This is a genomic window from Ensifer sp. LC163 (assembly GCF_001695855.1).
GTDB lineage: Bacteria > Pseudomonadota > Alphaproteobacteria > Rhizobiales > Rhizobiaceae > Ensifer.
Map to the genome: position 1 here is coordinate 1 of NZ_MBSS01000005.1, position 169863 is coordinate 169863.

Here is a 169863-nt window from a genome sequence, read left to right on the forward strand (position 1 = left end):
GCGTGAGCCGGCGCGTCCTTCTTCACCTCCGCCAAAACACGGCCGTCAAAAACAACCCAATCCGCAAAACAAAACCCGCCGAAAAATCGACGGGTTTGTCAGCGGTCTGAAGCCCGCCGGTGATACCGGCGGGCTTTTTGCTGCATATCGCAGAAGAAATTATTCTTCTTCAGCCGCGGCAGGAATCATGCCGAGCGCCTGCAGATAGGTGTCGAGGATCGCTTCCTGTTCCATGCGCTCGTCGGCATCCTGCTTGCGAATGGAGATGACCTTCCGCAGGATCTTGGCGTCGAAGCCGGTGGACTTGGCTTCACCGTAGACGTCCTTGATGTCGTCGGCGATGGTCTTCTTTTCTTCTTCCAGGCGCTCGATCCGTTCGATGAAAGCGCGGAGCTGGTCGCGTGCGACGCCGTGTGCATCTGACATGGTCTTCTCCTTTTGCGGGGAATGAAATTCTCGGGTGCCGTGACGTGCCGCGAACGGCGGCCAAGGTCAAGGGCCATTGCGCAACAACGCTGGCATTTCCGTGGCGGTTGCTCGCTGCCAATGCATGTCGCGCAAAAGTGTTCAGCGGTTTTGCGATGACGACATGCACAAAAACAAGAGCTTAAAGCGCAGTAAGCGAATCCTGGAGTTTGCGGCGCGCTTTAAGCCCTATTCCTTGGGGCGGTTGGTTTCGAAGGCGGCTTTCTGCTCGCTCGAGGCTTCCCTCTGGTGCAGCGTCCGCCACTCCTCATAGGGCATGCCGTAGACGATCTCGCGGGATTGCTCCTTGTCGAGCGCCACACCGGCCTCGTTGGCCGCTTCGAGGTACCAGTTGGACAGACAGTTGCGGCAGAAGCCGGCGAGATTCATCAGGTCGATGTTCTGCACGTCGCTGCGCTCGCGCAAGTGCTCGACGAGACGCCGGAAGGCGGCGGCCTCGAAGGCGGTCTGCTGGTCCGGGGTAAGCTCGGTCATGATCTTGTCTCCCTCGTCCTGCTGCATAATTCCTTAAATCGGATCCGATCTACGGAATTATGCAGCGAGTTTAAAGCGTTACAGCGTCCTTTGCGTGTCATATTTGACGCGCGGCGCTGTCAATGTCGTAGGCGCCGGTGCGTGACGGGTGCCGCTCGTAGCGATGCAGCTCGGGGCGGGCGTTGAGACCGGCAAGGATCGGAGCCAGGCGATCGGCCCATGCGGCAACGCCGGCCTCATCGGAGATCAGATCCTGTCGAACCTCGATCAGGGCATGGGGAATGCCTGGTGCCATGCAGTGCCGGAACATCGTATCCCCGCGCAGGGCGCCATCATAGGGTTCGTTGTTGCCGACGACGATATCGCCCGATGCCTCGAGTTTTTCGATGAGCGGCAGGACCGCGCGCGGGTCGTTGTCCCAGAGCACGGCGGCGTCCCATGGACGGGCGACGCCCTTCCATGCGGGCGTAAAGGAATGGATCGAGATGACCAGCGGGGCGCCGCCTGAGGCCACGGCACTGCGCTCCAGCGTCGCGGCGACCGCACGGTGATAGGGGCGATGGAAACGGTTCAGCCGGTTGTCCCATTCCTGCTCCGTGATCGGGTGGTTTCCCGGAATGATCGCGCCGTCCGAGATCTTCATGATCAGCGTCGGATCGTCCTCGCCGCGATTGGGGTCGATCAGGAGCCGCGAGAAGCAACCGAGAACCGCCGGGGCGTCGAGCGCGGCCGAGAGCCGGCGGACCAGATGTTCGACGCCGATATCGTAGGCGATATGTCGCTGAAACGCGGCCTCCGGCAGTCCGAGCCTGCCATACTCTTCCGGCAGGCGGTTCATGGCGTGGTCGGCGAGAAGCACGAGCCCGGTTGTTGGGTTGGCTTCGATGATCTCATAGGGCGAATGGTGCTGCATGCCGTTCCAGTCTGCTTTCGCGCGGTGTGGTTTTGATTGCATGCGTCGGCGACATTCACAAGAAAAACGCAACTGTTTTGCGCAATCGACACCCAATTGGCCCGATGTAATCGATTAGAGTTACGTTGACTTTCCGGGCTGGCCGTCGCAAGAAAGGCCACGCAAATCAAAACGGAGTTCCATCGGAAACCGTGTCCAGATATCCATTTTCCAAAGCGAAGCCGGGGCTGTCGACATTGGGGGGGATCCTCCTGTTTTTCCTGGCAATTTCAGGCTCATTTCTTTTCGCCGGCGAGGCCCGTGCCGATTTTCGCGTCTGCAATGGCACGCAAAATCTGGTCGGCGTAGCGATCGGTTACCGCGCCAAGGCAGGCTGGGTAACCGAGGGGTGGTGGCAGGTTCCCGCGACCACCTGCGCGACCCTGATCGAGGGCGAACTCCAATCGCGATACTATTATCTCTACGCTGAAGACGCGGCCCGTGGCGGCCGCTGGACCGGCGACGTCAACATGTGCGTCGCCGAAAACGAATTCAAGATCTCGGGCGTGCAGGACTGCTTTGCCCGCGGCTTCCAGCGGATGGGATTCAAGGAATATGACACAGGGCGGCAAGGGAGCTGGATGGTTCAGCTCTCCGACACGCCCGGCACGCAGGAAAGCCAGAATTGATGAAGCGGAACAGAAAAGTCAAAATCCTCGCCACGCTCGGACCGGCGTCCTCCGACGAGCAGATGATCCAGAAGCTGCACGAGGCCGGGGCTGATCTGTTCCGTATCAACATGAGCCACGCAAGCCATGAGGTGATGCGCACGCTGGTGCAGCGCATCCGCGCGGTCGAGGCGCGCTGTGGCCGCCCGATCGGCATTCTCGGCGACCTGCAGGGCCCGAAGCTGCGCGTTGGCAAGTTTGCCGAGGGGAAGGTCGAGCTGAAGGTCGGCCAGACCTTTACCCTCGACAACAAGGACGAGCCCGGCGACAGCACCCGCGTTTTCCTGCCGCACCCGGAGATCCTCGAAGCGGTCAAGCCGGGCCATCGCCTGCTGATCGACGACGGCAAGCTGCACCTGCGCGCCGAAAAGACCGACGGCGAGAGCATCGTCACGACGGTTGTCGCCGGCACGAAGATTTCCGACCGCAAGGGCGTCAGCCTGCCCGACACGCTGCTGGCCGTCGGCGTTCTGACCGACAAGGACCGCTCCGACCTCGACGCGGTTCTGGCGACCGGAGAGTTCGACTGGGTGGCGCTTTCCTTCGTCCAGCGCCCCGAGGATTTGGCCGAGGTCCGCAAGATCGCCCGTGGCCGCGTCGGCCTGATGTCCAAGATCGAAAAGCCGCAGGCGCTGGACCGCATCGACGAGATCATCGAGCTCTCCGACGCGCTGATGGTGGCGCGCGGCGACCTTGGCGTCGAGATGCCGCTCGAATCCGTCCCGGGCCTGCAGAAGCAGTTGACGCGGGCTTGTCGCCGCGCCGGCAAGCCGGTGGTCGTCGCCACGCAGATGCTGGAATCGATGATCTCGGCGCCGGTGCCGACGCGCGCTGAAGTCTCCGACGTGGCGACTGCAGTCTTTGAAGGCGCCGACGCGATCATGCTGTCGGCAGAATCGGCCTCCGGCGAGTATCCGGTGGAAGCCGTCGCCACCATGGCGTCGATTGCCAGCAACGTCGAACGCGACCCGCACTATTCCAGCATCATCTACGCTCAGCGCACGCCTCCTGAGGCAACCGGTGCCGACGCGATTTCGCTGGCGGCCCACCAGATCGCCGAGACGCTCCGGCTGTCTGCGATCGTCTGCTACACCTCGTCGGGCACGACCGGCCTTCGTGCCGCCCGCGAGCGTCCGCAGGTTCCGATCATCGCGCTTTCGCCGATCGTGCAGACCGCCCGCCGTCTTTCTGTCGTCTGGGGTCTGCATTGCGTCGTCACCGAGGATGCGACCGATCTGGACGACATGGTCAACCGCGCCTGCCGCATCGTTGCTCACGAGGGTTTCGGCAAGCCCGGCGAACGCGTGATCATCTCGGCCGGTGTGCCGCTCGGCACGCCCGGCGCCACCAACATGCTGCGCATCGCCTATATCGGCTCGGACGGCATGAGCGGTATCTGACGCTCGTCGGTCGTTTCAGAATGCGATGAGGCCCCGGGAGCGTTGAATCTGCTCCTGGGGCCTCTGTCTGCCTATTGGGCAAGGCCGATTTGCTTCATGAAGCCCTGGTTGTCCCAGAACAGGTATTCCTCATCCATCACACCTTCTTTGGTCCAGTGACCCAGTGTTGCCATCTGGATCTTGAACGCCTTGCCCGTCGGCTCGATCGTCTTGCCGCCGCCGATGGGCATCGGCCTGGTGAAGGTGCCTTCCATCACGCCGATGACGCCGGTCCATTCGCCTGATCCGAAGCGGACGGGATGTTGCTCGATCCGGGTGTCCGGGGCAAAGACGAACGTCGGTTTTAGCTCCTCAATGTGAGCGTCGATGCCCTTGGTGGTGTGGCCGTCGGGATAGTGCACGAGAATATCCTTTGCGTGGCTTTCGTGCAGCCTGTCCCATTTCTGGTTGGTGTAGACGTCGAAGTCGAGGGTGTCGAACGTCGCGAGATTTTTGGCGATGGTCTTTTCGCCGGCCTGATATTTTGCCAACTCTTCCATCAGAGCTGGCATCGCCTTTTCCGCCCCGGCATCCTGGGCGAATGCCGCGCCGGCCACGCCGCCAAGCATCAATGCCGTCGCGGCCACCGCCGAAAACACTCTTTTCATGGCTGGTTCCTTTCCGTTGGCAAAGCCAATGTTCCGTCTTCACGGTGCGGCCCTCGATATCGACTTGACCGATGTGCTTGTCGATCTCGCCCATTCCGGTGTCGACGTCGCGTTGCGCATTGCCCGCGCCCCGGGCGCCAACCTTATCGCACGCAAGATCGCACCGGTGCGGATGATCGCCTGTGCGTCACCAGACTACCTCGCGCGCCGCGGCACACCGCGGCAACCGTCCGATCTCGGCAGCCATGAGACGCTTAGCTATTCCTATCTCTCGCTCGGGGATAGCTGGATGTTTTACGATGTCGAGGGGCGCGAGACGCAGGTTCGGATTCACCCTGTCGTGCATGCCACCAACGGTGACCTGCTTCGCGCGCTGGCACTTGCTGGTGGCGGGGTCATCGTGCAGCCGGACTTCATCGTCGAAGACGATATAGCCATGGGCCGGTTGGTCCCCCTCCTGGAAGGCTGGCATCTGAGTGCGTTCAACCTCTATGCCGTCTACCTGAGCCGACGGCATCTTTCGCCCAAGGTTCGCGTGTTCATCGATTATCTCGTCGAAACGCTCGGCAAACCATGAAACCGCACAGGTCTCGATCGTTAGGACAAAGCTTCGTTCCAATCAGAGTGCCTTGCCGTCGTTGAGCCTTTCTTCCGCAAATCTCACGGCGGCGCCCAGATCCCTGGGTTTGCCCGCGAGCTTCTCGACCGCGGCAACCACGACATCGGTGACGACGTAATCGGGCTTGTGGCCGAGGTTGCCGATCCACAGCAGTTCCGATCCGGCAATGTCGCGTGCCAGACCACGCGAATGGATATCGGCGAGCACGATGTCGTCGCTGTCGCCGCTGACGATGATCGTCGGCGCGGTGATCTCCTGATACCGCGGCGCGACCTCGCTGACATAGGCATGCAGATTGGCGACATCGACGGCGTTGTTGCGGAAGGCGAGGGGCCGCAGCACGAGGTGCGGCGCCGTCTTGTCGATGTAGTCGACGGGCCTTGGGTTTGGGTAGAAGACCGAACGCGTGCCGCTGTCGATCCGCCTGAGGCCGATCGGCGCGGCGAGCGTATGGGCGAACAGCCAGCCGACATAGGGCAGGGCCGTCAGCCGGTAATACCAGTCGATGCCGCCTGGCCAGGGATGGGTCGCCGGCGCCAGCAGGATGAGACCGGTCGTCTTCTCCGGATGGCGAAGGGCGAAGCTTGCGGCGATCGCCCCGCCGAAGGAGTGGCCGACGATGATCGCCCGGGTGATGCCTCTCTTCTCCATCAGCTTTGCGATCGCGTCCGCCTGGCCGTCGGGGCGGTCGTTCGCCCGCCCGCCGCGTTCAGAGTAGCCGTGGCCCGGCCGATCGACGAACAGCATCTCCGCGCGGCCCTCGAAGGCAGGAGCAAAGGCATGCAGCTGATCGAGCAGGTTACCACTGGCGCCATGGATGAAGACGAGCGGCGCCAGGTCGGCCCTTGCCTTAGCCGGGAGGTGGACGCTGTTCATGCGGAAGCCGCCGACGTCGATCAGTTCGCCCGCGTTCGGGAACCGCGCACTGATGTCGCGTGCACTGCGCAGGCTGTAAACGATGCCCGCGAGCGTGAGGGTAACGATGAACAGGGCGGCTAGAAACATTGTCTTGGCGGCTCCTCTTGTTCGGCAGTGTCCGCAGACATCTACTGCATAATTCCCTAAATCGGATCCGATTTAAGGATAAAATTATGCAGCAAGTTTAAAGCGCTACGACGTCCTTTGCGTGTCCAAATAGACGCGCGGCGCTGTAAAGCCGAGCCATCGTGGCCAGATTTCGTCGACTGCGCGCTCACGAGCCCGAATAAACTCCGGCAGTGCCGTGTCGCGGGCGCCGTTGCCGTAGCGGCGATCGTGCCGATCGGTGATGAGGATGGGAGGGGCGCCGAACTGGTCGGCGGTAATGTCGACAATGAGGTCCCCGCACTCGACCCAGGCGTGGCTTTGCCAGCCGGTGTCGCTGAGGAAGCCGAAATCGCCCAGCGCCGCCCCCGACGGTGACAGACGGGGCGTGCCGCTTGCCCACGAAGCCTCGAAACCGTCAGCCGTCAGGGCACGCGACAGAAACAGGCTTGTCCGTCCGCATGTCCATTGGCCGCATGTCCATTGGGAGGGCGTGGTCGGCGCATCGCCTTTCCAGGCGCTATGCCATTCCAGCCAGATCGGCTCCATGAACTGGCGCGCGGCTACGGCAAGGTCGCGAACGGCGGCCAGTTCCGTAGAAGGCGTCATCGCGGGGTCCGTGCTTGCTTCGGCATCTGTCCCGACTACGTCTTGCTGCCTGCAAGCTTTTCGGTCAGTTCGCCCAGTTGCTCCTGCGCCCTGCGATCGGCGGGATAGATCTCCAGGAACTGCTCCCAGGCCCGTAGCGCCAGCTCATCCTTGCCGGCGGAGCCGAGGATCGCGGCCATGCCGGCGAGCGCGCCGAAGTGGCGCGGCTCGAGTGACAGGACATGATTGATGTCCGACATCGACTTGCGATAGTTGCCCATCGTGTAGTGCAGGGTCGCGCGGCGGTTCCAGCCTTCGACGTAGCTGGGTGCAAGCGTGATGACCTGGTCGAGGATATCGAGGGCGGCCGCCTGCTTGTTGTCGGTGATCGACTTGTCGGCCCACTGCATCAGCAGGTTGACCGTCGCGCTGCCGGAATCCTGCCATTCCAGGCGGATCTGGTTGGCGAGTTCGCGCGCCTTGTCGGCGTCCCGTTCCTTCTTCAGGTCGGAGAACAGGGCGTCCAGGCGTTGCTTGGGGGTGGTGAGGCTGGCGGCCTCGGTTTCCGGCGCTGGTTCTGCGGCGAAACTCAGGGTGCCGGCTCCAACAGAGGCGGCGAGAAGGGCGAAACACGCCAGAATCAAGGGCACAAAAACTCGCATGGCGAGCATGTTAGCTCGCCACGGAATAAGATCAAAATCAATTTTGGGACATCGCCGAAGCGAGGTGCCAAACAGAAACCAGTCGGAGCCTCAGCCCTGACGTGCCTTGAAGCGCGGGTTCTGCTTATTGATGATGTAAATACGGCCCTTGCGACGAACCAGACGGTTTTCGCGGTGGCGGGTCTTCAGCGACTTGAGCGAATTCTTGATCTTCATTTTCCTGATCCGCAGGTTTCGGGGAAACAAAATTCGCCCGGTATTTCTAACAATCAAAAGCGCGCCATGCAGCGCGCTCCGTAAGGTGGGATGGCAAATACCGTGTCACCCCAGTTGTGTCAACCGCAAGACACCGGATTTTGGCGCCTTGCCCCGCATTTCTGTGGCTTTCAGGCTCACGTCAAGCGGGTGATGTGACCCATCTTGCGGCCCGGTCGCGCTTCCGTCTTGCCGTAGAGATGGACGAAGACATTGTCTTTGGCAAGCCAGCCCGGCACCTCGGCGATATCGTCGCCGATCAGGTTCTGCATCACGCAGTCGGAGTGACGAACGGGATTGCCGAGCGGCAGGCCGGCCACTGCGCGAATGTGCTGGTCGAACTGCGAGACGATGCAGGCCGCTTCCGTCCAGTGGCCGGAATTGTGCACACGCGGCGCCATTTCGTTGGCAACCAGGCTGCCGTCGGCCAGCACGAAGAACTCCACGCCGATGACGCCGACATAACCGAGCGCGTCGAGGATCGCCTTGGCTGCAACGCGCGCCGTCTCAGCCGTCGCAGGCCCGATGGCGGCGGGCACGGTGGAGGTATGAAGAATGCCGTTGCGGTGGACATTCTCCGCCGGATCGTAGCAGGCGACCGTGCCATCGGCTGCGCGGGCAGCGATGATCGAGATTTCCCGTTCGAACGGCACGAAACTTTCGAGGATCAACGGCACGGAACCGAGCGCCGCGAACGCGCCTTGCGGGCTGTCCTGCCCAGAGCGGAACACCCGCTGGCCCTTACCGTCATAGCCGAGGCGGCGGGTCTTCAGCACGCCGGAACCGTCGAAGTCGGCAAGGGCTGCTTCAAGATCAGCCTGGCTGTCGACGGCATGGAAGCGGGCGGTAACGATGCCGCTGTCATTGAGAAAGCGCTTTTCGACCAGGCGATCCTGGGCGGCTTCAAGCGCCTTCGGCGGCGGAAATACCGGCCGGGCCTGCGCAAGCCTCTCGGCGGCTGCGACCGGCACATTCTCGAATTCGTAGGTGACGATATCGCAAGCGGCCGCCAGCGCGTCGAGCGCTTTCTCATCGTCATAAGCGGCAACGATCTGTTCGTTTGCCACTTGTGCCGCCGGACAGTCGGGTTGCGGCTCGAGGACGATGGTGCGGAAATTCAGCCGTGCAGCGGACATGGCCAGCATGCGGCCGAGCTGGCCGCCGCCAATGATGCCAATGGTTGTCATGCGTCGTCCACCGGGTACTCGGCGACGGCGACGGTCTGCTGCTCGCGCCAGTCGTCGAGGCGGTCGGCAAGGTCGTTGTCGCTGAGCGCCAGCACGGCTGCGGCCAGCAGCGCGGCGTTGACCGCCCCGGCGCGCCCGATCGCCAGCGTTCCGACGGGAATGCCGGCCGGCATCTGGACGATCGACAGCAGGCTGTCCTGGCCGGAAAGCGCCTTCGACTGCACCGGCACACCGAAGACCGGCAACGGCGTCATCGAGGCACACATGCCCGGCAGGTGGGCAGCGCCGCCGGCACCGGCGATGATGACCTTGAAACCTTCGTCGCGCGCGCCCTTGGCAAAGCTGACCAGCCGGTCAGGCGTGCGGTGCGCAGAAACGATGCGGGCCTCATAGGCAATGTCGAGCGCGTCGAGCGTATCGGCGGCGTTCTTCATCGTCTCCCAGTCGGACTGGCTTCCCATGATGATGGCGACGGGTGGGGTCGTGGTGTCGAGCACGTCTTTAAAGTTCCGCTTCAGGCAATGATGTCGGGAATGATCTGGTCTTCGATCTTGGTGATCTTGTCCTTGATGACCAGCTTCTTCTTCTTCATGCGCTGAACTCTCAGCGCATCGCAGCCGGTCTCGATCATGGCGTTGATAGCAGCATCATAGTCTTCATGTTCCTGCCTCAGCCGCGCGGCGGTTAATCTGAGTTCGGCTTGGTCCTGGTCCGGCATGCAAAGCGATCCCCATCAGCCCGGTTGCGAAGTCCTCCTCGAACCGGAATTTCATGCGCCGCTCTATCACATCTTGGGCGGTAACGGGAAGTTATCCGTCGTCATCATTTCGCCTTCGACAAATGAAAAATGGCGTGGCACAGTAGTAAGGTTACAACCATGGAACATCCGGCATTTACCTGCCGGATGCAAGCAAAAGGAAGGGACTGCCAATGACCATTGAGGCTCATCTTGCAACGCTTGAGAAAAAACATGGCGCACTGGAGCAGGAGCTCCATGCAGCAATGAACCAGCCGTCCACCGAGGACGAAATGATCAGCGACATCAAGCGAAGGAAGCTGCGCATCAAGGACGAAATCGAAAGGCTTCGCTCCTCAACTCACTGATTATGAACGGTATTTCCCAGTAACAACGGGAGGTGTCCTCTCCGCGGAGACGACGCAACAAGGTTCACAACCAATCCCCCCAACGGAATATACGGATCGCTCGACCGGGTTTGAGACCCGGTCGATTTGTGTCAGCAGGCGGTTACGCTTCCGTCAGCCCCTCACGCCCAGAACTGATCCAACCAAAGGTTGAGCCCGTCGAAGCCAGGGCGGTTGATGGCGTATATGCGCCGGGTGCCATTGGCCGAAACCGAGACCAGATTGCAGTCCAGCAGAGCCTTCAGATGCTGCGATACCGCCGGTCGGCTGATCGGCAATCCTTCAGCCAGTTCGTTGACCGTCTTCGGCGCGCGCCGCAGTTCCTCCAGCAGGTAACGCCGGTTGGGATCCGCGATGGCATCGAAAGGGTCCGCAATGGTCATGTCCGGACGTTAAGCGAATTCTCCGCAGGCGGCAAGAAATTTGTGCGCTGCGGCATTTCCGTATTGCTTCGCAATATGATGGCTTGCTTGGATGCGTTCAGGCGCCGGCCAGCAGGCTGTTCAGGCCATCCCACAGCAGTTTCAGTCCGGCGATGAAAGCCATCGTATACATGAAGGGATAGAAGATCTGCGGTTTCATGCGGCGAACGATGAAGGCGCCGCAGATGGTGGCAATGATCGCCAGCGGAAACAGCGTCGCCGAGATCTTGAGGTTGCTCATGTCGAGCTGGCCGAGCGCGAAGTAGGGGATGAGCTTGACGGCGTTGAGGATGGCGAAGAAGCGTACGATCGTGCCGGTGTATTCGCGCGGGTCGAGTTGAAGCGGCAGGGCGTAAATCTGGAAGGGCGGGCCGCCCGCATGGGCGACAAAGCTGCCATAGCCGGCAAACGAGCCCCAGAGCGTCGCGGGGCCGGCCCGTTGCTTCTTGGGCGTGATCGTTATTCCGTTGCGCATGCGCCAGACATTGTAGACATAGCGTAAGACGAACAGCACGGTGATGAGGCCGATGATCAGGCGCAGATAGTCGCGCGAGACATAGGCTGACGTCGCCCAGCCGATGAGAATGCCGGCGATGGCGCCAGGCAGCAGCATGACCAGGGTCTTGCGATCGCCGTGTTTGCGCCACATCCAGAGCGAGACGAGGTCCATCGCGATCAGGATCGGCAGCAACAGCGCCGCAGCCTGGACCGGCGAGACGGCCATCGACAGGATCGGCACGCCCATCAGTGAAAGCGCCTCGCCCATGCCGCCCTTGCTGAGGCCAACAAGAAGAACCGCCGGGATGGCGACGAGATAGAAGTCCAGGTCGGGAAGCATCGGTGGCGGTTGATCCTTTTGACGTCTCCGTCTATCGGTTTTCCCAAACGAAATCGAGCGCTGGTTTCCGCCGACATGCGGGCACAGCCGGAAATGGATGTCATGAGCAAGACAATAGAACGCTGCCGCCTGGTGCTGATCGCGCCCGATATCGCTGATCTGGCGGATCGCGCCAAGGTGCTTGCCGACGCCTTGAAGGGCGGCGACGTCGCTTCGGTGATCGTGCCGCAATACGGCCTCGACGACGCCGAGTTCCAGAAACACGCCGAGCGCCTCGTGCCGATCATCCAGGAGGCCGGCGCTGCCGCGCTGATCGAGGGCGATTCCCGTGTCGCGGGACGCGCCAAGGCCGACGGCCTGCACATTTCCGGCAATGCCGAAGTGCTCGGCGAGGCGGTCGAGAAGCACACGCCGAAGCTCATCGTCGGCGGCGGCAATGCCGCCGACCGCCACCACGCGCTTGAAATCGGCGAAGTGCGCCCGGACTACGTGTTCTTCGGCAAGACCGATGGCGACATCAAGCCGGATGCGCATCCGAAGAACCTGGCGCTGGCCGAATGGTGGGCCTCGATGATCGAGATCCCCTGCATCGTCATGGGCGGCACGGATCCGCAATCTGCGCTGGCGGCCGCCGAGACCGGCGCCGAGTTCGTGGCGCTGCGACTGGCCGTCTTCGGCGAGCCCGAGCAGGCGCCGTCGGTCGTTGCGACCGTCAACGCGCTTCTTGACGAAAAAGCGCCACGGTTTGAAGATTAAGACGTGTCGATGTTAAACCGACTGTCGTCAAAGCTCAGCTGGGGCGTTGCCCTTCTTGCCGTCGCCGCTGCCGTGGCGATGCCGGCGCGTGCGCAGCAACAGCCAGTTCCCGGGCAGGAACAACCGGTTCCCGCGCAGGAGGAGCCAGCCTCTGCGCAGGAGCAAGGCGTCAATGCCGATGACGGCGGCGCTGCGAAGCGCGGCCGCATCACCCCCTTCAATGGTGCAGCCATGCCGGAAGAGGGCAAGCCTGGAGGCAAACCGGCCGATCCGGCGGACAAGAAGAAAGCCGGCGACGGCACGGTGCCCTCACAGGGCGTCAATGTCTTCGACCGCATGGGCGCCGAACTGCCGGCTTTGCCGGCGGAAAAGCCGTTCGCCGGCAAGGTGGACGACGCCTACGGCGCCTTCCAGCGCGGCTACTATCTGACGGCGATGGATCTGGCGCTCCCGCGGGCGCAGCTCGGTGATCCTGCCGCCCAGACGCTAGTCGCCGAAATCCTGCAGCAGGGCCTCGGCGTCGTGCGCAATGCCAAGCAGGCGGCGTTCTGGTATGGGCAGGCGGCCGAAAACGGCGACCCGGCGGCGATGTTCAAATATGCGCTGATCCTGATGGAGGGGCGATACGTCAAGCGCGACCGCAAGAAGTCCGAGGAGCTGATGAAGAAGGCCGCCGATCTCGGCAATGCGTCGGCCCAGTTCAACTACGGACAGACGCTGGTAGCCGACAGTCCAGGACCGAAGGGTCTGAAGGCAGCGATGCCCTACTACGAAAAATCGGCCGCGCAGGGGATCGCCGACGCGCAATATGCACTGTCGCAGATCTATCTCAACGTCGACGGCATCGACGAGGCCAAGCGGGCGCGGGCCAGGGAGTGGCTACTTCGCGCGGCCCATGCCGGCTACGACACGGCGCAGCTCGACATCGCCATCTGGATGATCGAAGGCATTGCCGGCGATCGCAACCTGGAGGACGGTTTCGGCTGGATGAGGCGGGCGGCGGAAGGCGGCAATGTCGTGGCTCAGAACCGGCTGTCGCATCTCTATGTCAACGCCATCGGCACTCGCCCCAATCCGGTCGAAGCGGCAAAGTGGTATGTTTTGTCGCGCCGCGCCGGGCTCAAGGACGATGCGCTGGAAGACTTCTATCTCGGTCTCAACGAACAGCAGCAGAAGGCGGCATTGAGCGCGGCCAACAAGTTCCGCTCGACCTGACCGGCCTTCCAGGCGCCCGAATCTCGCCGACTTGGCGGGTCTGGGCGCTATTTCTCTTGAACTTCCGGGGCTTTTGTGGTCTTGAAGCCCCGGTTTTTGCCCTTGGCGCCATGGTCTTCCGGCGCGCCTCGGGCGGAGTGATCTTCACTCGGTTTTTTGACGACGGAACTCGATGACAAGCCTTGCCCATTCGGCAGGCGCTACCCCATGTTCCGTCACACAGGTTCAATGTCCGATCGAGAAGGCTCGATCGGCCTTCGCTTCACAAGGATCGCCAGATGGCCCGTTCAGCTCTCCTCAATGTCATGGTTCAAGCCGCCTTCAAGGCCGGCAAGTCGCTGGCACGCGATTTCGGTGAAGTACAGAACCTGCAGGTCTCGCTCAAGGGACCGGGCGACTACGTGTCCCAGGCCGACCGCAAGGCCGAAAAGCTGATCCGCGAAGAACTGCTGAAAGCCCGCCCGACCTACGGCTTCCTCGGCGAGGAGGGCGAGGAGATCATCGGTACCGATGGGGCGCATCGCTGGATCGTCGATCCGCTCGACGGCACCACCAACTTTCTGCACGGCATTCCGCATTTCGCTGTCTCGATCGCGCTTGAGCGCCAGGGCGAGATCGTCGGCGCTGTCGTGTTCAACCCGGCGACGGACGAACTCTATACGGCCGAGCGTGGCGGCGGCGCCTTCCTCAACGACCGTCGCCTGCGCGTCGCTTCGCGCAAGGCCCTGTCGGATGCGGTGATCGCCACCGGCACGCCACATCTCGGTCGTGGCAACCACGGCAAATACCTGATCGAACTGCGCCACGTAATGGGCGAAGTCGCCGGCATCCGCCGCATGGGCTCGGCATCGCTCGATCTCGCCTATGTTGCCGCCGGCCGTTTCGACGGTTACTGGGAGCGCGACCTGGCAGCCTGGGACATTGCGGCCGGCGTGCTGCTGATCCGCGAAGCCGGTGGCTGGTCGACGGATATCGATGGCGGCGCCAAGCCGGTCGATGAGGGCTCGATCATCTGCGGCAACGAATACATCACCAAGGCGCTGCGTGACGTCGTTCACCGCCCGATCCCGTCGAAGTAAACGGCGGCCATCCGGCTTTTGCTGCAAGCCTCCGGTGCGCCATGCGTCGGGGGCTTTTGTTTTTCCTTCAATTCGGCGCAAAGTTTCACTACAGCGCGGCGCATCTTGTGTTACGCGCCAAGGACGCCGTAGCGCCTCAAACCTGCTGCATAACTTTCTCCTTAAATCGATTCCGATTTGAGAAATTATGCAGTAGGCTCCGACACGTCGCGGCACCGTTCCGCCAAATGCAACCGGGAGAATGGTATACCCATGACGAAACTGCATCTGTCCGGGTGGGACGGTCGGGAAGGCGTGGAAGCAGACTACAATCCGCATAAGCTTTCGAGCCCCATGCACTTTTTCTGGACCATGGCGATCTTCCTGATCATCGTCGGTTTCGTCGGCGCAATCCTTTTCCGCCAGGCGCACAATGCCTTCCTCGCCAATCCTGGCTTGAACGGCCTGATCCTCGGGGTGCTGCTGATCGGCATCCTGCTGGCATTCAATCATGTGCTCGGGCTTCGCCCCGAGGTGCGCTGGTTCAATTCCTTCCGCGCCGCCGGCAGTGCCGACAAGGTCGGGCGGGACCCGGTCCTGCTTGCGCCGATGCGCGCGCTGATCGGCGGTCGCCAGACGGCGATCTCGACGACCGCGCTGAGGTCGATCCTGGATTCGATCGCAACACGTCTGGATGAATCGCGCGACACCACGCGTTACCTGACCGGCCTTCTCGTCTTCCTCGGCCTGCTCGGCACCTTCTGGGGCCTGCTCGGCACGATCGGCTCCATCAACACCGTCATCCAGTCACTGGATGCCGGTTCCGGCAGCACCGAAGACGTGCTTGGCGCCCTGAAAACCGGTCTGTCGGCGCCGCTGGCCGGCATGGGCACGGCGTTTTCCACATCGCTCTTCGGCCTTTCCGGCTCGCTGATCCTCGGTTTTCTCGATCTGCAAGCGGGCCGGGCGCAGAACCGCTTCTACACCGAGCTTGAAAACTGGCTGTCGTCAGTGACCGACGTCGGTTCGGAACTGTCCATTGCCGGCGACCTGTCGGCCGGCGCGCCGGTCGAGGAGCTGAAGCGCCTGACGGACCAGCTTGTGCGCCTCAACCATGAAGGCGGTTCCAGCCATCGCACGACGGCGGCGATGGCGAGCCTTGCAGAGGGCATTCAAGGACTGGTCAAGAACATGCGCGGCGAGCAGCAGATGCTGCGTGACTGGATCGAGGCGCAGCAGGAAGAGGCGAAGGCCATGCGCAAGACGCTGGACAAGCTGACGACGCGCATCGGCCACACCGAGCGCATTTCGGTGAACGGCGAGAAATCCGGATCGCAGGCCAAGCTTAGCCATGCCGACGATTCCGGAGGGGATTGATCCATGGCGCTCGCCCGTAAAGGCCGTACACAGCGCACGATCGACTATTGGCCCGGTTTCGTCGATGCGCTGTCGACCCTGCTCTTGTCGATCATGTTCCTGCTCAGCGTCTTCGTGCTGGCGCAATTTCTGCTCAGCCGCGAAATCAGCGGCAAGGATGAAGTGCTGAACCGGCTGAACAGCCAGATCAACGAGCTGACGCAACTGCTGGCGCTTGAAAAGAGCGGCAAGCAGGATCTCGAGGATTCGCTCGCCAATCTGCAGGCTTCCCTGTCCCAGTCTGAAGGCGAGCGGTCTCGTCTGCAGGCCTTGCTCGATCAGGGCGCCGGCAGCACGGATGCCGCCAACCAGAAGCTGGGGCGTATCGGTGCGGAGCTCGACGCCGAACGGCAGACGAGCGCACGCGCCATCAGCCAGATCGAACTTCTGAACCAGCAGATCGCGGCGCTGCGCAGCCAGATCGCAGCAATCGAAGAGGCGTTGCAGGCGTCGGAAGCCAAGGACCTGTCTTCGCAGACCAAGATCGCCGATCTCGGCCGCCGGCTGAATGTCGCGCTGGCGCAACGGGTGCAGGAACTGAACCGCTATCGTTCGGACTTCTTCGGGCGGCTGCGCGAAATCCTGTCCGATCGCGAAAACATCCGCATCGTCGGCGACCGCTTCGTCTTCCAGTCGGAGGTGCTCTTCCCCTCCGGCGGCAACGAACTCAATCCCGAGGGTCAGGTAGAAATGGCCAAACTCGCCTCGGCTCTTCTCGATCTCGCCAAGGAGATTCCGGCGGAGATCAACTGGGTGCTGCGCGTCGACGGGCACACGGACAATGTCCCGCTTTCCGGTACCGGCCGTTTTGCCGACAACTGGGAACTTTCCTCGGCCCGTGCCACATCGGTCGTCAAGTTTCTGATCTCGAAGGGCGTGCCGGCCGACAGGCTGGTCGCGGCCGGCTTCGGCGAATATCAGCCGATCGCCGAGGGCGAGAGCGTCGAGGCGCGGGGGCAGAACCGCCGCATCGAGCTGAAGCTGACGGAAAAATAGGCGCGCGGCCCAAGGTAGGCCAGCAGTCCACCGCCCTTGAATTGACCTTGACGTACGCGTAACACTTGCGCCCTGGGACGCAGCCGAAAGCTTGCGCCCCCGGGGATGCAGGGGAGGGCGCCTTTGATGGATTGTGATGTACTGGTCGTCGGTGCAGGGCTTGCCGGCCTTGTGGCAGCGTCGGAAGCGGCAGCGCTCGGTCGAAAGGTGATCGTTCTCGATCAGGAAGGGGAGCAGAACCTTGGCGGCCAGGCCTTCTGGTCGCTTGGCGGCCTCTTTTTCGTCGACAGTCCCGAGCAGCGGCGCATGGGCGTCAAGGACAGCCGCCAGCTCGCGCGCCAGGACTGGATGGGCTCGTCGCAATTCGATCGTCCCGAAGATCATTGGCCACGGCTGTGGGCCGATGCCTATCTCGATTTCGCCGCCGGCGAGAAGCGCAGCTGGCTGCATTCGCTCGGCATGCGCTGGTTTCCCGTCGTCGGCTGGGCCGAGCGCGGCGGCGGTCTTGCGCATGGGCACGGCAATTCGGTGCCGCGCTTCCACGTCACCTGGGGCACGGGTCCTGCGGTTTTGGAGCCGTTCGTGCGGCTGACGCGGGAGGCAGAAAGCCGCGGCCTCGTTCGCTTTCGTTTCCGCCACCGCGTCGACGAACTGGTGACGACGGATGGCGCTGTTACCGGCGCGCGCGGTTCGGTGCTCAAGGCCGATCCGGTTGGCCGGGGTGAGCGCAGCTCGCGCGATGTCGTCGGCGATTTCGAGATATCGGCAGGCGCGGTGATTGTGACGTCGGGCGGCATCGGCGGCAACCATGAGCTGGTGCGGCGCAACTGGCCGCGCAAGCGGCTGGGCCAGCCGCCGGCGACGATGGTCTGCGGCGTGCCGGACCATGTCGATGGCCGCATGCTGGAGATTGCCGGGCGTGCCCGCGGCTCGGTCATCAATTCCGATCGCATGTGGCACTATACCGAGGGCTTGAAGAACTTCGAACCGATCTGGCCTGACCACGGCATCCGCATCCTGCCCGGTCCGTCGTCCTTCTGGTGTGATGCCGACGGCAATCGCTTTTCAGCACCCGCGATGCCCGGCTTCGATACGCTCGGCACCTTGCGGGCCATTCGCGACAGCGGCCATGACTACAGCTGGTTCATCCTGACGCGGGCGATCATCAAGAAGGAGTTCGCCCTGTCCGGTTCCGAACAGAACCCGGACCTGACCGGCAAGAGCATCTCGCTTCTGCTCAAGCGGTTGGGCAAGAATCCGCCCGGGCCGGTGCAGGCCTTCATGGACAGGGGCGAGGACTTCATCGTTCGCGATCGGCTCGACGATCTCGTACCGGCAATGAACGCCCTCACCGGCGAGAACCGGCTGTCGGTCGATCACCTGCGCGAGCAGATCGAGGCTCGCGACCGCGAGATCACCAATCCCTTCTCGAAGGACGCGCAGGTCACGGCGATCCGCGGGGCGCGGTCCTATCGCGGCGACCGGCTGCTGCGTACCGCCAAGCCGCACCGCCTGCTCGATCCCAAGGCCGGGCCGCTGATTGCCGTCCGGCTGCACATCCTGACGCGCAAGACGCTTGGCGGTCTTCAGACCAATCTGTCGGGCCAGGTGCTGGAACAGTCGGGTGAGCCGGTGCCGGGTCTCTACGCCGCAGGCGAAGTCGCAGGTTTCGGCGGCGGCGGCATGCATGGCTACAACGCGCTCGAAGGCACGTTCCTCGGCGGCTGCATCTATTCCGGCCGGGTGGCCGGACGGGGTGCGGCCGGGGCGTGATTGCGTCTTATGACGTGTCCTTAGCTGCCCCTCACCCTAGCCCTCTCCCCGCAGGCGGGGAGAAGGTGGCGGCAGCCGGATGAGGGGCGGCTCCGCATATCCTTAGATCAATCCATCTGGATGTTGGCGTCGCGAACGACCGGCGTCCATTTTTCCAGCTCTGCCTTCACGTGCGCGGCGAGTTCCTGCGGCGTCGATCCAACGATCTTTGCGCTGAATTCCTTCATACGCTCGACCACGGCCGGGTCCGCAAGGGCCTTGTTGGCGGCTTCGTTCAGGCGCGCAACAACCGGCTCGGGCGTGTTGGCCGGCGCAAACAGCGCGTTCCAGGTATAGGTTTCATAGCCTGGTATGCCGGACTCGGCGACCGTCGGGACATCGGGGAAGGATGGCGCGCGTTCGGCCGTCGTGACCGCAAGCGCCCGCAAGGTGCCGGCCTTGATGTGGCTGGAGGAGGAGGGCAGGTTGTCGAACATGATCGGCACCTGGTTGCCGATGACATCGTTCAGCGCCGGGCCAGCGCCCTTGTAGGGGATATGCTGCATGCTGACGCCGGCCATCTTCTTGAAGAGTTCGCCAGACAGATGCAGGGGCGTACCGTTGCCGGAAGAGGCGTAGGCGTACTCGTCGGGCTTGGCCTTGAGCAGTGCCAGCAATTCCTCGACGGTCTTGGCCGGCAGTTCCGGATTGACCACCAGCACATTCGGCACGACGACCAGCAGCGAGATCGGAGCGAAGTCCTTTTCGGGGTCATAGGGTCTGGTCTTGAGGATCAGCGGGTTGAGCGCATGCGTGGCGACGGTGCCCATGAGGATCGTATAGCCGTCCGGATCGGCGCGGGCGACATTGTCGGCACCGAGGTTGCCGCCGGCGCCGGCGACGTTCTGGACGATGACCTGCTGGCCGAGATCCTCCGACATCTTCTGCGCCACGATCCGGGCTACGACGTCGGTCGAGCCGCCGGCGGCGAAGGGTACGACGAGCGTTACCGGGCGATCGGGAAAGTCCTGGGCGGCTGCCTGGATACCTGAGCCGAGAACGGTAAGTGCGGTGAAGCCGAGCGCAAGCGCCGCTCGTCGGGTCAACTTCGAAAACGTCATTAAGGTTCCTCCCTGAACAGTCCACGCCTGTCGTGGCGGCCGAAAAGACCGGCACCTATAGAATAGGGTCCGGCTTCCCAGCTGCAATGGCGTGCCGGACATGCCGGCATGAGACTATCGTAGTGGTCGCCTTATTTCTTTGTGTTCAGGAACAGCTCCTCGGCGCCGTGGTTGAACTGCAACCGGGCCAGCTTGGCGTACAGCCCGTCCTGCCGGATCAGCGAGGCGTGGGTTCCCTCTTCGACGATGCGGCCATGCTCCATCACGAGGATGCGATCGGCCTTCAGGACGGTTGCAAGCCGGTGGGCGATGACAACAGTCGTGCGTTCATGCAGCAGGCCTTCAAGCGCCTTCTGCACCAGCGTTTCGCTCTCGGCGTCGAGTGCCGAGGTTGCCTCGTCAAGCAGAAGGATCGGCGCGTTGCGCAGGATGGCGCGGGCAATGGCGATACGCTGGCGCTGACCGCCCGACAACGTGATGCCCCGCTCGCCGACAAGCGTGTCGTAGCCCTTTTCCATTCGGCCGATGAATTCGTCGGCCTGGGCGGCGATGGCAGCAGTGCGCACCGCCTCGCGGCTTGCGCCCGGCAGGCCGAAGGCAATGTTGTCGTGAACGGAGGAGGCGAAGATGGTGACATCCTGCGGCACGATTGCCAGGCGGTCGCGCAGGTCCTTCGGGTCGACGGTGCGGATATCGACGCCGTCGACAGTAACGGCGCCCTTTGCCGGATCGTAGAACCGGAGCAGCATCGAAAAGACCGTGCTCTTGCCCGCACCGGACGGGCCGACGATGGCGACGGTTTCGCCGGGCTTGATCGTGAAGCTGAGGCCATTCAGGCTCTTGTAGTCGGGACGGGCGGGATAGGCGAAATAGACTTCGTCGAAGCTGATGGCGCCGAGCGCCGGCGACGGCATGGCGACGGGGTTTTGGGGCGCCTTGATTTCGGGAACTTCGGTCAGGAGTTCATTCAGCCGCTCTGCAGCACCGGCTGCCTGCGAAAGTTCGCCCCAGACCTCCGACAGCGAACCGAGACTGCCGGCGGCGAACACCGAATAGAGCAGGAACTGGCTGAGGGTGCCGGCCGAGAGATTGCCTGCCAACACGTCACGCGCGCCGAACCAGAGCACGGCAACGACGCTGCCGAACACCATGGTGATGGCAAAGGCAGTCAGCACGGAGCGTGCCTTGATGGCCGCGCGCGCGGCGCCAAAAGCATCCTCGACGGCGGTACCGAAGCGGGTGTTGGCGATGTCCTCGCTGTTGAAGGCCTGCACTGTGCGCGAGGCGGCAATCGCCTCGCCGGCATAGGCCGATGCCGTCGCCAGCGTGTCCTGTGCCTCGCGTGACCGGCGGCGAACGGAGCGGCCGAAGCCCACCAGCGGAAACACGATGACCGGGATTGCGGCCAGCACCAGGCTCGAAAGCTTCGGGCTGGTATAGACCATCATGCCGATGGCGCCGAGACACAGGATCAGGTTGCGAAGCGCGACGGACGCCGTCGCGCCGACGGCGGACTTGATCTGCGTGGTGTCGGCCGTCAGCCGCGAGACGATCTCGCCCGACTGGTTGACGTCGAAGAAGGACGCGGAAAGCCGGGTGACGTGCTGGAAGACGTTGCGGCGGAGATCGGCGACGATGCGCTCGCCAAGGGTGATGACGAAGAAATAACGCGCGGCACTGGCCAGAGCGAGGATGATGGCGAGCATCATCAGCATCGCGAAGTAGGTATTGATGAAGCCGCTATCGGAATTGGAGAAGCCGTTGTCAACCATGCGCCTGACGGCGAGCGGCAGCGTCAGGGTCGTCACCGCAGCGATAACCAGCGAAATCCCGGCGCCGATGACCAGATGGCGGTAGCGCGAGAGGTAGGGCAGCAGCGTGGCGAGAGGGCGAATGGACTTGCGCGCTGGCGACTGGTTTTCTCGTTCGGACACATGACCCCCGTTCGCCAACCACGGAGGGGGCAGGTTTGCCCATGAGTCTTCCGCGCGGCACTTGTTATCCCGCAGACCTTGATGTATAGGCACGGCATCGAATTGGGAAGCCGTGGCCCATCAGCCGGTCCGCGGCTTCATTTACGTGTTCGGTCTCGAAGTCGCAATGCCTTGCGACAATTGGACCCTGGAACTCTAGGAAGATCGTTATGAAGGCAGACATCCATCCCGACTATCACCTGATCAAGGTGGTCATGACTGACGGCACCGAATACGAAACCCGCTCGACCTGGGGTTCGGAAGGCGCCACCATGAACCTGGAAATCGACCCGAAGTCGCATCCGGCCTGGACGGGCGGCAACCAGCAGCTCATGGACCGCGGCGGCCGCGTCTCCAAGTTCAAGAAGCGTTTCGAAGGCCTCGGCCTCTAATCGCACGCCCTCTTGGCGCGTTTTCGAAGCCCGGCCCTGCCGGGCTTTTTGTTGTCCGGATTTCCGTTTCCGGCCTGGGAATGGGCCAACGATGGCCGCTCGCATGCAAGCCTGCTTGAGCGGCGCGCATGAAAAAACCCGGCTCAATGGCCGGGTTCGTGTCGGTGGTAGCAAGCTGCCGAATATCTTGCCTGAATCAGTTGGTGCCGAAGGCGGTCTGCAAGAGCTTGATCTGCGCCTTGACGCCGTTCTGGTTGTCGGGAACGAAGGTCGAGGCTTCCTGCGGGCGGTAGATCTCGCGGTCGAGCAGGGCGACGCGGTTCTGCAGGCGCAATGAGCGCTCGATAAGGTCGCGGAAGGCCTCCGGCAGTTCGCTCCAGCCGGGCGCGCTGCGGTCGACGTTGAAGCTGTCGAGGCGGACCTTGCTCTTTTCCGAAAGCACCTGGTCGCGGCTCATCTCGCCGTTGTTGACGGCGCGCTGAAGCAGGAGCCAGGATGCCATCTGCATCAGGCGGGTGGTCAGACGCATGGATTCTGCTGCATAGAGGACCGATGCCATGCGCGGCAGGACCTTGGATGCCAGGCGACCCGGGCCGTCGAGATAGCTCGCGGTTTCTTCGACCAGACCCATGCCTTCCGAATACAGCGCCTTGAACTGCGCCGACGCCGCCGCGTGTCCCGCGAAACTGACGGTATTCAATCCTCTTTCGGACATGACCTGTTTTCCCTGGTTCAAACGCATCACGACAGTCGGGTAACGGGCGGCTTTGGGAATAATTTCCTTGCCGGCCTCTATGCCTGAAGAATGATGCCATAGCGCATTTCGCGCAAGAGCATTCTTAAGAAAGGGTTAATCTCCACAATTCTTTACGGCAACATATGCCAAAACAAAAAAAGAGCCGCGGAAAGCGGCTCTCAAGGTAAAACAGGGAGAAAAATCAGACCCATTCGCCAGTCGGAGAAATTGTCTGAGTCCGGAAAGCTCCGGATGATCAAACAATCGCAGAGAATGCTTAATATGCCATTAAGAAGGCGCCGTTTCGGGTCGATCGTTCCTTGCGCGACCGTCAGCGAAACAGGTTCTCCGCAGCGGATCGGCTCGCGGATTTGCGTTCCCGCTCCGCATCGAGCCGGGCGATTTCCTCTTTCAAGAGCGCAATGCGCTGTGTGAGTTCGTCGACCGACAGCAACGACAGGTCGCTGCCGATCTCATGCGCCAGCTTCTTCTTGGGTTGGTCTTCGTCAAACGCGCCCATTCGACTTATCCTCCTGTTCAGGGTCGGTATCGCCGTCGTTGGCATCATGTGCCTCATCGAACGGTGCGGCGCGCGGCGAGAGCTGCAGGCTCTCTGGCGTCGTCGCCGTTCCGGCATTGATCGGCGAGAAGGCATCGCGCTCGGCGATGGGAACCGGTGCGCGCATGCGGCTGCGGATGATCGCATAGGCGGTGATGAGGATATGGGCGCAGGCGGTGATCATGAACAGGCCATAGGGGCCGGTCGCGGTCATGACCGGACCGCCGATCGTCGGGCCGATGATGGTGCCGATGCCGTAGAGCAGCAGCAACCCGCCGGAAACCTTGACGAAATCCTCGGCCGTCGCGAAGTCGTTGGCATGCGAAACGGCGATCGGATAGAGCGCGTTGGCGGCGGCGCCATAGATCGCAATCAGCGTCAGCACGATCCAGACCTGGCTCGGTTCGACCAGGAAGATCAAGAGCCCGGCAAGCGCGCCGACGCCGGCAAGGGCGGCAAGCACATAACGCCGGTCGATGCGATCGGACAGGCGTCCGGCCGGCAGCTGCATCACCGCGCCGGCAAAGATCGCCACGCTCATCATCGCGGCGACGGTGCTGTCGGAGAGGCCGGCCTGGCGGCCGAAGACGGCGCCGAGCGTGCCGAAGGCGCCATTGGCGATGCCGACGAGCAGGATCCCTAGAAACGAGACGGGCGAATTGCTGTAAAGCCCGCGCAGGTCGAGTTGGACCTGTTTCAGCGGCTGCGGCGAGGCCGCCTTCGACAAGAGGGTCGGCAGCATCGCGACGCAGTAGAGAATGCCGCAGATCATGAAGAAGATGCTGGTGGACGTGTCGCCGAACGGGATCATCATCTGGCCGCCGACGACGCCGAAAAGCGTGATGGCGATATAGAGGGAAAAGATGACGCCGCGGCTCTCATTGGTGGCGCGTTCGTTGAGCCAGCTTTCGATGATCATCGAGGTGCCGGCCGTGGAAAAGCCCGTCAGCGCACGCAAGATCAGCCACCAGGTCGGGTCGATCAGGATGCCGGTCATCAGCGCGACGATGGCGATCAGCGACGTGAAGACGCTGAAGGCGCGCACGTGGCCGATGCGCTTGACGACGTTCGGTGCGAGGAAGCAGCCAAGCACGAAGCCGGCCGCCCAGGACGTGCCGATCAGGCCAAGGATGGTGGTGGGGTAGCCCTCGGCCGTACCTCTGACCGGTAGAAGCAAGCCCTGCAGGCCGTTGCCCAGAAAGAGAAACAGCGTGCCCAGCAGGAGAGAGGCAACGGGGAGCAGGTTCTTTCTCATTATCCATCCGAAAATCGTTCTGCCGTCAGCAAGTTAGGGCGGTGCGCCCTGAATTGCCAGCCGGATTCTGTCCCGCCGGTCATTGCAAATCGGCGGCGGAAACAATAGCCCTCTAATGCATCATCCCAAGAATCGGAATCGAATTTCGGGATCAAAAGCAGTTGCGCGCCGAGGCGGCGTGCGCTGCTACATGCGACGACAAGGTGACGGCGGCGTGACAGTTCCGCCGGGTTGCGGGAACTTCCGCGGGGATAGGCTGGATATGTCGAAGGCGCTGGCGCTCATTCTGCTTCTGGCGATGGCCATCCAGCTGATCTGGCCGATCGGCCTGCCGGGTCTGAGGCAGCGTCGCGATTTCTGGAAGATCGCCGTGTTCGCGATCGTCATGATGATGGTCACGGTCCTTGTTCGACCCTGACGGGTCCAATTCATCGCAGTGCGATGCCACGGTTGTGCCTTTGGAAACTGTGCCGGTCGATCTACTCTGCTATCCCGTTACTCGATCAATAGTAGTAGCTGGAAAAGTGCGCAGGACAGATCATGAAGAACGCGCTAGATTGTCCGCTTCATCAAGGAGATGAATTCGGGGGTTACTTGGAACGCCGCCTTGCTGCCATCCTTGCTGCCGATGTCGTGGGCTACAGCCGCCTCATAGGTGCTGACGAGACCGGTACGCTGGCCGCCATGAAGCGGCACAAGAACGAGTTGGTCGATCCCAAGGTCAGTCGACACAAGGGCCGGATCGTCAAGCTGACCGGCGACGGCATTCTGGTCGAGTTCGCCAGTGTGGTGAACGCGGTCGCCTGCGCCGTCGACATTCAGCGCGGCATGCTCATCCGCAACGAAGACGTGCCGCAGCTGAAGCGCATCGAGCTGCGCATCGGCGTGCATCTGGGTGACGTGATCGTCGAGGACGGCGATATCTTCGGCGATGGCGTCAATGTCGCCGCCCGGCTAGAAGGCCTGGCCGAGCCCTCCGGCATCGCGGTCTCCGCTTCGGTTCGTGATCATGTCGGCTCAAGGCTGGATGTCGGCTTCGTCGACAAGGGGCAGCACGCGCTGAAGAACATCGCGGCGGGCGTGCATGTCTATTCGGTGGCCGTGGGGGCGCCCACAAAGACTGCCAAGGTGTTGAACGGGACCCATACGGTGACGGTGGACGACGGCTACGGCCTGTCCGTTGCGGTGCTGCCCTTCACCAATATGAGCCACGACCCGGAACAGGAGTATTTCTCCGACGGCATCACCGAAGACATCATCACCGATCTGTCGAAGATCTCGCAGCTCCACGTCGTCGCCCGCAACACGGTGTTCACCTACAAGGGGCGGTCGGTCAGGGTCAAAACGGCGGCGCAGGAGCTCGGCGTTCGTTTCATCCTCGAAGGCAGCGTGCGCAAGGCCGGCACGCGCGTCCGCATCACCGGGCAGCTGATCGACGCGCTGACCGGCACGCATCTGTGGGCGGATCGCTACGACCGCGATCTCACCGACATCTTCGCCATTCAGGACGAAATCACCCACGCCATCGTCGATCAGTTGCGCATCAAGCTGTTGCCGGAGGAGAAGAAGGCGATCGAACGGGATCCGACCACGAGCGTCGAAGCCTACACCTACTATCTGCGCGGTCGGCAGTTCTCGCATGCCTGGACCCGCTCCTATCTGCTGCTCGCCCGACGCATGTTCCTGAAGGCCGTCGAACTCGATGCGAACTTTGCCCGTGCCTATGCCGGCATCGCCGATTGCGAGTCGGCGCTGCGTGACTGGCACGAGCACGAGTTCCCACTCGAGAGCATTCTGTGCACGAGCGAGCGGGCGCTGGCGCTCGACCCGAACCTGGCGGAGGCGCACGCTTCCCGAGGGTTGGTCCTGCATCAGGACGGGCAAAGCGAAGAAGCCGCCGCCGAGTTCGAGCGCGCGCTGGCGCTCGAACCCCAGCTCTACGAGGCAAACTTTCACTACGGGCGCTTTCTCTTCATGCGCGGCGAGTTCGAAACGGCGATCCAGTTCTTCAAGCGGGCGGCGGAAATCCGTCCCGACGATTACCTCTCGCCGATCCACCTGATGAGCGCCTACAAGTCGCTCGGCCAGGAAACCGAGCGCGGACACTGGGCGAAGATCGGCATCTCCCGGGCGGAGCGGGCGCTGGAGCTGCACCCGGAAAATTCCGGTCCGGCCCACCGCGGTGCCCTGGCGCTTGCCCACATGGGCGAGGCGGACCGCGCGCGCGAATGGGCGGCGTGCGCCATCGCCATCGATCCGGACGATGTCGTCGCGCGCTACAATACGGCCTGCGTCTATTCGATCCTCGGCGATGTCGACACGGCGCTCGACATGCTCGAGAGCCTGTTGCCCCAGAGTTCCTGCTACCAGCTGCTGTGGTTCAAGCAGGATTCCGATCTGGATGCCGTTCGCCACCATGTGCGCTTCCAGGCCATGGTGGCGGCGATCGCCCAATGCGAGGCAACGCAGCATTGATCATCCGAGGTCAATGGGCGCGGTAGGATGCGGCTGGCTGCCGCGGCTTGCCGCGCGTGAACCACCAGATGCCGGCACCCGTGGTGCACAGGAGGCCCGTTGACAACAGGACGACGGCGACGAATGCTTTTTCGAAGGCCGATCTGGCGAGTGTCACCAGGCTTTCGGCCGCATCGGGCGACAGCGTTGCCGCCAGGATCAGCGCCTCGTCCAGGCTGTCGCGTGCGACCGGCGATATGCCCGCCCCTTCCGGCAGCATGACGAAGGCGGTGTAGACCGCCGACATGACGCTGCCGAGCACCGCGATGCCGATCGCGCCGCCCAACTCGAACGAAACCTCCTCGACGGAAGCGGCCATGCCGGCGCGTTCCGGCGGGGCGTTGGACATGATGGCGCTGGAGGCTGCTGTCATCGAAGCGCCAATGCCGAGGCCGAGCACGACCAGGCTGACGATCTGACCGAGCACGCCGGCTTCGTGCACGGCAAGAAACGCGCCGAGGCCGGCAGCCGCAGTGATAAGGCCGGTGCGCAGCACCATCTCGGCGCCGAGACGCGGCAGCACCATGCCCGTGAGCGGCCCGGCGACAAAGGCGGCAAGCGGGATCGGCAGGATGAAAATGCCGGCCTCAAGCGGTGAATAGCCGGCGACAAGCTGCAGCCGCTGGCTGAGCACGAGCTCGACGCCGACGAGCGCTGCCGATGCCACCAGGGCTGCGGCGACGCCTGAGGAAAAGGCGGCGTTGCGGAACAGGCCGAAGTCGATCATCGGATATGGGCTGCGCCTCTGCCGGCGCACGAAGAGAACGAGCGCTACGGCGCCGATCACGGCGGCGATGAGGCCGGCTTCAGCCGACGGTTCGCGCTTGCTCATCTCCTTGATGGCATAGGCAAGCCCGACCAGGCCGATCATGATCTGGAAGGAGCCGAGCGGATCCCACGGGTGCTCCTTGTTGCCCTTGCTGTCGGGCAGCACGACCACGCCGAGCAGCAATGCCACGGCAACGATCGGCACGTTGATGAGAAAGACCGAGCCCCACCAGAAGTATTCGAGCAGGAAACCGCCAAGCACCGGGCCGATCGCCGCACCGCCGGAGGCGATGGCGGCCCAGACGCCGATCGCCAGCGCCCGCTCGCGCTCGTCGGTGAAGGTCAGCCGGATGATCGAGAGCGTCGCCGGCATCATCAAGGCGGCGCCGACCGCGAGAAGCACGCGGCCGGCAATCAGGATCGACGGGTTCGGCGCATAGGCAGCCAGTAGCGAGGCGAGGCCGAACACCGCGAGACCGGCAATGAACGGCCGCTTGTGGCCGAGCCTGTCGCCAAGCGTGCCGAGCCCAGGAAGCAGGCCGGCAACGACCAGCGCATAGGCATTGACGATCCAGAGCTTTTCCGACGCGGAGGAGCCGAGATCGTGGGTCAGCCGGGGAAGGGCCGTGTAAAGCACGGTCATATCGACGACGATCAGGAGCAGCGCGCTCGACACGATGGCAAGAATGAGCCAGCGGTTATGCGGGGACATGGTACACCTCTGTGGCCGACCCGCTGCCTGCGGGACCTATGGCCTTGTTAACGTCAGAGCGGTTATATAAATACATACGTATGGAATTGAAAGAGGGAATCGGAAATGGGACGACGCCGGACGATCGATCGCGACAAGGTGCTGGATGCGGCGGAGGCGACTGTGAGCGCCGTCGGTGCCGCCGGCCTGACGATCGACGCGGTGGCCAAGGCGGCGGGCATCACCAAGGGTGGCGTGCAATACTGCTTCGGCAACAAGGATGGCCTGATCGACGCGATGATGGAGCGCTGGTTCAACCAGTTCGACAGCGCGGTGGCGACGAAAGTGGGCGATGCTTCGGACGCGTCGACGGCGATGCGCGCGCACGCGGAAGTGACGGAGCACATGAATACGGCGGAGAATGCTCGAACGTCGGGGATGATGGCAGCACTGCTGCAGCGTGAAGAGCATATGGAGAAGAATCGGATTTGGTACCGTGGACGGCTCGACAGTCTCGATCTGTCGACCGAGGAGGGGCGCCGCGCGCGTCTCGCCTTTCTGGCAACCGAAGGCGCATTCCTCTTGCGCAGTTTTGGCTTCATCGAAATGGACGACGCGGAATGGCGCGATATCTTCGGCGATATCGTTGCCCTGGTGCCGAAGGAAAGCGCCTGACTGCCACGGGGCAACAGATATGACGATGGCGTCTGGGCCTTTGCCAAACAGGGATCGCCGGGGCAGCGCGTCTATCGCTGCCCACCTTTCAGCGACACTCACCTGCGCCGCCTGATCTTTCGTGATCAGTTGCGCCGAAGCCGCGAGATGGCGGGCGCTTACGCAACGTTGAAGCGACGCCTTGCGGCGGCATTTGCCTTCGATGGCGACGGCTACACCGAAGCCAAGACGCAATTCATCGATGAGGTCGTTAAGCGCGCCGGCCGGGAGTGACCGAGGCGCTCTCATGAATGCCTGTCCTGTCAGGTTTAAAGCGCGATGGAACCGCGCATCGCAGTCACACAGGCGCCGGCAACACTGGTTCGGCGCACGGTGCCGCCTTGCTTGCTGACGCTGACCTCAATGATGCTTCGGCGACCCATCTCGACGCCTTGCTCGATCGTCAGATCGACGTCGATAGTCTCCTCGGGGACAAGCGAGACGAGATAGGCGCCAAGGGCGGCCGAGGCGCTTCCGGTCGCCGGGTCTTCGATGACATTGTCGAGCGGTGCAAACATACGGGCGCGCAGCTGCCATGGCCGTTCGGCCGAACGGGCGTAGAGAAACAGGCTGAAGCTGTCCTCATCCGGCTTGTAGCGCCCATTGGCCGCCTCGAAGGCGGTGACGTTGGGACGTGCCGCCGACAGCGCGGCGACATCCTTCAGCTCCGCAACGGCGAAGGGCAGCCCGACGGAAACGCGCACCGGCGCGTGGCTGCGTGTGCAGACGGCATCGGGCGGGAGCATGGCGCAGGCGGCGATCGTCTCGACATCGATGCTCGGTCCGATGCTCAAGGCGCGCGGCACGGCGATACGCGCACCCGTCACAGCGCCGCCCGTCCGCGACAAGACGACTTCGACCAGGCCGGCCAGTTCTTCAAACCGTAGGTGATCGCCGGTGGCCCGGCCGAAAAGCTCTGCCTGCTGGCCGATGACGAAGGCAGTGCCAACATTCGGATGTCCGGCGAAGGGGATCTCGATCGTCGGGGTGAAGATGCGCACGCGGGCCGTATTGGCAGGATCTTCCGGCGGCAACACGAAGGTGACTTCGGAATAGCCGAACTCGGTAGCGATCGCCTGCATCTGCGCATCGCTTAAACCCCGAGCATCAGGAATGACGGCGAGCTGGTTGCCGGCGAAACGATCCTCGGTGAAAACGTCGACGGTCACATAGTCGACGGAACGCAGGGGGGCAAAAGAAGTCATAAACGCTCGCTTCCGCTGGGTGCGGCGGCGATCCGCGCCGCCTGATGGCCTGGAGCGAAAGGTTTAAGGCAGGCATCGGGGTGGGCAAAGTCGCCAACTTGTCTTGGTGACAAGTTCGGCATCTTCCGGTTCGCGGCGGGCGACAGATTTTGCTTGCCGCAAGGAAAAGGGGCCGACAATCGGCCCCTCATCCTGTCCTCTACTGGGCGCAAAGCCAACTTAGGCGGCTTTCTCCAGGTCCTTCTTCCAGCTGCCCTTGGCAGCCAGGCTGCACATTTCGGCGCGGTGCGAGAAGGCCCGCTGGCCGGCGGCGACGTTCTCGGCCTTGCCGTTCCAGGCGGAAAGTGCTTCCTGCTGCAGGGCGCGGCCATAGGAGAAGGTAAGCTTCCAGGGCAGATCGTGGGCCGCATTCATGGCCGAGAGATGGGCCGTTGCCTCCTCCGTCGTCTGGCCGCCGGACAGGAAGGCGATGCCGGGAACGGCTGATGGCACGGTGTGTCGCAGCACCTTGATCGTGCGCTCGGCCACTTCGGCAACGGACGCCTTGCGCGCCTTCTTGCCGTCGATCACCATGCTCGGCTTCAGGATCATGCCTTCGAGCTTCACGCGCATCTCGGCGAGGGCCTCGAAAGTGATACGCAACGTCCATTCGGTGACGTCCTGCGACCGATCGATCGAGTGATCGCCGGGTGCGCCGTCCATCAGCACCTCCGGCTCGACAATCGGAACGATGCCGGCTTCCTGGCAGAGGGCGGCATAGCGCGCGAGCGCATGGGCGTTCGCCTTGACGGCGCCCGGGCTCGGCAATGTGTCCGAAATGGCAATCACCCCGCGCCATTTGGCAAAGCGTGCACCTGCTTCGTAATATTTCGTCAGCCGCTGGGCGAGCCCGTCGAGACCTTCGGTGATCGTTTCCGCTGGAAAATTGGTCATCGGCTTGGCGCCGGCATCGACCTTGATGCCGGGGATCGAGCCGACGGCGCGGATGACGTCCACCAGCGGCGTGCCGTCGGCAGCCTTCTGGAACAGGGTCTCCTCGTAAAGAATGACGCCGGAAATGTACTTGCGCATCGCCTCGTCGGTCCGAAGCAGCATCTCGCGATAGTCGCGCCGCGATGTCTCCGTCGATTCCAGGCCGATGCCGTCGAAGCGCTTCTTGATCGTCGCCGTGGACTCGTCGGCGGCAAGCAGTCCCCGGCCGTTTGCGACCATGGCAACCGCGATGTCTTCCAGTCTTTCGCTCATGTTTTTCTCCCTAGATCACGATGATTTGGGCCGGGCCGGCCCACATCATAAACGTGATCGTTCCCAATAAGTAGAGCGGGATGCGGGCGGAAAACCGCACACACTTTTCCTCATCCCGCTCAGTGCCGATCAACAGGGACCAGGCGACCACTGAAACAGTTTCGGGACCGACGGTACGCAAGCGACCGCCACGCCCCCAAACGAGGCGCGAGTAACAGGAGAAATTGTCCGGGAAAAAGGCAGGAAAAGCGGCTGAAACGATTTAAATTATTTTAATCGTTTGAATTGTCTTGGTTTTTTCTGTGTCTCAGGCGCGCGGGTTACCCGCGCGCCTGAGTGTTGGCTTAGTTCTGCTGCTTGAGGATGTCGACGCCCGGCAGTGGCTTGCCTTCCATCCATTCGAGGAACGCGCCGCCGGCGGTCGAAACATAGCTGAAATCGTCGGTGACTTCGGCGTGGTTGAGGGCGGCAACCGTATCGCCGCCGCCGGCGACCGACACGAGCGAACCCTGGCGCGTGCGCGCAGCCGCATGCTTGGCAACGGCGACCGTCGCCTTGTCGAAGGGCGCGATTTCGAAGGCGCCGAGCGGACCGTTCCAGACCAGCGTCTCCGCCTTGGAGATCCAGTCGTTGACCGCAGCAATCGACTTCGGGCCGACGTCGAGCATCATCGCGTCGGCCGGGATGGCGTCGACGTCGACCACTTCATTGTCGGCACCGGCCTTGAACTCGCGGGCGACGACGCCGTCTTCCGGCAAAACGATGGCGCAACCGGCTTCAGCTGCAGCGGCGATGATCGCCTTGGCGGTATCGGCAAGGTCGTGTTCGCAAAGCGACTTGCCGACATTGATGCCCTTTGCGGCGATGAAGGTGTTGGCCATGCCGCCGCCGATGACGAGTGCGTCGACCTTCTTCACGAGGTTCTGCAGCAGGTCGATCTTGGTGGAGACCTTGGCGCCGCCGACGATGGCAACGACCGGGCGCTTCGGCTGGCCGAGACCCTTTTCAAGCGCTTCGAGCTCGGCCTGCATGGTGCGGCCGGCATAGGCGGGCAGGTGGTGGGCGAGGCCCTCGGTCGACGCGTGGGCGCGGTGGGCGGCGGAAAAGGCATCGTTGACATAGATGTCACCGTTGGCGGCAAGTGCCTTGACGAAGTCGGGCTCGTTCTTCTCTTCACCCTTGTCGAAACGGGTGTTTTCGAGCAGCAACACGTCGCCGTCGTTCATTTCGGCAATGGCGTTGGCGGCCTTGTCGCCGATGCAGTCGGCGGCAAAGTGAACGCGCTGGTCGAGGATGTCTTCCACCGCCGGCGCGATCGTCTTCAGCGACATGTCGGCGACCGGCTCACCCTTCGGGCGGCCGAAATGCGCCAGCAGAATGACCTTGGCGCCCTTTTCCGACAGCTCGCGGATGGTCGGCGCGACCCGTTCGATGCGGGTTGCGTCGGTGACCACGCCGTCCTTGACCGGCACGTTGAGGTCGACACGCACAAGCACGCGCTTGCCGGCAATGTCGGTCAGGTCGTCGAGGGTCTTGAAAGTCATCAGATAGTCTCCGGTGATAGTCTCAGGAAAAGGGTGGGGTAGTCGATGACGAGGCCGTCCGCGTCCACGGGCAGGTCGGCGGCAAAGCTCCGGTCCTCGGCCTCGTAGCGATAGAGCCTGCCATCATCGACGCAGGTATAGTGCTGGCCGTCGACCACTGGTTCGAAGGTGTCGAACGGCACATAGAGCATTTTCAACCGCGCCTTGCCTGCCTTGCGATCAAGGCCGAGGCGGCGGATCGGCAGGGTGTTGGTGAAGGGCGTGCCGGCAAGGTCGATGTCGATACAGCCGTCGAATTCGGGCAGCGCCCTGCCTGCGGCCGTCGCCCAATGGCCCGGAGCATCTGAGCGCAGATGAAGGCTCCGGCCTTCGGTTGTATCGATCATCAGCTTTCGAACCAGCCATCCGGCATCGCAATCGATCCGGTAGCGCACACCGTAGGGCGTGCCGCCGCGGTTGCCGATCAGAACGCTTACGGCGCGGATGACCGCGCCGTCGGCAGTGTTCGTCGATGTCAGCGTCAGATGTTCGAGCCCTTCCCCCTCCAGCGGACGCCAGCGGACCGTCGTTTGGGAAAGGGCGCGAAACATCCGAGTTAGATGAGCTTGCTGAGCGCAACCGCAGTGTCGGACATGCGGTTGGAGAAGCCCCACTCGTTGTCGTACCAGGTCAGGATCGACACGAACTTGCCTTCCATCACCTTGGTCTGGTCCATGTGGAAGACCGAGGAATGCGGGTCGTGGTTGAAGTCGATCGAGACGTTCGGAGCGAGCGTGTAGCCGAGGATGCCCTTGAGCGGTCCGTCCGCGGCTGCCTTGATCGCAGCGTTGATCTCTTCCTTGGTGGTGTCGCGCTTGGCGACGAACTTGAGGTCGACGACCGAGACGTTCGGGGTCGGGACGCGCATGGCGAAGCCGTCGAGCTTGCCCTTCAGTTCCGGCAGAACGAGGCCAACGGCCTTGGCAGCACCGGTCGAGGTCGGGATCATCGACAGGGCTGCAGCGCGGGCGCGGTACAGATCCTTGTGCATCTGGTCGAGCGACGGCTGGTCGTTGGTGTAGGAATGGATCGTCGTCATCATTCCGTGGTCGATGCCGATGACGTCGTTCAGGACCTTGGCGACCGGTGCAAGGCAGTTCGTCGTGCACGAGGCGTTGGAGATGACGAGGTGATCCTTCGTCAGCTTGTCATGGTTGACGCCGTAGACGACGGTCAGGTCGGCGCCGTCGGCCGGAGCCGAGACGATGACGCGCTTGGCGCCGGCTTCCAGGTGGGCGGCAGCCTTGTCGCGGGCGGTGAAGATGCCGGTGCATTCCATCGCGACGTCGACGCCGAGTTCCTTGTGCGGCAGTTCGGCCGGGTTGCGGATCGCGGTGACCTTGATCGGCTTGCCGCCGTTGATGACGATCGCATCGCCCTCGACCTTCACGTCAGCCGGAAAACGGCCGTGGATCGAATCGAAACGCAGCAGGTGCGCGTTGGTCTCGACCGGGCCGAGGTCGTTGATGGCAACGACTTCGATATCCTTGCGGCCGGATTCAACGATGGCGCGCAGCACGTTGCGGCCGATGCGGCCAAAACCGTTAATGGCGACTTTTACTGTCATATCGGGTCTCTCCCTGTCTGAATGGCATGGTCGGAAAAAAGCGGGGCGCGCTCGAAAACGCGCCCCGCGGCGTGATCAGGAAAGCTTGGCTTCCGCAGCGGCGACGACCGCCTCGGGCGTGATGCCGAAGCGCTTGTAGAGTTCCTTGTAGGGACCGGAGGCACCGAAGGACGACATGCCGATGAAGGCGCCGTCGCTGCCGATGAAATGGTCCCAGCCCTGGCGAATGCCGGCTTCGACGGCGATCTTGACCGGCGAGTTGCCGATGATCGCCTGCTGGTAGTCTTCGCTCTGTTCGGCAAAGAGTTCGAAGCAGGGAACCGAGACCACGCGGGTCGAGATGCCCTTGGCCGTTAGTGCCTGGCAGGCCTTGACGGCGATTTCGACTTCGGAGCCGGTGGCGAAGATCGTCACCTTGGCGTCGCTTGCCGAGATCAGGTCGTAGGCGCCGCGAGCGCAGAGGTTCTCTTCCTCATACTCGGTGCGCACCGCCATCAGGTTCTGGCGGGTGAGCGCGATGCCGGACGGGCGGTTGTGGCTTTCAAGTGCCAGCTGCCAGCACTCGGCCGTCTCCGTGGCGTCCGCCGGGCGGAACATCAGGAGGTTCGGGATCGCGCGGAGCGCCGCCATGTGTTCGACCGGCTGGTGCGTCGGGCCGTCTTCGCCAAGGCCGATGGAATCATGCGTCAGCACGTGGATGACGCGGATGCCCATCAGGGCCGCCAGGCGGATCGACGGACGGCAATAGTCCGAGAAGATCAGGAAGCCGCCGGAGTAGGGGATGACGCCGCCATGCAGCGCCATGCCGTTCATGGCAGCCGCCATGCCGTGTTCGCGCACACCCCAGTGGATGTAGCGGCCGGAGAAATCGTCCGGGGTGATCGACCTGGTCTGGCTGGTCTTGGTGTTGTTGGAACCGGTCAGGTCGGCCGAGCCGCCGATCGTTTCGGCCAGAACGCCGTTGACGACTTCGAGCGCGTCTTCGGAGGCCTTGCGGGTTGCCGGCGACGGCTTGGTTTCGGCAAGCTTGCGCTTGTAGTCGTCGATGGCCGAGGCCAGGCGGCCTTCGAGCTCGCCGGAGAAGCGGCGAACGAACTGTGCCTTCTTCTCGGCGTCGCTCTTGTCGAGGCGCTCTTCCCAATCCTTGCGGGTCTTGGTCGAACGCAGGCCGGCGAGGCGCCAGGCGTCGAGCACGTCGGAAGGAACGACGAAAGCTTCGGATTCCCAGCCGAGTGCCTCGCGCGTGGCGGCGATTTCCTCGGCGCCGAGCGGCGAACCGTGAACCTTGTGGGTGCCGGCCTTGTTCGGTGCGCCGAAACCGATCGTCGTCTTAGCCGCGATCATGGTCGGCTTGTCGGACTTCTGCGCCTGTTCGATCGCAGCGGCAATCGCTTCCGGATCATGGCCGTCGACGGCGATGGTGTTCCAGTTGCTGGCGCGGAAGCGGGCGTGCTGGTCGGTCGAGTCGGCGATCGAGATCGGGCCGTCGATCGAAATGTTGTTGTCGTCCCAGAAGACGATCAGTTTGTTGAGCTTGAGGTGGCCGGCAAGCGAGATCGCTTCCTGGCTGATGCCTTCCATCAGGCAGCCGTCGCCGGCGAGCACATAGGTGTAGTGCTCCATCAGGTCCGTGCCGAACTCGTCGCGCAGCTTGCGCTCGGCGATCGCCATGCCGACGGCGTTGGCAATGCCCTGGCCGAGCGGACCGGTGGTCGTCTCGATGCCGGCGGCATGGCCATATTCCGGGTGGCCGGCGGTGCGGGCGCCGAGCTGGCGGAAATTCTTGATCTCTTCGATGGAGATGTCTTCGTAACCCGTCAAATAGAGCAGCGAATAAAGCAGCATGGAGCCGTGACCGGCCGACAGCACGAAGCGGTCGCGGTTTGGCCAGGAGGGGTTCTTGGGGTCGAAGCTGAGGAAGCGCGTGAAGAGGACTGTCGCTATGTCAGCCGCACCCATGGGCAGGCCGGGGTGACCTGAATTTGCCTTCTCGACGGCGTCCATGGAGAGGAAACGGATCGCATTCGCCATCCGGTCGTGTTTTTCGCGAGAGATCATGACTGTTCCGTTTTGAGTTCGGTGGTCAGGGGACGGTCTCTATCCTCCAAAGACCGTGCAAGAAGCGGCAGACACATAGCATCTGCGCCGCGCGAGTCAACAAATACGGGCCTTCCGCGGCCATTGGCAGCATGGTTTTCAAGGGGTGATCTCGCGTTGCAGCAGAGTTTTTGCGCTGCGGCCGGATGAGCCGGCTATACAAACCATCCACAGCTTCCGTAATCCTTTGCTGTAGTTGGCATTGTTGAGATTTGCGTAATAGGTTTAAAAAGGAGTGAGCCGAAGCGGCGGACAGGATTCTGGCGATTCGGCCTCACGGGCGAGGTATCGAAAAACATGCCGGCAAAGACGGTCAAAGCGGCGATCGACGAACTGAAGAACGCGGTTCAGTCCCTGGAAAACGCGATCGACAGCCGTTTTGACAGGGAACGCGATCTCGGCGAGTTCGAGGGCGAGGTCCGACGGGTCAATACGGATCGGTCGCGGCTGGCACAGGAACTCGACCAATCCCAATTCCGGGCAAACCGACTTGAAGAGGTCAACCGCGAGGTTTCCCGACGCCTCGTGACGGCGATGGAAACCATTCGAGCGGTGCTCGACCGCTGAGGTTTAAGCGACATGGCGCAGGTGACAGTATCGATCGACGGCAAGGCCTATCGCATGGCCTGCGAAGAAGGACAGGAAGATCATCTGATCGAACTGGCCACGAACTTCGATCAGTATGTCGGTCACTTGAAGACCCAGTTCGGCGAGATCGGCGATCTGCGTCTGACTGTCATGGCCGGCATCATGGTCATGGACGAGCTCAGCGAAGTGAACCGCAGGCTGAAGGCGCTCGAAGCGGAAGTGGATAATCTCAAGCAGGCGCGCGACAGCGCGCTCTCCGACCAGGCAAGAAGCGAGGAGCTCCTGGCTTCTGCGCTGACGGAAGTCACCTCACAGATCCACACTATTGCTGCCAAGCTCAACGGCCGGACGACATCTTCGACAAACTGAGCTCTTTCGTCGGGCCGCCACTGGCGCGACGCACGGATAGGCTCTATATGTTGGCTGCGGTCTGCGCTTCCCGACAGGATCCACAATCCCCGGGGCCTTACTCGATCTCAAGGGAGCTGTCCCTGTCTGGGCTCGTGGGTCCGGACACATGGCGCCCACCTACTTTGTAGGCACCCGGGATCGTAAAATATCCATCGGTTGTGTGGATCGCACTTGTCCCCTTCAAAAACGATCTCAGCCAGCAGCAAAAGCGCTGCGGATGGCGTCGGCCATCGCATCGACGGTCTGCGATCGATTGCCCGGCCGGGTGCGCAGCACGACATTCGAGAAATCGATGACGCTAAAACCGTCTTCTTCGGTCAGTTCGCGGCAGCCGGCCGGGATGGCGCTGCGCGACAGCGGCACAATAGCAAGTCCCGAGACCACGGCCGCGATCAGGCCGCTGCTGGTGCGGCTGGCATAGGCGATGCGGCTATCGAGCCCACGCTTCCTCAGGCTCTTCATCGCAAGGTCATCGCACCACCCGCCTGCCAGATAGGTGTAGGTGGCGATCGGCAGGGGCCGGCGTTCATGGGCGGCGTGCTGGTCCGAGGTTACCCAGACGGTGGGATCGACCATGAGAACTTCGTTCCGCGTCGGTCCGCCCGGTTCGAAAACCACGGCGATGTCGATTTCACCGGCGGCAAGGGCGTTGACGTTCGACATCGACACGCCCTGCTGCACCGTCACCTCCACGCCCGGATGAACGGCGGCGAAGGCGCCCAGAGCTTTCGGTAGTGTGGAGTTGATGTATTCCTCCGAAATCCCGATCCTGACCGTCCCATCGAGCGCCGGCAGGCGCATCGATACCGCTGTATCGTCCAGCAGAGCCACGATCCGCCGGGCGTTGTCGACGAGGCGCAGGCCCTGCGCCGTCGGCACCACCCCGCGCGAATGACGCTCGAACAGCGCGTCGCCCAGCATGTCCTCGAGCTTCTTGAGCTGCATGCTGACGGCAGACTGCGTGCGCCCGATGCTATCGGCGGCGCGCGTCAGGTTGCCGGCGTCGGCAACGGCGAGAAAAGTCCTTAGAAGATCACTGTCGAGTGGAGTGGACATTGTCTCTGCCATCAGAGTTTCTGATGGTAGCCATGCTCGCAATTCGTTTGTCGGATGTCAATGAGGCGAGGACAATCGGTCCGTCCTATCGATCAAGGCTGTCCCGATGAGCGTTCTTGCTCTTGTCTTCTTCTCAGATCTCCAGACCACTCTCCGTGCCCGGCTCGGATCAAAAGCCCGGCGGATGTTGCAAGCCGCTTCCGCGGAGCCGCCGCCTGCGATCCCGCATGATAGACCGCATCTGCTGCATGATGCCGGGCTCGGTGACCTGCGGCTTGATGATTGCTGGCGGGAGGGGACAGGCCGGGATCCGGTCTATCGTTCGCTCTGGATGTTATGAAATGATGTCGAGCCGGGCGGCGCGGAAAATCGCTTCCGCAAGGTTGCCTGCCTGCAGCTTGCGCATGGCGTCCTGAAGCGCTCTGTCGATACGATCGAGCGGGATGTCGGTCTCGCGCATCATGTCCTGGCGCGTGCGGCCACGGGCGGCCAGCGTCAGGCAACGCAATTCCAACGGATCGAGTTCGTTCATCTGGTCCTTCATGGACGTCGGCTTTTCCACTGCTGCCTGCAGGAGCGCGTCCATACATCGAACGCGGGCATTAGTTCCTGCTAATTGTTTGAAATCATGTCTGTATTTGCACGCGGCTCCACTCATGCGAAAGCGGAACCGTGGCCCATGATGAACGGAACGCTAACTCTGTGCCGTTGCGGGAAAGAGGCGTCCGACTGTCGCAAACTGTTGCAAAACCGGCGGTGACGTGGTTCGAGCTAAAGACCGCCACGCGCTATGCCACAGGCGTCGAGGCGGGAAATCGACCGGAAAACTGCGTTCTGTTTCATTTCGGGAAAAGAATGTGACGCCGGTCGAAATGTTTGCGTGTAGTCTGTCGGAGGGGAATGATGTCACCAAGGGATCTGAAAGCCGCCTTGCGCAAGGACAGTCTGGCGCTTCGCGACGCGATGGCGCCGGAGATCCGTATCGAAGCGAGCCTGACCATGGCCGATCACGCCGGCGATGTCATTGCGCTTGATCCCGGACACATCGTCGCCGGCTTCTGGCCGATCCGTTCCGAGGTGGACATCCGGCCGCTGATGGCGCGCCTTCGGGATCGCGGCGCGAGGCTCTGCCTGCCTGTGATCATGGACAAGAAGACGATCGTGTTTCGCGAATTGCTCAACGGCGCTTCCGTCATCGAGACCGGCTTCGGCACCACGGGGCCCGGCCCGGACGCGCCGGAACTCGACCCGGACATCATGCTCGTGCCGCTGTCGGCCTTCGATGCGACCGGCCATCGCATCGGCTACGGCGCCGGTTATTACGACCGCGCCATCGACAGACTGCGCAACAAAGGCCACCTGCCGAAGCTGATCGGGATTGCATTCGACTGCCAGGAAGTGGCATCAGTGCCTGCTGAACCGCACGACGTCGCGCTGGACGCCGTCCTCACGGAGAGCGGGTTTCGACATTTCTAGAGCGTTTCAGGCAAACACGGATGCGTGGAAACGCTCTATCTCTTTGTTTTACGCAGTTCCGGACGCAAAACCGCTACGCACTTTTGCTCGAACTGCTCTGGTGGGATTGAACGGGCATGAGGCTTTTGTTTCTGGGAGATATGGTGGGCAAGACGGGCCGCACGGCGGTCTGGGAGCGTCTTCCGGGACTGGTCGGTGACCTCAAGCTGGATTTCGTCATCGTCAACGGTGAGAACGCCGCCGGCGGCTTCGGCATCACCGAGGATATCTTTCTCGAGACGATCAATGCCGGTGCCGATGTCGTCACCACCGGCAACCACGTCTGGGACCAGAAGGAGGCGGTCGTCTTCTGCGAGCGGCACGATCAGTTCCTGAGGCCGGCCAATTATCCCGCGGGCACGCCCGGGCGCGGATCCAACCTGTTCTTTGCCCGCAACGGCGCGCGTGTGCTCGTCGCCAATGTCATGGGCCGCGTCTTCATGCACCCTGAGCTCGACGATCCCTTCAAATCGGCCGAGGCGATCCTCGATGCCTGCCCGCTTGGCGAGCAGGCGGACGCCATCGTCTTCGACTTTCATGCCGAGGCGACGAGCGAGAAGCAGTGCTTCGGTCATTTCGTCGACGGACGGGCGAGCCTCGTCGTCGGCACGCACACCCATGTGCCGACGGCCGACCATCAGATCCTCAATGGCGGCACCGCCTATATGAGCGACGCCGGCATGTGCGGCGACTATGATTCGTCGCTCGGCATGGACAAGGAAGAGCCGCTCAACCGCTTCATTTCGAAGATGCCGAAGGGGCGCTTCGAGGCGGCATCCGGGCCGGCGACCATCTGCGGCCTCGGCGTCGAGATTTCCGACCGCACCGGCCTTGCCGAAAAGATCGCGCCGCTGCGCCTCGGCCCGCGACTGACAGAAACGATCCCGGATTTCTGGGCCTGAGCCATCCTCGCATTGACGATTTTCGGCCGCCGGATCGTCTCGCCCGCGCCTGACCAAGGCGCGGGTTTGTTTGCGTATCACCTTCCCGGAATTGATCTTTTTCAAGGTGACAACCCGGCGAAATGATGGCAGGGTAACGCCACGTCAGCGCCGTTTCGGACGCGGCCGACGTCAGCAAGTCTTCCATATTGAATACCATCCGCAGCACAGGATTGCGGGTTCGAAATGTCGCCGCAGGTATTCGGACGACCAATGTCCCATGCCGGGCGTTCTCGATTTTACTGCATAATTCCTTGGATCGGCGTCGATTTACGGAGGAAATTATGCAGCGAGTTTCAAGCGTGACAGCGTCCTTTACGCGTCATATTTGACGCGCGGCGCTGTCGGTGCATTCGGAGAGCGTGCATGTTTTCAAAGTGGCATTTGCCGATGATTTTCGGCGCTTCGATTTCCCTTCTCTCGGTGACGAACGTGGTCGCGCAGGATGCGCAGCTTCCCACCGTCACCGCGGCCAAGCCGGTCGTTCGCGATGTGATCGACAGCGACGAGTTCATCGGCCGTTTCGAAGCGGTCGATGAGGTTTCCGTCCGCGCCCGCGTCGGCGGCTATCTCGACGAGGTTAATTTCACCGATGGTGCACTGGTGACGAAGGGCGACAAACTCTTCGTCATCGATCAGCGCCCCTATCGCACCGCGCTGTCGCAGGCCGAGGCGACGCTCGAGTCGGCGCGTTCGTCTCTCGCCTTTGCCGAAACGCAGTTCAAGCGGACGGAATCCCTGACCGGGACCGGCACGCTCTCGGTCTCGACGCTTGACGATCACCGCCGTGAACTGCTTTCGGCACAGGCCAGCGTGCGCGGAGCGGAAGCCGCGGTTGAACGCGCCAAGCTCGATCTCGACTATACGACGATCAGCGCGCCGCTGACTGGCCGTGTCGACCGCCGGCTGATCTCGACGGGCAACCTCGTTCAGGCCGACCAGACCGTGCTGACGACGATCGTTTCGCTAGATCCGATCGACTTCTACTTCGACGTGGATGAACGTCGTCTGCTTTCCTATGCGCGTGTTGCCCGCGAACGCGGCAGCGCCCTGCAGGAGGGCGGCGGCTCGCTCGAGGTCATGGTCACGATCGCCGATGCCAACGAGGCGCCGTTCAAGGGCAAGCTCGATTTCGCCGAGAACCGGCTGGACCAGGCAAGCGGCACGATGCGGGTGCGCGCCCGCTTCGACAATCCCAACTACGTGCTGCAGCCGGGCCTCTTCGGCCGTGCGGAACTGGAGGGCTCGAACACCTACAAGGCCGTGCTCGTTCCGGATGAAGCAATCGGCGCCGACCAGAACGAACGCATCGTCTACGAGGTGCGCGAAGACGGCACCGTCGCGACCAAGCCGGTGCGGCTGGGTCCCAAGCTGCACGGCTACCGCGTCATTCGCAGCGGCATGACCGGCGACGAAACCATCGTGGTCAACGGCCTGATGCGGGCACGCCCGGGCACCAAGGTGAAGCCTGAGATCGTTGAGCTGCCTCCCGAAGCTCAGGCGACGGAGAGCGCGCAATGAGGTTTGCCCATTTCTTCGTAGACCGCCCGATCTTCGCATCGGTGCTTTCGATCGTCTTGCTGATCGTCGGCAGCATTGCCTATTTCCAGCTGCCTGTGGCGCAGTATCCGGAAATCGCACCTCCGACGATCGTCGTTCGCACGGCCTATCCGGGTGCGGACGCCGAAACCATCGCCAATACGGTGGCAACGCCGCTGGAGCAGGAAATCAACGGCGTCGAGAACATGCTTTACATGTCCTCCTATTCGACCGCCGACGGTTCGATGGCGCTGACGATCACCTTCAAGCTCGGAACGGACCTGGATCAGGCCCAGGTTCTGGTGCAGAACCGCGTGTCCATCGCCGAACCGCGCCTGCCCGAAGATGTCCGGCGCATCGGCATCACCACGGCGAAAAGTTCGCCCGACCTGATGATGGTCGTGCATCTGCTGTCGCCGAACGAACGTTATGACCAGCTTTACGTCTCGAACTATGCCCGCACCCGCATCCGCGATCTGCTGGTCCGCCTCGACGGCGTCGGCGACGTCATCCTGTTCGGCGAGCGGGAATATGCGCTGCGCGTCTGGCTCGATCCGGAAAAACTCTCGGCCTACGCGATGACGGCCGGCGACGTCGTGCAGGCGCTGCGCGAGCAGAACGTGCAGGTCTCGGGCGGTTCGATCGGCGCACCGCCGACACCGGGCGACAGCGCATTCCAGTACACGGTCACGACCGACGGTCGCTTCAGCGACGCCCGGCAGTTCCGCTACGTCATCGTCAAGGCGACCGAGAGCGGACGTCTGGTGCAGCTGCAGGACGTGGCGCGCATCGAGCTTGGTGCCCGCGAATATGTCAACAACAGCTATCTGGACGGCAGTCCGGCAGTGGCGCTCGGCATCTTCTCGCGGCCGGGCACCAATGCGCTCGACGCGGCCGACGCCATCCAGAAGGTGATGACGGACGTTTCGAAGGACTTTCCAGACGGCCTCGAATATCGGATCGTCTACAATCCGACCGAGTTCATCTCCGAATCGATCAACGAGGTCTACAAGACGATCGGCGAAGCCGCTATTCTGGTGGCGCTCGTGGTTCTGGTCTTCCTGCAATCCTGGCGCACGGCGATCATCCCGATCGTGGCGATCCCGGTGTCGCTGGTCGGCACCTTCGCGTTGCTCTACGCCTTCGGCTTCTCGCTCAACATGCTGACATTGTTCGGTCTGGTGCTGGCAATCGGCATCGTTGTCGACGATGCCATCGTCGTGGTCGAGAACGTCGAGCGAAACCTGGCGCGCGGCATGACCCCGCGCGAGGCGTCGCACGTGACCATGGACGAAGTGGGGGCAGCGGTCATCGCGATCTCGCTGGTGCTGACCGCCGTCTTCATCCCGACGGCCTTCATCCCCGGTATTGCCGGCCAGTTCTATCTGCAGTTCGCCGTGACGATTTCGGTGGCGACGGTGATCTCCGCCTTCAATTCGCTGACGCTGTCGCCGGCGCTCGCGGCGATCTTGCTGAAACCGCATGAGAACGGCCATCACGAAAGCCGTAACCCGCTCACCCGGTTTGGCCGGTCGCTGGCTGATGGCTTCAACAACGGTTTCGACCGCATGGCCGAAGGCTACGCCTGGATCGTGCGTAAGCTGGTTTCGACAAGAACGGCGCTCGCTGCGGCGCTCATCGTCTTCGTCGGCCTGCTTGGCGCCACCTGGTACATGGCGCAGATCGTCCCGAGCGGCTTTGTGCCGACCATGGACCAGGGTTACGCCATCGTCGTCATTCAGCTTCCGGATGGGGCTTCGCTCGACCGTACCGATGCAGTGGTCAAGCGCGCGTCGAAGATCATCCAGGAGGTGCCCGGCGTGAAGAGCGCCGTCGCCTTTGCCGGCTTCAACGGTGCGACCTTTACCAACGCCTCCAACTCGGGCGTCATCTTTGCCTCCTTCGAGAGTTTCGAAGAGCGCTTGAAACACGGCCAGGGCGCCAACCAGATCATCGGTCAGCTCTATGGCAGCCTGCAGAGCATCCAGGAGGCCTTCATCATCGCCGTGCCGCCGCCGTCGGTGCGCGGCATCGGCAACTCCGGCGGCTTCAAGATGCAGATCATGGATCGACAGAGCGCCGACATGCGCCGCGTGCTGGGGCTTGCCTACCAGATGATGGGCGCTGCCAACCAGACCGAGGGGCTGACCGGGGTCTTCACGACGTTCTCGGCGTCGAGCCCGCAATACTTCCTGGCGATCGACCGCGACAAGGCCAGGACGTTGAACGTGCCGATCCCGAATATCTTCGAGGCGCTGTCGATCAACCTCGGCACCTCCTATGTCAACGACTTCAACGCCTTCGGCCGCGTCTATCAGGTGCGGGCGCAGGCGGACCAGCAATACCGTCTGGAGCGGGACGATATCCTGGCGTTGAAAGTCCGTTCGGCCACTGGCGCCCTGGTGCCGATGGGCACGCTGGTGGAGATCCGCGACACGGCGGGTCCTGCCCTCGTGCAGCGCTACAACATGTACGTATCGGTGCCGATACAGGGCAATCCTGCGCCCGGCATTTCGACCGGCACGGCTCTCGACAAGATGGAGGCGCTCGCCGCCCAGCTATTGCCGCAGGGAACGACCTTCGAGTGGACGGAACTCGCCTTCCAGGAACGCCAGACCGGCAACACCGCGGTTTTCATCTTCGCGCTGTCGGTCGTCTTCGTGTTCCTGGCGCTTGCGGCCCAGTATGAAAGCTGGGTACTGCCGCTGGCGATCATCCTGATCGTGCCGCTCGGCGTGCTTGCAGCGCTGGTCGGCGTGTTCGCCCGTGGTCTCGACAACAACGTGCTGACCCAGATCGGGCTCATCGTGCTGATCGGCCTTGCAGCCAAGAACGCGATTCTGATCGTCGAGTTTGCACGGCAAGGCGAGGACGAGGGCAAGACGCCGGTCGAGGCGGCAGTGGAGGCGAGCCAGCTGCGCCTGCGGCCGATCCTGATGACGGCCTTCGCCTTCATTCTCGGCGTCGTGCCGTTGATGATCGCCACGGGACCGGGTGCCGAAATGCGCCAGTCGCTTGGAACGGCGGTGTTCTCCGGCATGCTGGGCGTGACCTTCCTCGGCCTGTTCCTGACGCCGGTCTTCTACGTCGCGCTGCGTTCGCTGCGCCGGCGCAAGCCGGCTTCGGCGGCCGAACCGATGGCGACGCCGGCCGAGTAACACGAGCGCAACGCTGCTTGTGATCCAGCGCCCCGGCGGAAACGCCGGGGCGCTGCGTTGTGAGCGGGGCGACCGATACTGTTCGCAATGCCAGCACAATGACGCAAACGTGAGCGCTGGCCGCACCTTTGTCGCTGGACGTGACGGCGGGCTTGAACAATCCTCCCTTCGCCCGTGACGGCGGCGTTTCTCGACCTACAGCGCCGTGCGTCAAATATGACGCGCAAAGGACGCTGTAACGCTCTTAATTTGCTGCATAATTTTCTCCTTAAATCGATTCCGATTTAAGGAATTATGCAGTAGACGCGTTCGCTGCCGATACTGTCGAACGGCCCGCACGACCTGTACCCATGCCGAAATCTGCTTGAGCACAGGGCATGCGCGAGGTGTGAAAGGTGAAGGATGATGCTCCGCTACCTTGCCTACACTTTTGCTGCCATCTGGCTACTGCATGCCTTCTGGCCATCGGTCGCGCATGCACAGGCAGCGCCTGCGCAGGTAAGCCAATGCCAGGCGATTGCCGAGACGTTGCCGCAGGCCACTTTCGCCAGTTTCACACCGGCCGCCGCCACCGAAGGGCAGACGGCCGCTGGTGAAGTGACGATCACCTATCTCGGTCATTCCACCTTTCTGATCGAGACGCCCGGCGGCGTCTCGATCGCCACGGACTATAACGGCTGGTTCCGCCCGTCGGCGCCGCCGACGGTGGCGACGATGAACAAGGCGCATTCCAGCCACTACACACTGACGCCGGATCCGGCGATCCGCACGGTGCTGCATGGTTGGGGTGACGATGGCGAGCCGGCTCGGCACGACCTCGTCGTCGGCGACACCTATATCCGCAATGTCACCACGGACATTCGCTCCGGCGCCACGACGATGGAGCACGATGGCAACTCCATCTTCATCTTCGAGGTGGCGGGCCTGTGCATCGGCCATCTCGGCCATCTGCACCATGAGCTCGACGACAGCCACTACCGGCAGATCGGCAGGCTTGACATCTTGATGGTGCCGGTCGATGGCGGGCTGACGATGGGAGCCGAAAGCATGAGCCGTGTGGTTTCGCGACTGCGCGCAGCACTGATCCTGCCAATGCATCGGCGCGGGCCCCCGATCAATGCCTTCCTCGATATGTTCGGCGATGATTTCGACAGGAGCTTTGCGACAGGGGCGAGCGTCAAAGTTTCGCTGCGTTCCTTGCCAAGCAAACCACTGATTTATATTCTCCAGGGCGTCTGAACATCGGGATTGCCCAATGAAGTTGTCAGTGGTCGGCGTACTCGTCTTTTTGTCCCTTTCAACCATGGCACAGGCCGGCGGCGCGCCGGCGCCGCGCATGCCGTCTCCCGATACTCAGCAACCGCAAAGCGTTCCCCTGGCGACTGCCGCGCCCGTTGCCGAGCAGGAGGAGTTCGTGATGCCGTCCGGCAATATCGGCTGCATCTATACGCCCGCCGGCGGCACGGCGACCTACCAGCCGGCCGACGGCGGGCCGGAACTCGCCTGCGATATCATCGCGCCGCGTTATGTCAGGGCAATGCTCGGGCGCGCCGGTGCGGCAACGATCAATCGCGAGGTTGGCGATCCCAGTTGCTGTTCCGCCGGGCCGGTGCTCGAATACGGGGCGACATGGTCGGGCGGTCCCTTTTCCTGCATCTCGGAACGAACGGGTCTTTCCTGCCGCCGCGAGGACGGCCATGCCTTCGTTCTCAGCCGCGCGAGCATCTCCGCCAACTGAAAAGAAACGCCCCCTTCTGGACGGAAAGCGGCAATAAAACTATAAGGCGGCCCATTCCATTCAAATTCATGCATGCAGAGGGTGCCATGGCTGGCCATTCACAGTTCAAGAACATCATGCACCGCAAGGGCCGTCAGGACGCGGTGCGCTCCAAAATGTTTTCCAAGCTCGCGCGCGAAATCACGGTTGCCGCCAAGACCGGCATGCCCGATCCGGCAATGAACGCGCGCCTGCGCCTGGCGATCCAGAACGCCAAGGCGCAGTCGATGCCGAAGGACAACATCGAACGCGCGATCAAGAAGGCCTCCGGCGGCGACGCGGAGAACTACGAAGAAGTCCGTTACGAAGGTTACGGCCCGGGCGGCGTGGCCGTTATCGTCGAGGCGCTGACCGACAACCGCAACCGTACCGCCTCCAACGTCCGCTCGACCTTCACCAAGGCCGGCGGCGCGCTCGGTGAAACCGGTTCGGTTTCCTTCTCCTTCGACCGTGTTGGCGAGATCACCTACAAGCTTTCGGTCGGCGACGCGGACAAGGTGATGGAAGCTGCGATCGAGGCCGGTGCCGACGACGTGACGACCGACGAGGAAGGCCACACGATCATCTGCGGCTTCGAGGCGATCGGCGAAGTTTCGAAGGCGCTCGAAGATACGCTCGGCGAAGCTGAAACCGTCAATGCGATCTGGAAGGCGCAGAACACCGTGCCGGTCGACGAGGAGAAGGCACAGTCGCTGATGAAGCTCATCGACATCCTCGAAGACGACGATGACGTCCAGAACGTCTATTCGAACTTCGAAGTGTCCGACGAAGTCATGGCGAAGCTTTCCGCCTGAACCGGATCTTTCCGCCTAGAAGATTTTGATTTACCCGTGTCCGGCAGGGCACGGGTTTTTCTTTGGGTACCACCGATGAAGTATGAGTTCGCGATCTTTGATTTCGATGGCACGCTTGCCGATACGGCGGCGTGGTTCATGGCGGCGAGCAACCTTGCGGCCGCGCACTTCGGGTTTCGCCAGTTGTCGGTGGAGGAGTTCAACGGGCTGCGCGCCATGGGCAGTCGCGAGATCATCGCGCATCTGGGCGTGCCGATGTGGAAGCTGCCGCGGATTGCTACCTTCATGCGGCAGGAGATGGCCACCCAAGCGCAGGCGATCCAGCTTTTCCCCGGCGTTCCGGAAATGCTGACGGGGGTGAAGTCGGCCGGAGTCGGCATTGCCGTCGTCAGTTCGAATGGCGAAGCTGCCATCCGCAGGGCGCTGGGCGAGACCGCCGCTGCTGTTGACCTGTTCGAATGCGGCGCGACCCTGTTCGGCAAGGCGCAGCATTTCAAGAGGGTCGTCAAGTTCGCCGGCATCGACCCGTCGCGCATCCTTGCGATTGGCGACGAGGCCCGTGACATCGAGGCTGCCCGCCAGGCGCGGATCGCGGCCGGCGCCGTCGGCTGGGGCTATGCCGACCCGACGTTTCTGAAATCGCTTGGGCCGGATCGTTTCTTCGACCGCATGGACGAGATCCCGCCGGCCTTTCGGGTCACGGAGTGCTGACGCATCATGCTTTACAGCGCCGCGCGTCTATTTAGACGCGCAAAGGTCGCTGTAACACTTGGAGTTACTGCATAATTTTGTCCTTAAATCGATTCCGATTTAAGGACAAAATTATGCAGTAAGGCGTCAAGCTCGCTGTGCCTCGGCGAAGAGGCGGAGCGACTTGAGACGGGCATCCATGTCGAAGATCGGCATCGAGATGATCAGTTCGTCGGCCTTCGTCTGGCCGAGGAACGTTTCGATCTTCCTGTGGATCGTCTCCGGTCCGCCGACGATGGCGTAGGACATCGCGTGATCCACGAAGATCTTTTCATCCGAACTCCACAGCCCATCCATCGACGCGACCGGTGCCGGGAACCGGCCGCGGGCGTTGCGTCGCAAGGCGACGAAGGATTGCTGCATCGACGTGAAGAGATAGTTCGCCTCTTCATCGGTGGCCGCCGCCACGCCCATGACGCCGACCATCACATGCGGCTTGTCCAGCGTTTGCGAAGGTGTGAAGCGTTCGCGATAGATTTCGAGGGCCGACAGCAGCATGTCGGGCGCAAAATGCGAAGCGAAGGCGAAGGGCAGGCCGAGCATGCCGGCAAGATGGGCGCTGTAGTGGCTCGAGCCCAGGAGCCAGATCGGTACATTGGTGTCGGCACCTGGAACCGCGATGATCGTCTGATCCTCGGCGACGGGCCCGAGCAGCGCCTGCAGCTCGACGACGTCGTTGGGGAAGTTGTTGGCGCTCGCTTCCATGTTGCGGCGCAAGGCCTGGGCGGTGCGCATGTCGGTGCCCGGCGCACGGCCAAGCCCGAGATCGATGCGGCCGGGATAGAGCGCAGCGAGCGTTCCGAACTGTTCGGCGATCACCAGCGGCGAGTGGTTCGGCAGCATGATGCCGCCGGAGCCGACGCGGATCGTCTTCGTTCCTGCGGCCACATGGGAGATGACGATCGAGGTCGCAGCGCTGGCGATGCCCTTCATGCCGTGGTGTTCGGCCAGCCAGAACCGCTTGTAGCCGTTTTCCTCGGCCGCCTGCGCCAGCCGCCTTGAGTTTTCGAGCGACTGGGCGACGCTGCCGCCTTCGGTGATCGGGGAGAGATCGAGGACGGAGAACGTCGCCATGAGCAAGGCCTTTGTTGAGCGAAATTGATTGAATGCCTATGTAAGGTCAAAATTCCTCAATCCAAGGGTGGTCACCGAGATTTCCGGCCGGGGCACTTGCTCTGTGTGGATGTTTTTGTTTTGTTCACTTTTTGCTGGCAGCGTCCAGACGCGCAGCATAGGGTGAATTTCATGCAGACCACGATTCGCATCATCGGCATCGATCCGGGCCTTCGCCGTACCGGCTGGGGCATCATCGAAACGCTCGGCAATTCGCTGCGCTTCGTCGCGTCCGGGACGGTGACATCGGACGGCGACATGGATCTCGCCTCGCGTCTCTGCCAGCTGCATGATGGCCTCGCGGAAGTCGTGCACAGCTATCAGCCGCACGAGGCGGCTGTGGAGCAGACTTTCGTCAACAAGGACGCGACGGCGACGCTGAAGCTCGGGCAGGCACGCGGCATCGCCATGCTGGTGCCGGCGCGCGCGGGCTTGAGGGTCGCCGAATATGCGCCGAATGCGGTGAAGAAGGCCGTCATCGGCGTCGGCCATGGCGAAAAGCAGCAGATCCACATGATGTTGAAGGTCCTGATGCCGAAGGCGGAGTTCAAGGGCAATGACGCTGCCGACGCGCTGGCGATCGCCATTTGCCACGCGCACAACCGCCTGTCGGTGACCAGCCGGCTTGCCGCCCTGATGGGGTAGTTGCACTGGTGCCGTTAATTTCCGATGGTCGGTCCGATCATCCCGCAATCCATCCATGAGAGACGACGCCACATGATCGGCAAATTGAAGGGTACTATCGACGAAATCGGCGAGGATCACGTCGTTCTCGACGTGCATGGCGTCGGCTATGTCGCCCATTGTTCGGCGCGCACATTGTCGAGGCTCGGTTCGGCGGGAGAGGCGGCGGTGCTGTTTATCGAAACCTATGTGCGCGAGGATCAGTTGAAGCTGTTCGGCTTCCTGACGGCACTGGAGCGCGAGTGGTTCCGCCTGTTGCAGAGCGTGCAGGGCGTCGGCTCCAAGGTGGCGCTCGCCCTCCTTTCGACGCTGACGCCGGGCGAGCTCGCAAACGCGATTGCGCTGCAGGACAAGACCTCGGTGTCGCGCGCGCCCGGCGTCGGTCCGAAGGTGGCGGTGCGCATCGTCACCGAACTGAAGAACAAGGCGCCGGCTTTCGCCGGCGAAATCTCCGCCTCGCTCGGGCTTAAGCAGGAACTGGGCGAGGGTGTTGCCTCGGCGCCAGTTGCCGACGCGGTGTCGGCGCTGACCAATCTCGGCTATTCCCGCGACCAGGCTGCCAATGCGGTTGCCGCGGCGCTGAAGAGCGGCGGCGAGGATGCGGACAGTGCCAAGTTGATCCGGCTGGGTCTCAAGGAACTGGCGCGATGATTCCTTGCGTTGTCGTGCCGGTCGATGCAAAACGGGCATTCCCTTTGACGCCCTGCGCAAGAATGCCCGATCGATTGGAACGGATGGATGACTGAAGCCGCACGCCTGATAACGCCGGAAAAGCGCGGCGAAGATCTCGATGCGACCATGCGTCCGCAGTCGCTGGACGAATTTACCGGCCAGGCGGAAGCGCGCGCCAACCTGAAGATCTTCATCGAAGCGGCGAAGAACCGCGGCGAGGCGCTCGATCACGTGCTGTTCGTTGGGCCGCCCGGCCTCGGCAAGACGACGCTGGCGCAGATCATGGCCAAGGAGCTCGGGGTCAATTTCCGCTCCACCTCCGGGCCGGTCATTGCCAAGGCGGGCGATCTGGCCGCACTTCTGACCAATCTTGAAGAGCGCGACGTCCTGTTCATCGATGAAATCCACCGGCTCAACCCGGCGGTCGAGGAAATCCTCTATCCCGCGATGGAAGACTTCCAGCTCGACCTGATCATCGGTGAGGGGCCGGCGGCGCGGTCGGTGAAGATCGACCTGTCGAAGTTCACGCTGGTGGCGGCGACCACGCGTCTCGGCCTGTTGACGACGCCTTTGCGTGACCGTTTCGGTATTCCGGTGCGGCTCAATTTCTACACGGTCGAGGAGCTGGAATCGATCGTGCGCCGTGGGGCCCGGCTGATGGGGCTCGGCATGACCGACGACGGCGCGCGCGAGATCGCCCGCCGCGCGCGCGGCACGCCGCGCATCGCCGGCCGCCTGCTTAGGCGGGTGCGCGATTTTGCCGAAGTGGCGCGGGCCGAAGCGGTCACCAAGAAGATCGCCGACGAGGCGCTGACGCGGCTTCTTGTCGACAGCATGGGGCTCGACCAGCTCGATCGCCGCTACCTCTCGATGATCGCACAGAATTTCGGCGGGGGGCCGGTCGGTATCGAGACCATTGCCGCCGGGCTTTCCGAGCCGCGCGACGCGATCGAGGACATCATCGAGCCCTATCTCATCCAGCAGGGCTTCATCCAGCGTACGCCGCGCGGCCGCGTGCTGACCGCCAACGCCTGGAAGCATCTCGGCCTCAATCCACCTAGGGATCTCGAGGCGACCCAGTTTCGATTGACGCTCGAGGACGAGTAAATGATCACGCGCCGCGGACTTCTGAAGTTTCTCGGCGGTGGCATAGCCAGCATGGCGGCACTTGGCGGTTATGCCTTTGCGATCGAGCCGCTCGCCCGGCTGAACGTGACGCGATATTCGCTGACGCCACCGGGCTGGACGCCCGGCTTGAAGCTGCGCGTGGTGGCCCTTGCCGACATCCATGCCTGCGAGCCGTGGATGTCGGCCAACCGCATCGCTTCGATCTGCCGGCAAGCCAATGCGCTTGGTGGTGATATCACCGTCCTTCTCGGCGACTATGCCGCCGGCATGAACCTGGTGACCCGCTACGTGCATTCCAGCGAATGGTCGAAGGCACTGGCGACGCTCGAGGCGCCGCTCGGCGTGCATGCGATCATGGGCAATCACGACTGGTGGGAGGACAGGGCCGCGCAGAAGAACGGCGGCGGTCTCACCTTCGGTCACAAGGCGCTCGCCGACGTCGGCATCAGCGTCTACAGCAATCGCGCCGTCCGGCTGGAAAAGAATGGCCTCGGCTTCTGGCTCGCCGGCCTCGAAGACCAGCTTGCCCTGGTGCCGGGCAGGAAATGGATGCGCACGCATATGCAGGGCCTCGACGATCTCGACGGCACGCTGGCGCAGGTCGGCGACGACGCGCCGGTGATCCTGCTTGCCCACGAACCGGACATCTTTCCGAAGGTGCCGTCGCGCGTCGCCTTGACGCTCTCCGGCCATACCCATGGCGGGCAGGTCCGGTTTCTCGGCCATGCTCCCGTCGTTCCCTCCCGTTTCGGCGATCGCTACGCCTACGGTCATATGGTCGAGGCGGATCGCAGCCTGATCGTTTCCGGCGGGCTCGGCTGCTCGATTGCGCCGGTCCGCTTCGGCGTGCCGCCGGAGATCGTCGTCATCGACCTTGGCTGAGGCGGCCCGGCCGCATGGCTTAGGCGCGCGGCCGAATGGCGTATTTCGGCGGGACGGCGTGCTCGCTATGATCCAGCAGGGTCGGTCTGGCGGATCAGCTCGAGCCCTCCTATCCGGCGTCGGATGGTGCCGGCATGATCGACGGGCTCGATGACCTGCCCGGCACTCTGGCCGGCATTGACGGTGACGATCCGATCATTCTGATGGCGCCCGGACCGGATATCTTCGTCGATGTGCCTCCGCGCGTATCGCTGACGCTCACCGGTCATACCCATGGCGGGCAGGTGAGGTTTTTGGGCTATGCTCCGCTCGTGCCGTCGCGATACGGCAACCGCTATGCCTACGGGCATATCATCGAGCACGACCGCCACATGATCGTCTCAGGCGGATTGGGTCTTTCGAATTTGCCGGTGCGCATCGGATCGCCGCCGGAGGTCGTTGCCGTCGACATAGGCTAGGGTCAACCCCGGCCGTCGTTACTGTCGCGATTTCAGGCTATATCGCCGAGGCAGGCACTGAATATCTGTGCATGGCATATGCCTACTTTATTGTATTCTCATTATTGCCACATCTGTGCCGCGCTTTGAGCCGATTTCGACAGTAACAAGACGCCGGGCGATTAAGGGCATTAGCAGTATCACGTGCCGTCCAGGGACAGACAGAAGCGGTTTTAGTTCAGCGTCGATTTCATTCAGTCTGAGGGAATTTTGTAGGGTGCGCCATTCGGGGTGGCGCCATTCCCATGTGATCCTGCCGATATCGAAAAGGTACTTTACAATGGGTCTCATGTTTCTGATCAATACGCTGAGCCTCGATCCCGTCGCCGCGCTCAAGACGGGTCTACGCATACTCCACTTCATAGGGTTGGCGCTGGGGCTGGGCGCTGCAACCGTTCTGGATCTGATGATCGTCAGATTCTTCATCAAGGGGAAAGTGGCCCCGGAACACTGGGCGGTGTTCCACTTCGGGTCGAAGATCGTCAATTGGGGCCTGATCCTCTTGTGGGTCACGGGCATTGGCTTCATGACCTACTACGGCTACTTCGAGCCGATCAAGCTCGGCAATGAGAAGGTCTGGGCGAAGATGACCATCGTCGCCATCCTGACGGTCAATGGGGCCTTCATCCATGCGGTGATCCTGCCGAAGGTGAAGATGCAGATCGGTCGTTCGCTGATGGAAGGCATGTCGACCAAACAGCGCAGCACCTTCCTCATCTCCGGTGCCGTCTCGGCAACCTCGTGGTACGTGCCGCTGATGCTCGGTGCCCTGCCGCAGCTCAACTTCGTCGTCCCGATGACGGTGATCCTGATGGCCTATGGCTTGCTGCTGGCAGCGGCGATCGTCATCTCGCACAGCCTTCTTTTCGTGCTGCCGGCGGACAAGGTGCCGGCCAAGCAGACGAAAACGCGGATCGAGCCGATGATGGGCCTGCCCTCGGTGGCTTGAGCTGGGGGATCGCGTGCCTGATTTAGCCGGTACGTGACTGAAAAGAAGGGCCCGGCGTCGTCCTCGACGCCGGGCCCTTCTGTTTATGGATGCCCATGGCCGGGCGTGCCAGCAGCGTCAGGCGAGCAGACTTCTGACCGTTGCCTGCAATCGCTCCAGCCCGCCCGGTTGCCAGCCAAGTGCCCGGATCTTCTCGGTATTCATGGCGTTGAACGCGGTCAGCGCGGCCGGTCCCGGAAGGGCTTGCCTGGATCCGGTAATATCCTGAACCATTGCCAGAATGGCACGATTGTCGATGAGGACATCGGAGACGTTCAACACGCTGCCCTGCAGGCGATCCAATGGTGTTTGCAGGGCAAGGCGAACGGCGGTGGCCACATCCTCACCATGCACTTCCGTGCCGGCACGTGGTGCGATCACACGGCCCGAGAGATAGCCATCGAAAAGCGGCTGCCATTTGTGAGCAGCACCTTCGCCGGGTACGCCGTAGACGCCGGTCACACGCAGGCTCACAGTCTTGAATGCGGCTGTGCCCAGTGCGTCGAGTTCGTTTTCGGCTTCCAGCTTGAGCGCGCCATAGAGACTTTCGGGATTGCAGGGCATGTCTTCAAAGAGGCCTGCTCCCGGCGGCTGCTCGCCATAGACGGCGCGGCTCGACAGGAAGATGCAGCGCTTCACGCCCTCATTGCGAGCCGTCTGAAACAGGCGGACGGAGCCATCGAGATTGCTGCGGCGGAACCCTTCCGGATCGTCGCCTTCACCGCCACGATAGCGGCCGGCGACATGCTCGAAGGCGGCGTGGACAAAGTGGTCGATGTGCCGGAAGGCAGCACTCTGGTCGATATCCGGGGCGAGCGCGAGCGGGACGAAAGCGACAGCCTTCGAAAAGAAGGCGGATGCGGGTGGCGTGCGGCCGCCGACCACCACTTCATATCCGCTCGCCATCAGATGCTCGACGATGAAGCGTCCGACAAAACCGGTGCCGCCGGAAACAAGCACGCGCCTCATGACCGGGCCGGATTGGCAAGGGTTGCGATGTCAGGGATATCGTCGCCCGTGAGATAGGCGAACCAGAGGTCGATCAACGGTCGAAGCTGCTCGGTGCGCGGGTGGTCCTTCTCCCACGGTTTTTCATATTGGTAGTGCAACACGCCGATCGAAGACCAATCCCAGAGTTCGGGCAGGTTGAACCAGACATATTGCAGCATGTTCATCGTGACCGGCAGGCCGTGCCATTCGGGAAAGAAGGTCTGCAGAAAGGTCTGATCGGTGCGCGGCCAGAAGGCTTGCGGCGCATCGAGCCTGTCGAGCATGGCTCGGAAAGTCGCGACGGATGGTTCGGCGACGAAGACGCCGGAATTCAAGCGGTGAAAATCGGCGAGGCCCTCATAGACGTTAGGGGCCGCGGAAAACTCCGGATAGTGAAACAGCCGGTCGATGTTTCTGAGGACGATCGCGTCCGCGTCGATGAACACGCAGCTGACATAGTCGGTCAGTTGCCAAAGCCGCAGCTTGCAGAAATTGTCGAGAGGCGAATGAAACGCCGGTTTGCGCCCCTTGGTGAACGGAGCCTTGTCGTGGACGTTGCGGCGGGCGTGGCGCTCGTTGAAGGCATCCGAGAGCGGCAGCAATTCGGTTTCGACCAGGCGGCAGCCGAATTCGGCCAACGGCGCGAGGGCGTCGGCCGATACGCCCCCGGTGTGGAGAACGACGATATCGGCCGGCGTGTCCGTGAGGCGGATCGAGCGGGCGAGCGCGCGGGCGCCGAGCGCGTAGTCGGCGTTGGTGACGAGCGTCACGAATGCACGGTGCGAGGAGGCAGGGGAGGAGGGAGCGAGCCCCTCCGGTTTGCTCTCGATCGATGTCATGAAACGGATTTCAGCCGCTTGCCCTCAGGGTCGTGGTTGATACGTGTCGCAATATCCTTGGTCCAGGCGGAAACGGCCGGAACGCGCGAACGGTCGACGCGATAGGCGAATTTCCTGGCGACATCGACGATCTCGGAAAGCAAGCCATCCCTGAGAAGGGTCGGGTTGAGGCCGAGCGTCAGGAATTTTTCGTTGTGGACGACCAGTTCGTTTTCCGCCGCTTCCTTGCGCGGATTGGGCAGCCAGGCGATCTGCGAACCGGAGATCGCGGCGATCATTTCGGCCAGGTCCCGCACCCGATGGGTTTCCGTCATCTGGTTGAAGATCTCGACACGGCTGCCACGGGCGGGCGGGTTCTTCAGCGCCAGTTCAATGCAGCGCACCGAATCCTGAATGTGGATGAAGGCGCGTGTCTGGCCGCCGGTGCCGTGCACGGTCAGGGGATAGCCGATCGCCGCCTGGATGAGAAAACGGTTGAGCACCGTGCCGTAGTCGCCGTCGTAGTCGAAGCGGTTGATCAGCTGTGCGTGACGCCGGGTCTGCTCCGTGTGGGTGCCCCAGACGATGCCCTGATGCAGGTCGGTGATCCTGAGGCCGTCGTTCTTGGCGTAGAACTGGAACAGCAACTGATCCAGGCACTTGGTCATGTGGTAGATCGAACCGGGATTGGAGGGATAGAGGATCTCCTGGCTCACGGTTTCGCCTGACATCGTTTCGATGCCGACCGGCAGATAGCCCTCGGGGATCGCCGCCCCGACCGTGGAATATCCATAGACGCCCATGGTGCCGAGATGCACCAGATGCGCATCGAGCTCGAGTTCCACCAGCGCATTGAGCAGATTGTGCGTGGCATTGACGTTGTTGTTGACGGTGTAGTTCTTGTGCCGGTCGCTCTTCATCGAATAGGGCGCGGCGCGCTGTTCGGCGAAATGCACGATCGCGTCGGGACGATGTTCCGCCAGCCAGTTCTTCAGAAGCTCGTAGTCGCGGGCAAGATCGATCAGGTTGAAATGGATGCGGCGGCCGGTTTCGGCATGCCAGATGCGGGTGCGCTCCTGGATCGAATCCATCGGGGTCAGAGATTGAACGCCGAGCTCCGTGTCGATCCAGCGGCGTGAGAGATTGTCGAGAATATGGATGTCATGGCCGGCGTCGGACAGATGAAGGGCCGTTGGCCAGCCGATGAAACCATCGCCGCCGAGGATCGCAATCTTCATGCACGGATCTCCTGATCAGGAAGGAAAGCTGTGTCACGTGTAGGATAGGTTTGTGACAAAGCTGCAATGCTTGCAAATGCCTTTTTGTTCCTGCACAGGATTTGGGAAATTCTTGTCGGAGAGAAGCATGTCCCTGATCTCGCTTGCAGGCGAACTGACCGAAGACGGCCATCGACTGGTCCAGCGCGTCTATTACGAAGACACCGATTTTTCCGGCGTCGTCTACCACGCCCGCTACCTGCATTTCATGGAGCGCGCCCGCACCGATTTCCTGCGACTGCTCGGTGTCGAGCAGGCGACGCTGGCGATCGAGGGAGATAGCGAAGGCCTCGTCTTCGTCGTGCATCGCATGGAGATCGACTTCAAGGCACCGGCGCGCATGGACGATATCCTGACGATCGGCACGGTCACCGAGAAGGCCGGAGGGGCCAAGATGGTGCTGTTGCAGGAAATCCGCTGCAATGAGCAATTGCTGATCGCCGCCAAGGTGATCATCGCTGTGATCAACGGCCAGGGCCGTCCCCGCCGGCTGCCGGAGGCACTGGCGACGAAGTTCACGCGGGCAAGGCAAAGCGTCGGCTAAGCCAAGGAGCCTTCTTTGCGAGCATGTGTCCGATGCTCAAGCTGCCGCGCGAGCTGCCGATCGATGGCGCGCCATCGGAGTTTTCTCCCATCAGCCCGCCGAACATGCTGCCCTGAAAGCCTCAATCTAATCGAAGCTGCGATGTCGTGTCGTTTGTGTGGTTCCGAGATGCGGCCGCGGCCCGGAAGTGCGGCCGGAAAGACACAGTCATGGTAACACTCCCTTAACCATAATGGTGTCTTAATCAGCCCATCAGGATTTGTGCAGTGCACGTCATCCTTTGACCAAAATTGACGGCAAGAAGGCAACCATAAGCTAATAAAGGTCGCGATGGTGCGACCAGCGGCGGCACCGGGGCATTCTTGCAACAGGACGTTTGGGCTACCCGGTCACGAGCATGAGCCGCTCTTGCCGGGTGTTTGGATTCGGGGACTGAAAACGATGGAACAGGTTGGATTGGCCGCTGCGACGCACGATGTGACCCTCTGGTCGCTGTTCATGCAAGCGGGCTTTGTCGTGAAGCTGGTCATGCTGGGGCTGATTGCAGCTTCGGTGTGGACATGGGCGATCGTCGTCGACAAGACGCTGAACTACGGCCGTGCCCGTCGCCAGCTCGACGGCTTCGAGCAGGTGTTCTGGTCGGGCCAGTCGCTGGAAGAGCTGTACCGTACGCTCTCCGACCGCCAGACTTCGGGCATGGGCGCGATCTTCGTCTCGGCGATGCGCGAATGGAAGAAAAGCTTCGAGCGCGGCGCACGCTCGCCGATCGGTCTGCAGATGCGTATCGACCGGGCCATGGACGTGACGCTTGCCCGTGAATCGGAATCGCTGGAAGCGCGCCTCGGCTCGCTCGCGACCATCGGTTCGGCCGCACCCTTCATCGGTCTTTTTGGTACCGTCGTCGGTATCATGACCTCGTTCCAGGCGATCGCCGGTTCGAAGTCGACCAACCTTGCGGTCGTGGCGCCGGGTATTGCCGAAGCGCTCTTGGCGACCGCGATCGGTCTGCTCGCCGCTATTCCCGCCGTTATCGCCTATAACAAGTTTTCTGCAGACGCCGGCAAGCTGTCGGCGCGCATGGAGGCGTTTGCCGACGAGTTTTCCGCGATCCTGTCGCGGCAGATCGACGAGAAGCTGCAGAACCCGCGCCAGGCCGCGCAATAATCGCCAGAGAGCACGGAGACCACGCTGATGGGTATGTCGGTTGGCGGAGCCAAAGGTTCGGGCGGCGGTCGTCGTCGCCGGGGCGGCAAGAAAGCGATCATGAGCGAAATCAACGTCACGCCCTTCGTGGACGTGATGCTGGTGCTGCTGATCATCTTCATGGTCGCCGCGCCGATGATGACGGTCGGCGTGCCGATCGACCTGCCGGAAACGCAGGCCAAGGCGCTTAATTCCGATACGCAGCCGATCACTGTGTCGGTCAACCCGGCCGGTGAAATCTACCTGCAGGAAACGCCGATCGCGATCGAAGAGGTCGTGCCGAAGCTCGAGGCGATTGCCACCACCGGTTACAACGAACGCATCTATGTTCGTGGCGACACCAATGCCGACTACGGCACGGTGATGAAGGTCATGGCGCGGATCTCCGCTGCCGGGTTCAAGAACCTCGGCCTCGTGACGCTGCAAGAACAGGAAAAGTGATCCTTGGCCATGAAGGGCAGTCTCGCCACATCTGGTCTGCTGCACGCTCTGGTCCTGACCTGGGCGCTGGTTTCGCTCGGCAGTCCGGCTGACTTCGAGGTCGCTGACGTCGAAGCCTTGCCTGTCGATATCGTGCCGATCACGGAAATGACGCAGATCCAGCAGGGCGACAAGAAGGCGCCAGCCAAGGAGAAGGCGTCGCCTGTTCCCACCAAGAAGCCGACCCCCGTCGAGAATGCCGAAAACATCGGCGACAACGACATCGACCTGAAGACGCCGCCGACGCCGAACGTCAAGCCGACGAAGAACGAATCTGCGGCCGCCCCGGAAAAGACCGAGAAGACACAGCCAACGCCGGATCCGGTCAAGGAAGAGATCAAGAAGGTCGAAGAGACCAAGCCGGCTTCGGAGCCGGCGACCGAAGTTGCAGCACTGCCGGAGCCCAAGCAGGAAGTGAAGCCGGAAACCAAGCCCGAGCCTGCGCCAGCCGAAGAAAAGCCGGCTGAAAACCCGGAAGCCGAGGCGCTGCCGGAGAAGGTTCCGACTCCGGCGGCGAAGCCCAAGGTTGAAAAGCCGGCTCAGACGGCAAAGACGCCTGAGCGCAAGAAGGAAGACACCCCGAAGGAGCAGAAGAAGGCGTCCTCCGCCAAGGAGAGCGACTTCAATGCCGACGAGATCGCGGCCCTGCTCAACAAGCAGGAATCGTCCGGCGGCGGTGCCAAGCGCTCCACAGAGCAGGCAGCTCTGGGCGGCAAGAAGACGACGGGCGGCAACACGCTCTCGCAGAGCGAAATGGATGCGTTGCGCGGAATGATCCAAGGCAACTGGTCGATCATTCCCGGCATGGCCGATGCTGCCGATGTCCGCATCAAGGTCAGTTTCCGCCTCAACCCCGATGGCAGCCTGGCTGGCGATCCGGAGGTCGAGGCGACCGGCGGCTCGGAAGCAGCTCGCCGCGCGCTCGCCAGCGGTGCCAAACGCGCCGTGCTGAAGACCGCGCCCTTCACCGGGCTGCCGGCTGACAAATACGATTCGTGGAGCGAGGTCGTGGTCAACTTCGACCCGAGCTCGATGCTCTGAAGATAGTGAGAGGCTGAAAGGCTTTATAGAATGCTGAGACGCACTTTTTTCCGCCTAATGGTCGTGATCCTTGCTGGCTGTGGGCTGGTTGCCTCGCCTGCAAACGCATTGGTCGAGCTCAACATCAACAAGGGCAATGTCGAGCCGTTGCCGATTGCCGTCACCGACTTCCTGCAGGGTGAACTCGGCAAGAAGATCTCCGACGTGGTCGCGGCCGACCTCAAGCGCTCGGGGCTGTTTGCGCCGATCGATCGCGGCGCCTTCATCGAAAAGATCAGCAACCCCGACGCCGCTCCGCGGTTCGAGGACTGGAAGGTCATCAACGCCCAGGCGCTCGTCACCGGTCGCGTGACGCAGGAGGCTGACGGCCGATTGAAGGCGGAGTTCCGGCTTTGGGACACGTTTGCGGGCACGCAGATGACCGGCCAGCAGTTCTTCACCCAGCCTGAAAACTGGCGCCGTGTCGCGCATATCATCGCCGATGCGATCTATGAGCGGATCACCGGCGAAAAGGGTTATTTCGATACACGTGTCGTCTATGTCGCCGAAAGCGGCCCGAAGACCGCCCGCAAGCGCCAGCTTGCGATCATGGACCAGGATGGCGCAAATCCCCGCGCGCTCACCAACTCCAACGACCTCGTTCTGACGCCGCGCTTCTCGCCGAACCGTCAGGAAGTCACTTACATGTCGTTCGAAAACAACCAGCCGCGCGTCTACCTGCTGCAGCTGGAAACCGGGCAGCGCGAGGTGGTCGGCAATTTCCCGGGCATGACCTTCTCGCCGCGTTTCTCGCCGGACGGCCAGCGCGTGATCATGAGCCTGCAGCAGGAGGGCAACGCCAACATCTACACGATGGACCTGCGCTCACGCACGACAACGCGCCTCACCAGCACGGCGGCGATCGATACGGCGCCTTCCTATTCGCCGGACGGTAGCCAGATCGCCTTCGAAAGCGACCGCGGCGGCCGCCAGCAGATCTACGTTATGGGTGCCGACGGCTCCGGCCAGCGCCGCATTTCCTTCGGCGACGGCTCCTATTCGACGCCGGTCTGGTCTCCGCGTGGCGACCTGATCGCCTTCACCAAGCAATCCGGCGGCAAGTTTTCGATCGGCGTGATGAAGACCGACGGTTCGGGCGAACGCATCCTGACCACGGGCTTCCACAACGAAGGCCCGACCTGGGCGCCGAACGGCCGCGTGCTGATGTTCTTCCGCCAGAACGCCGGTGCCGGCGGACCGCAACTCTACTCGATCGACCTCACCGGCTACAACGAGCAGGCCGTCCCGACGCAGGGCTTTGCCTCGGACCCGGCCTGGTCTCCGCGGCTTGAATAGCAGGCTCGCCTTTGCGGCGGGGATTGTGGCAGTGACGCCGCTTTCTCGCCGCAAAGTGCTGGTCTAGCAGGCGCCGCGCTTAAATTATCGATTTGTTAACCATAACTGTTGAAAAGCGATTAACCGCTTCCGGTTACAGTCTGGCAACCGTGAATTCAGACACTTCTCAAGGAGACCGGCGCATGAGCCGAATTGACACCCCGGCCGCAGGCCGCATGCAGACCATCGCTCGCAACCCGGTCATGATCGCACTTGTCATGACCCTTGCCATCGCTGGCTGCGCCTCGAAGAAGAACCTTCCGAACAACGCCAACGAGCTCGGTCTCGGCGGCGCTGGTTCCGCAACGCCGGGTTCGCAGCAGGACTTCACCGTCAATGTCGGCGACCGCATCTTCTTCGACACGGACTCGACCTCGATCCGCGCCGATGCCCAGCAGACGCTCGACCGCCAGGCTCAGTGGCTTGCCAAGTACCCGAACTACGCCGTCACCGTCGAAGGTCATGCCGACGAACGCGGCACCCGCGAATACAACCTGGCACTCGGCGCTCGCCGCGCTGCTTCCACCAAGGACTATCTGATCTCGCGCGGCGTTCCTGCCAACCGCCTGAAGACGATCTCCTACGGCAAGGAAAAGCCGGTCGCCGTTTGCGACGACATCTCGTGCTGGTCGCAGAACCGCCGCGCCGTAACCGTCCTCGGTGGCGCCGGCATGTGATCTTCCGATCACGCATCGCTAAATTAAAAGGGCGGCCTTGTGCCGCCCTTTGCTTTTTTACCACACTTTGGCCGAACTCCGTTGCTTTTTCAGGGTAATTGGAAAACTGTGCGGCAATCATCCAGATGAATCGGCGAGATGTATTGCGGGCCCCGATTCCAGGGTGGGAAAACCGGTATTCGAACAGGACAAATGAAATGAAGAAATTTGTCGTGGCTGGACTGCTTGGTCTCGCGGCCCTTTCGGGCTTTGGCCAGACAGTAAACGCCATGCCGCTTTCCGGGCTTTCGGCCCGAACGACAAACGCCGACACGGCAGGCTCGCACAGTCTTCCCGTCGTGAAGGTACAGGCCTCCGAGACCACACGGGTCGGGCAACTTGAAGAACAGATCCGCTCGCTCAACGGGCGTATCGAAGAAATGAGCTTCCAGCTTCTGCAGATGCAGGAGCAGATCCGGAAGTTCCAGGAGGACAACGAGTTCCGCTTCCAGGATCTGGAAAGCGGCAAGGCCTCCCCCAAGAAGAGCGGCGCACTGCAGACGCCGAAGTCCAGCGATCAGGCGTCCGTCACCCCGGGGGTGACGGATAGCCAGACGATGGCGCCTGTCGATCCCGGCACCGGCATGGCCGCATCGGGCACCAATCAGGGCGCACCCGGTGCCGCACCTCCGACGACGCTCGGACAGATTGTCTTTGACGAGAGCGGCAATCCCATTTCGACCACGACTGACGCACAGCCGGGCGCCAATGCCACGCCTCCCGGTGTCGATACCGGCGTGGCACTTCCGGGCAACAGTGGCGGGCTCAACGCCAACCCGGATAGCGAGCAGCAGACGGCAGCGCTCGACAACCCCGGCGACCTCTATCAGTCGGCCTATGGCCACGTGCTTTCCGGCGACTACAGCACCGCCGAGCAGGAATTCCGCGACTATCTCGACGTGTTCCCGCAGGGCGAAAAGGCAGCCGATGCCAGCTTCTGGATGGGCGAGGCGCAGTATTCGCAGGGCAAATACAGCGAAGCCGCCAAGACGTTCCTGAATGCGCACCAGGCGCACGCCAAGTCGCCGAAGGCTCCGGAGATGCTTTTGAAACTCGGCATGTCGCTCGGCGCACTCGACAACAAGGAAACCGCCTGCGCCACCTTGCGCGAGGTGAACAAGCGCTACCCGAAGGCCTCACCGGCCGTGCGCGCAAAGGTGACGAGCGAGCAAAGCCGCTTTGGCTGCTGAGACGCAAGTCAACCTGGCCGTTCTCGAAACGGCGAAACGATTTCTTTCATCCTTCAATCGGCCGGCCCGATTGCTCGTAGCCGTCTCCGGCGGCAGCGATTCCAAAGGACTGCTTCTCGCCCTAAACAGGATGATCGAGGCAACCGGCAATGCCGACCTTTCCCTTGCTGCCTGCACGGTCGATCATGCCCTGAGGCCCGGCTCGGCCGACGAAGCGGAGGCCGTGGCCGGCTTCTGCGCCAGCCTTGGCATCGCGCATGTCACCAAACGCTGGGATGGCCCAAAACCCTCCGCCGGAATTCAGGCCGCCGCGCGCGAAAAGCGCTATCAGCTGCTGGCGAGCGCTGTCGATGATCTTGGCGCCACTTGCATCGTCACCGGACATACGCTCGACGACCAGCGCGAGACGATCCTGATGCGGTCCGAGCGCGGGCAGGGACCCGGCGGCGCAGGAATGGCCGACGAAACGCTCTACGACAGACGCTTCTGGGTGTTGCGCCCGTTCCTCGGCCTGCGTCGCGCCGACATCCGGGCATTTCTTACCGCCGAGGGCGTCGGCTGGTTCGACGATCCGAGCAACGTCAATATGCGTTTCGAGCGGGTGCGAACCCGCGAGCGCCTCGCTGACGCAGATGACGAAGCGGTTGCCACATGGGACGCGGCTTTCCGGGCCCGCTCATCGGTGAGGGCGGCCGCCTGGCTCGAGCTTCACGCTCGCGTTCACGAAAGCTTGGTCGTAAGCGTTGCCGATGCTGCTGTCGCCGGATGTGTCGACGCCGACTGCCGGCGCGCACTTCTGGCGATGGCGACTGTCGTCGGCGGTCGGACGCATCCCTTGGCCGCGGACACGGTCACGCGACTGGTGGCGTTCCTTGAGCGGGGCGAGCCGGGGCGGCTGACCGCTGGGCGGGTGGTGTTCGATAGGCGCGCGACCGGCCTTTACCTCTATCGCGAGGCACGCGATCTGCCGCTTCTGGTGCTGAGGCCCGGCGCGACCGGTATCTGGGATGGCCGCTTTACGGTTGGAAATGTCGGAAATGGCATGGTGCAGATAAGCGCTGCTGGCGATGGCGGCCTGCAACAGGAGAGACTTATTGCCGCAGGACTGCCACCGGGCGTTGCCAAGCGGGCGTCGTTTTCCGCGCCTCATGTTGTATCCACTGACGACAATTGCATCGCGGAAGCCCACATTGAGCCTCGCATTGGCCCCTACGACACCTTTTTGCCAGGTTTCGACCTGATCATGGCAGACATGATTGCCGGATTGTTCGGGCGTCAGCCCTATGTTCGGTCGCCGGTTCACGATCTGTTGACAGAAATGGAACGGTAGTTGGCGGTTTGCCTTGGCAAGGCGCCGCCAGAACCCTATGTTAGGGGCAAGAAAGCGGCCCGGCGAAATGTGCGGGTTGTGACAGGTTCCGGGGAGTTCGATGAACCCTAATTTTCGTAATTTTGCCCTATGGGCAATCATAGCGCTTTTGCTGATCGCGCTGTTTAGCATGTTTCAGCAGCCGACCGAGCGCACCGGCTCGCGCGAGATTCCGTTCTCGCAGTTCCTGAAGGACGTCGATGCGAGCCGCGTCAAGGAAGTCGTGATCACCGGCTCGAAGGTCATCGGCAGCTATTCTGAAAGCGGCGCGACGTTCCAGACCTATGCGCCTTCGGTCGACACCGCGCTCACCGAGCGTCTGGAAGCCAAGGACGTGACGGTGACCGTTCGTCCGGAAACCGACGGTTCCTCCGGGTTCCTGAGCTATATCGGCACGCTGCTGCCGATGCTTTTGATCCTCGGCGTCTGGCTGTTCTTCATGCGCCAGATGCAGGGTGGTTCGCGTGGCGCGATGGGCTTTGGCAAATCCAAGGCCAAGCTCCTGACGGAAGCGCATGGCCGCGTCACTTTTGACGACGTCGCCGGTGTCGACGAAGCCAAGCAGGACCTGGAAGAAATCGTCGAATTCCTGCGCGACCCGCAGAAGTTCCAGCGCCTCGGCGGCCGCATTCCGCGCGGCGTGCTGCTCGTCGGCCCTCCCGGTACCGGTAAGACGCTGCTTGCCCGCTCGGTTGCCGGCGAAGCCAATGTTCCGTTCTTCACCATCTCCGGTTCGGACTTCGTCGAAATGTTCGTCGGCGTCGGCGCAAGCCGTGTGCGCGATATGTTCGAGCAGGCCAAGAAGAATGCGCCCTGCATCATTTTCATCGACGAAATCGACGCGGTCGGTCGCCATCGTGGCGCCGGTCTCGGCGGCGGCAACGATGAACGCGAGCAGACGCTCAACCAGTTGCTGGTCGAGATGGACGGCTTTGAAGCCAACGAAGGCATCATCCTGATTGCGGCGACCAACCGCCCCGACGTTCTCGATCCGGCCCTTCTGCGTCCGGGTCGTTTCGACCGTCAGGTCGTCGTGCCGAACCCCGACATCAACGGTCGCGAGCGCATCCTCAAGGTGCACGTTCGCAACGTGCCGCTGGCGCCGAACGTCGACCTCAAGGTTCTGGCCCGCGGCACGCCCGGCTTCTCCGGCGCCGACCTGATGAACCTCGTCAACGAGGCTGCCCTGATGGCTGCGCGCCGCAACAAGCGCGTCGTCACCATGCTTGAGTTCGAAGACGCCAAGGACAAGATCATGATGGGTGCGGAGCGCCGCTCCTCCGCCATGACCGAAGCGGAAAAGAAGCTGACCGCCTATCACGAAGCCGGTCACGCGATCCTGGCGCTCAACGTTCCCTCGGCCGATCCGCTGCACAAGGCGACGATCATTCCGCGCGGACGGGCGCTGGGCATGGTGATGCAGCTGCCGGAAGGCGACCGCTACTCCATGAGCTACAAGTGGATGGTCTCGCGGCTTGCCATCATGATGGGTGGGCGCGTCGCTGAAGAACTGACCTTCGGCAAGGAGAACATCACCTCCGGCGCATCGTCAGACATCGAGCAGGCGACCAAGCTTGCCCGTGCGATGGTCACACAGTGGGGCTTCTCCGACCAGCTCGGTCAGGTTTCCTATGGCGAGAACCAGCAGGAAATCTTCCTAGGCCATTCTGTCGCCCAGCAGAAGAACGTTTCGGAAGCAACGGCTCAGAAGATCGACAACGAAATCCGTCGTCTGATCGATGAGGCCTATGAAACAGCACGCACGGTCCTGACCGAGAAGAATCACGAGTTTGTGGCACTTGCGGAAGGCCTGCTGGAATACGAAACCCTGACGGGCGAAGAGATCAAGTCGTTGATCCGCGGCGAAAAGCCGGCGCGCGACCTTGGCGACGACACGCCGCCGCATCGCGGCTCCGCCGTGCCTTCGGCCGGGGTCAAGAAAGAGGGCTCGTCGGGCAGCAAGGGCGAAGAGTCCGAAGGTGGCTTCGAGCCGCAGCCGCAATAGCGGCTTTGGTTCAGGCGCTTATCTCAAGAGCCGCCGCGCCGGAGGGTGCGGCGGCTTTTTGTTGCCCCGCACCGAATTGCACTTGGTAACGCGATGTAATGATTTCTGATGCTATCGTCGCTGCCGTTTGCATTGGTTTTGTGTCAAAGAAGAATCGAAATGCTCTCAGCCTTTGCTTCGGTGTCGAAGTGATGGGCGAGCAACGGCAACAGCCGGAATGATATGAGGTCTGGTCGATGAAACCCAGTCGCGGCGCGCGCAGACAGGTGAAGCAGGCAAAGCCGGCATTGACCCAGCAGAACGATGGAGTTCTTATGAAGCGCAAGTATTTCGGCACGGACGGTATCCGCGGTCAGTCCAACATTTTTCCGATGACGCCGGATCTCGCCATGCGGGTCGGCATCGCCGTTGGCACGATCTTCCGAAATGGCGCCCACCGCCACCGGGTGGTGATCGGCAAGGACACGCGTCTTTCCGGCTATATGCTTGAAAACGCCATGGTCGCCGGCTTCACTGCGGCAGGTCTCGACGTGTTTCTGCTCGGACCGATCCCGACGCCCGGCGTTGCCATGCTGACGCGCTCGCTACGCGCGGATATCGGCGTGATGATCTCGGCGTCACACAATCCGTTCCAGGACAATGGCATCAAGCTGTTCGGCCCTGACGGCTACAAGCTCTCCGACGATATCGAAGCCAAGATCGAAGCGCTGCTCGACCAGGATCTGTCGGGACAGCTCGCGAAGGCCGAAGACATCGGCCGCGCCAAGCGCGTCGACGGCGACATTTATCGTTATCTCGAACATGCCAAGCGCACTCTGCCGCGCGACGTCACCCTTCAGGGCCTGCGCATCGCCATCGATTGCGCCAACGGCGCCGCCTACAAGGTGGCACCCCAGGCGCTGTGGGAACTCGGCGCCGAAGTGGTGACGATCGGCACAGAGCCGAACGGGGTGAACATCAACCTCGATTGCGGCTCGACCCACCCGGCAGCGCTTTCCAGAAAAGTGCATGAGGTGCGTGCCGATATCGGCATCGCGCTCGACGGTGACGCCGACCGGGTTCTGATCGTTGACGAAAACGGAACGGTCATCGACGGCGACCAGCTGATGGCTGTGATCGCCGACAGCTGGGCCGAGGACGGCACGCTGCGCGGCGGCGCGATTGCGGCGACGGTCATGTCCAATCTGGGCCTGGAGCGTTACCTCAAGGGTCGTGGCATCGACCTGCATCGCACAAAGGTCGGCGACCGCTATGTCGTCGAGCAGATGCGCCAGGAGGGGTTGAATGTCGGTGGTGAGCAGTCCGGCCACATCGTGCTGTCGGACTTCGGCACGACCGGTGACGGTCTCGTGGCCGCGCTGCAGATCCTTGCGGTGGTCAAGCGCCTCGGCAAGCCGGTGAGCGAGGTTTGCCATCGCTTCGAGCCGGTGCCGCAGGTGCTGAAGAACGTGCGGGTTTCGGCCGGTAAGCCGCTCGAGGACGCAACCGTGCGGCAGGCGATCGCCGATGCCGAAGCCGAGCTTGCCAAGTCCGGCCGCCTGCTGATCCGTCCGTCAGGGACGGAGCCGCTGATCCGGGTGATGGCCGAAGGCGATGACCGCAGCCAGGTCGAGCGGATCGTCGACGGGCTGATCAATGTCATCGGCAGCGCGCGCAACGCTGCCTAAAGCTTTCCAGGAAAAGTGCGCAGCGGTTTTCCGTCAGGAAATGCGTAAAACAAAGAGATAGAGCGTTTCTGCGATTCCATCTAAACCGGAAACGCTCTGAAAGCACACATCCGGCAGTTTCCTCCAGGGCTGGTGAGATTCACCGGCCTTTTCTTTGTCCGCCAAAGAACAACATGCAACAGCTTGGAGTATTAACGTTCGTTAATGCACACGGTAAACTTTTGTAGTTAATCGGAGCTTAACCTTTCCCCCTCATTATCCATAGCCAACGTCAGGATTTGGACGCCATTTTCATGGTGCGCCAAGCAACGAATGTATTGGAGTGGGCCATGAAGAGAATTTTGAGTGGCGTTGTTGCAGTCTTGCTCAGCGGCACAGCAGCTTTTGCTGCCGACATTTACCAACCCCCCGTGGAAGCACCGATCGTCGAGCAGCCGGCTGAAGTGATCCAGACCAGCGGCTGGTATTTGCGTGGCGACGTCGGTTATGCCTGGAACAAACTGCGGGGTGCGCATTTCTACCAGGGGGGGCCGAGCGGCTCCATAACCGACTTCGAATCGGCCGATATCGATGACTCCTGGGTGATTGGCGGCGGTGTCGGTTACCAGTTCAACAACTACCTGCGCACCGACGTCACGCTCGACTACTGGGGCGACGGCGACTTTACCGGCTCGACCTTAGGCGAATGCGGCAGCTTCCCGGGCGAGCCCTGCAGGTCGCGCGATGTAAGCTCGGTTTCCGCCTGGAGCCTGATGGCCAACGCCTATGTCGACATCGGCACCTACGGCGCCTTCACCCCTTATGTCGGCGCCGGTATCGGTGCCACGCACGTCAAGTGGGGCAAGCTGCGCAACACCAGCTGCGTAATCGGGGACCCCAGCAGATGCGACCCGACGACGGAGCACGATGGCGAGAGCAAGTGGCGCTTTACCTACGCGCTCATGGCCGGTACTGCCATCGACCTGACCTGCAATCTCAAGGCAGATGTCGGCTACCGCTTCCGCCAGGTCGATGATGGCAACATGTTCGGCTACGCCAACGGTGGCGGTCCGGGTTCCGACGAGGGCTTCTACATCCATGAGGCGCGCGCCGGTCTGCGTTACTCCTTCGGCAATGTCTGCGAAGTTCCTTACGAACCGCCGCCGGAGCCGATCGTCTACAAGTAAGCGACGCAATACCGAAAATCGCAAAGGCCGCCCTTGGGCGGTCTTTGTCGTCTTGCCCAAAGCTTTGCGCAACTCCTAACGGGCATGGTTAACCGGGAGTTAACCTCCGTCTGCAATAGTTAACGCCGAACAAAGCAGCCGGTGGGTGCAGCCCGTCCGGAGACGGTAATTGCAGCGAAAGGGCATGGGCATGGAATGGCGAAACGGGATCTGCGGAGCCGCGTTCATCGGTCTGTTCCTCTCAGGTCCTGCGCTTGCCGCAGACGAGGCGCTGATCGACGCCCCCGAAATCACGATTGCCCGGGAAGCAACCGGCAGCAGCGGCCTCTATCTGCGTGGTGACATCGGTTACGGCGGCTGGCGCGACGAGGGCGATCCCTCCTACCGCACCTTCGACGCGGGAACCGGCAGCTACAGCAATATTCCCTTCGACGGTGCACGCTTCGGCAAGCCGCTTTCGGGCACGATCGGCCTCGGCTACCAGATCACCGACACCTTCCGCGCTGACCTCACGGCCGATTATTTCGAGGGTCGCTTCGACGGCTCGTCGCTTGGCGCCAACCCCTGCGCCGGGCAGGGGGCGGGCACGTCCTGCGCCTTTTCCACGACGGCAGATTTTTCCGCGCTGGGCCTGATGGCGAACGCCTATGTCGACTTCGGAACCCTGGCCGGCTTCACGCCCTATCTCGGCGCCGGTATCGGCGCGACCAATCTGCGCTGGAATACAGCATTTGCGAGCGAGAGTTGCGTTGCTGGTGGCGGCGCCTGCGCCGGTGCTCCGGCCACAACCTCATTTGACGGTCGCGACAGCTGGCGCTTCACCTATGCGCTGATGGCCGGCGTCTCCTACGATCTGAGCGATCGCCTGAAGCTCGATGTCGGCTACCGCTATTCGCATATCGGCGACGGCGAGATGTTCGGCTTCGGCGCCGAGGCGCTTGCCGGGGCGAGCGGCGCAAAAGGCTTCGACGACGGTCTTTCCCGTCACGAGATCAGAGCGGGCCTGCGGTTCTCGTTCTGGTAACAATCGGTCGGCGGGTATGGTTCTGCCTTTGCTGATCTTGCCCCCGGCGCCATAAATTTTCTCGATTGCGACACAAGTCGCTTGACTTCCTTCCGGACCCGCAATATTTCCGACGGCGGGACACCCTTCCCCAACGAAGGGCTATCTATCTGGAAGGATAGCACATGACGAAGCCTGCCAAGCCGGACACCCGTCCGAACAACACCCATTTTTCTTCTGGCCCTTGCTCGAAGCGCCCCGGTTGGTCGCTCGATGCTCTCTCCGACGCTCCGCTCGGTCGTTCGCACCGCGCCAAGGTCGGCAAGACGAAGCTCAAGCAGGCCATCGATCTTACCCGTGACATTCTTGAAGTGCCGGCCGATTACCGCATCGGCATCGTGCCGGCTTCCGATACCGGCGCCGTCGAAATGGCGCTCTGGTCGATGCTCGGCCAGCGTGGCGTCGACATGGTCGCCTGGGAAAGCTTTGGCGCCGGCTGGGTGACCGACGTTGTCAAGCAGCTGAAGCTCGCCGATGTGCGCAAGTTCGAAGCCGGTTACGGCGAACTTCCCGATCTCTCCAAGATCGATTTCGACCGTGACGTCGTCTTCACCTGGAACGGCACCACTTCGGGCGTCCGCGTTCCGAACGCCGACTTCATTCCGGCCGACCGCAAGGGCCTGACCATTTGCGACGCGACGTCTGCCGCCTTTGCGCAGAACCTCGATTTCGCCAAGCTCGATGTCGTTACCTTCTCCTGGCAGAAGGTTCTCGGCGGCGAGGGTGCACACGGCGTCATCATTCTTTCGCCGCGTGCCGTCGAGCGCCTGCTGACCTACGTTCCGGCCTGGCCGCTGCCGAAGATCTTCCGCATGACTTCCGGCGGCAAGCTGATCGAAGGCATCTTCACCGGCGAGACCATCAACACGCCGTCGATGCTCTGCGTCGAAGACTATATCGACGCGCTCGTCTGGGCTGAGAAGGTTGGCGGGCTCAAGGGTCTGATGGCGCGTGCCGACGCCAATGCCAAGGTGATCTTCGACTTCGTTGCAGCCAACGGCTGGATCGCCAATCTGGCGGTCAAGGACGAGACCCGCTCCAATACGTCGGTCTGCCTGAAGATAGCCGACAAGGACGTCGCAGCACTTGATGCGGACGGACAGGCGGCCTTTGCCAAGGGCGTCGTTGCCCTGCTCGAAAAGGAAGGTGTCGCGTTCGACGTCGGCCATTATCGCGACGCACCTTCCGGTCTCAGAATCTGGGCCGGCGCCACGATCGAGGCATCCGACATGGCAGCGCTGATGCCGTGGCTGACCTGGGCTTTCGAGACCCAGAAGGCGACGCTGTCGCAGGCAGCGGCCTGATCCAAGTGATCCGCTTCGCTCTCGATGGGGAGCGAAGCCCTTGTACCGCATTCCCGTTCAGACCTGATCTTTTCAAGGAGGCCATCATGGCACCTCGCGTTCTCGTATCCGACGAACTGTCGGAAACCGCCGTCCAGATCTTCCGCGACCGCGGCGTCGACGTCGATTTCCAGCCGAAGCTCGGCAAGGACAAGGACAAGCTTGCCGAAATCATCGGCAACTATGACGGCCTTGCCATCCGCTCGGCCACCAAGGCGACCGAGAAGCTGATCGCGGCTGCGACCAACCTCAAGGTCATCGGCCGCGCCGGCATCGGCGTCGACAATGTCGATATCCCGGCGGCCTCGCGCCGCGGTATCATCGTCATGAACACGCCTTTCGGCAATTCGATCACCACCGCCGAACACGCGATAGCGCTGCTTTTTGCCGTTGCTCGCCAGCTTCCGGCCGCCGATACCTCGACGCAGGCCGGCAAGTGGGAGAAGTCCCGCTTCATGGGTGTCGAAATCACCGGCAAGATGCTCGGCGTCATCGGCGCCGGCAACATCGGCTCGATCGTCTGCTCGCGCGCCATCGGCCTCAAGATGCACGTGCTGGCCTATGACCCGTTCCTGTCGAAGGAGCGTGCCGAGGAAATGGGCGTCACCAAGGTCGAGCTCGACGAGCTGCTGGCGCAGGCCGACTTCATCACCCTGCACGTGCCGCTGACGGACAAGACCCGCAGCATCCTGAATGCCGAAGCGCTTGCCAAGACCAAGCCGGGTGTGCGCATCATCAACTGCGCCCGTGGCGGTCTCGTCGACGAGAAGGCGCTGGCCGACGCGATCAAGTCCGGCCATGTCGCCGGCGCCGGCTTCGACGTGTTCGAGGTCGAGCCGGCAACGGAAAGCCCGCTCTTCGGCCTGCCGAACGTCGTCTGCACCCCGCATCTCGGCGCCTCCACCACGGAAGCGCAGGAGAACGTTGCCCTGCAGGTTGCCGAACAGATGTCGGACTATCTCATCAAGGGTGCCGTCTCCAACGCGATCAACATGCCCTCGATCACTGCCGAAGAAGCGCCGATCCTGAAACCCTTCATCCGGCTTGCCGACGTGCTTGGCGCCTTCGTCGGCCAGGTGACCGAAAGCGCGATCAAGGAAATCGAGATCCTTTACGACGGTGCGACCGCGTCGATGAACACCAAGGCGCTGACCAGCGCCGTGCTCGCCGGCCTCATCCGGCCGCAGGTTGCCGACGTCAACATGGTTTCGGCACCGATCATGATCAAGGAAAAGGGCATCATCCTTTCTGAGGTCAAGCGCGACAAGACCGGCGTCTTCGACGGCTACATCAAGTTGACGGTCAAGACCGCCAACCAGACCCGCTCGGTCGCCGGCACGGTGTTCTCCGACGGCAAGCCGCGCTTCATCCAGATCAAGGGCATCAACCTTGACGCGGATGTCGGCAGCCATATGGTCTACATCACCAACACAGACGTTCCGGGGATGATCGGCTTCATCGGCATGACGCTCGGTGATGCCGGCGTCAACATTGCCAACTTCCAGCTCGGGCGCGAGAAGGAAGCCGGCGACGCGATCGCACTGCTCTATGTTGACGGCCCGGTTTCCGAGGTCGTGCTTGACAAGCTGCGCGCCAACGCCGCTATCCGCCAGGCAAAGCCGCTGGTGTTCAACGTCGAATGAGCACCGATGCATCAGCCTTGCCCGCCGGGTGGTGGGCGAGGCTTGCGGGCGCAAACCGGGCATGATTTTCGGGCCGATGCGCTGAGCATGTCGCGCAAAAGTGCGCAGCGGTTTTGCGATAACGACATGCGCAGAAACACGAGCTAAAGCGCAGCAAGCGAATCCTATAGATCGCGATGCGCTTTAGCGAACGGCCTGCTTTGCGACAAACGGCCAAGATTAAACTCGAGAACGACCAGGAACGCATCGGGACAAGCCGGTGCGTTCTTTCGGTTTGAAATGTTGATGACAGCCATGGCAGGACAGACATTCCGCTGGCGCGAAGCCAGCCTTCCCGATCTCGTTTCGGTCTCTGAAATTCAGCTGGTGGTACATGAGGCGTTTCCCGAGGACGGCCACGTGCTTGCCGACCGGCTGGAGTTGAGCCCAGAGGGCTGCTTCATGCTGGAGGTCGGCGGCGTTGCCCAGGGCTATGTGCTGAGCCATCCCTGGGTCAGGCGGGCGCCGCCCTCGCTGAACTCGATGCTGGGAGAGATCCCGGCAGCCGCCGACACCTGGTACATTCACGATCTGGCGCTGTTACCGGAGACGCGCGGATCCGGGGCAGGGGGCAACGTCGTCCCGTTGCTTGCCGATATCGCCCGGTCGGAAGGCTATCGCTCGATGTCGCTGGTCTCGGTCAACGGCTCGCGCGGCTTCTGGGAGCGGCAAGGGTTTTCGGTCCGCATGGACGCGCGGCTTGCAAGCAAGCTTGCAAGCTACGGCGAAGATGCAGTCTACATGGAACGCGCACTCGCCTGAAACAACTACTGCATAATTCCTTAAATCGGAATCGATTTAAGGACGAAATTATGCAGCAACTCAAAGTGTTACAGCGACCTTTGCGCGTCTCAACAGACGCGCGGCGCTGTAAGGCGCCGGCTCGGCCGGCGCCTTAGTCTCGGTTGTGCCCCTATGGAATCAGGCCGCATGACGGGCGGCAGGACGCCACTGCTTTTCCTCGACGGTGAAATGCGCCAGCCGGCCGGCGAGAACGCTGCTTTCCGAGGCGAGCGTCTGGCTGGCAGCCGAGGTCTGCTCCACCATCGCGGCGTTCTGCTGCGTCATCTGATCCATCTGGTTGACGGCGGTGTTGATCTCGCGAAGCCCGACCGACTGTTCGCCGTCAGCAAGTAGATACGTGTCGAAATTCTAATATTTTTCACTGCCTTAGCCCCGGGAAGAAAATCTGGGTCGGACAGAAACATTCATCTGCTAACCAAGCCTTAAAGTGTCTCCCCAGGTCTAGAGATTGCAATACGGGCACTTCACTACGCAGGCGCGCAGGTTGGTATCAGTGCTTCGGCCGACCCTTCTCAGCAATGGCGATGCCGCCGAGAACAAGCAGCAAGGCGATGAAATGGAAGGTATGGAATGTCTCGCCGACCAGCATCACCGACAGCAACGTGCCGAAGACCGGGATGGCATTGATGAAGAGCCCGGCACGGTTGGCGCCGATCATCTCGACGCCGCGCACGTAGAGCACCTGCGACATCAACGACGGGAATATGGCGGCGTAGAGGACGATGATCCAGCCGGTCATGTCAGGAACGATCGCCGTGCCGTTGCCGATTTCCCAGAACAGCAGCGGAACGGCGCTGAGCAGCGCGCCGAAGGCGGGGGCCGCGATGAAGCTCTGCCAATGCATCGCGGGCTTCCAGCGCAGTGCGACGGTATAGGCGGCATAAACGATGCAGGCGGCAATCATCAGGGCGTCGCCGAAATTGAACTCCAACTGCAGCAGGCTGGCGATGTCGCCGTGCGCGGCGGTGATCAGCACGCCGACCAGCGTCACGGTGAAGCCGATCACCTGGGCGATCGAAGCGCGGGTCCGAAACAGCATGAAGTTGAACAGGAAGATCAGCATCGGAATGCCGGCCTGCAGGATGACGGCGTTGATCGCGCTCGTATATTTCAGCGCGGAATAGAGCAGGGCGTTGAAGGTGGTGAAGCCGATCGCCCCATAGGCGAGCAGCTGCAGCCAATGCTGCTTGATCTTCTCCCAGTCGCGACGGATCTGCGGCGTCATCAGCACGAGGATGACGAGGAGCGCAAACACCCAGCGAAGGGTCGTCAACATCATCGGACTGACATGCCCGACGGCCATTTTTCCGGCCACGGAATTGCCGCCCCAGAAGAGTGCTGTGACGCAGAGATAGAAATAGGCCCTGGAATTCACGATGCTGCAACCTGCTGGGATGACGGGGATCGATTGCCGAAAGGGCGGGAGAGACGCCAGATATAGGCGCTAAATCCAGCGCTTGTCATGCAAAAAGGGCGGAACGCCCGTCATAACGGGGTCGCTTTCCCGGAGACAACACAGTATAGATGCGCGGGTTTTGAGAACAGCGCAACCCTACTTGCGCCCGTCAACAGGAAGAGAATTATGACGAATGTCGTGGTGGTCGGATCCCAGTGGGGTGATGAAGGCAAAGGCAAGATTGTAGATTGGCTCTCGGAACGCGCGGATATCGTCGTGCGCTTTCAGGGCGGTCACAACGCCGGCCATACCCTGGTGATCGACGGCGTCAGCTACAAGCTGTCGCTGCTTCCGTCCGGCGTCGTGCGTCCCGGCAAGCTCGCCGTCATCGGCAACGGCGTCGTCATCGACCCGCATGCGTTGATCGCCGAGATCGACAAGCTCGGCAAGCAGGGCGTCACGATTACCCCGGAGAACCTGCGCGTTGCCGACAACGCCACGCTCATTCTCTCGCTGCACCGCGAACTCGACGGCATCCGCGAAGACGCCGCCTCCAACAGCGGCACCAAGATCGGCACCACCCGCCGCGGCATCGGCCCGGCCTATGAAGACAAGGTCGGTCGCCGTGCGATCCGCGTGATGGACCTTGCCGATCTCGAAACCCTGCCGGCCAAGGTCGATCGCCTGCTGACGCACCACAACGCGCTGCGTCGCGGCCTCGGCGAGCCGGAGATCAGCCATGATGCGATCATGCTCGAACTGTCTTCGGTTGCCGACAAGGTCCTGCCGTTCATGGACACCGTTTGGGTGCTGCTCGACAAGGCCCGGCGCAAGGGCGCCCGCATCCTGTTCGAAGGCGCACAGGGCACGTTGCTCGATATCGACCACGGCACCTATCCGTTCGTCACCTCGTCCAACACCGTTGCCGGCCAGGCAGCGGCCGGTTCGGGCATGGGCCCGGGCTCGCTCGGCTACATCCTCGGCATCACCAAGGCCTACACGACGCGCGTCGGCGAGGGACCGTTCCCGACCGAGCTGCATGACGAGATCGGTCAGTTCCTCGGCGAACGCGGCCACGAGTTCGGCACGGTCACCGGGCGCAAGCGCCGTTGCGGCTGGTTCGATGCTGCGCTCGTCCGCCAGTCGGTTGCCGCCAACGGCATCACCGGCATCGCATTGACCAAGCTCGACGTCCTCGATGGCCTCGATGAACTGAAGATCTGCGTCGGATATACTCTCGACGGACAGCAGATCGACCATCTTCCGGCAAGCCAGGCGCAGCAAGCTTCGGCAAAGCCAGTCTATATTACACTCGAAGGCTGGAAGGAATCGACTGTCGGCGCACGCAGCTGGGCAGATCTTCCGGCACAGGCGATCAAGTATGTTCGCCAGGTCGAAGAACTCATCGGCGCACCCGTGGCTCTTCTTTCGACCAGCCCGGAGCGGGACGACACGATACTTGTGACGGACCCCTTTGAGGACTAGTGTCGGCGGACTGACATTGCGTCGTGATCGCAAACACATGCCTGAGCGTATGAGAAAGTTCTGATGGCGGATTTTGTTGCAGTTATTCGCAGGACCGTTGACGGCCTGTCGGAAAACACACCTGAAATGCGGGATAAGGTCTACGAGAAGGCGCGCGCCGCCGTGCGTCGCCAGCTCGAGAACATGAATCCGCGTCCGTCGGATGATATGATCAATCGTCAGTTGGCGAAGCTCGAAAACGCGATCGGGGAGGTCGACAGCGAATATGCTGAGGCCCTCCCGGCGATCGACCGGGTCGAGCCAGAGGCTGAGGTTGTGGAAACGGCCGAGCCGGTGGCGGCGGAACCGGTGGAAGCTGTCGAGGCGCCTGTCGAACAGGTCGAGGCCGAGAGCGAGCCGGCGACGGCCGCTGCCGAACAGCCGGCGCCGGAAGCCGTCAGCGATGCCGAGCCCCTGCCGGTCGAAGCACCGGCCGAATATGCCGAGGTAGCAGCCGAACAGGTCGAAGTCGCCGAGGAGCAGCCCGTGACGACCTGGGAGCCGCCCGTCGAGGACGAGCTGCCGGTCGCTGCTGAGGTGCACGACGAGGAAATCGTCGCGGCCGCCGAGCCTGCGGCTGAAGATAGCTATGACCATGCTCCGGTTGCCCCGGCAATCGAGCCTGAACCCGAGCCGGTTGAGGAAGTGACGTGGGATGCGCCCGCTGCCGAACCTGCCGCGGAAACGCCGGCGCGCTCGGAATGGGAACTGCCTGACTGGGAAGACACGAAGTCCGCTCCTGCGCCTGCCGCGCTGGATGCAAGACCGGCCGACGTGGTTGACGATGCCGGCACGCCTGAGCTTCTGGGCATGCATCCGGTCGAGGAAAAGCCTGTAGAAATCGAACCGGCGGCGCCGAAGGCGGATGCCAGCCGTTCGTGGTCGTTCGACGACGACGATCCCTTTGCCTCGATTACCGAACGTCCGGCGCAAAAGGCCAGCGACGCCGAAATTTCCGATTGGTCATGGCCGGTCGAAAAGACATCGCCGGCGCCAGCCGCGGGCTCGGCCGAGACCGCAAGCCAACAGGAGCGTGCGGGTACGGCCTGGGATCACATCGACGATCTTCTCGGTCTTGAAGGCGGTGCGACCACGGCGGCGGGAGCCGCAATGGGCAAAGATGCCGATCGCGGCATCGAGATGCCAGCAGCCGCCCCTTCGCGCCCCACGTCTTACCGCACGACGCCGAAGCCTTCGCGCTTCAGCATCAAGCGCTTGGCCGTTGCCGCAGGCCTGCTGCTCGCGCTCGGTGGCGGAGGCTTTGCCTACTGGCAGAACCGGGAAGCGAGCAATGCCTGGATCTCCGGCGTGGTGGCATCGATAACATCAGCTGTTTCCAGCTCGGGCGAGACACCCGCTGAACAAAGCACGCCTCCGGCGCAAACCGGCGAGACCGCCGTGCAACAACCCGGCGCGCATGACGACACGGCTGTCCCGGACGACACGTCGACGAAATTTACCCAGCGCCTGCTTGCCGATGGCTCGGAAACGGATGCCGGCCCGGCCGTCGTGAACGGTGAAAGCGCCGCGCAGGAAGGCAAGTCCGTCGCACCGCAGACCGAGGCCGGAAAGCCGCAGGAAAATGTTGCCGGCACGCCCGGTGCCGAAGCCGGAACGCCCGCCGCAGGCCAGCAGCCCGGCGCACAGCCGGCGCAGCCGGATGTGGCTGTTGCCAACGGCGAGAAGATGTTCCTCTACGAGGAGCGGCTCGGCCAATCCTCTCCGACGGCCATTCCGGGAACGGTCGCCTGGTCGGTCAAGGAGGAGTCTCCGGGGGGCGACGCCAAGCCGGAACCGGCAATCCAGGCTCAGATCACCGTCCCGGATCGCGGGCTGACGGCTCTGATGACGATCAAGCGTAATGCGGATCCGTCCCTGCCGGCGAGCCACGTGATCGAGTTCGTGTTCTCGCTGCCGCAGAACTTCGAGGGCGGGGCCATCGACGGCGTGCAGCGTGTTTCGATGAAGCGGACGGAGCAGGATCGCGGCGATGCGCTGATCGCAGTGCCCGCCAAGATCACCGACGACTTCCACATGATCGCGCTCAACGACCTTGCCGAAGCGGTCGGCAGCAACACCGAGCTGCTGCGCAGCCGCGGCTGGATCGATATCCCGCTGACATACCGGAATGGCCGTCGTGCACTGCTGACGCTCGAAAAGGGCCAGAGCGGCAACGAGGCTTTCAGCCAGGCTATGCGCGCCTGGGGATCGTCAGGCAACACGGCGGCGACCGGGCAGTAACGCCGGACAGGTCGAACGGAAGGCAACAAAAAACCCGGCGAGAACCTCGCCGGGTTTTTCGTGTCGATTCTATCAGTCCTGGATTACGCGCCTTCAACGACGCGCAAGGCTTGGGCGCGCTCCAGCGCCGCCTTGCGGACAGCGTCCTGAACCTTTTCAAAGGCCCTGACTTCGATCTGGCGCACCCGCTCGCGGCTGATATCGAACTCGGTCGACAGGTCTTCGAGCGTCAACGGATCCTCGGTGAGGCGACGCGCCTCGAAGATGCGGCGTTCACGATCGTTGAGCACCTTCATCGCGTTTGCCAGCAAGGCCTTGCGGCTGTCGAGTTCGTCCTGCTCGATCAGGATCTGTTCCTGGTTGTCGTGGTCGTCGACGAGCCAATCCTGCCATTGTCCGGATTCGCCTTCGCTTGCCTTGATCGGGGCGTTCAGCGAAGCATCGCCGGACAGGCGACGGTTCATCGAGATGACTTCGTCCTCGCTGACCTTCAGCGTCGTGGCGATTTCCTTGACATGTTCGGGCTTCAGGTCGCCTTCGTCGAGCGCCTGGATCTTGCCCTTGAGGCGACGCAGGTTGAAGAACAGCCGCTTCTGGTTGGCAGTGGTGCCCATCTTTACCAGCGACCAGGAGCGCAGGATGTATTCCTGGATGGCAGCCTTGATCCACCACATCGCGTAGGTCGCGAGGCGGAAGCCGCGATCAGGCTCGAACTTCTTGACGGCCTGCATCAGGCCGACGTTGCCCTCAGACACGACTTCGCCGATCGGCAGGCCATAGCCGCGATAGCCCATCGCGATCTTGGCGACGAGGCGCAGGTGGCTGGTGACGAGCTTGTGAGCGGCGTTGCGGTCATCGTGCTCCTGATACCGCTTGGCGAGCATGTACTCTTCCTGCGGCTCGAGCATGGGAAATTTGCGGATTTCGTCGAGATAGCGATTGAGGCCGCCTTCACCAGCGGCAATGGACGGCAAATTGTTTCGGGCCATGAAGCACCCCCTCTATAGTCTCCGGCCTCCGGGCGGCAGGCCGGGCATGTGGGTCTTCGTCAAGACCCCACGAGGCTACAAAATAAGTACGGCGAAAGCATGATTCAAGGAGTCCGGTTTCACTAACATGTGACGCCGGAGGCGAGACAGATCACGAATAGAGGCGCATCTAAGATTGGAATCGCCCGGTCGAATTTCAAGGGGAGCGTTACGCTCCACCCCGCAGGGCCTCGACCAGGGCTTCCATGTCTTCAGGCATCGGGGCCTCGAAGTGCATGATCTCGCCGGTCGAGGGATGCTCGAACTGCAGCATGAAGGCGTGCAGGGCCTGTCGATGAAACTGATTGACCACCGACTTTGCCGCCTCCGGCAGGAGATTGGCCTTGGTGCGGAAGGCTGCGCCATATTCCGGGTCGCCGATCAGCGGGTGGCCGATATGGGCCATATGCACACGGATCTGGTGGGTGCGTCCGGTCTCGAGGTGGCATTCGACTGTTGATGCCAGGCTGGTGCCGTCGGGCTTTTCCAGATAGCGCTCGACAACCTCGTAATGGGTGATCGCCTCGCGGGCGTCGTCGCTGTCCTCGCGCTTCACCGCGCGCTTGGTGCGGTCCCCCGCTCGGCCGAGAGGGGCGTCGATGGTCCCCTTCAACTGGCGCGGCCGTCCCCAGACGACGGCCCGGTAGGCGCGCTCGAGCGGGCCGGTGCGGCCGTGATCGGCAAACTGGTCCGACAGATGGCGATGGGCGGCGTCGTTCTTGGCGACGACCATGACCCCGCTCGTTTCCTTGTCGAGGCGATGGACGATGCCGGGCCGCTTGACGCCGCCGATGCCCGAGAGGCTGTTGCCGCAATGGTGAATGAGTGCGTTGACGAGCGTGCCCGTCCAGTTGCCGGCGCCGGGATGGACGACGAGGCCGGCCGGCTTGCACAGGACGATGAGATGGTCGTCCTCATAGAGCACGTCGAGCGGGATGTCCTCGCCCTTTGGCTCCGGATCTTCCGGCTCGGGCAGGTCGATCTCGAAATGGTCGCCTGGCTGGACCTTCTTCTTCGGTTCCGTCACCGGCTTGCCGTTGATCGAAACGGCACCCTGCTCGATCAGGCTCTTGATCCGGTTGCGGGAAAATTCGCCCGAAAGCGCCTCGGTCAGGAAGGAATCGAGCCGCCCTGCGGCGTCCTCGCCCGCCGTCAGGACTTTCCTATTGGCTGCTGCTTGTTTAAAGGGGTCGTTCATTCCGTTTTTAAATCCGATAAAAGGCCAGCCATGACCGCGACCGCGCCCGATGACCAGGAAGACAAGCCGCTAGACCCGGCGATGGAGAATGTACGCCGCAAGATGGTGCGGCTGCAGCTCGTCTCGGCAGGCGTGATGTTGGTCATGCTTATGGCTGTCCTCGGAACGATTGTCTACAAGCTGACCCGCACGGACGAAAACGCGCAGGCGCAATCCGCAGCCATCGCCGTTCCGAGCGAGGCGCCGGTCAATGCGGTCGCAGCCCTCCCTGCCGGCTTCACGGTGACCAACGTCGCGCTGTCGGGCTCGCAGGTGCTTTTCTACGGCAATCTGCCCGGCGCCGAGCCGCGTGCCATCGTCTTCGACATCGGTGCTGGCCGCATCGTTGCCGACATCACCGTCAGGACGAACTGACGGTATGGCCCCAAGCGCCTCGCCACTGATCCGCATCGATGATCCGGCAGATCCGCGCATCGCCGGGTTCGTGTCGATCAAGGAACGGGACCTGACGGGCCGGCAGGGCCGCTTCATCGCCGAAGGCACGGTGGTGCTACGCATGCTGGCGGCGGCGCATCACTCCGGCCGCGGGCTTGGGGCCGAGGCCATCCTGCTTCTTGAAAGCCGCGTGGCCGGCATCGAGGACATTCTGGCGGGATTTCCCGCGGATGTGCCCGTCTATGTCGCGGCGGCACCGGTGTTCGATGCGATTGCCGGCTTCAACATGCACCGTGGCGTGCTGGCGCTCGGGCGGCGCGACGGCATTGCCGGCCGGGACGTGCTTCTCGCCTCGCTGCCGGCTTCAAGCCTGGTTCTCGCCGCCTGCGGCATCTCCAATCACGACAATATGGGCTCGCTGTTTCGCAATGCGGCCGCCTTCGGCGTCGACGCGGTGCTGATGGACGAGACGAGCTGCGATCCGATGTACCGCAAGGCGATCCGCGTTTCCGTCGGCTCGGTGCTGACTGTGCCGTTTGCGCGCGAGGGGTCGGCGGCGTCGCTGATCGAACGGCTGCAGGACGAGGGATTTGCTATCTGGGGTCTCTCGCCGGCCGGCGAAACCGATATCGGCGGTATACCGCCGGCCATGCGCACCGCCTTGCTCGTCGGGACGGAAGGGGAGGGGCTGCCGCCGGCCATCCTGAAATCCGTCCGCACCGCGCGCATTCGCCAGCGGCCGGGGCTCGACAGCCTCAATGTCTCGATGGCAGCCGGGATCGCGCTGCATCAGGTTGCCTTGATCAACGGCCGGATCTGAGCCGCGCGGAACGCACGTATAAGGCGTGTCGCTATCGCAAAACCGCTGCACACTTTTGCACGACATGCTTTATTCTCGCGACAGGATTTCCTTTGCCCGCTTTGCCAGGCTCCTGCGGCCTGCCGCGTCGTTCGTTTCGTCACCCGCGAGCAGGCTGAGGATCGGCGAGGCCGCACCTTCGCGCGTTGCCGTCAGCGCCACCATGCCGGCTGCAATTTCGGCCACTTCCTCGCGCAAGGCATCGTCATGGGCGGCGGTCCTGGAATTGGTCAGGCGTTCCGACAGGGCGGTTGCGCGGTTCTTGAGTTCGTCGGAAAGGGCGACAGTTTCCCGCCGCGTCGCGACCGGTTGCTCGGTGAGCTGCGCAGGGCGGGCGGCAGCGCCCTCCGGCGGCTCGTTGCCGCTCGTGCGACGGTCCTTGCGTGCGGGGAAGGCGACACCCGCCGCCCGCAGGGCCCTGGCTGCATCCCGCATGTCCTGATTCACGTCTTTCACCTTGGTCTTCAGTCGTTCGATTTCATCGGCGCGTCGCTCGAGCGCGCTTTCGCGATCAGCACCCGCGGCCAGTTCCCGTGCAAGCTTGTCTTCCAGCCGCTGCAGGCGGCTCTCGTCCCGTGCGAGGAGCAGCGCCATCTCCTTGGCGTGGGCGCTTTCCACCTTCAGATCCACGCGCAGCGCCTCGCGCTCGTCGCGCAGGCCCGCAATGCGGCTCTTGAGGTTTTCCACCTCGGTCTCGCGTGCTGCAAGGTCGAGCCGCAGATTGTCGATATCCGTGGCATGCTGCGCCAGTTGATTGGTGAGCGTCTGGATATTCTCGGTCTTGCCGACATTGTCGCGCTCGACACTTTCGAGCGATGCCTTCATGCGCTCCAGCCGCTGATCGAACTGGCGGATCGCCGAACGCATGTCGGCGGCCTCGACGTTCATGTCGGCAAGCTGGGCGTGAAGGTCGGCGTTCTCGCCACTCAGGCGGCGGGCCTCCTGCAGCGTCTTTTCGTTGGTGAGCATCAGCGAGACGCCCTTGTCGCGCTCGCGCTTCAGGGCTTGAAGCGTGCGGGCGTTCTCGGCGGCATAGGTGGCGCGGGCGGCATCTTTCTGCGCCCGCACTTCCTGGGGGCTGAGCGGCATGGTCGCCTTCAGGCGGTCCTCGGCAAAGCGCACGATGCGGCGGTGAATGGCCGGCGCGACGAGAAGGCCGATGATGATCGCCGTCAGGAAGCCCAGGGCAAAGAGGAGCGAGAATTCAATCACGAGCTGGCCGTTTCAAAGCTGGACCGGAAGCAAACGCCCCGCCCGACTGTCACAGTCAGGGCAAGGCGCTTCATATTACTTCCCTGCACTAAACATGACGTTTCGTGCGCTGCAAGTATTTGAGGCGGGATTTCGCGCAAGCGCCGCCGCCATTAAGGTCAGAAGGGGTTCCAGGTCGGATTCTGCGTCATCTTGAGATAGCCGACATTGACGCCGAGCCGGGCGCCGATGCCGGTGCGGATCGGAACGACGACGATCTGTTCGTCGGTCAGCACCGTCATGCCGACGCCGGCCACGACATAGGCCGAACCGGAAACACCACCAAACCGCTTGTAGAGCGACGGCACGCTCGGCAGGTTGTAGACCAGCATCATGGTGCGGCTGCCTTGGCCGCCCCAGTCGATGCCGAGCGACGGGCCTTGCCAGAAGACATCGTGCTGGCCAGCATTCTTGGTGTTGAGTTCGCCTTCGCCGTAGGTCAGGCCGGCGATAAAGGCGCCGGAGCCTTCCTGGCCGAGAATGTAGCCGTTCGGCAGGCCATAGCGCTCAAAGGCGCGCTCCACCACCTTGGCGAGACCGCCGGAGGTTTCACCGAAGAAACCGTGACCGGCATCGACGATCTCCTGCATCGAATACTGGCTGTTGTTTGCCTGCTGGGCCTGGGCGGCGGATATGGCGCCCGCCATCAGGAACATCGTCGCCAGGATAGCGCGGCCAGCCGTCGTGGCCGCCTTCATGATCTGCTGCATCGTTTCCTCCGTCAGGCGCGAAAATCACTCGCTTGCGGGTTTGCTGTGGCCGGCATCGCCTGTGATGGCGCGGCCAGCGGGGGTCTGGACCATTTCCCTGCAATTTGAACCGATGGTCTTAACAATCGGTTTACCAAATGTGGTGTCATTATGATCCACTGATGAACGGCTGCGCCGGGCAGCCCATGGCTTGCGTCTGTGCGCCTGAGGCATTACCGGCTCTGCTCGAGCGCGTGCCTCATGTCCGCATGCCGATGGAACCGAACAAGGAAAGACGATGGCAACGAATCCGAACCTGACATTGACGGGACCCGATCTGGCCGCGCTTCTGTGCAGCCGGGTTTGCCACGACGTTATCTCGCCGGTCGGCGCCATCAACAATGGCCTGGAGCTTCTCGACGAGGGCGGTGCCGATGCCGACGCCATGGACCTCATCCGCACCAGCGCGCTCAATGCGTCGGTCCGCCTGAAGTTCGCGCGTCTCGCCTTCGGCGCATCCGGCTCGGTCGGCGCATCGATCGACACCGGCGAAGCGGAAAAGGCGGCCAAGGATTTTGCTGCGGCCGAGAAGAAGACCGAGGTCAACTGGCACGGGCCGCGCGCCATCATCGCCAAGAACCGGGTCAAGCTGCTCCTGAACCTCTTCCTCATCGCCTATGGCGCGATCCCGCGCGGCGGCGTCATCGACATCACGCTCGAAAATCCCGAGCTCGATGCGGTGTTCACGCTGGTCTGCAAGGGCCGGATGATGCGCGTGCCGCCGCGGCTGGTCGAACTTCTGTCCGGCACGCCGGAAGAAGCGGTCGATGCACACTCGATCCAACCCTACTACACGGTGCTGCTCGGCGAAGAAGCCGGCATGACGATCGACGTGGTTTCCACCGGCGAAGAGATCATCTTCACCGCGTGCATGACGCCGGCTGAAGCTTAAGGTCGGCACGACTTTATTCTGTTTTGATACAGGTCCGGCGCGGCGTGACAATGGCCCCCGCGCCGGACATTCGTGTGCCCGCAGTTTGATCGCCTGCTTTTCCCAGTTTCTGGACCGCTCTCTGAAAAATTAATGTTTTCAGCACGTTAAAAGCTGCCGGAAAGGCTGTGGTAAGGATGATCCGTAACGAAATCTTTGCCAAATTTGTATAGGGTTGTTTCAAGCGTGCGACTACGCGCGTAGGTAAGTCATGAAGGAGTTGGACATGCGGCGCTTGATGATTGCCGACGGCTCGGATGTCGTCCGGAAGGTTGGGAAACGTATCCTGTCCGGGATGGGCTTCCTTGTCTACGAAGCGCCGAGCGGGCTCGAGGCGCTGGTGCGCTGTGAAGCCGAGCTGCCGAACATTCTCGTCGTCGATGCCGGTTTGGACGGCGCTCTCGATCTCATCGCCAATATCAGGCGGCTGCCGAACGGTGCATCGGTGCGCATCTACTATTGCGTCGTCGAGGCGGACCTGAAGAAGATGATGGCGGGCAAGCGCGCCGGCGCCGATGACTTCCTGCTGAAGCCCTTCGATCGTAAGATCCTGACAAGCGTCTTTGCCAGCCAGTCGATGGCGGCCTGACGCCGAGCGCAACCTGCATCGGATCTGAACGAGCCGCGGCAATTGCTGCGGCTTTTTGCTGTCCCGCCTTCGCGCTCTTGCGTGGCGCCAGCGACCAGGGCCGAGGGCAGGTGGGTGTCGCCACTTCCGCCACGTGTCGCTGCCGCCGTCTGCCCGATAAGGATCCGGTAGCGCCACGAAGCATCTGATACAGCGCCGCGCGTCAAATATGACGCGCTAAGGACGCTGTAACGCATTAAACCTGCTGCATAATTTTCTCCTTAAATCGATTCCGATTTAAGGAATTATGCAGTAGCCGAGAGCAGAACAGCAGGACTGCGCCGGTGGGAACGGCGAAGCGTCGGCGGCAACGAAAAAACCCGCCTCAAAGGGCGGGTTCGTTCAAAAAATGTCCGTTGGCGTCATGCCTGGATATGCGGGTCCATGCCGCGCCCGGAAGAGAGCCTGAAAATCAGGCGGTTTCGGCGTATTCCGCACCATCCGGCTCGCGCAGAACGTAGCCGCGGCCCCAGACGGTTTCGATGTAGTTGGCACCACCGGCAGCATTGGCAAGTTTCTTGCGCAGCTTGCAGATGAAGACGTCGATGATCTTCAGTTCCGGCTCGTCCATACCACCGTAGAGGTGGTTGAGGAACATTTCCTTGGTGAGCGTCGTGCCCTTGCGCAGCGAGAGCAGCTCGAGCATCTGGTATTCCTTGCCGGTGAGGTGGACGCGCTGTCCGCCGACTTCCACCGTCTTGGCATCGAGATTGACGATCAGTTCGCCGGTCGAGATGACCGACTGGGCATGACCCTTGGAACGGCGGACGATCGCATGGATGCGCGCCACCAGTTCGTCCTTGTGGAACGGCTTGGTCATGTAGTCGTCGGCGCCAAAGCCGAGGCCGCGAACCTTGTCTTCAATCCCGGCCATGCCCGACAGAATGAGGATTGGCGTCTTCACCTTGGAAAGACGCAGCGTTCTCAAGACCTCGTAACCGGACATATCCGGAAGGTTGAGGTCGAGAAGGATGATGTCGTAGTCGTAGAGTTTGCCGAGATCGACGCCTTCTTCACCGAGATCGGTGGTGTAAACGTTGAAACTCTCGGACTTGAGCATCAGCTCAATGCTCTGAGCCGTTGCGCTGTCGTCTTCAATTAGTAGAACCCGCATATTCTTCCCCTTTTCCGCCGCCCAAGGTCATCGTGGCCCCCTTACGCGATACGGATCCAGTCGTTGCCTGATTTGGAGGCTGCCATCAAATGGTTAACAAATTCTGATTCACTCTGGCAAGGTGTATCGAGATTGTTAAATATTTTTAGCAGTCTCCTGATTTCAAACGTGAATCCAAAACGGCACTTTTCATACGAAACATGAGGAAATGCCGCTATCTGACTCTTCTGACTCGTTAATGCCGGGGCCGTCATATTTCGTGCCTCAGTATTTACGGAGCCTTAAATCATCACGCCTATGATTAACGATGCCCGTAAACGAAAGGTTACCAGCGGTAGGCTTTTGTTAATATCGCTGTCGATTTTTCGTTTTCTGTCTGTTGGGGCAGGCTCGACGGGCCAAATCAGTAACCGGGGTCTCGTTATCCACGGGAGTATTGCGTATGAAAGCACGTGAGAGCCTTGTCCGCCTGAAGGAATTTCAGGTCAGGGAGAAGCAGCGTCAGTTGAGCCAGCTTCAGATGATGATGGCTGAGTTCGAACGGATGACCAAGGATCTGGAAAATCAGATTGTTTTCGAGGAAAAGAAGTCGGGCATTTCCGATCCCTCGCATTTTGCCTATCCCACTTTCGCCAAGGCTGCTCGTCAAAGAGCCGACAATCTTCAGGTCTCCATTCGTGAGCTGAAGGCGCAGCAGGACGCTGCCGAACTCGCGCTCGAAGAAGTGCAGGCCGAATATGCGAAGGCGGCGGCACTCGAGGAACGGGACACGACGACGCGTCTTAGGGCGTAAGCCCCTCGACCGTTCTACAGCGCCGCGCGTCTAATCAGACGCGTAAAGGTCGCTGTAGCGCTTTGAATTACTGCATGTTTTTATCCTTAAATCGGATAGGATTTAAGGATACATGCGGTAGGCAGACGATTTTCATTCTTTGTCGGGCGATGCCTCTGGCATGGCCCGATCCGGCCCGATCCGGCACGATTGTCACAGCTATGAAAAACCCGCCCGACAGCCAGCTGTCGGGCGGGTTTTCCCATTTCGGAACTCTGCGAATGTGACGGCGGCCGACTCAGGCCTGGATCACATCCTGCCAGTCGGGGTGGCGCAGCGCCTGCGCGCGCATGAACGGACAGAGCGGGATGATCTTCCAGCCGCCCTTGCGCGCTTCGTCGATCGCATGTTTTGCCAGCGCCTGGCCGACGCCCTTGCCGCGCAGCTCGTCGGGAACCAGGGTGTGATCGACGATGATCAGTTTCGGCGATGACCGAGAATAGGTCATCTCGCCGGTATATCCCTCGACTGATGTCGAGTAGCGGCCGTGCGACCCGGTCTCTTCATGGGCAATATCCATCTCAGCATCCCTTCACATTCAATGTTTGCGTGTTGCCGACGATGCTATCGCATGACTGCAGCGTTCGAAACCGGTTTGGCGGAAACGGGAGGAAACGCACTGTCGCCGAAATGGTGCCTTTTGGCAGGCGAGGCGGGCGATGGAAAAGACGAAGACGGCGGCCACCGGAAATCCCGGGGCCGCCGTTCAACCTATGGCCCTGTCGGGGGCTTTTAGTGGCGATATTGCTGGATGCGTGTCGTGCGCAGGCCGGCCAGACCGTGATCGTTGATGGAGGACTGCCAGGACAGGAATTCCTCGACAGTGAGGGTATAGCGTTCGCACGCTTCCTCAAGGCTCAAAAGGCCGCCGCGGACAGCGGCAACCACCTCAGCCTTCCTGCGGATAACCCAGCGCCGGGTATTCGCCGGCGGCAGATCCGCAATCGTCAGAGGGCTGCCATCGGGGCCGATGACATATTTTACACGTGGTCGCATCATTTCGGTCATGGGACTCTCTACACAAACTCAAGACCATATGAGCCTGACCTTAGCCCGCCACATTTAACATTTGCCTAAGCCGTCAGTAACGATTTGCTCATAATTTTAAATACTTCCGCACACTCCCTCGATCACTTCCGCAACGTCCCGCCGGCGATCGCGACGCCTGTCGCGCTCGACAATAGCCGCCTTATTGTCCGGAAAGCTCTGGATTATCGCGGATTTTACATGGGAGCCATGCAATTACCACATTTCACTTTAACTAAAATTCTTGGTAACGAGGCGCCGAAATAAAGGATGAGCGACGTTTGTGCGCTCCCGATTCATTCTTGGTGCATCGTCATATTTTCACAACCGGTCGCGTTGCTTTCGCGGGCATGCCGGAGAGGGTGGCTGTATTCTGGCTGCCGGGTGAAGTTCATGCGCCGGATGATTTTCGGGGCCGTTGTATTCTCTCGACCAGGCGCGTTGGCACTGGTGATGTGGTGATCAGAGATGAAGGAATCGAATGACCCAGCCTTGCTGCGCGAGGCTGAGACGGCGGAGATGATTTCCGAAATCGATACGGCTGCCGTCCGCACCGAATACGAGCTTCTGCATCTGATGCGGCGGTTGATCGCGCGTTACGGTTTTGGCCATTTCATGATCGCGCGCCTGCCGCTGGCCGAGCAGCAGCGCTTTTCAGAACGCCTGGTGCTGAGCAATTGGCCGTCCGAGTTGGTGCGCCAATACGACGCCTGCGAGACCTTTCAGTCGAGCGTGCTGGTCGAGCGCCTGCGCGGCACCAAGCTGCCGGTGACCGGCGGCGCCGAGCTGCTCGACGCCGCCGGCAAGCCAGCCGACGAGGCGATGGTGCACCGGCTACTTGCCCATCCCGAAATGGCGCGTCACTTCGCCGTCCAGTTGCACACCAGCAGCGGCGACCCCTTCGTCGCCATGCTGTCCGGGCGGCGCGAGCCGCCGGTCGGCGTCGAGCAGGCGACGCTGTATCTCTCGCTCGTTCAACTGTTCGAATGCCTCGAGCGCACCTTCGACACCGGCAGCTCGGCGCGTGAAAAGCTGTCGAGCCGCGAGATCGAGTGTCTGCGCTGGGCCGCCGCCGGCAAGAGCAGCGACGAGATCGCCATCATCCTCGGCATCTCCACCTACACGGTCAGCAGCTATTTCAAGAGCGCGACCCGCAAGCTCGACGCCGTCAACCGCATGCAGGCGATCGCCCGCGCCATGCGGCTGAAACTGATCTGAGGCAGGCCCGCCGCGGCCGGCCTTTCGCCATGGCACCGCCCTTGCCGCCGGGCGGACAAGTTTCTATATGTCGGCGATTAGAGCATGTCGCGCAAAAGTGCGCAGCGGTTTTGCGATAACGACATGCCCAAAGACAGGAACGTAAAGCGCAACAAGCGAATCCTAGAGATCGCGACGCGCTTTGGAGCACCCCGCTTTCAAGTGGAACCGCAGGAAGCGGAGAAGATGTTCTGGAATTTTAGTGCTGCAGCGATCTTTGCGCGACTGATAAGACGCGCGGCGCTGTAGAAGCGAGAGCGGGCCGCGCGCTATTTGCCCGGCATTGCATCGCATGAAGCGTGAAACAGGGGCGAGCGCTGTCGCCGCCACCCGAAGGCCGGATTGGATCCCGTGAATAGTTTCGATTTTGACCGTAAGCCCGAAGATACGCGTGTCGTCGTCGCCATGTCCGGCGGTGTCGATAGTTCCGTCGTCGCCGGCCTGCTCAAACGCGAGGGTTATGACGTTCTCGGCATCACGCTGCAGCTTTACGATCATGGCGCTGCCGTGCACCGTGCCGGCTCCTGCTGCGCCGGCCAGGATATCGACGATGCGCGCCGCGTCTGCGAAACGCTCGGCATCCCCCATTACGTGCTCGACTATGAAGCGCGCTTCCGCGAAACGGTGATCAACCCGTTTGCCGAAAGCTATGTCGCCGGCGAAACGCCGATCCCCTGTGTTGCCTGCAACCAGACGGTCAAGTTCGCCGATCTCTTGGCGACCGCCAAGGAGCTCGGCGCCGATGCGCTGGCGACCGGCCACTATATCCGTTCGCGGCCGAGCCCGAACCCGCGCTATGCCGGCCAGCGGGCGCTCTATCGCCCGACCGACGCCGACCGCGACCAGAGCTATTTCCTCTTTGCCACCACGCAGGAGCAGATCGACTATCTGCGCTTCCCGCTCGGCCACCTCTCCAAGGCCGAGACGCGGGTGCTGGCCGAAGAGATGGGCCTTGTCGTCGCCCAGAAGGCCGACAGCCAGGACATCTGTTTCGTGCCGCAGGGCAAGTACAGCGACATCGTTTCCAAGCTGAAGCCGAATGCGGCGCTTGCCGGCGAGATCGTGCATCTCGATGGCCGCGTGCTTGGCAGCCATGACGGCATTTTGCACTACACCATCGGCCAGCGCCGCGGCATCGGCATCGCCACCGGCGAGCCGCTCTATGTCGTCTATCTCGACGCCCGCTCGCGCCGCGTCATCGTCGGCCCCAAGGAAGCGCTGGAAACGCGCCGGGTTTACCTGCGCGACGTCAACTGGCTGGGCGACGAGGATCTCGAAGTCGTCGCGGCTGCGGGCTTCGACTGCTTCGCCAAGGTCCGCTCCACCCGCCAGCCGGCGCCCGCCATCCTCAAGCGCGACGCCGAGGGTCTTTATGTCGAGCTTGCCGAGGGCGAAGCCGGCATCGCGCCGGGCCAGGCCTGCGCGCTCTATTCCGGCGTCGGCGAAGACGCCCGCGTCTATGGCGGCGGCTTCATCCGCAAATCCGAGCGCGAAGCCGGCGCCGAAGCCGCATTGAAGGTGCTTCTGGCGGCGCCTGCGGCTGCCTGAGGCAGACATTTCCGATGGCGCGGGAAAACTTCACATTTTCCCTGCGACTTGGCTTGACACTTGGCTGAACCGGGCCTTATAAGCCGCCCGTCCAGTCAAGACGGCTTCACCTTCGAAGCCCTGACGCGGTACCCGGCGGAGTAGCTCAGTAGGTTAGAGCAGAGGAATCATAATCCTTGTGTCGGGGGTTCGAATCCCTCCTCCGCTACCAATTTTCTCATTGCGCATGAATGAAACGACAGCATTTCTAAAGTTAGATAGGCTGAATGTTATCGTGACGATACCACAAGCGGGCCTGTTCAAGGGTTCGCGTATTCATAGCGGTAGCGCTGCAAGCTCCAATATGAGCTGGTCCTCATCTTCGAGGGGTTGCATCACGTTCCTGTAAGCGCGTTGCATAAGGCGCGGCGCTTCGTCGTGGTCCGATGCATGGATCATCGTGAACATATGCTTTCCGTTTTGCCCTTCATGCTCGTAGATCGGAAACGAAAAGACGTTGCGGTATCCAAGCTCCTTCCGGAACCGTTCTTCGAATTCAAACGTCAGCTTGGTTGGTCCGAGTTTCTGTAAAGACTGCCAGTCGTCTCGTCCCCACCACCGGCGAGGGATGTCAATGTTTTTGGTGAAACCTGCTAACCCTCTCGACATCCACCCCACCCCGAGAAAATAGAAGAGCTCTATTTTGTTTTGCCCTGCTGTCTTGTGGGAGGCTAATTTCTGGAGCGTCGCCCACTCACACTCGCACATAAACTGGTCAAGCAAGCAGAACGTAGCGGTCTTGTCGGTGATCACACCGCTCGCAAGGATGTTATCGATGGATTTATTGAAGTCACCGATCAGCACTTCGTATCGACGAGCTGGTTTTGTCGGTGATTGCTCGTTCTTCAGAGCTTGCAAGTATCCCGCTCGCTCGGGCTCAAGTTCACACCAGAAGAACTGCCGTAGGAATTTAGGCTCGCTCTCCACCACGAGCTTGGCTGCCCAGCTCTGAGGATTGGAAGGGTCCTTTGGTGCGGCAAAGCCGTCGATATAGGCGCCGTGTTTCGTAATAAAAACGAAGTACCGCAGGTAACGAGCTATTAGCTGGGCCTTATTCTCGGTCCAAACTTTGTGCTCTGCGTCTCTCCGCATTTTCATAGGAGAGAGTTGTTGGGGCGCATCGGGAAACAATTCTGGATGTTTTGCCATTCCTCATGGCATTCGATGGCCAGCGATTCGTCAAGGCGTCAGGCGGCATTCTCCTCAGGATAGCGCACGATTGGAAACTCACGGATCAGTTGTCCGTCGAGTAAGCCGCCTCCTTTGCCGAAAGTATCAAGCTCCTTCACTTCGCTGGGTGCCATGCCCTGCTCTTGCACAAGCGGGTTGTTGCCGATTGCGCCCCACTGTTTGTGGAACGCGGCAATGCCAAGGCGTTGGCAGTCGGATATTACATCGCGTGCCCATTGAGCTAACATTGGCCGTGCGCCGTGGCCGCTTTCGCCACCGCTGATTAGCCAGTTCGGCTTCGGGTCGTTTTCTGCAATCCGGAGCGGTCCGATGGCAGGTTCGTAGGATATGAACCAAACTGCCGCCGGCACTTCTGCGATGAAGCGTTTTCGCTGCTCGTACCGGGTTTGGTCCTCGGCAGTGAAGCCGAGCCAAACGTTTGCGTAGCCGTGATCTCCCCAGTCATTTGGCAGCATCTTGCGGATATTCTGCGGACGCTTGGTCAGAAGCTGCCAATCCAGAGCGGGCGTCGCTTTAATAATGCAGAAAAGCTCCTCACGCCAAACAGGGTCAGCCTTATTGTCGAAGACGTCAGCTAGTGACGCGCAGAATACTCTCTGGCGACGACCGTGCTGCGCAGCGAACTGTGCAGATTTTTTCTGCCAAATGTGGGGGGCTTTCCAATAAGCCTCTGTGGTCCGCTTGCGAGGTGAGTTTCCCCATTTCACATGCCCAGATCTTTTCGACCATGCTTCCGCGTAGCAGTTGTCGCAACCTGGGCTAATGTTCGTGCAACCGGTCCAAGGATTGAACGTGTGATCGGTCCACTCAATCGTTGAGTTCATGGCCATCGCGCTACTCCTTGCATCAAATCGGTTGCATCGTACCTTCAACTCACATGGTTCCCAAAGATTTAAAATCGACCTTTGAAGGTCCACTAAATGTGCGTTTCAGCCCGGACAGAGGAACTGCGGGAACTCGCAGCGCATTATCGCTACCGAACGTACCTCTCCGTGACCGGAACGGTCGGTCAAACTGGGACAGGCGGCGATCCTATCCGCACTCACCCATGACTATGCCGGTGATGCAGGTCCGGATAATGCGGGTGTTTATGCCGCATCGGTTCGTGCCGGTGCCAGTGGGAATGCGGTTCGGTGACCGGCCCGTCGTGGCTGTGGGTGTGATGCTCGTCGTGGATATGGGCGTGTTCGTGTTCGAGCGCCTCGTGGGCGTGTTCGTGGTCGTGGCGCTCGGCCAGGTGCATCCAGAGGCCGAAGGCCATCAGCAGGCCGGCTGAGAGGAATTGTAGGGTGATCGCGTCGCGGAACAGCGCGATCGAAAGCAGTGCGCCGATAAAGGGGGCGAGCGAGAAATAGGCGCCGGTTCGCGCCGTGCCGAGATGGCGCAGGCCGAGCATGAACAGCACGAGGCTGATGCCGACGCCGAGGAAGCCGACGAGGGCTGCGGCAGTGGTGAGGCCGGCAGACGGCAGCGAGGCGCCGAGCGACAGGGCAAGCACGAGGTTGGTGGCGCCGGCGGCCAAGCCCTTGATCATGGCGATCTGGACGGGATCGGCGGAGGAGAGCTTGCGCGTCAGATTGTTGTCGATGCCCCAGGCAAGGCAGGCGCCTGATATCAGCAGGCTGCCGCGATCGAGGCTCAGGCCCGCACCGTTCCACGACAGGAGAACCGCGCCGCAGAGAATTGCGGCTGCCCCCAGCAGCAGCCGGCGATCGACGTTCTCGCGAAACACCAGCCAGGCGATGGCCATCGTTGCCAGACCCTCGAGGTTCAGGAGCAGCGATCCGGAGGCGGCCGTGGTCTGGGACAGGCCGAACATCAGCAGCAGCGGGCCGAGCACACCGCCGAACAGGATGACTGACATCAGCCAGGGAATGTCGGCGCGCGCCAGCGGCGCTTCGACGCCATCAAGCCCGACCAGAGCGCGGGCGCGGTGGATGATCGCCAGGCCAATCCCGGCGCCGAGATAAAGCATGCCCGCCAGCAGCCAGGGATCGACAGCGCCGAGCAGCAGCTTCGAAAGCGGCGTCGAGGCGCCGAAGAGAACGGCCGAGCCCAAAGCGAGGGGAACGCCGGGCCAGAGGTGGGAATGATCGCTCGACATCGCAGACTTTCTGGCAATAGGTGACATCGGCCACGAGGCGGCCGGTGCGCTCCATCCAAGCAGCTAAGTTTTGCGAAGGGAAGTCTTTGTCGACGTCGGCAAGGGGGCGAGGGTTTCTCCTCCACGCCGATCGGTCGTTCATGCGCCGGTGTCGGCCACAGGCCGTGTCCGATGCTGGCGAGGAGGTGCTGCCGATATCGGCGCCGCTCAGGCGGCGAACGGAGACGGTGTCCGTGGCTGCGGTTATTCGTGGATCGACGAGGTGATCACGCTGTAGTCGGGCGCGGTGATATCCGTGCGGTATTGGGACAGGGCAACATGCATGAAGGCGATCACTGCGACCGAGAAGGCGAGCACTGTGATGGAAACGCCGAAACCGGTCTTGATCATGCCCGTATCCTCCAAGCCTTGTGTTTGTCGATGGGAGACTGTCAAACCGTGGCACGGAGACTATCGTGTGGCGTCGACTGCGCTGTTCCCCGGGTAACACGCCGTATGGTTACTGATTTCTGAACGGAGAATGCTGTCGGCAAGGCCATCGCCCGATCGGCACGGGGAGATCACCATAGCGTGAGACGGGAACGGGGTTGGCGCGGGCCCTTGTTGAAGGCAAGAGCGGCAGCCAGCTTGAAGAATTCGCTTTCGTGCGTATTGTGGCGAGCCCATGCGCATGCGTTCCGAGATGGCGTTATTGTCTCCCATTGCTGTTTGCGCCTGTGACACTCGCCAGAAGGCGTGCCTTCGTCAGTGGTTCACGAAAGCGAACGGCCATTTCATAGTGATTTCTCAGATGACGATTTCCATTCGTTGTTCCCGTCCCGCCGATTTTCCGCGCACGCTCGATATCTGGCGCAGCGCCGTCGTTGCGACCCATGACTTTCTCTCAAGCGAAGATTTCGCTGCCATCGAACAGATGGTCGCCACCCAGTACCTGCCGCAGGCGGCGCTGTGGATTGCTGTCGATGCCGCCGATGTCGCCCTTGGCTTCATGGGCATGAGCGAGGCGCGGATCGACGCCCTGTTCGTCCATGCCGAGGCCCGCGGCGGCGGTGTCGGGCGCGTGCTGGTAGAACATGCGGCCACGCTGCATCCGGTGCTGACGGTCGATGTCAACGAGCAGAATCGTTCCGGTGCAGGCTTCTACGCCCGTCTGGGATTTGAAACCACCGGCCGTTCGCCGGTCGATGACGACGGCCGGCCCTATCCGCTGCTGCATCTGCGCCGGGCGTAATCCGGCCGGCCGCTGCCCGGCTGCCGGTGTCAAACGCCGTCTGCGGTGTCGATCTCGATGAAAAACAGCTCGCACGGCGCCGGCGCCTTCAACGTGACGGCAAGCGGCCCGGAGAGCGTCATGGCGTCGCCGGCCGCAAGCGCAAGCATCTGCCCGTTGGCGTCCAGCGTCACCGCACCGCGATGACAAAAGAGCATGGCGGTGGCAGCCTCGCTCGCCAGCGAATGCTCGCCCTCGACCGCCAGCCTGCGCACGTGATGCGTCAGCTTGCCTCTCCGTGTCATGACATTGAGGTCGACGATCGTGCCGTCGATCAGGCTGGCCGAAGTGGCAACGTCGGCGGGAAAGGCAAGGGGTGCATCCGCCTCCGTCAATCGGGCCGGGTCGCGACCGTCGATCAGCAGCGTCATGCCGTTGCCTCTAAGGATCGACAGCGTGCGGTCGATGCCGGGAAAAGCGGAGAACGGGCCATCGCTTGCGACGGTCGCCATGCTCACCCGCCAGTCAAACTCCGAAAGCGACGCGCCGTCCGGGAAGACTGATATCTCGATGGTTTCGCCGCCGCCGTTTTTCCAGGGCATGCGCTTGTGGCCGGAGGCGGGCAGGAACTTCATGGCGTGCTTTCCTGAATGACGAGCCGCATGCGGTCGAAATCCTCGTTCATCGGCCGGTCGTCGGCATAGGCGGGAATGGCGGTCCGGATGCGCTGGTAGAGCGCCCCGGTGCGTTTCGCCTTGGCGTTTGTGCGCGGCTGCAGGTCGTAGGCCTGGGCGGCGGCCAGAAGCTCGATCGCGAGGATGCGCTCGAGGTTGTCGACGATGGCCAGCGCCTTCCAGGCGGCGGGCGTGGCATGTGTCAGGATATCTTCCTGCAGCGCCGAAGTGATGCCGCCATCAAGGCTTGCGGGCGCTGCCAGCCGGCGATTTTCCGCGGCAAGGGCGGCGGCCGTATATTGGGCGATCATGTAGCCGGAAGAGACGCCGCTGTCGCCGGCGAGAAAGGCGGGCAGGCCGCTGACGAGCGGGTTCACCAGCCGGTCGATGCGGCGCTCCGATATGGCCGCAACTTCGGCGACGGCGACCGCGAGGCTGTCCATGGCAAGGCCGAGGGCAGCACCCACGGCATGGGCCTGCGAGTGCACCTCCGGCGCCTCCGGCGTGCCGGATACGGCGGGGTTGTCGGTGAGGCTAGCCAACTCCCGGTTCACCACCTCGGCCACATGGTCGAAGGCGTCGCGGGCCGCACCATGCACATGCGGTACGGCGCGCAGGCTCAAGGGATCCTGCGTGCGCGTGCCGGCGCTTGCTGCCAGCATCGGGCTATCCGCCAGGAAGTCGCGCAGCGTCTTGCCGACCGCCTGCAGCCCCGGAGAATGGCGCAGTGCCAGCGGGCCGGCGGCAAAGGCATTGGCCTGGCTGCCGAGGTTTTCATAAGTCAGCGCCGCTGCCGCATCCGCCCAGGCAAAGAGTTTTTGTGCGCGCGACAGCGCCAGCGCTGCCAGGCCGGTGGCGCAAGGCGTGCCGTTGACGAGGCTCAAGCCCTCCTTGGCCTGCAGGCGCAGGGGCTGCAGCCCAAGCCGTCGCAGCGCCTCGGCACCGCTCAAGGTTTCCCTGCCGTCGTTTACCGAGCCGTGGCCGATCAGCACGAGGCCGATCGCCGCGGCATGGGTGAGATAGCCGACCGAGCCGCGCGACGGGATATTGGGAATGAGGCCGGCATTGAGCAGGGCCGTGAGCGCCTCGACCGTTTCGATCCGCACGCCGGAATAACCATGGGCGAAGTTGCCGATCTGGGCGGCCACCACCGCCCGTGCCTCGGCTCGCCCCAGCGGTTCGCCGACGCCGCAGGCATGGCTGAGGATGATGTTGCGCGACAGCGCTTCCTGGTTTTCCCTGTCGATGATGACATCGCAAAGCGCGCCGACGCCGGTGTTGATGCCGTAACCGCGGATGCCGCGATCGACCAGCGCCTCGACGACGGCGCGCGCCTTGACGATGCGCTCGCGGGCGGCAGCGGAAAGCGTCAGCCGGGCGCCGTTTGCGACCGCCGCGATCTCCGTCCAGCTTGCCGGTCCATCAAGGGTGATGGTTTCAGTCATGCGCTTCCGGCCTTCCCTGGCGACGTTGGACGAAACGGGCGACATAGTCGTTGGCGGGCTTGTCGAGAATATCGTCAGGCGTTCCCACCTGCACCACCTGCCCGTCCTTCAGGATGGCGTTTTCCGAGCCGATGCGCAAAGCCTCGTCGAGGTCATGGGTGATGAAGACGATGGTCTTCGACAGATTCTGCTGCAACTGCAGCAACTGGTCCTGCATGTCGGCGCGGATCAACGGATCGAGCGCCGAGAAGGCCTCGTCCATCAGGATGACATCGGTGTCGGCGGCAAGCGCCCGGGCGAGGCCGACGCGCTGCTTCATGCCGCCCGACAGCTGGTGCGGGAACTTGGCATCGTAGCCGGAAAGACCGACGGTCTCGATCCATTTCATACCGATGTCGCGGCTGTCGGCCTTGGAGAGGCCGCGCACGCGCTGGCCGTAGACGACGTTCTGCAGCACGGTGCGGTGCGGCATCAGGGCAAAGCTCTGGAAAACCATGCTGACGCGGTGCATGCGGAAGGTGCGAAGCGCCTTGGCGTCGAGCTCGAGGATGTTGCTGCCGTCGAACACCACCTGGCCGCTGGTCGGTTCGATCAGCCGGTTGATGTGGCGCACCAGCGTCGACTTGCCCGATCCGGACAGGCCCATGATGACGAAGATCTTGCCGGCGCCGATCGTCAGGCTGACGTCGTTGAGGCCGACGCTGCAACCGGAGCGGGCAAGGATCTCTGATTTGTCGAGGCCGTCCTTGGCCATGGCGAGCGCCGCCTTGGCGTCCTGGCCGAAGATCTTGTAGACGTTGCGGATCTCGATATCAGCCATTGCGGGGATCCTCCGTCCGGCTCTTGCCGAAACCTTGCGTGATGCGGTCGAGTACGATGGCGAGGATGACGATGCCGATGCCGGCTTCCAGGCCCTTGCCGACGTCGAGCGTCTGGATGCCGTTCAGCACCTGCTCGCCGAGGCCGCGCGCGCCGATCATCGAGGCGACGACCACCATCGACAGCGCCATCATGATCGTCTGGTTGAGACCCGCCATGATCGTCGGCGTCGCCAAGGGCAGTTCGACGCCGAAGAGGATCTGGTTGGGACTGCCGCCGAAGGCCGTTGCCGCTTCGACGACCTCGTGGTCGACCTGGCGGATGCCGAGGTCGGTGAGCCGGATCAGTGGCGGCACGGCATAGATGATGGTGGCGAGGATCGCCGGCACCTTGCCGAGGCCGAAGAGCATGAGCGCCGGGATCAGATAGACGAAGCTCGGCATGGTCTGCATCACGTCGAGCACCGGCAGGGTGATGTTGCGCACCAGCCGGCTCTTGGCGACGAGAATGCCCATGGGCACGCCGATGGCCACCGACACCAGCGTCGCCATCAGCATCAGCGCCAGCGTCTGCATGGTGAGGTCCCAGAGGCCGAGCACGCCGACGAAGAACAGCAGCGCACCGACGGCCACGGTCAGCGTCCAGCGCTTGGAGCTTTGCCAGGCGAGCGCCATGAAGGCGAGGATGACGACCCACCAGGGCAGGCCGCGCAGGATCCATTCGATGAACAGCACGGCTTTCAGAATCACCGCGCTGATCGCCTTGAAGACCCAGCCGTAGCTGCTGACCAGCGTCTGGATGAACTCGTTCACCGGCGCGCGGATGGAGAGATTGAGGGAATCCGGAAACATCGGATGTCGTTCCTTGCTCGGGCCATGACGGACGCGATACGGCCGCCGATGGCGCTTGCCTCGGGATGTCGAAGGGTGCGGCCGGCGCGGGTCTGACAGAGCAGCCCTGTCTCGGACAGAGGCGAAGCGCATCGGACCCGCGCCGGCCGACCGAACGGACTTTACTTCAGGCTGGCTTCGATCTTACCGCGGGCCTCGTCGGAGACCCATTTGCCCCAGATGTCGCCCTTGGTCTTCAGGAACTCGGCCGCTGCCGCTACCGCATCGACCTTCTGGTCGGTCATGTAGGCAAGGCTGCTGTTGACGTCTTCCAGCGGGAAGGTCGCCTTTTCCAGGATGGCGATGATCTCGGGGGCTTCCTGCGCGAAGGTGCTGTTGACGCCGTAGGAGACGTCGACGGACGGGAAGGCGCAGCCCTCATCGCGCTTGCCGGTGGCGCTCGAAAGCTCCTTCCAGCAGGCTTCGCTGTAGGCCGGCTCTTCAAGCTGCACGAGCTTGAACTTGCCCATGATCGCGGTCGGCGACCAGTAGTAGAACAGGATCGGTTCGCCCTGCAGATAGGCCGAGGTGATGGCGGAATCGAGCGCTGTGCCGGTGCCGGGGCGGAAGTTCACATAGGTCTCGCCGAGCTTGTAGGCATCGAGCTTGGCGGTGCTGACGCCTTCGCAGGTCCAGCCGGACGGGCAATTGAGGAAGCGGCCCTTGGACGGCTCCTCCGGATCGGCGAAGATTTCAACGATCTTGGCGTCGGAAAGCTGCGACACGCTCTTCAGGTCCGGGGCCTTGGCCTCGATGTTGCGGCTGGCATCGCCCTTGATGACGTATTCCGGCACGAACCAGCCTTCGCTGGCGCCGACAAAGGTCTTGCCGACGGCGACGACCTTCTTTTCCTCGACGGCCTTGTTCCAGATGTCGGAGCGGCCGAGCCATTCCTCGGCGAAGATCTGGACGTCGTTGTTGGCGGTCGCCTGTTCGAGCGTGACCGAGTTGCCGGGGATCGAATCCACCTGGCAGTCGTAGCCCTTGGACAGGATCGTTTTCATCACTTCGGTGATGAAGGCGCCGCTTTCCCAGTCGATGCCGGCGAAGGTGACGGTCTTGCCGTCGCCGCAATAGGAGGCACTGGCGTTGCCGGCGGAAGCGGCAAGCACGAGGCCGGTGGCGGCGAGGGTGAGTTTCAGTTTGCTGATCGACATGCGCATTCCCCTTTTTTGATATTCGCTTCGATTGCTACTTCAGTTTCATGAGCACCCGCGCGAAGGCGCGGTCGATGTCTTCCTCCAGATGGTGGCGTCCGTTGCGGATCTTCCACTGTCCGGCGACCATGACGTCGCGCACGGTCTCGCCGCCGAGCGCAAACAGCCAGCGGTCGAGAATCTGATTGCCGCTTGCGGCGGCGACGTACGGATTGGAGCCGTCGAGCACGACGAAATCGGCACGCCAGCCGACCGCGATGCCTGCGGTCTTCTGGCCGACCGCCTGGGCTCCGCCCTTGAGGGCTGCATCGAAAATGGTGTGGCCGACCGAGGCGCCCGGGCCGGCGGCAAGCCGGTTGCGGCGGCGGTCGCGCAGCCGCTGGCCATATTCGAGCAGCCGCAGCTCTTCGGCAACGCTGGTTGCCACATGGCTGTCGGTGCCGATGCCGAGGCGGCCGTCTTCGGCCATGTAGTCGACGGCGGGAAAAATGCCGTCGCCGAGATTGGCTTCGGTTGCCGGGCAGAGGCCGGCGACCGCGCCGGACCGCGCCAGCCGCTGTCTCTCCTCGTCGGTCAGATGGGTGGCGTGGATCAAGCACCAGCGCTCGTCGACGGGCATCTCGTCGAGCAGCCATTGAACCGGGCGACGACCGCTCCAGGCGAGACTGTCCCCGACTTCCTTAGTCTGCTCGGCGACGTGGATGTGGATCGGGCCGTTGACGGGGGCCTGTTCGAGGATCGTGCGCATCTCTTCCGGCGTCGCGGCGCGCAGCGAATGGATGGCGTAGCCGAGCGTCTGGCCGTTGTCGCGGCAGAGCGGCGCCAGCCGCTCCAGCAGTGCGAGGAAACGATCGGGATCATGCAGGAAGGGGCGCTGGCCGGCATTCGGAGCGACGCCGCCGAAATTGGCGTGGGCATAGAAGACCGGCAGATGGGTGAGGCCTATGCCGGTCGACTGCGCGGCAGCAAGAATGCGCAGGGACATCTCGGCCGGATCGGAATAGGGCGTGCCATCGGCCGTGTGATGCAGGTAATGGAATTCGGCGACATGTCCGAAGCCGCCCTTCAGCATCTCCATATAGAGCTTGGCGGCGATCGCCTCGACATCGTCGGGGTTCACGAGCCCGACGGTGCGATACATTTCCTCCCGCCAGGTCCAGAAGCTGTCATCGCCGCTGCCGGCGACCTCGGCGAGGCCCGCCATGGCGCGCTGGAAGGCGTGGGAATGCAGGTTGGCGATGGCGGGGATCAGCGGCCCGGCAACGCGTTCGTCACCTTCGGCGATCGGCTGGTCGGCCTTGATGGACGCGATCCCGCCCGAAGCGTCGAGCGCAATGGCGACATTCTGCGCCCAGCCGGTCGGCAGAAGCGCATGGTCGGCGAAGAGCCGGTTGACGGGAAAAGTTGCCATGTTGCGATTTTCCTGTACGTAGTTGTATATGGAACTATAGATATTTTACGGTGGCGCGCAAGCGCGAAATGAACGAAAAGAATCATTGCCGGATGCGCATGATTTGTTCGCTATCCGGAAAAGACGGGGCAAGAGCTGATGACGGCACCCAGGCGAAGGAACGACATGGCCGCATTCGAGGACGGACCGGTGCCACGCTACGAGGCGGTGAAGCAGTTCATCCGCACCCGCATCGACAGCGGGGAATGGCCGGCACATCACCGCATCCCTTCCGAAAACGAGATCGTCGCCGATCTCGGCGTCAGCCGCATGACTGCGAACCGGGCGCTGCGAGAGCTGGCGACCGAAGGCGCGATCACCCGCGTTCAGGGGGTCGGGTCCTTCGTCGCGGCACACAAGGGCAGCACCGCACTTCTGGAGGTGCGCAATATTGCCGACGAGATCCGTGAACGCGGCCATGCGCACACCTCGCGCATGACGCTGATGCAGGAAGAGGTGGCGCCTTCGGAAATCGGCTATGCGCTCGGGCTTGCGACGGGAGCCCGGGTATTCCATTCGATCATGGTCCATTCGGAAAACGGCCTGCCGATCCAGATCGAAGACCGGTTCGTCAACCCGGCCATCTGCCCGAAATATATGGAGCAGGATTTTCGCGACATGACGCCGAACGCCTATCTGACGGCGGTCGCACCGATCACCCGTACCGAACAGATCGTCGAGGCGGTCTCGCCGCAACCTTGGGAATGCAAGCTGCTCGGCATCGATCGTAACGAGCCCTGCCTGATGATCCGGCGTCGCACCTGGTCCGACACTGCCAATGTGACGACGGCGCGCCTTCTTTATCCTGGAACGCGTTATCGCCTTGAAGGTGTGTCGCAATAGCCGGCAGACCCGCTCGGTCGATTCGGAAGTTGGCATGGTGCCGGATGTGAGAAAGGCAACACTATGGTTGAAGACGCGCTGAAGCTTCGCACGCAGCTGCCAAGGCCCGATGTGACGTCTGAGGACGCGTCGCGCATTCTTTCGGAGCATTTCGGCCTCTCCGGCGCCTTGACCGAACTGGGAAGCCAGCAGGATCGCAACTATCGGATCGACACCGGCGAGGCGCGGTTCGTGCTGAAGATCTGCCAGGCGGCCTATGACCTGCAGGAGCTGCAGGCCCAGAACGCCGCCTTGCTGCATCTCGCCCGCCAGGCCGGCTCGGTGCGGGCGTCGCAGGTCGTGCGCGCGCTCGACGGCAACGACATCGTCGAGGTGACGGTGCGCGGCGAGGCCTATCGCGTTCGTCTGCTGACCTATCTCGATGGCGTGCCGCTGACGCGGCGCAAGTATCTGGCGGCGGAAACGGTGGCTGCACTCGGCGACATCGCCGGGCGGCTGGCGGTGGCGCTCCGTGATTTCGATCATCCGGGCCTTGACCGTGAACTGCAATGGGACCTGCGGCACGCCGCACCGGTCGCACTGCACCTGCTTGCCGCCATGACCGACGAGGGCCTGAAGAAACGAATTGCCGAGGCCATGGTCGGGGCCATGCGCCGGCTTCAACCCCTGACAGCCGATCTGCGCATCCAGGCCATCCACCACGACGTCACCGACGACAATGTCGTTGGTCAGCCGGATACCGCCGGCAGACCGATCCCGGATGGCGTCATTGATTTCGGCGATATTCTGAAGGGCTGGCTCGTCGCCGAACTGGCGGTCACCTGCGCCTCGCTGCTGCACCATGCCGATGGCGATCCTCTCTTCATTCTGCCGGCCGTCCGGGCCTTTCACGCGGTCTGCCCGCTTGAGGAAAGCGAACTGAAGGCGTTGTGGCCGTTGATCGTCGCGCGCGCCGCGGTCCTGGTCGCCAGTTCCGAACAGCAGCTCACCATCGACCCCGACAACGCCTATGTGCAGGGCAACGCCGCGCATGAGCGCGAGATCTTCGACGTTGCCGTCTCCGTGCGGCCGGCCCTGATGCAACATGCGATCTTGCGTGCCGTCGATGCGGCACCGGAGGCGACGACGCCGGTGGTCGGCGAGGGACTGCTCATCGAGATAGAGCCGGCCGGCGTGCGCCAGATCGATCTTTCGATCCTGAGCCCCTTGCTTCCCGAGGAGCGCTGGCAGCACGATGGCCTTCCAACCTCGCTGCTGCAGACGGCGGCGCATGCGATCGGCATGGCGTCGACCCGCTATGGCGAGTATCGGCTGACCGAGAGCACGCTTCGGGCATCGACGCCGGCGCCAACCTTCGCGCTGCATGTCGATCTCTGCCTGCCGACCGGCACCGTCGTCAGGGCACCTTTTGCCGGCCGAACCGAATGGCATGACGGGCGGATGGTCCTGAACGGTCCTTCAGTGGTTCTCCACCTCTCCGGTCTCGAGCCGCCTGAAGATACGGATGAGACCGTCGCCGCCGGCATGCCGATCGGCGTGGCGGTCGAGGCCGGCCACGGGCTCGGCCTGATGCGGGTGCAGCTCTGCCGCGAGCCGGGGCTGATTCCACCGCTGTTTGCTCCGGCCCGCCAGGCGGACGCCTGGCGCGTGCTCTGCCCGTCACCATCAGGCATCCTCGGATTCGACTGCGATGCGCCCAGGCCCCATGCTGCCGACCTCCTTGATCGCCGTCAGCAGCATTTCGCCAAGCCGCAGAAGAACTACTACCGCACGCCGCCGCAGATCGAGCGCGGCTGGAAGGAGCACCTGTTCGACGTCGAGGGCCGGGCCTATCTCGACATGGTCAACAACGTCACCATCCTTGGCCACGGACATCCGCGGCTGGCGGCCGCGGTCGGCCGGCAATGGTCGCTGCTCAACACCAATTCGCGTTTCCACTATGCCTCGGTCGCCGAGTTTTCCGAACGGCTTGCAGCACTTGCGCCTGATGGCCTCGATACGGTCTTCCTCGTCAACAGCGGCTCGGAAGCCAACGATCTCGCCTTGCGGCTTGCCTGGGCCTTTTCCGGCCAGCGCAACGTCGTCAGCCTGCTCGAAGCCTATCACGGCTGGACGGTGGCGAGCGACGCGGTCTCGACCTCGATCGCCGACAATCCGCAGGCACTCAGCACCCGTCCCGACTGGGTGCATGCGGTGGTGGCGCCCAACACCTATCGTGGCCCGTTCCGGGGATCCGACACGACCGACAATTATGTGCGATCGGTGGCGACCAAGCTGCGCGAACTGGAGGACGGGGGCCAAGGCCTTGCCGGTTTCATCTGCGAGCCGGTCTATGGCAATGCCGGCGGCATTCCCCTGCCGAAAGGCTACCTCGACGCCGTCTATGCCATGGTCCGGCAGCGCGGCGGCGTCTGCATCGCCGATGAGGTGCAGGTCGGCTACAGCAGGCTCGGGGACTATTTCTGGGGGTTTGAGGAGCAGGGCGTGGTGCCCGATATTATCACCGTCGCCAAGGGCATGGGCAATGGCCATCCGCTCGGGGCCGTCATCACCCGGCGCGAGATTGCCGACGCGTTGGAGAAGGAAGGCTATTTCTTCTCGTCGTCTGGCGGCAGTCCGGTCAGTTCCGTCGTTGGGCTCACGGTGCTCGATCTTCTCGAAGAGGAGAAACTGCAGGAGAATGCGCGTGTCGTCGGCGGCTACCTCAAGACGAGGCTCGAAGCGCTGGAACAGCGCTTTCCGCTCGTCGGCGCCGTGCACGGCATGGGGCTTTATCTCGGCGTCGAGTTCGTCCGCGATCGCGAAACGCTGGAACCGGCAACGGAAGAGACCGCTGCCATCTGCGATCGTCTCCTTGAACTCGGTGTCATCATGCAGCCGACCGGCGACCATCTGAACGTCTTGAAGATCAAGCCGCCGCTCTGCCTCAGCCGGGAAAGCGCTGACTTCTTCGCCGACATGCTGACACGGGTCCTGGAGGAGGGCTGGTAGGGAGCAGTCCCGCCGACGGAGATCTCTTACCAGCCGGCGAAGTCGGCGAGCACCGCGTCGGAAACGCGGCCGGCTGCGACATCGCCCAAAGCGCGGTCGAGGATGTCGAGCGCCCGGTCGATGTCCGTGTCCGATATGGTCAGCGGCGGCGTCATTTCCAGCACATTGGCGTTCATGCCGACATAATAGACGACGAGGCCGAGTTCATAGGCGCGGTAGATCAGCTTGGCGGTTTCTCGCGCTGCCGGCGCCCGGCTGTTGCGGTCGGCAATCAGCTCCACCCCCGAGGCCAGGCCGCGTCCGCGCACGTCGCCGATCAGGGCGTGGCGCCCGGAAAGGTGGCGCAGGCCTTCGCGCAGGCGCTCGCCCTTTCGGTGGGCGGCCTCGACCAGACCCTCCCGGTCGATGGTTTCGAGCACGGCAAGGCCGGCGGCCGTCGAGACCGGGTTGCCATGCAGGGTCTGCATCGCAAAGGCCGTGGCGCAGTCCATGATCTCGGCCGGGCCGATCGCTGCCGAAAGCGGCAGCCCGCCGCCGAGCCCTTTACCGATCGTCAGGATATCGGGCACGAAGTCCTCGTGCTCGAAGCAATGCATCCTGCCGCTGCGGCCGAGCCCGACCTTGACCTCGTCGCAGACGACGAGAATGCCGTGTTGCCGGCACAGGTCGGTGAATTTTTTGAAGAACCCCTCCGGCGGCACGATCAGCCCACCGTCCGACTGGATCGGCTCGATGAAGGCGCAGCCGATCTGTTCCGGGGTCGCGGTCGTTGCGAACCGCTGTTTCAGGAGGTCGAGGATCGCGTCGCCGGTGACATCACCCTGGTAGGGTCGATAGGGGTCGGGGTAGGGCAGCAGGATCAGGCCTTCCGCCTTGGCCGCGCCCGCCTGGACGCTATGGCCGGAAAAGGCCATCGAGCCGGTGGTGCAGCCGTGATAGGCGCCGACAAAGGAAATGACGCCGGTGCGGCCGGTGGCCTTCGCGATCGCCCGGAAGACCACCTCGTTGGCGTCCGAGCCGGAATGGCCGAACCAGACCTTGCTTCGTCCCTTGCCAGGGAAAAGGCTGAGCAGTTTTTCCGCAAGAGCGGTCGCCGGTGCGTTGGCGGCGGACAAAACGCTTGCGCCCGCCGGGTTGGCGACGGCCCGCGATACGGCCTCGACGAGTGCGGGATGGCCATAGCCAAGGCTCGCAGCACCCCACGCACCGGAAAAATCGATCAGCTCGCGACCGTTCTCCTCCATGAGGCGTGCGCCGCGGCCGCCAGCGATGGCGAGTGGAAAGAAACGCAGCTTCTGCAGGCCGGCAATCGCCTGTCCGTCCCTGGCGTAGAGGCCTTCGGTCACCGGCGGCACTCCCCAAGACTCGTCTGGAGACAACGGGTCAGTCGCTCGCCCCAGGCTGTGACGCCGGTATCGGTATCGATCAGGTCATGCCTGACTTCGATCAGCACGCCCGGCAGCTTGCGCGCGTCGGCATGCACCGGCACTGTATAGTCCTCGTCCGGATGAATATTGTAGGGCTCGTTGTCGCCGATCGTCAGCTGCTCTTCGGTGCTCAAGTCCCGGATCAAAGACTGCGCGAAAGCCTCGGCGTCACGATAGAGAATACCCGCCTGCCACGGCCGTGGCTTGCCGAAATAGACCGGGGTGAAGCTGTGCACGCCGACGACGAACGGCCGCTCGCCTTTCGCTTCGAGCAGGTCGAGGCGTCGGGAAACCGCGTCGGCGAAGGGCGTGAACAGCGTATCAATCCGCTGCTTTCGCTCCGCTTCAGTGAGATCCCTGTTTGCCGGGATCTCCGTCGTTTCGCTCACTTGCGGAATGAAGGACGGCGCCGAAAGCGGGCGGTTGCAGTCGATCACCAGCCTTGAATAGTTGGTGAAGAACAGCGGCGCGTCGAGGCTGAGGCTCAAATGCTGAGCGAGCGCTAAGGCCCCGATGTCCCAGGCGATATGGCGCCGGCGCTCGTGTTCGGGCAGGCCCATGTCGTCGAGTGCACGCGGCATGCGGTTGGACGCATGCTCGCATAAAAGCAGGAACGGCGATTTTCCGTCCGGATTGAACACCGCATAGGGCGGCGGCTCGTCGATCGCCAGAAGCGGCTGGCGAGGGTCGTGCCGTCCGTGTCGGTCGGGGCTCTTGATGGCCGTTGTCGAAGTCATGGGAGCCTATCCGTATCAGTAGACGGCCGCGTAGCGGGCGCAGAGTTCGTCGGGAGAGAGGCCATCGACGATCTCGATTTCCTTGCGCTTCATCGCGACGTAGCAATCGAGGAAGTCCTTGGCGAACCAGCCAGTCACCACCGTGTCTTCGGCAAGTGTTTCGAGCGCTTCCGGCAGGCTTGCAGGCAGGCGGCGGATGCCGAGCTTCTTCTGGTCCTCGTCGGAGAAATCGGAGGGATCCGAGTTGATCAGCGGCGGCTGTTCGAGGCCGGCCCTGATGCCTTCGAGACCGGCCCTCAGCAGGACGGCCAGCGACAGGTGCGGGCTGGCGCAGGCGTCGGCGGCGCGGTACTCCATGTTGAACTGCTTGGCCGGGTTGCTGCCGGGCAGGTCGAGCGTCGGACAGATCCTGAGCGTCGCCTCGCGGTTCTTCTCGCCAAGGCAGGTATAGGCAGCGCTCCAGTGGTGCGGAACGAGGCGCATGTAGGACAGCACCGACGGGGCGGTGAAGGCGGTCAGCGCCGGCAGGTGGCGGATGACGCCGGCGGCGAAGGATCCGGCGACCTTCGACAGGCGACCGGGGCGCGAGGCGTCGAAGGTGACGGGGCTGCCGTCGAGATCGGTAAAGCTGACATGCAGGTGCACGCCGTTGCCGACGCCGTTGGCACTCGTCTTCGGTGCGAAGCTGGCGTTCCAGCGGAAGAGGGCGGCCACTTCCTTGGTGACGGCGCGGATCGTCGCGCCGCGATCGGCCGCGGTCAGCGCATCCGCCGGGCGGCAGGTGATCTCAAACTGGTCCTTGCCGTATTCCGGCAGGAACATTTCCGGGTCGGCGCCCGCTTCCTGCAGCGCCGCCATCAACAGCGGGCCGAAGGGTTCGGCACGGCGCTGGGCGCGCAGGCCGAAGGACGGCGCGTCGGGCCAGTCGACGCCGAGAAGCTGGAACTCCTGCTCGACGGCGGAGATGACTTTCAGGCCGGCCTCGCGCTCGAACTCTTGAAGCGTGCGCTTGAGGAAGCTGCGTACGCAGCACTCCCAAGGGTCGCCTTTGAGGTCGGTGATATCGGAATGATAGAAATGCAGCGGCGTGACGTCGGGCAGGCAGGTGATGCGCGCCTTGCTGGCGGGGTCGGCCATCAGTCGGAGGTCGCCGGCCGAGCCCCAGGGATTGTTCTCGGCGATCTGGTCGAAGGGCGTCAGCGCCAGATTGGCCGGCACCCAGCCGACGCCCTTGCGCAGATAGTCGTCGATCTGCGAGGCGGCGAAGCTGCGGCCGCGGGTGATGCCGGCGATGTCGGTGGTGACGAAGGTCGCGAGTTCCGTCAGCGCGGAATGAGCCTTGCCGTTGTTGTTCTCGGTCATGAATTCCCCTCTTGTCTCAAGATTTTCGACGGCGGCTCAGGCTTGGCGCAGGCCATGAAGGCGGTTGACGACGGTGTCTGTATCGGTGGTCCAGCAGTAGCCGGAATAGGCGCGAAGGGCACCTTCGTGGCGCTCGGGGCTGTAGGTCGCGCAGGCGTCGTTGACGACGGTAACGAGATAGCCGCGGTCGGCGGCGTCGCGCACGGCCATGTCGACGCACTGGTCGGTGATGACGCCGGCGATGATCAGGTAGCGGGTGTTGAGGTTGCGCAGGATGTAGTCGATGTTGGTGGAGTTGAAGACGCCGGAAGACGTCTTCGGCAGCACGATCTCGTTGTCTACAGGCGCCAGTTCGGGAATGACCTGGCCCTCGGGCGAGCCCTTCGGCACATGCATGTCGGACAGCTTGTGGTCGAGCGAGCGGTCGCGGCCGTCAAGCGTCAGGCTCTCGATGACGGTGTGCAGCACTTCGCAACCGGCCTTGCGCGCGGCTTCGAGGATGCGGACCTGGTTTGGGATGACGGTCTGGCGCAGCCGCTTGTGATAGTAGCTGTCGGCGTCCTGCGGATGGGTCGGATCAAGATTGGGTTCGCACCAGATGCGCTGCATGTCGACGAACAGCACGGAGGTGCGGCCGCGCTCGTAGTCGCTGTCGCGTCTTAGCATGTCGTCCCCGACCTTTACTGTAACGGCACTCATTGGGATTCTCCTCGGTTGTGGTTTTTGCCTTTCGGCAAGCGTGTCAGCGGCCGTCGTCGACGTTCGGGTTGAGGGCATCTTCGGTGATGGCGTAGCCGCGTCGCAGCTCCTCCATCTTCTCGATGCGGGCGCGTGATTGGGTGGCGAGACGGGCCGTCAGCGCGGCGATCAGCGCTTCGGTCTGGGCGATGGCCGGCACCATCGTGTCATAGGGCGAGACGGTGTCGACCGGTGCCGTCAGCGTGACGGTGGCAAAATCGGCGATCGGCGAAAGCCAGCGGTCGGTGAACAGCACGATGCGTGCGCCCTGTGCGGCCGCCCGCCGGGCGAAGCGAATGGTGTCGTTCTGGTAGCGGCGGTAATCGTAGACGAAGAGCACGTCGCGTTTGCCGAGATCGACGAGCTGGTCGACCTGATCGGCCTGGCTGCCGTTGATCCAGCGGGTGTCGCCGCGCAGCTGCTTCATATGCGACCAGAGCAGGCCGGCGAGAAAGCCGCTGAAACGGCCGCCGAGGCAATGGACGCGGGCGCTCGTGTCGGCGGCCGCATCGACCGCTGCCTCAAAATCCTCCGAGGGCAACATCTGCATCGAGGATTCGAGTGCATGGATGCTGGCGCGCAGGAAGTATTGGTAGAAATTTTCCTGCTCCAGCGACGGACGGCGCTCGTCCAGCATCGACAGCGGCGAACTCATGCGCTCCTGCACTTCGCCGAGCAGCGCCTGTTGAAACTCAGGATAACCCTCGAAACCAAGCTTGTTGGCAAAGCGCACGACGGTCGGATTGCTGACCCCCGCCGACGAGGCCAGATAGGCAACGGTATTCAGTCCCGCCGCCGGATAGTTCGACAGGAGCTGCCGCACGATCTTCAGTTCCGATCGCGTGAAGGTAATAGCCCCTTCAGTCAGTCGATCCCGGATTGCCACGATTTCCGCCTCCCAAAAATGATGGCTTGAACCCCAGTTTCTAATTTTTGTTACATAATTGCTAGCAGAGAATGTTTTTTGAAACAAGATTGACATTTGATCGAGAAGAGATAACTTTCATTTCGGGAACTGGCCCGAGCCAAAAACAACGGCGGGCCGACAATTCGGGGGAATGCAGATGGTTCGCGTCAGGCGAGAAACCGTCGTCGGTATCCTTTTAACGTCGTTGCCGCTTTTGCTGGCCGCTGCTGTCGCCTCGCTGGCCTTTCCAGGCAGCGGCGAGCGCCTCGTTACGCTGTTCATGATCAACGTGATCGCGGTGGTCGGTATCGGTATGTATGCCGGCAATTCGGGCATCGTTTCCTTCGGCCATGTCGGCTTCATGGCGATCGGCGCCTATGCGTCGGGCCTTCTGACCATCAACCCGATCGTTCAGAAGACGGCGCTGCCGCACCTGCCGGAATGGCTGGCCGGCATCGGCATGCCGTTCCTGCCGGCGCTTGCCGTGGCGCTCGTGGTCGTGGCATTGGTTGCCGTCCTCATCGGCATTCCCGTCGCGCGCCTTGCCGGATCGTCGGCGTCGATCGCGACGCTCGGTTTTCTCGTGATCGTCCATGTCGTGCTCGTTGCCTCGACCGACATCACCCGTGGCAGCCAGACCTTCTTCGGCATTCCGCGCGCGGTCAATCTGTGGGTGGCGCTGCCTTTTGCCGTGGCCGCAATCGCCATTGCCCGTCTCTATCGGGATTCAAGCGCGGGCTTGAAGCTCAGGGCTTCACGCGAGGACGAGATCGCCTCGACCGCCGTCGGCGTCAACGTCAAGCTCCATCGTTTTGTCGGCTGGGTGCTCGGCGCTATTCTGGCGGGTGCGGCCGGCGCGCTGCTTGCCCATTTCCTCGGCGCCTTCTCGCCCAAGGACTTTTATTTCAACCTGACCTTCGTTCTGCTCGCCATGCTGATACTTGGCGGCGTCACCACCGTCTCGGGTGCCGTCGGCGGCACGGCCGTGATCATGCTGATCGTCGAGCTTCTGCGCAAACTCGAAGGCGGCGTCGATCTTGGTTTCGTCACGCTGCCAACCGTTTTTGGTCTCACGGATATCGGCATCGGCGTCGCGATCCTGGTGGTGATGTACCGCCTGCAGGACGGGCTCTTCGGCGTCAGGGAGCTGGACGAGCGTTTTGGCTGGCTGAAGCGCTTTACCCCGAAGGCTGCGACATCCTCTGACGGTACGCAAAAGATTGCTGCTATCCCGCCGGGCGGAACGCTCAAGGTCGAGAATCTCGGCAAGAAATTCGCCGGCCTCGTTGCGCTGGAAAACGCCAATTTCGAGATCAAACCGGGCCTGGTCACCGGTCTGATCGGCCCGAACGGAGCCGGCAAGTCGACCCTGATCAACAGCGTTTCGGGCGTCGTGCCGCCGTCGAGCGGCCGCGTGCTAATCGACGGCAAGGACATCGCATCGCTGCCGGTCCACGCCGTTCCGGTTGCTGGCCTTGCGCGTACCTTCCAGAATATCCGCCTGTTCAAGAACCTGACCGTACTTGAGAACGTCACGGTGGCGGCAAGCGCGCTGAAGGGCAGTGGCGAGGACCCTATGGAAAGCGCCCGGCTGGTGCTGGCCGAGGTGGGGCTCGACGGCTTTTCCGATCAGCTTGCCGGTACGCTGTCCTATGGCGCGCAACGTCGTCTCGAGATCGCCCGTGCGCTGGCTCTGAAGCCGCGCTACCTGTTGCTCGATGAGCCGGCGGCCGGGATGAACCCTGCCGAAACGCAGGAGCTGATGCATGTGCTCGACCGCATCCGCACGAAATACCGCCTCGGCCTGCTCGTCGTCGAGCATGACCTGAAGCTGATCATGCGGCTCTGCGACATCGTCGTTGTCCTGAACAAGGGCCAGCAGATTGCCATCGGCACGCCGGCGGAGATCCAGGCCAATCCCCATGTGATCGAAGCGTATATCGGCCGTCGCCGCTCGTCGGCGCAGGCGCCCCGCGGCGCCGTCGAGACTACCAGCCCCCAGGCAGGCATCAGCGGCCTTCACAATCCAGCTTGATCAGCAAACGAAATCAGAAAGAGGGAGCTTACCGATGAAATCGAACCTTAGGGCCCTGTGCCTCACCACCGTACTTAGCGGCTTCGTGCTGTCGCCACTGCCGGCGCTTGCCGAGGACTTGGTCATCGGCCTTGCCACCGCCCAGACCGGCGGCCTTGCTCCCTACGACCAGCCGTCGCTGAAGGGCCTGGAGATGGCTGTCGAGGAAATCAACGCGGCCGGGGGCGCTGCCGGCAAGTTCCCGATCAAGCTGGTGGCCAAGGATACCCGCTCCGACGCCGCCCAGACGGCGCTGGTGGCGCAGGAGCTGGTCGATCAGGGTGTCAAGATCATGATCACGCCCTGCGATGCCGATCCGTCGATCGCCGCCGGCCAGGTGACGCAGGCAGCGCAAATCCCGGCCTTCTCGTTCTGCGCCACGACCCCGACCATGCCGCTTGCCGTCGGCGATTACATGTTCGGCAACTATCCCGCCGACAACGTCCAGGCCTCGGTGCTTGCTACCTACGCCGTCGAGAAGGGCTACAAGAAGGCCTATATCCTCAAGTCTCCTGACAGCGCCTATACGCTGAAGCTTCCGGAATATTTCGGCGAAGCCTTCAAGGCCAAGGGCGGTGAGCTTCTCGGCGAAGGCACGTTCAGCATGGGCCAGCAGGATTTCGGCGCCGAAGTCACCAAGATCAAGGCGATGAACCCGGCGCCCGATGTCATCATGACCGCTGCCTACGAGCCCGATTTCCCGGCCTTCATCCGCCAGCTGCGCGGTGCTGGCGTGACCATCCCGATCCTCGGCAGCGACGGCATCGACTCGCCGACGACCTTCGGCCTTGGCGCCACCGTCGACGGCGTGGTCTTCACCACGGCCGGCTTTGCCAGTGAAGGCAGCCCGCTCGCCGACTTCAATGTCAAGTACAAGGAAAAGTTCGGCCAAGTGCCGGATACCGTCTACATCGCCAACGGCTACGATCTCGGCAAGGTCATCGACGCAGCGGTGACCGAAGCCAACAGCATCGACCCGGTCGCCATCCGCAACGCCATCGCCTCGCTCGAAAACGTCCAGGGCGTTACCGGCCCGATCAGCTATGCCGGCACGCAAGGCATGCCGTTGCGCTCGGTCTCGCTGGTCCGCATCGAAGGCGGCAACCGCGAACTGATCAGCCAGGGCGTTCCGGCCGCGGCCGATATTCCGGCCCCCTGAACCGTCGCCGCTTGCGGTCTCCGGCAAGGGTGCCGGAGATCGATCGGCCGCAACTGGCCGCTTCGCAATCCATGGCAAGGACTTTGCCCCGATGATGCACAGTGAAATTCCAGCTCAGAAGCCCTTGCTCGAGGTCAGCGGCCTTAAGGTCGCCTATGGTGCCGTCGAGGCGTTGAAGGGCGTCGATCTCACCGTCGGCAAGGGACAGATCGTCACGCTGCTCGGTGCCAACGGTGCCGGCAAGAGCTCGACGCTGAATGCACTGGTGGGCCTGGCGGCAAAGAAGGCGGGGCGGGTTTCCTTCAACGGCCAGGACATTTCCGGCCTGCCGCCGGAACAGATCGTCAGGCTCGGCATGACGCTGACGCCGGAAGGCCGACGCATCTTTCCAAGCCTGACGGTGGACGAACACCTGTTGCTCGGCGGCGCCATGCACAAGGCGCGCGGCGCGATCTCCGACGTGCGCGAAGACATGCTGTCACGCTTCCCGATCCTGAAGGAGCGCCTCGGCCAGAAGGCGGGTTCGCTCTCCGGGGGCGAGCAGCAGATGCTGGCAATCGCCCGCTCGATGATGTCGTCGCCCGACCTGCTGCTGCTCGACGAACCGTCGCTTGGCCTCGCGCCGCAGGTGGTCGATCTGATCTTCGACCTGATCGCCGGTCTGCGCCAGAAAGGTCTGACGATCCTGCTCGTCGAGCAGAACGTCGCGCTTTCGCTTGAAATCGCCGACGCCGGCTATGTCATGGCGAACGGACGCATCGTGCTCTCCGGCACCGCCGCCGAGCTTCGCAACTCAACCGAAATCCAGGGTGCCTATCTCGGCGCTTGAGGCCGGGGGCAAAGAGGTCACAACGATGGACATGTTCCTGCAGCAGCTGGTCAACGCGCTGAGCCTCGGCGGCACCTATGCGCTTCTCGCGCTTGGGCTCGCGGTCGTCTTCTCGATCATGGGGCTGATCAATTTCGCCCATGGCGAACTGATGACGGCGGCCGGCTACGGCTTATGTTTCGCCCTGCTGCTGGGCCTGCCGTTCCCGCTCGCCATCTTCGGCGCGCTGATGATTGCCGTAGTGCTCGCCATGCTGATGGAGCGCGTCGCCTTCCGGCCGGTGCGCGGTGCCAGCGGCACGACGCTGCTTCTCACCAGCTTTGCCGTCAGCGCCATCCTGCGCGTCATCTTCCAGAATTTCATTTCGGCGCGGCCGAAACCGGTGCCGATGCCGGAGAGCTTTTCCGGAACGATCGAGATCGGCGGTCTCCATCTCGGCCTCATCCAGGGCACGTCGATCCTTGTCACCGTCATCATGCTCGTCGGGCTCAACCTCTTCCTGCGCACGACCGTTCTCGGTCGGGCGATGCGCGCGGCGTCTGAGGATTTCGCCATCGTCCGGCTGATGGGCATTCGCGCCAATGCCGTGGTGGCGACTGCCTTTGCGATTTCCGGCCTGCTGGCGGGTGTGGCAGGCATTCTCTGGGTGGCGCAACGCGGCAGCGTCGATCCGCTGATGGGTTTCCTGCCGGTGTTGAAGGCTTTCATCGCCGCGATCATCGGCGGGCTCGGCAGCCTTTCCGGTGCCGTTGCCGGCGGCTTCCTGCTCGGCTTCATCGAGGTGTTCCTGCAGGCCTATCTGCCCGAAAGCCTGCTCAGCTACCGCGATGCCTTCACCATCCTGCTCGTCATCGGCGTGCTTCTCTTCGCGCCGCAGGGGCTGCTTGCGCGCAAGACGATCGTCAAGCTCTGATCGCCAGAGCGATCATTTCAACTCGAAAGCAAAGGCCGTGAGGGTTTTCTCTCGCGGCCTTTGCATTTGCTTGAAGGGTATTCTTTCCGGCGAATGCCCTGTGGCGACGAACCGGTCCAAGGAACGCAAGCGCGGGGCGGGCGCACCGCTTGCCGTCGCCGACGATTGCGCCGGGTGCCAACACAAAAAAAACGCCGCGGGGAGGAGCCCGCGGCGTTCGATGGCGTGGAGCGTGCAATCAGCGCGCCGGCGGCGCGTACATCAGACCGCCCTGGCTCCACAGCTTGTTGAGGCCGCGGTCGATCTTGAGCGCGCTGTCCTTGCCGAGATGTTTTTCGAAAACCTCGCCGTAGTTGCCGACGGCGGAGATCGCCTGGAAGGCCCATGTCGGACCGAGGCCCAGCGCCTTGCCGGCCTCGTTGTCGATGCCGAGAAAGCGCTTCTGGCCGACGGTGCCGCTTTCCTGCAGCTTGGCGGCGTTCTCCTTGGTGATGCCCAGCTCTTCGGCTTCGATCATCGCGAACAATGTCCAGCGCACGACCTTGAACCACTGCTCGTCACCCTGGCGAACGGCCGGTCCGAGCGGTTCCTTCGAGATGACTTCGGGCAGCACGACGAAGCGGTCCGGGTCGTTCAGTGTCAGGCGCTGGGCGTAGAGCGCCGAGGCGTCGGTCGAATAGACGTCGCAACGTGCGGTGTTGAAGGCCTGGACCGTCTGGTCGGGCTTTTCAAACGCGATGACCTGGTACTGGATGTTGTTAGAGCTGAAGTAGTCGGCCATGTTCTGCTCGGTGGTCGTGCCGGTTTCCGTGCAGATGGAGGCACCCGAGAGTTCCTTGACGCTCTTCACGCCGAGGTCGTTACGCACCATGAAGGCTTGGCCGTCATAGTAGTTGACGCCGACGAAGCTCATGCCGAGATCGCTGTCGCGCGACAGCGTCCAGGTGGTCTGGCGCGACAGCAGATCGACTTCGCCCGACTGCAACGCGGTGAAGCGCTCCTTGGTCGAGAGCGGCACATATTTCACCTTGTCCGGGTTGCCGAGCGCGGCGGCGGCGACCGCGCGGCAGAAGTCGATGTCGAAGCCGCTCCATTCGCCCTTATCGTTCGGCGCGGAAAAGCCGAGCACGCCCTGGCTGACGCCACAGCGGAGTTCACCGCGTTCCTTGACGACATCGAGCGTGGCAGCGCTGGCTGCCGTTCCGGCGAGAAATGCCGCACTGGCAAGTGCTAGAATTCCTGATTTCATTGTCCTGTTCTCCTCTTGTTATGCTGTTATGAAGGCATGCGTCTTCGATGCCGGGGCGCGTGCGCGTCCCGGCCAACTGGTTTTGGTTTCGGCGTTGTTCTGCTCGACCTCAGCCGAGCTTCTTGCTCACATCCGCAAAGGTCTCCTCGAGAACCGCGAGCAGATGGTCGGCATCGCGCTTCGAGAAGATCATCGGCGGGCGCATCTTCAAGACGTTGTCATGCGGCCCTTCGGTGCCCATCAGTACGCCGCGCTGGCGTGCGCCGTTGGAAACCGCCCGGGCAAATTCGGTGGCGGGCGCCTTGGTCTTGCGATCGCTGACCAGTTCGATGCCGAGGAACAGCCCCATGCCACGGACGTCGCCGATCACCTCGTAACGCGCCTGCATCGCACGGAAGGAGTTGATGAGATAGTTGCCGATGGCAAATGCGTTGCCGCGCAGGTCCTGGCCCTCGATGACGTCGAGCACCGCAAGGCCGACGGCGCAGGAAACCGGGTTTCCGCCGAAAGTGTTGAAGTACTCCATACCGTTGTTGAAGCTGTCGGTGACCTCGCGGGTGGTGACGACGGCCGCCAGCGGATGGCCGTCGCCGATCGGCTTGCCCATGGTGACGATGTCGGGAACCACGCCCTGGGTCTCGAAGGCCCACCAATGGCTGCCGACACGGCCGAAGCCGACCTGGACCTCGTCGGCGATGCAGACGCCGCCGGCATCGCGCACCAGGCGATAGACTTCCTTGAGGTAGCCATCGGGCAGGAACACCTGGCCGGCGACGCTCGGGATCGATTCCGCGATGAAGAAGCCGAGGCCCTCGCCCTTCGCCTGCATGGCGGCGATCTGTTCGGCGACGCTTTCGGCAAAACGCTTGCCGTGTTCCTCGGCCGGCCAGTCGGCGGGCGCGCGATAGCTGTCGGGAACGGCAGCGACATGGACATGCGGCTTCGGGCCCTTGCCGCCCTTGCGACGGAATTTGTAGGGGCTGATGTCGATCAGCTCCTGCGTCGTGCCGTGATAGGACCAGTCGAGCGTAATCGCATTTTCGCGGCCCGTATGCGTGCGCATCAGGCGCAGCGCCAGGCTGTTGGCCTCCGAGCCGCTGTTGACGAAGCCGGCGACCGTCAACTCCCCAGGTAGCGTCGCCGTCAGCCGTTCGGCATAGGCGACGATGTTGTCGTGCAGATAGCGGGTATTGGTGTTGAGGATCGCCGCCTGCTTGGCCATCGCCTCGACGACTGCGGGATGGGCGTGGCCGATGTGGCAGACATTGTTGAAGCAGTCGAGATAGGCGCGGCCGCTGTCGTCGATCAGCCAGACACCTTCGCCGCGCACGAACTTGATCGGCTTCTCGTAGGAGATCGACAGGTTCGGCAGCAGCAATTCCTTGCGCAGCTTGACGATCTCGTCATGCGCACGACCGCTCTTGGTATAAAACTCCTCGGCAATGCCGGCAAAGGTGCGCGCATCGGGGAAGAGTTCGCCCCAGACGTCGAGATATTGCGGTTCGCCGACGCCGAGGATTTCGGTCGCCGAAAGGCTGGTATCGATCGAAAGCTGCAGGTGCAGGTGCGGCGCCCAGCCGCCGTTCTCCTTTGGGGCACCCATTTCACCGACGAGCGCGCCGGCTTCCAGCCTGTCGCCAGCCTTGATCCGGCCCATCGCCTCGTGCGCCAGATGACCCCAGAGCGACACGAAGGGCGGGCAGCCCTCCGGCTCGTGACGAAGCGCAATCAGGCAACCGTAACCGAGCGGGTCTTTTTCGATCTCGACGCTGACGACAGTGGCGGCGATCGGCGTGAACACCTTGGTGCCGGCCGCCATGAACAGGTCGAGCCCGAGATGGCAGGTACGGCGGGTATTCTCGATCAGCCGCGAGACGAACATCTCGCCGGAATAGACGGTGCGGGGCTCGCCCCAGGGGCCGACGCCGAGATCGATGCCGTTCTCGCGGCAATAGTCTTCCCAGATCGCCTGCGCTTCATCCGGTTGTTCGCCGGCGGATTTCACCGTCATCGGATGGTTCGGGTCGCCATAGGGCACGAGGGCTGCTGGATAGGTCGCGGCCGGGCGTTCGAGCAGCGGCGCAAGCGTCTTGCGGTTGCCGGCGATCCAGGCAGTAACGCCATGCGCGCCGGGGGCTGCCGCAAAGCCGCAGGCCTTGCGCAGGATCGCGGTGGCGAAGCGTGGGTTCATCCGGTCGAGCTTGCGCAACAGCGTCCAGGCCGGCTTTTCGCTGATGGCGAGATAGGGGTTGTCGGCCGTGTGGGCGCGACGCGAGGCCGAGATTGTCACCGAGGTGACGAGCCGCATGGCGATGAGGTCGAAGAGCAGATCGACTTCTTCCTCGAGCAGCGGATATTCCGTGTGGTAGCCGCGGGCGATCGCGGCCGTGGCGCCGATCGGATCGGGATGGTCGAGACCGGCATAGGCGGCCGCGATTGCAACCTCGGCGATGACGGGCGCATAGAGCGCGTCGCCGAAGTCGATCAGCCCGGAGATGCGGTCATGATCGGCCTTGTCGACGAGCACGTTCCAGTCGTTGGCGTCGTTGTGGATGACGGCCGAACGCAGCGTCGCCAGTTTCGGCTCCACCGTCCTCGCAAAGCGGGCAAGAAAACGCTCGAGCATCGCCCGGTCTTCAGGGGCCGCAACATGGCCCAGCCTGTCCTTGGAACGGCCGGCCCTGCGAATGTCCCAGTCGAGGTCGCGCAGCGCGCCCGGATGCATGAAGCCTTTCAACGCGGCGTCGAAGCGGCCAAGCATTTGGCCGAGCGATTGGAGCGCGCCGGCGCTGCGACCGGTTTCGGCGAGCGGGACACCCGACACCCAGCTGACGAGACGCAGCCTGTGGCGGACGCCGTGGGCGCTGGTGGTTTCGGCAAGGCTGCTGCCGGCCAATGTCGGCCGGATGTGCGGCACCGGCAATTCGGCGGCAAAGGTTCCGACATGGTTGAGCAGCGCCGTCTGGAAGTCGCTCTCGACCTCGGGCTCGGCGGCATTGACAATCTTCAGGATATAGGTGGCACCGTCTGCGGCCTCGACCTTGAAGTTCTGGTCGCGTTCGCTGGCGAGCAGCGAAAGCGTACCGGAAAGGCCGTAATGCTGCTGGAGCAGTCCCGCAGCCTGGTCGATGGAAAAGTCTGGTGTCGTCTTCAGCATATCGTTCATGGGAACCCTCGTCATACAGGCAGAGTTGCACGAGCCGCCGACGCATGCATCCGGCAATATGCCGGTTGCACCGGCATTATGTTTATAATAACCGTCATCTTGTCGGCGCACTCGGAGGCGGAAACCATGCAGGACATCGACGCGATCGACCGGACGATCCTGAGCATCCTGTCGCGGGAAGCGCGCATCCCGATGAAGTCGCTGGCGGGCCGGATCGGGCTTTCCAGAAGTGCGACGACGGAGCGTGTCACCCGTCTGGAAAAGGCGGGCATCATCCGCGGCTACCGCGCCGATATCGGCCAGCTTGAAGAGGGGCAGATCCAGGCTTTCCTGCTCGTCACTTTGCAGCGCACGCCATCGATCGGCGTGCTCGATCGGCTCGCCGGCTTCTCGTCAGTACGCAAGGTTTCGTCCGTCAGCGGCCAGCTCGATCTGGTCGTCGAGGTCGAGGTCGGTTCCATCAACGCGTTGAACGAACTGCGCAACGAGGTGGCGACCATGGACAATGTCGAGGACCTGACGACGTCGATCGTGCTCAGGCGGGATATCGAAAGAAGCTGAGGTTCTGGGGCTTTCCGTCTTAGGCGGCGTTATCGAAAGCTCCCTGTTTGTTTTTACGCATATCCTGACGGAAAACCGCTACGCACTTTTCCTGGAAAAGCTTAGCGCCTCAGCCTTCGCTCAGCATCTCCGCCTCACCAGCGAAGCGTTCGACCAGAGTGCGGCGCATGCGGCCGATGTCGCGCATCGGCGGCTCGCCGAAGTGGCGGGCGTATTCGCGGCTGAACTGCGACTGGCTCTCGTAACCGACCTGATGGCCGGCATCTCCGGCATCGAGGCGTTCTTCCAGCATCAGGCGCCGCGCCTCCTGCAGCCGCAGTTGCTTCTGGTACTGCAACGGGCTCATCGCGGTGATCGCCTTGAAATGGTGGTGCAGCGACGAAACGCTCATGCTGACGCGGCTTGCGAGGTCATCGATGCGCAGTGGCCGGGAATAGTGCTCCTTCAGCCAGGCGACGGCGCGACCGACCTGATGCGGTTGGCTGTCGGCGGTCGCCATCTGTCGCAGGCGATGGCCATGCGGGCCGGTCAGCAGGCGGTAAAGGATCTCCTGTTCGATCAGCGGCAGGAGCGCCGGAATGTCGTCGGGCCGGTCGAGCAGGCGCAGCAGCTGGAGCGCGGCGTCTTCGAGATCGGCGGTGATCTTGCTGACTGTCATGCCGCGCGCCGTTGCGGCAGGCGCCGGCAGTTGCGGTAGCGAGGCGACCAGCGCCTGGATCTTGCCGCGGTCTAGCGTGAAGGCCATGCTGAGATAGGGTTCTTGCGCCGAGGCCTGACAGACCTGGGAGAGAACGGGGAGATCGATCGACGTCAACAGATAGTCGGATGCGCCGTAGATCAGCGTTTCCTCGCCGAGGATCACGCGCTTGGCGCCCTGCACGATGATCGCCAGGCTTGGCCTGTAGGCAGAACAGTTGACCGGGGCGTCGCCGCCATGACGATGGAGTGTCAGACCGGAAATGCCGGTCATGTGGTCGCCGTCCGTTTCGGCGAACCGGGCAATGACGTCGATCATCTCGGGGCGGGAGGTCTGTCGCGTGGCTGTCATAATCTTCTGTCTTTCCAGCGGCTTAGCATTGTCTGAGGCGATGCTCAGATAGGGCCTCGGCGTGCCAACTCCAGGACGTCTATCTCAATCTTGCAGGATCGTGCAAAAACTTTGCAGGATCGCTCTAACGCTTTGCGGTCGGCGCACCCATAGTCCTTGCTGCGATCTGCCGGGAACGCTCCGGCTTTTCGCATCTCCCAAAATGAAGGACAGACTGATGGCCATTGCAAGAGGATATGCGGCGACCGATGCGTCGAAACCGCTTACGCCCTTCACCTTCGAACGTCGCGAGCCGCGCGACGACGACGTGGTGATCGACATCAAATATTGCGGCGTCTGCCACTCCGACATTCACCAGGCACGCAACGAATGGGGCAACTCGGTCTTCCCGATGGTCCCTGGCCACGAAATCGTCGGCATCGTCACCGCCGTCGGCTCCAAAGTCACCAAGTTTAGGGTGGGCGACCGCGCCGGCGTCGGCTGCTTCGTCGATTCCTGCACCACCTGCGCGACGCGCGACATCGACCTGGAACATTACCTGCCGGGTCTGGTGGTGACGTATAACGGCGTCGAGGCGGACGGCAAGACCGCGACGCAGGGCGGATACTCCGACAGCATCGTCGTGAGGGAAGGCTACGTGCTGTCGATTCCGGAAAACCTGCCGCTGGATGCGGCAGCACCGCTGCTGTGCGCCGGCATCACGCTCTATTCGCCGCTTCGCCACTGGAAGGCCGGTCCCGGCAAGAAGGTCGCGATCGTCGGCATGGGCGGCCTCGGCCACATGGGCGTGAAGATTGCCCACGCCATGGGCGCGGAGGTGACGGTGCTCAGCCAAAGCCTGTCGAAGAAGGAAGACGGGCTGAAGCTCGGCGCCGACCACTATTACGCCACCAACGATCCGGAAACCTTCAAGACGCTTCAGGGTCATTTCGACCTGATCATCTGCACGGTTGCGGCCGAGATCGACTGGAACGCCTACCTCAATCTTCTGAAGATCGACGGCGACTTCGTGCTGGTCGGCATTCCGGAAAATGCCGTGCCGGTTCATGCCTTCGCGCTGGTTCCGGCTCGCCGCAGCATTTCCGGCTCGATGATCGGCTCGATCAAGGAGACCCAGGAAATGCTCGACTTCTGCGGCGAGCACAACATCGTCTCTGAGATCGAAACGATCAGGATCCAAGAGATCAACGAAGCTTATGAGCGGGTCGTCAAGAGCGACGTGCGCTACCGCTTCGTCATCGACATGGCGTCGCTCGACGCCGCGTAAGCGCGTTGTTTAAGGCGCTCGACCGAAGTGTTTGCCCCAGGATCCCGTCGGCTCCTGGGGCAATTCTTGTCTCACCTCAGACGAGCGGCAGCGGCCCGTCGTTCTTGATCTCTTCCATTACCGCGTAGGTGCGGGTTTCCTTGACCCCCGGCAGTGTCCAGAGCACCTGACCGAGGAAGTTGCGGTAGGCCGCCATGTCCTCGAAGCGGGTCTTGACGAGATAGTCGAAGCCGCCGGCGACCATGTGACATTCCAGAACAGCCGGTGCCTGCTTGATCGCGATCGCGAACTGGTGGAAGACATCGGGCGTCGTCTTGTCGAGCATGACCTCGATGAAGACGAGCAGGCCGAAGCCGAGCTTCTGCGGATCGAGGCGGGCGCCGAAACCCGAAACATACCCTTCCTTCAACAGCCGGCGCAGCCGTTCGCTGGTTGCCGTCGGCGACAGGCCGATGCGATCGGCAAGCTCCAGATTGGTGATCCGGCCATCCGCCTGCAGGATGTTGAGAATTCTACGGTCTATCTTGTCGATCTGATGCATCGTGCCGCCTCCTGCTCGCGCCTCAGGCGGCAAGTCGCGTTTCCGCGAGTTTCACCCAATAGGAAATCCCGTGCGGGATCGCTTCGTCGTTGAAGTCATAGGCGGGATGGTGCAGCCCGGCGGTGTCGCCGTTGCCCATGAAGATGAAGGCGCCTGGGCGGGCCAGCAGCATGTAGGAGAAATCCTCGCCGCCCATCATCGGGTCGAGCGATGCCCTGACATTGCCTTCGCCGGCAATTTCTGCCGCCGCCTTCAGCGCGTAGGCCGTCTCGTCCTCATGGTTGACGGTCACCGGATAGTTGCGGCTGTACCAGACGTCGACGGTCGCGCCATAGACGTCGGCGATGCCTTCGGCGATCAGCCGGATGCGGGTCTCGCCGATATCGCGCACTTCGGGCTTGAGCGTGCGCACGGTGCCGCCGAGCACAGCTTCCTCCGGGATGACGTTGTGGGCGAAGCCGGCGTTGAACGTGGTGACCGAGACCACGACCGAGGCGAGCGGATCAACTGTTCTGGACGCGATCGTCTGCAGCGCGGTGACGATCTGCGTGCCGATGACGATCGGGTCGATCGTCTTGTGCGGCTGGGCCGCATGGCCGCCGCGGCCCTTGATGGTGATGGTGAACTCGTCCGTCGACGCCATGATCGGGCCGACGCGGCTGCCGAAATGACCGATGGGCATGCCCGGCATATTGTGCATGCCGTAGACTTCGGCGATGTCGAAGCGCTCCATCATGCCGTCCTTGACCATCTCGTTGCCGCCGCCGCCGCCTTCTTCGGCCGGCTGGAAGATGACCGCGACGTTGCCGGCGAAGTTGCGGGTCTCGGCCAGATATTTGGCCGCGCCAAGCAACATGGCTGTGTGACCGTCATGGCCGCAGGCGTGCATCTTGCCGGAGGTTTCCGATGCCCAGGGCTTGCCGGTGGTTTCGGTGATCGGCAGCGCATCCATGTCGGCGCGAAGGCCGATCGTGCGGCCGGCACCGAGATTGCCCTTGATCAGACCGACGACGCCGGTCTGCCCAAGCCCGGTCACGATTTCGTCAACGCCGAACTCCTTCAGTTTCAATTCGACGAAGGCTGCCGTATTTTCCACCGCGAACAGGAGCTCGGGGTTCTTGTGCAGATGACGCCGCCATTCGGTGACTTCGTTCTGGAGTTCGGCGGCACGGTTGAGAATCGGCATGAGTTAAGTCCTGTCGGTCTGTTCGATCACATCTATCTGCGGTGGATTGGCGCAGCAGCCAATGAATGGGCTTTGCCATCTCCTTGCCATATAGGCTAAATAGCCGGACGAGACGAGGCAACAGCGGAATTTCGAGGACTATGGTGGTGACAGCAGGATTTTTCATGCGTGGCAAGGCAAGGGCAGTGGGTGTCGTAGCCGGTGCCTGCGCGAGCCTTCTCATGGCTTTGCCGGCATTTGCCAATCCGCGGCTCGTCGTCGACGTCAATACGTTGAAGGTCTACGAGCATCAGGACATCTTCCAGAAATGGTATCCGGCGTCGCTGACCAAGCTGATGACGGCCTATACCACCTTCCGGGCGATCAAGTCGGGACAGCTGGCGCTGACAAGCCCTGTTGTGATGACCAAGAACGCCGCCTCCGAGCCGCCGAGCAAGATGTTCTACAAGCCCGGCCAAGCGATGACGCTCGACAGCGCGCTGAAGATGATGCTGGTGAAGTCGGCAAACGACGTGGCGGTGGCGATCGCCGAGGCCGTCGGCGGTTCCGAGCCTGCCTTCATCGACCGGATGAATTCCGAGGCGCGCCGCATCGGCATGACGTCGTCGCATTTCATCAATGCCAACGGTCTGCCGGGTCCCGGCCAGTACACCACTGCGCGCGACCTCGCCGTGCTGGCGATCACGCTGAAGCGCGAGTTTCCCGAATACGCCTCCTATTTCTCGCTGGAAGGGTTCACCACCGGCAAGAAGGACTATTCGAACTACAACATGCTGATCGGCCGCTTCGAGGGCGCTGACGGCATGAAGACCGGTTTCATCTGCGCGTCCGGTTTCAACCAGGTCTCATCGGCGACGCGCGATGGCCGCAGCGTCGTTTCCGTCGTGCTTGGCGAAGACAGTCTCGGCGCCCGTGCCGACGAATCCGCGCGCCTGCTGCAAACGGCGCTGACGACATCGGGATCGGCCAAGCCGTCGCTGGTGCAGATTGCGCCCTATGGCGAAACGCGCGACGTCGTTGCCGACGTCAGCAAGCAGATCTGCTCGAAGGCCGCTGCCAAGGTGCGTAGCGAAGGTCGAGATGAAGCCGGCCGGCAGAAGCTGCTTTCGCCGTTCATCCACGAGATCAACCGGCCGCTGAAGCTGGCATTTGCCGGCCTCATCCCCGGCAGCGGCGACAAGCTCGCCAAGGCTGGCGCCGACCCTGCCGGCCAGGGCGATGTCGCCAACGTGCCGATCCCAGTGCCGCGGCCGAACCTCTGATCGGAGTTTCCAATGGTTAGCCCACTGCCGGCGGTGCCGGTCTCGATCCTGACCGGTTTTCTCGGTGCGGGCAAAACGACGTTGCTCAACCGGCTTTTGAAGGACCCGGATCTCTCGGATACGGCCGTTATCATCAACGAATTCGGCGACGTCTCCATCGATCACTTGCTGGTGGAAGCCTCGAGCGACGGTGTCATCGAGCTTTCCGACGGTTGCCTGTGCTGCACGGTGCGCGGCGAACTGGTGGATACCCTTGCCGATCTCATGGACCGCATGCAGACCGGGCGCATCAAGCCGCTGAAGCGCGTCGTCATCGAAACGACCGGGCTTGCGGATCCGGCGCCAGTGCTGCAGTCGGTGATCGGCAATCCCGTGATCGCCCAGAGCTTTCGTCTCGATGGCGTGGTGACCGTGGTGGATGCGGTCAACGGATTGCAGACGCTTGCCAACCACGAGGAAGCGCTGAAGCAGGTCGCGGTCGCCGACCGCATCGTCATCAGCAAGGCAGGGCTCGCCGATCAGTCACAGTTGGACGAACTGCGGCTGCGTCTGAAGGCGCTCAATCCGCGTGCGCCGTTCGTCGATGGCGACAGTGCCGAAGCGGGGCGGGCAGCGCTCTTTGCCTGTGGTCTCTATGACCCGGCATCGAAGATTGCCGATGTCGGCCGCTGGCTGCAGGACGAGGCCGATCACGGGCATGGTCACCACGATCACCATCATCATGACGGCGACCACCACCACCACAGCCATCACCACCATCATCACGATGCAACGCGCCATGGGGCGGACATTCGTTCGTTCAGCATCATGCATGACCGGCCGATCGAACCGATGGCGCTCGACATGTTCATCGATCTGCTGCGCTCGGCCCATGGCGAGAAGCTGTTGCGGATGAAGGCGATCGTCGCCGTCTCCGATAATCCGAACCGGCCGTTGGTCCTCCATGGCGTGCAGAACGTCTTTCACACGCCGGAGCGGCTTTCCGCCTGGCCGGATCCGGCCGATCGGCGCACGCGCATGGTGTTGATCACCAAAGGACTGAGCGAGGCCTTCGTGCGCGACCTTTTCGATGCCTTCACGGGGAAACCACGCATCGATCGCCCTGACGCTCAGGCGCTTTCTGACAACCCTCTGGTTGTGCCCGGTATGAAATTCTAGAATTGTTTGCTGCGGTTGGCCGCCTGTTGCTGCAGATGCCAGGAAAAAGGGTTAAAATCTGTAGTACTTTCGGGCGATGTTTTGCGGATCGGCCAAACATTTTTGGGCTAATATTTCGGCTTTACTTCCAGTCGCCGCAAGCGTTCGAAAAATGCTGCTGCGTCTGTCACGCTCGCAGGATGGGGCCCGTCGAAACTCGGAGTTAATCTTCTAAGTATTTGAAAATATTGTAGTAATCTGGCTCTTTTCTGCTCCCTTGTATACAAAATTATTGCTCTTTTAAATCATAGCGCGAATATTTGCGCGGCGGCACGGGACATTCTGTCGTGTGCTTCGTGCCCTTGCTAAATTAACTAGAAGTTAAGCGTCTTCTTTAAAACCGGAACCCGATGAACTAGCATGTTTGTTGCGGAGGGAGAGCAACGACCATGTCGATATCAGTTGCATTTGTTGACGACCATCCGATCCTTCTGGAAGGGCTGGTCAGTTTATATTCTGGAAAAAGTGACCTCGAGATCGTCGCCAAGGGCGAAAGCGCGGTCGATGCTTTGAAAATAGTTGAAGACTTTTCACCTGAAGTTCTCGTGCTCGATTTGAGCATGCCCGGCGACGCCATTGCGGCTATCGAGCTGGTTGCGCAAAAATACAAAGACACGCGGATCATCGTCTTCACCGCAAATTCAAGCATTGAAACCGCGATACAAGTCCTGAACTACGGGGTCTCTGGCTATGTGCTGAAAGGCAGCAGTGCCAGCGACCTGCACGAGGCCATACGCACGGTCTATGACGGCGAGACGTTCATCACGGCGGGGTTTGCAACCAAGGTCATCATGGCGATGAAGACTGCGGAAATCCGTCGGCGGTCCCAGGCGCAACGACGCCTGAGCCTGCGCGAGGAACAGATCGTTCGCCATCTCATGCGTGGCAGCACGAACCGCGAAATAGCGGCCTGTCTTGATATCAGCGAAAAGACCGTGAAACACTACATGACGGTCTTGATGCAGAAACTCGACGTCAGGAACCGCGTGGAAGTGGTGCTGGCAGCGCAGCGGCTGGATGTGTTGCCGGACGGCTCGGCCGAACGCAGCGCGTCACGGCGCATCAACTAGGCGATCGAATTCGATCGCTAAGAACGCCGCATTCAGCGCGAATGCGGCGTTCAAGGCGTTTCGGCTAATGTCCAACAGGCCTTACTGCATAATTCCTTAAATCGGAATCGATTTAAGGACAAAATTATGCAGCAACTCAAACTGTTACAGCGACCTTTGCGCGTCTAAATGGACGCGCGGCGCTGTAGCCAGATCTATGGGCGATCGAACGCGCCGCCGCTGTGATCAAGCGGCAGGACGGCTGTTACCACCGTTCCGTTCGGTCGGCGGATGGTGCGTATGCGGCCGCCAAAGGCGCGAATGCGGCGTTTCTGCGTGATGGTGCCGAGCCCTGTGCGGCCGGCACGGGGTGGCGTCGCTGCTGTCGATGGCGCGACACCCACATCGGCCACCGTGATGAACAGGCGGTTATGGCGCGTGCCGTAGCGCAGATGCTGGCGGTTGCCCGGTGCATGTCTTTCGCTGTTCATCAAGGCCTCCTGGATGAAGCGATAGACGCAGATGTTGAGATGCGCATCGACCTTCTGCGACGCGATCAACCCGACGACGTCGATGTCGCGGCCAATGAGATCCATATGCCGCCTTACCGCAAGCAGGATCGTGTCATCGAGGGACATATCGTCGAGTTCCGGCAGCACGAGATCCGTCGAAATGTTCCGCAGTTCCTCAAGCACGGTCGTGACCGTGCTGACCATCTTGTCGATATCCCGCGGCCCGATCGGGTCCGTTGGTTGGCCGTCAGCCGGCTTCGAAGTCATGTCGCTCAGCTTCAGCTTGAGCAATGTCAGCAGTTGGACCGGACCGTCGTGCAGATCCGTACCGATCTGGTCGAGGATCATCTCATTGAGCTTGCCGGCTTCGAGCCGTGCGGTCTCCGCGGCCCCGCGCAGCCGTCGGTTCTGATTGGAAAGTTCGAGTGCCCGTCCAAGGCTATGGCGGATGGCGGCGTGCTGACGATCAATGAGCCGGCTGCCGCTGCGCACGATCAGGAAGAGCAGTGCGAGCATCGGCACCGAGATCAGGAGCACGATGTCGATCGTCTCCCGCCAGGCCGTCGACAACTCACCTACCAGAAAATCGGGGCGCTCGTAGAATTCGCCGACAAGCAGCACCTTGCCCGCCTCGTCGCGCACGAGCGGCGCATAGACCTCGATGTACATGCCGCGCTGTTCGTCGCCGGTGTATTCGTGTTTCTCGATCATTGTGCGGGAAACAACGATCTCGCCCCTAAGGGCGCGCTGTAGTTCGTCAAAGACAATCTCTTCGTCGATCATTTTGCCCGTAGTCGAATACATCAAGCTTCCGCTTGGCTCCCAGATCTTCAGCTCGTGGACATGTTGGCCAAGCGCGCTTGTGCCGAGAAGTTGCTTCAGCCTGTCTTCGACGATCGGCGGAAGCGTTCCGCGTTTGATATCCTCCTCAGCGATCAGCGGCGCAACGAATGTCTGGAGATAGGCGGCGCCGAGCGAGCCGACGCTATTGAACACGGTTTTCTCAAGGCGGTGCGTCGTCCAGATCGCAAGGGCGATCATCAGCGCCACGACGACGAAGGAGGCGATGATGATGAACTGAACCTCGAGCCGCAGCCGCTGGAATGTCGACAGCAGGTTTCGCAAGACGGCTGGCCGGCCCAAGTTCTGCACGAAGGTTTGCTTGGCCGTTTCTGTGTCGTTCCTGGCGGAGTCCATGAGATTTGCCCGATCACGTGTTGGGGCTTTATATTCTCTATTCCTTAAAAATGCGTCCGCGAATTCCGGCATCATCGACACAAATCGCAATCGATGCCAGGGAATTGCGCAGTCAATCAAATGGTTACAATGACCTTTCCTCGAGGGCAAGGATGTGGCGCGTGATGATGGGCCCAGCTCGGCGCTGCGGCTGAATAGGATCTCGGCCGGCGGGCGCAATGCGAGCGGCTGATCGAGAACATTGTGGTTCGGCGTCAGACGCCCTTGCGGATCAGGAAGCGATGCCCGCCTTCTGCCGGGCAAGCCGCCTCGAGGCTATGGCCGTCTTCCCGGCAGAAATGGGGGATATCAATCACCGCCATCGGATCGGTGGTCTCGATCTCGAGCAGCGCGCCTGCGGCCATGGAGGCGATACGCTTGCGGGCCTTCAAAACGGGAAGGGGGCATTTAAGCCCCCTGAGGTCGTAGACCGTCTTCTGTTCGTCAGGCATCAATTGCCCCAGATCTTCCAGAATGGGCGCTTCTTCGGCGGTTCCTCGACGGCAACAGGTGCTTCAGTCGCTGGCGCCGCTGCGCCCTCAGCACTTGCGGATGCCATCGCGGTACTCTGAGGCTGAGCATTTTGACGTGCTGCGGCCGACCGTGCCTGCTTTGCCGCTGCGCCTGCCGGCTGCGCCTGCGGCTCAACGGCTGCCTGCTGCTCCGGGGCCACGGCGACGGCTGCAGGTGCCTGTTCTGCGGCCTCGCCCTTGGAGAACAGGCTCCAGAAGGACTTCTTGGCCGGCTGCTGCTCGACGGCCGCCTGCAGTACGGGCTGAGGGATGGGATTGGCGGCGGGAACCGGCACATGGGTGCCGCCCTTGGTCGCCTTTTCCAGTTCCTTCTTCTGGATCTCGACAGCCAGCTTGGTTTCTTCGGCTTCCTTCTGTTCGGCCAGCTTCTTCTCGAGGTCGCTTGCCTTCATCAGTTTGCCGGCATCGATCGAGTTGCCGGTCGGCGCGTAGGCGAGTTCGCGGCCGGCGCGCTGCTTGGCGACGATCGCCTTGCGCTCGGCCTCGCTCGGCTCGTACCAGACCATGCCGTCGTACTTCTTCATTGCCTTGTCGTAGTCGAGCTGGTAGCCCTTGTCGAACGTCGACATCGCCATCTGCAAGGCGGGCGGGGTCGACATCGCCGGGCACTGGCCGCCCGGGTTGAAGGCGCCGCTGCCCTGCTGGTTGAAGACGTATTTCTTCTCGCAGACATTGATTTCCGGCGGACGCTTGGTGACTTCGAACTGATCGTAGCCGACCTTCAGCATCTTCCAGAAGTCGATGTTGGGATTGTTGCGATGACGCGCCATGTTCTCGGCGGTCATGCGGAAGGGGAAAGCCTGCAACTGGACGCTTTGCTGCCCGCCCTTGAAGGCGTCGCGGGCCATGGCGAAAATCTCGACCATCTGCTCGTCGGTCATCGAGTAGCAGCCGGACGACGAACAGGCGCCGTGGATCATCAGATGCGTACCCTGACGGCCGTTGGCGCGGTCATAGGTGTTGGGGTAGCCGGTGTTGATCGCCAGATAATATTTCGAGTTGGGGTTCATCTGGTGCGGGAACAGCGGATAGAAGCCCTCCGGCGCCTGACGGTCGCCTTCCTTCACCTTGGGGCCGAGCTTGCCCGACCAGGCGCAGATCTTGTAGCTCTTCAAGAGCTGGAAGCGATTGGCCGTATTGGCCTTCCAGACCTCGAGCGTTCCTTCCTCCTTGAAGATGCGCAGCGCGATCGGGGATGTCTTCTGCATCCCGAGCTTGCTCATCTCGGCGGCCATCTTGCTGGAAAGCTGGTACTCGGTCTTGTTCTTGACGGTCGAAAGATCGACAGCCGCCGTGTCCAGGGTATCGTTGGTGCAGCCGGCAAGCAGCGCGGCAACAGCGGCGGTGGCTACAAGGTTTCTCAAGCGCATCAGCGAAAGCCCGTTCAAACCAAAACTCGTCAGTGCGAGCCGCGTCCGACGGGAGGGCTCTTAGGGAATCAGTAAGCCATTATACTTCACGAATTCTTAACCCTGCAGGATGCCCTGCGCACGCCGTTGTTCATGACCCCACGAATATGGCCAAGATTTGGCCACAGTCCGATTTGTGGTTGCGAATTTTCGCCGAACAATCGCTTAGGTTCAGAGGTTCCGGCCGATATTCAGGTACTTCTGTCGGCGGTCGGTGCGCAGTTGGTCGCCGTTGCGTCCGGACAGTTCCTTCAGCGCATCGGCAATCACCGTTCCGGTGCGGGCGATAACCGACTGCGGGTCGCGATGCGCGCCGCCGACGGGCTCGGGGATGATGCCGTCGATCACGCCGAGCGCCTTCAGATCTTCAGACGTGATCTTCATGTTGCTGGCCGCTTCCTTGGCGCGGGTCGAATCGCGCCAGAGGATCGAGGCCGCACCTTCCGGCGAGATGACGCTGTAGATCGCGTGCTCAAGCATATAGACGCGGTTGCCGGTCGCGATCGCGATGGCGCCGCCGGAGCCGCCTTCGCCGATGACGACGGTGACGATCGGCACGCGCACGTTCAGGCACATTTCGGTCGAGCGGGCGATGGCTTCCGCCTGGCCGCGTTCTTCCGCGCCGACGCCGGGATAGGCACCGGCGGTGTCGATCAGCGTGATCAGCGGCAGGCTGAAGCGGTCGGCCATTTCCATGATGCGGATGGCCTTGCGGTAGCCCTCAGGGCGCGGGCTGCCGAAGTTGTGCTTGATGCGCGACTTGGTATCGCTGCCCTTTTCCTGGCCGAGGACGGCGACGGGCATGCCGCGGAAGCGCGCAAGCCCGGCCTGGATGGCCTCGTCGTTGCCATAGTTGCGGTCGCCGGCGAGCGGCGTGAATTCGGTGAAGAGTTCCGCGGAGTAGTCGAGGAAGTGCGGGCGCGAGGGGTGGCGGGCGACCTGGGTCTTCTGCCACGGCGTCAGCTTCGAATAGATCTCGGCCATCGCATCGCGGACGCGCGTCTCGAGCCGTTCGACCTCATCCGAAGTGTTCACACTCTCGTCTTCGCCGGCGAGCTTCTTCAGTTCGAGAATCTTGCCTTCGAGGTCGGAGATAGGTTTTTCGAAATCGAGATAGTTGTGCATGAGATGCGTTTCCGATCGTTTTGCGACAAGGACCTGCCGGCCGAAACCAGCCTGCCCGGCGGTCCTAATCCTGTTTTTTCGCCTGTTTGGCAAGAGGGTGATGGTTTTGCACGAGGTCGTGCAGCCGTTCTTCCAGAACATGTGTATAGATTTGTGTCGTGGAAATGTCCGAGTGACCCAGTAGTTCCTGCACGGCACGGAGGTCGGCGCCGTTGGCAAGCAGGTGGCTGGCGAAGGCATGACGCAGCACATGCGGGGAGATTGTCGCCACGCGGATACCGGCACGCGCAGCCAGCGATTTCAGGTCGCGGGCAAAGACCTGGCGGGGGAGAAAACCTGCCTTTGCAGACGACGGAAACAACCACGGGCTTTCGCGCTCAACCTTGTCCGCTTTCGCAGACTCTTCAGCCAGAGCCGCACCGTAAAGCCGCATCGCGCGGATCGCCGCCTGGGACAGCGGCACCAGTCGTTCCTTGTTGCCCTTGCCGCGGATGACAAGAAAGCGCCCGTTCTGTGCCAGCACGCTTGCCGGCAGCGACACCAGTTCGCTGACGCGCATGCCGGTCGCGTAGAGAAGCTCCATCAACGCATGCATGCGCAGCTTGGAAAGCCGCTCCGACCCGTCTGTCGTGGCCTCGGCTTCGGTCTCGGCCCGGCCGATCAGCCGTGAAACGTCGTCGACGCTCAGCGTCTTCGGCAGGCTTCTGCCCTTTTTCGGCGCATCGAGGATGCCTGTCGGGTCGTCGCCGCGCAGGCCCTCGGCATAGAGGAACTTGTAGAACTGCCTGAGCGCCGACAGCCGCCGCGCCTGCGAGGACGGCTTGAAGCCTTGGCCCGCCAGATGGGCGAGATAATGCCGGAGATCGTCGGTTGCGGCGCTCGTGAGCCCCGTTCCTCGGCTGCGCATGTGGGACAATGCGTCGTCCAGATCGCGCTCGTAGGATTGCAGCGTGTTGACGGCGGCGCCGCGTTCGGCGCTCATCATTTCGAGGAAGGCCTCGACATGTGCCGCGGAAAGATCGCTCATTGGGTCTTGTTGACCCGTTCGGAGGGGATCTTCACGGTCACGTCCCGCTCGACCGGTTCGACGAAGGTGACGAGCGCGATCATCGTGCCGTAGATCAGCCCGGCGATGATGCCGCAGAAAAACAGGAACCGGAAGAGGGTGGGCATTTCAGTCTCCTCTGCATGGTTCCTTAAACCGGAGCGAATTTAAGGATAAAATCATGCAGCCGTTGAATGTGCTACAGCAACCTTGTGCGCGTCGGACCGGACGCGCCACAGTTTGGCGGATGCTCGATCTATATGTACGCCCCTTTCGCCAAGTTCAAGAAGCATGCACGGACGCGCGCGACGGCTTGACGCTCCACCCCGATTTGTCGATACCGGAAGGGAATGGGGAATAAGAAGTCCAATGAACGACGTGATCGAACCGGTTTCCGCGACGCTTGCCGAACGGGCGAAGCTTGCGCTCGGTAAACGCAATCTCGTTTTCATCGGCCTGATGGGTGCCGGCAAATCGGCGATCGGCCGGCTTACGGCGCAGGCGCTCGGCATTCCCTTCGTCGATTCCGACCACGAGATCGAGCGCGTCTCGCGTATGACGATCAGCGATCTTTTTACCCGCTACGGCGAGGACGAGTTTCGGGCGCTGGAAGCGCGTGTGTTGAAACGCCTGCTGCGCACCGGCCCCCGTGTCGTTTCCACCGGCGGCGGCGCCTATATCAACGAGCGATCGCGGCGCCAGATCAAGCGCGGCGGCCTGACGATCTGGCTCAACGCCGAACTGGACGTGCTCTGGGAGCGGGTCAACAAGCGCGACACGCGACCGCTCTTGAAGACCGAGAACCCCAAGCAGACCCTCGAAAACCTGATGCGCGCCCGTTACCCGATCTACGCGGAAGCCGATCTGACGGTATTGTCGCGCGATGTGAACAAGGAGACGATGGTGGAGGAGGTTCTCACCGCCGTCATAGATTTCCGGAAAGTGCCAAATGATGAATAGCCATGTGATGCCCGCCGCCGAGCGCAAGGTTCGTGTCGATCTCGGCGATCGTTCCTATGACATTCTGATCGGCCCGGGGCTGATCGCTGCCGCGGGCGGCGAGATCGCGTCGCGCCTCAAGGGGCGCAAGGTGGCCGTCATCACCGACGAGAACGTGGCGCCTCGCTATCTCGATCAGTTGATGGCAAGCCTCAAGGACAGGGATATCGAGGGCGTGTCGTTGGTGCTGCCCGCCGGCGAGAAGACCAAAAGCTTCGAGCATCTCATCCCGGTCTGCGAGACGGTGCTTGGCGCCCGGATCGAGCGCAACGACGCGGTGATCGCGCTCGGCGGCGGTGTCATCGGCGACCTGACCGGCTTTGCGGCCGGCATCGTGCGTCGCGGCTCGCGCTTCATCCAGATCCCGACATCGTTGCTGGCGCAGGTCGATTCCTCGGTCGGCGGCAAGACCGGCATCAATTCGCCGCACGGCAAGAACCTGATCGGTGTCTTCCACCAGCCGGATCTGGTGCTCGCCGACACGGACGTGCTCGACACGCTGAGCCCGCGCGAGTTCCGCGCCGGCTATGCCGAAGTTGCGAAATACGGCCTGATCGACAAGCCGGACTTCTTCGCCTGGCTGGAGAAGAACTGGCAGGCGGTGTTTTCCGGTGGGGCGGCGCGCATCGAGGCGATCGCGGTCAGTTGCCAGGCCAAGGCCGATGTGGTGGCGGCGGACGAGCGGGAGAACGGCCAGCGTGCGCTGCTCAATCTCGGCCACACCTTTGGCCACGCGCTGGAGGCCGCCACCGAATACGACAGTGCACGGCTGGTGCATGGCGAAGGCGTGGCGATCGGCATGGTGCTGGCGCACCAGTTCTCAACGCGCATGAACCTGGCGAGCGCCGACGATGCGACCCGGGTCGAAGCGCATTTGAGAGCCGTCGGCCTGCCGACGCGCATGTCCGAAATCCCCGGCCGCCTGCCGCCGGCCGAAAAGCTGATGGACGCGATCGCCCAGGACAAGAAGGTCAAGGGCGGCAAGCTCACCTTCATCCTGACCCGGGGCATCGGCCAGTCCTTCGTCGCCGACGACGTGCCGGCCTCCGAGGTCCTGGGCTTCCTGAGGGAAAAGCACCCGCAATGACCGGCGAAGCATTCCTGGCGTTTCTGGCGGAATACTGGCTGTCGATTGTCGCGGTCTTCTGCCTGCTGTTGTTTTCCGCCTTCTTCTCGGGCTCCGAGACGGCGCTGACCGCGGCTTCGCGCTCGCGCATGCATTCGCTTGAGAACAATGGCGACGAGCGGGCGGGCATCGTCAATCGCCTGATCGAGCGCCGCGACAGGCTGATCGGCGCGCTTCTGATCGGCAACAATCTCGTCAACATTCTTGCCTCGTCCCTGGCGACGAGCCTGTTGATCGGCCTGCTCGGCAATTCGGGCGTGGCGATCGCCACGGTCGTCATGACCGTGCTTTTGGTGATTTTCTCCGAAGTGCTGCCGAAGAGCTGGGCGATCGCGTCGCCGGATCGCTTCGCGCTGACGGTGGCGCCGGTCGTCCGTCCCTTCGTCGCCGTGGCCGGACCGCTGTCGAGCCTCGTCAACGGCATCGTGCGCCGCATCCTGTCGCTGTTCGGCGTCAATCTTTCCTCCGAGATGTCGATGCTTTCGGCGCATGACGAACTGCGCGGCGCAGTCGACCTGCTGCACCGCGAAGGCTCGGTCATCAAGGCCGACCGGGATCGGCTCGGCGGCGTGCTCGATCTCGGGGAACTCGAGATCTCCGACATCATGATCCACCGCACCAACATGCGGGCGATCAACGCCGACGATCCGCCGGAGATCTGCGTGCGCGATATCCTGCAAAGCCCGTTCACGCGCCTGCCCTTGTGGCGGGGCGCCACCGACAACATCATCGGGGTGGTGCACTCCAAGGATCTGCTGCGCGCGCTTGCGGAACCGGACGTCGAGCCCGAAAACCTCGACATCGTCAAGATCGCGCAGAAACCCTGGTTCGTTCCCGACACGACCAATCTCAAGGACCAGCTCAACGCCTTCCTGCGCCGCAAGCTGCATCTTGCCATCGTCGTCGACGAATACGGCCAGGTTCAAGGGCTGGTGACGCTTGAGGATATTCTGGAGGAGATTGTCGGTGATATCGCCGACGAGCACGATCTTGATATCCAGGGCGTTCGCCAGGAGGCCGACGGTTCGATCGTGGTCGATGGCTCGGTGCCGATCCGCGACCTCAACCGCGCGCTCGACTGGTCGCTGCCCGACGAAGAGGCGACGACGGTCGCCGGTCTGGTGATCCACGAGTCGAAAAGCATCCCGGAGGAGCGTCAGGCCTTCACCTTCCACGGCAAGCGCTTCATCGTGATGAAGCGGGTGAAGAACCGGATCACGAAACTCAGGATCCGTCCGGCCGACGACCAGACGCCGATCGCCTGATGGCTACCAGCGCGTCGGCTCGCCGGGTGCCGCCGGCTCGACCGCCAGCGCGTGCAGGCCGGCGTCGAGTTCCGGCTTCAACAGGTCGTTGATGGCGCGATGGCGCGCCACCCGGCTCATGCCGGCAAAGGCCTCGGCAACGATGCGGATGCGCATATGGGTTTCGCCGCCGCCGTCGAAGTCCGGCTGATGGCCCGCGTGCAGGTGGCTTTCGTTGATCACCGCCAGCCGCTCGGGATGAAAGGCGTCGGTCAATTTCTGTTCGATCGTGTCCCGCAGCGACATTCTTCCGTCCCATTTCCTTGGTTGCTGGGTGCCCTTGTGTTGGTCGGGTCCGCAGCGCGGCCTTGGCGGCGCAAAATGCCCGCACAAAGCCAGCAACATTCCGCTTTGTCAATTCTTGTTGTGGCCCCGGCCAACGCCCATAATGAGCACCATGAGACTCGATTCAAAATACTTCGATCGCATTCGGACACGGCGCAAGGTCGAGCCGCGCGCAGAGCCGGCCGCCCCCACCTGTCAGTGGGACGGCTGCGACAAGAAGGGCGTTCATCGCGCACCCGTCGGCCGCAATGCCGAGGGGCAGTATTTCATGTTCTGCTTCGAGCATGTGAAAGAATACAACAAAGGCTACAACTACTTCTCCGGCCTCTCCGACAGCGAGGTCGCGCGCTACCAGAAGGAAGCGGTGACCGGACATCGTCCGACCTGGACCGTCGGCGTCAACAAGAATGCCAAGAATAGCCCGACCCAATCGCAGACCCGTTCAGGCTCGGCCGGGGCGCAGGCGCGCATGCGTGATCCCTTCGGTTTCGTCAGCGAGGCAAAGGCGCGCGCCGGCCGTCCCGAGCCACGCCAGCGCAAGCTGAAAACGCTCGAAGCCAAGGCCTATGAGACGCTCGGCCTCGGTGCCTCGGCGAGCGCCAGCGATATCAAGGCGGCCTACAAGGATCTGGTCAAGAAACACCACCCGGACGCCAATGGCGGGGACAGGGGATCGGAGGAGCGTTTTCGCGCAGTAATTCAAGCCTACCAATTGTTAAAACAGGCTGGTTTCTGCTAACAACGCGGATTATTACAGAAGCACTTTTGCAGGCGAATGCGCGGGTGCCGTCCGGTGGCCGCTCTGGAGACATGATGAGCAAGATTGACCTCGATATTTCCAACCTCCCCGACACGACCGTATCGGTTCGGGAGGTTTTCGGCATTGACACGGATTTGCGCGTTCCCGCCTACACGAAGGCCGACGCCTACGTGCCGGATCTCGATCCGGACTACCTCTTCGACCGCGAAACCACGCTCGCCATTCTCGCAGGCTTTGCCCACAACCGACGCGTGATGGTCTCGGGCTATCACGGTACCGGTAAGTCCACCCACATCGAGCAGGTCGCAGCGCGCCTCAACTGGCCGTGCGTGCGCGTCAACCTCGACAGCCATGTCAGCCGTATCGATCTCGTCGGCAAGGACGCGATCGTCGTCAAGGACGGTCTGCAGGTCACCGAGTTCAAGGACGGCATTCTGCCCTGGGCCTACCAGCACAATGTCGCGCTCGTCTTCGACGAATACGATGCCGGCCGCCCGGACGTGATGTTCGTCATCCAGCGCGTGCTGGAATCCTCCGGTCGCCTGACACTGCTCGACCAGAGCCGCGTCATTCGCCCGCACCCGGCGTTCCGCCTGTTTGCGACCGCCAACACCGTCGGTCTCGGCGATACCACCGGCCTCTACCACGGCACGCAGCAGATCAACCAGGCGCAGATGGACCGCTGGTCGATCGTCACGACGCTCAACTACCTGGCGCATGACAAGGAAGTCGACATCGTTGCCGCCAAGGTCAAGGGCTTTACCGCCGACAAGGGCCGCGAGACCGTTTCCAAGATGGTGCGCGTTGCGGATCTTACCCGCGCCGCCTTCATCAATGGCGACCTGTCGACGGTGATGAGCCCGCGTACGGTCATCACCTGGGCCGAGAACGCCTATATCTTCGGCGATATCGCCTTTGCCTTCCGCGTGACCTTCCTCAACAAGTGCGACGAGCTGGAGCGGGCGCTGGTCGCCGAGCATTACCAGCGTGCTTTCGGCGTCGAGCTCAAGGAGAGCGCCGCCAATATCGTACTGGAAGCCACCGCCTGAGCCATGGCAGGGGCGGAGGCGAAGGGCGCTCCGGCGCTTCGCTATTTCGCTGCGTGACGACGGCGACGAGATCGTGGGCGGCATCGTCGCCTACACCGCGTGGAACTGGTGCTTCATCGAACTGCTCTGGGTAGACGAGGCGCTGAGAGGGTCCGGCACGGGCGCGAGCTCGTTGCGCGTGTCGAGGCAGTCGCCGCAAGCCGCGGCGCCCGCTACATCTATGTCGACACGTTTAGCTTCCAGGGCGACGGCTTCTATCAGAAGCTGGGTTACGACGTTTATGGCAAACTCGATGATTTCCCGCCGGGATTTCACCGCATCTGGCTGAAGAAGGAACTCTCGTGAGCTCGAACTCCAAGGCAAAGCCGACCACGCGCGAAAATGCTGCCGAACCGTTCAAGCGGGCGCTTTCCGGCTGCATCCGATCGATCGCTGGCGATGCCGAGGTGGAGGTGGCCTTTGCCAACGAGCGGCCGGGCATTGCCGGCGAGCGCATCCGGCTGCCTGAAATATCCAAGCGGCCGACGCGGCAGGAGCTCGCCGTGACACGCGGCCTCGGCGACAGCATGGCGCTGCGCAAGGCCTGTCATGACGCGCGCATCCACGCGACGATGTCGCCGCAGGGCGCTGACGCACGGGTGATCTTCGACGCCGTCGAGCAGGCGCGGGTCGAAGCGATCGGCTCGCTGCGCATGGAGGGCGTTGCCAAGAACCTCAACTCGATGCTCGAGGAGAAATATTCCAAGGCCAACTTCGGCGCGATCAGCAAGCAGGCCGATGCGCCGCTGGGTGAGGCCGTGGCATTGCTGGTGCGCGAGAAGCTGACCGGCGAGAAGCCGCCGGCATCCGCCGGCAAGGTGCTCGATCTCTGGCGCGACTTCATCGAGGAAAAGGCCGCCGGCGACATGCGCAATCTTTCGGCTGCGCTCAACGACCAGCAGGCCTTCGCCCGCGTCGTGCGCGACATGCTGACGTCGATGGATGTTGCCGAGAAATACGGCGACGACGACATCGAGCCGGACGAGCAGGAAAGCGAGACCGACGAAGATCAGCCGCGCAGCCAGGAGCAGGACGAGAACGCCAGCGACGAGGAAGCCGGCGACGATGCGGCACCCGCCGACGAAAACCAGGCTGCCGAAGAGCAGATGGAAGAAGGCGAGATGGACGGCGCGGAGATTTCCGACGACGACCTGCAGGACGAGGGTGACGAGGACAGCGAGACGCCCGGCGAGGTCAAGCGCCCGAACCAGCCGTTTGCCGACTTCAACGAAAAGGTCGACTACACCGTCTTCACCCGCGAGTTCGACGAGACCATCGCGTCGGAAGAACTCTGCGACGAGGCGGAGCTCGATCGCCTGCGCGCCTTCCTCGACAAGCAGCTCTCGCATCTTCAGGGTGCGGTCGGCCGGCTTGCCAACCGCCTGCAGCGCCGCCTGATGGCGCAGCAGAACCGGTCCTGGGAGTTCGACCTGGAAGAGGGCTATCTCGATACCGCGCGCCTGCAGCGCATCGTCATCGACCCGATGCAGCCGCTCTCGTTCAAGCGCGAGAAGGATACGAACTTCCGCGACACCGTGGTGACCCTGCTGATCGACAATTCCGGCTCGATGCGTGGCCGGCCGATCACGGTTGCGGCGACCTGCGCCGATATTCTGGCGCGCACGCTGGAGCGCTGCGGCGTCAAGGTCGAGATCCTCGGCTTTACCACCAAGGCCTGGAAGGGCGGGCAATCGCGCGAGAAGTGGCTGGCCGGCGGCAAGCCGCAATCGCCGGGCCGCCTCAACGACCTGCGCCACATCATCTACAAGTCGGCCGATGCGCCGTGGCGGCGCGCGCGCCGCAATCTCGGCCTGATGATGCGTGAGGGCCTGCTCAAGGAAAACATCGACGGCGAGGCGCTGATCTGGGCGCATGAGCGCCTGATGGCCCGGCGCGAGCAGCGCCGCATCCTGATGATGATTTCGGATGGCGCGCCGGTCGACGATTCGACGCTGTCGGTCAATCCGGGCAACTATCTCGAGCGGCACCTGCGCGCCGTGATCGAGCAGATCGAGACGCGCTCGCCGGTCGAACTGCTGGCGATCGGCATCGGTCACGACGTGACGCGCTATTATCGCCGCGCCGTGACGATCGTCGATGCGGACGAACTGGCTGGCGCGATGACCGAGCAGCTTGCCGATCTGTTCGAAGACGAAAGCATGAGCCGCCGTCCGGGGCGGACGCGCCGCGCAGGATAATCTTTCGCGAAGCCGGGGCGGCCTTCCGTCGCCCCGTTTCATCCCCAAGGCGGCCACCATTGCCGCCTCCTCCCTGCCTATCCTGCCCGCCCGAAGGAACTCCCCCAGATGCTTGGCCGCGGTCTCCTCGTTCTTTCCCTGCTGGCCTCGACTGGCGTGGCGTGGGCCGCCAGCGGCAGCGAGACGCTGCCCATTGCCAGCCGGCAGATAGACGCTTTCAAGGTCGGCTCCAGCCAGACGCGGTTCGGTCAGCTCGAATTCATCGGCGGACTGGAGATGACGTCGCCCAACGCGCTGTTCGGCGCGGTTTCGGCGATCCGTTTCCGGACAGATGGATCCTCGTTCGTCGCCGTCATGGATACGGGCCATTGGCTTGAGGGCGCCGTGACCCGTGATGCTGACGGCAGGCTTTCAGGCCTGACGGACCTGACGGCGACGCCGATGGCAGACAGGAGCGGTGCTGTCGGGCTGGAGAAATGGAAGGTGGATTCGGAGGGGCTGGCGCTGCGCGAAGGCGAGGTGATCGTCAGCTACGAGCAGGCCCATCGCATCGATATCTACCCGGACCCGGCCTTAGCCGGCTCGAGGCCGATCGGCAGCCTGCCGTTACAGTTCCCGAAGACGGAGCTTCGCAACAATGGCGGGCTCGAGACCGTGGCGATTTCACCGAAGGATGGCCCGCTCGGCGGCGCTGCCGTCACCGTGTCCGAGCGTAGCGTCGACCAGGCGGACAATCTTCTTGCAGGCATTGTCGACGGCCCGATGAAGGGCGCCTTTGCGGTTGTCCGCACCGAGCCCTACGCGGTCACCGACGGCGCTTTCCTGCCCGATGGCGACCTCCTGTTGCTGGAGCGGCGGTTCAACTTCGCCTCCGGCCTCGGCATGCGCATCCGCCGTATCCCGGGTGCAAGCATCCAGCCGGGCGCTGTGGTTGACGGCGACGTCATTCTCGAAGCCGACATGGGCTATCAGATCGACAACATGGAGGGCCTTGACGTTGTCACAGGTCCCAATGGCGATGTCCGCATCATCGTCGTTTCCGATGACAACCACTCGATCCTCGAGCGCAATCTGATGCTGGAATTCCGCCTGATCAAATGAAAACGGGGCCATTCGGCCCCGTCATCGATCGCGTGTTTCAGATGATATCAGGCCGCGGCCTTGGCTGGTGGCATGGGCTTGATCACGCTCATCAGCGCACCGTAGGGCAGCAGCATGACGATGCCGCAGACGATCTTGACCGTCAGGTCGCCGAGCGCCCAGGAGATCCAGCGCGGAGCCTCGGTCGAAAGGATGCCGAGTAGCGGTGCCGTCTCCAGCGCAAAACTGTCATTCGGACCGAAGAACACGAAAAACGGTGCAAAGGCGAAGGAGAAGAACATCGCGGTGTCGAGCGCCGAGCCGATCAGCGAGCCGGCCAGCGGCGCGCGCCACCAGCTCTGGCGGCGGAGCTTGTTGAACACCGAGATATCCAGGAGCTGACCGAACAGGAAGGCGGAGCCGGAGGCGATCGCGATGCGCGGCGTCGCAGCGAAGAAGGAGAGAACGATCGCCACGAGGAAGCCGGCAACGACGACACGGCGGGCAATGCGCGGGCCGAAATGGCGGTTGGTCAGGTCGGTGACGAGGAACGCGAAGGGATAGCTGAAGGCGCCCCAGATCAGGAGGTCGCCGAGCTGCATGCCGGCGATCGAGCCAGGCAGCGGGTATTGAACGAGGAAGTTCGAGGCCACGACCACCAGGGTCATGAGCGCGACATAAACGAAGAACGTACGGTTGATCAGCATTTTTTTATCCTGGGAGATGCCACCAGTTGGAGAGCGGGAGCCGGACTCAAGCGCCCGGCCGATGAAAACCTTCAAATCACACACGAGAAAAAGGCTTGCCGGATAAACCTGCAAGCCTTTTTAAGTCGTGTCAGAGACAGACGCTGGCGCCGATTAAGCGGCGGCTGCTTCAGCAGCCTTCTTGACGATCTGACGGCGCAGCAGGCGAGCGCGCATGCTCAGCTCGTTCTCGTCAGCCTTCACGAGGAAAGCGTCGAGGCCGCCGCGGTGTTCAACCGAGCGGAGAGCCGCTGCGGAAACGCGCAGGCGGAAGCGCTGGCCGAGAGCATCGGAAATCAGCGTGACGTTGCACAGGTTCGGAAGGAACTTGCGCTTGGTCTTGTTGTTAGCATGGCTAACATTGTTGCCCGACTGGACGCCCTTGCCGGTCAATTCGCAACTACGGGACATGGTACACCTATTCTCTTTATCGCCGCCGGACGATGCGGTAGCGGGCCCAGAGCCCAGGCCGCGTTCCTGTTGGCCATTATTGGAAAGTTGCGGTTCTATAGTCAGAGACGGCCCGCCCGTCAAGCCAAACCTCTTGCATTCTCGGAAAACCACCGTTTCTCGCGGCCGTTTCTGCATCAGGCAAGCTCGATCGTGGTCACAATAATGCTTCGCGAAGGCCATTCCAAGCCGATTTACTATGCGCTATCTGTTGTCTTGTGGATGCAGGAGAGCGCCTGACGCGCCCGGCGGCCCGACGGCCGGATCTCTCGGAAAAGGCGTAGAAAAGCCGCAAACGGCCTGCATTCCAAGGCATTGCGACGACATTCGAGTGATGGATCTCTGAAGGTATGAAGTTGCGCATCGGTTCTCGCGCGGTAGCGCTGCTGTCGGCGGCATTGTTTTCCACAGCATCGCTTGCCGCGGATGTCGAGCATCAAACGGATTACAGCATCTCGCTTGCCGGTTTGCCGCTTGCGAGAGCGTCGTTCCATACGGCGGTTGAAAAGAATCGCTACACGATATCAGGAACACTGCACTCGGCGGGTCTCGTCGAGATTTTCAGCCGGACATCGGGCCAGACCCGTGTTTCCGGCGTCATCGGCCGCGACCATCTGCGCGCCAACGAATATTCGATGTCCTACCGCAGCGGCAAGAAGGGCCGGGCGATCAGCGTCACCTACGCCAACGGCAACGTCGTGCATGCCAGCATGAATCCGAAACGGACGCCGCTACCGAAGAACTGGGTACCGGTGACCTCGCGCGACATGCGCAACGTGCTCGATCCGCTGTCCGGCCTCATCATTCCGGCGAAGGCCCGCGTCTGCCCTAACACGCTGCCGATCTTCGACGGCGAATCGCGTCTGGACATCAAGCTGTCGGCGAAAGGGACCAGGCCGTTCAAGACCAAGGGGTTTGACGGCGAGGCGATCGTCTGCGGCATCCGCTTCGTTCCGAAGGCGGGCTACAAGAAGGGGCGCGAAGACGTCGAATATCTCAGGCGGCTGCAGACCATGGAAATCTGGTTTGCCAAGTCGGACGCCGTCGATGTCTATGCGCCTGTCTATGTGCGCATCCCGACCAAGCTTGGTCCCGTGACGGTTTCGGCGACGCGATTCGGCGGTTGAAACGATCGATCGGCGACAACGGCACCAGAGCCGGATGATTTCAGGCCGAATCGACCTGAAATCCGAATCCGCTCTAGAATCAAATAAGTAGAGCGTGATTTCGACCGAAAACCGCTTATACTTTTCGGCATCAGGCTCTAACAATTCGCACCGAGTCATGATTTTATCCGCGCCGGTTTTCGCGAAGAGGCCGTGTGAGGGGATAAGACATGAAGTTCAGGGCAACGTTGATCGGTGCGACCGCCATTTTGATGTGGTCGCTTCTGGCGCTGTTTACCGCTGCGTCGGGTAAAATGCCGCCGTTCCAGTTGTCGGCGATCTGTTTCCTCATCGGCAGTCTTCCCGGACTGATCGTTCTCGCGCTGAAGCCCGAGCGGCTCGCGCTTCTAAAACAGCCGGCCAAGGTCTGGATCACCGGCATCGCCGGCCTTTTCGGCTATCACTTTCTCTACTTTACCGCGCTTCGCAACGCGCCGGCCGTCGAGGCGGGCCTGATCGCCTATCTCTGGCCGCTGCTGATCGTCGTCGGCTCGGCCCTTTTGCCGGGCGAACGGCTGCGCTGGTACCACGTTGCCGGTGCCTTCGCGGGCCTGATGGGGACGATCATGATCGTCGCCCGCAACGGCATCGCCTTCGACGACGCCTATCTCATGGGCTACGGCGCCGCGTTGCTGTGTGCCTTTACCTGGTCGGGCTATTCGCTTTTGACGCGCCGTCTCGAGGCGGTCTCGACCGATGTCGTCACCGGCTTCTGCCTGGCGACGTCGATCCTTTCCTTCCTCTGCCATCTTGGTCTCGAGACGACCGTCTGGCCGGAAACGACGTTCGAGTGGCTGGCGGTTGCGGGCCTTGGCCTGCTGCCGGTAGGCGCTGCCTTCTATGCCTGGGACTTCGGCGTCAAGAACGGCAATATCCAACTGCTCGGTGTTGCCAGCTACGCAGCCCCCGTTCTGTCGACGCTGATCCTGATCCTGTTCGGCTTTGCCGAACCGTCTTGGCGCATTGCGGCTGCGTGTCTCTTCGTCACGGGCGGTGCCGTGCTGGCAGCCAAGGACATGATCTTCCGTGGGGGCCGCACGGCTGTACAGCCGGCAGAGTAACGGCGGAACGGCTCTATCTCTGCGGTCTTGCGCATTTCCTGACGGAAAACCGCTTCGCCCTTTTTCTGGAAATGCTCTATTTCGCAGGCGGCGCCCAGTCGGGGGCCGCCATCTCGAAGACGGAGAAATCGAAGCCCGGCGCCACCGTGCAGCCGACAAGCGTCCAGTCGCCGAGCGAGACGGCGGATTGCCACCAGTTGGGCGGCACCAGCCCTTGCGGGCGCTCGCCGTTCAGAATGCCGGGACCGAGACGCAGAACCGTTGCAGGCGCCCCTTCGGCGGCAATGCTCAGTTCCAGCGGCGCGCCGGCATAGTGATGCCAGATCTCGGCGGCATCGCGCACCCGATGCCAGTGCGAGCGCTCGCCGCGCTCCAGGAGATAGTAGATCGCCGTCGAGTGGCCACGCGGCCCGCCGCTCCCGTCGCGAAAGGTCTGCACATACCAGCCGCCTTCGGGATGGCGCGTCAGTCCGAGCATTTCGATGATGGCGGCGGGCGTCAGTTCCTGGTCGGCCGCCATCAGAAATTATCCTTCCGCTTGCGGATTTCGGCAAAGACGGCCGCGTCGGTCGCCCCTTCCATGCCGAGATGCGCGCGGATCTTCGCGTCGGCGGCGCGCAGGAACGGGTTGGTGCGCTTTTCAAGGCCGATCGTCGTGGGGGCAGTAAAGCCGCCGTCGCAGCGGGTTTCCTCGATCTCGGCGGCACGCTCCTTCAGCGCACTATTGTCGGGATCGATCGTCACGGCAAAATGGGCGTTCGACAGCGTGTATTCGTGACCGAAATAGACCGTCGTGTCGTCGGGCAGGACCAGCAGGCGGCTGAGCGACTGCCACATCGTCTCCGCCGTCCCCTCGAACAGGCGGCCGCAGCCGAGCGCAAACAGGGTGTCGGCTGCAAAGAGCAGCTTGTCATCCGGAAAGTGGAAACAGATATGGCCGGCGGTGTGCCCGGGCGTTTCGATGACCTCGATCGGGTGGCCGACAAAGTCGAAGCGTTCGCCATGGCGCACGCTCCTGTCGATGCCCGGGATCTTTGTCGCTTCTGCCGCCGGCCCGATGATGATGGCGCCGAAACGATCCTTGAGCGCGACGTTGGCCGCGACATGGTCGCCATGGTGATGGGTGGTGAGGATATGGGTGAGCGTCCAGCCCCGGCGCTCCAGCGCCTCCAGGATCGGCTGCTCCTCCGGCGCGTCGATCGACGCGGTGGCGCCGCTTGCCGGGTCGTGCAGCAGCACGCCGAAATTGTCGGTGCGGCAAAGGAAAAGGTCGAGTTCGAGTGCGGCCATGGCATGTCTTCCGATCGGCTTCTTCTGCATGATCTTTCGATCGGAATCGATCTTTGGCAACATCATGCAGCGTGTTTAAAGCGCTGCAGTGACCGTTGCGCGTCATATTCGACGCACGGCACTGCAGTCACTGCTGCCGAATGTAGCGAGGCTTGCCTTGAAGTCTACCGCTTCAAGGCTAACATGTTGCGCATGCACACCGATATCGTCGATCTCCGAGAATTCTATCATTCCGAACTGGGCCGCATGGCGGAACAGTCCGTGACCATGGCGCTGTCCTCGGTCTGGGCGCGCCTGCCGGAGGAACGGCTCGTCGGGCTCGGCTATGCCGTGCCCTATCTCGAACGCTTTCGCAAGGACACCGAGCGGACCTTCGCCTTCATGCCGGCGGGGCAGGGGGCGGTGAACTGGCCGGTGGCCGAGCTGTCCTCGACGGCGCTGGTGTTCGACGAGGAACTGCCGCTGCCCGATGCCTCGATCGACCGGGTGTTGATGGTCCATTCACTGGAATTTGCCGAAAGCCCGCGCGAGACGATGAAGGAAATCTGGCGGGTGCTGGCGCCGGGCGGCCGGCTGGTGATCGTCGTGCCCAATCGCCGCGGCGTCTGGGCGCGCATGGAGCATACGCCGTTTGGTTCCGGCCGGCCCTATTCGCGGGGTCAGTTGACGGCGCTCTTGCGCGAAACGAACTTTACGCCCGGCGCATCGGCGGAGGCGCTGTTCTTCCCGCCGTCGAAGCTGAAGATGATCCTGCGCCTGCGCCGCGGCTTCGAGCGGCTTGGCCGGTCGCTCTGGCCGGTCTTTTCCGGCGTGATCGTGGTGGAGGCGCAGAAGCGGCTTTATCAGGGGTTGCCGGTTGCCGCGCGCGCGTCGCGTCGCGTGTTCGTGCCGGTGCTGGCCCCGCAGGGTATCCCCAGCACCCGGGAGAGACCGCGCGCTCAGTCGTGACCACCGCTTGCGGTGGGGCTTGCCCACCCTCGACAAATGCCGATTGCGCCGGTATTGGCTTGGCCTCATTTCCTGCCTACAGCGCCGCGCGCCTTATCAGGCGCGCAAAGGTCGCTATAGCACTTTAATGAATGCATGTTTTTGTCCTTAAATCGGAGACGATTTAAGGACACATGCAATAGAAAGCTGATCCGATGAGCCTTGCCTCGAAGAGCCCGCAGCCGCGCCCCGGCATTCTGGATATTGCCGCCTATGTGCCCGGCAAGGAGCATGCGCCCGGTGTCGCCAAGGTTCACAAGCTCTCCTCCAACGAGACGCCGCTCGGCGCCAGCCCGAGGGCGATCGAGGCCTTTCAGGCTGCGGCTTTTAACCTGGAGCGCTACCCTGATGGTCAGGCGCAGGCGCTGCGCGCGGCGATCGGTGCCGTGCACGGGCTCAACCCGGCAAACATCCTGTGCGGCAACGGCTCGGACGAGTTGCTCGGCCTCCTTTGCCACACCTATCTGGCGCCCGGCGACGAAGGCATCATCACCGAGCACGGGTTCCTGGTCTACAAGATCCAGATCATGGCCGCCGGCGGCACGCCGGTCACGGTCAAGGAGAGGAACGCCACCGTCGACGTCGATGCGATCCTGGCCGCAGTGACCGAGCGCACGAAGCTCGTGTTCATCGCCAACCCGGCGAACCCGACCGGCACCTATATCCCGGTCGACGAAGTTCGCCGCCTGCATGCGGGCCTGCCCGAGGGCGTGCTTCTGGTGCTCGATGCCGCCTATGCCGAATATGTTCGCCGCAACGATTACGCGACCGGGCTCGAGCTGGTATCGGCCAACCGCAATGTCGTCATGACCCGAACCTTCTCGAAGATCTACGGTCTCGCGGGCCTGCGCATCGGCTGGATGTATGCGCCGCCGGAAGTGATCGACGCCGTCGATCGCGTCCGCGGGCCGTTCAATCTCAATGCTGCGGCGATTGCGGCCGGAGCGGCTGCGGTTCGCGATCAGGCCTTCGTCGCACAGGCGGTCGACCATAACCTCGTCTGGCTGGACCGCGTCAGCGATGCACTGGAAGCGATCGGCCTCAGGGTGACGCCATCGGTGACCAACTTCGTGCTGATCCACTTCCCGGACGAGGACGGCAAGCGCGCGCACGATGCGGACGCGTTCCTCACCCGTCGCGGCTTCATCCTGCGCGCGATCGCGGCTTATGGCTTTCCCAATGCCTTGCGCATGACCATCGGCTCGCAGGAAGCCAACGAGGGTGTCATCGCGGCACTGACAGAATTCATGGGACGGAAATGATGACACAGCAGTTTGAAACGATCGCGCTTATCGGCATCGGCCTCATCGGCTCATCGATCGCCCGGGAAATCCGCGACAAGCAGCTCGCCGGCACCCTGGTGATCTCGACCCGCAGCGAAGCGACGCTTGCGCGCGCTGAAGCGCTCGGCCTTGGCGATCGCTACACGCTGTCGGCTGCCGATGCGGTGCGCGGCGCCGATCTCGTCATCGTGTCGGTGCCCGTCGGCGCATCCGGTGCGGTAGCCGCGGAAATCGCCGCCCACTTGAAGCCTGGCGCGATCGTGACCGATGTCGGCTCGACCAAGGGCTCGGTCATCGCCCAGATGGCCCCGCATCTGCCCGACACGGTTCATTTCGTGCCCGGCCATCCGATCGCCGGCACCGAGCATTCCGGTCCCGATGCCGGCTTTGTCGGCCTCTTCCGCGGCCGCTGGTGCATCCTGACGCCGCCCGCCGGCCAGGACGAGGAGGCGATCGCGCGGTTGCGGCTGTTCTGGGAAACGCTCGGCTCGATGGTCGAGGAGATGGATGCCGAGCACCACGACAAGGTGCTGGCGATCGTCTCGCATCTGCCGCACATCATCGCCTATAACATCGTCGGCACGGCCGACGATCTGGAAGCGGTGACCGAATCCGAGGTCATCAAATATTCCGCGTCGGGTTTTCGCGACTTCACCCGCCTTGCTGCTTCCGACCCGACCATGTGGCGCGACGTCTGCCTGCACAACAAGGACGCGATCCTGGAAATGCTGTCGCGGTTTTCCGAGGACCTCGCCTATCTGCAGCGGGCGATCCGCTGGGGCGACGGCGAGAAGCTGTTCGACCTCTTCACCCGCACCCGCGCCATCCGCCGCTCGATCATTCAGGCCGGCCAGGACACCGCCATGCCCGACTTCGGCCGTCATGCGATGGATCAGAAATAGCCGAAAAACGAAAAGGCCCGGGGCGTGGAATGATCCATGCCCCGGGCTCGTTTTATTCTCGCGAATGCAGTCAGCGGCTTTCGCTCCAACCAGATCAGAGTGTCGGCAGCACGCCGATCGGGATGAAGGCGAGGAAGGCGGTGCCGTCGCGCACGTTGAGCTTGACCGTCGCCTCGTTCTTGCCGTTGGCCAGCGCCTTCAGCATGTTGGCGGTGTTGTTGACGAGGTTCGCATCGTCAGGGATCAGCGTGACCAGGTTGGTGCGCCAAGCCTCGATATTGGTCATCGTCAGCGAAAATTCACCGGAAATCAGCCCCTGGTCGTTGACCGAGAAGGGGCCAGACAGCTTGGCGTTCATGCCCGAGCCGAGGTCAAGCGTCATCTGTCGCAGTTCGCCCTTGCTGCCGCGCAGCATGGCCGGTGTGGGGATGCCCGAGCCCATCCAGCTCGCCTTGTCGACAAAGGTGAGGTCGGCGGCGACATTGGCAGGCGGCGCGAAGCTCGCGCCGTTTTCCGGGCGAAGATCGAGCTTGTCGACGCTCAAGGCCGCGTCGAGGTCCTTGCCGTTCTGGCGCAGATGCATTTCGCCATGGCTGGCGCCGAAACCGAAGCTGTCGCCGGTCAGCGGCAGGCGCACGGTGCCGGTCAGGTTGTCATAGGTGAGCGAGCTGCGGTCGAGCCCGGAAAGCGTTGCCCTGACGCTCGCATGCAGCAGCGTCCAGTCGGCCGAGACGTTGAGGCCGGGCGACACGCGCAGTTCCGCCGGACCGTCGAGCTCGATGATCGCATGGCCGGGCTGGTAGACCTGTGCCGCGGTTCGAAGCGCCCCGAAGGAGGCGGAGGCACCGCGGCGGCTGTCGTCGAGATTGACCTTGTCGCAGAAGAGGCCGATGCGGAAGGGGAAGCCGCGCACGTCCATGTTCGTGCACTCGCCGCCAAGCCCGGTCGCCTGTCCGTTGGCAAGATAGGTCGCCAAGCGCTTCTCGACCTGATCGGCCGCGGCAAACCAAGCGGCCGAATAGGCGCCGCAGACGATCACGATGCCGGCGATCAGCCAGCGAAACTTCCGGCTGACCGGCGAGGGATTGGCGACTGCGGTTGCGGTCATGGTAACGCGTACTCCACCAAACTCAGATCGCGGCCGCCTTTCGGGTGGCGCCGCCGATCCTGCTTATTATCTTTCATTCTATGCACGGGAACGACTTGTCTCTTCCGTGCCGAGATGCTGTCCCGTAGAAACCGACGTGGCTGACCACCGATGAGCCGACGATTCGGCGATGAGCAGACAGCGCGGATTGAATGACAGTGGATATGGACGAATTTTGGGTCTTTGGCTACGGGTCGCTGATGTGGAACCCGGGCTTCCGGTTCGAGGAAAGATCGACGGCGCGAGCATTTGGCTATCGTCGGTCGCTTTGTGTGCGCTCGTGGGTCCATCGCGGCACGCAGCAGCGGCCAGGCCTCGTGCTGGGGCTCGATTATGGCGGCTCCTGCATCGGGACGGCGTTTCGCGTCGACAGCAGAGAGAGGGCCGAGGTGGTCGACTATCTGCGGGAGCGCGAGCTCGTCACGCATGTCTACAAGGAAAAGACGATGCCGGTGCAGCTCGCCGACGGCCGGCGCGTCCCGGCGCTGACCTACGTCATCGATCGCGCCCATGTGCAATATGCCGGTACGCTCAGTGCCCCGGAGGCGGCGGCGATCGTCGCCGTCTCGTCGGGAAAGTCGGGTCCGAACAGCGAATACGTGTTCAACACGCTCGCCCACCTCAAGGAGATGGGCATTCGCGATCATTGGCTGGAAGAAGTCGTGGCGACCCTTACAGCGCCGCGCGTCATATATGACGCGCAAAGGACGCTGTAACGCTTTAAACTTGCTGCATAATTTCCGGGATCGACATTGATGCGCGGGATGATCTAGCCGCGGCCCATCGCCTTCAGCTCGTTCAGGCGCTGCTTTGCCGTCGGCGGCAGCGGCAGATGCGGGTTATTCCTGACGGTCTCGATCAGCAGTTCGTCACTTGCAGCCTCGGTCACTTCGACCAGCCTGGCGAGGAACTCGTCCGGATCGAGGCCCGCTTCGATCGGCGGCAGCACGCGCACCTTGAAATGACCGGGGAAGCGCAGGAACTTGCGGCGCGGCCAGAACAGGCCGGGATGCATGGCGACGGGCACCACAGGCACATTGAGATCGCGATAGAGCCGGGCGATGCCGTATTTGTAGTGCGGCGGTGCGCCAGGCGGTCGCCGGGTGCCTTCGGGATAGATGATCAGCTCGCGACCGGAAGCCATTTCCTGCTTGGTGCGATCCATGACCTCGGTCATGGCACGGCCACGGGCGGCCCTATTCACCGGCACCATGCGCTGCTTCTTGACGTACCAGCCGAAGAGCGGGATCCAGGTCAGTTCGCGCTTGAGAATGAAGAAGGGATCATTGAGCCAGGGCAGGAGCGCATAGACATCCCAGAACGACTGGTGCTTGGGCGCGAAGATGTAGCCGCTCTTGGGAATGTTTTCCAAGCCCTCGATCTCGAAGGTCGTGCCGACCATCTTTTCGAACAGCCAGTGATTGCTGCGCGCCCAATTCTTCGGAACGAACCACGCCATCTTTCTCGGCACCAGAAAATAGGCCGGCGTAAAGACGATCATCTGCAGGATGAGATTGACGTAGAAGACCAGATTGAAAAGGACCGAACGCAGGACGATCATCAGCAGGCTCTCGAGAGGCGAGTTCAGGGATATCCAGCCCGTGGGCCGATGGATCGCTGCGTACACGAATAAACGCCGAAGGAAAACCGCTCGTTCTCACTTTGCTGATCGAGGCGCGCCGGCGATTATTCTTCGGCCGGCGTCGCACGCGAGGGAACGGTGCGCAAGCCGGTCGCCGGGCGGGCACCCGCCATATCGCGCACGGAGGCGACGGAATACTTGCCGAACTCCAGCAGGATCGATTTCAGCACCATCGGATTGCGTAGCCAGTTCGTCGTCTTGAGGTCCGAATTGACGACGGGATAGGCGATGAATTCGGTCTCCGGGCGGGCGCGGCGCAGCTCGAGCAGGCTTCGCGGCATGTGGTAGTTGTTGGTCACGACCAGTACGCGCTTGTAGCCTCGGTCGCTGATCCATTGGCTGGCCTCGGTCGCGTTGCCGATCGTGTCGATTGCCTCGTGACCGATGTCGACGCAGCACTTGAAGAGATCAGCCGAGCTTTGGGTGTTGCGGCGGATCTGGCTGCCTGTGGTCGCCGGGTGGACGCCCGAAATCAGCAAGCGTTTGCCGGCCCCGGACTTCAGGAGGTCGACCGCCTGATCGATGCGCTGAAAGCCGCCGGTCAAGACGACGATCGCTTCCGCCTTCGGGTTTGCCGGAGGCTGCAAGGAGGCGACGGTATCGGCGAAGTTGAGGAAGGCTGCGACAACGATCGCAGACGGCACGAGCAGAATGAAGAACATTCGCCGGAGAATTTTGCGCAAGGGACCACGGGGTCGGCGTTCCTGCTCGGCCCCGCCTTGCCATTTTCCTCCTCTGGCCATCCCGCTCCCGCGAAGTCCTTGCGCCATCATGATTCTCTTCAGATAGCGCCAGATTGCGGCAAGGAATAGATCGAATAAAGGCGAAACATCTGGGCGTCAGCTTTGGTATGTATCCGTACGTCCTGGGTCGGAGCGGATCAGGTCGATCTCGTAGATCGTGCGCGTTACCGTGAGCCGCGCCGTCAGCGTCGTCAACACGGCAATGACGATCATGATGGCGATAATGCCGAGATAGCCACTGTAGCCGATGGTGAATGTGCCGAAAAGGGCGGTCGCCTGGTCCGTTTCCGGCGTCGCCAATGTGCGGGATTGCCAGTAGCCTGCAAGCGCAAAGAAGATCGCGGCGAGCAGGCCGCCGGCGCCGGCCCCCTTGAGGCTTATTCTCAGGAAGTGCTTCTGGAACTCCGATGCCACGAAGCCGGCCTCGGCGCCGACGAAGTGCAGCACTTCGACGATATGGCGGTTGCCAGACAGTGCGCCGCGCGTGGCGAAGATGACGGTCAGCACCATGGTCGAGAACACGAGGACGAGCACGCCCGTGCCGATCATCGCCGTCGTGTTGGCCATCGCCACCAGACGGTCGACCCAAGTGCGGTGATCGTCGAGGAAGGCCTGGGGGATGATCTCCGTCAGTGCCTTGCGCATGGCGGCGAAATCGGGCGGATTGTTCTCGTCGATGGTGATGATGACGAGCCGGGGCACCGGTAATTCGTCGAGATCGAGGCCTTCTCCAAGCCACGGCTCGAGCAGACGGGCGGTCGCCGCGCGGTCGACGATGTTGCCGCCGGTCGCGCCGCTGAAGGTCAGGGCCAGATCGCGCGCGTCGGCGAGCGCTTTTTCCATGTCGAGATTGTCGTCCGGCTTGATCTGGATGGTGATCTCGCGAGAAATCTGGCTCTGCCAGCTTTGCGCGGTGGCGCGCACCATGCTGACACCGCCAAGCGTCAGGCAGGCCAGGAACGACATGATCGCGATCACGCACATCAGCGCGTGGCCGGACACATTCGTCGCCGGCACGATGGGCCCCATCGGCCGCACGCGCATCTCCGTCCGGCGCGGCTGCTGCTGCGGTTCCGGCTGCTGCTCAGGCACCTCGTGGGTGCGTTTGGTGCGGCTCTCACTCATAGATATCGAGCCGCCCCTGCGAAAGGATCATGCGCCGCGCCTCGACCTGATCCATCAAGGACAGATCGTGGGTGGCGATGACCACGGCGGTGCCGAGCCGGTTGAGCTCGAGAAAGAGGTTCAAGAGGCGGCGGGCCATTGGCGGATCGACGTTGCCAGTCGGCTCGTCCGCAAGCAGGATTTCCGGGCGGTCGATCAGGGCGCGGGCGATTGCCGCGCGCTGCTTCTCGCCACCGGACAGAACCGGCGGCAGCACGTTGATGCGCTCGCCAAGTCCGACCCATTTCAGCAGTTCCAGCACGTCGGCGCGGTAGCTCGATTCGTCCTTGCCGCGCACCCGTAAGGGAAGCGCGACGTTCTCATAGGTCGTCAGATGGTCGAGGAGGCGAAAATCCTGGAAAACGATGCCGACGCGCCGGCGCAGCATCGGGAACTCTTCGCGCGGGATCGACGAAATGTTGCGGTCGAACATGCGGATCAGGCCGCGCGTCGGTTGCAATGAGAGGAAGAGCAGGCGCAAGAGCGTCGTCTTGCCGGCACCCGAAGGTCCGGTCAGGAACTGGAACGACCGACGCGGAATGTCGAAGGTCAGGTCCCGGAGAATTTCCGGCCCCATACCATAACGCAGTCCGACGTTCTCAAAATGAATCAAAGGCTGGCCCAGTCTCTCTCACGACCCGTGCAGTTTTTGCTTGGGGGCCGGCCATCTGCGCATAGGACGACAAGCACCGAAAGGTAAAACCGCCAGCGGAACCATGGTTAAGCAGCGGTTAATTTTTCATGAAAAGACGCCGCTTTCACGGCCTCTTTCCGAAACATTAACCATTTCGGTTTACGTGTCGGAAAGATTTGATGCAATGCCCTGATTCTTGCACCGCTCGGGATCGGCGCATTGCCCGATGGTTTCGCAGGGACGGCAGGTCCGCCCGCGATCCAGGAGGAAAGGCGATGCAGGCATTCCGCACGAAATCGGCTGGAGCTGCGGCCTATGCCGATCTGCTGCCACCGGACCGGGTTCCGCGCGAAGGTGCATCTGCAACGCGCCGCGTCGACTATGTCGATGCCGAGTTCGAGACCGTTTCGGCGACGGCCCGCCGCAATCCCTATCCTGTTTTCAACGACAATCAGAAGCAAACCAGACGCCATGGCCCGACCCTGACGGTCGTTCGCGACGAGCAATCCCCGCTGAGGCGCCTCTTGTCTCTCGCCGAGAAACGGTTACGCGCCATGCCGGCACGCCAGTTCGCCGGGCTTGTCGCAGGCTTCGCCCTTGCGGCTTTTGCAGCGATCATTGCCCTTTCGACCGGCGACGGGGTCGAGAGCGAGCCGCTGGCGATCACCGATGTGACCGCTTCGCTCGATTATTCCGGCGGCATGCGGGTGCTTTCGGTCTACGGCTCCATCGATAATTCCTCCTCCGCCCTGCAGCGCCTGCCGTTGGTCGTGGTGGATGTGGTCAGCAATGGCCGCAAGGTCACCGCCACGCGGCTGATGCCGGAGGGGGCTGCCATCGCGCCCGGCGAGAGCCGCCGCTTTGTCACCAGGCTCCCATATGCAGGTGGAAAAATGCCGGAGGTGAAGGTTTCTTTCGCCGAAAACGGTGTCTCCGTGCGCTGATTGTGCTAAGCGGGCGCGAAAGGGAAGGCGTTTGTCTTCCGGATGAAACGCTGGAGAAGCCGCATGCCCGTCGTTCGCGGAAAGAATATCGAGCCCCTTTACACGGCAGAGACGATTGCCGCACGCAACAACGAGCTTGCCGATATGATCGTCAACGGTCCGCACCAGGACCTTCTGGTGATCGCGGTGCTGAAGGGCTCGTTCATCTTTGCCGCAGATCTGATCCGCGCCATGCACAATACCGGCCTTGCACCGGAAGTCGAGTTCATCACGCTGTCGAGCTACGGGCTCGGGACCGTCTCGCAGGGCGTGAAGATCATCAAGGACATCGACAGCGACGTGCACGGCCGGGACGTGCTCCTGATCGACGATATCCTGGAATCCGGGCGCACCCTGCGCTTTGCCAAGGAACTGATGTACGAGCGCGGCGCGCGCAACGTCACCGTCGCGGTGCTGCTCGACAAGCGCGTCAAGCGCAAGGTCGAGCTTGAGGCGGATTATGTCGGCTTCGAATGCCCGGATCATTTCGTCGTCGGTTACGGCATGGACGTGGCCTATGCATTCCGCGAATTGCCTTTCGTCGGCGTGGTGACCGGCGACGCCGAATAACGGTGAGAATGCGCTGCGCTGCGGCATTTGAGATTGTGGCGCTGTAACGGCGTCCGGGCCGCGTTCGCCCGCTCGGAGTAGAGCTGTCGTAACAGGGATTCCGAAATCCAGCCGCCCGGCGTTTACCGAACACAAAGAAAAAGCTGGTTGTTTGAGGTCGTGTCGTGCGTCGCCCCTTGAGGGCGCCGCGTGCCGCTGCGGCCCGCCGTCACATTTCTCGTGGGCGTTGCCGTACCCATAGGAATGGGCCGGTCTCTTCGCGATAGAGCCGTGCCGTCGCAGCGAACGCGGGAGGCCATGATGGCGAAGATCCTGATTACCGAGGACGAGGATGCATTGCGCTCCTTCGTCGCGCGGGCCTTGAGGCTCGATGGACATGAGACCGTAGAGGCTGGAGACGGCGCAGACGGACTTGCCTGCCTGCAAACCGAGAATTTCGATCTGCTGCTGTCAGATATCCGCATGCCCGTCATGGACGGCATCGAGCTGACGCATCAGGCGGCCGCCGCTTTCCCGGCGATGAAGATCCTGCTGATGACCGGCTACGCCGAGCAGCGTGAGCGTGCCGACGATCTCGCCGACAAGATCGTCGACGTCATCTCCAAACCCTTTTCCCTGCCTGATATCCGCAAGGCCGTTGCACTGGCACTCGCTGCCTGACAGCCTCCGCCGTGAAGCGGCGGCGCACGACTGCCCGTCGGGGGCGGAGACAGCCGTGAAGGCCTGCCGGTTTGACAACTGAATACGCCCTTGGTGCGTTTCCGCTCCGAGGGCGTTGTCGTTTCTGGTTGTTTCTATCGGCCGTGGTCAGCGCATGTCGAGCAATCGCTCGAGATATTGACGCTCGGCTTCCGGCGACAGGGTGTTGCCGAGCCGGCGACGGATTTCGTCGAGGATCTCGCGGGCGCGCTGGGTATCGATTTCATCCGGCACCTTGACCTGGTCGCCGAAATCCGGACCGGCGTTCTGCTGGCGCCGGCCGAGCGGATCGCGGCCATTCTGGCCGTATTGCGGAATGCCCTGGCCGGGCCCCTGACCCTGGGCCTGCATCTGGTTCATCATGTCCTGGGCGCCTTCGCGCAGTGCCTGCAGTGCGCGGCCCTGGCTGCCGACGGCCGGCTCGCCCTGGCCCTTGCCGAGCGATCCGGAGGCGCCTTCCATTTCGCGCTTGGCGTCGCCGAACCCCTTGCCGGGCTTGATGCCCAGGCTTTCCAAGCCCTTCCGCAACTCGCCGAGTTGCTTGCCCAGCGCATCCTGCTGCTGCTTCAGCTGCTTCAGCGCGTCCTTCAGCTGCTCGGCGGTCATGTCGTCAAGCGGGTTGGGCTCACCGTTCTCATCGCCGCGCTGACCGGGGTCCTGCGGCATTTCCTGACCGTAAAGCTCGTTGTCTTCGCCCTGCAACGGATCGCCGCGCTGCATGCGGTCGCGCTGCGCCTGGTCGAGCTTGAACGTCTCGTCCATCAGCCTTTGCTGTTCCTGCATCAGCTGGCCGAGCTTGTCCATCTGCTCGCGCATGGCGTTGTTCTGTTCGCCCATCTGCTGCTGGCCGCGGTTGGCCTGCAGGTTGTTCATCAGCCGCTGGAGCTCGGACAGCATCTGCCGGGCCTGGTCGCGTGCGCCCGATCGCGCCAGGTTCTCGATCTGGTTCATCAACTTCTCCAGATCCTGCGGGCGCAGCACATTGTTCTGATCCGGATTGGCGGCCATGCGCGGGTTTTTCGCGGCCTCCTTGGCGAGCGCCTGCATGTATTCCTGCATGGCTTCGCGCAGTTCCTTCATCAGTTTGGCGATCTCCTCATCGGGCGCATTGCGCTCAAGCGCGTCCGACAACGCCTGCTGCGCGTCGCGCAGGCGGCGGTCGGCGAGCGACAGATCGCCATCTTCGATGCCAAGCGCGATCTCCCAGAGGTGTTTTGCGGCATCGCGCAGCATGTCGTCGTTATGCGCCAGCGCCATGCGTGAGCGCGCCGACTTCAAGAGCAGGAAATGGGTGAGGTTGGGGATCGTCTCCTCGGCGAAGCTGGTGATCGCATCGTTGAGGTCGATCGCCCGGGGCAGGTCGTTGGCGTTGAGTGCGAAGACCTGGCGCTGTTCGGCGACGGAGCCCGCCAGGGGATTGAAGAACTGGCGTGCCGGCAGGATCATATCCTGCGGCACGCTTCGGCCCTCCTGGCCGGCAGCATCGCGAGCGACGAGCGTGAGGCGAACGCGCTTGCCGGCGAGCGGATGTTCACTGAGGTTGCGGCTGGTCGTGCCCTTGGCCTCGCGGGCATTGCGGCGCGGCAGGTCGAGCCGGTATTCGGGAAGCGGATAGAGCGGCCGTGCGTCCTTCACAGGCTCGTCCAGCGGCTTGATCTCAGCCCATGCCTGCGCGATGCCGTAATCGTCGGTTGCCAGGAAGGCGATGTCCAGCGACGCATTGGGGGTGGGCTTCGGCAGGCCGTCGAAGGCGATCTGCGGCACGCTGTCCGGGGTGATCTTGAACGTCCACCTCTGGTCGCCGACAGATAGTTCGCCGCCCTTGACAATCTTGTAGGCGTGATTGCGCACGGCATTATCGGGCGCCTTTTGGACGGCCGGTTGCGCTGACGCAGTCTTTTCGTCGGTTTTTTCCCCGGCGGTCGGGATGATGATCGGCTCTGCCGCTCCGTCTTCCGCATAGCGGACGGTTTCTTCCGTGCCGGCGCCGGTGACGCGCACGGTCAGATCACTGAACTGCGGAATGGTGATTGCCGCCATTTCATCAGAGGGGGATGCGACGCCCTGGCGACCGGTGAGGAAGACGGGCGCGCGCCCGGTATAGGCGGGCGGCGTCACCCAGGCATCTACCCGGATGTCGGCGACTTCGCTTGTCGCCTGCGGCAGATGGAACACGTCGGAGAGCAGTCCCGCCCGATTGGAATAGGAATAGGCGAAAGCGACGCAGGCGAGCAGAACCGGCAGCGCGCGCAGCGCGAAGGGGTCGTGGCGGGCAATGTCGGGACGCGGCAGGCCGGTGTCGAGCGCGCGGATCGTCCGCGCCATGCGCGCCTGATGTTCGCGCCACAGCGCTTCGCCGAAGGCACCGCCGGTTGCCGGCATATCGTCTTGGACGCGGATCGCCTGGTGGGGAAGGTCGTTGCGTTCCTCCAGCATCCGGTCTGCGTCGACATTCCCAGGCAATCTTAACCGGGTCAGCGGAACGAGGGAGGCGATGAAGGCGACGAGAAAGCCCAGAAGCACGACGGCGTGCAGCCAGAGTGGGGCAATGCGGAACAGACCGAGCCAGGCGGCGGATAGAAACAGGAGGGCGATCGACGCGGGAACGAGGGCGCACGGCAACACCTGCTCGGCGATCAGCACCGCCCGCGCGACAAATCTCTTCAGCGCCAGCGTTCTGGCAAACGACTTCGGTTGTGGCGTCTCATCCTGCCGGAATTGCGTCATCCGCCCAAGTTCCCTTTCGGTCGCTCATGACCGCTCGTGACCGACCTTTTGAATGATCAGGATAACATCGTTTGTGGCGAAGACGAGGGCGACAACAAAATCGTGATCGCCCGCACGGGCGATCCACAGATCATCGTCCGATCCGGAAGGTCGCTCAGTCGAGCCAGTCCGGGACGGAATCGAGCCCGATCAGGTCGTCGTAGCTTTGGCGCGGCCTGATCACATGGAAGCGGTCGCCCTTGACCAGCACTTCCGGGATCAAGAGCCGGCTGTTGTAGGTGCTGGCCTGGACTGCACCATAGGCGCCGGCAGAGCTGATGGCGAAGAGATCGCCCGGCTTCGGCATGGCCATCTCGCGATCGAGCGCCAGGTAGTCGCCGGTCTCGCAGACGGGACCGACGACGTCGGCCTTGATGCGGGGCGCATTGGCGGCGGAGATGCGGACCGGCCTGATCTCGTGATAGGCCTCGTAGAGCGTCGGGCGGATCAGATCGTTCATGGCGCCATCGACGATGACGAAGGTCTTGTCGCCGCCATCCTTGACGTAGATGACCTCGGTCACGAGGATGCCGGCATTGCCGACGATCAGCCGGCCCGGCTCGGTGACGATCTTGCAGCCGAGCGATTGCAGCTGGCTCTTGACAATTTCGGCATAGGCGTCGGGCAGCGGCGGCGGATTGTTGTCTTCCTTATAGGGAATACCGAGACCGCCGCCGATATCGACGTGATCGATCGCGTGGCCGTCGCTGCGCAGCGTGTCGACCAGCTCGCGCAGCAGCTTGAAGGCATCGTCAAAGGGCTGCAGCTCGGTGATCTGGCTGCCGATATGCATGTCGATGCCGGTCACCTGGATGCCGGGCAGCGTTGCGGCATGGGCGTAGACGGCGCGGGCGCGCTCCCACGAAATGCCGAACTTGTTTTCCTTCTTGCCGGTCGAGATCTTCGAATGGGTGCGGGCGTCGACATCCGGGTTGATGCGGAAGGAGACGTGCGCACGCTTGCCGGCGCGGACGGCGCGCTGGTTCAGGATCTCGAGTTCCGGTTCGGACTCGACGTTGAAGCAGTAGATGCCGGCCTCGAGTGCCAGGTCCATTTCCTGCGGGGTCTTGCCGACACCCGAAAACATGATGCGGCCCGCCGGAATGCCGGCGGCGAGCGCGCGGCGCAGTTCGCCGCCCGACACGACGTCGACGCCGGCGCCAAGGCGGGCGAGCGTCTTCAGGACGGCCTGGTTCGAATTGGCCTTCATGGCGTAGCAGACCATCGCGTCGACGTCGGCAAAGGCCTTGGAGAAGACCTTGTAGTGCCGCTCGAGCGTCGCCGTCGAATAGCAGTAGAAGGGCGTTCCGACGGTACGGGCGATGTCGGTCACCGGCACGTCTTCAGCGTAGAGGATTCCGTCGCGGTATTCGAAATGGTTCACGGGCGTTGCTCGGCTTGGAGCATTTCCAGGAAAAGTGCGAAGCGGTTTTCCGTCGGGAAATGCGTTGAAACAAAGAGTTAGAGCGTTTTTACACCCCGTTTAAGCTGGAAACGCTCTAGAGGAGGGGATCGAGCAGGAAACGGCGGTCGTCCACCTGTTCTTTCTTTTCGACGGTTCCGGCAGGGGTCAAGGTGTTGATCGGTGCCGTCGAACCGGGTCGGTCGAGGTCGCCCTTGCGTCCGCAACCGACAAGAACCAGCCCGGGGATCGCCAGAAGAAGCGCGAGCCGGGCCGCCTTCGTGAATGTCATCGTGATTTTCCTTCGCGGAGACTGATGCTGGTGCGATGTCTTATCGATTTTTCCGGCGCTTGTGCACCCTGATTCTGCGACGCGTTTCAGACCCTTGTGCCCAGGCGTGCCGTCGGCCCGAAACCGCTGAACGGTTTCGGGCGACAGGAATCAGTTGCGGGCGCGCCACCAGGCGATCTGCTTGCGAACCTCGTTCGGAGCGGTGCCGCCGAAGGAGGTTCGGCTGGCGACCGAGGCCTCGACCGTCAGCACGTCGAACACCTTGGCGGTGATCTGGGGATGGATCGACTGCAGGTCTTCGAGCGTGAGATCGGCGAGGTCGCAGGCCTTCTGCTCGGCCAGCGCCACGGCGCGGCCGGTGACGTGGTGGGCATCGCGGAAAGGAAGGCCCGCTTCGCGCACCAGCCAATCGGCAAGGTCGGTCGCGGTCGAATAACCGGAGCCGGCAGCCGCCTTCATCCGGTCGGCGCGGATGGTCATGTCGCGCACCATGCCGGTCATCGCGGCAACGGCGAGCTCGAGGCTTTCAGCCGCGTCGAAGACCTGCTCCTTGTCTTCCTGCATGTCCTTGGAATAGGCAAGCGGCAGGCCCTTCATGACGGTCAGAAGTGCGATCAGCGAGCCGTTGATGCGGCCGGTCTTGGCGCGCACCAGTTCGGCGGCATCGGGGTTCTTCTTCTGCGGCATGATCGAGGAGCCGGTCGAAAACGCGTCGGAGAGACGGATGAAGCCGAACTGCGGCGTCGACCAGATGACGATCTCTTCGGCAAGGCGCGACAGGTGGGTGGCGGCGATTGCGGCAATCGACAGGAATTCGAGCGCGAAGTCGCGGTCCGAAACCGTGTCGATCGAGTTGCGGGTCGGACCGGCAAAGCCAAGCGCGCTGGCGGTCATGTGACGATCGATCGGGAAGCCGGTGCCGGCAAGGGCGGCCGCGCCGATCGGGCTTTCGTCCATGTGCTCGATGGCGTGGCGCACGCGCGAGCGGTCGCGGCCGAACATTTCGACATAGGCCATGCAGTGGTGGCCGAAGGTCACGGGCTGAGCCGTCTGCAGATGGGTGAAGCCGGGCATGACGGTCTCGGCATGTTCCTCGGCGCGGTCGAGGAAGGCGGCGATCAGGCCGGTCAGCGCCTTCTCGGTCCGCTGCAGCTCTTCCTTGACCCAGAGGCGGAAGTCGAGCGCCACCTGGTCGTTGCGCGAACGGGCGGTGTGCAGCCGACCGGCGGCCGGGCCGATCAGGGTCGCAAGCCGGGCCTCGATGTTCATGTGGATGTCTTCGAGGCGACGGGAGAACTCGAACTGGCCGCTTTCGATCTCTGACAGGATCGTGTTGAGACCGTGAACGATCTTGTCTTTGTCCTCGGCCGAAATGATGCCTTGATGCGAAAGCATGGTCGCATGCGCTATTGAGCCGCGGATGTCCTGAGCATAGAGCTTCTTGTCGAAGCCGATCGAGGCATTTATCTCCTCCATGATCGCATCCGGACCCGAGGCGAAGCGACCGCCCCACATCTGGTTGGAGGATTTCGTCTCGGAATTGCCGTCAGCCATGAAGAATGCCCGCCTTGGAGAATGAAATGTCCGACCAGAAGAAATCCCCCCCGGCCGTGAAATTGTTCGCGCTCGCCGCCGTGTTCGGCGTGATCGTCGGTGCGGCAGCGGTATACGTGAAGGAGACGGGGTCTGGCAATGCCGAGACGACCGAAACGGCCGCTGCCGTCTGCCCGTTGACGGGCGAAAAGGTCGCCTCGCTGACGCCGTTCATGAAGGGGCAGGTGGCTGCGATGTCGCCGGCCGCGTCGCCGCGCCCGATCGCGCTTGATTTCAACGGCCCGGACGGCAAGCCGACGACTACCGCTGCATTTGCCGGCAAAACCATCCTCGTCAATCTCTGGGCGACCTGGTGCGTGCCCTGCCGCGAGGAGATGCCCGCCCTCAACGCGCTGCAGAAGTCGCTCGGCAGCGACAAGTTCGAGGTGGTCGCGATCAACATCGACGTCGGCGACGACGAAAAGCCGAAAGCCTTCCTCGACGAGACCGCCGTCCACGACCTGCGCTACTACCGCGATGCTTCGATGGGCGTCTTCAACAGTCTGAAGAAGGAAGGATTGGCATTCGGCCTGCCGGCAACCTTGCTGCTCGACGACAAGGGTTGCCTGATCGGCTCGATGAACGGCCCGGCCGCCTGGGACAGCGACGATGCCAAGGCGCTGATCAGCGCCGCCATTGCCCCGGCCGCCGGCAGTTGAGCGCCTGTCCGCCACGGTCTGAAAATGAAAAGCCCGGCATTTCGCTGGGCTTTGAATTTCGGATGTCGGTGGATTAGCGGGTCGGCACCGGCACGTCGCCGCGATAGTCGTAGAAACCGCGGCCGGACTTGCGGCCAAGCCAGCCGGCTTCGACATATTTTACCAGCAGCGGGCAGGGACGATACTTCGAGTCCGCCAGACCGTCGTGCAGCACCTGCATGATCGACAGGCAGGTGTCGAGACCGATGAAGTCTGCGAGCTGCAAGGGACCCATCGGGTGGTTGGCGCCGAGCTTCATGGCGGTATCGATCGCGTCTACCGTGCCGACGCCTTCATAGAGCGTGTAGATCGCTTCGTTGATCATCGGCAGCAGGATGCGGTTGACGATGAAGGCTGGGAAGTCTTCGGCGACCGTCACCGTCTTGTCGAGCGTGCCGACGAATTCCTTGGCTGCCTTGAACGTACCTTCGTCCGTCGCGATGCCGCGCACGAGCTCGACCAGCTTCATCACCGGAACCGGGTTCATGAAGTGGATGCCCATGAATTTTTCCGGACGGTCGGTTGCCGAGGCGAGGCGGGTGATCGACAGCGACGAGGTGTTGGTCGCAAGCAGTGCTTCCGGCTTCAGGATAGGACATACCTGGCCGTAGATCTTGCGCTTGATGGTTTCGTCCTCGGTGACCGCCTCGATGACGAGGTCCACCTGCGACAGGTCGTTGATATCGGACGAGCCCTTGATCAGCGCCAGCGCGCTCTTGCGGGCCTCGTCGGTCATCTTGCCGGAAGACACCTGACGGGCAAGGTTGCCGTTGACGGTGGCCAGCCCTGCCTCGATGCGGTCAGCGGCAAGATCGTAGATCTGCACCTTGTATCCGGCCATTGCCGAAACATGCGCAATGCCGCAGCCCATCTGCCCGGCACCAATAACTCCGACCGTCTTGATCATCGCGGCGAACATCCATCTTCAAGAATTTTGGCGGCCATGCCGCCGTCACATACGAAAATACCGGGCTGGTCTGACCGGCCCGGTAGATTGTTAATGCCAAGTCAGCGCTTTTGCCAGCCCTTTTCCTTGGGGCTCTCACGGCGCGGTTGGCGAATGGTTACAGCGCCTTTTGCAGCTCCGGCAGGGCTTCGAACAGGTCGGCGACGAGGCCGTAATCGGCGACCTGGAAGATCGGCGCCTCCTCGTCCTTGTTGATGGCGACGATGACCTTCGAATCCTTCATGCCGGCCAGATGCTGGATCGCCCCGGAGATGCCGCAGGCGATGTAGAGATC

General features: G+C 62.5%; 165 protein-coding genes, 1 tRNA gene, 1 other RNA gene and 3 pseudogenes. 88 read left to right on the forward strand and 82 right to left on the reverse strand.

Annotated features, from left to right (window positions below; all coding sequences use genetic code 11):
* Positions 1-159 precede the first annotated feature (159 nt).
* The 3 genes from BC360_RS05065 to BC360_RS05075 all read right to left on the reverse strand — a co-directional run bounded on the left by BC360_RS05065 (position 160) and on the right by BC360_RS05075 (position 1873).
* Positions 160-426, reverse strand: coding sequence for a DUF2312 domain-containing protein (locus tag BC360_RS05065; RefSeq protein ID WP_025424796.1), 267 nt, complete (start codon positions 424-426; stop codon positions 160-162).
* A gap of 228 nt (positions 427-654) precedes the next feature.
* A complete protein-coding gene (locus BC360_RS05070; RefSeq protein ID WP_065794577.1) occupies positions 655-960 on the reverse strand; it encodes a DUF1244 domain-containing protein in 306 nt (101 codons plus the stop codon).
* A 97-nt stretch (positions 961-1057) separates the two neighbouring features.
* The gene (locus BC360_RS05075) at positions 1058-1873 is read right to left on the reverse strand and encodes an N-formylglutamate amidohydrolase (RefSeq protein WP_065794504.1); all 816 of its coding nucleotides are present in this window, start codon (positions 1871-1873) and stop codon (positions 1058-1060) included.
* Positions 1874-2064: 191 nt separating this feature from the next.
* Between BC360_RS05075 and BC360_RS05080 the strand changes: the two genes are divergently transcribed.
* Both BC360_RS05080 and pyk read left to right on the forward strand, forming a co-directional pair.
* A complete protein-coding gene (locus BC360_RS05080) occupies positions 2065-2541 on the forward strand; it encodes a DUF1036 domain-containing protein (protein ID WP_065794505.1) in 477 nt (158 codons plus the stop codon).
* On the forward strand, positions 2541-3980 hold the full coding sequence (gene pyk / locus BC360_RS05085; RefSeq protein WP_065794506.1) for a pyruvate kinase: 1440 nt from the start codon (positions 2541-2543) through the stop codon (positions 3978-3980). Before BC360_RS05080 ends, pyk begins: the two co-directional genes overlap by 1 nt.
* Before the next feature lie 71 nt (positions 3981-4051).
* Here pyk and BC360_RS05090 read toward each other — a convergent pair whose 3' ends face one another.
* A complete protein-coding gene (locus BC360_RS05090; protein ID WP_065794507.1) occupies positions 4052-4627 on the reverse strand; it encodes an ester cyclase in 576 nt (191 codons plus the stop codon).
* 28 nt (positions 4628-4655) lie between these two features.
* On the opposite strand from BC360_RS05090, the gene BC360_RS05095 reads away from it, so the two are divergent.
* Entirely contained in the window at positions 4656-5204 is a 549-nt protein-coding gene (locus BC360_RS05095) for a substrate binding domain-containing protein (protein ID WP_065794508.1), read from the forward strand.
* Between the two features lie 42 nt (positions 5205-5246).
* On the opposite strand, the gene BC360_RS05100 is transcribed toward BC360_RS05095, so the two are convergent.
* The 7 genes from BC360_RS05100 to BC360_RS05130 form a co-directional block, all read right to left on the reverse strand.
* Entirely contained in the window at positions 5247-6251 is a 1005-nt protein-coding gene (locus BC360_RS05100) for an alpha/beta fold hydrolase (RefSeq protein ID WP_065794509.1), read from the reverse strand.
* Between the two features lie 105 nt (positions 6252-6356).
* Positions 6357-6878, reverse strand: coding sequence for a hypothetical protein (locus BC360_RS05105; RefSeq protein ID WP_065794510.1), 522 nt, complete (start codon positions 6876-6878; stop codon positions 6357-6359).
* A gap of 35 nt (positions 6879-6913) precedes the next feature.
* Positions 6914-7528, reverse strand: coding sequence for a hypothetical protein (locus BC360_RS05110; protein ID WP_065780947.1), 615 nt, complete (start codon positions 7526-7528; stop codon positions 6914-6916).
* Positions 7529-7609: 81 nt separating this feature from the next.
* A complete protein-coding gene (gene ykgO, locus BC360_RS05115; RefSeq protein WP_025424787.1) occupies positions 7610-7735 on the reverse strand; it encodes a type B 50S ribosomal protein L36 in 126 nt (41 codons plus the stop codon).
* A 176-nt stretch (positions 7736-7911) separates the two neighbouring features.
* Complete coding sequence (locus tag BC360_RS05120) at positions 7912-8961, reverse strand: 5-(carboxyamino)imidazole ribonucleotide synthase (protein WP_065794511.1); 1050 nt, start codon at positions 8959-8961, stop codon at positions 7912-7914.
* Complete coding sequence (gene purE / locus BC360_RS05125) at positions 8958-9422, reverse strand: 5-(carboxyamino)imidazole ribonucleotide mutase (RefSeq protein WP_038576471.1); 465 nt, start codon at positions 9420-9422, stop codon at positions 8958-8960. Before purE ends, BC360_RS05120 begins: the two co-directional genes overlap by 4 nt.
* A gap of 53 nt (positions 9423-9475) precedes the next feature.
* Entirely contained in the window at positions 9476-9679 is a 204-nt protein-coding gene (locus tag BC360_RS05130; RefSeq protein ID WP_065780945.1) for a YdcH family protein, read from the reverse strand.
* 212 nt (positions 9680-9891) lie between these two features.
* Between BC360_RS05130 and BC360_RS05135 the strand changes: the two genes are divergently transcribed.
* Positions 9892-10065 carry a YdcH family protein gene (locus tag BC360_RS05135; RefSeq protein WP_065780944.1) on the forward strand — a complete coding sequence of 58 codons (174 nt, stop codon included), beginning with the start codon at positions 9892-9894 and terminating at the stop codon, positions 10063-10065.
* Positions 10066-10226: 161 nt separating this feature from the next.
* On the opposite strand, the gene BC360_RS05140 is transcribed toward BC360_RS05135, so the two are convergent.
* Entirely contained in the window at positions 10227-10487 is a 261-nt protein-coding gene (locus BC360_RS05140) for an ArsR/SmtB family transcription factor (protein WP_053249627.1), read from the reverse strand.
* A gap of 97 nt (positions 10488-10584) precedes the next feature.
* Positions 10585-11364, reverse strand: coding sequence for a sulfite exporter TauE/SafE family protein (locus BC360_RS05145; RefSeq protein ID WP_065780943.1), 780 nt, complete (start codon positions 11362-11364; stop codon positions 10585-10587).
* Between the two features lie 102 nt (positions 11365-11466).
* On the opposite strand from BC360_RS05145, the gene BC360_RS05150 reads away from it, so the two are divergent.
* The 6 genes from BC360_RS05150 (at position 11467) to BC360_RS05175 (ending at position 18578) form a co-directional block, all read left to right on the forward strand.
* On the forward strand, positions 11467-12120 hold the full coding sequence (locus BC360_RS05150) for a thiamine phosphate synthase (protein WP_065780942.1): 654 nt from the start codon (positions 11467-11469) through the stop codon (positions 12118-12120).
* Positions 12121-12129: 9 nt separating this feature from the next.
* Positions 12130-13335: a tetratricopeptide repeat protein gene (locus tag BC360_RS05155; protein ID WP_065794512.1), complete on the forward strand. Its 1206-nt coding sequence runs from the start codon at positions 12130-12132 to the stop codon at positions 13333-13335.
* A 278-nt stretch (positions 13336-13613) separates the two neighbouring features.
* On the forward strand, positions 13614-14414 hold the full coding sequence (locus tag BC360_RS05160) for an inositol monophosphatase family protein (RefSeq protein ID WP_065794513.1): 801 nt from the start codon (positions 13614-13616) through the stop codon (positions 14412-14414).
* A 252-nt stretch (positions 14415-14666) separates the two neighbouring features.
* A complete protein-coding gene (locus tag BC360_RS05165) occupies positions 14667-15770 on the forward strand; it encodes a MotA/TolQ/ExbB proton channel family protein (RefSeq protein ID WP_065780939.1) in 1104 nt (367 codons plus the stop codon).
* A 3-nt stretch (positions 15771-15773) separates the two neighbouring features.
* Entirely contained in the window at positions 15774-16805 is a 1032-nt protein-coding gene (locus BC360_RS05170; RefSeq protein ID WP_065780938.1) for a peptidoglycan -binding protein, read from the forward strand.
* Positions 16806-16931: 126 nt separating this feature from the next.
* Entirely contained in the window at positions 16932-18578 is a 1647-nt protein-coding gene (locus tag BC360_RS05175; RefSeq protein WP_065794514.1) for an FAD-binding dehydrogenase, read from the forward strand.
* Positions 18579-18685: 107 nt separating this feature from the next.
* Here the strand turns inward: BC360_RS05175 and BC360_RS05180 are convergent, their stop codons facing one another.
* Positions 18686-19678, reverse strand: coding sequence for a Bug family tripartite tricarboxylate transporter substrate binding protein (locus BC360_RS05180; RefSeq protein ID WP_065780936.1), 993 nt, complete (start codon positions 19676-19678; stop codon positions 18686-18688).
* A gap of 131 nt (positions 19679-19809) precedes the next feature.
* The gene (locus BC360_RS05185) at positions 19810-21612 is read right to left on the reverse strand and encodes an ABC transporter ATP-binding protein/permease (protein WP_083222457.1); all 1803 of its coding nucleotides are present in this window, start codon (positions 21610-21612) and stop codon (positions 19810-19812) included.
* A gap of 209 nt (positions 21613-21821) precedes the next feature.
* Between BC360_RS05185 and rpmE the strand changes: the two genes are divergently transcribed.
* The gene (rpmE, locus tag BC360_RS05190; protein WP_053249635.1) at positions 21822-22043 is read left to right on the forward strand and encodes a 50S ribosomal protein L31; all 222 of its coding nucleotides are present in this window, start codon (positions 21822-21824) and stop codon (positions 22041-22043) included.
* A 196-nt stretch (positions 22044-22239) separates the two neighbouring features.
* Here the strand turns inward: rpmE and BC360_RS05195 are convergent, their stop codons facing one another.
* From BC360_RS05195 to BC360_RS05205, 3 genes are all read right to left on the reverse strand, one after another.
* Complete coding sequence (locus BC360_RS05195) at positions 22240-22758, reverse strand: DUF1465 family protein (RefSeq protein ID WP_025424772.1); 519 nt, start codon at positions 22756-22758, stop codon at positions 22240-22242.
* 352 nt (positions 22759-23110) lie between these two features.
* Positions 23111-23299, reverse strand: a complete 189-nt coding sequence (locus tag BC360_RS05200; RefSeq protein WP_065794515.1) for a DUF1192 domain-containing protein — start codon at positions 23297-23299, stop codon at positions 23111-23113.
* Positions 23286-24593, reverse strand: a complete 1308-nt coding sequence (locus tag BC360_RS05205) for an MFS transporter (protein WP_065794516.1) — start codon at positions 24591-24593, stop codon at positions 23286-23288. Before BC360_RS05205 ends, BC360_RS05200 begins: the two co-directional genes overlap by 14 nt.
* A gap of 262 nt (positions 24594-24855) precedes the next feature.
* On the opposite strand from BC360_RS05205, the gene BC360_RS31320 reads away from it, so the two are divergent.
* Positions 24856-25011, forward strand: coding sequence for a hypothetical protein (locus tag BC360_RS31320; RefSeq protein WP_139109922.1), 156 nt, complete (start codon positions 24856-24858; stop codon positions 25009-25011).
* A 122-nt stretch (positions 25012-25133) separates the two neighbouring features.
* Positions 25134-27068 (forward strand): tetratricopeptide repeat protein, encoded by a 1935-nt coding sequence (locus BC360_RS05210; protein WP_139109923.1) that lies wholly within the window; start codon positions 25134-25136, stop codon positions 27066-27068.
* A gap of 10 nt (positions 27069-27078) precedes the next feature.
* Here BC360_RS05210 and BC360_RS05215 read toward each other — a convergent pair whose 3' ends face one another.
* A complete protein-coding gene (locus BC360_RS05215; protein ID WP_065794518.1) occupies positions 27079-28587 on the reverse strand; it encodes an MFS transporter in 1509 nt (502 codons plus the stop codon).
* 105 nt (positions 28588-28692) lie between these two features.
* Here BC360_RS05215 and BC360_RS05220 point away from each other — a divergent pair, with 105 nt between their 5' ends.
* Both BC360_RS05220 and BC360_RS30560 read left to right on the forward strand, forming a co-directional pair.
* Positions 28693-29241, forward strand: a complete 549-nt coding sequence (locus BC360_RS05220) for a TetR/AcrR family transcriptional regulator (protein ID WP_065794519.1) — start codon at positions 28693-28695, stop codon at positions 29239-29241.
* Entirely contained in the window at positions 29242-29514 is a 273-nt protein-coding gene (locus BC360_RS30560) for a GrpB family protein (RefSeq protein WP_083222450.1), read from the forward strand.
* Positions 29515-29549: 35 nt separating this feature from the next.
* Here BC360_RS30560 and BC360_RS05225 read toward each other — a convergent pair whose 3' ends face one another.
* The 6 genes from BC360_RS05225 to tkt form a co-directional block, all read right to left on the reverse strand.
* Positions 29550-30485, reverse strand: coding sequence for a PhzF family phenazine biosynthesis protein (locus BC360_RS05225; protein ID WP_413813724.1), 936 nt, complete (start codon positions 30483-30485; stop codon positions 29550-29552).
* 219 nt (positions 30486-30704) lie between these two features.
* Positions 30705-31730: a class I fructose-bisphosphate aldolase gene (locus BC360_RS05230; RefSeq protein ID WP_065794520.1), complete on the reverse strand. Its 1026-nt coding sequence runs from the start codon at positions 31728-31730 to the stop codon at positions 30705-30707.
* Positions 31731-32074: 344 nt separating this feature from the next.
* Complete coding sequence (locus BC360_RS05235) at positions 32075-33274, reverse strand: phosphoglycerate kinase (RefSeq protein ID WP_065794521.1); 1200 nt, start codon at positions 33272-33274, stop codon at positions 32075-32077.
* A complete protein-coding gene (locus BC360_RS05240; protein ID WP_065794522.1) occupies positions 33274-33864 on the reverse strand; it encodes a putative glycolipid-binding domain-containing protein in 591 nt (196 codons plus the stop codon). Before BC360_RS05240 ends, BC360_RS05235 begins: the two co-directional genes overlap by 1 nt.
* Before the next feature lie 5 nt (positions 33865-33869).
* Complete coding sequence (gene gap, locus BC360_RS05245) at positions 33870-34880, reverse strand: type I glyceraldehyde-3-phosphate dehydrogenase (RefSeq protein WP_065794523.1); 1011 nt, start codon at positions 34878-34880, stop codon at positions 33870-33872.
* A gap of 75 nt (positions 34881-34955) precedes the next feature.
* Positions 34956-36938, reverse strand: coding sequence for a transketolase (gene tkt, locus BC360_RS05250; RefSeq protein WP_065794524.1), 1983 nt, complete (start codon positions 36936-36938; stop codon positions 34956-34958).
* 336 nt (positions 36939-37274) lie between these two features.
* Between tkt and BC360_RS05255 the strand changes: the two genes are divergently transcribed.
* From BC360_RS05255 to ssrS, 3 genes are all read left to right on the forward strand, one after another.
* On the forward strand, positions 37275-37544 hold the full coding sequence (locus BC360_RS05255; protein WP_053249644.1) for a DUF4164 domain-containing protein: 270 nt from the start codon (positions 37275-37277) through the stop codon (positions 37542-37544).
* 12 nt (positions 37545-37556) lie between these two features.
* On the forward strand, positions 37557-37934 hold the full coding sequence (locus tag BC360_RS05260; RefSeq protein ID WP_065794525.1) for a cell division protein ZapA: 378 nt from the start codon (positions 37557-37559) through the stop codon (positions 37932-37934).
* Positions 37935-37989: 55 nt separating this feature from the next.
* A non-coding RNA gene (ssrS, locus tag BC360_RS05265) (6S RNA) lies at positions 37990-38147 on the forward strand.
* 21 nt (positions 38148-38168) lie between these two features.
* Here the strand turns inward: ssrS and BC360_RS05270 are convergent.
* Entirely contained in the window at positions 38169-39044 is an 876-nt protein-coding gene (locus BC360_RS05270; RefSeq protein ID WP_065794526.1) for a LysR family transcriptional regulator, read from the reverse strand.
* 322 nt (positions 39045-39366) lie between these two features.
* Positions 39367-39576, reverse strand: coding sequence for a hypothetical protein (locus BC360_RS05275; protein ID WP_025424753.1), 210 nt, complete (start codon positions 39574-39576; stop codon positions 39367-39369).
* Positions 39577-39935: 359 nt separating this feature from the next.
* On the opposite strand from BC360_RS05275, the gene BC360_RS05280 reads away from it, so the two are divergent.
* From BC360_RS05280 to BC360_RS05315, 8 genes are all read left to right on the forward strand, one after another.
* The gene (locus BC360_RS05280) at positions 39936-40508 is read left to right on the forward strand and encodes a 5-formyltetrahydrofolate cyclo-ligase (RefSeq protein WP_065780923.1); all 573 of its coding nucleotides are present in this window, start codon (positions 39936-39938) and stop codon (positions 40506-40508) included.
* Positions 40509-40624: 116 nt separating this feature from the next.
* Positions 40625-41449: a YmdB family metallophosphoesterase gene (locus tag BC360_RS05285; RefSeq protein ID WP_053249648.1), complete on the forward strand. Its 825-nt coding sequence runs from the start codon at positions 40625-40627 to the stop codon at positions 41447-41449.
* A 405-nt stretch (positions 41450-41854) separates the two neighbouring features.
* Entirely contained in the window at positions 41855-43009 is a 1155-nt protein-coding gene (locus tag BC360_RS05290) for an efflux RND transporter periplasmic adaptor subunit (RefSeq protein WP_065780922.1), read from the forward strand.
* Positions 43006-46185, forward strand: coding sequence for an efflux RND transporter permease subunit (locus BC360_RS05295; RefSeq protein ID WP_065780921.1), 3180 nt, complete (start codon positions 43006-43008; stop codon positions 46183-46185). The genes BC360_RS05290 and BC360_RS05295 overlap by 4 nt, the downstream gene beginning before the upstream one ends.
* Positions 46186-46587: 402 nt before the next feature.
* A complete protein-coding gene (locus tag BC360_RS05300; protein ID WP_065794527.1) occupies positions 46588-47424 on the forward strand; it encodes an MBL fold metallo-hydrolase in 837 nt (278 codons plus the stop codon).
* 16 nt (positions 47425-47440) lie between these two features.
* Positions 47441-47923, forward strand: coding sequence for a DUF6636 domain-containing protein (locus BC360_RS05305; RefSeq protein ID WP_065794528.1), 483 nt, complete (start codon positions 47441-47443; stop codon positions 47921-47923).
* Positions 47924-48009: 86 nt separating this feature from the next.
* Positions 48010-48756 carry a YebC/PmpR family DNA-binding transcriptional regulator gene (locus BC360_RS05310; protein WP_053249652.1) on the forward strand — a complete coding sequence of 249 codons (747 nt, stop codon included), beginning with the start codon at positions 48010-48012 and terminating at the stop codon, positions 48754-48756.
* A 75-nt stretch (positions 48757-48831) separates the two neighbouring features.
* The gene (locus tag BC360_RS05315) at positions 48832-49467 is read left to right on the forward strand and encodes an HAD hydrolase-like protein (protein ID WP_065794529.1); all 636 of its coding nucleotides are present in this window, start codon (positions 48832-48834) and stop codon (positions 49465-49467) included.
* A 126-nt stretch (positions 49468-49593) separates the two neighbouring features.
* Here the strand turns inward: BC360_RS05315 and BC360_RS05320 are convergent, their stop codons facing one another.
* Entirely contained in the window at positions 49594-50580 is a 987-nt protein-coding gene (locus BC360_RS05320) for an LLM class flavin-dependent oxidoreductase (RefSeq protein ID WP_065794530.1), read from the reverse strand.
* A gap of 171 nt (positions 50581-50751) precedes the next feature.
* Here BC360_RS05320 and ruvC point away from each other — a divergent pair, with 171 nt between their 5' ends.
* From ruvC to BC360_RS05350, 6 genes and pseudogenes are all read left to right on the forward strand, one after another.
* On the forward strand, positions 50752-51264 hold the full coding sequence (gene ruvC, locus BC360_RS05325) for a crossover junction endodeoxyribonuclease RuvC (RefSeq protein WP_053249697.1): 513 nt from the start codon (positions 50752-50754) through the stop codon (positions 51262-51264).
* 72 nt (positions 51265-51336) lie between these two features.
* Positions 51337-51954 carry a Holliday junction branch migration protein RuvA gene (gene ruvA, locus BC360_RS05330; protein ID WP_065794531.1) on the forward strand — a complete coding sequence of 206 codons (618 nt, stop codon included), beginning with the start codon at positions 51337-51339 and terminating at the stop codon, positions 51952-51954.
* Between the two features lie 87 nt (positions 51955-52041).
* Complete coding sequence (ruvB, locus tag BC360_RS05335) at positions 52042-53082, forward strand: Holliday junction branch migration DNA helicase RuvB (protein ID WP_065780915.1); 1041 nt, start codon at positions 52042-52044, stop codon at positions 53080-53082.
* Positions 53083-53985, forward strand: coding sequence for a metallophosphoesterase (locus tag BC360_RS05340; RefSeq protein ID WP_065794532.1), 903 nt, complete (start codon positions 53083-53085; stop codon positions 53983-53985).
* Between the two features lie 83 nt (positions 53986-54068).
* Positions 54069-54443, forward strand: a pseudogene (locus BC360_RS05345) (metallophosphoesterase); the annotation flags it as partial.
* A 319-nt stretch (positions 54444-54762) separates the two neighbouring features.
* Positions 54763-55431 (forward strand): hypothetical protein, encoded by a 669-nt coding sequence (locus tag BC360_RS05350; protein ID WP_065794534.1) that lies wholly within the window; start codon positions 54763-54765, stop codon positions 55429-55431.
* A 117-nt stretch (positions 55432-55548) separates the two neighbouring features.
* Here the strand turns inward: BC360_RS05350 and BC360_RS05355 are convergent, their stop codons facing one another.
* Genes BC360_RS05355 through BC360_RS05365 form a run of 3 tightly spaced genes read right to left on the reverse strand, consistent with a single transcriptional unit; the run spans position 55549 to position 58516 of the window.
* On the reverse strand, positions 55549-56439 hold the full coding sequence (locus BC360_RS05355) for an NAD-dependent epimerase/dehydratase family protein (protein ID WP_065794535.1): 891 nt from the start codon (positions 56437-56439) through the stop codon (positions 55549-55551).
* Entirely contained in the window at positions 56436-57299 is an 864-nt protein-coding gene (locus BC360_RS05360) for a glycosyltransferase (protein ID WP_065794536.1), read from the reverse strand. The genes BC360_RS05355 and BC360_RS05360 overlap by 4 nt, the downstream gene beginning before the upstream one ends.
* On the reverse strand, positions 57296-58516 hold the full coding sequence (locus BC360_RS05365; RefSeq protein WP_065794537.1) for an NAD-dependent epimerase/dehydratase family protein: 1221 nt from the start codon (positions 58514-58516) through the stop codon (positions 57296-57298). The genes BC360_RS05360 and BC360_RS05365 overlap by 4 nt, the downstream gene beginning before the upstream one ends.
* Positions 58517-58643: 127 nt before the next feature.
* On the opposite strand from BC360_RS05365, the gene ybgC reads away from it, so the two are divergent.
* The 15 genes from ybgC to BC360_RS05440 all read left to right on the forward strand — a co-directional run bounded on the left by ybgC (position 58644) and on the right by BC360_RS05440 (position 76160).
* Positions 58644-59099, forward strand: coding sequence for a tol-pal system-associated acyl-CoA thioesterase (gene ybgC / locus BC360_RS05370; protein ID WP_065780909.1), 456 nt, complete (start codon positions 58644-58646; stop codon positions 59097-59099).
* Between the two features lie 441 nt (positions 59100-59540).
* Positions 59541-60263 (forward strand): protein TolQ, encoded by a 723-nt coding sequence (gene tolQ / locus BC360_RS05375; protein WP_065780908.1) that lies wholly within the window; start codon positions 59541-59543, stop codon positions 60261-60263.
* A 27-nt stretch (positions 60264-60290) separates the two neighbouring features.
* Entirely contained in the window at positions 60291-60743 is a 453-nt protein-coding gene (gene tolR, locus BC360_RS05380) for a protein TolR (RefSeq protein ID WP_053249667.1), read from the forward strand.
* Between the two features lie 9 nt (positions 60744-60752).
* Complete coding sequence (locus BC360_RS05385) at positions 60753-61823, forward strand: cell envelope integrity protein TolA (protein ID WP_065794538.1); 1071 nt, start codon at positions 60753-60755, stop codon at positions 61821-61823.
* Positions 61824-61853: 30 nt separating this feature from the next.
* Positions 61854-63158, forward strand: coding sequence for a Tol-Pal system beta propeller repeat protein TolB (gene tolB / locus BC360_RS05390; RefSeq protein WP_065794539.1), 1305 nt, complete (start codon positions 61854-61856; stop codon positions 63156-63158).
* 182 nt (positions 63159-63340) lie between these two features.
* Positions 63341-63874, forward strand: coding sequence for a peptidoglycan-associated lipoprotein Pal (gene pal, locus BC360_RS05395; RefSeq protein ID WP_065780905.1), 534 nt, complete (start codon positions 63341-63343; stop codon positions 63872-63874).
* 197 nt (positions 63875-64071) lie between these two features.
* Positions 64072-65103 (forward strand): tol-pal system protein YbgF, encoded by a 1032-nt coding sequence (gene ybgF / locus BC360_RS05400; RefSeq protein WP_065794540.1) that lies wholly within the window; start codon positions 64072-64074, stop codon positions 65101-65103.
* Positions 65093-66433, forward strand: coding sequence for a tRNA lysidine(34) synthetase TilS (tilS, locus tag BC360_RS05405; RefSeq protein WP_139109924.1), 1341 nt, complete (start codon positions 65093-65095; stop codon positions 66431-66433). Before ybgF ends, tilS begins: the two co-directional genes overlap by 11 nt.
* A 100-nt stretch (positions 66434-66533) precedes the next feature.
* Positions 66534-68477 carry an ATP-dependent zinc metalloprotease FtsH gene (gene ftsH, locus BC360_RS05410; RefSeq protein WP_065780903.1) on the forward strand — a complete coding sequence of 648 codons (1944 nt, stop codon included), beginning with the start codon at positions 66534-66536 and terminating at the stop codon, positions 68475-68477.
* 314 nt (positions 68478-68791) lie between these two features.
* Positions 68792-70144 carry a phosphoglucosamine mutase gene (gene glmM / locus BC360_RS05415; protein WP_065794541.1) on the forward strand — a complete coding sequence of 451 codons (1353 nt, stop codon included), beginning with the start codon at positions 68792-68794 and terminating at the stop codon, positions 70142-70144.
* Between the two features lie 329 nt (positions 70145-70473).
* On the forward strand, positions 70474-71310 hold the full coding sequence (locus tag BC360_RS05420) for an outer membrane protein (protein ID WP_083222451.1): 837 nt from the start codon (positions 70474-70476) through the stop codon (positions 71308-71310).
* A 190-nt stretch (positions 71311-71500) separates the two neighbouring features.
* A complete protein-coding gene (locus tag BC360_RS05425) occupies positions 71501-72334 on the forward strand; it encodes an outer membrane protein (RefSeq protein ID WP_065794582.1) in 834 nt (277 codons plus the stop codon).
* Positions 72335-72498: 164 nt separating this feature from the next.
* On the forward strand, positions 72499-73677 hold the full coding sequence (locus BC360_RS05430; protein ID WP_065780901.1) for a phosphoserine transaminase: 1179 nt from the start codon (positions 72499-72501) through the stop codon (positions 73675-73677).
* Positions 73678-73763: 86 nt separating this feature from the next.
* Positions 73764-75359 carry a phosphoglycerate dehydrogenase gene (serA, locus tag BC360_RS05435; RefSeq protein WP_065780900.1) on the forward strand — a complete coding sequence of 532 codons (1596 nt, stop codon included), beginning with the start codon at positions 73764-73766 and terminating at the stop codon, positions 75357-75359.
* Between the two features lie 294 nt (positions 75360-75653).
* Positions 75654-76160 (forward strand): GNAT family N-acetyltransferase, encoded by a 507-nt coding sequence (locus tag BC360_RS05440; protein ID WP_065793322.1) that lies wholly within the window; start codon positions 75654-75656, stop codon positions 76158-76160.
* A gap of 159 nt (positions 76161-76319) precedes the next feature.
* Here the strand turns inward: BC360_RS05440 and BC360_RS30565 are convergent.
* Positions 76320-76520: pseudogene (locus BC360_RS30565) on the reverse strand (chemotaxis protein); the annotation flags it as partial.
* A gap of 172 nt (positions 76521-76692) precedes the next feature.
* Positions 76693-77577 carry a DMT family transporter gene (locus tag BC360_RS05450; protein ID WP_065780897.1) on the reverse strand — a complete coding sequence of 295 codons (885 nt, stop codon included), beginning with the start codon at positions 77575-77577 and terminating at the stop codon, positions 76693-76695.
* 207 nt (positions 77578-77784) lie between these two features.
* Here BC360_RS05450 and BC360_RS05455 point away from each other — a divergent pair, with 207 nt between their 5' ends.
* Both BC360_RS05455 and BC360_RS05460 read left to right on the forward strand, forming a co-directional pair.
* The gene (locus BC360_RS05455; RefSeq protein ID WP_065780896.1) at positions 77785-79083 is read left to right on the forward strand and encodes an adenylosuccinate synthase; all 1299 of its coding nucleotides are present in this window, start codon (positions 77785-77787) and stop codon (positions 79081-79083) included.
* Positions 79084-79146: 63 nt separating this feature from the next.
* Positions 79147-81363: a hypothetical protein gene (locus tag BC360_RS05460; RefSeq protein WP_065780895.1), complete on the forward strand. Its 2217-nt coding sequence runs from the start codon at positions 79147-79149 to the stop codon at positions 81361-81363.
* A gap of 83 nt (positions 81364-81446) precedes the next feature.
* On the opposite strand, the gene rpoH is transcribed toward BC360_RS05460, so the two are convergent.
* A complete protein-coding gene (rpoH, locus tag BC360_RS05465; RefSeq protein WP_065780894.1) occupies positions 81447-82352 on the reverse strand; it encodes an RNA polymerase sigma factor RpoH in 906 nt (301 codons plus the stop codon).
* Positions 82353-82560: 208 nt separating this feature from the next.
* A complete protein-coding gene (locus tag BC360_RS05470; RefSeq protein ID WP_065794542.1) occupies positions 82561-83589 on the reverse strand; it encodes an RluA family pseudouridine synthase in 1029 nt (342 codons plus the stop codon).
* A gap of 30 nt (positions 83590-83619) precedes the next feature.
* Between BC360_RS05470 and BC360_RS05475 the strand changes: the two genes are divergently transcribed.
* Both BC360_RS05475 and BC360_RS05480 read left to right on the forward strand, forming a co-directional pair.
* Entirely contained in the window at positions 83620-84003 is a 384-nt protein-coding gene (locus tag BC360_RS05475; protein ID WP_065780892.1) for a hypothetical protein, read from the forward strand.
* Positions 84004-84007: 4 nt separating this feature from the next.
* Entirely contained in the window at positions 84008-84844 is an 837-nt protein-coding gene (locus BC360_RS05480) for a TrmH family RNA methyltransferase (RefSeq protein WP_065794543.1), read from the forward strand.
* Between the two features lie 69 nt (positions 84845-84913).
* On the opposite strand, the gene BC360_RS05485 is transcribed toward BC360_RS05480, so the two are convergent.
* Complete coding sequence (locus BC360_RS05485) at positions 84914-86095, reverse strand: hypothetical protein (protein ID WP_065794544.1); 1182 nt, start codon at positions 86093-86095, stop codon at positions 84914-84916.
* Positions 86096-86253: 158 nt separating this feature from the next.
* On the reverse strand, positions 86254-86844 hold the full coding sequence (locus tag BC360_RS05490) for a DUF1134 domain-containing protein (protein ID WP_083222452.1): 591 nt from the start codon (positions 86842-86844) through the stop codon (positions 86254-86256).
* A 277-nt stretch (positions 86845-87121) separates the two neighbouring features.
* Between BC360_RS05490 and chpT the strand changes: the two genes are divergently transcribed.
* On the forward strand, positions 87122-87775 hold the full coding sequence (chpT, locus tag BC360_RS05495) for a histidine phosphotransferase ChpT (RefSeq protein WP_065794545.1): 654 nt from the start codon (positions 87122-87124) through the stop codon (positions 87773-87775).
* Positions 87776-88040: 265 nt separating this feature from the next.
* Entirely contained in the window at positions 88041-88403 is a 363-nt protein-coding gene (locus BC360_RS05500) for a response regulator (RefSeq protein ID WP_065780888.1), read from the forward strand.
* Positions 88404-88854: 451 nt separating this feature from the next.
* Here BC360_RS05500 and ctrA read toward each other — a convergent pair whose 3' ends face one another.
* Complete coding sequence (gene ctrA / locus BC360_RS05505; protein ID WP_025424706.1) at positions 88855-89556, reverse strand: response regulator transcription factor CtrA; 702 nt, start codon at positions 89554-89556, stop codon at positions 88855-88857.
* A gap of 442 nt (positions 89557-89998) precedes the next feature.
* Between ctrA and BC360_RS05510 the strand changes: the two genes are divergently transcribed.
* Positions 89999-90349, forward strand: coding sequence for a hypothetical protein (locus BC360_RS05510; RefSeq protein WP_053249711.1), 351 nt, complete (start codon positions 89999-90001; stop codon positions 90347-90349).
* A gap of 277 nt (positions 90350-90626) precedes the next feature.
* Here the strand turns inward: BC360_RS05510 and BC360_RS05515 are convergent, their stop codons facing one another.
* Positions 90627-90908, reverse strand: coding sequence for a GNAT family N-acetyltransferase (locus BC360_RS05515; RefSeq protein WP_065780887.1), 282 nt, complete (start codon positions 90906-90908; stop codon positions 90627-90629).
* Between the two features lie 212 nt (positions 90909-91120).
* Complete coding sequence (locus BC360_RS05520) at positions 91121-91396, reverse strand: DUF1153 domain-containing protein (RefSeq protein WP_003527546.1); 276 nt, start codon at positions 91394-91396, stop codon at positions 91121-91123.
* Between the two features lie 486 nt (positions 91397-91882).
* Here BC360_RS05520 and BC360_RS05525 point away from each other — a divergent pair, with 486 nt between their 5' ends.
* The 3 genes from BC360_RS05525 (at position 91883) to BC360_RS05540 (ending at position 94430) form a co-directional block, all read left to right on the forward strand.
* Positions 91883-92632 carry a helix-turn-helix transcriptional regulator gene (locus BC360_RS05525; RefSeq protein ID WP_065780886.1) on the forward strand — a complete coding sequence of 250 codons (750 nt, stop codon included), beginning with the start codon at positions 91883-91885 and terminating at the stop codon, positions 92630-92632.
* A gap of 390 nt (positions 92633-93022) precedes the next feature.
* Entirely contained in the window at positions 93023-94219 is a 1197-nt protein-coding gene (mnmA, locus tag BC360_RS05535; RefSeq protein WP_065794584.1) for a tRNA 2-thiouridine(34) synthase MnmA, read from the forward strand.
* Positions 94220-94353: 134 nt separating this feature from the next.
* Positions 94354-94430, forward strand: a tRNA-Met gene (locus BC360_RS05540).
* Between the two features lie 104 nt (positions 94431-94534).
* On the opposite strand, the gene tcmP is transcribed toward BC360_RS05540, so the two are convergent.
* The 4 genes from tcmP to BC360_RS32300 all read right to left on the reverse strand — a co-directional run bounded on the left by tcmP (position 94535) and on the right by BC360_RS32300 (position 97943).
* Complete coding sequence (gene tcmP, locus BC360_RS05545; RefSeq protein WP_065794547.1) at positions 94535-95407, reverse strand: three-Cys-motif partner protein TcmP; 873 nt, start codon at positions 95405-95407, stop codon at positions 94535-94537.
* A gap of 38 nt (positions 95408-95445) precedes the next feature.
* Positions 95446-96279, reverse strand: a complete 834-nt coding sequence (locus BC360_RS05550) for a DUF5131 family protein (protein WP_065794548.1) — start codon at positions 96277-96279, stop codon at positions 95446-95448.
* A gap of 212 nt (positions 96280-96491) precedes the next feature.
* The gene (locus BC360_RS05555) at positions 96492-97553 is read right to left on the reverse strand and encodes a DMT family transporter (RefSeq protein WP_065794549.1); all 1062 of its coding nucleotides are present in this window, start codon (positions 97551-97553) and stop codon (positions 96492-96494) included.
* Between the two features lie 243 nt (positions 97554-97796).
* Complete coding sequence (locus tag BC360_RS32300) at positions 97797-97943, reverse strand: hypothetical protein (RefSeq protein WP_167590805.1); 147 nt, start codon at positions 97941-97943, stop codon at positions 97797-97799.
* A gap of 274 nt (positions 97944-98217) precedes the next feature.
* On the opposite strand from BC360_RS32300, the gene BC360_RS05560 reads away from it, so the two are divergent.
* Positions 98218-98784: an acetyltransferase gene (locus BC360_RS05560; protein ID WP_413813725.1), complete on the forward strand. Its 567-nt coding sequence runs from the start codon at positions 98218-98220 to the stop codon at positions 98782-98784.
* Between the two features lie 29 nt (positions 98785-98813).
* On the opposite strand, the gene BC360_RS05565 is transcribed toward BC360_RS05560, so the two are convergent.
* The 6 genes from BC360_RS05565 to hutF form a co-directional block, all read right to left on the reverse strand.
* Positions 98814-99398 (reverse strand): HutD family protein, encoded by a 585-nt coding sequence (locus tag BC360_RS05565; protein WP_065794551.1) that lies wholly within the window; start codon positions 99396-99398, stop codon positions 98814-98816.
* On the reverse strand, positions 99395-100882 hold the full coding sequence (locus tag BC360_RS05570; RefSeq protein WP_065794552.1) for an HAL/PAL/TAL family ammonia-lyase: 1488 nt from the start codon (positions 100880-100882) through the stop codon (positions 99395-99397). Before BC360_RS05570 ends, BC360_RS05565 begins: the two co-directional genes overlap by 4 nt.
* Positions 100875-101702: a betaine/proline/choline family ABC transporter ATP-binding protein gene (locus BC360_RS05575; RefSeq protein ID WP_065794553.1), complete on the reverse strand. Its 828-nt coding sequence runs from the start codon at positions 101700-101702 to the stop codon at positions 100875-100877. The genes BC360_RS05570 and BC360_RS05575 overlap by 8 nt, the downstream gene beginning before the upstream one ends.
* Positions 101695-102552, reverse strand: a complete 858-nt coding sequence (locus BC360_RS05580) for an ABC transporter permease (protein WP_053249722.1) — start codon at positions 102550-102552, stop codon at positions 101695-101697. Before BC360_RS05580 ends, BC360_RS05575 begins: the two co-directional genes overlap by 8 nt.
* A gap of 161 nt (positions 102553-102713) precedes the next feature.
* Entirely contained in the window at positions 102714-103748 is a 1035-nt protein-coding gene (locus tag BC360_RS05585) for an ABC transporter substrate-binding protein (protein ID WP_065781127.1), read from the reverse strand.
* A 34-nt stretch (positions 103749-103782) separates the two neighbouring features.
* Entirely contained in the window at positions 103783-105159 is a 1377-nt protein-coding gene (hutF, locus tag BC360_RS05590) for a formimidoylglutamate deiminase (RefSeq protein WP_065794554.1), read from the reverse strand.
* Positions 105160-105297: 138 nt separating this feature from the next.
* Here hutF and hutC point away from each other — a divergent pair, with 138 nt between their 5' ends.
* Together hutC and BC360_RS05600 are read left to right on the forward strand one after the other, a co-directional pair.
* Positions 105298-106041, forward strand: a complete 744-nt coding sequence (gene hutC, locus BC360_RS05595; RefSeq protein WP_065780878.1) for a histidine utilization repressor — start codon at positions 105298-105300, stop codon at positions 106039-106041.
* Between the two features lie 63 nt (positions 106042-106104).
* Entirely contained in the window at positions 106105-109032 is a 2928-nt protein-coding gene (locus tag BC360_RS05600; protein ID WP_065794555.1) for an aminotransferase, read from the forward strand.
* A 26-nt stretch (positions 109033-109058) separates the two neighbouring features.
* Here the strand turns inward: BC360_RS05600 and BC360_RS05605 are convergent, their stop codons facing one another.
* From BC360_RS05605 to BC360_RS05625, 5 genes are read right to left on the reverse strand one after another with little or no spacing between them, the layout of a single operon-like run.
* Positions 109059-110378 (reverse strand): aspartate aminotransferase family protein, encoded by a 1320-nt coding sequence (locus tag BC360_RS05605; RefSeq protein WP_065794556.1) that lies wholly within the window; start codon positions 110376-110378, stop codon positions 109059-109061.
* Entirely contained in the window at positions 110375-111196 is an 822-nt protein-coding gene (locus BC360_RS05610; RefSeq protein WP_065780875.1) for an N-formylglutamate amidohydrolase, read from the reverse strand. The genes BC360_RS05605 and BC360_RS05610 overlap by 4 nt, the downstream gene beginning before the upstream one ends.
* A gap of 15 nt (positions 111197-111211) precedes the next feature.
* Positions 111212-112558, reverse strand: coding sequence for a glutamine synthetase family protein (locus BC360_RS05615; RefSeq protein WP_065780874.1), 1347 nt, complete (start codon positions 112556-112558; stop codon positions 111212-111214).
* Between the two features lie 36 nt (positions 112559-112594).
* Positions 112595-113257 (reverse strand): isochorismatase family cysteine hydrolase, encoded by a 663-nt coding sequence (locus BC360_RS05620; protein WP_083222454.1) that lies wholly within the window; start codon positions 113255-113257, stop codon positions 112595-112597.
* Between the two features lie 43 nt (positions 113258-113300).
* Complete coding sequence (locus BC360_RS05625) at positions 113301-114182, reverse strand: MurR/RpiR family transcriptional regulator (protein ID WP_065780873.1); 882 nt, start codon at positions 114180-114182, stop codon at positions 113301-113303.
* Positions 114183-114360: 178 nt separating this feature from the next.
* On the opposite strand from BC360_RS05625, the gene BC360_RS05630 reads away from it, so the two are divergent.
* The 4 genes from BC360_RS05630 (at position 114361) to BC360_RS05645 (ending at position 119178) form a co-directional block, all read left to right on the forward strand.
* On the forward strand, positions 114361-116238 hold the full coding sequence (locus BC360_RS05630) for an ABC transporter permease subunit (RefSeq protein WP_065794585.1): 1878 nt from the start codon (positions 114361-114363) through the stop codon (positions 116236-116238).
* Positions 116239-116272: 34 nt separating this feature from the next.
* On the forward strand, positions 116273-117436 hold the full coding sequence (locus tag BC360_RS05635) for an ABC transporter substrate-binding protein (protein ID WP_065794557.1): 1164 nt from the start codon (positions 116273-116275) through the stop codon (positions 117434-117436).
* A 91-nt stretch (positions 117437-117527) separates the two neighbouring features.
* Positions 117528-118265: an ABC transporter ATP-binding protein gene (locus BC360_RS05640; RefSeq protein ID WP_139109925.1), complete on the forward strand. Its 738-nt coding sequence runs from the start codon at positions 117528-117530 to the stop codon at positions 118263-118265.
* A 25-nt stretch (positions 118266-118290) separates the two neighbouring features.
* Positions 118291-119178 carry a branched-chain amino acid ABC transporter permease gene (locus BC360_RS05645; protein ID WP_171986865.1) on the forward strand — a complete coding sequence of 296 codons (888 nt, stop codon included), beginning with the start codon at positions 118291-118293 and terminating at the stop codon, positions 119176-119178.
* Positions 119179-119416: 238 nt separating this feature from the next.
* Here the strand turns inward: BC360_RS05645 and BC360_RS05650 are convergent, their stop codons facing one another.
* Both BC360_RS05650 and BC360_RS05655 read right to left on the reverse strand, forming a co-directional pair.
* On the reverse strand, positions 119417-120427 hold the full coding sequence (locus BC360_RS05650; protein ID WP_065780870.1) for an amino acid ABC transporter substrate-binding protein: 1011 nt from the start codon (positions 120425-120427) through the stop codon (positions 119417-119419).
* Positions 120428-120536: 109 nt separating this feature from the next.
* Complete coding sequence (locus BC360_RS05655; protein ID WP_065794558.1) at positions 120537-123593, reverse strand: aminotransferase class III-fold pyridoxal phosphate-dependent enzyme; 3057 nt, start codon at positions 123591-123593, stop codon at positions 120537-120539.
* A 78-nt stretch (positions 123594-123671) separates the two neighbouring features.
* On the opposite strand from BC360_RS05655, the gene BC360_RS05660 reads away from it, so the two are divergent.
* Positions 123672-124154, forward strand: a complete 483-nt coding sequence (locus BC360_RS05660) for an Lrp/AsnC family transcriptional regulator (RefSeq protein ID WP_065780868.1) — start codon at positions 123672-123674, stop codon at positions 124152-124154.
* Between the two features lie 109 nt (positions 124155-124263).
* Here BC360_RS05660 and BC360_RS05665 read toward each other — a convergent pair whose 3' ends face one another.
* The gene (locus BC360_RS05665; protein WP_065794559.1) at positions 124264-125202 is read right to left on the reverse strand and encodes an AraC family transcriptional regulator; all 939 of its coding nucleotides are present in this window, start codon (positions 125200-125202) and stop codon (positions 124264-124266) included.
* Between the two features lie 217 nt (positions 125203-125419).
* Between BC360_RS05665 and BC360_RS05670 the strand changes: the two genes are divergently transcribed.
* Complete coding sequence (locus tag BC360_RS05670) at positions 125420-126469, forward strand: NAD(P)-dependent alcohol dehydrogenase (RefSeq protein WP_065794587.1); 1050 nt, start codon at positions 125420-125422, stop codon at positions 126467-126469.
* Between the two features lie 76 nt (positions 126470-126545).
* On the opposite strand, the gene BC360_RS05675 is transcribed toward BC360_RS05670, so the two are convergent.
* Positions 126546-127010 (reverse strand): Lrp/AsnC ligand binding domain-containing protein, encoded by a 465-nt coding sequence (locus tag BC360_RS05675; protein WP_053249735.1) that lies wholly within the window; start codon positions 127008-127010, stop codon positions 126546-126548.
* A gap of 22 nt (positions 127011-127032) precedes the next feature.
* On the reverse strand, positions 127033-128196 hold the full coding sequence (locus tag BC360_RS05680) for a M20 aminoacylase family protein (protein WP_065794560.1): 1164 nt from the start codon (positions 128194-128196) through the stop codon (positions 127033-127035).
* 164 nt (positions 128197-128360) lie between these two features.
* On the opposite strand from BC360_RS05680, the gene BC360_RS05685 reads away from it, so the two are divergent.
* The 3 genes from BC360_RS05685 to BC360_RS05695 all read left to right on the forward strand — a co-directional run bounded on the left by BC360_RS05685 (position 128361) and on the right by BC360_RS05695 (position 131725).
* On the forward strand, positions 128361-129458 hold the full coding sequence (locus BC360_RS05685) for a D-alanyl-D-alanine carboxypeptidase family protein (protein ID WP_065781120.1): 1098 nt from the start codon (positions 128361-128363) through the stop codon (positions 129456-129458).
* Between the two features lie 12 nt (positions 129459-129470).
* Complete coding sequence (locus BC360_RS05690) at positions 129471-130616, forward strand: CobW family GTP-binding protein (protein ID WP_065794561.1); 1146 nt, start codon at positions 129471-129473, stop codon at positions 130614-130616.
* 428 nt (positions 130617-131044) lie between these two features.
* On the forward strand, positions 131045-131725 hold the full coding sequence (locus tag BC360_RS05695; RefSeq protein WP_065780864.1) for a response regulator: 681 nt from the start codon (positions 131045-131047) through the stop codon (positions 131723-131725).
* 194 nt (positions 131726-131919) lie between these two features.
* Here BC360_RS05695 and BC360_RS05700 read toward each other — a convergent pair whose 3' ends face one another.
* The 6 genes from BC360_RS05700 to BC360_RS31330 form a co-directional block, all read right to left on the reverse strand.
* The gene (locus tag BC360_RS05700) at positions 131920-133413 is read right to left on the reverse strand and encodes a sensor histidine kinase (protein ID WP_244512672.1); all 1494 of its coding nucleotides are present in this window, start codon (positions 133411-133413) and stop codon (positions 131920-131922) included.
* Positions 133414-133667: 254 nt separating this feature from the next.
* Entirely contained in the window at positions 133668-133904 is a 237-nt protein-coding gene (locus BC360_RS05705) for a sulfurtransferase TusA family protein (RefSeq protein WP_065780862.1), read from the reverse strand.
* The gene (locus BC360_RS05710) at positions 133904-135355 is read right to left on the reverse strand and encodes a L,D-transpeptidase family protein (RefSeq protein ID WP_065794589.1); all 1452 of its coding nucleotides are present in this window, start codon (positions 135353-135355) and stop codon (positions 133904-133906) included. The genes BC360_RS05705 and BC360_RS05710 overlap by 1 nt, the downstream gene beginning before the upstream one ends.
* A gap of 210 nt (positions 135356-135565) precedes the next feature.
* Positions 135566-136519, reverse strand: a complete 954-nt coding sequence (locus BC360_RS05715) for an acetyl-CoA carboxylase carboxyltransferase subunit alpha (protein ID WP_065780861.1) — start codon at positions 136517-136519, stop codon at positions 135566-135568.
* Positions 136520-136583: 64 nt separating this feature from the next.
* Positions 136584-137546 carry a site-specific tyrosine recombinase XerD gene (xerD, locus tag BC360_RS05720; protein WP_065780860.1) on the reverse strand — a complete coding sequence of 321 codons (963 nt, stop codon included), beginning with the start codon at positions 137544-137546 and terminating at the stop codon, positions 136584-136586.
* A complete protein-coding gene (locus tag BC360_RS31330; RefSeq protein WP_139109926.1) occupies positions 137543-137692 on the reverse strand; it encodes a hypothetical protein in 150 nt (49 codons plus the stop codon). The genes xerD and BC360_RS31330 overlap by 4 nt, the downstream gene beginning before the upstream one ends.
* A gap of 241 nt (positions 137693-137933) precedes the next feature.
* Between BC360_RS31330 and BC360_RS05725 the strand changes: the two genes are divergently transcribed.
* The 3 genes from BC360_RS05725 to BC360_RS05735 are packed head-to-tail and all read left to right on the forward strand — an operon-like array spanning position 137934 to position 140954.
* Positions 137934-138524 (forward strand): shikimate kinase, encoded by a 591-nt coding sequence (locus BC360_RS05725; protein WP_065794562.1) that lies wholly within the window; start codon positions 137934-137936, stop codon positions 138522-138524.
* Positions 138517-139650 carry a 3-dehydroquinate synthase gene (gene aroB, locus BC360_RS05730; RefSeq protein WP_065794590.1) on the forward strand — a complete coding sequence of 378 codons (1134 nt, stop codon included), beginning with the start codon at positions 138517-138519 and terminating at the stop codon, positions 139648-139650. Before BC360_RS05725 ends, aroB begins: the two co-directional genes overlap by 8 nt.
* Positions 139647-140954, forward strand: a complete 1308-nt coding sequence (locus tag BC360_RS05735) for an HlyC/CorC family transporter (protein WP_065794563.1) — start codon at positions 139647-139649, stop codon at positions 140952-140954. Before aroB ends, BC360_RS05735 begins: the two co-directional genes overlap by 4 nt.
* Positions 140955-140957: 3 nt before the next feature.
* On the opposite strand, the gene BC360_RS05740 is transcribed toward BC360_RS05735, so the two are convergent.
* On the reverse strand, positions 140958-141239 hold the full coding sequence (locus tag BC360_RS05740; RefSeq protein WP_065780857.1) for a BolA family protein: 282 nt from the start codon (positions 141237-141239) through the stop codon (positions 140958-140960).
* 142 nt (positions 141240-141381) lie between these two features.
* Here BC360_RS05740 and BC360_RS05745 point away from each other — a divergent pair, with 142 nt between their 5' ends.
* From BC360_RS05745 to BC360_RS05765, 6 genes and pseudogenes are all read left to right on the forward strand, one after another.
* A complete protein-coding gene (locus tag BC360_RS05745) occupies positions 141382-142017 on the forward strand; it encodes a J domain-containing protein (RefSeq protein ID WP_065780856.1) in 636 nt (211 codons plus the stop codon).
* Positions 142018-142091: 74 nt separating this feature from the next.
* The gene (gene cobS, locus BC360_RS05750) at positions 142092-143087 is read left to right on the forward strand and encodes a cobaltochelatase subunit CobS (protein WP_065780855.1); all 996 of its coding nucleotides are present in this window, start codon (positions 142092-142094) and stop codon (positions 143085-143087) included.
* A pseudogene (locus BC360_RS33095) lies at positions 143026-143193 on the forward strand (hypothetical protein); the annotation flags it as partial. The gene cobS and the pseudogene BC360_RS33095, both read left to right, overlap by 62 nt.
* Before the next feature lie 2 nt (positions 143194-143195).
* On the forward strand, positions 143196-143432 hold the full coding sequence (locus BC360_RS05755) for a hypothetical protein (RefSeq protein WP_139109927.1): 237 nt from the start codon (positions 143196-143198) through the stop codon (positions 143430-143432).
* On the forward strand, positions 143429-145324 hold the full coding sequence (cobT, locus tag BC360_RS05760; protein WP_065780854.1) for a cobaltochelatase subunit CobT: 1896 nt from the start codon (positions 143429-143431) through the stop codon (positions 145322-145324). Before BC360_RS05755 ends, cobT begins: the two co-directional genes overlap by 4 nt.
* A gap of 108 nt (positions 145325-145432) precedes the next feature.
* Positions 145433-146425: an esterase-like activity of phytase family protein gene (locus tag BC360_RS05765; protein ID WP_065794565.1), complete on the forward strand. Its 993-nt coding sequence runs from the start codon at positions 145433-145435 to the stop codon at positions 146423-146425.
* A gap of 47 nt (positions 146426-146472) precedes the next feature.
* Here the strand turns inward: BC360_RS05765 and BC360_RS05770 are convergent, their stop codons facing one another.
* Both BC360_RS05770 and rpmB read right to left on the reverse strand, forming a co-directional pair.
* Positions 146473-147111: a VUT family protein gene (locus BC360_RS05770; protein ID WP_065794566.1), complete on the reverse strand. Its 639-nt coding sequence runs from the start codon at positions 147109-147111 to the stop codon at positions 146473-146475.
* 153 nt (positions 147112-147264) lie between these two features.
* Positions 147265-147561 carry a 50S ribosomal protein L28 gene (gene rpmB, locus BC360_RS05775; protein WP_053249751.1) on the reverse strand — a complete coding sequence of 99 codons (297 nt, stop codon included), beginning with the start codon at positions 147559-147561 and terminating at the stop codon, positions 147265-147267.
* Positions 147562-147950: 389 nt separating this feature from the next.
* Between rpmB and BC360_RS05780 the strand changes: the two genes are divergently transcribed.
* Positions 147951-148727 carry a DUF3108 domain-containing protein gene (locus BC360_RS05780; RefSeq protein ID WP_065780851.1) on the forward strand — a complete coding sequence of 259 codons (777 nt, stop codon included), beginning with the start codon at positions 147951-147953 and terminating at the stop codon, positions 148725-148727.
* Between the two features lie 209 nt (positions 148728-148936).
* Entirely contained in the window at positions 148937-149827 is an 891-nt protein-coding gene (locus BC360_RS05785; protein WP_065780850.1) for a DMT family transporter, read from the forward strand.
* Between the two features lie 76 nt (positions 149828-149903).
* Here the strand turns inward: BC360_RS05785 and BC360_RS05790 are convergent, their stop codons facing one another.
* Together BC360_RS05790 and gloB are read right to left on the reverse strand one after the other, a co-directional pair.
* Positions 149904-150347 carry a cupin domain-containing protein gene (locus BC360_RS05790; RefSeq protein ID WP_065794567.1) on the reverse strand — a complete coding sequence of 148 codons (444 nt, stop codon included), beginning with the start codon at positions 150345-150347 and terminating at the stop codon, positions 149904-149906.
* Complete coding sequence (gene gloB / locus BC360_RS05795; protein ID WP_065794568.1) at positions 150347-151117, reverse strand: hydroxyacylglutathione hydrolase; 771 nt, start codon at positions 151115-151117, stop codon at positions 150347-150349. Before gloB ends, BC360_RS05790 begins: the two co-directional genes overlap by 1 nt.
* A 183-nt stretch (positions 151118-151300) precedes the next feature.
* Between gloB and BC360_RS05800 the strand changes: the two genes are divergently transcribed.
* The 3 genes from BC360_RS05800 to BC360_RS05810 all read left to right on the forward strand — a co-directional run bounded on the left by BC360_RS05800 (position 151301) and on the right by BC360_RS05810 (position 154289).
* Complete coding sequence (locus tag BC360_RS05800; protein WP_413813726.1) at positions 151301-152065, forward strand: class I SAM-dependent methyltransferase; 765 nt, start codon at positions 151301-151303, stop codon at positions 152063-152065.
* 194 nt (positions 152066-152259) lie between these two features.
* Positions 152260-153366, forward strand: a complete 1107-nt coding sequence (gene hisC / locus BC360_RS05805; RefSeq protein WP_065794569.1) for a histidinol-phosphate transaminase — start codon at positions 152260-152262, stop codon at positions 153364-153366.
* Positions 153363-154289, forward strand: a complete 927-nt coding sequence (locus BC360_RS05810; RefSeq protein ID WP_083222456.1) for a prephenate/arogenate dehydrogenase family protein — start codon at positions 153363-153365, stop codon at positions 154287-154289. The genes hisC and BC360_RS05810 overlap by 4 nt, the downstream gene beginning before the upstream one ends.
* 94 nt (positions 154290-154383) lie before the next feature.
* Here the strand turns inward: BC360_RS05810 and BC360_RS05815 are convergent, their stop codons facing one another.
* Positions 154384-155397: a DUF2125 domain-containing protein gene (locus BC360_RS05815; RefSeq protein WP_065794571.1), complete on the reverse strand. Its 1014-nt coding sequence runs from the start codon at positions 155395-155397 to the stop codon at positions 154384-154386.
* Positions 155398-155588: 191 nt separating this feature from the next.
* On the opposite strand from BC360_RS05815, the gene BC360_RS05820 reads away from it, so the two are divergent.
* Entirely contained in the window at positions 155589-156152 is a 564-nt protein-coding gene (locus BC360_RS05820) for a gamma-glutamylcyclotransferase (protein WP_065780844.1), read from the forward strand.
* Positions 156153-156205: 53 nt separating this feature from the next.
* Here BC360_RS05820 and BC360_RS05825 read toward each other — a convergent pair whose 3' ends face one another.
* The 4 genes from BC360_RS05825 to ftsE all read right to left on the reverse strand — a co-directional run bounded on the left by BC360_RS05825 (position 156206) and on the right by ftsE (position 159598).
* Positions 156206-156997, reverse strand: coding sequence for a lysophospholipid acyltransferase family protein (locus BC360_RS05825; protein WP_065781112.1), 792 nt, complete (start codon positions 156995-156997; stop codon positions 156206-156208).
* Positions 156998-157122: 125 nt separating this feature from the next.
* Positions 157123-157821, reverse strand: a complete 699-nt coding sequence (locus tag BC360_RS05830; protein WP_065780843.1) for a YdcF family protein — start codon at positions 157819-157821, stop codon at positions 157123-157125.
* 96 nt (positions 157822-157917) lie between these two features.
* On the reverse strand, positions 157918-158865 hold the full coding sequence (locus tag BC360_RS05835; protein ID WP_413813727.1) for a cell division protein FtsX: 948 nt from the start codon (positions 158863-158865) through the stop codon (positions 157918-157920).
* A gap of 73 nt (positions 158866-158938) precedes the next feature.
* Positions 158939-159598 (reverse strand): cell division ATP-binding protein FtsE, encoded by a 660-nt coding sequence (ftsE, locus tag BC360_RS05840; protein ID WP_063934108.1) that lies wholly within the window; start codon positions 159596-159598, stop codon positions 158939-158941.
* Between the two features lie 296 nt (positions 159599-159894).
* Here ftsE and BC360_RS05845 point away from each other — a divergent pair, with 296 nt between their 5' ends.
* From BC360_RS05845 to BC360_RS05855, 3 genes are all read left to right on the forward strand, one after another.
* The gene (locus BC360_RS05845; protein ID WP_065794572.1) at positions 159895-160563 is read left to right on the forward strand and encodes a hypothetical protein; all 669 of its coding nucleotides are present in this window, start codon (positions 159895-159897) and stop codon (positions 160561-160563) included.
* A gap of 63 nt (positions 160564-160626) precedes the next feature.
* The gene (gene hpt / locus BC360_RS05850; protein ID WP_065780840.1) at positions 160627-161172 is read left to right on the forward strand and encodes a hypoxanthine phosphoribosyltransferase; all 546 of its coding nucleotides are present in this window, start codon (positions 160627-160629) and stop codon (positions 161170-161172) included.
* Positions 161173-161472: 300 nt separating this feature from the next.
* Complete coding sequence (locus tag BC360_RS05855; RefSeq protein ID WP_065794573.1) at positions 161473-161832, forward strand: response regulator; 360 nt, start codon at positions 161473-161475, stop codon at positions 161830-161832.
* A 147-nt stretch (positions 161833-161979) separates the two neighbouring features.
* Here the strand turns inward: BC360_RS05855 and BC360_RS05860 are convergent, their stop codons facing one another.
* The 4 genes from BC360_RS05860 to argH form a co-directional block, all read right to left on the reverse strand.
* Complete coding sequence (locus BC360_RS05860; protein WP_065794574.1) at positions 161980-164598, reverse strand: TIGR02302 family protein; 2619 nt, start codon at positions 164596-164598, stop codon at positions 161980-161982.
* Positions 164599-164752: 154 nt separating this feature from the next.
* On the reverse strand, positions 164753-166021 hold the full coding sequence (gene lysA / locus BC360_RS05865) for a diaminopimelate decarboxylase (RefSeq protein ID WP_065780838.1): 1269 nt from the start codon (positions 166019-166021) through the stop codon (positions 164753-164755).
* Positions 166022-166136: 115 nt separating this feature from the next.
* Positions 166137-166331 (reverse strand): LPS translocon maturation chaperone LptM, encoded by a 195-nt coding sequence (gene lptM, locus BC360_RS05870; protein WP_065780837.1) that lies wholly within the window; start codon positions 166329-166331, stop codon positions 166137-166139.
* A 150-nt stretch (positions 166332-166481) separates the two neighbouring features.
* Complete coding sequence (gene argH / locus BC360_RS05875) at positions 166482-167885, reverse strand: argininosuccinate lyase (protein ID WP_065794575.1); 1404 nt, start codon at positions 167883-167885, stop codon at positions 166482-166484.
* A 26-nt stretch (positions 167886-167911) separates the two neighbouring features.
* On the opposite strand from argH, the gene tlpA reads away from it, so the two are divergent.
* A complete protein-coding gene (gene tlpA, locus BC360_RS05880; RefSeq protein ID WP_065794576.1) occupies positions 167912-168583 on the forward strand; it encodes a thiol:disulfide interchange protein TlpA in 672 nt (223 codons plus the stop codon).
* Between the two features lie 73 nt (positions 168584-168656).
* Here tlpA and BC360_RS05885 read toward each other — a convergent pair whose 3' ends face one another.
* Together BC360_RS05885 and BC360_RS05890 are read right to left on the reverse strand one after the other, a co-directional pair.
* Complete coding sequence (locus tag BC360_RS05885) at positions 168657-169529, reverse strand: 3-hydroxybutyryl-CoA dehydrogenase (protein WP_065781110.1); 873 nt, start codon at positions 169527-169529, stop codon at positions 168657-168659.
* A 157-nt stretch (positions 169530-169686) separates the two neighbouring features.
* A partial coding sequence (locus BC360_RS05890) for an electron transfer flavoprotein subunit alpha/FixB family protein (protein ID WP_208858156.1) occupies positions 169687-169863 on the reverse strand: 177 nt, incomplete at its 5' end.

Excerpts from the sequence above, each read along its gene's own strand:
- BC360_RS05160 (WP_065794513.1), top strand. The coding sequence starts at position 13,614 with ATGGCCCGTTCAGCTCTCCTCAATGTCATGGTTCAAGCCGCCTTCAAG.
- BC360_RS05340 (WP_065794532.1), top strand. The coding sequence starts at position 53,083 with ATGATCACGCGCCGCGGACTTCTGAAGTTTCTCGGCGGTGGCATAGCC.
- BC360_RS05135 (WP_065780944.1), top strand. The coding sequence starts at position 9,892 with ATGACCATTGAGGCTCATCTTGCAACGCTTGAGAAAAAACATGGCGCA.
- ruvA (WP_065794531.1), top strand. The coding sequence starts at position 51,337 with ATGATCGGCAAATTGAAGGGTACTATCGACGAAATCGGCGAGGATCAC.
- BC360_RS05145 (WP_065780943.1), bottom strand. The coding sequence starts at position 11,364 with ATGCTTCCCGACCTGGACTTCTATCTCGTCGCCATCCCGGCGGTTCTT.
- BC360_RS05765 (WP_065794565.1), top strand. The coding sequence starts at position 145,433 with ATGCTTGGCCGCGGTCTCCTCGTTCTTTCCCTGCTGGCCTCGACTGGC.
- BC360_RS05610 (WP_065780875.1), bottom strand. The coding sequence starts at position 111,196 with ATGACTTCGACAACGGCCATCAAGAGCCCCGACCGACACGGACGGCAC.
- BC360_RS05285 (WP_053249648.1), top strand. The coding sequence starts at position 40,625 with ATGAGGCTTTTGTTTCTGGGAGATATGGTGGGCAAGACGGGCCGCACG.
- BC360_RS05255 (WP_053249644.1), top strand. The coding sequence starts at position 37,275 with ATGCCGGCAAAGACGGTCAAAGCGGCGATCGACGAACTGAAGAACGCG.
- BC360_RS05130 (WP_065780945.1), bottom strand. The coding sequence starts at position 9,679 with ATGCCGGACCAGGACCAAGCCGAACTCAGATTAACCGCCGCGCGGCTG.
- BC360_RS05525 (WP_065780886.1), top strand. The coding sequence starts at position 91,883 with ATGAAGGAATCGAATGACCCAGCCTTGCTGCGCGAGGCTGAGACGGCG.
- BC360_RS05790 (WP_065794567.1), bottom strand. The coding sequence starts at position 150,347 with ATGGCGGCCGACCAGGAACTGACGCCCGCCGCCATCATCGAAATGCTC.
- BC360_RS05355 (WP_065794535.1), bottom strand. The coding sequence starts at position 56,439 with ATGAGGCGCGTGCTTGTTTCCGGCGGCACCGGTTTTGTCGGACGCTTC.
- BC360_RS05580 (WP_053249722.1), bottom strand. The coding sequence starts at position 102,552 with ATGTTTCCGGATTCCCTCAATCTCTCCATCCGCGCGCCGGTGAACGAG.
- hutF (WP_065794554.1), bottom strand. The coding sequence starts at position 105,159 with ATGGCAACTTTTCCCGTCAACCGGCTCTTCGCCGACCATGCGCTTCTG.
- xerD (WP_065780860.1), bottom strand. The coding sequence starts at position 137,546 with ATGAGCGATCTTTCCGCGGCACATGTCGAGGCCTTCCTCGAAATGATG.
- BC360_RS05230 (WP_065794520.1), bottom strand. The coding sequence starts at position 31,730 with ATGAGCGAAAGACTGGAAGACATCGCGGTTGCCATGGTCGCAAACGGC.
- BC360_RS05685 (WP_065781120.1), top strand. The coding sequence starts at position 128,361 with ATGCGTGGCAAGGCAAGGGCAGTGGGTGTCGTAGCCGGTGCCTGCGCG.
- BC360_RS05240 (WP_065794522.1), bottom strand. The coding sequence starts at position 33,864 with ATGTTTCGCGCCCTTTCCCAAACGACGGTCCGCTGGCGTCCGCTGGAG.
- BC360_RS05745 (WP_065780856.1), top strand. The coding sequence starts at position 141,382 with ATGAGCACCATGAGACTCGATTCAAAATACTTCGATCGCATTCGGACA.
- BC360_RS05830 (WP_065780843.1), bottom strand. The coding sequence starts at position 157,821 with ATGGCCAGAGGAGGAAAATGGCAAGGCGGGGCCGAGCAGGAACGCCGA.
- BC360_RS05470 (WP_065794542.1), bottom strand. The coding sequence starts at position 83,589 with ATGAACGACCCCTTTAAACAAGCAGCAGCCAATAGGAAAGTCCTGACG.
- pal (WP_065780905.1), top strand. The coding sequence starts at position 63,341 with ATGAGCCGAATTGACACCCCGGCCGCAGGCCGCATGCAGACCATCGCT.
- BC360_RS05300 (WP_065794527.1), top strand. The coding sequence starts at position 46,588 with ATGATGCTCCGCTACCTTGCCTACACTTTTGCTGCCATCTGGCTACTG.
- purE (WP_038576471.1), bottom strand. The coding sequence starts at position 9,422 with ATGGGAAGCCAGTCCGACTGGGAGACGATGAAGAACGCCGCCGATACG.
- BC360_RS05295 (WP_065780921.1), top strand. The coding sequence starts at position 43,006 with ATGAGGTTTGCCCATTTCTTCGTAGACCGCCCGATCTTCGCATCGGTG.
- BC360_RS05715 (WP_065780861.1), bottom strand. The coding sequence starts at position 136,519 with ATGCACAACTATCTCGATTTCGAAAAACCTATCTCCGACCTCGAAGGC.
- BC360_RS05065 (WP_025424796.1), bottom strand. The coding sequence starts at position 426 with ATGTCAGATGCACACGGCGTCGCACGCGACCAGCTCCGCGCTTTCATC.
- BC360_RS05635 (WP_065794557.1), top strand. The coding sequence starts at position 116,273 with ATGAAATCGAACCTTAGGGCCCTGTGCCTCACCACCGTACTTAGCGGC.
- tcmP (WP_065794547.1), bottom strand. The coding sequence starts at position 95,407 with ATGGCAAAACATCCAGAATTGTTTCCCGATGCGCCCCAACAACTCTCT.
- ftsH (WP_065780903.1), top strand. The coding sequence starts at position 66,534 with ATGAACCCTAATTTTCGTAATTTTGCCCTATGGGCAATCATAGCGCTT.
- pyk (WP_065794506.1), top strand. The coding sequence starts at position 2,541 with ATGAAGCGGAACAGAAAAGTCAAAATCCTCGCCACGCTCGGACCGGCG.
- BC360_RS05425 (WP_065794582.1), top strand. The coding sequence starts at position 71,501 with ATGGAATGGCGAAACGGGATCTGCGGAGCCGCGTTCATCGGTCTGTTC.
- ruvB (WP_065780915.1), top strand. The coding sequence starts at position 52,042 with ATGACTGAAGCCGCACGCCTGATAACGCCGGAAAAGCGCGGCGAAGAT.
- BC360_RS05820 (WP_065780844.1), top strand. The coding sequence starts at position 155,589 with ATGACAGTGGATATGGACGAATTTTGGGTCTTTGGCTACGGGTCGCTG.
- BC360_RS05655 (WP_065794558.1), bottom strand. The coding sequence starts at position 123,593 with ATGAACGATATGCTGAAGACGACACCAGACTTTTCCATCGACCAGGCT.
- BC360_RS05565 (WP_065794551.1), bottom strand. The coding sequence starts at position 99,398 with ATGAAGTTCCTGCCCGCCTCCGGCCACAAGCGCATGCCCTGGAAAAAC.
- hpt (WP_065780840.1), top strand. The coding sequence starts at position 160,627 with ATGCCCGTCGTTCGCGGAAAGAATATCGAGCCCCTTTACACGGCAGAG.
- BC360_RS05205 (WP_065794516.1), bottom strand. The coding sequence starts at position 24,593 with ATGAGAAAGAACCTGCTCCCCGTTGCCTCTCTCCTGCTGGGCACGCTG.
- BC360_RS05855 (WP_065794573.1), top strand. The coding sequence starts at position 161,473 with ATGGCGAAGATCCTGATTACCGAGGACGAGGATGCATTGCGCTCCTTC.
- BC360_RS05560 (WP_413813725.1), top strand. The coding sequence starts at position 98,218 with ATGCGCATGCGTTCCGAGATGGCGTTATTGTCTCCCATTGCTGTTTGC.
- BC360_RS05660 (WP_065780868.1), top strand. The coding sequence starts at position 123,672 with ATGTTTATAATAACCGTCATCTTGTCGGCGCACTCGGAGGCGGAAACC.
- BC360_RS05275 (WP_025424753.1), bottom strand. The coding sequence starts at position 39,576 with ATGAAGGACCAGATGAACGAACTCGATCCGTTGGAATTGCGTTGCCTG.
- BC360_RS05885 (WP_065781110.1), bottom strand. The coding sequence starts at position 169,529 with ATGATCAAGACGGTCGGAGTTATTGGTGCCGGGCAGATGGGCTGCGGC.
- BC360_RS05860 (WP_065794574.1), bottom strand. The coding sequence starts at position 164,598 with ATGACGCAATTCCGGCAGGATGAGACGCCACAACCGAAGTCGTTTGCC.
- BC360_RS05440 (WP_065793322.1), top strand. The coding sequence starts at position 75,654 with ATGGCAGGACAGACATTCCGCTGGCGCGAAGCCAGCCTTCCCGATCTC.
- BC360_RS05500 (WP_065780888.1), top strand. The coding sequence starts at position 88,041 with ATGCGGCGCTTGATGATTGCCGACGGCTCGGATGTCGTCCGGAAGGTT.
- BC360_RS05455 (WP_065780896.1), top strand. The coding sequence starts at position 77,785 with ATGACGAATGTCGTGGTGGTCGGATCCCAGTGGGGTGATGAAGGCAAA.
- cobS (WP_065780855.1), top strand. The coding sequence starts at position 142,092 with ATGAGCAAGATTGACCTCGATATTTCCAACCTCCCCGACACGACCGTA.
- BC360_RS05460 (WP_065780895.1), top strand. The coding sequence starts at position 79,147 with ATGGCGGATTTTGTTGCAGTTATTCGCAGGACCGTTGACGGCCTGTCG.
- BC360_RS05155 (WP_065794512.1), top strand. The coding sequence starts at position 12,130 with ATGTTAAACCGACTGTCGTCAAAGCTCAGCTGGGGCGTTGCCCTTCTT.
- tolQ (WP_065780908.1), top strand. The coding sequence starts at position 59,541 with ATGGAACAGGTTGGATTGGCCGCTGCGACGCACGATGTGACCCTCTGG.
- BC360_RS05105 (WP_065794510.1), bottom strand. The coding sequence starts at position 6,878 with ATGACGCCTTCTACGGAACTGGCCGCCGTTCGCGACCTTGCCGTAGCC.
- BC360_RS05555 (WP_065794549.1), bottom strand. The coding sequence starts at position 97,553 with ATGTCGAGCGATCATTCCCACCTCTGGCCCGGCGTTCCCCTCGCTTTG.
- BC360_RS05475 (WP_065780892.1), top strand. The coding sequence starts at position 83,620 with ATGACCGCGACCGCGCCCGATGACCAGGAAGACAAGCCGCTAGACCCG.
- ruvC (WP_053249697.1), top strand. The coding sequence starts at position 50,752 with ATGCAGACCACGATTCGCATCATCGGCATCGATCCGGGCCTTCGCCGT.
- BC360_RS05810 (WP_083222456.1), top strand. The coding sequence starts at position 153,363 with ATGATGACACAGCAGTTTGAAACGATCGCGCTTATCGGCATCGGCCTC.
- BC360_RS05120 (WP_065794511.1), bottom strand. The coding sequence starts at position 8,961 with ATGACAACCATTGGCATCATTGGCGGCGGCCAGCTCGGCCGCATGCTG.
- BC360_RS05815 (WP_065794571.1), bottom strand. The coding sequence starts at position 155,397 with ATGACCGCAACCGCAGTCGCCAATCCCTCGCCGGTCAGCCGGAAGTTT.
- BC360_RS05575 (WP_065794553.1), bottom strand. The coding sequence starts at position 101,702 with ATGGCTGATATCGAGATCCGCAACGTCTACAAGATCTTCGGCCAGGAC.
- BC360_RS05075 (WP_065794504.1), bottom strand. The coding sequence starts at position 1,873 with ATGCAGCACCATTCGCCCTATGAGATCATCGAAGCCAACCCAACAACC.
- tolR (WP_053249667.1), top strand. The coding sequence starts at position 60,291 with ATGGGTATGTCGGTTGGCGGAGCCAAAGGTTCGGGCGGCGGTCGTCGT.
- BC360_RS05585 (WP_065781127.1), bottom strand. The coding sequence starts at position 103,748 with ATGTCGATCAGCAAACTGAAACTCACCCTCGCCGCCACCGGCCTCGTG.
- BC360_RS05210 (WP_139109923.1), top strand. The coding sequence starts at position 25,134 with ATGAAGAACGCGCTAGATTGTCCGCTTCATCAAGGAGATGAATTCGGG.
- rpoH (WP_065780894.1), bottom strand. The coding sequence starts at position 82,352 with ATGGCCCGAAACAATTTGCCGTCCATTGCCGCTGGTGAAGGCGGCCTC.
- BC360_RS05615 (WP_065780874.1), bottom strand. The coding sequence starts at position 112,558 with ATGACCGAGAACAACAACGGCAAGGCTCATTCCGCGCTGACGGAACTC.
- BC360_RS05170 (WP_065780938.1), top strand. The coding sequence starts at position 15,774 with ATGGCGCTCGCCCGTAAAGGCCGTACACAGCGCACGATCGACTATTGG.
- BC360_RS05800 (WP_413813726.1), top strand. The coding sequence starts at position 151,301 with ATGTTGCGCATGCACACCGATATCGTCGATCTCCGAGAATTCTATCAT.
- BC360_RS05315 (WP_065794529.1), top strand. The coding sequence starts at position 48,832 with ATGAAGTATGAGTTCGCGATCTTTGATTTCGATGGCACGCTTGCCGAT.
- BC360_RS05825 (WP_065781112.1), bottom strand. The coding sequence starts at position 156,997 with ATGATCGTCCTGCGTTCGGTCCTTTTCAATCTGGTCTTCTACGTCAAT.
- BC360_RS05700 (WP_244512672.1), bottom strand. The coding sequence starts at position 133,413 with ATGGACTCCGCCAGGAACGACACAGAAACGGCCAAGCAAACCTTCGTG.
- ybgC (WP_065780909.1), top strand. The coding sequence starts at position 58,644 with ATGTCCCTGATCTCGCTTGCAGGCGAACTGACCGAAGACGGCCATCGA.
- BC360_RS05090 (WP_065794507.1), bottom strand. The coding sequence starts at position 4,627 with ATGAAAAGAGTGTTTTCGGCGGTGGCCGCGACGGCATTGATGCTTGGC.
- BC360_RS05710 (WP_065794589.1), bottom strand. The coding sequence starts at position 135,355 with ATGCGCTTGAGAAACCTTGTAGCCACCGCCGCTGTTGCCGCGCTGCTT.
- BC360_RS05480 (WP_065794543.1), top strand. The coding sequence starts at position 84,008 with ATGGCCCCAAGCGCCTCGCCACTGATCCGCATCGATGATCCGGCAGAT.
- BC360_RS05110 (WP_065780947.1), bottom strand. The coding sequence starts at position 7,528 with ATGCTCGCCATGCGAGTTTTTGTGCCCTTGATTCTGGCGTGTTTCGCC.
- BC360_RS05570 (WP_065794552.1), bottom strand. The coding sequence starts at position 100,882 with ATGACTGAAACCATCACCCTTGATGGACCGGCAAGCTGGACGGAGATC.
- BC360_RS05770 (WP_065794566.1), bottom strand. The coding sequence starts at position 147,111 with ATGCTGATCAACCGTACGTTCTTCGTTTATGTCGCGCTCATGACCCTG.
- BC360_RS05280 (WP_065780923.1), top strand. The coding sequence starts at position 39,936 with ATGTCACCAAGGGATCTGAAAGCCGCCTTGCGCAAGGACAGTCTGGCG.
- BC360_RS05070 (WP_065794577.1), bottom strand. The coding sequence starts at position 960 with ATGACCGAGCTTACCCCGGACCAGCAGACCGCCTTCGAGGCCGCCGCC.
- rpmB (WP_053249751.1), bottom strand. The coding sequence starts at position 147,561 with ATGTCCCGTAGTTGCGAATTGACCGGCAAGGGCGTCCAGTCGGGCAAC.
- BC360_RS05385 (WP_065794538.1), top strand. The coding sequence starts at position 60,753 with ATGAAGGGCAGTCTCGCCACATCTGGTCTGCTGCACGCTCTGGTCCTG.
- hisC (WP_065794569.1), top strand. The coding sequence starts at position 152,260 with ATGAGCCTTGCCTCGAAGAGCCCGCAGCCGCGCCCCGGCATTCTGGAT.
- BC360_RS05550 (WP_065794548.1), bottom strand. The coding sequence starts at position 96,279 with ATGGCCATGAACTCAACGATTGAGTGGACCGATCACACGTTCAATCCT.
- aroB (WP_065794590.1), top strand. The coding sequence starts at position 138,517 with ATGAATAGCCATGTGATGCCCGCCGCCGAGCGCAAGGTTCGTGTCGAT.
- serA (WP_065780900.1), top strand. The coding sequence starts at position 73,764 with ATGGCACCTCGCGTTCTCGTATCCGACGAACTGTCGGAAACCGCCGTC.
- BC360_RS31320 (WP_139109922.1), top strand. The coding sequence starts at position 24,856 with ATGTCGAAGGCGCTGGCGCTCATTCTGCTTCTGGCGATGGCCATCCAG.
- BC360_RS05640 (WP_139109925.1), top strand. The coding sequence starts at position 117,528 with ATGATGCACAGTGAAATTCCAGCTCAGAAGCCCTTGCTCGAGGTCAGC.
- rpmE (WP_053249635.1), top strand. The coding sequence starts at position 21,822 with ATGAAGGCAGACATCCATCCCGACTATCACCTGATCAAGGTGGTCATG.
- BC360_RS05620 (WP_083222454.1), bottom strand. The coding sequence starts at position 113,257 with ATGAGTGCCGTTACAGTAAAGGTCGGGGACGACATGCTAAGACGCGAC.
- tlpA (WP_065794576.1), top strand. The coding sequence starts at position 167,912 with ATGTCCGACCAGAAGAAATCCCCCCCGGCCGTGAAATTGTTCGCGCTC.
- hutC (WP_065780878.1), top strand. The coding sequence starts at position 105,298 with ATGACGGCACCCAGGCGAAGGAACGACATGGCCGCATTCGAGGACGGA.
- BC360_RS05095 (WP_065794508.1), top strand. The coding sequence starts at position 4,656 with ATGTTCCGTCTTCACGGTGCGGCCCTCGATATCGACTTGACCGATGTG.
- chpT (WP_065794545.1), top strand. The coding sequence starts at position 87,122 with ATGGCAACGAATCCGAACCTGACATTGACGGGACCCGATCTGGCCGCG.
- BC360_RS05490 (WP_083222452.1), bottom strand. The coding sequence starts at position 86,844 with ATGCAGCAGATCATGAAGGCGGCCACGACGGCTGGCCGCGCTATCCTG.
- BC360_RS05665 (WP_065794559.1), bottom strand. The coding sequence starts at position 125,202 with ATGACAGCCACGCGACAGACCTCCCGCCCCGAGATGATCGACGTCATT.
- lptM (WP_065780837.1), bottom strand. The coding sequence starts at position 166,331 with ATGACATTCACGAAGGCGGCCCGGCTCGCGCTTCTTCTGGCGATCCCC.
- BC360_RS05310 (WP_053249652.1), top strand. The coding sequence starts at position 48,010 with ATGGCTGGCCATTCACAGTTCAAGAACATCATGCACCGCAAGGGCCGT.
- BC360_RS05600 (WP_065794555.1), top strand. The coding sequence starts at position 106,105 with ATGGTTGAAGACGCGCTGAAGCTTCGCACGCAGCTGCCAAGGCCCGAT.
- BC360_RS32300 (WP_167590805.1), bottom strand. The coding sequence starts at position 97,943 with ATGATCAAGACCGGTTTCGGCGTTTCCATCACAGTGCTCGCCTTCTCG.
- BC360_RS05670 (WP_065794587.1), top strand. The coding sequence starts at position 125,420 with ATGGCCATTGCAAGAGGATATGCGGCGACCGATGCGTCGAAACCGCTT.
- BC360_RS05420 (WP_083222451.1), top strand. The coding sequence starts at position 70,474 with ATGAAGAGAATTTTGAGTGGCGTTGTTGCAGTCTTGCTCAGCGGCACA.
- BC360_RS05360 (WP_065794536.1), bottom strand. The coding sequence starts at position 57,299 with ATGACATCGATCGAGAGCAAACCGGAGGGGCTCGCTCCCTCCTCCCCT.
- BC360_RS05520 (WP_003527546.1), bottom strand. The coding sequence starts at position 91,396 with ATGACCGAAATGATGCGACCACGTGTAAAATATGTCATCGGCCCCGAT.
- BC360_RS05305 (WP_065794528.1), top strand. The coding sequence starts at position 47,441 with ATGAAGTTGTCAGTGGTCGGCGTACTCGTCTTTTTGTCCCTTTCAACC.
- BC360_RS05645 (WP_171986865.1), top strand. The coding sequence starts at position 118,291 with ATGGACATGTTCCTGCAGCAGCTGGTCAACGCGCTGAGCCTCGGCGGC.
- argH (WP_065794575.1), bottom strand. The coding sequence starts at position 167,885 with ATGGCTGACGGCAATTCCGAGACGAAATCCTCCAACCAGATGTGGGGC.
- BC360_RS05220 (WP_065794519.1), top strand. The coding sequence starts at position 28,693 with ATGGGACGACGCCGGACGATCGATCGCGACAAGGTGCTGGATGCGGCG.
- BC360_RS05740 (WP_065780857.1), bottom strand. The coding sequence starts at position 141,239 with ATGTCGCTGCGGGACACGATCGAACAGAAATTGACCGACGCCTTTCAT.
- BC360_RS05725 (WP_065794562.1), top strand. The coding sequence starts at position 137,934 with ATGAACGACGTGATCGAACCGGTTTCCGCGACGCTTGCCGAACGGGCG.
- tkt (WP_065794524.1), bottom strand. The coding sequence starts at position 36,938 with ATGATCTCTCGCGAAAAACACGACCGGATGGCGAATGCGATCCGTTTC.
- BC360_RS05140 (WP_053249627.1), bottom strand. The coding sequence starts at position 10,487 with ATGACCATTGCGGACCCTTTCGATGCCATCGCGGATCCCAACCGGCGT.
- BC360_RS05365 (WP_065794537.1), bottom strand. The coding sequence starts at position 58,516 with ATGAAGATTGCGATCCTCGGCGGCGATGGTTTCATCGGCTGGCCAACG.
- ctrA (WP_025424706.1), bottom strand. The coding sequence starts at position 89,556 with ATGCGGGTTCTACTAATTGAAGACGACAGCGCAACGGCTCAGAGCATT.
- gloB (WP_065794568.1), bottom strand. The coding sequence starts at position 151,117 with ATGGCCGCACTCGAACTCGACCTTTTCCTTTGCCGCACCGACAATTTC.
- BC360_RS31330 (WP_139109926.1), bottom strand. The coding sequence starts at position 137,692 with ATGCCCACCCTCTTCCGGTTCCTGTTTTTCTGCGGCATCATCGCCGGG.
- BC360_RS05690 (WP_065794561.1), top strand. The coding sequence starts at position 129,471 with ATGGTTAGCCCACTGCCGGCGGTGCCGGTCTCGATCCTGACCGGTTTT.
- BC360_RS05260 (WP_065794525.1), top strand. The coding sequence starts at position 37,557 with ATGGCGCAGGTGACAGTATCGATCGACGGCAAGGCCTATCGCATGGCC.
- BC360_RS05225 (WP_413813724.1), bottom strand. The coding sequence starts at position 30,485 with ATGACTTCTTTTGCCCCCCTGCGTTCCGTCGACTATGTGACCGTCGAC.
- BC360_RS05320 (WP_065794530.1), bottom strand. The coding sequence starts at position 50,580 with ATGGCGACGTTCTCCGTCCTCGATCTCTCCCCGATCACCGAAGGCGGC.
- BC360_RS05195 (WP_025424772.1), bottom strand. The coding sequence starts at position 22,758 with ATGTCCGAAAGAGGATTGAATACCGTCAGTTTCGCGGGACACGCGGCG.
- BC360_RS05180 (WP_065780936.1), bottom strand. The coding sequence starts at position 19,678 with ATGACGTTTTCGAAGTTGACCCGACGAGCGGCGCTTGCGCTCGGCTTC.
- BC360_RS05650 (WP_065780870.1), bottom strand. The coding sequence starts at position 120,427 with ATGAAATCAGGAATTCTAGCACTTGCCAGTGCGGCATTTCTCGCCGGA.
- BC360_RS05200 (WP_065794515.1), bottom strand. The coding sequence starts at position 23,299 with ATGGGCGCGTTTGACGAAGACCAACCCAAGAAGAAGCTGGCGCATGAG.
- BC360_RS05270 (WP_065794526.1), bottom strand. The coding sequence starts at position 39,044 with ATGGCAGAGACAATGTCCACTCCACTCGACAGTGATCTTCTAAGGACT.
- BC360_RS05350 (WP_065794534.1), top strand. The coding sequence starts at position 54,763 with ATGGGTCTCATGTTTCTGATCAATACGCTGAGCCTCGATCCCGTCGCC.
- BC360_RS05630 (WP_065794585.1), top strand. The coding sequence starts at position 114,361 with ATGGTTCGCGTCAGGCGAGAAACCGTCGTCGGTATCCTTTTAACGTCG.
- BC360_RS05675 (WP_053249735.1), bottom strand. The coding sequence starts at position 127,010 with ATGCATCAGATCGACAAGATAGACCGTAGAATTCTCAACATCCTGCAG.
- BC360_RS05735 (WP_065794563.1), top strand. The coding sequence starts at position 139,647 with ATGACCGGCGAAGCATTCCTGGCGTTTCTGGCGGAATACTGGCTGTCG.
- glmM (WP_065794541.1), top strand. The coding sequence starts at position 68,792 with ATGAAGCGCAAGTATTTCGGCACGGACGGTATCCGCGGTCAGTCCAAC.
- BC360_RS05695 (WP_065780864.1), top strand. The coding sequence starts at position 131,045 with ATGTCGATATCAGTTGCATTTGTTGACGACCATCCGATCCTTCTGGAA.
- BC360_RS05290 (WP_065780922.1), top strand. The coding sequence starts at position 41,855 with ATGTTTTCAAAGTGGCATTTGCCGATGATTTTCGGCGCTTCGATTTCC.
- BC360_RS05835 (WP_413813727.1), bottom strand. The coding sequence starts at position 158,865 with ATGCGCGTGCGGCCGATGGGGCCCATCGTGCCGGCGACGAATGTGTCC.
- BC360_RS05845 (WP_065794572.1), top strand. The coding sequence starts at position 159,895 with ATGCAGGCATTCCGCACGAAATCGGCTGGAGCTGCGGCCTATGCCGAT.
- BC360_RS05235 (WP_065794521.1), bottom strand. The coding sequence starts at position 33,274 with ATGACTTTCAAGACCCTCGACGACCTGACCGACATTGCCGGCAAGCGC.
- BC360_RS05705 (WP_065780862.1), bottom strand. The coding sequence starts at position 133,904 with ATGCCTGACGAACAGAAGACGGTCTACGACCTCAGGGGGCTTAAATGC.
- ykgO (WP_025424787.1), bottom strand. The coding sequence starts at position 7,735 with ATGAAGATCAAGAATTCGCTCAAGTCGCTGAAGACCCGCCACCGCGAA.
- BC360_RS05430 (WP_065780901.1), top strand. The coding sequence starts at position 72,499 with ATGACGAAGCCTGCCAAGCCGGACACCCGTCCGAACAACACCCATTTT.
- BC360_RS05215 (WP_065794518.1), bottom strand. The coding sequence starts at position 28,587 with ATGTCCCCGCATAACCGCTGGCTCATTCTTGCCATCGTGTCGAGCGCG.
- BC360_RS05150 (WP_065780942.1), top strand. The coding sequence starts at position 11,467 with ATGAGCAAGACAATAGAACGCTGCCGCCTGGTGCTGATCGCGCCCGAT.
- BC360_RS05680 (WP_065794560.1), bottom strand. The coding sequence starts at position 128,196 with ATGCCGATTCTCAACCGTGCCGCCGAACTCCAGAACGAAGTCACCGAA.
- gap (WP_065794523.1), bottom strand. The coding sequence starts at position 34,880 with ATGACAGTAAAAGTCGCCATTAACGGTTTTGGCCGCATCGGCCGCAAC.
- BC360_RS05510 (WP_053249711.1), top strand. The coding sequence starts at position 89,999 with ATGAAAGCACGTGAGAGCCTTGTCCGCCTGAAGGAATTTCAGGTCAGG.
- BC360_RS05780 (WP_065780851.1), top strand. The coding sequence starts at position 147,951 with ATGAAGTTGCGCATCGGTTCTCGCGCGGTAGCGCTGCTGTCGGCGGCA.
- BC360_RS05515 (WP_065780887.1), bottom strand. The coding sequence starts at position 90,908 with ATGGATATTGCCCATGAAGAGACCGGGTCGCACGGCCGCTACTCGACA.
- BC360_RS05175 (WP_065794514.1), top strand. The coding sequence starts at position 16,932 with ATGGATTGTGATGTACTGGTCGTCGGTGCAGGGCTTGCCGGCCTTGTG.
- BC360_RS05100 (WP_065794509.1), bottom strand. The coding sequence starts at position 6,251 with ATGTTTCTAGCCGCCCTGTTCATCGTTACCCTCACGCTCGCGGGCATC.
- ybgF (WP_065794540.1), top strand. The coding sequence starts at position 64,072 with ATGAAGAAATTTGTCGTGGCTGGACTGCTTGGTCTCGCGGCCCTTTCG.
- tolB (WP_065794539.1), top strand. The coding sequence starts at position 61,854 with ATGCTGAGACGCACTTTTTTCCGCCTAATGGTCGTGATCCTTGCTGGC.
- BC360_RS05165 (WP_065780939.1), top strand. The coding sequence starts at position 14,667 with ATGACGAAACTGCATCTGTCCGGGTGGGACGGTCGGGAAGGCGTGGAA.
- BC360_RS05785 (WP_065780850.1), top strand. The coding sequence starts at position 148,937 with ATGAAGTTCAGGGCAACGTTGATCGGTGCGACCGCCATTTTGATGTGG.